Source organism: Dongia sp. (assembly GCF_041918875.1).
Taxonomy (GTDB): Bacteria; Pseudomonadota; Alphaproteobacteria; order Dongiales; family Dongiaceae; genus Dongia.
In genome coordinates this window covers 1-228,083 of sequence record NZ_JAYRUV010000001.1, presented here as the reverse complement: position 1 = coordinate 228,083, position 228,083 = coordinate 1, and the positions used below count along the sequence as shown (strand labels likewise).

203 protein-coding genes and 1 tRNA gene (1 of these 204 running past the window's edge) are annotated in these 228,083 nt (G+C 62.7%); 72 read left to right on the top strand and 132 right to left on the bottom strand.

Features of this window, described 5'->3' with window-relative positions; genetic code table 11:
- The 3 genes from ACE3TY_RS01020 to ACE3TY_RS01010 all read left to right on the top strand — a co-directional run.
- Positions 1 to 1,325: the 3' portion of a VTT domain-containing protein gene (locus ACE3TY_RS01020; protein WP_374650056.1), read on the top strand. 868 nt of this gene lie to the left of the window's left edge; the window shows 1,325 of its 2,193 coding nt (coding positions 869-2,193); its start codon lies off the left edge, out of view; it ends in the stop codon at positions 1,323 to 1,325.
- Between the two features lie 6 nt (positions 1,326 to 1,331).
- Positions 1,332 to 2,072 carry an endonuclease/exonuclease/phosphatase family protein gene (locus tag ACE3TY_RS01015; protein WP_374650055.1) on the top strand — a complete coding sequence of 247 codons (741 nt, stop codon included), beginning with the start codon at positions 1,332 to 1,334 and terminating at the stop codon, positions 2,070 to 2,072.
- Between the two features lie 119 nt (positions 2,073 to 2,191).
- Positions 2,192 to 2,458, top strand: a complete 267-nt coding sequence (locus ACE3TY_RS01010; protein ID WP_374650053.1) for a DUF1488 family protein — start codon at positions 2,192 to 2,194, stop codon at positions 2,456 to 2,458.
- A 148-nt stretch (positions 2,459 to 2,606) separates the two neighbouring features.
- Here ACE3TY_RS01010 and ACE3TY_RS01005 read toward each other — a convergent pair whose 3' ends face one another.
- Positions 2,607 to 2,822, bottom strand: a complete 216-nt coding sequence (locus ACE3TY_RS01005) for a CsbD family protein (protein ID WP_374650051.1) — start codon at positions 2,820 to 2,822, stop codon at positions 2,607 to 2,609.
- Between ACE3TY_RS01005 and ACE3TY_RS01000 the strand changes: the two genes are divergently transcribed.
- The 8 genes from ACE3TY_RS01000 (at position 2,821) to ACE3TY_RS00965 (ending at position 10,524) form a co-directional block, all read left to right on the top strand.
- On the top strand, positions 2,821 to 3,015 hold the full coding sequence (locus ACE3TY_RS01000) for a hypothetical protein (RefSeq protein WP_374650049.1): 195 nt from the start codon (positions 2,821 to 2,823) through the stop codon (positions 3,013 to 3,015). The genes ACE3TY_RS01005 and ACE3TY_RS01000 overlap by 2 nt on opposite strands.
- Positions 3,016 to 3,081: 66 nt before the next feature.
- Positions 3,082 to 4,203 carry an ABC transporter ATP-binding protein gene (locus tag ACE3TY_RS00995; RefSeq protein ID WP_374650047.1) on the top strand — a complete coding sequence of 374 codons (1,122 nt, stop codon included), beginning with the start codon at positions 3,082 to 3,084 and terminating at the stop codon, positions 4,201 to 4,203.
- A gap of 168 nt (positions 4,204 to 4,371) precedes the next feature.
- Positions 4,372 to 5,865 (top strand): glucose-6-phosphate dehydrogenase, encoded by a 1,494-nt coding sequence (zwf, locus tag ACE3TY_RS00990; RefSeq protein WP_374650045.1) that lies wholly within the window; start codon positions 4,372 to 4,374, stop codon positions 5,863 to 5,865.
- Positions 5,865 to 6,563, top strand: a complete 699-nt coding sequence (gene pgl, locus ACE3TY_RS00985; RefSeq protein WP_374650043.1) for a 6-phosphogluconolactonase — start codon at positions 5,865 to 5,867, stop codon at positions 6,561 to 6,563. Before zwf ends, pgl begins: the two co-directional genes overlap by 1 nt.
- 10 nt (positions 6,564 to 6,573) lie before the next feature.
- Entirely contained in the window at positions 6,574 to 8,400 is a 1,827-nt protein-coding gene (gene edd / locus ACE3TY_RS00980) for a phosphogluconate dehydratase (protein WP_374650041.1), read from the top strand.
- Positions 8,397 to 9,362, top strand: coding sequence for a glucokinase (glk, locus tag ACE3TY_RS00975; protein ID WP_374650039.1), 966 nt, complete (start codon positions 8,397 to 8,399; stop codon positions 9,360 to 9,362). The genes edd and glk overlap by 4 nt, the downstream gene beginning before the upstream one ends.
- The gene (gene eda, locus ACE3TY_RS00970; protein WP_374650037.1) at positions 9,359 to 9,988 is read left to right on the top strand and encodes a bifunctional 4-hydroxy-2-oxoglutarate aldolase/2-dehydro-3-deoxy-phosphogluconate aldolase; all 630 of its coding nucleotides are present in this window, start codon (positions 9,359 to 9,361) and stop codon (positions 9,986 to 9,988) included. The genes glk and eda overlap by 4 nt, the downstream gene beginning before the upstream one ends.
- Positions 9,989 to 10,041: 53 nt before the next feature.
- Entirely contained in the window at positions 10,042 to 10,524 is a 483-nt protein-coding gene (locus tag ACE3TY_RS00965) for a PAS domain-containing protein (protein WP_374650035.1), read from the top strand.
- A 4-nt stretch (positions 10,525 to 10,528) separates the two neighbouring features.
- Here the strand turns inward: ACE3TY_RS00965 and ACE3TY_RS00960 are convergent, their stop codons facing one another.
- From ACE3TY_RS00960 to ACE3TY_RS00945, 4 genes are all read right to left on the bottom strand, one after another.
- Positions 10,529 to 11,167 carry an outer membrane lipoprotein carrier protein LolA gene (locus tag ACE3TY_RS00960; protein ID WP_374650034.1) on the bottom strand — a complete coding sequence of 213 codons (639 nt, stop codon included), beginning with the start codon at positions 11,165 to 11,167 and terminating at the stop codon, positions 10,529 to 10,531.
- Between the two features lie 33 nt (positions 11,168 to 11,200).
- Entirely contained in the window at positions 11,201 to 13,705 is a 2,505-nt protein-coding gene (locus ACE3TY_RS00955; protein WP_374650033.1) for a DNA translocase FtsK 4TM domain-containing protein, read from the bottom strand.
- Positions 13,702 to 14,943 (bottom strand): aminotransferase class I/II-fold pyridoxal phosphate-dependent enzyme, encoded by a 1,242-nt coding sequence (locus ACE3TY_RS00950; RefSeq protein WP_374650031.1) that lies wholly within the window; start codon positions 14,941 to 14,943, stop codon positions 13,702 to 13,704. The genes ACE3TY_RS00955 and ACE3TY_RS00950 overlap by 4 nt, the downstream gene beginning before the upstream one ends.
- Before the next feature lie 398 nt (positions 14,944 to 15,341).
- Complete coding sequence (locus ACE3TY_RS00945) at positions 15,342 to 17,351, bottom strand: PAS domain-containing protein (RefSeq protein WP_374650029.1); 2,010 nt, start codon at positions 17,349 to 17,351, stop codon at positions 15,342 to 15,344.
- A gap of 249 nt (positions 17,352 to 17,600) precedes the next feature.
- Here ACE3TY_RS00945 and ACE3TY_RS00940 point away from each other — a divergent pair, with 249 nt between their 5' ends.
- Positions 17,601 to 18,524, top strand: coding sequence for a sugar kinase (locus ACE3TY_RS00940; RefSeq protein WP_374650027.1), 924 nt, complete (start codon positions 17,601 to 17,603; stop codon positions 18,522 to 18,524).
- Between the two features lie 19 nt (positions 18,525 to 18,543).
- On the opposite strand, the gene ACE3TY_RS00935 is transcribed toward ACE3TY_RS00940, so the two are convergent.
- From ACE3TY_RS00935 to ACE3TY_RS00925, 3 genes are all read right to left on the bottom strand, one after another.
- Entirely contained in the window at positions 18,544 to 20,199 is a 1,656-nt protein-coding gene (locus tag ACE3TY_RS00935; RefSeq protein ID WP_374650025.1) for an OFA family MFS transporter, read from the bottom strand.
- A gap of 234 nt (positions 20,200 to 20,433) precedes the next feature.
- Positions 20,434 to 22,482, bottom strand: a complete 2,049-nt coding sequence (locus tag ACE3TY_RS00930; RefSeq protein ID WP_374650023.1) for a cache domain-containing protein — start codon at positions 22,480 to 22,482, stop codon at positions 20,434 to 20,436.
- Positions 22,475 to 23,872, bottom strand: coding sequence for a sigma-54-dependent transcriptional regulator (locus ACE3TY_RS00925; RefSeq protein ID WP_374650021.1), 1,398 nt, complete (start codon positions 23,870 to 23,872; stop codon positions 22,475 to 22,477). The genes ACE3TY_RS00930 and ACE3TY_RS00925 overlap by 8 nt, the downstream gene beginning before the upstream one ends.
- Before the next feature lie 207 nt (positions 23,873 to 24,079).
- Here ACE3TY_RS00925 and ACE3TY_RS00920 point away from each other — a divergent pair, with 207 nt between their 5' ends.
- Complete coding sequence (locus tag ACE3TY_RS00920) at positions 24,080 to 24,928, top strand: lysophospholipid acyltransferase family protein (protein WP_374650019.1); 849 nt, start codon at positions 24,080 to 24,082, stop codon at positions 24,926 to 24,928.
- Between the two features lie 3 nt (positions 24,929 to 24,931).
- On the opposite strand, the gene ACE3TY_RS00915 is transcribed toward ACE3TY_RS00920, so the two are convergent.
- The 7 genes from ACE3TY_RS00915 to recA form a co-directional block, all read right to left on the bottom strand.
- Positions 24,932 to 26,206, bottom strand: coding sequence for an NAD(P)/FAD-dependent oxidoreductase (locus tag ACE3TY_RS00915; protein ID WP_374650018.1), 1,275 nt, complete (start codon positions 26,204 to 26,206; stop codon positions 24,932 to 24,934).
- Complete coding sequence (locus ACE3TY_RS00910; RefSeq protein WP_374650016.1) at positions 26,203 to 27,132, bottom strand: 3-hydroxyacyl-CoA dehydrogenase family protein; 930 nt, start codon at positions 27,130 to 27,132, stop codon at positions 26,203 to 26,205. Before ACE3TY_RS00910 ends, ACE3TY_RS00915 begins: the two co-directional genes overlap by 4 nt.
- 70 nt (positions 27,133 to 27,202) lie before the next feature.
- Positions 27,203 to 29,251 (bottom strand): methyl-accepting chemotaxis protein, encoded by a 2,049-nt coding sequence (locus ACE3TY_RS00905; RefSeq protein ID WP_374650014.1) that lies wholly within the window; start codon positions 29,249 to 29,251, stop codon positions 27,203 to 27,205.
- A gap of 192 nt (positions 29,252 to 29,443) precedes the next feature.
- Entirely contained in the window at positions 29,444 to 30,598 is a 1,155-nt protein-coding gene (locus ACE3TY_RS00900) for a cache domain-containing protein (protein ID WP_374650012.1), read from the bottom strand.
- Between the two features lie 64 nt (positions 30,599 to 30,662).
- A complete protein-coding gene (locus ACE3TY_RS00895) occupies positions 30,663 to 32,021 on the bottom strand; it encodes a hypothetical protein (protein ID WP_374650010.1) in 1,359 nt (452 codons plus the stop codon).
- 34 nt (positions 32,022 to 32,055) lie between these two features.
- On the bottom strand, positions 32,056 to 32,715 hold the full coding sequence (gene mobA, locus ACE3TY_RS00890; RefSeq protein WP_374650008.1) for a molybdenum cofactor guanylyltransferase MobA: 660 nt from the start codon (positions 32,713 to 32,715) through the stop codon (positions 32,056 to 32,058).
- 204 nt (positions 32,716 to 32,919) lie between these two features.
- Positions 32,920 to 34,002 carry a recombinase RecA gene (gene recA, locus ACE3TY_RS00885; RefSeq protein WP_374650007.1) on the bottom strand — a complete coding sequence of 361 codons (1,083 nt, stop codon included), beginning with the start codon at positions 34,000 to 34,002 and terminating at the stop codon, positions 32,920 to 32,922.
- Between the two features lie 385 nt (positions 34,003 to 34,387).
- On the opposite strand from recA, the gene efp reads away from it, so the two are divergent.
- From efp to ACE3TY_RS00860, 5 genes are all read left to right on the top strand, one after another.
- Positions 34,388 to 34,954 carry an elongation factor P gene (efp, locus tag ACE3TY_RS00880; protein ID WP_374650005.1) on the top strand — a complete coding sequence of 189 codons (567 nt, stop codon included), beginning with the start codon at positions 34,388 to 34,390 and terminating at the stop codon, positions 34,952 to 34,954.
- An 8-nt stretch (positions 34,955 to 34,962) separates the two neighbouring features.
- The gene (locus ACE3TY_RS00875) at positions 34,963 to 35,751 is read left to right on the top strand and encodes an inositol monophosphatase family protein (protein WP_374650004.1); all 789 of its coding nucleotides are present in this window, start codon (positions 34,963 to 34,965) and stop codon (positions 35,749 to 35,751) included.
- Positions 35,752 to 35,907: 156 nt separating this feature from the next.
- Positions 35,908 to 37,218 carry an OmpA family protein gene (locus ACE3TY_RS00870; protein ID WP_374650003.1) on the top strand — a complete coding sequence of 437 codons (1,311 nt, stop codon included), beginning with the start codon at positions 35,908 to 35,910 and terminating at the stop codon, positions 37,216 to 37,218.
- 51 nt (positions 37,219 to 37,269) lie between these two features.
- Positions 37,270 to 38,376 (top strand): flagellar motor protein MotA, encoded by a 1,107-nt coding sequence (locus ACE3TY_RS00865; RefSeq protein WP_374650001.1) that lies wholly within the window; start codon positions 37,270 to 37,272, stop codon positions 38,374 to 38,376.
- A gap of 158 nt (positions 38,377 to 38,534) precedes the next feature.
- Complete coding sequence (locus ACE3TY_RS00860) at positions 38,535 to 39,686, top strand: peptidoglycan -binding protein (protein ID WP_374649999.1); 1,152 nt, start codon at positions 38,535 to 38,537, stop codon at positions 39,684 to 39,686.
- A gap of 26 nt (positions 39,687 to 39,712) precedes the next feature.
- Here ACE3TY_RS00860 and ACE3TY_RS00855 read toward each other — a convergent pair whose 3' ends face one another.
- The 4 genes from ACE3TY_RS00855 to ftsE are packed head-to-tail and all read right to left on the bottom strand — an operon-like array spanning position 39,713 to position 42,833.
- On the bottom strand, positions 39,713 to 40,447 hold the full coding sequence (locus ACE3TY_RS00855) for a lysophospholipid acyltransferase family protein (RefSeq protein WP_374649997.1): 735 nt from the start codon (positions 40,445 to 40,447) through the stop codon (positions 39,713 to 39,715).
- Positions 40,420 to 41,190, bottom strand: a complete 771-nt coding sequence (locus ACE3TY_RS00850; RefSeq protein WP_374649995.1) for a YdcF family protein — start codon at positions 41,188 to 41,190, stop codon at positions 40,420 to 40,422. The genes ACE3TY_RS00855 and ACE3TY_RS00850 overlap by 28 nt, the downstream gene beginning before the upstream one ends.
- A 21-nt stretch (positions 41,191 to 41,211) precedes the next feature.
- Positions 41,212 to 42,132, bottom strand: coding sequence for a cell division protein FtsX (locus tag ACE3TY_RS00845; RefSeq protein ID WP_374649993.1), 921 nt, complete (start codon positions 42,130 to 42,132; stop codon positions 41,212 to 41,214).
- Positions 42,132 to 42,833, bottom strand: a complete 702-nt coding sequence (ftsE, locus tag ACE3TY_RS00840; protein ID WP_374649991.1) for a cell division ATP-binding protein FtsE — start codon at positions 42,831 to 42,833, stop codon at positions 42,132 to 42,134. Before ftsE ends, ACE3TY_RS00845 begins: the two co-directional genes overlap by 1 nt.
- 158 nt (positions 42,834 to 42,991) lie before the next feature.
- On the opposite strand from ftsE, the gene ACE3TY_RS00835 reads away from it, so the two are divergent.
- Together ACE3TY_RS00835 and ACE3TY_RS00830 are read left to right on the top strand one after the other, a co-directional pair.
- Positions 42,992 to 43,900 (top strand): DUF3426 domain-containing protein, encoded by a 909-nt coding sequence (locus ACE3TY_RS00835; protein WP_374649989.1) that lies wholly within the window; start codon positions 42,992 to 42,994, stop codon positions 43,898 to 43,900.
- Positions 43,901 to 44,263: 363 nt separating this feature from the next.
- On the top strand, positions 44,264 to 44,641 hold the full coding sequence (locus tag ACE3TY_RS00830; protein WP_374649987.1) for a response regulator: 378 nt from the start codon (positions 44,264 to 44,266) through the stop codon (positions 44,639 to 44,641).
- Positions 44,642 to 44,889: 248 nt separating this feature from the next.
- Here ACE3TY_RS00830 and ACE3TY_RS00825 read toward each other — a convergent pair whose 3' ends face one another.
- The 4 genes from ACE3TY_RS00825 to argH form a co-directional block, all read right to left on the bottom strand.
- Entirely contained in the window at positions 44,890 to 47,436 is a 2,547-nt protein-coding gene (locus tag ACE3TY_RS00825; RefSeq protein WP_374649986.1) for a TIGR02302 family protein, read from the bottom strand.
- 27 nt (positions 47,437 to 47,463) lie between these two features.
- Positions 47,464 to 48,723, bottom strand: a complete 1,260-nt coding sequence (gene lysA, locus ACE3TY_RS00820) for a diaminopimelate decarboxylase (protein WP_374649984.1) — start codon at positions 48,721 to 48,723, stop codon at positions 47,464 to 47,466.
- 72 nt (positions 48,724 to 48,795) lie between these two features.
- The gene (locus ACE3TY_RS00815) at positions 48,796 to 48,972 is read right to left on the bottom strand and encodes a hypothetical protein (protein ID WP_374649982.1); all 177 of its coding nucleotides are present in this window, start codon (positions 48,970 to 48,972) and stop codon (positions 48,796 to 48,798) included.
- Complete coding sequence (argH, locus tag ACE3TY_RS00810; RefSeq protein WP_374649980.1) at positions 48,969 to 50,384, bottom strand: argininosuccinate lyase; 1,416 nt, start codon at positions 50,382 to 50,384, stop codon at positions 48,969 to 48,971. Before argH ends, ACE3TY_RS00815 begins: the two co-directional genes overlap by 4 nt.
- Here argH and ACE3TY_RS00805 point away from each other — a divergent pair.
- Positions 50,383 to 50,946, top strand: coding sequence for a TlpA family protein disulfide reductase (locus ACE3TY_RS00805; protein ID WP_374649978.1), 564 nt, complete (start codon positions 50,383 to 50,385; stop codon positions 50,944 to 50,946). The two genes, argH and ACE3TY_RS00805, sit on opposite strands and share 2 nt — an antisense overlap.
- Positions 50,947 to 50,966: 20 nt before the next feature.
- On the opposite strand, the gene ACE3TY_RS00800 is transcribed toward ACE3TY_RS00805, so the two are convergent.
- The 4 genes from ACE3TY_RS00800 to ACE3TY_RS00785 all read right to left on the bottom strand — a co-directional run bounded on the left by ACE3TY_RS00800 (position 50,967) and on the right by ACE3TY_RS00785 (position 55,110).
- Positions 50,967 to 52,271 (bottom strand): sugar-transfer associated ATP-grasp domain-containing protein, encoded by a 1,305-nt coding sequence (locus tag ACE3TY_RS00800; protein WP_374649976.1) that lies wholly within the window; start codon positions 52,269 to 52,271, stop codon positions 50,967 to 50,969.
- 177 nt (positions 52,272 to 52,448) lie between these two features.
- Positions 52,449 to 53,324, bottom strand: a complete 876-nt coding sequence (locus ACE3TY_RS00795; protein WP_374649974.1) for a 3-hydroxybutyryl-CoA dehydrogenase — start codon at positions 53,322 to 53,324, stop codon at positions 52,449 to 52,451.
- A gap of 87 nt (positions 53,325 to 53,411) precedes the next feature.
- The gene (locus ACE3TY_RS00790) at positions 53,412 to 54,347 is read right to left on the bottom strand and encodes an FAD-binding protein (protein ID WP_374649972.1); all 936 of its coding nucleotides are present in this window, start codon (positions 54,345 to 54,347) and stop codon (positions 53,412 to 53,414) included.
- Between the two features lie 10 nt (positions 54,348 to 54,357).
- Complete coding sequence (locus ACE3TY_RS00785) at positions 54,358 to 55,110, bottom strand: electron transfer flavoprotein subunit beta/FixA family protein (protein WP_374649970.1); 753 nt, start codon at positions 55,108 to 55,110, stop codon at positions 54,358 to 54,360.
- Positions 55,111 to 55,636: 526 nt separating this feature from the next.
- On the opposite strand from ACE3TY_RS00785, the gene ACE3TY_RS00780 reads away from it, so the two are divergent.
- Complete coding sequence (locus ACE3TY_RS00780; RefSeq protein WP_374649969.1) at positions 55,637 to 56,023, top strand: endonuclease domain-containing protein; 387 nt, start codon at positions 55,637 to 55,639, stop codon at positions 56,021 to 56,023.
- 160 nt (positions 56,024 to 56,183) lie between these two features.
- Here the strand turns inward: ACE3TY_RS00780 and ACE3TY_RS00775 are convergent, their stop codons facing one another.
- On the bottom strand, positions 56,184 to 56,744 hold the full coding sequence (locus ACE3TY_RS00775; protein ID WP_374649967.1) for a cob(I)yrinic acid a,c-diamide adenosyltransferase: 561 nt from the start codon (positions 56,742 to 56,744) through the stop codon (positions 56,184 to 56,186).
- A 4-nt stretch (positions 56,745 to 56,748) separates the two neighbouring features.
- Positions 56,749 to 56,943 (bottom strand): twin transmembrane helix small protein, encoded by a 195-nt coding sequence (locus ACE3TY_RS00770; protein ID WP_374649965.1) that lies wholly within the window; start codon positions 56,941 to 56,943, stop codon positions 56,749 to 56,751.
- Positions 56,944 to 57,282: 339 nt separating this feature from the next.
- On the opposite strand from ACE3TY_RS00770, the gene ACE3TY_RS00765 reads away from it, so the two are divergent.
- The gene (locus tag ACE3TY_RS00765) at positions 57,283 to 57,768 is read left to right on the top strand and encodes a GNAT family N-acetyltransferase (RefSeq protein WP_374649963.1); all 486 of its coding nucleotides are present in this window, start codon (positions 57,283 to 57,285) and stop codon (positions 57,766 to 57,768) included.
- A 613-nt stretch (positions 57,769 to 58,381) separates the two neighbouring features.
- Here the strand turns inward: ACE3TY_RS00765 and ACE3TY_RS00760 are convergent.
- From ACE3TY_RS00760 to ACE3TY_RS00715, 10 genes are all read right to left on the bottom strand, one after another.
- Entirely contained in the window at positions 58,382 to 59,758 is a 1,377-nt protein-coding gene (locus tag ACE3TY_RS00760; RefSeq protein WP_374649961.1) for an FAD-binding oxidoreductase, read from the bottom strand.
- A 37-nt stretch (positions 59,759 to 59,795) separates the two neighbouring features.
- A complete protein-coding gene (locus ACE3TY_RS00755; protein WP_374649959.1) occupies positions 59,796 to 60,059 on the bottom strand; it encodes a DUF2061 domain-containing protein in 264 nt (87 codons plus the stop codon).
- 124 nt (positions 60,060 to 60,183) lie between these two features.
- Positions 60,184 to 61,005 (bottom strand): aminotransferase class IV, encoded by an 822-nt coding sequence (locus ACE3TY_RS00750; protein WP_374649957.1) that lies wholly within the window; start codon positions 61,003 to 61,005, stop codon positions 60,184 to 60,186.
- On the bottom strand, positions 61,002 to 62,429 hold the full coding sequence (gene pabB, locus ACE3TY_RS00745) for an aminodeoxychorismate synthase component I (RefSeq protein WP_374649955.1): 1,428 nt from the start codon (positions 62,427 to 62,429) through the stop codon (positions 61,002 to 61,004). The genes ACE3TY_RS00750 and pabB overlap by 4 nt, the downstream gene beginning before the upstream one ends.
- Before the next feature lie 84 nt (positions 62,430 to 62,513).
- Positions 62,514 to 62,882 carry a winged helix-turn-helix domain-containing protein gene (locus ACE3TY_RS00740; RefSeq protein WP_374649954.1) on the bottom strand — a complete coding sequence of 123 codons (369 nt, stop codon included), beginning with the start codon at positions 62,880 to 62,882 and terminating at the stop codon, positions 62,514 to 62,516.
- A gap of 4 nt (positions 62,883 to 62,886) precedes the next feature.
- The gene (locus ACE3TY_RS00735) at positions 62,887 to 64,026 is read right to left on the bottom strand and encodes a C45 family autoproteolytic acyltransferase/hydolase (protein WP_374649952.1); all 1,140 of its coding nucleotides are present in this window, start codon (positions 64,024 to 64,026) and stop codon (positions 62,887 to 62,889) included.
- A gap of 131 nt (positions 64,027 to 64,157) precedes the next feature.
- Positions 64,158 to 64,856: a gamma-glutamylcyclotransferase gene (locus ACE3TY_RS00730; protein WP_374649950.1), complete on the bottom strand. Its 699-nt coding sequence runs from the start codon at positions 64,854 to 64,856 to the stop codon at positions 64,158 to 64,160.
- A 315-nt stretch (positions 64,857 to 65,171) separates the two neighbouring features.
- A complete protein-coding gene (locus ACE3TY_RS00725) occupies positions 65,172 to 66,131 on the bottom strand; it encodes a 3-keto-5-aminohexanoate cleavage protein (RefSeq protein ID WP_374649948.1) in 960 nt (319 codons plus the stop codon).
- A 26-nt stretch (positions 66,132 to 66,157) separates the two neighbouring features.
- Positions 66,158 to 66,871, bottom strand: a complete 714-nt coding sequence (locus ACE3TY_RS00720; RefSeq protein WP_374649946.1) for a GntR family transcriptional regulator — start codon at positions 66,869 to 66,871, stop codon at positions 66,158 to 66,160.
- A 12-nt stretch (positions 66,872 to 66,883) separates the two neighbouring features.
- On the bottom strand, positions 66,884 to 68,209 hold the full coding sequence (locus ACE3TY_RS00715) for an aspartate aminotransferase family protein (RefSeq protein ID WP_374649944.1): 1,326 nt from the start codon (positions 68,207 to 68,209) through the stop codon (positions 66,884 to 66,886).
- Positions 68,210 to 68,383: 174 nt separating this feature from the next.
- Here ACE3TY_RS00715 and ACE3TY_RS00710 point away from each other — a divergent pair, with 174 nt between their 5' ends.
- From ACE3TY_RS00710 to ACE3TY_RS00695, 4 genes are read left to right on the top strand one after another with little or no spacing between them, the layout of a single operon-like run.
- Positions 68,384 to 69,436, top strand: a complete 1,053-nt coding sequence (locus ACE3TY_RS00710) for an ABC transporter substrate-binding protein (RefSeq protein WP_374649942.1) — start codon at positions 68,384 to 68,386, stop codon at positions 69,434 to 69,436.
- Positions 69,437 to 69,439: 3 nt separating this feature from the next.
- The gene (locus ACE3TY_RS00705) at positions 69,440 to 70,690 is read left to right on the top strand and encodes an ABC transporter permease (protein ID WP_374649940.1); all 1,251 of its coding nucleotides are present in this window, start codon (positions 69,440 to 69,442) and stop codon (positions 70,688 to 70,690) included.
- Positions 70,690 to 71,499 (top strand): ABC transporter permease, encoded by an 810-nt coding sequence (locus ACE3TY_RS00700; RefSeq protein WP_374649938.1) that lies wholly within the window; start codon positions 70,690 to 70,692, stop codon positions 71,497 to 71,499. The genes ACE3TY_RS00705 and ACE3TY_RS00700 overlap by 1 nt, the downstream gene beginning before the upstream one ends.
- The gene (locus ACE3TY_RS00695; RefSeq protein WP_374649936.1) at positions 71,496 to 72,518 is read left to right on the top strand and encodes a C45 family autoproteolytic acyltransferase/hydolase; all 1,023 of its coding nucleotides are present in this window, start codon (positions 71,496 to 71,498) and stop codon (positions 72,516 to 72,518) included. The genes ACE3TY_RS00700 and ACE3TY_RS00695 overlap by 4 nt, the downstream gene beginning before the upstream one ends.
- Here ACE3TY_RS00695 and ACE3TY_RS00690 read toward each other — a convergent pair.
- From ACE3TY_RS00690 to hutH, 12 genes are all read right to left on the bottom strand, one after another.
- On the bottom strand, positions 72,505 to 73,335 hold the full coding sequence (locus ACE3TY_RS00690; protein WP_374649934.1) for an energy transducer TonB: 831 nt from the start codon (positions 73,333 to 73,335) through the stop codon (positions 72,505 to 72,507). The genes ACE3TY_RS00695 and ACE3TY_RS00690 overlap by 14 nt on opposite strands.
- A gap of 19 nt (positions 73,336 to 73,354) precedes the next feature.
- Positions 73,355 to 73,798, bottom strand: coding sequence for a TonB system transport protein ExbD (gene exbD / locus ACE3TY_RS00685; protein ID WP_374649933.1), 444 nt, complete (start codon positions 73,796 to 73,798; stop codon positions 73,355 to 73,357).
- 12 nt (positions 73,799 to 73,810) lie between these two features.
- Positions 73,811 to 74,761, bottom strand: coding sequence for a tonB-system energizer ExbB (exbB, locus tag ACE3TY_RS00680; protein WP_374649931.1), 951 nt, complete (start codon positions 74,759 to 74,761; stop codon positions 73,811 to 73,813).
- A gap of 113 nt (positions 74,762 to 74,874) precedes the next feature.
- Complete coding sequence (locus ACE3TY_RS00675) at positions 74,875 to 76,101, bottom strand: PepSY-associated TM helix domain-containing protein (protein ID WP_374649930.1); 1,227 nt, start codon at positions 76,099 to 76,101, stop codon at positions 74,875 to 74,877.
- Between the two features lie 15 nt (positions 76,102 to 76,116).
- Positions 76,117 to 76,797, bottom strand: coding sequence for a Fe2+-dependent dioxygenase (locus tag ACE3TY_RS00670; protein ID WP_374649928.1), 681 nt, complete (start codon positions 76,795 to 76,797; stop codon positions 76,117 to 76,119).
- 79 nt (positions 76,798 to 76,876) lie between these two features.
- On the bottom strand, positions 76,877 to 79,423 hold the full coding sequence (locus tag ACE3TY_RS00665) for a TonB-dependent siderophore receptor (protein WP_374649926.1): 2,547 nt from the start codon (positions 79,421 to 79,423) through the stop codon (positions 76,877 to 76,879).
- Positions 79,424 to 79,577: 154 nt separating this feature from the next.
- A complete protein-coding gene (locus ACE3TY_RS00660) occupies positions 79,578 to 80,531 on the bottom strand; it encodes a DUF4880 domain-containing protein (RefSeq protein WP_374649924.1) in 954 nt (317 codons plus the stop codon).
- A 123-nt stretch (positions 80,532 to 80,654) separates the two neighbouring features.
- Complete coding sequence (locus ACE3TY_RS00655) at positions 80,655 to 81,179, bottom strand: RNA polymerase sigma factor (RefSeq protein WP_374649922.1); 525 nt, start codon at positions 81,177 to 81,179, stop codon at positions 80,655 to 80,657.
- Between the two features lie 102 nt (positions 81,180 to 81,281).
- The gene (locus tag ACE3TY_RS00650; RefSeq protein ID WP_374649920.1) at positions 81,282 to 82,730 is read right to left on the bottom strand and encodes an efflux transporter outer membrane subunit; all 1,449 of its coding nucleotides are present in this window, start codon (positions 82,728 to 82,730) and stop codon (positions 81,282 to 81,284) included.
- An 8-nt stretch (positions 82,731 to 82,738) separates the two neighbouring features.
- Positions 82,739 to 84,733, bottom strand: a complete 1,995-nt coding sequence (locus ACE3TY_RS00645; RefSeq protein ID WP_374649918.1) for a MacB family efflux pump subunit — start codon at positions 84,731 to 84,733, stop codon at positions 82,739 to 82,741.
- Entirely contained in the window at positions 84,730 to 85,950 is a 1,221-nt protein-coding gene (locus ACE3TY_RS00640) for an efflux RND transporter periplasmic adaptor subunit (protein ID WP_374649916.1), read from the bottom strand. The genes ACE3TY_RS00645 and ACE3TY_RS00640 overlap by 4 nt, the downstream gene beginning before the upstream one ends.
- 219 nt (positions 85,951 to 86,169) lie before the next feature.
- Positions 86,170 to 87,681 carry a histidine ammonia-lyase gene (gene hutH / locus ACE3TY_RS00635; protein WP_374649915.1) on the bottom strand — a complete coding sequence of 504 codons (1,512 nt, stop codon included), beginning with the start codon at positions 87,679 to 87,681 and terminating at the stop codon, positions 86,170 to 86,172.
- Between the two features lie 199 nt (positions 87,682 to 87,880).
- On the opposite strand from hutH, the gene ACE3TY_RS00630 reads away from it, so the two are divergent.
- Together ACE3TY_RS00630 and ACE3TY_RS00625 are read left to right on the top strand one after the other, a co-directional pair.
- The gene (locus ACE3TY_RS00630) at positions 87,881 to 88,693 is read left to right on the top strand and encodes a phytanoyl-CoA dioxygenase family protein (RefSeq protein ID WP_374649913.1); all 813 of its coding nucleotides are present in this window, start codon (positions 87,881 to 87,883) and stop codon (positions 88,691 to 88,693) included.
- 105 nt (positions 88,694 to 88,798) lie between these two features.
- On the top strand, positions 88,799 to 89,572 hold the full coding sequence (locus tag ACE3TY_RS00625) for a substrate-binding periplasmic protein (protein WP_374649911.1): 774 nt from the start codon (positions 88,799 to 88,801) through the stop codon (positions 89,570 to 89,572).
- Here the strand turns inward: ACE3TY_RS00625 and ACE3TY_RS00620 are convergent.
- Both ACE3TY_RS00620 and ACE3TY_RS00615 read right to left on the bottom strand, forming a co-directional pair.
- Positions 89,551 to 90,006, bottom strand: coding sequence for a hypothetical protein (locus ACE3TY_RS00620; protein ID WP_374649910.1), 456 nt, complete (start codon positions 90,004 to 90,006; stop codon positions 89,551 to 89,553). The genes ACE3TY_RS00625 and ACE3TY_RS00620 overlap by 22 nt on opposite strands.
- Positions 90,007 to 90,180: 174 nt before the next feature.
- Positions 90,181 to 91,683, bottom strand: a complete 1,503-nt coding sequence (locus ACE3TY_RS00615) for an FGGY-family carbohydrate kinase (protein ID WP_374649908.1) — start codon at positions 91,681 to 91,683, stop codon at positions 90,181 to 90,183.
- A gap of 165 nt (positions 91,684 to 91,848) precedes the next feature.
- Between ACE3TY_RS00615 and ACE3TY_RS00610 the strand changes: the two genes are divergently transcribed.
- From ACE3TY_RS00610 to ACE3TY_RS00590, 5 genes are read left to right on the top strand one after another with little or no spacing between them, the layout of a single operon-like run.
- Positions 91,849 to 92,469, top strand: a complete 621-nt coding sequence (locus ACE3TY_RS00610) for a glucose-6-phosphate isomerase (protein WP_374649907.1) — start codon at positions 91,849 to 91,851, stop codon at positions 92,467 to 92,469.
- Positions 92,466 to 93,413, top strand: coding sequence for a shikimate dehydrogenase (locus tag ACE3TY_RS00605; RefSeq protein WP_374649905.1), 948 nt, complete (start codon positions 92,466 to 92,468; stop codon positions 93,411 to 93,413). The genes ACE3TY_RS00610 and ACE3TY_RS00605 overlap by 4 nt, the downstream gene beginning before the upstream one ends.
- 4 nt (positions 93,414 to 93,417) lie before the next feature.
- The gene (locus ACE3TY_RS00600; protein ID WP_374649903.1) at positions 93,418 to 94,368 is read left to right on the top strand and encodes an NAD(P)-dependent oxidoreductase; all 951 of its coding nucleotides are present in this window, start codon (positions 93,418 to 93,420) and stop codon (positions 94,366 to 94,368) included.
- The gene (locus tag ACE3TY_RS00595; RefSeq protein ID WP_374649901.1) at positions 94,358 to 95,215 is read left to right on the top strand and encodes an MBL fold metallo-hydrolase; all 858 of its coding nucleotides are present in this window, start codon (positions 94,358 to 94,360) and stop codon (positions 95,213 to 95,215) included. The genes ACE3TY_RS00600 and ACE3TY_RS00595 overlap by 11 nt, the downstream gene beginning before the upstream one ends.
- 3 nt (positions 95,216 to 95,218) lie before the next feature.
- A complete protein-coding gene (locus ACE3TY_RS00590; RefSeq protein ID WP_374649900.1) occupies positions 95,219 to 96,076 on the top strand; it encodes an SIS domain-containing protein in 858 nt (285 codons plus the stop codon).
- On the opposite strand, the gene ACE3TY_RS00585 is transcribed toward ACE3TY_RS00590, so the two are convergent.
- Both ACE3TY_RS00585 and ACE3TY_RS00580 read right to left on the bottom strand, forming a co-directional pair.
- Entirely contained in the window at positions 96,073 to 96,726 is a 654-nt protein-coding gene (locus ACE3TY_RS00585) for a cysteine hydrolase family protein (RefSeq protein WP_374649898.1), read from the bottom strand. The genes ACE3TY_RS00590 and ACE3TY_RS00585 overlap by 4 nt on opposite strands.
- 11 nt (positions 96,727 to 96,737) lie before the next feature.
- Positions 96,738 to 97,511 carry an N-formylglutamate amidohydrolase gene (locus ACE3TY_RS00580; protein WP_374649896.1) on the bottom strand — a complete coding sequence of 258 codons (774 nt, stop codon included), beginning with the start codon at positions 97,509 to 97,511 and terminating at the stop codon, positions 96,738 to 96,740.
- A gap of 122 nt (positions 97,512 to 97,633) precedes the next feature.
- On the opposite strand from ACE3TY_RS00580, the gene ACE3TY_RS00575 reads away from it, so the two are divergent.
- Positions 97,634 to 98,953: a glutamine synthetase gene (locus ACE3TY_RS00575; RefSeq protein ID WP_374649894.1), complete on the top strand. Its 1,320-nt coding sequence runs from the start codon at positions 97,634 to 97,636 to the stop codon at positions 98,951 to 98,953.
- A 27-nt stretch (positions 98,954 to 98,980) separates the two neighbouring features.
- Positions 98,981 to 102,025 (top strand): aminotransferase class III-fold pyridoxal phosphate-dependent enzyme, encoded by a 3,045-nt coding sequence (locus ACE3TY_RS00570; protein ID WP_374649892.1) that lies wholly within the window; start codon positions 98,981 to 98,983, stop codon positions 102,023 to 102,025.
- Positions 102,026 to 102,100: 75 nt separating this feature from the next.
- Here the strand turns inward: ACE3TY_RS00570 and ACE3TY_RS00565 are convergent, their stop codons facing one another.
- On the bottom strand, positions 102,101 to 102,859 hold the full coding sequence (locus ACE3TY_RS00565; RefSeq protein WP_374649890.1) for a cupin domain-containing protein: 759 nt from the start codon (positions 102,857 to 102,859) through the stop codon (positions 102,101 to 102,103).
- 130 nt (positions 102,860 to 102,989) lie between these two features.
- On the opposite strand from ACE3TY_RS00565, the gene ACE3TY_RS00560 reads away from it, so the two are divergent.
- Positions 102,990 to 103,454 carry a DUF1348 family protein gene (locus ACE3TY_RS00560; protein ID WP_374649888.1) on the top strand — a complete coding sequence of 155 codons (465 nt, stop codon included), beginning with the start codon at positions 102,990 to 102,992 and terminating at the stop codon, positions 103,452 to 103,454.
- 237 nt (positions 103,455 to 103,691) lie between these two features.
- A complete protein-coding gene (locus tag ACE3TY_RS00555; protein ID WP_374649886.1) occupies positions 103,692 to 105,050 on the top strand; it encodes a sensor histidine kinase in 1,359 nt (452 codons plus the stop codon).
- Between the two features lie 60 nt (positions 105,051 to 105,110).
- Here the strand turns inward: ACE3TY_RS00555 and ACE3TY_RS00550 are convergent, their stop codons facing one another.
- Positions 105,111 to 105,920, bottom strand: coding sequence for a DUF72 domain-containing protein (locus ACE3TY_RS00550; protein ID WP_374649884.1), 810 nt, complete (start codon positions 105,918 to 105,920; stop codon positions 105,111 to 105,113).
- Between the two features lie 166 nt (positions 105,921 to 106,086).
- Here ACE3TY_RS00550 and ACE3TY_RS00545 point away from each other — a divergent pair, with 166 nt between their 5' ends.
- The 12 genes from ACE3TY_RS00545 to ACE3TY_RS00490 all read left to right on the top strand — a co-directional run bounded on the left by ACE3TY_RS00545 (position 106,087) and on the right by ACE3TY_RS00490 (position 119,238).
- Positions 106,087 to 107,244: an MHYT domain-containing protein gene (locus ACE3TY_RS00545; RefSeq protein ID WP_374649883.1), complete on the top strand. Its 1,158-nt coding sequence runs from the start codon at positions 106,087 to 106,089 to the stop codon at positions 107,242 to 107,244.
- Positions 107,245 to 107,406: 162 nt separating this feature from the next.
- Positions 107,407 to 108,279, top strand: a complete 873-nt coding sequence (locus tag ACE3TY_RS00540) for a xanthine dehydrogenase family protein subunit M (protein ID WP_374649881.1) — start codon at positions 107,407 to 107,409, stop codon at positions 108,277 to 108,279.
- Between the two features lie 4 nt (positions 108,280 to 108,283).
- Positions 108,284 to 108,799: a (2Fe-2S)-binding protein gene (locus ACE3TY_RS00535; protein ID WP_374649879.1), complete on the top strand. Its 516-nt coding sequence runs from the start codon at positions 108,284 to 108,286 to the stop codon at positions 108,797 to 108,799.
- The gene (locus tag ACE3TY_RS00530) at positions 108,796 to 111,210 is read left to right on the top strand and encodes an aerobic carbon-monoxide dehydrogenase large subunit (RefSeq protein WP_374649877.1); all 2,415 of its coding nucleotides are present in this window, start codon (positions 108,796 to 108,798) and stop codon (positions 111,208 to 111,210) included. The genes ACE3TY_RS00535 and ACE3TY_RS00530 overlap by 4 nt, the downstream gene beginning before the upstream one ends.
- Positions 111,211 to 111,220: 10 nt before the next feature.
- Positions 111,221 to 112,093 (top strand): AAA family ATPase, encoded by an 873-nt coding sequence (locus ACE3TY_RS00525; protein ID WP_374649875.1) that lies wholly within the window; start codon positions 111,221 to 111,223, stop codon positions 112,091 to 112,093.
- A gap of 1 nt (position 112,094) precedes the next feature.
- Positions 112,095 to 113,279, top strand: coding sequence for a VWA domain-containing protein (locus ACE3TY_RS00520; protein ID WP_374649874.1), 1,185 nt, complete (start codon positions 112,095 to 112,097; stop codon positions 113,277 to 113,279).
- An 11-nt stretch (positions 113,280 to 113,290) separates the two neighbouring features.
- Positions 113,291 to 114,118 carry an XdhC family protein gene (locus tag ACE3TY_RS00515; RefSeq protein WP_374649872.1) on the top strand — a complete coding sequence of 276 codons (828 nt, stop codon included), beginning with the start codon at positions 113,291 to 113,293 and terminating at the stop codon, positions 114,116 to 114,118.
- Positions 114,119 to 114,128: 10 nt separating this feature from the next.
- Positions 114,129 to 114,785, top strand: a complete 657-nt coding sequence (locus ACE3TY_RS00510; RefSeq protein WP_374649870.1) for a CoxG family protein — start codon at positions 114,129 to 114,131, stop codon at positions 114,783 to 114,785.
- A 138-nt stretch (positions 114,786 to 114,923) separates the two neighbouring features.
- Positions 114,924 to 115,979 (top strand): ABC transporter ATP-binding protein, encoded by a 1,056-nt coding sequence (locus ACE3TY_RS00505; RefSeq protein ID WP_374649868.1) that lies wholly within the window; start codon positions 114,924 to 114,926, stop codon positions 115,977 to 115,979.
- A 62-nt stretch (positions 115,980 to 116,041) separates the two neighbouring features.
- A complete protein-coding gene (locus tag ACE3TY_RS00500) occupies positions 116,042 to 117,355 on the top strand; it encodes an ABC transporter substrate-binding protein (protein WP_374649867.1) in 1,314 nt (437 codons plus the stop codon).
- A gap of 60 nt (positions 117,356 to 117,415) precedes the next feature.
- Entirely contained in the window at positions 117,416 to 118,345 is a 930-nt protein-coding gene (locus ACE3TY_RS00495; protein ID WP_374649865.1) for a carbohydrate ABC transporter permease, read from the top strand.
- A complete protein-coding gene (locus ACE3TY_RS00490) occupies positions 118,345 to 119,238 on the top strand; it encodes a carbohydrate ABC transporter permease (RefSeq protein ID WP_374649863.1) in 894 nt (297 codons plus the stop codon). The genes ACE3TY_RS00495 and ACE3TY_RS00490 overlap by 1 nt, the downstream gene beginning before the upstream one ends.
- Before the next feature lie 3 nt (positions 119,239 to 119,241).
- Here ACE3TY_RS00490 and ACE3TY_RS00485 read toward each other — a convergent pair whose 3' ends face one another.
- From ACE3TY_RS00485 to ACE3TY_RS00450, 8 genes are read right to left on the bottom strand one after another with little or no spacing between them, the layout of a single operon-like run.
- Positions 119,242 to 120,450, bottom strand: a complete 1,209-nt coding sequence (locus ACE3TY_RS00485; RefSeq protein WP_374649862.1) for an NnrS family protein — start codon at positions 120,448 to 120,450, stop codon at positions 119,242 to 119,244.
- A gap of 1 nt (position 120,451) precedes the next feature.
- On the bottom strand, positions 120,452 to 121,276 hold the full coding sequence (locus ACE3TY_RS00480; RefSeq protein WP_374649860.1) for a peptidylprolyl isomerase: 825 nt from the start codon (positions 121,274 to 121,276) through the stop codon (positions 120,452 to 120,454).
- Positions 121,276 to 121,971, bottom strand: a complete 696-nt coding sequence (gene narI, locus ACE3TY_RS00475; RefSeq protein ID WP_374649858.1) for a respiratory nitrate reductase subunit gamma — start codon at positions 121,969 to 121,971, stop codon at positions 121,276 to 121,278. Before narI ends, ACE3TY_RS00480 begins: the two co-directional genes overlap by 1 nt.
- Positions 121,964 to 122,671: a nitrate reductase molybdenum cofactor assembly chaperone gene (narJ, locus tag ACE3TY_RS00470; protein WP_374649856.1), complete on the bottom strand. Its 708-nt coding sequence runs from the start codon at positions 122,669 to 122,671 to the stop codon at positions 121,964 to 121,966. The genes narI and narJ overlap by 8 nt, the downstream gene beginning before the upstream one ends.
- Positions 122,672 to 122,685: 14 nt before the next feature.
- On the bottom strand, positions 122,686 to 124,206 hold the full coding sequence (narH, locus tag ACE3TY_RS00465; RefSeq protein WP_374649854.1) for a nitrate reductase subunit beta: 1,521 nt from the start codon (positions 124,204 to 124,206) through the stop codon (positions 122,686 to 122,688).
- Between the two features lie 11 nt (positions 124,207 to 124,217).
- Positions 124,218 to 127,961: a nitrate reductase subunit alpha gene (locus ACE3TY_RS00460; protein WP_374649852.1), complete on the bottom strand. Its 3,744-nt coding sequence runs from the start codon at positions 127,959 to 127,961 to the stop codon at positions 124,218 to 124,220.
- 19 nt (positions 127,962 to 127,980) lie between these two features.
- The gene (locus ACE3TY_RS00455; protein WP_374649850.1) at positions 127,981 to 129,342 is read right to left on the bottom strand and encodes an MFS transporter; all 1,362 of its coding nucleotides are present in this window, start codon (positions 129,340 to 129,342) and stop codon (positions 127,981 to 127,983) included.
- Between the two features lie 22 nt (positions 129,343 to 129,364).
- On the bottom strand, positions 129,365 to 130,687 hold the full coding sequence (locus ACE3TY_RS00450; RefSeq protein ID WP_374649848.1) for a nitrate/nitrite transporter: 1,323 nt from the start codon (positions 130,685 to 130,687) through the stop codon (positions 129,365 to 129,367).
- A 252-nt stretch (positions 130,688 to 130,939) separates the two neighbouring features.
- Between ACE3TY_RS00450 and ACE3TY_RS00445 the strand changes: the two genes are divergently transcribed.
- Entirely contained in the window at positions 130,940 to 131,680 is a 741-nt protein-coding gene (locus ACE3TY_RS00445) for a helix-turn-helix domain-containing protein (RefSeq protein WP_374649846.1), read from the top strand.
- On the opposite strand, the gene ACE3TY_RS00440 is transcribed toward ACE3TY_RS00445, so the two are convergent.
- From ACE3TY_RS00440 to mobB, 3 genes are read right to left on the bottom strand one after another with little or no spacing between them, the layout of a single operon-like run.
- Positions 131,673 to 134,150, bottom strand: a complete 2,478-nt coding sequence (locus ACE3TY_RS00440) for a bacteriohemerythrin (protein WP_374649844.1) — start codon at positions 134,148 to 134,150, stop codon at positions 131,673 to 131,675. The two genes, ACE3TY_RS00445 and ACE3TY_RS00440, sit on opposite strands and share 8 nt — an antisense overlap.
- Positions 134,151 to 134,174: 24 nt before the next feature.
- Positions 134,175 to 134,609, bottom strand: a complete 435-nt coding sequence (locus tag ACE3TY_RS00435; RefSeq protein ID WP_374649842.1) for a bacteriohemerythrin — start codon at positions 134,607 to 134,609, stop codon at positions 134,175 to 134,177.
- Positions 134,610 to 134,634: 25 nt separating this feature from the next.
- Positions 134,635 to 135,216, bottom strand: coding sequence for a molybdopterin-guanine dinucleotide biosynthesis protein B (gene mobB, locus ACE3TY_RS00430; RefSeq protein ID WP_374649840.1), 582 nt, complete (start codon positions 135,214 to 135,216; stop codon positions 134,635 to 134,637).
- Between the two features lie 497 nt (positions 135,217 to 135,713).
- On the opposite strand from mobB, the gene ACE3TY_RS00425 reads away from it, so the two are divergent.
- The 3 genes from ACE3TY_RS00425 to ACE3TY_RS00415 all read left to right on the top strand — a co-directional run bounded on the left by ACE3TY_RS00425 (position 135,714) and on the right by ACE3TY_RS00415 (position 140,156).
- Positions 135,714 to 136,703, top strand: a complete 990-nt coding sequence (locus ACE3TY_RS00425; protein ID WP_374649838.1) for a zinc-dependent alcohol dehydrogenase family protein — start codon at positions 135,714 to 135,716, stop codon at positions 136,701 to 136,703.
- Positions 136,704 to 136,827: 124 nt separating this feature from the next.
- Positions 136,828 to 137,244 (top strand): iron response transcriptional regulator IrrA, encoded by a 417-nt coding sequence (gene irrA / locus ACE3TY_RS00420; protein ID WP_374649836.1) that lies wholly within the window; start codon positions 136,828 to 136,830, stop codon positions 137,242 to 137,244.
- Between the two features lie 665 nt (positions 137,245 to 137,909).
- Positions 137,910 to 140,156, top strand: coding sequence for a hypothetical protein (locus ACE3TY_RS00415; protein WP_374649834.1), 2,247 nt, complete (start codon positions 137,910 to 137,912; stop codon positions 140,154 to 140,156).
- 219 nt (positions 140,157 to 140,375) lie between these two features.
- On the opposite strand, the gene ACE3TY_RS00410 is transcribed toward ACE3TY_RS00415, so the two are convergent.
- The 13 genes from ACE3TY_RS00410 to ACE3TY_RS00350 all read right to left on the bottom strand — a co-directional run bounded on the left by ACE3TY_RS00410 (position 140,376) and on the right by ACE3TY_RS00350 (position 155,973).
- Positions 140,376 to 141,398, bottom strand: coding sequence for an FAD:protein FMN transferase (locus ACE3TY_RS00410; protein WP_374649832.1), 1,023 nt, complete (start codon positions 141,396 to 141,398; stop codon positions 140,376 to 140,378).
- Positions 141,395 to 141,907, bottom strand: coding sequence for a nitrous oxide reductase accessory protein NosL (locus ACE3TY_RS00405; protein ID WP_374649830.1), 513 nt, complete (start codon positions 141,905 to 141,907; stop codon positions 141,395 to 141,397). The genes ACE3TY_RS00410 and ACE3TY_RS00405 overlap by 4 nt, the downstream gene beginning before the upstream one ends.
- Entirely contained in the window at positions 141,904 to 142,728 is an 825-nt protein-coding gene (locus tag ACE3TY_RS00400; protein ID WP_374649829.1) for an ABC transporter permease subunit, read from the bottom strand. The genes ACE3TY_RS00405 and ACE3TY_RS00400 overlap by 4 nt, the downstream gene beginning before the upstream one ends.
- The gene (locus ACE3TY_RS00395; RefSeq protein WP_374649827.1) at positions 142,725 to 143,708 is read right to left on the bottom strand and encodes an ABC transporter ATP-binding protein; all 984 of its coding nucleotides are present in this window, start codon (positions 143,706 to 143,708) and stop codon (positions 142,725 to 142,727) included. Before ACE3TY_RS00395 ends, ACE3TY_RS00400 begins: the two co-directional genes overlap by 4 nt.
- The gene (locus ACE3TY_RS00390) at positions 143,705 to 145,024 is read right to left on the bottom strand and encodes a nitrous oxide reductase family maturation protein NosD (RefSeq protein WP_374649825.1); all 1,320 of its coding nucleotides are present in this window, start codon (positions 145,022 to 145,024) and stop codon (positions 143,705 to 143,707) included. Before ACE3TY_RS00390 ends, ACE3TY_RS00395 begins: the two co-directional genes overlap by 4 nt.
- Positions 145,025 to 145,029: 5 nt before the next feature.
- Complete coding sequence (gene nosZ / locus ACE3TY_RS00385; protein ID WP_374649823.1) at positions 145,030 to 146,967, bottom strand: TAT-dependent nitrous-oxide reductase; 1,938 nt, start codon at positions 146,965 to 146,967, stop codon at positions 145,030 to 145,032.
- 16 nt (positions 146,968 to 146,983) lie between these two features.
- Complete coding sequence (locus tag ACE3TY_RS00380) at positions 146,984 to 149,161, bottom strand: 4Fe-4S binding protein (RefSeq protein ID WP_374649821.1); 2,178 nt, start codon at positions 149,159 to 149,161, stop codon at positions 146,984 to 146,986.
- On the bottom strand, positions 149,158 to 149,562 hold the full coding sequence (locus tag ACE3TY_RS00375; RefSeq protein WP_374649819.1) for a hypothetical protein: 405 nt from the start codon (positions 149,560 to 149,562) through the stop codon (positions 149,158 to 149,160). Before ACE3TY_RS00375 ends, ACE3TY_RS00380 begins: the two co-directional genes overlap by 4 nt.
- A gap of 82 nt (positions 149,563 to 149,644) precedes the next feature.
- Complete coding sequence (locus ACE3TY_RS00370) at positions 149,645 to 150,055, bottom strand: cytochrome c family protein (RefSeq protein WP_374649817.1); 411 nt, start codon at positions 150,053 to 150,055, stop codon at positions 149,645 to 149,647.
- A gap of 410 nt (positions 150,056 to 150,465) precedes the next feature.
- Entirely contained in the window at positions 150,466 to 152,793 is a 2,328-nt protein-coding gene (locus tag ACE3TY_RS00365; RefSeq protein ID WP_374649816.1) for an FTR1 family protein, read from the bottom strand.
- Positions 152,790 to 154,340, bottom strand: coding sequence for a multiheme c-type cytochrome (locus ACE3TY_RS00360; protein ID WP_374649814.1), 1,551 nt, complete (start codon positions 154,338 to 154,340; stop codon positions 152,790 to 152,792). Before ACE3TY_RS00360 ends, ACE3TY_RS00365 begins: the two co-directional genes overlap by 4 nt.
- Positions 154,337 to 154,858 (bottom strand): hypothetical protein, encoded by a 522-nt coding sequence (locus ACE3TY_RS00355; RefSeq protein WP_374649812.1) that lies wholly within the window; start codon positions 154,856 to 154,858, stop codon positions 154,337 to 154,339. The genes ACE3TY_RS00360 and ACE3TY_RS00355 overlap by 4 nt, the downstream gene beginning before the upstream one ends.
- A 59-nt stretch (positions 154,859 to 154,917) precedes the next feature.
- Positions 154,918 to 155,973 (bottom strand): imelysin family protein, encoded by a 1,056-nt coding sequence (locus ACE3TY_RS00350; protein WP_374649810.1) that lies wholly within the window; start codon positions 155,971 to 155,973, stop codon positions 154,918 to 154,920.
- A 508-nt stretch (positions 155,974 to 156,481) separates the two neighbouring features.
- On the opposite strand from ACE3TY_RS00350, the gene ACE3TY_RS00345 reads away from it, so the two are divergent.
- The 5 genes from ACE3TY_RS00345 (at position 156,482) to ACE3TY_RS00325 (ending at position 161,117) form a co-directional block, all read left to right on the top strand.
- Complete coding sequence (locus ACE3TY_RS00345; protein ID WP_374649808.1) at positions 156,482 to 157,672, top strand: anaerobic sulfatase maturase; 1,191 nt, start codon at positions 156,482 to 156,484, stop codon at positions 157,670 to 157,672.
- Positions 157,673 to 157,874: 202 nt separating this feature from the next.
- Entirely contained in the window at positions 157,875 to 158,819 is a 945-nt protein-coding gene (locus ACE3TY_RS00340) for an NAD-dependent epimerase/dehydratase family protein (RefSeq protein ID WP_374649806.1), read from the top strand.
- Entirely contained in the window at positions 158,713 to 159,399 is a 687-nt protein-coding gene (locus tag ACE3TY_RS00335; protein ID WP_374649804.1) for an SIS domain-containing protein, read from the top strand. The genes ACE3TY_RS00340 and ACE3TY_RS00335 overlap by 107 nt, the downstream gene beginning before the upstream one ends.
- An 18-nt stretch (positions 159,400 to 159,417) precedes the next feature.
- On the top strand, positions 159,418 to 160,407 hold the full coding sequence (locus ACE3TY_RS00330) for a GDP-mannose 4,6-dehydratase (protein WP_374649802.1): 990 nt from the start codon (positions 159,418 to 159,420) through the stop codon (positions 160,405 to 160,407).
- A 137-nt stretch (positions 160,408 to 160,544) separates the two neighbouring features.
- Positions 160,545 to 161,117: an HAD-IIIA family hydrolase gene (locus ACE3TY_RS00325; protein WP_374649800.1), complete on the top strand. Its 573-nt coding sequence runs from the start codon at positions 160,545 to 160,547 to the stop codon at positions 161,115 to 161,117.
- Between the two features lie 22 nt (positions 161,118 to 161,139).
- On the opposite strand, the gene ACE3TY_RS00320 is transcribed toward ACE3TY_RS00325, so the two are convergent.
- The 10 genes from ACE3TY_RS00320 to ACE3TY_RS00275 are packed head-to-tail and all read right to left on the bottom strand — an operon-like array spanning position 161,140 to position 170,407.
- Positions 161,140 to 161,988, bottom strand: a complete 849-nt coding sequence (locus ACE3TY_RS00320) for an NAD(P)-dependent oxidoreductase (RefSeq protein WP_374649799.1) — start codon at positions 161,986 to 161,988, stop codon at positions 161,140 to 161,142.
- A 22-nt stretch (positions 161,989 to 162,010) separates the two neighbouring features.
- The gene (locus tag ACE3TY_RS00315) at positions 162,011 to 162,676 is read right to left on the bottom strand and encodes a class I SAM-dependent methyltransferase (protein ID WP_374649797.1); all 666 of its coding nucleotides are present in this window, start codon (positions 162,674 to 162,676) and stop codon (positions 162,011 to 162,013) included.
- 1 nt (position 162,677) lies between these two features.
- A complete protein-coding gene (locus tag ACE3TY_RS00310) occupies positions 162,678 to 163,739 on the bottom strand; it encodes a phosphotransferase (RefSeq protein WP_374649795.1) in 1,062 nt (353 codons plus the stop codon).
- A complete protein-coding gene (locus ACE3TY_RS00305; RefSeq protein ID WP_374649793.1) occupies positions 163,736 to 164,350 on the bottom strand; it encodes a hypothetical protein in 615 nt (204 codons plus the stop codon). Before ACE3TY_RS00305 ends, ACE3TY_RS00310 begins: the two co-directional genes overlap by 4 nt.
- Before the next feature lie 13 nt (positions 164,351 to 164,363).
- Entirely contained in the window at positions 164,364 to 165,407 is a 1,044-nt protein-coding gene (locus tag ACE3TY_RS00300; protein WP_374649791.1) for a zinc-binding dehydrogenase, read from the bottom strand.
- 27 nt (positions 165,408 to 165,434) lie between these two features.
- On the bottom strand, positions 165,435 to 166,367 hold the full coding sequence (locus ACE3TY_RS00295; RefSeq protein ID WP_374649790.1) for a transketolase family protein: 933 nt from the start codon (positions 166,365 to 166,367) through the stop codon (positions 165,435 to 165,437).
- Complete coding sequence (locus ACE3TY_RS00290; protein ID WP_374649788.1) at positions 166,364 to 167,185, bottom strand: transketolase; 822 nt, start codon at positions 167,183 to 167,185, stop codon at positions 166,364 to 166,366. The genes ACE3TY_RS00295 and ACE3TY_RS00290 overlap by 4 nt, the downstream gene beginning before the upstream one ends.
- Positions 167,182 to 167,925, bottom strand: coding sequence for a nucleotidyltransferase family protein (locus ACE3TY_RS00285; protein WP_374649786.1), 744 nt, complete (start codon positions 167,923 to 167,925; stop codon positions 167,182 to 167,184). Before ACE3TY_RS00285 ends, ACE3TY_RS00290 begins: the two co-directional genes overlap by 4 nt.
- The gene (locus ACE3TY_RS00280; RefSeq protein WP_374649784.1) at positions 167,925 to 169,394 is read right to left on the bottom strand and encodes a PfkB family carbohydrate kinase; all 1,470 of its coding nucleotides are present in this window, start codon (positions 169,392 to 169,394) and stop codon (positions 167,925 to 167,927) included. Before ACE3TY_RS00280 ends, ACE3TY_RS00285 begins: the two co-directional genes overlap by 1 nt.
- Complete coding sequence (locus ACE3TY_RS00275) at positions 169,391 to 170,407, bottom strand: class I SAM-dependent methyltransferase (RefSeq protein ID WP_374649782.1); 1,017 nt, start codon at positions 170,405 to 170,407, stop codon at positions 169,391 to 169,393. Before ACE3TY_RS00275 ends, ACE3TY_RS00280 begins: the two co-directional genes overlap by 4 nt.
- On the opposite strand from ACE3TY_RS00275, the gene ACE3TY_RS00270 reads away from it, so the two are divergent.
- Positions 170,391 to 171,479, top strand: coding sequence for a TylF/MycF/NovP-related O-methyltransferase (locus ACE3TY_RS00270; protein ID WP_374649780.1), 1,089 nt, complete (start codon positions 170,391 to 170,393; stop codon positions 171,477 to 171,479). The genes ACE3TY_RS00275 and ACE3TY_RS00270 overlap by 17 nt on opposite strands.
- Positions 171,480 to 171,490: 11 nt before the next feature.
- Positions 171,491 to 172,180, top strand: a complete 690-nt coding sequence (locus ACE3TY_RS00265) for a class I SAM-dependent methyltransferase (protein WP_374649778.1) — start codon at positions 171,491 to 171,493, stop codon at positions 172,178 to 172,180.
- On the opposite strand, the gene ACE3TY_RS00260 is transcribed toward ACE3TY_RS00265, so the two are convergent.
- The 4 genes from ACE3TY_RS00260 to ACE3TY_RS00245 form a co-directional block, all read right to left on the bottom strand.
- Positions 172,177 to 173,334, bottom strand: a complete 1,158-nt coding sequence (locus ACE3TY_RS00260; protein WP_374649776.1) for a TIGR04372 family glycosyltransferase — start codon at positions 173,332 to 173,334, stop codon at positions 172,177 to 172,179. The genes ACE3TY_RS00265 and ACE3TY_RS00260 overlap by 4 nt on opposite strands.
- Before the next feature lie 96 nt (positions 173,335 to 173,430).
- Positions 173,431 to 173,522 (bottom strand) — tRNA-Ser (locus ACE3TY_RS00255).
- A gap of 143 nt (positions 173,523 to 173,665) precedes the next feature.
- Positions 173,666 to 174,373 (bottom strand): glutathione S-transferase N-terminal domain-containing protein, encoded by a 708-nt coding sequence (locus ACE3TY_RS00250; RefSeq protein WP_374649774.1) that lies wholly within the window; start codon positions 174,371 to 174,373, stop codon positions 173,666 to 173,668.
- 10 nt (positions 174,374 to 174,383) lie between these two features.
- Positions 174,384 to 175,013 carry a glutathione S-transferase N-terminal domain-containing protein gene (locus tag ACE3TY_RS00245; RefSeq protein ID WP_374649772.1) on the bottom strand — a complete coding sequence of 210 codons (630 nt, stop codon included), beginning with the start codon at positions 175,011 to 175,013 and terminating at the stop codon, positions 174,384 to 174,386.
- Positions 175,014 to 175,218: 205 nt separating this feature from the next.
- Here ACE3TY_RS00245 and ACE3TY_RS00240 point away from each other — a divergent pair, with 205 nt between their 5' ends.
- Positions 175,219 to 175,614 (top strand): PaaI family thioesterase, encoded by a 396-nt coding sequence (locus ACE3TY_RS00240; RefSeq protein WP_374649770.1) that lies wholly within the window; start codon positions 175,219 to 175,221, stop codon positions 175,612 to 175,614.
- Between the two features lie 22 nt (positions 175,615 to 175,636).
- Here ACE3TY_RS00240 and ACE3TY_RS00235 read toward each other — a convergent pair whose 3' ends face one another.
- Together ACE3TY_RS00235 and ACE3TY_RS00230 are read right to left on the bottom strand one after the other, a co-directional pair.
- A complete protein-coding gene (locus ACE3TY_RS00235) occupies positions 175,637 to 176,065 on the bottom strand; it encodes an Mpo1-like protein (protein ID WP_374649768.1) in 429 nt (142 codons plus the stop codon).
- A gap of 139 nt (positions 176,066 to 176,204) precedes the next feature.
- Entirely contained in the window at positions 176,205 to 176,984 is a 780-nt protein-coding gene (locus ACE3TY_RS00230; RefSeq protein WP_374649766.1) for an enoyl-CoA hydratase/isomerase family protein, read from the bottom strand.
- A gap of 183 nt (positions 176,985 to 177,167) precedes the next feature.
- Here ACE3TY_RS00230 and ACE3TY_RS00225 point away from each other — a divergent pair, with 183 nt between their 5' ends.
- From ACE3TY_RS00225 to ACE3TY_RS00210, 4 genes are all read left to right on the top strand, one after another.
- Positions 177,168 to 178,469: a redoxin domain-containing protein gene (locus ACE3TY_RS00225; RefSeq protein WP_374649764.1), complete on the top strand. Its 1,302-nt coding sequence runs from the start codon at positions 177,168 to 177,170 to the stop codon at positions 178,467 to 178,469.
- A gap of 202 nt (positions 178,470 to 178,671) precedes the next feature.
- Positions 178,672 to 180,738 carry an acyltransferase family protein gene (locus tag ACE3TY_RS00220; protein WP_374649762.1) on the top strand — a complete coding sequence of 689 codons (2,067 nt, stop codon included), beginning with the start codon at positions 178,672 to 178,674 and terminating at the stop codon, positions 180,736 to 180,738.
- 90 nt (positions 180,739 to 180,828) lie between these two features.
- Positions 180,829 to 181,518: an orotate phosphoribosyltransferase gene (locus ACE3TY_RS00215; RefSeq protein ID WP_374649760.1), complete on the top strand. Its 690-nt coding sequence runs from the start codon at positions 180,829 to 180,831 to the stop codon at positions 181,516 to 181,518.
- Positions 181,519 to 181,579: 61 nt separating this feature from the next.
- Complete coding sequence (locus ACE3TY_RS00210) at positions 181,580 to 182,479, top strand: LysR substrate-binding domain-containing protein (protein ID WP_374649758.1); 900 nt, start codon at positions 181,580 to 181,582, stop codon at positions 182,477 to 182,479.
- Here the strand turns inward: ACE3TY_RS00210 and ACE3TY_RS00205 are convergent.
- The 3 genes from ACE3TY_RS00205 to ACE3TY_RS00195 all read right to left on the bottom strand — a co-directional run bounded on the left by ACE3TY_RS00205 (position 182,476) and on the right by ACE3TY_RS00195 (position 184,446).
- The gene (locus tag ACE3TY_RS00205) at positions 182,476 to 182,949 is read right to left on the bottom strand and encodes a PAS domain-containing protein (RefSeq protein ID WP_374649756.1); all 474 of its coding nucleotides are present in this window, start codon (positions 182,947 to 182,949) and stop codon (positions 182,476 to 182,478) included. The genes ACE3TY_RS00210 and ACE3TY_RS00205 overlap by 4 nt on opposite strands.
- The gene (locus ACE3TY_RS00200) at positions 182,946 to 183,413 is read right to left on the bottom strand and encodes a PAS domain-containing protein (RefSeq protein WP_374649754.1); all 468 of its coding nucleotides are present in this window, start codon (positions 183,411 to 183,413) and stop codon (positions 182,946 to 182,948) included. Before ACE3TY_RS00200 ends, ACE3TY_RS00205 begins: the two co-directional genes overlap by 4 nt.
- A 73-nt stretch (positions 183,414 to 183,486) precedes the next feature.
- Positions 183,487 to 184,446: an aldo/keto reductase gene (locus ACE3TY_RS00195; protein WP_374649752.1), complete on the bottom strand. Its 960-nt coding sequence runs from the start codon at positions 184,444 to 184,446 to the stop codon at positions 183,487 to 183,489.
- A gap of 217 nt (positions 184,447 to 184,663) precedes the next feature.
- Between ACE3TY_RS00195 and ACE3TY_RS00190 the strand changes: the two genes are divergently transcribed.
- Positions 184,664 to 186,583, top strand: coding sequence for a hypothetical protein (locus ACE3TY_RS00190; RefSeq protein WP_374649750.1), 1,920 nt, complete (start codon positions 184,664 to 184,666; stop codon positions 186,581 to 186,583).
- Positions 186,584 to 186,596: 13 nt separating this feature from the next.
- Here the strand turns inward: ACE3TY_RS00190 and ACE3TY_RS00185 are convergent, their stop codons facing one another.
- From ACE3TY_RS00185 to ACE3TY_RS00100, 18 genes are all read right to left on the bottom strand, one after another.
- Positions 186,597 to 187,607: an FkbM family methyltransferase gene (locus ACE3TY_RS00185; protein WP_374649748.1), complete on the bottom strand. Its 1,011-nt coding sequence runs from the start codon at positions 187,605 to 187,607 to the stop codon at positions 186,597 to 186,599.
- The gene (locus tag ACE3TY_RS00180; protein ID WP_374649747.1) at positions 187,604 to 188,746 is read right to left on the bottom strand and encodes a hypothetical protein; all 1,143 of its coding nucleotides are present in this window, start codon (positions 188,744 to 188,746) and stop codon (positions 187,604 to 187,606) included. The genes ACE3TY_RS00185 and ACE3TY_RS00180 overlap by 4 nt, the downstream gene beginning before the upstream one ends.
- Before the next feature lie 162 nt (positions 188,747 to 188,908).
- Positions 188,909 to 189,682 carry a phytanoyl-CoA dioxygenase family protein gene (locus ACE3TY_RS00175; RefSeq protein ID WP_374649745.1) on the bottom strand — a complete coding sequence of 258 codons (774 nt, stop codon included), beginning with the start codon at positions 189,680 to 189,682 and terminating at the stop codon, positions 188,909 to 188,911.
- On the bottom strand, positions 189,679 to 190,836 hold the full coding sequence (locus tag ACE3TY_RS00170) for a methyltransferase domain-containing protein (RefSeq protein WP_374649743.1): 1,158 nt from the start codon (positions 190,834 to 190,836) through the stop codon (positions 189,679 to 189,681). The genes ACE3TY_RS00175 and ACE3TY_RS00170 overlap by 4 nt, the downstream gene beginning before the upstream one ends.
- A 260-nt stretch (positions 190,837 to 191,096) precedes the next feature.
- Positions 191,097 to 191,858, bottom strand: coding sequence for an imidazole glycerol phosphate synthase subunit HisF (hisF, locus tag ACE3TY_RS00165; RefSeq protein ID WP_374649741.1), 762 nt, complete (start codon positions 191,856 to 191,858; stop codon positions 191,097 to 191,099).
- 10 nt (positions 191,859 to 191,868) lie between these two features.
- The gene (hisH, locus tag ACE3TY_RS00160; RefSeq protein WP_374649740.1) at positions 191,869 to 192,483 is read right to left on the bottom strand and encodes an imidazole glycerol phosphate synthase subunit HisH; all 615 of its coding nucleotides are present in this window, start codon (positions 192,481 to 192,483) and stop codon (positions 191,869 to 191,871) included.
- A 19-nt stretch (positions 192,484 to 192,502) separates the two neighbouring features.
- Positions 192,503 to 193,651, bottom strand: a complete 1,149-nt coding sequence (locus ACE3TY_RS00155) for an N-acetyl sugar amidotransferase (RefSeq protein WP_374649738.1) — start codon at positions 193,649 to 193,651, stop codon at positions 192,503 to 192,505.
- Positions 193,652 to 193,664: 13 nt separating this feature from the next.
- A complete protein-coding gene (gene pseB, locus ACE3TY_RS00150) occupies positions 193,665 to 194,666 on the bottom strand; it encodes a UDP-N-acetylglucosamine 4,6-dehydratase (inverting) (protein ID WP_374649736.1) in 1,002 nt (333 codons plus the stop codon).
- 222 nt (positions 194,667 to 194,888) lie between these two features.
- Positions 194,889 to 195,773, bottom strand: coding sequence for an SMP-30/gluconolactonase/LRE family protein (locus ACE3TY_RS00145; protein WP_374649735.1), 885 nt, complete (start codon positions 195,771 to 195,773; stop codon positions 194,889 to 194,891).
- 150 nt (positions 195,774 to 195,923) lie between these two features.
- Positions 195,924 to 196,517 (bottom strand): sigma-70 family RNA polymerase sigma factor, encoded by a 594-nt coding sequence (locus tag ACE3TY_RS00140; protein ID WP_374649733.1) that lies wholly within the window; start codon positions 196,515 to 196,517, stop codon positions 195,924 to 195,926.
- A gap of 225 nt (positions 196,518 to 196,742) precedes the next feature.
- Positions 196,743 to 196,997 (bottom strand): hypothetical protein, encoded by a 255-nt coding sequence (locus ACE3TY_RS00135; protein WP_374649732.1) that lies wholly within the window; start codon positions 196,995 to 196,997, stop codon positions 196,743 to 196,745.
- 99 nt (positions 196,998 to 197,096) lie between these two features.
- Positions 197,097 to 197,519 carry a hypothetical protein gene (locus ACE3TY_RS00130; RefSeq protein ID WP_374649730.1) on the bottom strand — a complete coding sequence of 141 codons (423 nt, stop codon included), beginning with the start codon at positions 197,517 to 197,519 and terminating at the stop codon, positions 197,097 to 197,099.
- 28 nt (positions 197,520 to 197,547) lie between these two features.
- Complete coding sequence (locus ACE3TY_RS00125) at positions 197,548 to 197,826, bottom strand: hypothetical protein (protein ID WP_374649728.1); 279 nt, start codon at positions 197,824 to 197,826, stop codon at positions 197,548 to 197,550.
- Positions 197,827 to 197,847: 21 nt separating this feature from the next.
- Complete coding sequence (locus ACE3TY_RS00120) at positions 197,848 to 198,003, bottom strand: DUF1328 domain-containing protein (RefSeq protein ID WP_374649726.1); 156 nt, start codon at positions 198,001 to 198,003, stop codon at positions 197,848 to 197,850.
- A 486-nt stretch (positions 198,004 to 198,489) separates the two neighbouring features.
- A complete protein-coding gene (locus ACE3TY_RS00115; protein ID WP_374649724.1) occupies positions 198,490 to 198,735 on the bottom strand; it encodes a MoaD/ThiS family protein in 246 nt (81 codons plus the stop codon).
- Between the two features lie 10 nt (positions 198,736 to 198,745).
- A complete protein-coding gene (locus ACE3TY_RS00110) occupies positions 198,746 to 201,034 on the bottom strand; it encodes a xanthine dehydrogenase family protein molybdopterin-binding subunit (protein ID WP_374649722.1) in 2,289 nt (762 codons plus the stop codon).
- Between the two features lie 3 nt (positions 201,035 to 201,037).
- Positions 201,038 to 201,529 carry a (2Fe-2S)-binding protein gene (locus ACE3TY_RS00105; protein WP_374649720.1) on the bottom strand — a complete coding sequence of 164 codons (492 nt, stop codon included), beginning with the start codon at positions 201,527 to 201,529 and terminating at the stop codon, positions 201,038 to 201,040.
- A 15-nt stretch (positions 201,530 to 201,544) separates the two neighbouring features.
- Positions 201,545 to 202,405: a xanthine dehydrogenase family protein subunit M gene (locus tag ACE3TY_RS00100; RefSeq protein WP_374649718.1), complete on the bottom strand. Its 861-nt coding sequence runs from the start codon at positions 202,403 to 202,405 to the stop codon at positions 201,545 to 201,547.
- Positions 202,406 to 202,618: 213 nt separating this feature from the next.
- On the opposite strand from ACE3TY_RS00100, the gene ACE3TY_RS00095 reads away from it, so the two are divergent.
- Positions 202,619 to 203,119: a gluconokinase gene (locus tag ACE3TY_RS00095; protein WP_374649716.1), complete on the top strand. Its 501-nt coding sequence runs from the start codon at positions 202,619 to 202,621 to the stop codon at positions 203,117 to 203,119.
- Positions 203,120 to 203,274: 155 nt separating this feature from the next.
- Here the strand turns inward: ACE3TY_RS00095 and ACE3TY_RS00090 are convergent, their stop codons facing one another.
- The 4 genes from ACE3TY_RS00090 to ACE3TY_RS00075 all read right to left on the bottom strand — a co-directional run bounded on the left by ACE3TY_RS00090 (position 203,275) and on the right by ACE3TY_RS00075 (position 207,972).
- Positions 203,275 to 204,237 (bottom strand): ABC transporter permease, encoded by a 963-nt coding sequence (locus tag ACE3TY_RS00090; RefSeq protein WP_374649714.1) that lies wholly within the window; start codon positions 204,235 to 204,237, stop codon positions 203,275 to 203,277.
- A 2-nt stretch (positions 204,238 to 204,239) separates the two neighbouring features.
- Entirely contained in the window at positions 204,240 to 205,220 is a 981-nt protein-coding gene (locus ACE3TY_RS00085; RefSeq protein ID WP_374649712.1) for an ABC transporter permease, read from the bottom strand.
- Positions 205,213 to 206,745 (bottom strand): sugar ABC transporter ATP-binding protein, encoded by a 1,533-nt coding sequence (locus ACE3TY_RS00080; protein ID WP_374649711.1) that lies wholly within the window; start codon positions 206,743 to 206,745, stop codon positions 205,213 to 205,215. Before ACE3TY_RS00080 ends, ACE3TY_RS00085 begins: the two co-directional genes overlap by 8 nt.
- 78 nt (positions 206,746 to 206,823) lie before the next feature.
- Complete coding sequence (locus ACE3TY_RS00075; protein WP_374649709.1) at positions 206,824 to 207,972, bottom strand: sugar ABC transporter substrate-binding protein; 1,149 nt, start codon at positions 207,970 to 207,972, stop codon at positions 206,824 to 206,826.
- A gap of 177 nt (positions 207,973 to 208,149) precedes the next feature.
- Between ACE3TY_RS00075 and ACE3TY_RS00070 the strand changes: the two genes are divergently transcribed.
- Positions 208,150 to 209,220 carry a LacI family DNA-binding transcriptional regulator gene (locus ACE3TY_RS00070; RefSeq protein ID WP_374649707.1) on the top strand — a complete coding sequence of 357 codons (1,071 nt, stop codon included), beginning with the start codon at positions 208,150 to 208,152 and terminating at the stop codon, positions 209,218 to 209,220.
- A 14-nt stretch (positions 209,221 to 209,234) separates the two neighbouring features.
- On the opposite strand, the gene ACE3TY_RS00065 is transcribed toward ACE3TY_RS00070, so the two are convergent.
- From ACE3TY_RS00065 to ACE3TY_RS00050, 4 genes are all read right to left on the bottom strand, one after another.
- Entirely contained in the window at positions 209,235 to 210,269 is a 1,035-nt protein-coding gene (locus tag ACE3TY_RS00065) for a lipid A deacylase LpxR family protein (protein ID WP_374649705.1), read from the bottom strand.
- Between the two features lie 123 nt (positions 210,270 to 210,392).
- Entirely contained in the window at positions 210,393 to 213,578 is a 3,186-nt protein-coding gene (locus ACE3TY_RS00060) for an efflux RND transporter permease subunit (protein WP_374649704.1), read from the bottom strand.
- Between the two features lie 14 nt (positions 213,579 to 213,592).
- Entirely contained in the window at positions 213,593 to 214,852 is a 1,260-nt protein-coding gene (locus ACE3TY_RS00055) for an efflux RND transporter periplasmic adaptor subunit (RefSeq protein ID WP_374649702.1), read from the bottom strand.
- Between the two features lie 265 nt (positions 214,853 to 215,117).
- Complete coding sequence (locus tag ACE3TY_RS00050) at positions 215,118 to 216,137, bottom strand: zinc-dependent alcohol dehydrogenase family protein (RefSeq protein ID WP_374649700.1); 1,020 nt, start codon at positions 216,135 to 216,137, stop codon at positions 215,118 to 215,120.
- A gap of 179 nt (positions 216,138 to 216,316) precedes the next feature.
- On the opposite strand from ACE3TY_RS00050, the gene ACE3TY_RS00045 reads away from it, so the two are divergent.
- The 3 genes from ACE3TY_RS00045 to ACE3TY_RS00035 all read left to right on the top strand — a co-directional run bounded on the left by ACE3TY_RS00045 (position 216,317) and on the right by ACE3TY_RS00035 (position 221,760).
- Positions 216,317 to 217,234, top strand: a complete 918-nt coding sequence (locus ACE3TY_RS00045) for a LysR family transcriptional regulator (protein ID WP_374649699.1) — start codon at positions 216,317 to 216,319, stop codon at positions 217,232 to 217,234.
- A gap of 159 nt (positions 217,235 to 217,393) precedes the next feature.
- Entirely contained in the window at positions 217,394 to 218,581 is a 1,188-nt protein-coding gene (locus tag ACE3TY_RS00040; RefSeq protein WP_374649697.1) for an efflux RND transporter periplasmic adaptor subunit, read from the top strand.
- A gap of 11 nt (positions 218,582 to 218,592) precedes the next feature.
- Positions 218,593 to 221,760, top strand: a complete 3,168-nt coding sequence (locus ACE3TY_RS00035) for an efflux RND transporter permease subunit (RefSeq protein ID WP_374649695.1) — start codon at positions 218,593 to 218,595, stop codon at positions 221,758 to 221,760.
- A 130-nt stretch (positions 221,761 to 221,890) separates the two neighbouring features.
- Here ACE3TY_RS00035 and ACE3TY_RS00030 read toward each other — a convergent pair whose 3' ends face one another.
- From ACE3TY_RS00030 to ACE3TY_RS00005, 6 genes are all read right to left on the bottom strand, one after another.
- Positions 221,891 to 222,664, bottom strand: coding sequence for an SDR family NAD(P)-dependent oxidoreductase (locus tag ACE3TY_RS00030; protein WP_374649693.1), 774 nt, complete (start codon positions 222,662 to 222,664; stop codon positions 221,891 to 221,893).
- Between the two features lie 35 nt (positions 222,665 to 222,699).
- Entirely contained in the window at positions 222,700 to 223,470 is a 771-nt protein-coding gene (locus ACE3TY_RS00025; protein WP_374649691.1) for an L-iditol 2-dehydrogenase, read from the bottom strand.
- Positions 223,467 to 224,471 carry an ABC transporter ATP-binding protein gene (locus ACE3TY_RS00020; protein WP_374649689.1) on the bottom strand — a complete coding sequence of 335 codons (1,005 nt, stop codon included), beginning with the start codon at positions 224,469 to 224,471 and terminating at the stop codon, positions 223,467 to 223,469. Before ACE3TY_RS00020 ends, ACE3TY_RS00025 begins: the two co-directional genes overlap by 4 nt.
- A 24-nt stretch (positions 224,472 to 224,495) precedes the next feature.
- Positions 224,496 to 225,326, bottom strand: a complete 831-nt coding sequence (locus ACE3TY_RS00015; RefSeq protein WP_374649687.1) for a carbohydrate ABC transporter permease — start codon at positions 225,324 to 225,326, stop codon at positions 224,496 to 224,498.
- A gap of 4 nt (positions 225,327 to 225,330) precedes the next feature.
- Positions 225,331 to 226,203, bottom strand: a complete 873-nt coding sequence (locus ACE3TY_RS00010; protein WP_374649685.1) for a carbohydrate ABC transporter permease — start codon at positions 226,201 to 226,203, stop codon at positions 225,331 to 225,333.
- Between the two features lie 175 nt (positions 226,204 to 226,378).
- Positions 226,379 to 227,692 (bottom strand): sugar ABC transporter substrate-binding protein, encoded by a 1,314-nt coding sequence (locus tag ACE3TY_RS00005; protein WP_374649683.1) that lies wholly within the window; start codon positions 227,690 to 227,692, stop codon positions 226,379 to 226,381.
- Positions 227,693 to 228,083 lie beyond the last annotated feature (391 nt).

Here is a 228,083-nt window from a genome sequence, read left to right as displayed (position 1 = left end):
TCGAAAGCCAATACCTCACGCTGACACCGGTGGCCGCCGCGATTGCCGGCCGGTTGCGGCAGAAGCCGGCGCTGGAAGTGGTGATCCTGTGCCCGCGCAGCTATCACGGCATGCTCGAACGGCAGGCCATGCTGCCCGGCCGGAACGACTTTCTGCGCGGGCTTGCTGAGGGCGGCGCGCCGGCCCGTTGGCTGGTCCTCGCCCCCCGGGCCCACGGCGCTCCGGATACCGATATCTCGCTCCATTCCAAAGTGACGATCGTTGACGATACATATATGCGCGTCGGATCGGCCAATCTTTGCCATCGCTCGATGGCGACGGATAGCGAGTGCGATCTGACCTTCGCCGCGGTGGACGCAAAGTCGGCCGGCGCCATCCGCCGCATCCGGCATCGCCTGTTGGCGGAACATTGCGGCTGCAGCGTCGAGACGCTGGAACAGGCCATTCGCCGCCAGGGCTCGCTCATCCCGGCCATCCGGGCCGTCGTCGGCCGAACCGGACGCGCCCGGTTCCTCGGCATCGAGGAAGACGGGGTTGCCATGCCGATCCTCAAATCCATCGCCGATCCCGAACGGCCGATCGCCCTGCAGCGCCTGGTCCGGCCGGTATCGATGTGGATCTCCGACCGTCGCGCCGCCTGGGCATTCATGACGGCGACGGTCACGGGCTTCTGCGTCCTGACAGCGGCCTGGGCCCTCGGCCCGATCGGCGAAACGCAGCCGGCGACAGCCTTGGAACATTGGCTGGTTTCGCCCGACTCTCCTCCCTTGGCGGACCTGGGGGCGGGCCTGGGGGCGGGCCTGGCGGTCGTCGGCATCTTCGTCCTCGCCGGCCTCCTCGCTTTCCCTTTGCTCGTCCTCATCGTCGCCACCGTGGCCGTCTTCGGCCTGTGGCCAGGCCTCGCCTATGCTGGGTTCGGTGCCATGGCAAGCGCCATCGTCAGCTATGCGATCGGCCGCTGGCTCGGGAGCCGCGTCCTGCGCCGCTTCTTCGGCCCCCGATTGAACCGCGTCAGCGAGGCGCTCCTGGCGCGGGGTATCATGGCCGTTACCGTGATCCGGCTGATTCCAGGGGCGCCTTATACTTTAGTCAACCTCGCCGCCGGCGCGCTGCGCATCCACCCCGTCGACTATGTGGTCGGCACGCTGCTGGGGCTGGCACCTGGCTTTTGCGTCATGGCGCTGCTGGGGCAGCAAATTATGGACGTCGTCCGTGACCCAAGCCCGGTGGGGATCGCCATGCTCGTTGCCCTCCTGCTGCTCTCAATCGGTCTTTCGTTCGGCCTGCAACGCATCATCGGTGCCTGGCGTGGCCGCAAGTCGTGATGCGACATGCGCGACGGTTGCATCAGGATCGTCACCTGGAACATCCATGCCGGCATCGGCGCCGACAGGCGCTACAATCTGGCGCGCATCATCGATCTGGTGCGGCGCCACGCGCCCGACATCGTCGCGTTGCAGGAAGTGGATTCCCGTGGCCGCCTGGAAGACTTGCCGCTTTCCGCCCTCACCAGGGCGCTCGGCGAATATTCCGCCGAAGCGCGCACCATCGTGGCCCCCGACGGGCATTACGGGCATGTCCTCATCAGCCATTGGCCGATGCATGACGTGCGCCTGCACGATCTGTCAGTGCCGCGTCACGAAGCGCGCTTTGCCATCGAGGCCGGCCTCGAGACGCCGCTCGGCCGCCTGCAGGTTATCGCCGCGCATCTCGGCCTGCGCGCCGGCGAGTGCCGGCAGCAAGTGCAGCGGCTGCGCGCCATTGTCGAAACGGTGGCGGGGCCGCTGGTCCTTGCCGGCGACTTCAACGATTGGCATGGTTACGTCAGGCGGGCATTTCTGCCGCTCCTGCCCGGCCGCTCCCGCGAGAAGACGTTTCCTGCGCGCTATCCCCTGCTCGATCTCGACGGAATCTATTGCCGACCCGCCGGGGGGCTGATCCGGAGCTGGGTCGACCGCGATGGCCGGCATGCGTCCGACCATCTGCCGGTCATCGCCGATATAGCGCTGCGCGATGTTTCCATCCCCGGCGCCGAGCACATTCACAAAAAAATCACAGAGGTGCTTAAGTGAGGGGAATCAATGGTGAGATGGCCCCCGCTCGCTCCCTTTATACAGACAGGCAATGGCCGACATTGAAGCCTCCGCCGGACCGCGTCATAGTTGTCGCCAACAAGCGATGGGAGGCGAAATTGGCACTGACATTCTTGAATGAAATGCCGATCTACAATCCCGAACGCGAAACGGTCCGGGTAATCGGCATCGCATCCTCCGGTCATGTCGTCTGTCGCGTCGCCAAGACGGCGCTTCTTGCCTATGAACATGTCGAGGATGCCTCGCCGAGCGAGTTGCTTGCGATCTTCGCCAAACACCGCCGCAAGGTCGAACAGGTTGCCCGCGAAAAATATCTTACCGGCGGGCAGCAGGCGGACGGATCGATCATGATCGCCGCCGCCTGATCCCGCTCCTGATCCCTGGGCATCCGTCTGCGGGCCAGCACTGGGGTGCGACCGCTGATCGGCATGAACGCAGCGGGGACAGCCTGTGGCGAAAAAAAGCCCGCGCATGGCTGGCGCGGGCTCATCCGGTCTTTACGGAAACCGGCGATCAGTTGGGCCACAGATTCCGGTTCGCCGCCCGGAAGATGTCGATCTGCTTCTGAGCTTCCTCGCGAGCGATACCGTAACGTTCCTGAATCTTGCCCACGAGCTGGTCCTGATGGCCCTCGAGCGTGGTGATGTCGTCGTCAGTGAGCTTGCCCCACTGCTCCTTCATCTTGCCTTTCAGCTGTTTCCAGTTGCCGGCGATCTGATCCTGATTCATGTTCAGCCTCCTTCATGCATTCCGCCCGACTTTCGCGCGATTTGATGGATTGCCCAGCGGCATCCGCTGGTTGGCGCGGACCGTGGAAAAGTTCGCCATGAAGATAGCTCCATCATTTGATTTAATCGGCGGCTGGCGTGTGAGACTGCAACGGCGAACCGGCAAATATGTTTCTCCGAAAGAGGATGTTTGACTCGAAGTCACAAACGATGTCCCATCGCGCCGGAGTATCGGGAGAAGCATGAGGAAAAGGATCGAGATGGCGAAACTCAGCATCCGCGGCGTCAGAAAATCCTACGGTCAGGTCGATATCCTCAAGGGCATCGATATCGAGCTCAACGATGGCGAATTCCTGGTATTGCTCGGGCCGTCGGGCTGCGGCAAGTCGACCTTGCTCAACATCGTCGCCGGCCTCACCGATCTCAGCGCGGGGGAGGTTCGCATCGACGAGCGGGTCGTCAACGACGTCCATCCCAAAGACCGCGACATCGCCATGGTGTTTCAATCCTATGCGCTCTATCCCAATATGAGCGTCGCCAAGAACATGGAGTTCGGCTTGGAGATGCGCGGCATAGCGCGGCCGGCCCGCGAAGCGGCAGTCGCCAAAGCGGCCAGACTGCTGCAGATCGAACATCTGCTGGGACGCAAGCCAGGCGAACTGTCCGGCGGGCAGCGCCAGCGCGTCGCCATCGGACGCGCCTTGGTGCGCGAGCCCAAGGTCTTCCTCTTCGACGAACCGCTCTCCAACCTCGACGCCAAGCTGCGCATCGAGATGCGGACCGAGATCAAGAAGCTGCACCAACGCCTCGGCACCACCATCGTCTATGTAACGCATGACCAGGTCGAAGCAATGACACTCGCCAGCCGGATCGCGATCATGCGCAACGGACTCGTACAGCAATTGGCGACGCCGGCGGAGATCTATAACCGCCCGGCCAATATGTACGTGGCCGCCTTCGTCGGCGCGCCGGCCATGAATTTCCTGCGCGGCCGGATCGCCCAGCAGGAAGGTCGCCTGGGCGTTACCGCCGAGGTCCGGTCCGGCGGCGGTGGGACGCCGCGCTTCCTGCCGCTCCACGATCCAGCTCCGCAGATTGGCCAGTGGGTGGGGCGTGACATCGTGCTGGGAATCCGACCAGAGGCGATTTCCATTGCCGGCACTGTGGATTCGACATTCCCCGCCACCGAAATCGATGCCGAAATCGACGTGATCGAGCCGACCGGTGCCGACACGCTGGCCTACTTCACCATGGGCGGCACCAGCGCGGTGGCCCGCGTACGGCCCCAGGATGTCGCGGCGGCGGGCGGGACGACGCGCTTTGCCCTCGACCTCAGCCGATCCTGTCTGTTCGATCCGCAGACCGAGGCCCGACTGAACTGATCGCCGGAATTAATCCGAAAGAGCCCTATCGACTGAAATAATTCGACGTGGGATATCGAGCCAGATCAGGCTTCTGGCGCCGATGAACGCTGGCATAGGGCGCTTTGTCGGGGCAAACTGAGGCCGATTCTCGACGAAATTCCCGACTGCTCCCAACAGGGATCCCCCATGCAACGCAGCACCCTTATCACCCAACCGTTCGATATGATCGTTTTCGGCGGCCGCGGCGACCTTGCCCGGCGCAAGCTGATCCCCGCCCTCTATCATCTCGCCCGCGAGCAGCGCCTACCCGATGACGGCCGTATCATTGCCGTCTCGCGCGGCGCCATGGCCCGCGAGGATTTCGTGAAGATGATGCATGACGATTGCATCACTCATGCCGGCGACGGCACCAAGAACGGCCAGTTCGACGAGGAATCCTGGGGCCGCTTTGCCGGCCGGCTCGTCTATCTCGGCCTCGATGCCACGGATGCGGAGAGTTATGACGGGTTGGCCGAACTGCTCAAAGGCCGCGAGGGGGTCGTACGCGCCTTCTATCTGGCGACCGCACCCGACATTTTCGGCCCCATCGCCGCCAATCTCAAGCAGCGCAACCTGGTGACACAGGAATCGCGCCTGGTGCTTGAAAAGCCGCTGGGCAAGGACCTTTCCTCGGCGCATGAGATCAATGCCGCCGTCGCCAGGGCCTTTGCCGAACCGCAAACCTATCGCATCGATCACTATCTCGGCAAAGAGACCGTACAGAACCTGATGGTGCTGCGGTTTGCCAACGCCTTGTTCGAGCCGCTGTGGAACCGTACCCATATCGACCATGTGCAGATCTCTGTCGCCGAGACGGTCGGTGTCGGCGGCCGCTGGCGCTACTACAACGAATCCGGCGCCCTGCGCGACATGGTGCAGAACCATCTGCTGCAGCTCATCTGTCTCACCGCGATGGAGCCGCCCAGCACGCTCGACGCCGACATGATCCGCGACGAGAAGCTTAAAGTCCTGCGCGCATTGCAGCCGATCCACGCAGTCGACGTGGCGCAAGCGACCGTGCGCGGTCAATATCGGGCCGGCACGATCGATGGAAAGGCCGTTCCCGGCTATCTTGAGGAATCCGACGCGGATCCGCGAAGCGACACCGAGACTTTCGTCGCCATCAAGATCGGCATCGACAATTGGCGCTGGGCCGGCGTGCCGTTCTATGTCCGCACCGGCAAGCGGCTGCCGGCGCGTTCCTCGGAAATCGTGGTCCAGTTCAAGACGCCACCGCATTCGCCATATCCGGCATCGGCCGGCACGATCCACCCCAACAAGCTGGTGATGCGCCTGCAGCCCGATGAGGGCATCCGCCTCATCATGCTGAACAAGGGCCGGGGACCGGGCGAACTGAAGCTCCGGCAGACGGCGCTCGACCTCTCCTTCGCCGAGACGTTCGGCGGGCGCTCGCCCGATGCCTATGAGCGCTTGCTGCTGGATGTCATCCGCGGCCGCCCGGCCCTGTTCATGCGCCTCGACGAACTGGAAGCGGCGTGGTGCTGGACGGACGGTATTCTGCAGGGCTGGTCCGACACAGTCCTGCCGCCGAAGCCCTATGCCGCCGGCTCCTGGGGACCCAACGCCGCCATCGCGCTCATCGAGCGCGATGGCCGGACCTGGCACGAGGACGACATTTAGTGCCGTTCCGGGAGACCGAATATGCGGACCGCGCCGCGCTGGCCGCGGCGTTGGTGGAACACATCCTGGCCGATCTCGGGGCTGCGATCGCGGCCACCGGAGAAGCCAGCCTGGTCGTACCCGGCGGCAGCACGCCGGTTGCCGTCTTCGAGCGGCTGGCCGTCACCGAATTTCCCTGGGACGAAGTGACGGTCGTCCCGTGCGACGAACGCTGGGTTCCGACCGATCATCCCGACAGCAACGAAGGACTCATCCGCAGGCACCTGCTGCAGGGAAAGGCGCGCGCCGCCCGGGTATTGAGCCTATACCGCCCGGTTCCGCGTCCGGCGGATGCCCTGCCCGATGTGACGCGTGCCCTCGCCGTTATTCGTCGCCCTTTTTCCAGCGTCTTTCTCGGCATGGGCGAAGACGGGCATTTCGCCTCCCTCTTCCCCGGGCGCGCCGAGACGGGCCCGGCGCTCGACCTCGACAGCGAAGGTCTCCTCATGGTCCTGAGCGAGCCGGCCAAAGGCCATCCGCGCATCGGTCTCACACTTTCAGCGCTGACCGATTGCAGCCATGTCCTGCTCGCGGTCGCGGGCGCGGAAAAACGGATTGTGCTGAAACGGGCAATCGACAATATCAAGCTGGATACCTATCCGATCGCGGCGCTGTTGCGGCAGCCGCGCACGCCGGTCGACATTCTCTCAGGCGCATGAGGCCAAAGCCATGCAACCCAAAATGCATCCCACCGTCGAAACCGTCACCGCACGCATCCGGGCCCGCAGCGAAAAAAGCCGCGGCGGATATCTGGCACGCATCGCCGAGGCGAGGTCCAAGGGCGTCAAGCGCGGTCGTCTTTCCTGCGGCAATCTTGCCCACGGTTTCGCAGCCTGCGGCCCGCGGGACAAGGACGCCCTGGCCGGATCGGCACTGCCAAATCTCGGCATCGTCTCGGCCTATAACGACATGCTGTCGGCGCACCAGCCGCTGAAGGACTATCCGGAACTGATCAAGGAAGCAGTGGCCGGCCATGCGACGGCGCAGTTCGCCGGCGGCGTGCCGGCGATGTGTGATGGCGTCACCCAAGGCCAGACCGGCATGGAATTGTCGCTGTTCAGCCGCGACGTCATCGCCATGGCGACCGCCGTCTCGCTCTCGCACGACATGTTCGACGCCGCCCTGATGCTGGGTGTGTGCGACAAGATCGTGCCGGGGCTTCTCATCGGCGCCTTGAGCTTCGGCCATCTGCCGACCGTTTTCGTCCCGGCGGGGCCGATGCCGTCGGGCCTCCCCAACGCCGAGAAATCGCGCATCCGCCAGCTCTATGCCGAAGGCAAGGTTGGCCGCAAGGAATTGCTGGAAGCCGAGGCTGCCTCCTATCACGCGCCCGGCACCTGCACTTTCTACGGCACGGCCAACAGCAACCAGATGCTGATGGAGTTGATGGGTTTGCACATGCCGGGCGCGGCCTTCGTCAATCCGGGAACGCCGTTGCGCGCGGCTCTCACGGCCGCGGCGGCGAAGCGTGTCGCCGGCGCCACGGCCCTTGGCAACGATTACCGCCCGATCGGCGAAATCGTCGACGAGAAAGCGCTGGTCAACGCGATCGTCGGGCTGGTGGCGACCGGCGGATCGACCAATCACACGATCCACCTCATCGCCGTGGCGGCAGCCGCCGGCGTGAAGCTCGAATGGCAGGATTTCGCCGATATCTCCGCCGTCACGCCACTGCTCTGCCGCATCTACCCCAACGGCCAGGCCGATGTGAATCATTTCCAGGCCGCCGGCGGCTTCGGTTTCCTGGTGCGAGAGCTGCTGGGCGCCGGGCTGCTGCATCGGGACGTAAAGACGCTGGTCGGCGACGATCTCGGCACCTATGCGCAGGAGCCCTATCTCGACGGCGACCGGCTGCGCTGGCGCGACGCGCCGGATCAATCTCTCGACCGCGAGGTCCTGCGTCCGGCCAGCGATCCGTTCGCGCCGGAAGGTGGCATCCGCGTGCTTGGCGGCAATCTCGGCCGATCGATCATCAAGGTCTCGGCAGTGAAGGCAGCGCACCGGGTCATCGAAGCGCCGGCCATGGTGTTCACCAGCCAGCACGACGTGCAGAAAGCCTTCAAGGACGGCAAGCTGCACCGCGATGTCGTTGTGGTGGTGAAGGGCCAGGGACCGCGTGCCAACGGCATGCCGGAACTGCACCAGCTGACGCCTGCCCTGGGCGTGCTGCTCGACCTCGGCTACAAGGTGGCGCTGGTCACCGACGGCCGCATGTCCGGCGCTTCCGGCAAGGTGCCGGCTGCCATCCATTTAAGCCCCGAAGCGGTCGCCGAAGGGCCGATCGCACGCATAAAGGATGGCGACATCATCCGCCTCGACACCGAAGCGAACGAATTGACCGTCAAGGTGGCCGACCTGGCGGCACGCCCGCTCGACATGCCGGATATCGGCGCCTATCGGGCCGGCTGCGGCCGCGAACTGTTCGCCGGCTTCCGCGCCCAGGTCGGCGGCGCCGAACACGGTGCCGCCAGCTTCGGCTGGGAAGGCATCGTATGACGCCGCCCGGCCTCGCCCTCGTCGCCGATATCGGCGGCACCAATGCGCGCTTCGCCCTGCGCCGGCCGGGCGTCGCCGGGGTCGAGCGCATGAAGACCCTGTCCGCCCGCGACTATCCCGATATCGCCACCGCCATCACGGCCTATCTCGACTGGGCCGGGGCCAAGCCGGCCGAAGCCTGCTTCGCCGTCGCCTGCCCGGCACGCGAGGATTATATCGAGTTCACCAATTCGACCTGGCGCTTCTCCCGTTATGAAACCGCCCAGCGTTTCGGCTGGACCCGGCTGGAGACGATCAACGATTTCGAGGCGCTCGCCTTGGGCGTTCCGCATGTAAAGGCGGAAGGACTGCACAATGTTCGGCGCGGCACCGCCAATCCCCTGGGGGCCCGTGCTGTTCTGGGCCCGGGGACCGGCTTCGGGGTCTCTGGCCTGGTCTGCGATCGCCATGGCGGATGGGTGGCTCTGGCCGGCGAGGGCGGCCATGTCGGCTTTGCGCCGCAGGATGAGCTGGAGATCGACCTGCTGCGCTATCTGCAGGCACGTTTCGGGCGCGTCTCCTGCGAGAGGCTGCTCTCGGGCGAGGGCCTGGTCAACATCTACGAATTCCTCACCGTTCAAGCAGGCAAGCCGGCGGAACGGCCGAGTCCGGCCGAGATTACAGCCCGCGGGCTGGAGCATGGCGAACGTATCGCCCGGGACGCGCTGCGCCGCTTCTGCGCCATCCTGGGTTCGGCCGCCGGCGATCTTGCGTTGATCCTGGGTTCGACGGGCGGTGTCTATATCGGCGGCGGGATCGTCCCGCGCCTGCTGCCGATCCTGCTCGACAGCCGCTTCGAGGAGCGGTTTGCCAATAAGGGCCGTCTCTCCTCGCTGCTTGCCAATATGCCGATCTACGTCATTCTCGACAATACGCTGGCGCTGCTGGGCGCTGCCGCAACTCTCAGCCAAGGTGACCAATGACTCCCATCGCCAAGATCATCCGCCAGGCCCGTGCCATTCCCGTCATCGTCATCGATGCGCTGGAAGATGCCTTGCCGCTTGCCCGGGCTCTGCGCGCGGGCGGCCTGTCCAGCATGGAAATCACCCTGCGCACCGCGGCGGGCCTTGAGGCGATCAAGCAACTGCGCGGTACGGTCGAAGGCCTCTCGGTCGGCGTCGGCACGGTTCTCTCCAGCGACGACCTCAAGCGCGCCCATGCCGCGGGCGCCGACTTCGCCGTGAGTCCGGGCTTCTCGGAAGATATCGTGAAGCTGGCCCTCGATCTGGGCCTTCCCTATCTTCCGGGCGCCGCCACACCCGGCGAGGTGATGCGCGGACGCGCGCTCGGCCTCGATGCCTTCAAGTTCTTCCCCGCTTCGACCCTTGGGGGGCCGGAAACGCTCAAGGCCTGGGGCGATGTCTTCCCGGACAATCATTTCTGTCCCACCGGCGGCGTATCTCCCGACAATGCCCGGGACTATCTCGCCTTGGCTCATGTCGCGGCCGTCGGTTCGTCGATGCCGGCCCCCCGGAAAATGGTCCAGGAAAAGAAGTGGGAGGAAATCAAGGCCCTCAGCCATCAGTTTGTCGCGTCGACACACCCCTGAGGATGGATTAGCTTGCCCATATTCGATTTGCGGCTTTGAACACGGTCGAAGGAATGTCGGGAGAAGGCAGCACCTATCAGCGCATCATCGGGCCGGATTTCCTGAAGATCTGCACAGCGCGGATTCGGCGCGCCTATGAATATTGGGACGGCAAGCGCCACGGGCGCAGCATGCCGTCGCGCGCCGATATCGATCCCAGCGAAATCCGCGACCTGCTACCGGGCATCATCCTGATCGATGTCGCCCGCGATCCGCTGCGTCTCACCTACCGGCTGGTCGGAACCGATGAGGTTGAAGCGCGCGGTTACGATCCGACCGGCAAGGACGTCAAGGAACATGTCTTTGCCGTCACCCCGGAATTCGGCTTCGAGACATATTCGCTGGCGGTCGCGCGCGGTGTCGTGGTCTACGATCAGGAACCCTGGGCCTCGCCGAATCCGCGCCTGTGCGAGGTCGGATCGGTCGTGATGCCACTATCCAACGACGGCAGGACCGTCGACATGCTGATGGCCTTTTGCGACTATCGCCGCAACTGACGGCCTATTTCTTCTTGGGCACCCTGAAGAGATCCTGGTCGAGTTCCATGCCGAATTGCGCCTCGAAGAGGCCGACCCGCACCTGCTCGTTCTTCTGATCGACCACGGTCCACTGGCGCAGCTCAAGCGGCCTGTCGCCAAGCTCCAGGATGACCTTGCCTTCCTCCGCATCGTCCGTCTGGCGGATCGTGAGTTCGAAGGCGGCGGGCGAACGCTTGAAGGCGGTGACCGTCACATCGCCCCCCAGTTCGACATCGTCGCGCAGCAGGAACCAGAGCGGCGAGGACGAGGCCGGCACGCGGTTGATCTGGTCGAGTTCCGGGTCGTAATAATGCAGCGACACGCTGTCCGACACGATCAGCATCGGCGAGGGTGGATCATATTCGATGCGGATGAAGCCCGGGCGCTTGAGATAGATGCTGCCGAAAGCGATGCCGCCGCGTTCCGAATATTGCTGGAACTTCGCGCGCATCGTGGTGATGCCGTTGAGATAGTCCTGGATGCGCTTCAGATCGGTTTCGTCCTGTGGCGTCAGATTGGCCGGCACTGCCCGCGCGAAGGCCGGCCGCGCCAGTGCGGCGAGCGCGGCAAGGCCGCCGGCAAGCCCGAGCAGATGGCGCCGGGAAACATTGAACTCAGTCAAGATGCTGGAACCTTTCGTCAAATCCGCGCCGCCTCAATCGTCCATGCCGCGCGCGAGTACTTCGCGCTTGCCGACATGGTTGGCTTGTGAGACGACGCCTTCCTTTTCCATCCGTTCCACGATCCGCGCGGCCCGGTTATAGCCGATCTGCAGGTGGCGCTGGACGAAGCTGACCGATGCTTTCTTCTCGCGGGTGACCACCGCGACGGCCCGGTCGTAAAGTTCGTCGCCCGAGCCACCACCCGGTTCACCGTCCGGATTGTCGAACCCGCCGCCTTCTTCGTCATCCTGGGTGACTTCCTCGACATAAGCCGGCTCGCCCTGCTCCTTGAGGAACCGCACGATCGACTCCACCTCGCGGTCCGAAACGAACGGCCCGTGAACGCGGGTAATGCGGCCGCCATTGGCCATATAGAGCATGTCGCCTTGTCCCAACAGCTGTTCGGCGCCCATTTCACCAAGAATTGTTCGGCTGTCGATCTTGGTCGTGACATGAAAACTGATGCGGGTCGGGAAGTTAGCCTTGATCGTACCGGTGATGACGTCGACCGAGGGACGCTGGGTCGCCATGATGATGTGAATGCCGGCGGCACGCGCCATCTGCGCCAGGCGCTGGATCGCGGCTTCGATTTCCTTGCCCGCCACCAGCATGAGGTCGGCCATTTCATCGACCACGACGACAATGAAGGGCAAGGCCGTGAGGTCGAACGGCTCTTCCTCGTAGATCGGCTGGCCGCTTTCCGGATCGAAACCCGTCTGCACGCGCCGCGTCAGCGTCTCGCCGGCGGCCCGGGCCTGCTCCAGGCGCTGGTTGAAGCCATCGATATTGCGCACGCCCAAGCGCGACATGGCGCGATAGCGGTTTTCCATCTCACGCACGACCCATTTCAGCGCGACGATCGCCTTCTTGGGCTCGGTCACGACCGGCGAGAGAAGGTGCGGGATGCCGTCATAGACCGAGAGTTCCAGCATCTTCGGGTCGATCATGATGAATTTGCACTGCTCGGGCGTCAGCCGATAGAGCAGCGACAGGATCATCGTGTTGATGGCAACCGACTTGCCGGAACCGGTGGTGCCGGCAATCAGCAGATGCGGCATGCGAGCAAGATCGACCACGATCGGCGCGCCGCCGATATCCTTACCGAGCACGAGCGCCAAGCGGCTCTGCGAGCCTTGATAGCTTTCGTCTTCGATGAGTTCGCGGAAGGCCACAACCTCGCGTTCGCGGTTCGGCAATTCGATACCGATGACGCTGCGCCCCGGCACGACGGCGATGCGCACGGAGACGGCACTCATCGAGCGCGCGACATCGTCGGCCAGGCTCACCACGCGGCTGGTCTTGGTGCCAGGTGCGGGTTCGAGTTCGTAGAGTGTCACGACCGGACCGGGCCGCACTTTCACGATCTCGCCCTTCACGCCGAAATCGTCGAGCACGGTTTCCAGAAGGCGTGCATTCTTCTCCAGGCTCTCTTCGTTGATGCGCTGGACGGCGAGATTGGCCGTCGGGAGCGAGAGAATGTCGATCGGCGGCAGTTCGAACGTGCTTTCATCGAGCACCAGTTTTGCCTGGCGCGTATCCTTCGACCTGGTGGCCTTCGCTTTCTCCCTGGCCTTCGCGGCCGGCGCGACCACCAGCTTCTCCGGCCGGTCGCCTCGGCGCTCCTCGACCTCGGCGGCACGGCTGGGTATCTCGATGGCCACACGCCCGCGCTCGGGACCTTCGTTGCCGAAGCGCGGCTCGCGGCGGGGGTGGTCAGGCTGGTCCCGATCCTCGCCGCCGCGCCCGAAACGCGGCAGGCGCAGCTTGAAACCGCCCGTTCCCAGGCCGGAGCGGCCGCGATCGATCGCCTCGCCCATGTTGCGGCCCATGCGCGCCACACGGCGGCCAAAACGCATATAGCCACCAAGGCCAATGCCGAGGCTGAAATAGAGTGCGACCAGGCCCAGCGCCAGAAAACCCATCGCCAGCAGGCGGCCGAGCAAGGCCGGATCGTTTCCCCCGCCGAGCGCCGCCACAAGACCGGCAACGCCGCCGCTGCCATCGGACCCAATGAGGATCATATGGCCGGCCAGACCGCCGAGGCCGGCGATCCAGGGCCATTCACCCGTGCCCGGCAGGGCCGCAAACGCGGTCGCCAGCAGCAGGCTGGTGAGGGGCAGCAGCAGCAGCTTGAGCCAGATGCGGTGAATGCCATGATCGCGCAACAGGGCGACGCCCCAGGCAAGCAGGGCCGCCGGCGGAACCAGTGCCGCTAGTCCCAGTCCCTGCAGCAGGAAGTCGGCGAAGACGGCGCCCGTGGCGCCCATGACGTTGGCGACCGCCGCGTCGGTGGCGCGGTTGAGGCTGGGGTCGGCACCGCTGGCGGTCAGCAGGGCCAGCAGATAGGCAAGACCGCCAAGGACGAGCACGATGCCGACAATCTCCAGCAGCCGCCGCTGCAGGAAGCTAGAAAAGCCGCCGGGCCCGCCAAATCCAAGACCCGAAGGCATCGTCATGCCGCCGCCACGCCCTCCGCCGCCATTGGATGCCATGCTCATCTACCCCTGCCCGCAGCCCTGACTCTTCCGCCCGCCGCAAGCACCGAAGCCAGAACCGATGCCATACGCTCCAGCGCGCCACCCAGCAGCGCCGGTTCGTAAACCAGGGCCACGCGAATGAAAGGCGTGCCCGGATTGCGGCCGCTTGCATCCGTCCGCGCCATATAGCCCCCGGGCAGCACCTTGATCGCCGCCTGCCGCCACAGTTCGACCGCCGCCTTCTCGCCATCGCCCACATCGAGCCACAGAAAGAAACCGCCACCCGGCTTCACATTGCCGAAGAGCGGACCCAGCGCAGCTTGCGCGCTATCGAAACTGGCCTGGTAGCGCGCGCGGTTCTGGGCGACATGAGTCTCGTCCGACCACAAGGCGGTCGAAGCCGCCAGCACCGGCAGCGGTACCGCAACACCGCCGTAATTGATCAGTTGCGCCTGCCTGGAAATATATCGCGCGTCGCCGGCGACAAAGCCCGAGCGCATGCCCGGCGCGCTCGAGCGCTTGGAGAGCGAATGAAACACCAGGAGATTGTCGCAGGAACCGCCGGCCTGCGCAGCCTCGATCGCGCCGGGCGGCGGCTGGTCGGTATAGATCTCGGCATAACATTCGTCGGCCGCGACCAGGAAATCGTGCCGGCGCGCCAATGCGAGCCAGCGTCGCCAGAAATCCGCCGAAGCGACCGAACCCTGCGGATTGGCCGGCGAGCAGAGATAGACCATGGCCGCTTCGCGCAGCAGATCGGCCGGCACCGCGTCCGGGTCGGGCAGGAAGCCAGTTTCAGGCCCCGCAGGCAGGAAGGCCGGCTCTCCCCCCGCCACGACCGCCGCGCCGGCATAGGTGTGGTAGAAGGGGTTGGCCATCAGGACCTTCCCCTTGCCTTTGGGCGCCCCCATGGCAACCGCCGACAGGGCAATATGAAACAATGCCTCGCGCGTGCCGGAGACGGGGGCAATCATCCGCTCGGCATCGAGAAAGGCACTTTCCACGCCGTAGCGCCGCACCAGCCAGGCCTTGGCGGCGGCGCGGAACTCGACCGTTCCCAGGGTCGGCGGATATTTGCTCCACAGCTCTTTTGCGTTGGCAATGGCGTCCAAGGCGAAGCTCGGCGGCTGGAACTGGGGCTCGCCCAGCGATAACAGCAAAGGCGTATTGCCACCCCCCGGCTGTACCCCTTCCAGCAGCTTGTTGAGCCGCGTGAAGGGATGGAACTGGGCAAGCGACTCGACGCGATCCTGATTCATTCTCGGAACCCTGGCCCGAACGGGCAAAAATGCAAGCTACATCAATGAGCGACTCGGGCACGACTCGGAGCGGTACAAACAAGCACAAGCCGGGAACGACACTAATGTCTCAAGAGTCTGCCATCAAGTGATTGTATTCACGCAGATTCAGGTCCACAAGGCGGTTCGGGCCGCACGGTCTCCATAGGTTCCATCTGCGTTCTAAATACGCAAGATACAGAAATAATCTAAAATATAATACGTATTTTAACGCACAATACAGATACCACCCATCGCGTCCCGCATCGCCAACGCCAGCTGGCCGCATCCTCCCGATCATCGTTCCAATGTCGGAGCTGCCGTCGACGACGACTACTTTCTTCATGCTCGACCCGCCAGTTCTACGATTCCAGCCCGTTCTACGATTCCAAAAGGTCGCGGAGCTTCCTGCCAAGGTCGACCTTCCGGAATGGTTTCAGCAAGAGATCGAGGTTTTCGATTTCGTGGAAGCCATTCCCCATGGCGCGCGCCGTATAGCCGGAAGTCAGAAGAATCTTGAGCCGGGGATAGAGCCGCCGCGCCTCTCGGGCAAGTTCCGTGCCTGTCATGCCGCCGGGCATCACGATGTCGCTGAACAGCAATCCGATTTCGGCATGATCGGCAAGCAGGCGAAGCGCCTCCCGCGCATTCGCGGCTTCCAATGTCACGTAGCCGAGATCGGTGAGCTGCTTGACCGAGACCGCGCGCAGATCCGAATTGTCTTCGACCACCAGGACGCATTCGCCGCGCGCCGCTGTGGGCGCCGGAACCGGCACCTCCACTCGAGTGCTGGCAGCGTCGGAACGCGGGAAATATAGCTTCACGGATGTGCCGTGGCCCGGCTCGCTATAAATCTTGATATGTCCGCCGGACTGCTTGACGAAACCGTAGACCATGCTGAGGCCCAGGCCGGTCCCCTTCTCCGCATCCTTTGTCGTAAAGAACGGTTCGAAGCAGCGGTCGATCACTTCGGGACTCATGCCGGTGCCCGTGTCGCTGACCGACAGTTGCACATAGTCGCCTGCTTTGACTTCGGCGTGGCGCGCCGCATAATCCTCGTCGAGATGGGCATTTGCCGTTTCGATGCTGAGGCGGCCGCCTTTCGGCATCGCATCGCGCGCATTGATGGCAAGATTGAGAATCGCTTCGTCGACCTGTGCCGGATCGGCGGTCGCCGGCCACAGATCCTCACCGGGATGCAGTTCCACCTCGATCGTCTCGCCCAATGTCCGGCGCAGCATAGCTGCGATCTGCGGCAGGCCCCGATTGAGGTCTATTGTCGCCGGCTGCAGTGGCTGATTGCGCGAGAAAGCCAGCAACCGCCTCGTCAGTTCGGCACCCTTGAGCGCCGCGCTCAACGCATCGCCAATGAAGTCGCGTAAACCCGTGGCAGCGTCCGTGTGCTCCATCGCCATGTCGAGATTGCCGATAACGACACCAAGCAGATTGTTGAAATCGTGGGCGACGCCACCCGTCAATTGACCGACGGCCTCCATCTTGACCGCTTGGCGCAGCTGCTGCTCCATGGCTTTGTGGTCGGTGATATCCTCCGAGAAACCCAGCAGATATTGCGGCCGGCCTTCATGGTCGTGCACGGGGACCTTGATGGTGCGGATGGTGCGCTTTCCATTGTGCCGCGTCTGGATCGCCTCCTCGATCGGGGGCGACGCAACGCCGGACCGCAGCACCTGCCTGTCGAAGGCTATAAAGTGCTCGGCTTGCTCCCGGGGAAAGAAGTCGAAATCCGTCTTGCCAAGAAAATCCGCGCTGCTGTAGCCGAGCAATTCCTCGCCGGCCTTGTTGAACAAGACGAAACGGCAATCCGGATAGGATTTCACAAAAAGCATGCCCGGCAGATTGTCGACGACCGCGTCAAGAAAGCGCTTCGTGCTGCGCAATTGATCGATGATCTCCTGCTGATGCCGGGCGAACTCCTGTCGCTTCTCCTGCTGTTGCTGAAGATGGATCTGATCCGTCACGTCCTCGACCCGGTGAATAATCCAGGCGACCTCGCCGGCTTCATTGAGAACCGGCGTATTGAGTGGCGCCCAGTATTTCACCTCGAAGCCGCCGTCATCGGCGCGGCGCACGTCGTATTTCTGGACGGCCATCACATCGGGTCGGCGAAACTGAAGCGCGCGCGTCAGCGAAGCGCGCAGATTGGCAACGCCCGTCGCGGCAGGATCGTCAGGATTATCCGGAAAGACGTCGAACAGATGGCGCCCGAGCACGCTATCGCGCTGGATCAGCGTCGCTCTGCAATAGGCGTCGCTCGCGGCGACGATGTGCAGGCTGGGCGTCAGCACCAGATAAAGATCGGGGGCCGCATTGAACAGCGTGCAAAACTGAGATTCGCTGGGGCGAATATCCTGTTCAGCCCTATCCGTCATCGCGACCACCTCAGGCTGTAGACAAGACCGGAGGCAGCAAGGCCTCGCTCTGTCTCGGGCGATGTTCGCACTTGCATACGGTGTACTTAAAAGGGGAGAAAAGACAATATCATATTCATCAATGGTCGGACAATTTTCCTTCCCTCCGGCGCGACGGAAATAGGCGATCTGGACATATGAGACTGGCCTGCTTGTCCGAATCCGCGCCACTGGCTAGGTATGCAGTCTGCCATCGATGAGGATATTGCCATGAGGATCGCCGCGGTCGGCGAATGCATGATCGAATTGTCACCGGACGGTCAGGGCGGCTGGCGCCTCGGCTTTGCCGGAGACACTTTCAATACTTTGTGGACCGTCCGCGGTCTTCTCGGCGACGGCGCAACAGACTATGTCTCGGCGTTCGGCGATGACGATTTCTCGCGCCAACAACTGGCCTTCTTCGCTCGGCACGGAATCGGTACGGCGCAAAGCCCGACGATCGCCGGCGGCCTGCCCGGCCTCTATGCCATCACGCTGAAGGGGGCCGAGCGCAGCTTCACCTATTGGCGCGGCGATTCGGTGGCGCGGCACCTCGCCGACGACACAGACCGCCTCCTCCAAAGCCTTGACGACCGCGAACTTGTCTATTTCTCCGGCATCACGCTCGCCATACTGCCGGCGAAGGCACGCGCGGCGTTGCTGGAAGCGCTGGGAACGGTCCGCGCAGCCGGAACCAGGATAGCGTTCGATCCCAACTACCGGCCGCGCCTCTGGACTTCGCGCGCGGAAGCTGCCGAAGCGATTGCAGCCGGCGCCGGCCTGGCCGATATCGCCTTGCCGACCTTTGACGATGAACGGGAACTGTTCGGCGATGTCGATCCCGCAGCCACCGCGCGGCGACTGGCTGCCTTGGGTGTCGGCGAATGCGTCGTCAAGAACGGCGCCGGGCCCGCCCTGCTGCTGACGAAGACCGAAAGCCTGTCGATCGATGCTTGCGGCGACGCCAGGCCCGTCGATACGTCCGGTGCCGGCGACGCCTTCAACGGCGGCTATCTCAGTGCGCGATTGCGCGGGGCGGCACCCGCCGATTCCGTGAAGTTCGCGCATCGCATCGCCGCGGTGGCGATAGGCGAGCGCGGCGCGCTGATTCCCTTTGAAAAATTGAAGGCCGTCCCTACCGCCATGGAGCGATAAAGGCGGCCTTCAGAGGGGATCAGTTGAACAGCGCGGCCGTCTTCTGCAGCGTGACCCATACGCCCCACAGGATCGGAATGCCGACGACAGCCCAGGCAAGGATCGCCCTGCCGTCCAGGCCGCCTTTGCCGATGCCGAAAGACCCGGTGGCAACAGCCTGCTGCGCCGCATTCTTGGCCTGCAGCGCCGCCACTTCCGCCTCCGACATGAACCACTTCTCAGGAAGCGGCTTCACAAAGGCGTTGGCGATGAGGCCGAGCGCCAGCATGCCCACCAGGATGTACATGGTGAAGTCGTAGACCTGCTCGCGCGGCACACCGGCATTGATCTGAAATTCGCGGATATAGTTCACCACGACAGGGCCGATGATGCCTGCCGTCGCCCAGGCCGTCAGCAGGCGACCGTGGATCGCACCCACGAATTGCGTACCGAAGATGTCGGCGAGATAAGCGGGAATTGTCGCAAAGCCACCACCATACATGGAGAGGATGATGCAGAAGATGGCGACGAACAGCACCTGGCTGCCCATATGCGCCGCCGTCGGCGCCAGCGCATAAAGGACGATGCCGAGGACGAAGAAGGTGAAATAGGTGTTCTTGCGCCCGATGCGGTCCGAGAGCGAGGCCCAGAAGAAACGCCCGCCGATATTGAATAACGACAGCAGACCGGCAAAGCCGGCGGCGATCGCTGCGATGGCGGTCTTCTGCCCATCGTCGAGCTGCGTGAAGGTAAGCTCCGGCTGGCCCAGCAGGCGGCCGCCGAAAATCTCCTGCAACATCGGCGAAGCCATGCCGATGACGCCGATACCGGCCGAGACATTAAGGCACAGCACCGCCCAGATCAGCCAGAATTGCCTGGTCTTGTGCGCGTCGCGGAGATGGACATGGTGCGGCGTGATCATGGTCTTCTTGGTGACCGGCGGGATCCAGCCTTCGGGACGCCAGCCGGCAGGCGGAATGCGATAGCCGAAGGCACCGCCCAGCATGAAAACGATATAGATCGCCGCCATGACCAGGAAGGTCTGCCAGACGCCGACCGATTCAGCCGTCTTGAAATGCGCCATCAGCTTGTCGGCCAAGGGAGCACCGATCATGGCGCCGCCGCCGAATCCCATGATGGCCATGCCGGTAGCCATGCCGCGGCGATCCGGAAACCATTTGATGAGAGTCGAGACAGGCGAAATGTAGCCGATCCCCAGCCCGATGCCGCCGATGACGCCGGCACCGATCCACATCAGCCAAAGCTGATGTGTGATGACGCCCAGAGCGGCGATCGTAATGCCACCGCACCAGCACAGGGCCGAGACGAGGCCAGCCTTGCGCGGACCGACCCGCTCCAGCCAGCCTCCCCAGATGGCGGCCGATGAGCCGAGCAGCACGAAGAACAAGGTATACATCCAGCCCAGGTCCGCCACGCGCCAGTCGCAGGTCGTGGTGAGCAGGGCTGACATCAAGGTGAGGTCGGCGCAGGCTACCGGCTGCGCGACGCCGATGGCACGCGACAGCGGCAGCCAGAAGACGCTGAAGCCATAGGCCATGCCGATGCAAAGATGAATGGCGAGTGCTGCCGGCGGCACCAGCCACCGATTGAATCCCGGCTTGGCAACGATGCGCTCGCGGTCGAGAAGACCTGCTCCCCCGAAGCCGCCAGCAAAGGTTTCGCTTGCTGTGGACATGCTCTTTCTCCCGTGCCGCCGTGTGTCCCGGTCGGCCTTGTTGTTGTTATGGATGGCGATGGACAGCGCCGCCGCCCGGCGCCCCCGACTTCTCCCCTTTGTTGTTTTGGGGATCTATCCGCAAGGGGCGTGCCAGATGGCGACACGACATGATTTCAAGCGCTTATGACGAAATTTGCCGCCTGAATGGACAAACTGTCCAAAGGAGCCGGACAGTTTGTCCGAAGGCCCCGGTCAGGTGGCTTCGGGCAGCCAGATGCTGAAGCTGGTGCCTTGGCCCAGGGCGGAGTCGACGCTGATCTTGCCGCCCTGCCGCGTCACCAGCGTCTGGCTGATGGAGAGGCCGAGCCCCGTGCCACCCTGCCGCTTGGTGGTGAAGAAAGGATCGAAGACCTTGGCCAGCGTCTCCCGCGCCATGCCGATGCCGGTATCGCCCACATCGATCACCAGGCCCTTGCGGCCGTCCCGATCCTCATCCGCATCGCGCAGAGTCAAGGTTCCGCCGTCCGGCATCGCGTGGATCGCGTTGACGATGAGGTTGACCAGCACCTGCTGCAATTCCGTACGGTTCATCAGCACCTTGCGCGTGGCCTTGTGATCGCGATCGACCTTGATCGCCACCTTGTTGAGAAGATGCTGCACCAGCGGCAGGCAGTCGGAGACGACATCGGCCGGCGAATGCCGCTCGACATACCCGGCATATTCCTCGGGCTTGGCGAATTGCAGCAGCTTGGTCACGATCTGGCTGATGCGGTTGATCTGTTCGTCGAGCAGCCGGAATTCCATCTTGGCCAAGTCCGCCGCCGGCCCGATGAGGTTGCGCGCCACTTCCAGATTGCCCTGCATGACGGCGATGGGATTGTTGATCTCGTGCGCCACGCCGGCGGTAATCTCGCCGATCGCCGCCAGCTTCTCGGACATGATCAGCTGCTTGGTTGTCGCTTCGAGCTGCCGGTTGGCCAGTTGCAGTTCCCGGGTCCGTTCGTCGACCCGGCGGTTGAGTTCGTCGTTCCAGTCGCGCAATTCCCGGTCGCGCGCCTGCAGCCGGTCGAGAAGATCGTCGAGGTGCGCCGCGACGCGGCCGATCTCGTCCTTCACCTGCCGTATCCTTGTGCGGGCACCCAGATCGCCGCCCTCGACCCGGGCGATCGTGTCCGTCATGCGTTCCAGCGGCTTGAAGATGCCCCGCGCCCAGCGCAGGAAGATCGGCACGGTCGCGGTGGTGGCGATCAGGAAGGTGGCGATGATGGTGGCGAGCGTAACGTATTTGGCCTGCGTGAAAGGCATCTCCAGGAAACCGACATAGAGCATGCCAACGCGCTTGCCGAAACTGTCGACGATGGGTTCGTAGGCCGAAACATACCAATCGTTGACGACGAAGGCACTATCGAGCCAGGTCGTGCCCCGGTCCAAGACCGCTTCGCGCACAGCGCGCGACACACGCGTTCCCAATGCTCGGCGATCCTCGAACAGCCGCACATTGGTGCTGATGCGTACATCGTCCAGGAACAAGGTGGCCGTGCCCTGGCTGCCTTCCGGCAGGCTTGCCTCGCGATAGACCAGATCGTTGATCGTATCGATGAAGACGAGATTCTGGTTGAGCAGGATGCCGCCCACCAGCGCCGCACCATTCTGTCCGTCGATGGCGATGGGGCTGGCGGCATGCACCACCATGCCCTGCGTCTCGCTGGTGCGATCGGTCGGCACCGCATTGGCCGTCGATACCAGATCGATGCGGGCCCGGATGGCAAGACTTTCATCAAGCACGGCAAGGTCCGCCTGAGTGAAGATATCGATCGCGGTCGCCGCCTGCCCGGCGCGCGCCTTGGCGATCACCGGCCAGTCAGTCCGCATCCCGGCGCTTCGCGCGCCGGCCCGCACGGCGCCATCGCTGTCGATGATGACGAGGAAGTCGAGCCCCATTTCACGCCGGCTGATATCGAGGAATTGCGGCAGGTGCGCCGGGCCGTGCTGCATCGCGTCGCGGAAGCGGATCGAATTGCCCAGTGTCTGGACATGCTCGCCGGTATTTTCCAGTATGCGTGCCAGATATTGATGCGCGATGGTGAGGTCGCCATTGACCTTGGAGATGAGCAGCGCATCGAACTTGGCGTTCCACCGCGCCATGGTGATGCCGAGCAGCAACGGCAGAATGACCAGGGTCGGCAGCAGGGCGATGGCGAGGATTCGGTAGCGGACCGAGCGGATGTGGCGGCCTTGCCCACCCGGATCCTGCCCACCCAGACCTTGACCACCCAGACCTTGACCAGTCGGCTCAGACATTCCACATCGCGCATTTGCGGTCGATGGTCTTGCGCGAAATACCCAGGCGCCGCGCCGCTTCGTTGCGGTTTCCGCCCACTTCCTGCAGCACCGCCATGATGTGGCGCCGCTCCAGTTCCTGCAGGCTTTCCGCCGCCGGCTGCGGATCCGTCCGCTGGGCGCGGAACTCGTCCGGGATTTCGCCCAGAATCAGCGATCGTTCGATGAGATTGCGCAGTTCGCGCACATTGCCCGGCCAATCGTAGCGTGCAAAGGCGGCACGCGTCGCCGCATCGATAGGCACCGGCGGCATGCCCAATTGCTGCGACAGTTTCTTCATGAAGAGGGTGGCGAGTTCCTGCACATCGTCGCCGCGCTCCTTGAGCGGCGGCAGGTGAATCTGCATGACATTGAGACGATAGAAAAGGTCGGCCCGGAAGCGGCCTTTCTCCACCTCGGCGGCCAGATCGTTGTTGGTGGCGAATACGAGCCGGAGATCGACCGGCAGCTCCCGCTCCGAACCCAGAGGGCGCACCCGCCGGTCCTCGATCACCCGCAACAGCTTGCTCTGCAGGTTGAGCGGCAATTCGCCAATCTCGTCCATGAACAGCGTGCCGCCCTGCGCATGCAGGAAAAGTCCCTCGCGCGCTCCGGCGGCGCCGGTAAAGGCGCCCTTGAGATGGCCGAAGAGCTCGCTTTCGATCATTTCCGGCGGGATGGCCGCGCAATTGATCGGCACGAAGGGTTTTTCGGCACGGTCGGACAGCGCATGCAGCGACCGTGCCGCCACTTCCTTGCCGGTGCCGGATTGCCCGGTCAGCAGTACCGTGGTGGGAAGGGGTGCCGCGCGGGCGATCTTGTCGCGCACCCGGCTGATAGCCGTGGAATGGCCGATAAGCTTGTCGCGCAGCAGGATATGATCGGATGTCGTACCCAATTCATAGCGCAGGACGTAATTCTCACGCTGCAACTGGCTGCGGTCGAGACAGCGCGAGACGGCATTGAGAATCTGGTTCGACCGGAACGGCTTCAACACGAAATCGACGGCACCTGCGCGCAAGGCCTGGATGGCGGTGTCGAGATCGGCATAGGCCGTCATCAGGATGGCGCTGGCAAAGAAGCCGATGGCGCGCTGTTCCGCAAGCCAGTCGACACCGTTCTTGCCAGGCATGATGTTGTCGAGGATGACGACATCGAAATGTTGCGAGTCCAGTTTGCGGCTGGCTTCCTGCGTATCCGCCGCCTCCTCGATCCGCTTGCAGCGAGGGCCCAAGGTGCGGACCAGGAAGTTGCGCATGCCCGGCTCGTCATCGACGATGAGGATCGACGCCTGCGCCAGCCAGGGGCCGAATTCCGGTCCGGACTCGCCATGCTGCGCCGATTCGGCCTGCCTCCGCGTGGCTTCTGCCATGCCGCTTATTTCCACCCGTCGCATTTCTTTCTTGTTACACCATCAATAACCGACCGGCCGGAGAACGCAAGATATCAGCTCGATCGCCGGGAATTCTGCGGCGATTGCAGATGCTTAGCGATAGTTGCGGCGTCCGGCCCGCGCCTGTCACGGCAAATTCATCGGATTGCGACGCGCCCGCAACCTGGCGGCGCTAGTGCTGCCCGCATGAGCAGCCTCTCCTTGACCTATGCCAGCGCCTACGACACCCGCCTTGCGCGCCTGTCGATCCGGGCCATCGAAATCCTCAGCGGTCAACTGCGCCTGAAGAAGCTCTACGAGCTTTATCAAGGCGAGATGGCGGGCTCGACCGATTTCTGGGAGGCTGCAATGCGCCTCTTGCAGCTGCAGCTCGATTACGATGCCGGCAAGCTTGCCGAGATACCATCGAACGGGCCTCTGGTCATTGTCGCCAATCACCCTTTCGGCCTGGTCGACGGTTTGCTGATCGGTCACCTGGCCAACCGGGTACGTGCCGATTTCAAGGTACTGACCAATGCGCGCCTCTATCCGCCCGACGCCGACATCCAGCGCTACATTCTGCCGATCGACTTCGATCCAGGTCCGGAAGCCCAGGCGACGACGCTGAAGACACGCGCCGTCGCCCGTGAGCATCTCGCCGCCGGCGGCTGCCTCATCGTCTTTCCGGCAGGCGGCGTCGCGACGACGCCGACGCCTTTCGCGCGCCAGGCGGTCGATCTCGATTGGAAGCCCTTCACCGCGCGCCTCATTCATGCCGCGCGCGCCGATGTGGTGCCGATGTTCTTCCATGGCCAGAACAGCCGGCTGTTCCAGATCGCCAGCCATATCAGCATGACCGCGCGCCTGGCACTGCTGCTGCACGAGGTCGCCAACAAGATCGGCGGCGCCTTCCGCGTCACTATCGGCGAGGTCATTCCTTACATGGATATTTCGCCGATGCGCGACCCGCTGGAACTCAGCCGGCATCTGCGCCAGCGCACCGAATGGCTCGGCAATCCGGCGTCGCGGCCCGGCAGCAGCGGCATCATCGCCTGAACTTCAGGCAGCGTGCCGCTTGCCTTCCTTCAGATCGTAATAGCGCATCATCCAGGGCACGAACCAATTGTTGCCCCGATAGAAGGGTACGGTCTTGAACGGACGGTCGGCGAAGACGGAACTCACCGACCCCGGCCTCAGTATGCGCTGCGCCAGCAAACGTCCAAAATGCGAGCCCATTGGCAAGCCGGCAAAGCAGTAGCCGACGGCGTAATGGATGCCTTGATGCGTGCCCAGATGCGGCAGCAGGTCGAAAGTCGCGGCACAGCGTCCGGTCCAGCTGTGCGACACACCGATATCCTTGAGTTCCGGAAAGACCGCGCGCAATTCGCCGGCAAGACGTTTGCCCATGGTCACCTGATCGCTGCGTTCTCCCGTCTTGCCGCAATAGAGGATACGGCTGCCGTCAGGGGAACGGCGGATGGCGTCGATGTTCATGTAGCTGTCGATATAGGTGCGGTCATTCGGCAGCAACCGGTCGATAAGGCCCGCCGGCAATGCCTCGGTCGCCATCTGCCAGGCATCGAACGGGATGAGCCGGCGCTGCAGCCATGGCAGCAATCCGTCGGTATAGCCGTTGGTGGCGAGGATCGCGTGCCCGGCCAGCAATGGCCCGCGCTCCGTGACGACGCTGAACCCGCTGCTCTCGCGCGACAAGGCACCGACCCGCGTGAACGGATAGAGCGCTACACCCCGCGCGATGGCGGCCTTCACCAGCCCCTGATGGTAGAGGCCGGGATGGATCGAGGCGAGGTCCGGCAGGACGACGCCACCGCGATAACGCGGGCTGCCGATCTCGCGCGGCAGCGCCGCCAGGTCCAGAATCTCGAAAGGCGAGCCCAGGTGCCGGTGGCGCAATTCATATTCGCGCTTCAGGTCCTCGAACTGTCCGGCCGTCTCGGCCACCACCAGGCGACCATGGGCGCAGAAGGCGCAATCGATTGCGTATTCCGCGACCGTATCGGCCACCGCCTGAAAGGCCGCCTGCATTTCCCTGTACGTGGCAACGGCGTGCGGTAGGCCTTTGCTCTTGACCAGATCGCCGAAGGAATATTTCAGCGTGCGCCCGACAAAGCCGGCATTGCGGCTGGACGCGCCGGCACCGATCGCGTCACTGTCAAAGACGGCGACCGATCTTCCAGCCTCGGCCAGTTTCAGTGCCGCGATAAGGCCGGTATAGCCCGAGCCGACGATGGCAACATCGACCCTGGCCGGCAGGTCCGGCGCCGCCAAATCCGGCCGGGGTGCCGCTTCCCACCAATAGGGGTCGGTCTTCATCTCTTCATCCTCGCATCGCGGTCCGCTTTCAGCCAGCGGAAGAGCTCTTTCATGCGCTCCGCGCGCAGGGCGCCGGCATCGCGCCTGGTCCAATCATAGATCCCGGGCATGCCGTCCTTCTTCACCAGGGCCGCGACCTTCTCCGGCGCCTGGGGTGCGATGGAGAGGTCCGGGATGAGTGAGTTGCCGAAGCTCACCATCGTCGCAAGACCGCCGATATCGGCGGATTCGATTGGGCCGGTAATGCCGATGCGCCGGCCGAAGGACGCCTTCACCACGGCGTCTATCGCCTCGGCCGAGGCAATGCCGTCGGCCCACAGTGCCCAGGCTTCGCGCAGCAGCGCAAACTGCAGGCGATTGCCGATGAAGCCTTTCACTTCCTTCTCGATCACCACCGGCTCCTTCCCGGTGCCGCGTACCACGGCCACGGTGCGCGCCAGCACGTCGGGTGCGCAATAGGGCCCGCCGCAGATTTCCACCAAGGGGATGAGCTGGGGCGGGTACCAGAAATGCGTGGCGATGACGCGTTCGCGATGCCGAACGTTCTCGATGAGAGCGCTCGCCGGCTGGCCGCTGGACGAAGCCAGGATCACGTCGGGTCGGCACATGCGGTCGAGTTCCCCGAAGATCCTGAGCTTCAGCGGCAGATCCTCGGTGACCGCCTCGACCACCATCGCTGCCTCCGCGGCGGCAGCAAGCTCAGTCACGGTCGCGATGCGCGCGGCGGCCGCGTCGGCCTCGTTCGCCGTCAACAGGCCGTTCTCGGCAAATTCGGCAAGGCTGGCGCGGATCTTCGCCAGGGCTCCGTCGAGGCTCTGCCGGCTGCGGCCGATCATCGTTACCTCGTGTCCCGCTGCGGCAAAAATCTGCGCCACGCCGTGACCGATGATGCCGTTGCCGATGACGGCCATCCGCTCTCGTCCCATCCCCGCCTCCTACACTTTCACATTTGTGCAGGAGGCTAGGCCAGGTCACATGAGTTGGTCGAGTGGAATTTTAGCTGGCGCGGACTTCGGCGATGAAGCCCTCAACCTCACGGTTCAGGGACTTCGCCTGTTCCGCCATCATTTCGGCGGCGCTGAGCACGCCGGCTGCCGTATCGCGCGCCGACAGCACGGCGCTCTCGACGCCATTGATATTCTGCCGCACCGATTGCGTGCCGCCGGATGCCTGCTGCGCGTTGCTCGATATCTCACGCGTGGCCGCGGATTGCTCTTCGACCGCCGCGGCGATCGAACTCGATATCTCGTCAATGCGTTCGATCGTGCTCGTCACCGTGGCCATCGCCTTGGCGACATCGTCGGTCGAACCCTGGATGGCTTGGATTTCCACCGAAATGCCTTCGGTGGCCTTGGTGGTCTGGCTGGCCAGCGCCTTCACTTCGTTGGCGACGACGGCAAAACCCTTGCCGGCCTCGCCGGCCCGCGCCGCCTCGATCGTGGCGTTGAGGGCCAGCAGATTGGTCTGTTCGGCAATGGCGGTGATGAGCTTCACGACCTCGCCGATCCGTTCGGAGACGACGACCAGATTCTTCATCGTGTCGTTGGCCTTGCCGATCTCGCCCACGGCGGTACGGGCCACTTCGGAAGAGCTGGCCACCTGCCGGCTGATCTCGCTGATCGATGCCGAGAGCTGTTCGGCCGCCGCCGCCACCGCATCGACGCTGCCCGAGGCATTGTCGGTCGCCCCCGATGCCTCGCCGATGCGCTGCGTGGCGCTTTCGGCCACTTGCGACATCGATTGCGCATGGGTCTGCAATTGCTGAGCGGATTTGGTGACGTTATCGACCACGCCCTTGACCGAGCGCTCGAAGCCGTCGGCCAGGGCTGTCATGGCGGCACGCTTTTCTTCCTCGGCGCGTTCCGCGGCACGCTTCTGCTCGTCCTCCAGGCGCAGCTTCTCCTGCTGGCCCTGCTTCAGCACCTCGACCGAACGCGCCAGTTCGCCGATTTCGTCGCCACGCTCGGCTCCCTTCACTTCCGCGTTGAATTCGCCGTGCGCCACCGCACTGGTGACGTGCGCCAAGGCAACAATCGGCTTGGCGATCCGGCTGCCCACCAAGGCGAACATGAGCGCGCCGAGGATGAGAGCCACCACGATGATACCGGCGATCGTGTAGATCAGTTCATTGGCTTCCTTCAGCACGGTCGCGACCGGCACCTGGATGACCAGGGTCCAGACCTCGGCCGGACCACGGAAGCTGATAGGCGCGAAGACGACGAAATGCTCGCCGCTGGCATCGGTCTGCATCACCGGCTCGGTCGATTTGCTGGCAACGAACGCATCATACATCAGCTTCAGATCGCCTTCTTCGGCAACGTCGGCATCCTTGTCCTTGCCGATCGGCTGGCCGATGCGTTTGGGGTCGGGATGCGCCGACCAAACGCCGTCATGGCTGAGAAGCAATACCTGGCCGTCACCCATCGGCTTGATGGCGCTGAGAGTCTCCGTGACCTTGGTAAGCGGCAGATCGATGGTGGCGATGCCAAAACCCTTGCCATCGGCGATCATCGGGACGCTCACGGTCGACATCAGCACATCGACGCCCTCGACCGGATAGATATAGGGTGGCGTCAGCATGGTCCGGCCTGCTTGCAGCGGAATGAGATACCAGCCTTCGATGCTGGCCTCGATGGTCATGATCAACGGATCGATGCCGATCGAGCCATCCGCCTTGTTATAGTAATATGGGACGAAGCGGCCTTCGGCATCCTGCTCTGGCGCCTTGCCCTTGAAGGCTGCGTCGTTATTGTCATAGCCGTTCGTTTCGAAGGCCACCGTGCTGCCAACGATTTCGGGATGCGCCTTGACGACCGGCACCACCAGCCCTTGGATTGCCGTACGCGGCAGACCGCTCGCCTTGCCGCCCTCCATGGCGCGTCCGATCGTTTCGGCCACGTCGATCGCGGGTTGGATAAAGCCCGTGACCTGGCGGCCGGTGCCTGCGGCAATGGCCTTCAGGTTGGCGGCCGCGTCCTTCTTGGCCTGGTCATAGGCCATCCAGCCGGCGACACCGCCGGCGCCGAGGATGCCGACCAACAGCACGGCAATTCCTGATAGCATAACGCGGGCCCGCAGGCCTACCCGACCGGATTGAGAAGCAGTTGCAGTCGACATGATGTCTCCCCAGGCAATGGCAGCCATTACGATGGGGTGAGATGCTTAAATGAACGTTAATATGATGAATCGGCTCGGAGAAGCCGCGACATTTCATCGAACGGACATGCTTGGCGTGGGTCAGCGGCGCTCTATCGTCGATTGCGTGCGGCGCGCTTTGGCGGGAAGCGCCACGGATGGTAAACCTTGCCGGCTCACGCTGGCGCGGCCGCGATAGGTTATCGACAGGATGGCGAGACCCAGCGCGGATATCAATGTGATGCCGAGCGTCATCAGAAGCGCCTGCTTCAGTTCCGGCGTGATGCCGGCAGGCGGCAGGCGGACGATCAGGGTCCAGCTTTCCGGCACGCCATCGAATGCTACCGGAGCCACCAGATAACGCTCGCCCGTCGCCTCGACGGTATGCGCCGATCCGGTCTCGGTATTGCCCGCGGCGGAGCTGGCATAGGCGATGGCGGCTTCGCGATTGTCGAACGGGCCGGCCCTTGCCGTGTCGGTTTCCGAGATTTCCTTGCCGACATAGGTCGTATCCGGATGCGCGATCCAACTGCCTTCACTGCCGAGCAACGCCACCATTCCCGTCTCGCCCGGTTTCGACGCACGCAGGGTCGACTGCAATCTGGCGAGAGAAACATCCAGCGTCGCGAGACCGAAACCCTTGCCGTTCGAGAGCAAGGGGATGCTGATCGTAGCCAGCAACGTATCCGTGCCGTCGATTGGATAGATGTAGGGCGGCAGCAAATGCGGGCGCTTGCTGCGCAGCGGCTCCACATACCAGCTCTCGATGCCGGCTTCGGCGGTCATGATCAAACGATCGGTCAGCACATCGCCGTCCCTGGCGGTATAGTAATAGGCGACGAAGCGGCCCTGTTCGTCGTTTTCCTGTCCCACGCCGGCATATTGTGCGTCCTTGCCGTCGAAACCGTTCGGCTCGAACGCAACCGCGACGCCTATATTCTCCGAACTCATTTGCAAGGTTGGCACGGCGATGCCACGGACAATGTCGCGCTCGCTGCCGGCTTCTTTCGCCAGTTCGACGAGACGCCCAAGATCGATTGCCGCATCGATGCTGGGTTGGACAAAGCCAACCACATCTTGCACTGCCGCATCGATACTCTCTTGCGGGACCGATGCCGGTACCAAAGCGGCCTCGCTCAGCAGCCAATAACTGGAACCGGCGGCGAGCGCGACAATGAGCACGGCCATCATCGTTCGCGGACCGATCGAAATCCCGCCCGGCTCCGGCCGCTGTTGAATTGTACCCTGGGTGCTCATCCAATTTCCCGTAGCGGTTGCTGCAGGCAGTTAATACGACACCCGCCGGCACCGTCAATCCGCCTCAGAGGTCGAGTTGCCGGCTGTCTCCGGAAAATTCGCAGGCGCCGCCCGGCACCCCGGATTCATCCTGGCTGTTGCGCCAGAGGCTGGGCAGGAAGAGCGGCTTGTTCTTCCTGATCGGCGCGGTCGAGACGAGGCGCAGTTGCTTGCCAGCCTTGGCTTGCGAATAGACGATCCCAACTCCGTAGAGCATGGCGCTCTCATCGTCCCAGGCGACGCGCAGCACCGTGACATCGCGCCCCCTTTCGTCCCGGCCCGGCCACACCGTGACCCTGGGCGGAGCCGCTGGCTCGCCGGCGCCGGTATTGACGGCGCCGTCGAGACCGATGCCGATCTGATGATAGGCGCGCTCGGGACCGGCGGCGGCATCGCCTTCGAAGAGTTCGCCTTCCGAGGCCGTCCATATTTCGATATGCGGCGCCTTGATCCAGGAAGCGCCCTTCGCGGCCGCAAGTGCTTCCGCCGCCAACGGGTCGCGAATCTGGACGAGCAGCGACCTGGACGTCTCGGCGATGACGCGCATTTCCGCTGCTTCCGTCGCCGGGGCCGGCTTGCCATGGATGAGGAACCCCTTGCCGCCGTCGCTTGTAAGGGCAAGGCCGCAAGTGCCCAGGGTCGTGCCGTCCGGCAATGGCGAGGGATCGGCGTCGAAAGGCATGGGTACGGCGTAAGCGGCAACGATGTCGGATGCCGGCTGCGGTTCCAACCGGCTGGCAAAATCCGGCACGATTGTCGGGCAGCCGATTTCGGCATCGGTCCAGTCGGTGCGCGGTGCGGGTGCATAGGCGTGCGCTTCGAGCGTCCGCCGGTTTACCACGGTGAGTTCGGCCGTATTCGGGGCGGCATTGTGATAGGAGCAGCTGCTCTCGCCCGTAAGGCGCAGCGGCGACAATTGGAACGTCTTCGACATATCCCAGCGCCAGGCCGATCCACCGGATTGCGTATGCGTCAACCGGTTGCCGGCGATCTCGATATCGTCATAGCCGACCATGGCCGCGCCATAGCCGTCATTGCAGAGCGGCAGCAATTTCAGCGGTCGCGCGCCGTCGGCCAGCAGCCAGATCTCGCGCCCGCCATCGAGCTGCTGGCCTTCCAGCGCGGCGTCGGTCGAGCGGCAGCCTTCCTCCGGAAAATAGTTGGGAATGTCGGCCAGGCCGAAGACCAGATCGGCGATGCGCAGCCTTTCGCCCTTCTCCCCCTTGCCCGCTTCGGTCACGGCGGTGACCTCACAGGTCGGCCGCTCGGCGCAGACGATGGCTTTCTCCTCCGGCGACAGATCGGCGGCGGTGGCGAAGGATGGCAGAACGAAAACGGCAAGGGTGAGAAGGCGGGTCGGACGGCAAGCAGCAAGTCGGCTCACTGTGGGTTTCCTGCATCGGGATGTAGACGAACGATCACCCGCCGGTCGGCATCTTGAGGAGGCTTTCGGCCAAGGCGAGATCTTCGGGTGTGTTGGCATTGAAGAATGGGTCGACCGAACCGCCCGGCAGGTTCACGACGCCTGGGAAATTGACGATATGGGTACGATGGCGGTCACAATAGCTTTCAACCCGCCGCAATCCCTCCAGCCCCAAGGCGCGGCGCAGATCCTTGCGCAGGGCGACCCGCCACAGGCCGATTACCGGATGCGTGCGGCCGTTGCTGGCGGCGATCGCGATCTCGGCACCATCGCGGATGCCGGCTGCAAGCCGCGCCACCAGGTCCGCCGGCAGGAACGGGCAATCGGTGGAGACGCTGAGGATGCAATCGGTCCCCGGCCATGCCCTGACTGCCCAGTCGAGGCCGGCAAGAATGCCGGCCAAGGGTCCGGGCTGGCCGGCGATCTCATCGGCGACGACGGCAAGGCCGAATCTGGCAAATCGCGTCTGGTCGCCATTGGCGTTGATCGCCATTTCGCCCGTCTGTGCTTTCAAGCGCGCAATCACATGGGCCAGCAGCGGCCGGCCGCCCAAGAGACGCAGACATTTGTCGCCCCCGCCCATGCGAGAGGCCTTGCCGCCGGCCAGCAGGATGGCCGGAACGGCGAATCTGGTGGTTTCAGCGGGTTTCTTCATTTCCGGCATGATCCCGAAGCTAACATGCCGCAGATCTTATTCGGAGCCGGATGAATGGTGCCAGCACCTGCAGCCTGCGCCTGGAACTGGAAGTGGCGCCGGTCCTGGAACGACGAAGCGCGCCGGCCCAGGGTGAAACCCGGGACCGGCGCACCTGCCGGAGAGAGAAGCTGGCGGCCGTGATGCGATCAGGCCGCGATGTCGTTATGAATCGTCTTCTTCCTTGTCGCCGCCCGCATCCATCATGGCGCCGGCGACGAGACCTGCATTGGCGCGGATCTTCTGTTCGATCTCCTTCGCCATCGCACCATTCTCGCGCAGGAATGTCTTGGCGTTCTCGCGGCCCTGGCCGATGCGCTGGCCGCCATAGGAGAACCAGGCGCCGGATTTCTCGACCACCCCGGCAGCCACGCCGAGATCGATGAGTTCGCCCATCTTGGAAATACCTTCCCCATACATGATGTCGAATTCGACAACACGGAAGGGCGGGGCCAGCTTGTTCTTGACCACCTTCACCTTGGTCTGGTTGCCGACCACGGTTTCCTTGTCCTTGATGGCGCCGATACGGCGGATGTCGAGGCGGACAGAGGCGTAGAATTTCAGCGCGTTGCCGCCGGTCGTGGTTTCCGGATTGCCGAACATGACGCCGATCTTCATGCGGATCTGGTTGATGAAGATCACCATGGTCTTGGAACGGCTGATCGAGCCGGTGAGCTTCCGGAGTGCCTGGCTCATCAGGCGGGCGTGGAGGCCGACATGGCTGTCGCCCATCTCGCCCTCGAGTTCGGCCCGCGGCACCAGGGCCGCCACCGAATCGACCACCAGGATGTCGATGGCGCCCGAACGCACCAGCGTGTCGGCGATTTCCAGCGCCTGCTCACCGGCATCCGGCTGGGAGATCAGCAGGTCGCCGACATTGACGCCGAGCTTGGTCGCATATGAGGGGTCGAGCGCGTGTTCCGCGTCGATATAGGCGCAGGTGCCGCCGGCCTTCTGCGCCTCGGCGCAGACCTGGAGAGCCAGGGTCGTCTTGCCCGAGCTTTCCGGACCGTAGATTTCGATGATGCGGCCACGCGGCAGGCCGCCGATGCCCAATGCGATGTCGAGGCCCAGCGAACCCGTTGAAACGACTTCGGTTTCTACCGCCTGCTCGCTCGAGCCCAGGCGCATGATCGAGCCCTTGCCGAAGGCCCGCTCGATCTGCGACAGCGCCGCGTCCAAAGCCTTGTTCTTATCCATATTGTCCTTGCCGTCCCTGTCCGAAATACGCACGACGTTCTGCGACATAAGCGTCTCTCCCACCTTAGATCACAGCACCGGAGCAGTGACAATTCGGCGCCGAATGAAAACCAATGTACAGCCTTTGTTCCGCTTGTAAAGGATTTAGATCGAAAAGAGAACAATTGCGGAAATTCCGTTCCTTTCCAGCTAGATATAGTGATGTATCCGAAACCCTACCCACAAGGCGCTGGCTGGTGCCGCCTCGTTGTGCCCTTTTGGCGGCGCATCCGAATCGGCTGACCCGTATTAAGCGCGTGGAATGCATGCATTGCGCGCGACCGGCGCAGCCGGCGGCCAGTGGGCGTGGCCGCGGTTTACTATCCGGCACCCACCTGCTAGAAACCGCCCGCTTTTCCAGCCAACACCTTTGAAGACTGATCAGGTTGACGCCATGAAGATCAACGGCAATGCCATTCGCCCAGGCAACATCATCGAACACCAGGGTCGCCTCTGGCGCGCGGTCAAGACGCAGCATGTGAAGCCAGGCAAAGGCGGCGCCTTCCTGCAGGTCGAATTGAAGGACATCCGCGACGGCACCAAGCTCAACGAGCGTTTCCGCTCGGCCGACATCGTCGATCGCGTCCGCCTGGATGAGCACGAATATCAGTTCCTTTTCGCCTCGGGCGACGACTACACCTTCATGGACAACAACACCTTCGAGCAGCTCACCCTCAACGCCGACCTCATCGGCGAGCCGGTGGTCTATCTGACCGAAGGCATGGTGGTGACGGTGGAAAGCTATGAAGGCTCGCCGATCTCGGTGACCCTGCCCGAAACCGTGGTCTGCCTCATCGTCGAGGCCGACGCCGTGGTGAAAGGCCAGACGGCTTCCTCCTCCTACAAGCCGGCCGTGCTCGAAAACGGCGTGCGCGTCATGGTCCCGCCGCATGTCGGCGCCGGCACCAGGATCGTCGTCCGCACGGCCGATTCCGAATATATGGAACGGGCCAAGGACTGACCGCCCAGATGGCCATCCGCTCAGCCCTCATCAATGTCATGTGCAAGGCGGCCGACAAGGCCGCGAGATCCCTCCGCCGCGATTTCGGCGAGGTCGAACAGCTGCAGGTTTCGCAGAAGGGCCCGGCGGATTTCGTCAGCACGGCCGACCACAAGGCGGAGAAGCTGATCAAGGAAGAGCTGAAGAAAGGCCGTCCCAGTTTCGGCTTCCTGATGGAAGAGAGCGGCGAAGAAGCCGGCAGCGACGCCGATTCGCGCTGGATCGTCGACCCGCTGGACGGCACCACCAATTTCCTGCACGGCATTCCGCATTTCTGCATCTCGATCGCCCTTGAAGTGAGGGGCGAGATCGCGGCTGGCGTCGTGTTCGATCCGATCAAGGACGAGCTCTTTTACGCCGAAAAGGGCGCCGGCGCGTTCCTCAACGACCGCCGCATCCGCGTTTCGGGCCGCAAGAATCTCAACGAAAGCCTGCTCGCGACCGGTATTCCCTTCCGCGGCCACGGCCATATCGAGCGTTTCCAGAAGCAGATGGACAAGGCCATGCGCGAGACCGCCGGCATCCGCCGCTTCGGTGCCGCCGCCCTCGACCTCGCTTACGTTGCCTGCGGCCGCTATGAGGGCTTCTGGGAGGAATTCCTCTCGCCCTGGGACCTCGCGGCGGGGCTGCTGCTGGTCAAGGAAGCCGGCGGCTATGTCAGCGACTTCAAGGGCAAGCCGGTGGTGCTGGCCACGGGCGAGATCCTGGCCAGCAACAACACCCTTCACGCCCCGATTCAGAACCTCATCAGCCACTGAGTCGCGCCGCGTCGATTGCCCGCCGGTGCGGCCGGGCGTGCATTTATCCGCTAAATACTTACCCCGACAGGGCAAAGTGCCGGTTGTAGGGACAAAATCGGATCGGCTATAGTCCTCGCCAAATTGCACCCCTTTTTTCGAGAGTGGCAGGCGGAAATGAGCAAGCAGGCAAAAGCGGCGAACTGCGGCAAAAGTGCGGGTTTCCATCGTCTCCTTCTGGCCGGCGCGGCGGCGATCGGGTGCCTCTATCTGGCACCGGCCGCCCAGGCCCAGCAGGCCTACTATCTGCCGCAGGCCAGTTCCGCTCCGGTGACGGTCAATTACGGCGCGCTCAGCCCCTATGCCGCGCCCGGTTACGGCTCCCCGGGTGTGGCCGCCGGCTTCCAGCCTTATGGCTATGCCCCCGGCACGGGAACAAGCGCGGCGCCGAAATCGGTTTTTACACCCTACGCCCAGCCTGTCGCCGTTCAGCCGGCCTACAATCAGCCGGTCTATGGCTATGCGCCGGCGGCACGCACACCGTTTGTGGCGCCCTATGCCAATCCGGCCTTCGCCCCCGGCGGCCTTGCCGCCAATCGCGCCGGGCTGCCGATCAGCACGCCGACCTCGAACGGAATGCCGCAGAGCTACCTGAACGTGCCTGGCGCCCAGCAGGCCGACGCGGCGCCCACCAAGAAAAAGCGCAAGAAGAAGAAAGCCGCGGCCCCCGCCGAAATGCCGGCGACGACGCCGACCGCCACCGAGGAAGCCGCCGCCGCCCAGGTGGCTGCCGCCGAAGCGGTGCTGGAATCGGCGCCCGCCCAGGTTGCCCCCACTCAGGCGACCCCCACTCCGGCAGCGGAGGCCCCGGCGGAAGCTCCCGCGGCCGAAACGCAGGTCGCCGCAGCACCGGAGCCCGTCCCGGCGCCGACACCGCCGGCCGAACCGGAATCCGTCCCGGCCAGCGTTCCCTCCCCGGCCGAGAATGCGCCGGCCGCCGCCGCCGCCGTGGCGCCGGCTACCGAACAGCCCGCGCCCGAGGCTGCCGCTGAAACTCCGGCCGCGTCGACGGCAAGCGAAGCCACGTCCGCCGCCGAAGCCCCGACCGACCAGGTCGCCAGCGCCGAAGCGCCGGCCGAAACCGCGCCGGACACCAGCGGCAGCGCCGTGCTGCCAGCCGGCGGCACGCGTATCGTGTTCGAGGCGGGCAGCGATGACCTGCCGCAGGGGGCCACCGCCGATCTCGACGCGCTGGCCGAAAAGATGCTGGGCGATCAGAACCTCAAGGTTCAGGTCCTTGCCTATAGCAGCGGCACGCCGGATGCCGAGAGCCAGGCTCGCCGCAAGGCGCTGGCGCGCGGTCTTGAAGTGCGCAAATACCTGATCGGCAAAGGCGTCCGCTCGAACCGCATCGATGTGCGCGCACTCGGGACAAAGTCGGAAGGCAATCCGGCCGACCGCGTCGACATCGTGCCCACCGCCGGCTGAGGGTGCGTGCCCAGACAATCCGCCCGACCGCAATATAAGAAGGGTGCCTAGATGAGCCGCCCGATCTGGCAACTCCTGGCGATGCTGGTGGCGCTGCTGGCGGCCATCGGCATCGCAATCCTGCTTTGGGATCCGATCTCGGTCGCGTTCTCGCACAACCCGATGCTCAATACCGGCATCCTGGTCGTGCTGCTGCTCGGTATCCTGTTCACCATCTGGCAGGTGCTGCGGCTCTACAGCGATATCGCCTGGATCGAGGATTACCGCACCGGTGGCTTTGCCCAGAGCTACGCCCAGCCGCGTCTCCTTGCGCCGATGGCGGCCATGCTGAAGGACAAGACCGGCCGCCTGCACCTCAATGCCAGTTCGCTCCGTTCGCTGCTCGACGGCATCCAGTCGCGCCTCGACGACAGCCGCGAAATCAGCCGCTATGTCACCTCGCTGCTGATCTTCCTGGGGTTACTCGGCACCTTCTGGGGCCTGCTGGGAACGGTGAAGGGTGTCGCGGATGCCATCACCAACCTGCAGGTGTCCGGCGGTCAGGACCCGACCGTCATGTTCGATACGCTGAAGCAGAGCCTCGCCAAGCCGCTGGGCGGCATGGGTATCGCTTTTTCCTCCTCTCTCTTCGGTCTGGCCGGCTCGCTCATCATCGGCTTCATGGAGCTGCAGGCAAGCCAGGCGCAGAACCGCTTCTTCAACGAGCTCGAAGATTGGCTGTCGGGCCAGACGCGCCTGACCTCCGGCGGCACCGGTGCCTTCGCCGATGCCGGCGACCAGCCGATCCCGGCCTATATCCAGGCCCTCCTGGAGCAGAATGCCGAGAGCATCAACGAGTTGCAGCGCGTTCTCCAGCGTGGCGAGGAAGGCCGCGGCGGGACCGCGCAAGGCTTCAAGCAGCTGGCCGATCAGCTGGCCGCGCTCAACGACCAATTGCGGAGCCAGCAGCAGGTGACAGCCCGACTGGCCGAGCTGGCATCCTCCGGCGGCTTCGGCATCGATGCCAACAGCCGCAATCATCTCCGGAATCTCGACGCCCATCTCACGCGTCTATCCGACGAGTTGGCGCAGGGGCGCAATCAGTCGATCCAGGACATCCGCGCCGAAATCAAACTGCTGGCCCGCACCATCGCCGCCGCCGCCAGCAGCGAGCGCTAGGCCATGCGCATTGCGTCCCCGGCGGCCGTGTGCTCCTCCCCCCTTCAGGGGGGAGGTCGGGAGGGGGGCCGCCCCAGCCTCTGCTTCAATCAATTCTCGCCCATGCCCCCACCTAACCTCCCCCTGAAGGGGGAGGGATTGCAGAGCACGGTGCGCTAATGGCCGCCGCCGGACGCCGCCGCCAGCGACCGATGGAGGCCTGGCCTGGCTATGTCGACGTGCTGTCGACCCTGCTCATGGTCATCGTCTTCGTCCTGATGGTCTTCGTCGTGGCGCAGATGTTCCTCAGCCTCGCTTTGTCGGGCCGCGACGACGCGCTGGCCAAGCTCAATGCCCAGATATCCGAGATCGCCAACATGCTGGCGATGGAAAAAAAGACCGCCGAGGACCTCAAGAACCAGCTCTCGCAGATGTCGATCGAGCTGTCGAGCTCCACGGCCGAGCGTGACGAGTTGAAGAACCAGCTCAATGTCGTGATCGGCGAGCGCGACGCCGCCAACCGTCAAGCTACCCTCAATGCCGACCAGGCCAAGAAGCTCGCTGACGCCTATCAGACCATCGATGCGGACCGCGAGCGCATCACCGCCTTGCTCTCCGACATCGCCGCCCTTGAAAGCCTCAAGGACGAAATGCAGCAGAAGATTCTTGGGTCGGACGCCGAGAAGCAGAAGATCACCGACGAGGCGAAATTCCAGGTCGAGTTGCTCAACAAGCAAATGCTGGCGCTGCGCGAGGAACTCTCGCGCATCACGGCGGCGCTCGACGCCTCGGAGCAGAAGGCCAAGGACCAGGAGGTCCAGATCGTCGATCTCGGCAACCGCCTCAATGCGGCGCTGGCTTCCAAGGTCGAGGAGTTGGCACGCTACCGCTCCGAATTCTTCGGGCGCCTCCGGGAAGTGCTGGGCGACCGGCAGGATATCCGCATCGTCGGCGACCGCTTCGTCTTCCAGTCCGAAGTCCTCTTCGACAGCGGCTCGGCCGTGCTGGGCGATGCCGGCAAGTCGCAGCTCGACGATCTCGCCACCACGCTGATCCTGCTTTCGATGGATATCCCCAGCGATCTCGACTGGGTTCTGCGCATCGACGGCCACACCGACAAACGCCCGATCGCCACCGCGCAATTCCCGTCGAATTGGGAACTCTCCACGGCGCGTGCCGTCGCCGTCGCCAAATATCTCATCAGCCGCGGCCTGCCGCCCGACCGCATGGTGACAGCGGGCTATGCCGAGTTCCGCCCGCTCGATCCGGCGGACAATGACGAAGCCTATACGAAGAACCGCCGTATCGAGTTCAAGCTGGATCAGCGCTGAAGCCGGCAGGGCTTGGCGGGAGTGCCCTAACGCTCTTCCGCCAGCCGGTTCGACGCCGTCTCGATGCGGCTTTCCAGTTCGCGCATGAAGGCTTTGCGGTCGAGGCCGGGGGCGATGGGGGGGAGATATTCGATGGTGATCGTGCCGGGCTTCTTCAGCACGGCCTTCCTGCCCCAGAAGAGACCGGAATTGAGCGCCACCGGCACGACCGGCACGCCCAGTTGCGCATAGAGGGCGGCGACGCCGGGCTGGTAGGGCTTCCTGTGGCCGGGGGTCACGCGCGTGCCTTCGGGGAAAATGATCACCGGGCGGCCTTGCGCGAAAACCGCCTTGGCGTCGGCCACCATCTTCTTCAAGGCGCTGGCCTTGCCGCTGCGGTCGATGGCGATCATGCCGGTCCGGGCCAGGAACCAGCCGAAAACCGGAATAAGCAGCAGTTCCTTCTTCAAGACGAAGGCCGGATGGTTGAGCCGCCAGGAGAGGAACAGCGTCTCCCACGCCGATTGATGCTTCACCGCGAAGAGTACCGGCTCATGCGGCAGGTTCTTGCGTCCCACTTCGCGCGCGCTAAGGCCGACGCAGACCTTGAGCAGCCAGAGCGCGCCGCCGATCCACATCTTGGCGGCGGCATGGATGGCGCGTGAGGGGGCCAGGAGCAGCGGCAGGCAGACGATATGCATCGCCGCCGTCCACAGCAGATAGAGGATGTTGAAGACGAGGGCGCGGAAGGCCGTCATGGCTTCGGCAGCCAGTCGGGCCATTCGATATCCGGCCACTTCCAATCGGGCATTTCCCAATCCGGCCAATCGATGTCGGGCCACCAATCGGGCCTGGTCTCGATGCCGCCCAGCCACAACATGCCATCCTGCAGCGCGCCGCGGACCCAGGCGCCGACGAATTTATGATACTCGCCCGCCAGCAGAACGAGGATATGCGGCTTCACGAACCACCAATTGTCCTGCACTTCCCTGGGGAAAACCGGATGCGGAATGATCGCTATGCCGGGCAGCGCGCGATGGAATTCGAGCTGGCTGCGCTTCATATGATAGTTGGCCGTCACCAGTCGGACGGAGTTCACTTTGTTGTCGCGCACCCACATCGCCGTTTCGACGGCGTTGCCGACCGTGTTCCCGGCCTCGTAACCCAGCGTGACACAGCAGGCGAGATTGGCCGGCGATGGAATGACGCTCTTGTCGCTGCTCATGCCGTCGACGACCTGCTGCAGGGTGATCCCTTGTGCGACGCCCGTGATCAGCATGCGCGGGCTGAGACCGGCATCGAGTTGCCGGAACCCTTCCGCCAGCCGGTCGCCGCCACCGGTGAGGACGACGATGGCATCGGTCTTTGTGTCGGTATCCTTCACGCTGCGCGGAATGAAGCCGATAAAGCCCAGGAAGCCGATCAGCCAGACGAACGCCAGCAGCAGCAGCAGGTGGACGAGCTTGCGGCCCAGCCCTTCGCGCTGTGCGTGCGGATCGCGGAAATTGATGCGGTTGACCCCCATGGCGCGCCCTATCTAGCAGGTTCAGATGAACCGCGCCAGCGACCGCAGGACGGTCCAGCGGGCGGTCACCATGGCAATGAGGGCCGTGGCGACGGGCAGCAAGGCAAGGACACCCCATTGCCACGGCAGCAGTCGCAGATCCAGCGCCAAGCCCGTGCCGCCCTCCGCTTCCGCCATTTGCGCCATCGGCCCGGCCACGCGCAGCAGATGGTCGGCGCCAGCCAGCGTCGCCGCCGCCAGCAGCGTGCCGACCAAGCCGCCGACGAGGCCCAGGCGCAGCGATTGCGCCTGGAACTGGCCGGCGATGTAGGCGTCCGGTGCGCCGATGAGATGCACGATCTCGATCACGGAGCGGTGGATGGAGAGCCCAGTCCGGGTCACGAACACGATGGTCAGCGCCGTGGCTCCCAGCACCAGCCCGGTCAGCAGCAGCGCCAGCAGTTTCAGTCCGCGCAGGAAGGCCAGCGCATCGGCGATCCAATCGGCATGGGCATCGACCCGGGCACCCGGCTGCACGGCGGCAAGATCCCGCTGCAATTGCGTCTGGTCGAGTACCGCATCGTCGCGCAACGTGACGGCGATCATCGCCGGCAGGGGAATGTCGAGCTCGCCCGCCTCCGGCCCCAGCCAGGGCTCCAGCAGGCGCGCGATCTCGCGGTCATCGAGCAGAGTGGTGCCGGCCACACCCGGCGTGGCGCTCAGGAGGTCGATTACCTTGTCGAGCACTTCCGATCGTTCGGTAACGCTGACATCGTCGGTAAAGGGCACCTCGACCGTGAGATTGCCGGTAAGCCCGCTCTGCCAATGTGCCGCGAGCCGGTCGACCGCCATCGCGCTGCCCACGGCCAGCGCCGCCAGATAGACCATGAAGCCCAGTATCCAGGGCAGGAACTTGGCGGCGGCGTCCCGGTCGAGCGGCAGATCCGTGCGCAGGCCCAGCATCAGTTCAAGCCCTGGCTGAGGCCGGGAGCAGCGATACCGGCCGGATCGAACACCCGCACCGAGCTCTGCTCCAGGCGCAATTGCCGGTGCGTGAAGCGGCTGACCAGCGCATCGTTGTGGGTCGCCACGACCACGGTGGTGCCGAGCTTGTTCAACTCCTCGAAAAGATACATGAGCCGCAGGCCGATCACGTCGTCGACATTGCCGGTGGGCTCGTCGGCCAGCAGCAGATTGGGCCGCGCGATCACGGCGCGCGCGATGGCGACGCGCTGCTGCTGTCCGCCCGAGAGGGTCGCCGGCAAGGCATTGAGCTGATCGGCAAGGCCCACCCAGCTCAGCAATTCGCTGCAATGGCGGCGGATGTCTGCCTCGCGCACGCCGGCAACGCGCAGCGGCAGCGCTACATTGTCGAGGGCGGAGAGATGCTCGATGAGGCGGAAATCCTGGAACACCACGCCGACCCGCCGGCGAATCGCCGGATAATCAGGCGGCGACAGGGTGGCTACGTCGCGCCCGAACAGATTGACCAGGCCCGAACTGGGGCGCAGGCCCAGATACATCAGCTTCAGCAGCGACGATTTGCCGGCACCCGATCGCCCGACCAGAAAATGGAAGGAGCCCGGCGCCAGGGTGAAGCTGATATCCTTGAGAATCTGCGGCCCGGTGCCGTACTGCACCGAAACCTGGTCGAATAAAACCACGTGCCCAATCCCAGCTGACCAGCGGCCCGATTCCGGCGCATGCCGGACGGGGCGCGAAACATGTTGCGCCGGTCGCAGCGCAAGATCGCCGTTAACATGGCATAGCGCCTTTACCTTCGTAAAGCTGGTGCACGGGTCTCGACTCGAACGCAAGAAGGATGATTTTTCAGGCCCTTGCCGTATCGCGCCCCGGGCTTGCGCGTACCCCCGGGCTTGTCCCCCGCCGCCCCCCGACCTATAAACGTCAAGGGGATGTCGATCGAGCGGACGAATCAGTGATTGTTTCCTGTCCAGCCTGTGCCACAAGGTTTTCTTTGGATGCCGCCTTGCTGGGCGATTCCGGACGCAATGTGCGTTGCGCCAAATGCGGCCATAAATGGAAGCAGCTGCCGCCCAAGCTGGAGAATCCGGAAGGTTCGCCGGCCGAAATAGCGGTGGCGGCCGAGGTTCCGCCGCCGGCGCCGGAACCTGCAGCCGAGCCTGCGCCGCCCGTGCCGGAACCCGCCGCTGAGGCCGCGACCGAAACGCCCGGCATCGAAATTCCCGCGGCCCCGCCTCGCCCGCGTTCGCCGCAGCGCCCGACCGGTCCCATCACGGTGCCGCCAAAATTGCGGCCGATGATGCCCAAGCGCCGCTTCAGTATCCGCCCATCATACCTGCTGATCGCGGGCATGCTCCTGGGTCTTGCCGCCGCGTTCCTCTTCCGTGCCGAGATTTCGCGCGCGATCCCCGCGCTCGACATCGTCTACAGCCTGATGGGCATCTCCACCAGCAGCCCGGCCGAGGATCTCAAAAGCGGCAATCTGGTCGTCAACAAGCGCAACGAGGATGGCCGGACGGTCTATGCCGTGCAGGCGGATATCTTCAACAAATCGGAGTTCCCGGTGGCACTTCCGCCGCTGGCCGCGATCGCTTTCGATGCGAATGGCAAGCAGGTGGGCAATGCCCATATCTTCCGCCTGGAGCAGGAGAGCATCGAACCCGGCGAAACGATCCGATTCCGCACCTTCATAGAATCGATGCCGAAGGGCACCAAGAGCATGCGAATCGAATTCGTGGTCAATTAGCGCTCTCCGGATTTCGGTTGGATTTTATAGATATTTTAGCAAGAATCACACAAGCCTGCTGGCAGAAACGCCGTTATCTTACTGAAAAAACGCCATAATTTTGCCATGCTCCTGGACACAAATTGCATCCCGAGAGTGTCTGGTCTCACCAAAAATTAACGGTTGTCGGTTAGGCTCACTCTCAAGTTGAGCTGTCGCCTGGTGCGTCCGGGAAACAGGAACCGAAACGGATAATGTGCGTTGCGGTCCCGGACCGGGTTCGAACCTGACACCGCCCGGCGATGGCGAATGAAAACTGGTGAACTGATGTCGGTCATGACTGCGCGCGCTGTTTCCTCGAGAACCAGAAGGGCTGAAAACACTGTGTCCGCGATCCTGTTGGCTGAAGACGACGAATCCGTCCGCGCCTTCGTTACCCGTGCCCTCACCCATCGCGGCCATGAAGTGACAGCTGTCGGCGACGGCGAAGCGGCGATTGCCGCTTTGAAGGCCCAGACCTACGATCTGATGCTGACCGACATCGTGATGCCGGGCCTCGACGGCCTCGCGCTGGCCGAAACCGCGGCACGCATCAACCCGCGCATGACCGTCCTCATGATGACCGGCTTCGCCGACGCCCGCGAACGCGCCGATGGCGTGCGCAGCCAGCAGGGCCCGGTTGCAGACATCATCACCAAGCCGTTCAGCCTGCAGCAGATCTGCAACGCGGTCGACGCGGCCCTATCCGGCCAGCGCAACTGAGCATCGGCTTTCGCTCTTTCTCCCGGCGCGCACCTCAATCAGCCCGCCCCGGCCCACCCAATCCACCTGCATGGCGTGAAACTCGTCTTCGCCCGATAGCAGGGGATGTTTGACCGTACCCGGAGCGGTTCATAGCTTGACGGAAACGCTGATTCTCTTTCCGTCATCCCTGGCTCCGCCGACGCATGTCGCCATTCACCGACTGGGCCTGGGGGGATGACGGAGATTCTGAGTAACGTTGAAACGCCCTAGAACTGCTTCAGCAGACGGTCCAGATAGTCGCGTTCCTGCTTGGACCGGTTGGGGTCGTTGCGGCGCTGGCGCAGTTCCTCGAAGATTTCGCGGGCACGCTGCGCGTCTTTGCCGGTGCCGATATCGACATCGGAACTGTCGATGGCATTGCCGCCGGGACCGTCATCGTCGGCCGGACGTCCGAGCGGGTCCATCTTTGAACGCGTGCCACGGCCGGGAACCTGCCCGGCCTGTCGCTGCATCATTTCCTGCGCTGCCTGCATGCCTTGCTGCAACTGATTGAGCGCATTGTTCTGATCGTCGGCGGCGGCACCGAAATCCTGCTGGTTCAGTTTGTCGACGGCGCCGCGCATATACTGTTCGGCCTCGCCCAGCCCCTGCGGCAGATCGCCCAGCATGTTGCCGAAACGCTGCATGAGATTGCCGAGGTCGCGGCGCAACTGCTCCTGGCCCATGGCGCCGGAGCCTGGTCCCTGGCCGTTGCCGCCATCGCCGGGCAGGCCTTCGCCCTGCTGGCCTTGTCCTTGGTCCATTTCCCCTTCGCCCAGTCCTTCTTCACCGGGCTGCTGGCCGCGCTGGGCGTTATAGCTTTCCTCCAGCAGCTTCTGCTGGCGCTGCATCAGGCGCCCCAGTTCGCTGCTCAGCTCCTGCTGGGCGCGGCCTTCCGGATTCAAGGTGGACGGGACGCCCGCTTGCAGATTCTCCATCAGCTTCTGCAACTGGTCGAGCATCTGCTTGGCCGAATCCTTGGCCCCCGAGCGCGCCATGTTGCGCGCATCGTTGAGCATCTGGTTGAGGTCCTGCTGCGACAGTTTGAGCCCGTTTGGCGAAAGCTCGCGCATGGGCTGGCCGCTTTCCATCGCCCGCCGCAATTGCTCCTGCAGATCCTGCATGTAGCGGTTCATCGCTTCCTGCAGCTGGTTCATCAGCCGCTCGATCTCCTCGTCCGAGGCGCCGCGATCGAGCGCTTCCTGCAATTCCTGCTGCAGGCGGCGGAACTCGCTCAAGGCCAGCGACGTGCCGCCATCCTCCAGGTCGACGGCGGTATCCCACATGAGTTGCAGGACCGGCGGCAGATCGGAGGGCGCGAAATCGCTGGCCATCAGGCGGCGCGCGGCGAAATCCATGCCCATGAAAGCGACGATGCGGTCCTCGTAGGTCTCCGGCTGCGCCTTCAGCACCATCAGCTCGCGCGCGACGGAATTGTGGAACTGCCAGTCGCTGGCGACGCGTTTCCGGAGTTCGATGATGGCGCGCGCCACCGGGTGATAGAATTTCCGCTCCGGCAAGGTGAGCGCCAGCGGCGCCGAGGCACCGATCTGCCCCATCGCATCGCGCGCCACCAGGCGCAACTCCACGTCGAGCCCGGCCCAGCTATGCGCGGTGAAATCCTGGAAGCTGCCGCCCTGGGCGGTGTGACGCCCTTCCTTGTCGAGGCTGGCCTGCGCCAAGGGCAGCTTGAATTCGAAATTCGCCGTGCCGCGGCTCACCACCAGGCGCAGGTCGGTGACGCCGTAATCGTCGCTGGCGCTGTAACCCAGGCGCAGCACGCCGCGATCGGTGACGCCGGGCGTGCCGCCGAACACGGCACTGGGCGCCATATCCGGAACCACATCCACCGGCCACTCGACGATGGTGGAAAACCCCGATTTCACACCGATGCTGGTGCCGGCATTGAGCGTGGCTTCGGCGCGCTGGGTGCTGGCATCCAGTGCCTCGAACGGCTGATCGTCGTCATTGGCCATAAGCGTCGCCGGACCGCCCATGCCGCTGGTGGGCAGCCCTTGCGCCTGCATCAGCAGCCGCGAGCCCATCGGCACCTTCAACGCATCGCCGTCGGCACGTGGCTCCGCAAGGCTGAGGCTGATCGGCGGCAGGCCGGTATAATCTGGCGGTGTGATCCAGGCCTCGACCGTGATCTGGTCGCCATCCTCGATGCCCGCGAAATTGGGAATCAGCGCCTGGTCGAGGCGGCGCAGCCAGGCCTCGTTGGCGCCGAAGAAGGCGACGACCGCCAGCAGCAGGGCAAGCTGGCGCAGGGCATAGGGATCGCGCGCGGCAAGACCGCTATCGGGCAGGCCGAGATCCAGCCCGCCGATCGACTCCATCAACCGTTTGCGATGGCGCTGCCACAGGCCGATCGCCGCGGGGTCGATGAGATTGCTGACCTGCTTATCGCCGATATGGGTCAGGGGCCGGTGCGCCAAGCCACTGTCACGCTCCAGCCGCCGCAGGGCCTCCCGCCACGCCGGCAGACGGAAACCGCGTCCGCCATGCCAGAAGGCGTAGAGCAAAGCCATGGCGGCAAGAACCAGCAAGGCGACATGAACCCAGACGCCCACCAGGCGCGGCAGACCGGACCAGGCCAGCGCCAGGGACAGGGCACAGACGGCAAGTGCCGGTGTCAGCGCCGCCCACACCCGCTCGGCCAGCAGGATCGTCCAGGCAAGAACGGCCATGCCCCGCACACGGAACGGCAAGCCACCTTCCAGCACCACCGGCTTTGGGGTCTTGTCTTCTCCGAGAACCGGGCGTCGCGCCATCAATCCTCCTGCATGCGGGCCGTCAGTCTACAACCAGCTCGGGATCCTGTCTTGACCGATGATTGCGTCATAAGTTTGACGCGGCCTAACCACTTCAAACTTATCACCTTTCACCAGCACTTCCGGCAGCAGCGGACGGGTATTGTAGGTCGAGGACATGACCGCGCCATAGGCGCCCGCTTCGCGGAACAGCACCAGGTCTCCAGCCTCAAGCGGCGGCAAGGGCCTTTGTTCCGCGAACTGATCGCCCGTCTCGCAGATCGGCCCCACCACGTCTGCCCGGGTTACCGCGGCATCGTCGGCCGGCTGCCGCACGGGCAGTATCTGGTGATAGGCATCGTAGAGGGTCGGCCGGATGAGGTCGTTCATGGCCGCGTCGACGATGACGAACTTGCGGCTCACCCCTTCCTTCACATTGATGACGCGAGCCACCAGGATGCCGGCATTGCCGACGATGGCACGCCCCGGTTCAGCCTCCAGCTTCAGGCCGAGATTGCCGAAATTTTCCGCCACCGCGTTCGTATAGTCGGAGAAACCGATCGTCTGCTCGTCGCGATAGGTGATGCCGACACCGCCGCCCAGGTCGACCCGCTCCACCTTGTACCCCTTGAGGCGCAGCGCCTTCACCAGGTCCGCCATCTTCTGGAAGGCATGTTTGAACGGCGCGATGTCGATGAGTTGCGAGCCGATATGGCAGGCGAGGCCCTTCACCTCGATACCGGGCAGCGACGCGGCTTCCGCATAGATATCTGGTGCATGGTCGATATCTATGCCGAACTTGTTTTCCGACTTGCCGGTCGAAATCTTGGCATGGGTCTTGGCATCGACATCCGGATTGATACGCAACGCTACCGGCGCGCGTTTGCCAAGCGAAAGCGCTACCTCGTTGAGCGCCCGCAATTCGCCGGCCGATTCCACGTTGAACTGATAGATGCCGGCCTTCAGCGCCTCCGCCATCTCGTCGCGCGTCTTGCCGACGCCGGCAAAGACGATGTCGCCGGCGGCGATCCCTGCTTTCAGCGCACGGTACATCTCACCCACCGAAACCACGTCGGCGCCGGCGCCCAGGGATGCCAGGGTTCCGATGACCGCTTGATTGGAATTGGCCTTGCATGAGTAATAGAGCTTGGCGTTGAGCCCGCCCAACGCCACCTCGAAGTTGCGGAAATTGTCGGTGAGCTTGGCGGTCGAATAGCAATAGAACGGGGTTCCCACCTCGGCCGCGATCCGGCTCAAGGCGACGCCTTCGGCGTGGAACTCGCCGTCCTGATAATGAAAATGGCTCATGATCTTTCTATCACCTTGGCAACGTCATACCCGGGCTCTCGCCCGGAGGAAGCTGCTGGAGAGTTCTGGAGTTCAGCCGCTGAAGATGCCGGTCTGCGGCCGCGGCGTCTGTGGATATTGCGTCGGATACTTGTCCTTGTGGACTTCCTTGGGCAATTGCGGCACCCCATTGCGACCGCAGGCACCAAGGCCCGCCGTCGCGATCAAGGCCATCGCCAGTGCGACCGCCGGAAGTTTCGACATCTTCATAGGAAACGCTCCCTGGCAAGCTTGGCGGCGGCGCGCACATTGTCGGGGGCGGTGCCGCCCTCCGATTTGCGGCCGGCCACCGAATTTTCGACCTTCAACACCGGATAGACTGACTCCGCGATACGCGGCTCGACCTCGCGCATCTCGGCCAGGCTGAGATCGCCGAGGCCCTTGCCCTGGCTCTCGGCGCGCTTCACCAGGGTGCCGGTGACGTGATGTGCGTCGCGGAACGGCAGGCCCAGCTCCTTGACCAGCCAATCGGCCAGATCGGTGGCCGTGAGGAACCCGCGCTCGCAGGCCTCGCGCATGCGCGCGCGGTTGGGCGTCAGATCCCGCACCATGCCGGTCATCGCCGCCAGAGACAGCAAGGCCGTGTCCGTGGCGGCAAAGGTCGGCGCCTTGTCGTCCTGCATGTCCTTGCCGTAGGTCAGCGGCAGGCCCTTGAGAATGATGAGGAGCTGCACGGTGAGGCCGATCACTTCGCCGGCCTTGGCGCGCACCAGCTCGGCCGCATCCGGATTCTTCTTCTGCGGCATGATCGAGGAGCCGGTCGTGAAGGCATCGGACAAGGCGATGAAGCGGAAACCTTCGCTCATCCAGATCACGATCTCTTCCGCCAGGCGCGAGAGATGGACGGAAAGGATCGAGAGTGCGCCAAGATATTCCAGCGCAAAATCGCGGTCGGAGACGGCGTCCAGTGAATTGGCCGACGGGCGGTCGAAGCCCAACGCCCTTGCCGTCATCTGCCGGTCGATGGGAAAGGTCGTTCCGGCCAGCGCCGCGGCACCCAGCGGGCTTTCGTTGAGGCGCCGGCGCGCATCGCCGAGGCGCCCGAGATCGCGCCCGAACATCTCGACATAGGCAAGAAGGTGATGACCGAACGTTACCGGCTGCGCCGGCTGCAGATGCGTATAGCCCGGCATCACGGTCGCGGCCTCTTCCTCGGCACGGTCGATGAGGGCGGCGACAAGGCCGCGCGTTTCCGCCGCCACCTCGTCGCAGGCGCGCCGCACCCACAGCTTGAAATCGAGCGCCACCTGATCGTTGCGCGAGCGCGCGGTATGAAGGCGCCCGGCGGGCTCGCCGATCAGTTCCTTCAGGCGCTGCTCGACATTCATGTGAATGTCCTCCAGCGCCACCTTGAATTCGAACCTGCCGGCCTCGATCTCGGCCTTCACGGCATTGAGACCCTTGGCGATCGCCGCCCCGTCGGTCTCGGTGATGATGCCCTGTTTCACCAGCATGGCGGCATGCGCCAGCGATCCCTGGATATCCTCGGCATAAAGGCGCTTGTCGACGCCGATGGAGGCATTAATCTGCTGCATGATCGCAGCCGGGCCGGCGGCAAAGCGGCCGCCCCACATGGAATTGGCGGCATCCGGTGAAATCGAAGATTGGCTTTTGGCACTCATGATATTGAAAAAGACCGCCTTTTTGGGCTTTCTGTTGGCTCTGTCGCTGGGGCCGGCACCGATCCGGCCGGCCCTTGCCGACGGCACTTCCCCGAAACTGGGCGACTTTAGCCCGTTCGATCCGCCCCTGCCAACGCCCAATGAGGATTTCCAGGACGCTTTGGGCGCGCCTCTGACGCTGCAGAAGTTCAAGGGCCAGGTTGTCGTCCTCAATTTCTGGGCGAGCTGGTGCGGCCCCTGCGTCGCCGAAATGCCGACCCTCGACACTCTGCAGGCCGATCTGGGCGAGGCGGGCCTCGCGGTCGTCGCCATCAGCCTCGACCGGGACGGCGTCAAGAAGGCCGCCCCCTTCTTCCGCAGGACCGGCGTCAAGAACCTCACCCTCTATACCGACCGGATGAGCGATCTCTTCCAGGAACTGAAAGGCTCGGCCCTGCCCACGACCTATATCCTCGATCGCGACGGCAAAGTCGTCTCGGTCTATATCGGCGCCACAAATTGGGCTTCGGACGCGGTGAAGGCGGAGCTCAAGAAATATCTGGATGCCAAGCCAGCCGGCTGAGAAAGCGTTCCGGCCAGGATCTAGCCGGCGTTCTGCGGTTCCAGGCGGCCGGCCGGGCGCAGCGTTTCGCCTTTGGCCAGCGCCGCTTCGGCCTTGCGCACGTGGAACGCATACATCCTGGCGAAGGGCAATTCGCCGGCGGGCGCACGGTAGGTCCGCTGGATCATATCTAGCCCCCATTGATTGTTGGCTTCGATGATGCAAGGCCCGTCGGGCGTAAAGGCGACATCCCAGCCGATGCCGATCCGGTCGGGCAGCGTCGCATGCGCGCGCTCGACGAGCGCTACCGCCTCCGGCCAATGCGGCAATGCCCGGCCGGCGATAATCCCCTGGGTCGTCGGATGCCGCTCGAGCCACGTCCCGGGATCGGACAGGCCGTTATTCGTCGCCGGACCAAGCCGACCGGTCTGGACGTCGATCGCGGCCACCCAGCCGCCGCCGTGGAAGTTGTCGACGACGGCATCCGGCCCGGTGACGATCTTCATGACCGCGCATCCCACCTTGGGCGCGCCGGATTCATCCAGGCAGGTCATGATCCGCGCCGAGATGAGGGCGCCCGTGCTGAGATCCGCGATGGCCGGATGATTGCCCATGCAGCGCTGCACCAGATAGTGGTGGCGTCGCATTTCCGAGCGGACATCGCGGCGCTGGGTGAGGTCCCGGATATGCGCGAGAAGGCCCGCCGCATCGAGCTGCCTGCCATCCCGCCCAATATAGAAACCGTCGGCGAAGCGCCATTTCTCGCAGCCGCGCCCACCCTTGCACTTCACTGGCTTCAGGAACAGATCGCATGGCGGCAGGCCTTCCGCCGCGCCGTCGAAGCGGATGATCGAGCCGTCGCCGTGCACCTTCATGATCGACGCGATGCTGGACAGGCCGTGATCGCGGCAATGCTGGGCGAACAGTCCCTTATTGTTGAGAAATCGGCTGGTTGAACAGGATTTGTCGGTGGCGCGGGCGATGAGATTGTGCAGCCCGCCCTTCAGCTGATGGCGCAGCAGGTAGGCGCCGGCACGCGCGCGCAGCCGGTCGTCGAAGAGTTCGAAGCTGTAATATTCCGATGGCGAAATCGACCACCGAAAGGCCAGAGCCAGCTGCTCGCCGAACTGTCGCGGGATGCTCTTTCCCGACAGCCGCTTCACATCCGGTCCGAGGCGCGTAAGCAGCCTGGCTTCGCGAACAAGGAAATAGAACGGCCACAGCAAGGCGGCGCCCGCAAGCATCGGCAGGCCGTCGCGCGCTTCGTAGCGCCAGAAATGCCTGGCATAGGCGCGATGGAGATAGGCCGGTGTCGCCGTATCGCGCCGCGGCAGCGCCAGGATCAATTTGTTTGGTGAGCAAAACGGAATTCTTGCTCTTGCCATAGTCTCTACCCCCAATCCACGCTCCGGATTCCCTGAAATCCGGGGGCGAAAATAAGGCAGAAATCGGACCCGAACGGAGAGGTGGCAGAAGCGCGCAGCGGCAACCGGTCGCGCCGGATCGGGGCGAGGGCCGGCGGCTCAGCGCGTCGGCACCGGCGTCTCGCCGCTGTAATCGTAGAAGCCGCGGCCGGCCTTCTTTCCGTACCAGCCGGCTTCGACATATTTCACCAGCAGCGGGCACGGGCGATATTTGCTGTCGGCCAGGCCCTCATAGAGCACCTGCATGACCGCAAGGCACACGTCGAGGCCGATGAAGTCCGCCAGTTCCAGCGGGCCCATCGGGTGGTTGGCGCCAAGGCGCATCGCCGTATCGATGGCATCGACATTGCCGACGCCTTCATAGAGCGTATAGACCGCCTCGTTGATCATGGGCAGCAGGATGCGGTTGACGATGAAGGCCGGGAAATCCTCCGAGGTCGCCGTCGTCTTGCCGAGCTTTTCCGCCAGTTCCCGCACCTGGGTGAAGGTGTCGTCATCGGTGGCAAGGCCCCGGATGAGTTCGACCAGCTTCATCAGCGGCACCGGGTTCATGAAATGCATGCCGATGAATTTCTGCGGCCGGTCGGTGGCGGCGGCAAGGCGCGTGATCGAGATCGAGGAGGTGTTGCTGGCAACCAGCGTGTGCGCCTTCAGGTGCGGACACACGGCCCGCATGATTTCCTTCTTGACCTCTTCCTTTTCCGTGGCCGCCTCGATGACGATATCGGCCGGGTTGAGTTCGGCCAGATTCTGCGAGGTCTTGATGCGCGCGATCGCCGCGTCCTCGTCCGCTTGCGTGATGAGGCCCCGCTTGACCTGGCGGTTCATGTTGGCGCGGATCGTCTCCAGCGCCTTGGTGAGCTGCGCCGGGTTGTTGTCGACCAGGATGACGTCGAGCTTGGCCAGCGAACTGACATGGGCGATGCCGTTGCCCATCTGCCCCGCACCGATGATGCCGACTGTTTCGATCGTCACTTTGAAACCTCTTCGTTTAATTGCCCCGGAAAGATGCGGCCCGCTGTTTTATCAGCGGGCCGCCTGTCCGGTTTTCAGTTCAAGGGCCTACTTGCCAAGTTCTTTCGCCAGTTCCGGCACCGCCTGGAACAGGTCGGCGACCAGGCCGTAATCGGCTACCTGGAAGATCGGCGCATCCTCGTCCTTGTTGATGGCGACGATGACCTTGCTGTCCTTCATGCCAGCCAGATGCTGGATGGCGCCCGAGATACCGACGGCGACATAAAGTTCCGGCGCCACAATCTTGCCGGTCTGGCCGACTTGGTAATCGTTGGGGACGAAGCCCGCATCGACGGCGGCGCGCGACGCGCCGACGGCGGCACCCAGCTTGTCGGCCACTTCCTCGAGCATCTTGAAATTGTCGCCCGACTGCATGCCGCGGCCACCCGAGACGACGATGCGCGCCGAGGTAAGCTCGGGACGCTCCGTCTTCTGCACTTCCTGCCCCAGGAACTTGGAAAGGCCAGCGTCACCGCTGGAGGCGACCTTCTCGACCGCGGCCGAACCGCCGGTCTCAGCCGCGGCGTCGAACGCCGTCGCGCGGACCGTGACGACCTTGATCTTGTCGGATGACTGCACGGTCGTCAGCGCGTTGCCGGCATAGGTCGGGCGCGTGAACGTGTCCGGGCTTTCGACGGCGGAAATTTCGGAAATCTGCTGCACGTCGAGGAGTGCTGCGGCGCGCGGCAGGATGTTCTTGCCGTTGACGGTCGCCGCTGACAGCACATGGCTGTAGGCAGGCGCCAGGGCCACGATCAGCTTGGCGACGTTTTCGGCCAGGGCATGGCCATAGACGGCATCGTCGGCCAACAGCACCTTGGCGACGCCGGCCACTTTGGCCGCGGCATCGGCGGCACCTTGCGCACCGGCGCCGGCCACCAGGATGTGAATGTCGCCGCCGATCTTTTGGGCGGCGGTAACGGCATGCAAGGTCGCCGATTTCAGCGACGCGTTGTCATGCTCGGCAAGGACGAGAATGCTCATGGATTGATCCTCAGATGACTTTTGCTTCGTTCTTCAGCTTGTCGACCAGTTCGGCCACGGACTTGACCTTGACGCCGGCCGAGCGCTTGGGCGGCTCGGCGACCTTGAGGGTCTTGAGGCGCGGGGCCGGATCGACGCCAAGCTGCTCCGGGGTCAGCACATCGATGGGCTTCTTCTTCGCCTTCATGATGTTGGGCAGGCTTGCGTAGCGCGGTTCGTTGAGGCGCAGGTCGGTCGTCATGACGAACGGCGTCTTGACCTCGACGGTCTCGAGGCCGCCATCGACTTCACGCGTCACATTGGCGGTCGCATTGTCGTTCAAGACCAGCTTCGAAGCGAAAGTCGCCTGCGGCCAGCCCAGCAAGGCCGAGAGCATCTGGCCGGTCTGGTTGGCATCGTCATCGATCGCCTGCTTGCCGAGAATGACGAGGCCCGGCTGTTCCTTCTCGACCACGGCTTTCAAGAGCTTGGCCACGGCGAGCGGCTGCAGTTCGACATCGGCCTGCACATGCACGCCGCGATCGGCGCCCATGGCGAGTGCCGTGCGAATCGTTTCGGCGCATTGCGCGTTGCCCAGAGAAACGGCGACGATTTCGGTGACCTTGCCGGCTTCCTTGAGGCGCACGGCCTCCTCGGTCGCGATTTCGCAGAAGGGGTTCATGGACATCTTGACGTTCTGGGTTTCGACCCCCGTGCCGTCCGCTTTGACGCGGACCTTCACGTTGGCGTCGATCACCCGCTTAACAGCGACGAGGACTTTCATCTTCAAGGACCCGGATGAGACAGTTGTTGGACTGTGGTTGTAACGGTCGATGCCCGGGGCGCGGCGGCTCTGTTCAAGACCCGCGCCCGGCGCGACACCCCCTGCCCTCGAAAGCCGCGGAAAAGCGACCGCGAGGCAGTAAATTTCGCAAGCGCAAAATAGGGGCATGGCATCTTTGTGTCAACGTGGCGAGGGAACTCGTCCGGAAACGGCAAACTTGCGCTTAATCGCGAAATATCAATGAGTTCCACGATCCATGGATGAGCTGCATTAACCCAATGATGAGCCATCTTGAAGCGACACAGTGCAGCATCGTTGGGCAATCGGTGCGAAAATTTTGGGCACGGATCGCCTCACGCGCGCTGCACCCCAACCTCATCTTTCCTCTGAAGGAAGAAGGCTTTTTCGGCACATTCGCCTCGACCGTCTCGGCTTAATCCCCCTCCCTTCCGAGGAAAGGTGGGGTCGTTGCAACCGGGACCATGTCTGAATAGCATCACACACCCAGCACGAGCATTTACCAGCAATGCCATCGAGACCCGCCGACGAATCCGTCACAACCGCCCGCCGCCTGCGCCGCGACATGACCGGCGCCGAGAAAAGGTTGTGGGCCAAGCTGCGCGACCATCAATTGGAAGACGCGCATTTCCGCCGCCAGTTTCCAGTCGGCCCCTATGTCGCGGACTTCTGTTGCCGGCAAGCGAAGCTGATCGTCGAAGTTGACGGCAGCCAGCATGCCGACACTGCACGCGACGATGCGCGCACAGCGTATCTGCAAACTCTCGGTTACCGCGTCCTGCGCTTCTGGAACAATGACGTACTGACGAACATCGAAGGCGTCGTGGAAACGATCCGCGAAAGTCTTCGGTTACACCCCCACCCTGACCCTCCCCCTGAAGGGAGAGGGGATTGAAGCGAGGTGATAGTGCGGACTCGGCCGGAAAGCCCTCTCCCTCCGACTGAAGGGAGTGAGAAATGGAGCGAGGTGATGGTGTGGACTCGGTCGGAAAGCCCTCTCCCTTCAGGGGGAGGGTTGGGTGGGGGTTGTTGCAATCGGCTCGCTCTCGGCCGAGCTATCTATTCTGCCCCGGCACCCACAGCACATCCCCCCTGCCCTTGTCATTCAGATAGCGCGCCATGACGAAGAGCAGGTCGGACAGGCGGTTGATGTAGCGCAGGGCCGCCGGGTTGATGCTTTCATGCTCCATCAGCGCTGTGATGTCGCGCTCGGCGCGCCGCGCGACGGTGCGGGCGAGATGGAGATGAGCCGCGGCCGGCGTGCCGCCGGAGAGCACGAAGCTCTTCAACGGTTCCAGCTCGGCATTCAGCCGGTCGATTTCCTGCTCCAGCCGCTCGACCTGCGCCTCGATCACGCGGAGCGGCGGATAGTCTTTCGGGTCCTCCGGCTGGCAGAGGTCGGCGCCGAGGTCGAAGAGATCGTTCTGGATCCGGTTCAGCATCGTATCGATGTCGCCGCTGCATTGCAGGCGCGCAACCCCGATTGCCGCATTGGCCTCGTCGACCGTGCCATAGGCCGCGACCCGGAGATCGTGCTTCTTGACGCGCTTGCCCGACCCCAGCGACGTCGAACCCTTGTCGCCGCCCTTGGTGTAGATGCGGGTCAGCTGGACCATGGCTTTAGCCGCGCGTCAGCCAGAAGAGGACGAAGCTCACGATCGCCCCGGCCTGGAACAGGACGCGGTAGCGCATGAACTTGTTGGCGTTGCGCTTGTTGAAATCGCCACCCTTGCCCATGGAAAAGACGCCGACCAGCAGCGTGGCCAGGGTGAGTATCAGGAAGACGATGAGCAGGACGAAGAATATGTTTGCCATGTCCGGATGATAGCGGCGTGGAGGGAGCCGCGCTAGAGTGAAGCGGAAGTCGGGCTCCTGTTTGCCCCAAACACCCGGAAGTTGCCAGAAGAACAAGGAATCGGACCATGCGGCGGTTAGTCCTCAAGGACGGCACAGATATTCCGGTCATCGGCCAGGGCACCTGGCGCATGGGCGAACGCCCGGCCCCGAAAAAGGCGGTGCCGCTGGAGATGATTTGAGGGGGCGCGAAACCGGCAAGTCCGCCTTGCCAGGCCGAATCTTGCCAACCGATCTCATTCCCTATCCTCTCGCGGGAAAGGGTCGGGGTGAGGGGGCGCAACTGAGAATCCACGCCGCATGAAACCGACCTTCACCCTTCGCCCTGCCCATCTCGTCGAATGCGATATCCTCGACGATATCTGCTTTCGCTCGAAGGCGCATTGGGGCTATGACGCGGCCTTCATGGAAAGCGTCCGCAACCAGATCCGCGTGAACGCCGACGCGGTGCGCGCCGGGCGCGTCTGGATCGCCGCCGATGGCGCGGACCGGCCTCGTGGCGTCCTCGAAGTAGACCCGATCGACGGAATCGCCGCCGACCTCACCCTGCTCTTCATCGATCCCGCATACCTGCGCAAGGGTATCGGCCGCGCCCTCTACGAAAAGGCCATCGACCTCGCGCGCCAGCTCGGCGCCAGCGAACTCCTCATCGATTCCGACCCGCAAGCCGCCGCCTTCTACGCCAGCATGGGTGCCACAAGAACCGGCGCCGAGCCGACCGGCTATCGGGGCCGGCTGCTGCCGAGGTTCAGCGTGCGCCTCACATCCACCCGCTCCACTTTCTGAAGCAGAATTCAGACGGAGATCGCCTCCTAAATCGACTCGCCCGACGATATCTGTATAGATGTCGGCAACGGCAATAGCGGCGATGCCGGCATCGACAACGATATCGAAACCGACAGTTACGGCGACCAGCATGAGCCGGCTGAATAACCTGGTGGAAATCCACTACGACGATTGGAATCTATAGGCGAAACTGCGCCACCCCACTCTAGAGCGCTTCACGGTTTGACTTTGAGCAGCGCATAAGAAACCCTTATTCGCAGGAGATTTCTTTGCATGTTTCAGCAAGCCGGACGCTGTCTTGCCGATTCTAAACTTGTCATGGCCCGCGCAGGCGGGCCATCCACGAATTTGCCAGCAAGCGCTCAGAATTCGGCCAGAAACTCGCGGATCCCCCGCCATAGCCGACGAATGCCGGCATTCGCCGACAGCGGGGAATGACAAGTGAGTGCGGCAAAGGCGCATCAACTTAAACCGGACAGCTGTGGGCTTGACCCGGGGATGACATAGTAAGGCGAGCGGTTCTGAGTAAGGTTGAAACGCTCTAGCTCTGAAGGGGAGGGTTGGGTGGGGGCATCGGCGACGATTCCCGCGCGACAAGACTCCGCCACCACACTCAAATCACCTTGCCCGGATTGAGTATCCCCTTGGGATCGAGCGCCGCCTTCAGCCGCCGCATCACGTCGATCTCCTGCGGCGTGCGCGAATAGCCCAGATAGTCCCGCTTCAGCGTGCCGATGCCATGCTCGGCCGAGACCGAACCCTGAAAGTCGCGCACGCACGCATAGACCACATTGTCCACATCATGCATGCCCTCGCCGGGCCGATAGGCGATGCTGGTGGTGATATGCAGATTGCTGTCGCCGATATGACCATAAAAGAAGAACTGCCCATCCGGCCAACGCGCCTGGAGCCGCGCGCGGCAATCCTCGGCAAAGGCGCCGATGCGCCCCACGGCAAGGCTCACGTCGAAATTGACGATCTCCGGCAGGGTATCCAGCGCATAGCCTTCGCGCACGCGCCAGAAGCTCTGCGCCTCCTTCTCGTTCTGGGCGATCACGGCGTCGAGCAGCGCGCCTTCTTCCAACGACGCTTCCAGGAAGGATTGAAACCGCGCCGGATCGGTCTCGGCATCCGACCCCTGATATTCGATCAGCACATAGAAGGGATGACCGGCGACGAGAGGCTGCGACGCCGTCATCTTATGCCCGCTCACGAAGGCATAGAAATCGGGCCACATCGCCTCGAAGGCCGAAGGCCCGCCGAGGTCGGTCTCGGCACGGTGCAGGAGCGCGAGAACGGCATCGAAACTGCCGAGCGCGCAGAAGGCCGTGGCGGTCGAGCGCGGCAGCGGCTTCAGGCGGAACACGACCCGCGTGATGATGCCGAGCGTGCCCTCGCTGCCGATGAATAGCTGCTTCAAATCGAAGCCGGCATTGTTCTTGAGCATTTTGTTGAGATTGCCGAGCACCGTGCCGTCGGCGAGCACCGCTTCCAGCCCCAGCACCTGCGCCCGCGCCATGCCATGGCGGATGACGCGGTTGCCGCCGGCATTGGTGGCAAGGTTGCCGCCGACCTGCGCGCTGCCGCGGCTGCCCAGATCCAGCGGCAGCAGGAAGCCCGCGTCGTCGGCCGCATTCTGCGCGCGCTCCAGCGGCGTGCCCGCCAGCACAGTAAGCGTGGCCGCTTCCCTGTCCAGCTCCTCGATACCGTTGAGAAGGTCGAGCGAGAGGGCGATGTCGCCGGCCCGCGCATTGGCGCCGCCGGCAAGGCCGGTGAGGCCGCCTTGCGGCACCACACTCTGGCCGAAGGCGTTGCAGATCCTCAATGCCGCCGCGACTTCCTGCGTATTGCGCGGCCGCAGCAGCGCCTTCGGCAGATCGCGGCCCGTCATGCTCATGTCGGACCGGTGCCGCGCACCGATATCGCCACCCGTCAGCACCGCGCCGGCACCCAGCTCGGCGCGCAGCGCTGCTATCACATCGTTCATCATGCCGCCCCCGAATGCGAGGGCGGCATGCTAGTCGAACTCAGCCATGCAGCGCCAGCGCGCGCAGGCTGCTGAAGGAATGATGATCCTCGACGCGCGGCGGATCGTGCGAAACGTCTGTATCATTTCCGACGCGCTTCCACACCCGCTCGTGCAGGAAGAAGACCACCGTGTTCACAGCCGGCTCGATGAGCGCCACGCCGAGAGCCACGGGCAGCGAACCGGAAATGAGATATGCGACACCGAAGCCGACGCTGAAATGCAGTACGGCGAATGAGCCAGTCTTCATCAGGTCTCGCAGCATGACACTCTCCTATTTGCAAATAATTCTCAATTGCAAATATGGAAGGATTGGATGCCAGGTGCAACCGACTTATCCCGATGCGACTAATCGACTGAGTCGATCAAAAGGATTCAATTCGACCGGTTCAGTCGATCGAAAGTGCGGTGATTCGATCCGCCAAAACCGGGTCCAGGCGCATCTCGCGGCCGTCGAGGCGCGCGATGGGCACGCATCCGAGCAGGGAGTTGGTGATAAAAAGGCCCCGGAAAAGGTCGATATCGGCCCGTTCCAGGCTGTTTTCGGACAGGTCGATTCCGCCTTTTTCGGCGTTTTTGAGGATTTTTGCCCGGGTAATACCGTCCAGAACTCCATCCGCCAGCGGTGGTGTCACCCATGTATCGCCGATAAGGGCGAACAGATTGCCCCTGGCGAAACCGGCGATGCGGCCCCGGTTGTTGAGCATCAGGGCTTCCTGGGCGCCAGCCCCTTGCGCCTGCTGCTGCGCCAGGACATTATCAAGGTAATTCAACGACTTGATGCGACTCAAGGGCGATCCCTCATTGCGCCGGATGGGGACCGTGGCGGCGTCGAAATGGCTGGGCACCTGCGGGAACGACCCGGCCGTGATCACCAGATTGGGCTTGGGATCGAGCGGCATCAGCAGCCCGCGCGAGCCCACGCCGCGCGACAGGGTCAGCCGCAAGGTCGCGCGTCCTTTCGAAAATCCATTTTCTTCAAGCACTTGTGAGATCGCAGTGGCGACCTCGGTCGCCTCGACCGGCAGCGGCAGCTCCAGCACCGTCGACCCCCGCGCCAACCGCGCGAGGTGCGCCGCCAGGTCGAGTGGATGCCCATCCAGGGCGCAAAGGGTCTCGAAAAGGCCGTCGCCCAAGGTGAAACCCCGGTCCCTGGGATCGATCCGCGCCCGGTCGGCGGGGAGGAGTTGGCCGTTGAGCCAGATCATCATGCCGCCGACCCTCCCCGATCGCTGTTGGCGGAACCGGCCGAGGCCAGCGTTTCGATAAGCGCCTTGGCCTTGGTGAGGCTTTCGTCGAGTTCGAGGGCGGGGTCGCTGTCGGCCACGATGCCGCCGCCCACCTGGAAGGTCAGGTCGTCGCCTTTGATGCAATAGGTGCGGATGACGATATTGCTATCGAGGCCGCCGTCGAAGCCGAGATAGCCGATGGCGCCGCAATAAGGCCCGCGCGCGGTCGGTTCCAGCTCGGCGATGATCTCCATGGCGCGGATCTTCGGGGCCCCCGTGACCGAGCCGCCCGGGAAGGTCGCGCGCAGCAGGTCGACGGCGCTTTTGTCCGGCAGCATCTCGCCCGTCACGACGGAGACGAGGTGATGCACGGTGGCGTAGCTTTCCAGCCCCCAGAGCACTGGCACCTTGACCGAGCCCGGGCGGCAGACGCGGCTGATATCGTTGCGCAGGAGGTCGACGATCATCAGATTCTCGGCGCGATCCTTTTCGGAGGCCAGCAGTTCGGCGGCGAGTGCCGCATCCTCGGCCGAATTGCGGCCGCGCGGACGCGTGCCCTTGATCGGCCGCGTCTCGACATGGCCGTCGCGCAAGGACAGGAAGCGCTCGGGCGAGGAGGACAGGATGGCGATATCGCCGAATTCGAGAAAGGCCGCGAAGGTCGCAGGATTGCGCCGCCGCAGGGCCTGGTAGAGATCGAGCCGGTCGATGCCGGCATGGAGCCTTGCCCGGAACCGCTGGGTAATGTTGGCCTGATAGATGTCGCCCGCCTCGATATAATCGATCGCGCGCCGGACCATGGCCTTGTGATCGGCACCGCCTATGTCCGGCCGCGCGGCGATGGCCCAGGCGGAAGCCGAGGGGGCCGGGGCAACCCGATCGAACAGATCGAGCGCCCAATCGATGCGCGCCCGCGCCCGGGCGGGACGCGCGGCATCCGCCGCGGGATAGCCGCTGGAAATGAGCCAGCCCTGGCCAGCCCCATGATCGATGGCGACGACGAGGTCGTAGGCGCCGAGCAGCAGGTCCGGAATATCCTGATCGTCGCGGCGATGGCGCGGCACGCGTTCCAGATGATGGCGCAGGCCGTAGCCGAAGGAGCCGGCGGCACCGCCCTGGAAAGGCGGCAGCCCCGGCACGCTCGCCAGCGGGTAGCGCGCCAGGAGCCGCGCGAGTGCGGCGAATGGATCGCCCGCAATTTCCGCATCGTCCAGCGTCACCCGCGCTCCGTCCGCCACCAGGCGATGGAAGGGATCGGCCATGATGAAGGAATAGCGGCCGAGAGACTCGTGCGCGAGTGCACTGTCGAAGAAGACCAGCCCGCCGGCCGAGCGCAATGCCGCCGCCCAGCGCAAGCTGTCCAGCGCCGTTCTGGCCAAGGGGTGAATGAGCGGCAACGTCGTCATGGGCGGAACTTATCATGCGCCGCCGCCTCGACAAAACCTAAGAAGCGTCAGGGACTTATGCGTTTTCGACGCGAATCCGTGGCCTTATTTCTGCCGCTGGTTGCGACGGATGAGCGCACGCAGCGCCTGGACATCGGCGGCGATCGCCTGGCGGCAGGCGGATTCCATATTGCGATAGCGGCTGAGCACCTCCGCGCCGGTCGGTGTGAGTACGGCGCCGCCACCCCTGGCGCCGCCGGTCACGGCATCGACGACGGGTGCGCCCAGATGCTGGTTGAGTTCGTCGACCAGCAGCCAGGCGCGGCGATAGCTCATGCCGAGCTTGCGACCCGCGGCGGAAATCGAGCCCGTGTCGCGGATCGCTTCGAGGAGATCGGCCTTGCCGGGACCGATGGCGATATCGGGCTCGATGACGACCCGCAATCTCGGCCCCACGGGTGCTGACTTCGCCATCGCCCTATTCCGCCGCCTGCGCCAGGAAGACCGGCGCCTCGTGCAAACTGTAGCGCGTGAAATCGCGGCAATGCGCCGGCAGCGGCGCCACGTCCATCGTGCCGGCACTTGTGTCCATGACGATCATGGCCACGGTCGCCGAGAGATCGCCGGCGGAATTCGGCAGCACCGGGCGGCAGACGGCGAAGGGGCTCGCGAAATCGTCGAAGAAGGCGGCCTTGAGATCGTCCGGCGAGATCCTGCCCGTCCCCAACAGCTTTCGCACGCGCCAGTCGCGATAGAAACTGTCGCCGAGGAGCCCCACATCCTTGAGCTTCGCCAGCGCAACCGGGCTCACCCAATGATTGGCGTGCACGATGAGGCCATCGGTTGGATAGATCGGGAAGGCCTCGTCCGGCGCGCATTCGAAATCCACGGTGAAGCCTTCGGCCGTGCTCAGCATCATGTTGTTGGAACAAGCCTTGGGTGTCGCCGCCACGGCCCGCACGGCCATGGCGAAATGCCGCTGCTCCAGCACCTTGCGGCGTATGAGCACCAGCGGAATGCCGGATTGGCGATAGTCGCGCTCGGATTCCAGATAATTGGCCGTGATGGCGATGCCGGCCGCGTTCATGCCGCAGCGCGCGAGGCCACCCGCCTCGACGAAGGTCATGAAGTCGGGCCCGTCGTCGCGGGCGACACGCAGCACGATTGCGGTATCGGCGCATTCGGCGCGCCAGTCCCAGTTCTGGCCGTGGATCAGGCGGCCGGTGCTGCTGCGCTCCGGCAGGATGACCGCGCCCGTGCAGCCGTCGACCGCATCGTCCTCCGCCTCGGGCCGGTTCTTCTCGCGCCGCGCCTGGGCCACGATCTCGGTCCGGGCATTGATCATCACGATATCGTCGAGGCCGACCCCGGCGCCATCGGCTATGCCGCGCATCTCCTCAAGATAATGCGCGCCGAAGGCTTCTATTTCCTTGGCGAACTGCCCGATGAGCCGTGCCTTCTCCGGTGGCGTGAGCCCGAGTTCATCGAGCGTGCCGCCATAGAGGCCGATGCTGCGCCTCACCCGCTCCGGCACGGCCCGTCCATACTGCACCCCGCGCGCGTAAGGCTGGCCGCTGACGGCGACGAAGGGAAAGGGCTGGGGATTGGGGGAGGTCATGCGGCGGCTCCGGCTGGTCCGCCGAGAGTCTTAGCCAATGTGAAGTTGGGTGACAATGTAGAGCCGTCACTCGGCGCCCCCCTCCCGGGCTCCCCCATGAAGGTGGAAGGGGGGCCGGATTCGGTCTCGTTCTACCGCGAACGACCTTCGATTTCCCTGGCCACCAATTTCTGCAGGCGCCAGAGGTTGCGGTCGTAGATGCCGTGTTCGGCGAGCTTGGTCACCGTGTTGTAGAGATAGGCGGCACCCGAGCCGATATGGCCGCAGGCGCGCGCCAGCATGTGGGCGGTCTGTTCGAGCGTCGGATGTTCGGGGAGATGAAAGTCCTTCGGGTGCGCCCAGAAGGTGAGCGCCGGCACGATCTCGCCGCCGCTGCGGACATTGAGCCAGCGCAAATAGACGCGATCCTCCGGCCCGTCGATCTCCCGCTGCAGCACGCGCGCGAGTTCCTCGGCCTTGGCCTCGTCCGGCAGGCGGAAGAGAATGCCCTCGCAAGAGCCGCCGCGCTCGAGGGCCAGCATCAGGCCAGGCTGTCCCGGTGTTCCCCGCCAGCGTTCCATCTTCATCGAGAAGCGGCGATGCCAGCCATGCGCCGTGCCACGGCGATGGTCGGCGGCGGTGAAGCCGGGGTTCCAGATGAGCGAGCCATAGGCGAAGATCCAGAGCGGGCCGGCACCGCGTGCCGCCACCATCGCCCTTGCCGTCTCGGCGAACTCGGCCTTGGTATAATAAGTGATTCCCGCGCGCGGGCCTGGATCGGGCACGCATCTTTCGCACCGCGCCACCAGTTCGGCGGTGAGGGCCATCTGCTCGATAGGGGGTTTTGCCATGAAGCTGCCGGTCCGCGGTCAATTGCCGACGGAGACTAGCAAGGGAGGTGGACCGGCGGCAATCGGCGCCGATCTCACCCCTGGTTTGCGATTATTTCACAGGACGCCGGTCTGCTCCTAGAACGTTTCATGGTTTGACGGAAACGCTGTTTCTTTTCCGTCATCCCCGGGCTTGACCCGGGGATCAGCCTGCAACTGAAGAACAGAGCCCAGTCAAACTTGATCCCCGGCCCCGCCTACGCATGTCGGCATTCACCGACTGGGCCCGGGGATGACGGAGCAAGGCGAGCGATTCCGAGCAACGTTGAAATGCTCCTAGAAGGCGACCTGGTCGCCGCCCTTGAGCTTCAGCATCGCCCGTGCCTCGGCAGGTGTCGCGATCTCCAGCGACAGGTTCTCGAGGATGGCGCGGATCTTGGTCACTTGCTCGGCATTGCTTTTGGCGAGTTGGCCCGGGCCCAGATAGATGCTGTCTTCAAGCCCCACGCGCACATTGGCGCCCATCGTGGCGCCCATGGTGGCAAGGCTCATCTGGTGCCGGCCGGCGGCTAGGATCGACCATTGATAGTCCGACCCGAACAGGCGGTCGGCGGTACGGCGCATATGGGCGAGGTCTTCCGGATGCGGACCGATGCCGCCCAGAACGCCGAAGATGGTCTGCACGAAGAGCGGCGGTTCCAGGAGCTTGCGGTCGAGGAAATGCGCCAGCGTGTAGAGATGGCCGATATCGTAGCATTCGCACTCAAACCGCGTGCCGCAGCCATGGCCGAGATCGCGGATGACGCGTTCAATCTGGGCGAACGTGTTGCTGACGACATTGTCACGCGTCTTTTCGACGTAGGGTTTTTCCCAATCATGTTTCCAGTCGGTGATCTTGTCGCCGGCATGGAAGATGGCGAAATTCATCGAGCCCATGTTGAGCGAGCAGAGCTCGGGCTTCGCGCGCAAAGGTGCCGCCAGCCGATCATCCATCGACATGCCGAGCGAGCCGCCGGTGGTGATGTTGATGACGGCGTCGCAATTCTGCTTGATGCGCGGCAGGAACTGCATGAAAACGTCCGGATTGGGCGTCGGCCGCCCGTCCTTCGGGTCGCGCGCATGGAGATGGATGACGGACGCGCCGGCTTCGGCGGCGGCGATCGATTCCTTGGCGATCTCGTCCGGCGTGATCGGCAGATAGGGCGTCATGGTCGGCGTGTGCACCGAGCCGGTGACGGCGCAGGTGATGATGACCTTGCGGCCCTTGCCTTGTTTTTGTTTCTCCGGATTGGCCATGTTCCCCTGATCCTTTCTGGTTCTTCTTACTGTGGCAGTAGCCGCAGGATGATGTCCGCGGCTTCCGAAATATCTTTCCGCAGCGCCTCGCGCGCGGCATTGCCGTCACCCTTGCGCAGGGCGGCGATCATCGCCTCGTGATGATCCATGCCGAGGCCCAGCGTCGCCTCGCCGCGCATCGTATTGAGGCATGGGCCGACTTGCATCCACAGACTTTCGATGATCGGCAGCAGCAGCGGCGAGCGTGCCGCCCTGTAGATGGTGAAGTGAAAATCCAAGTTTAGGTCGAGATAGCCCTCGGCCGATTCCGACCGCGCCAAGCGGTTCATGTCGGCCTGGATTTCCTCCAGCCGTTTCAGTTCGGCCTTGCTGATGGTGAGTGCCGCCCATTCGGTGGCCTTGCCTTCGATCTCGCAGCGCACGCGGCGCAGTTCCATCAGGCGCCCTGGGCTCATCTGCGGCACTTCGACACCGCGATTGGGATTGTTCTGCAGCGCCTGTTCGGTGACCAGGCGCCGCAGCGCCTCGCGGATCGGCATGGCGCTGGTGCCGAAGACTTTCTCCAGCTTGGAAACGACCAGCCGCTCGCCGGGGACGTAATGCGCCGACATGATAGCGTGCTTCAGCCTGGCGTAGATATCCTCATGGGTCGAGCCGTGCGGCACCTCGGCCCGCGCCGTCTTGCCCAACCCCTTAGGTCCCGCCTTGGACTTGACCGCGGGCTTTGCCGTGCGCGCCATGATCAGGCGCCGCTACTGTCGCGTCGGCAGGATCGAGCGGTAATCGGTAAGGAAGTCATCAAAGATACCTGTGAAAGACTCGATGTCGGCGCGGGTGAAAGACAGAGACAAGGCGATCATACCGCGCGGCGTCACATATTGGCCACGCAGCAGCATTTCCATCTGCCACAGATGCAGCAGGCGCGGGTCGCCGGCTTCGGCATCGTGCGGCGAGACGATCTCGCCCTGGACGAAGTGCAGGTTCATCAGCGAGCCCACGCCCGTGACCGTGCCCGCAATGCCGTGCCGCTGCAATCGCTCGTTCATGGCTCCCCGCAACGCGTCGCCCAGAGCGTTCATGTTCCCGAGCGCCGATTCGGTCAAGACCTGGGTGAAGCCGGTGAAGCCCGCCGCCATGCTGAAGATATTGTTGTTGAAGGTGCCGCCATGGCCGAAGGCGTTGGGTGAAGCCGGATCGAAACGGTCGAGAATGTCCGCCCGGCCGCCGAAAGCGCCGAAACTGCAGCCGCCGCCGATATATTTCCCCAGGCTGACCAGGTCCGGCTTCAGCCCGGCCTTGCCGTGATAGGCGTGAAAGGAGAGGCGCGAGGTCATCACCTCGTCGAGGATGAGCAGGATGCCGGCTTCCGCCGTCTCGGCGCGCAGCATGGCGAGGAAGTCGGGCTTGGCTTCGATGCAGCCGCCGCCACCCATCATCGGTTCCAGGATCACGGCCGCCAGATCCTTGGCATGCCGGCGGATGAGATCGCGCGTGCCGGCAAGGTCGTTGTACTGGCTGAAGATGAAGGGATAGGGCGCGTTGAGGGGCGAGCCGCCATGGGCAAAGGTCAGGATGCCGCCATGATAGCCGCCGTCGAAAGCAAGGATCTTGGGCCGTCCGGTAACGGCGCGCGCGGTTGAGAGGGCCATCAGATTGGCCTCGGTCCCGGAATTGCAGAAACGCACCCGCTCGATCGCCGGAAAGCGCGCGACGATGGCCTCGCCAAGTTTCGCCTCGTAAGGATTGGGTCCGCCCAGCACCCAGCCGCTATCCACCACCTTGCGGATGGCGGCGGCGATGAGCGCGTTGCGATGGCCATAGAGGCCCGCCGTGTATTCGCTGACGAAATCGACATAGGTGTGGCCGTCGAGATCGGTGAGGCGGTTGCCCTCGCCGCCGGTCAGCGTCAGCGGAAACGGTTCGTAATAGAGAACCGCGCGGGTATTGCCCCCCGGCAGCGCCTTCTTCGCCCCTTCATGGCGCGCGGAACTGGCCGGATTGGCCTTGATGAAGCGCTGGCGGGAATCGGCGATGGCGGCATCGAGTTCCAGATTGGCGCCGATGGCATGAGCTTGCATGAGTCACCTATTTGATCAAACTTATCTCAGGTTAATGGCCAACATGCCGCCTGTAAAGAAGCGGAACCAGTTACAACCCTCGTTCAACGGCATTGACAGGCCAGCATCATCGCCATAACATTTGATCAAATCAATAAGCAAAAAACCAAGCAGGCAACAGAGGAGGCTTGAGGCATGATTTCGAAAGTGATCTGGACGGCTCTCACCATGGCCGCGGCAACGGCCGGCACCACGAATGGTGCCGCCGCCGAAGACAGTTTCACCGCGGTCGGCTGGGGCGGCAATTGGAACGAATCCTATGACCAGGGCGTGTTCCAGCCCTTCACCAAGGAAAGCGGCATCAAGGTGGTGCTCGACGAATGGGAAGGCGAACTGGCCAAGCTCCGCGCCCAGATCGAAAGCAATTCCATCGTCTACGATCTGGTCAGCACCGAAGCGCCGGGCCTGGAGGTCGGCTGCGCCGAGGGCATGTTCGCCAAGCTGCCGGAAGCGATCTATGCGCAGAAGGACGATTACCTGCCGGGCACCATCCATCCCTGCGGCATCGCCTCCGATACCTGGGCCACGGTGATGGTCTATGACGGCGACAAGATCAAGGACGGGCCGCATAGCTGGGCCGCGTTCTGGGACGTCGAGAAATTCCCCGGCAAGCGCGGTTTGCTCGGCCAGGCACAGTACACGCTGGAAAACGCGATGATGGCAGCGGGCGTCGCACCGGCCGATGTCTATACCGAACTCCGCAAGCCCGACGGCGTCGACAGGGCCTTCGCCATGCTCGACAGGATCAAGCCGCATGTCGTGTGGTGGACCAGTTCGACCAAGGCGCTGCAGAATCTCTCGGCCGGCGAAGTGGTGATGACGGATCTCTATAACGCCCGCGTCACCTCGGAGAATGAGAAGAACAAGACCAATTTCGTCATCGCCTGGGATGCCGGCTTTTTCTACGGCACCGACATGTGGGCGCTGGTGAAGGGGGCACCGCATCAGGCCGAAGCCGAGAAGTTCCTCGCCTTCTTCGCCAAGCCGGAGAACCAGGCCGGTTTCCCCAAGCTCTATGCCTATGGCGTCGGCCACAGACAAGTGTCTGAATATCTGACCCCGGAACAGCTGGACCGGCTGCCCACCTCGGAGAAGAACCTCGCCCATGGCGCGGTCTACGACACCGATTTCTGGGCCGAGAACAAGGAAGCGCTGGAACAGCGTTTCCAGGCCTGGCTTGCGCAGTAAGCATTGAACGTCAATCGAACCCTGGCAGGATTGCACCGGGCGCCACGAAATCGGCGCCCGGTTTTCTGGCATCCGTTCTCCAGCGCCGACGCGCGGCTTTTCGCACTTGTACTGCCGCTGCTGTTTTTCATCGTCGTCACGGTGATCGTGCCGGTCGGGCATTTTCTTTCCCGCGCGATCGACAATTCGACCATTGCCGAGAATTTACCGCGCACGGCAACGAGCCTTGCGGACTGGCAGCCGACCGACGGCGTGCCGGACGAGGCGGCCTTTGCCGCCTTCGCCGAAGACATTCGCGCCGCCGTCGCGGCCGAGACGCTGGGCCAATTGGCACAGAGCCTCAACCAGCAGCTGACCGGCAGCCGCAACCTCATCCTCAAAAGCGGCCTCGCCGCCTCCGATGTAACGCCGGAAAATGCCAAGGCAGAATTGCTGGCAAAGCTGCCGGGGCTTGCCAGGCCGGAACTTTGGGGGCTGTTCAAGGGAGCCCGCTCGAGCTTCACCGATTTCTATCTGCTGCAATCGCTCGACCTCGAGCGCAACAGGCAAGGCGACATCGTCCGGGTGACGCCGGACCGCGCCATCTTCCTGGCGGCGATCTGGCGCACCATCGTCATCAGCATCAATGTGACCCTGATCTGCGCCCTGCTCGCCTTGCCGGTGGCGCATGTGCTGGCCAGTGCGCGCCCGCCTTATGCCGGCATCCTGCTGGCGCTCGTCCTCTTTCCGCTGTGGACCTCGCTGCTGGTGCGGACCGTTTCGTGGATCATCATCCTGCAGGGCGAGGGGCCGGTGAACGCGACGCTCCAGTTCCTGCGCCTCATCGACGATCCGCTGCATCTGGTCTACACGCGCGGCAGCCTTTATATCGCCATGGTGCAGGTGCTCCTCCCGCTGATGATCCTCTCCATCCTCGCCGTGGTGGTGAAGCTGCCCAGGGAACTGGTGCGTGCCGCGACCTCGCTTGGCGCCAATTGGTGGCAGGCCTATTGGCGCGTGCAATTGCCGCTGATAGCACCGGGCATCGTCACCGGCGCCGGCATCGTCTTCGTCTTTGCGTTGGGCTATTACATCACGCCGGCGCTGATCGGGGGGCCGCAGGACCAGATGCTGAGCTCCTATGTGGCGCTCTATACGAACAAGACGCTGAACTGGGGCCTTGCCGCGGCCCTCGCCTTGCAGCTTCTGCTGGTGCTGGTCGTCGCCATGCTGGGCTGGGCTTCGTTCCAGAAGCTGAGCAAGCGAGGCGGCTGATGCATTTCTGGCCCCGCTTCCGCGCGCAACTTGCCGGCTTCCATACCGCTTTGGTGCTGCTCTTCATCCTGGCGCCCATCGCCATCATGGTGCCGATCTCGCTCACCAGCGGGACCCTGCTGACCCTGCCGGTGCCGGGCTGGTCGTGGCGCTGGTATGCGGTCGTGTTCACCGATCCGCGCTGGACGGGCGCCTTTCTCAATTCGCTGATCGTAGGTGCAGCCGCGACGGCGATCGCCACGTTCCTCGGCACGCTGGCGGCGATCGGTCTCACCTGGGGCCGGTTTCCCGGCCAGCGCATCATCCTGGCGCTGATTTCCGTGCCGCTGATTCTGCCTATCATTATCATGGGTGTGGCCTGTTTCAGCTTTTATGCGGCCTTGGGGTTGGTCGGCTCGCGCTTGGCCCTCATCCTCGCCCATGCCGGGCTTGCCGCGCCGGTGGTGGTCACCACCGTCATGGCGAACCTCAAGAGCTTCGATCGCAGCCTGATGCGCGCCGGTGCTTCCTTGGGGGCCGGCCCCCTCCTCGCCTTCCATCGTATCCTAGTGCCGCTGGTGGCACCCGGCATCTGCACCGGCGCCCTCATCGCCTTCCTCATCTCCTTCGACGAGGTGGTGATCGCGAGCTTCCTCACCACGGCCGAGCAGCGCACCTTGCCGCGGCAGATCTTCAGCGGCGTGCGTGAATCGATCAGCCCGGCCATCGCCGCCGCCGCCGTGGTGCTGATCTTCATCTCGGCCTTTGTCCTTGCCCTCACCGCCGAGATGCAGCGCCGGGCGCGCAAACTGCAGATGGCACCGCGATGAGAGAGGATTGCCCGATCATCGATCTCAGCGGCGATGCGAAAGCGCGCGGCCGTGCCCATGGCGAAGCCGCGCGCGGTCTCATCGCGCGGCATATCGACGGCTGGCGCCTGGCGTCGGAGAAGCAGACCGGCCTGCCCTACCGTGAAATCGTGGCGCGGATGTTGGGCGGCACGCATTTCGGGGAAGCGGCGCGGCAATGGGTGCCGCATCTCTGGACCGAGATCGAAGGGATCGCCGAGGGTGCCGGACAGGCATTCGAGGATGTGCTGGTTCTCAACCTCACCGACGAGCAATGGTGGTTCTTTACCGAGAAGAAGGCCGAAGCCTGCACCAGTTTCGCCTATCGCGACGAGGCGGGCGCCGTCTGGTCGGGACAGAATCTCGACATCGCCGGCTGGATGGACGGGCTGCAGGTCGTCCTGCGCTATGGCATCGACGGTGGCAGCGCTATTGCAGCAACGCTCGCCGGCACCATCGGCATGACGGGCATCAATTCGCACGGCATCTCCATCTGCTGCAACACGCTGCTGCAATTGCCGCCCTCGGCCGGCGGCTTGCCGGCGCTGATGGCGATCCGCGGCTTCCTCGACCAGCCCAGCCTCACCGCTGGTGAAACCTTCCTGCGGCGGATCGAGCACGCATCCGGCTTGCATTATCTGATAGCCGGCCCGGAAGGATGGCTGGGCGTCGAATGCGATGCCATCGGCCTGCGCCGCATAGCCGGCGGCCCGGACTGGTACTGCCACACCAATCATCCCAGGCGCGCACCGGAACTGGCCTCGCGCTCCTCGGCGGAACGGCTGGCGGCAATGGAAGGGGCACTCGCGCGCGGGGAAGGCAGCGCGGCCCTCGCCACCCGGCCGATCTGCCGCGACGGCACCGCGCCCGCCGATCCGATCGGCTTCACGGTCTTTTCGGCCATTTGGCGCAACGCGCCCGGCAGCGCGCCACGCATCGCCCCCGGTCCACCGGACCAGGCGCGCTATCGCGACATTCCGCTGCTGGCTATTTCAGATTGAAATTGATGGCGATGGTGCGCTGCAGGCGCTCGCCTTCCACTTCCGGCGGCAAGGGCGGCAAGGGCGAGGCGCGCTGGAAGGTGGCGATCGCTTCTTCATCAAGCGCCTCGAAGCCGGAGCTGCGCGTGATACGCGCCTCGATCACAGTACCGGCGCGGTCGAAGACGAAATTGACGACCGGCGTCCCTTCCTGGTGCTTGCGCCTGGCCGATTTGGGATATCGGCGGTATTTCTCGATATGCTTGCGGAAGGCCAATTCCCATTGGTTGGTGGCATTGCTGACGCGCGCCACATCGTCCGGCGTAGGCCCAGCTGCGACGGGTGCCGCGGCCGCGACCGGCTGCGGCGCCGATTCAACCTTCGTCGTCGAAGGTGCTTCGGCCGCTGTCTTGAATTCCCGTGGGGGAATCTCGGCCGTTTTTTCCTTCGGCTTCTTCTTTTCTGCCGGTTCCTTTTTCTTCTTCTTTTTCTTCACCGGCTTGGGCTTTTCCGGAACCGCCACGGCGACCTTCACTTCGGGCGGGGCCGGCGGGATCGCCTCCAGCTCCGCAAGAGGCGGCAGATCGATCTGCGGTTCGGGTTCGGGCTCCGGCTCGACCATCTTCGGCGGCGGGGGCGGTGCGACCGGGGCTGGTGCCAGTTCGAAAGCGATGACGGTCGCGGGCGGCACGATCATTTCGGTCGGCGGCCGGTCCCAATAGAGGTAGCCGGCGGCACCACCACCCAGATGCAGGCCGATCATGAGCATGCCCGCCATCGCCCAGCGGCCGGCACCTTGGCCGGCGCGGTCGAACGAGGTTTCGAAGACGGGCTGCATGGGAATCTGCCTCGCAACCTCAGGGTGCCGGCGGCGCGCTGTCAGGCGCCTGTTCGAGGCCGACCAGGGCGATCTTCAGATAGCCCGCCTCGCGCAGCATGTTCATGACCGTCATGATCTCGCCATAGGCCACTTCCTCGTCCGCACGCAGGAAAATGCGCGTTTCCTTGTCGCCCCTGGTCAGCGCTTCCAGCGCCGGCGCGAAGGTTTCGCGCGGTACCTTGTCGTTGCCCAGGCTCACGCCCAACTGCTCGTCGATGGTGAGGAAGACCGGCTTGTCCGGACGTGGCGACGGCGTGGCGCTGGCCGCCGGCAGGTCGACCTGGACATCGACGGTCGACAAGGGGGCCGCCACCATGAAGATAATCAGCAGGACGAGGATGACATCGATGAAGGGTGTCACATTGATGTCGTGATTGACGTCAAGATCGTCGTCGTCGCCATGCCTGAGCCGGACCGCCATCGCGCCCGCCCCCTATTCCGCCGCGTCGCGGTATTGGCCGGGCTGGGCCGCGGGCTGCCGGTCGAGATCGCGGCTGATCAATCGCAGGAGCTCAGCGGAGATATCGGCCAGCAGCGCGCGGTAGCCTGATATGGAACGGGCGAACTTGTTGTAGATGACGACGGCCGGAATGGCGGCGACGAGCCCGATGGCGGTGGCCAGCAGGGCTTCGGCGATGCCCGGCGCCACGACGGCAAGGTTCGTGGTCTGCGCCTTCGAGATCCCGATAAAGGCATTCATGATGCCCCAGACGGTCCCGAACAGGCCAACAAAGGGCGCCGTCGAACCGATCGTGGCGAGAATACCGGTGCCGCGCGTGGCGTGGCGCGAGGCAGCCGCTTCGATGCGGTCCAGGCGCGAGGCGGCGCGCTCCTTGATACCCTCGGCGGGCAGCCCGATGGAGAGCGCCACTTCATGGGCGGCGGCGGCGATAAGGTCGCGTGCCGGCCCTGCTTTCTGGGGAGCACCCGCAATCGCATCGACCAGCGACGGTGCCGCGGCAAGGGCCAGGCGCACCTGACGCGCCTGGCGCTTGACTGCCATCAGTTCCAGGCTGGTCACCAGCCAGACGGTCCAGGTGACGACCGAAGCCAGGGCCAGGCCGATCATGACCGCCTTCACGATCCAATCGGCCTGCATGAACATGCCCCAGGGCGAGAGATCATGCGGCAGGATCGCCGGCGCATCGGCCGGCAGGGGCAATCCGTCGGGACCGAGGAGGATTTCCGTGGGCGCCGCGCTCGTATCCGCCGCGTTCGTATTCGTCTGGGCCATGAGGGCGGGACCGGTTGCCGGCTGCCCGGCGCCGGGCACTGCCGTCGGGGCACTCTCCTGCGCGGCGGCCGGTACTGGTTGCAGGACCAGGCACAGAGCCACGAGCCCACCCAGGGATAGAGCGCAATGGAAGAAGCCGGGTCGCCGCATATTATTCACTCTTTTTTCATGGGCTTAGGGGCGCGAACCGCATCGTTCGCACCGCCCCTCCCAAAGGGTTATGATAGGAATGCGAATGAATTGCAATAGCGTTTCGGTCGCCCTCATTCAGCTGCCTGCCGGACCAAGGCCGCCTGGCGCCGCCGGCGCCGCTTCAGCCACCACATGGTGAGGCCGGTGACGGAGAAAAGCAGCGGCAAGAGGCCGGAGAGGAAGACCAGGAACTGCCAGACCGGTCCCCAGCCGAGCCCGTAATGCAGCGGCCGCTGGTAAAAGGCGAACGTGTCGCCGGCGGAAAACGATCGCGGGTCGCGCACATCCAGCACCCGAGCCGACCAGGGATCGACGAAGACGGTCGTGTTGAAGAGCGGTGACTCCTGATCCGGCCGCGCATAGTTCAACCGATAGGGCTGGTCCGCCCGCTGCGGCAGGAACACGCCTTGCAGGGAAAGATCGGCTGCGACGGCGGCATCGCCGAGGCCGACCGCGGTGCCGACATCGATCGGCGCCACGCCTTGCCGCGGCTTTACCGTCACCGCATTGGGCCGCAGGTCCCGTACCGGAGCGACGAGGCCGACGGCTGCGTTGATCGGCTGCGGGTAGACGATATAGAGCCCGGTGAAGCTGACGATGACGAAGACCGCGAGGCTCCAGAAACCGAACGTATTGTGAAGGTCGCGGTTGAGGCGCAAGGTCGTGGCGCCGCGCTTGACGGTGAGCTGCTGGCGCCATTGGCCCGGCCGGGGCCACCACATGATGAGGCCGCTCACGCCTAGGAACAGCATCACGGCACCGAGCCAGCCGACAATGTCGCGGCCCAGGCCCGGGATCATCAGCGACCCGTGCAATTGATGCACGATGCCGAGGAACCCGCCCTGGCGGGCCATGCCCTTCTGCACGTCGAGGATCGCAAGCGAGACGGGATCGATCTTGACCTGCCCGCCGCCCATCGTCGCACCGGGCCCCTGGACCTGGGTTTGTCCCTGGACCTGGGTTTGTCCCTGGGCCTGCCCCGGGACGGGGCCGCCTTGACTGGCGCGCGCAAAGCGGATGATGGCAGGGGCACCGGGCTCGGCCGGCAGCATCACCGCCGTTGGCTTCACGCCGGGGCCCATCGCCGCGGTTGCCGCCGCGATGAGATCGCCGATCGGGGCCGGATCGCCGCTGGCCAGCGCATAGCGCGGCTCGCCGTTGCCGAACCAGGTGGGGAAATCGTCATGATAGACCAGCACCGAGCCGGTGAGGCCGAGGATCACCAGGGGAAGAAAGAGGATGAGAGCGAGCCACAAGTGAATTTCCTGCAGCAGCTGGCGAAAGGTCATGCGGTTCATGACGGCGTGGCTTTCCTAGAGGTCCGCCCAGCGGCGGATGAGGTTGTGGTAGACGCCCGTGAGCGGCACGACCGACCCGTGATTCGGCTGGTCCGCGCTCAGGAGTTGGATGGAACGGTCGAGATCGAACAGAAGCGTGCGCTGGCCGTCATCGCGCACCATGCTTTGGAGCCAGAAGAAGGAGGCATAGCGGAAACCGCGCGTCACCGGCGTCACGGCATGAAGACTGGTCGAGGGGTAGAGCACCATGTCGCCGGCCGCGAGCTTGACATGGTGCGTGCCGTAGGTGTCGTCGATCGCCAGTTCGCCGCCGTCATATTCTTCCGGCGCGCTCAGGAACAGGGTGCAGGACAGATCGGTGCGGATGCGCGTTTCCGGCTCCAGCCCCTGGCGGATGGCGTTGTCGACATGCGCGCCGAAACCGTCGCCGGGACCGTAGCGGTTGAAGAGCGGCGGGAAAACGCGCGAGGGCAAGGCGGCGGAGATGAAGAGCTTGCTGCCCTCGAGCGCGGTCAGGATGGCATCGCCCAGTTCCAGGGCGACGGCACTATCCTCCGGCAATTGCGTGTTGCGCTTCACCTTGGCGGATTCGTAGCCGGCGGTGACGCGCCCGTCGACCCAATCGGCGCCTTCAAGCCGGCGGCGGAAATGAGCCACCGCATCGATACCGAGGATTCCTGGAATTCGTACAAGCATTCGATTCAATCCTTGAAACGGCTGAGCCCCGGCCGCTCACGCGGCCGGGGTTCTTCCGTTCTGTCTATGCCTCCGTTCGTCAGAACTGGAAGCTGGTGGTCAACAAGGCGGTGCGGCCCGGTCCCGGTGTCTGGAAACCGTTGCCGACCTGCTCGATGTAGAACTCGTTGAAGATGTTGTTGACGTTGAGCTGGATATCGATCTCGTCGGTCAGGTGATAGGCCGCCATGGCATCGACCAGGACGTAATCGTCGATCCTGCTTTCCGTTTGCCCGCCGAATCGATAGCGGCGGGAACTCATGTAGGTGACGCCGGCGCCGACATCGACATCCCAGGGCAAGGCATAGGTGGTCCAGAAAGACATCGAATGCCTGGGCACGTTGCGGAAGGTAGCCGTGTCGCTCGCCTCGCTCGGTCCGGCTTCAAGTATCTTGTCCTGCATGTAGATGTAGCCGGCGAAGACGGACCATTCGTCGGTGATGTCGCCGGCGAGACCCACTTCGAAACCCTCGACCCGCTGCTTGCCGAGCAGCACATAGTCGGGATCGGCCGCCGTCCCCAGATTCTGCCGCACGCCGTCGCGGTCGGTGCGGAAGAGCGCCGCGCTCAGCATCAGCTTTTCATCGAACAGGTTCCATTTGGTGCCGATCTCGTAGGAGACCGATTCCTCCGGATCGGCGCCGCTGCCGTCCGAACCCACCGCCACATCGGCCGCGAGCGGGCTGAAGGCGGTGCCGTAGGCGGCGTAGATGCTGCCATATTCGACCGGCTTGTAGTTGATGCCGGCCTTCCAGCTCAACATGTTGTCGCTGCTTTCATAGCGCGTGGTGGCGCCGCTGGAAACGGTATGCGTCTTCTGGAAGGCGTCGAACAATTCGTACCGCAGGCCGCCGCTCAGTTCGACGGTCCTGGCGATATCCATATTCTCGAAAGCGTAGAAAGCGACCGTGTCGCTGTCGTAATCGATGGTGCTGGCCGGCGAGTAGTCGCCTATCAGGTCGCGGTCCGGATCGGGGTCGAAGGCGTCGGTATTGGCCGCAGCGACGCCGGTGAAGGTATGGGTCGTGCGCTGTTCCAGGCTGTAATCGACGCCCACCACCAGATCGTGTTCGATATGCTCGGTCGTGTTGAATTCCGCCGTCGCGGTGGCCTGGTTGCTGACGGTGAAATTGTCGTAGGTGCGCTTGTTATGATTGACATTGACCAGCGGAAAGGCGGCGCCGGCTACGTCCGTGCGCACATGGCCGGCGATGCCGTAGAAATCGTCCCATTGCACGCGGAGGATGTTGTTGAAGGTCAGCCAGTCATCGGCTTCCCATTTGACGCGTCCGGTAATGATGTCGAAATTGGCGTCTTCGGTCGCGACATCGGCGATGTGATAGAAATTGCTGCGATCTATGTCGTCGTCGATATTGTTGCTGGCCTTGGTCGGCAGGCCGTAATCGGGGATGCTGCTCGACTGGAAATGCTCGTAGGAGAGCGTCATTTCAAGCGGCGTGCCGAGACCGGCCGAGATCGAGGGCGCGATACCCCAGCGGTTGCTTTCGGTCACGTCGCGCTCGGCCACTTCGTTATGGTGCCATACGCCGTTGACGCGCATGGCGACCCCTTGGGCATATTCCTCCGGTGCCACCTGGTTGACATCGACCGTAACGCGCCGCGTGTCGTCGGTGCCGACCTGCGCCGAACCGGCATAGAAGCTCTCCAACCCCGGCGTCTTGGTGACCATGTTGATGCCGCCGGTCACCGAACCGCGACCGGCGGTCGAGGAAGACGGCCCCTTGGTCACTTCGATCTGCTCGATATTGTAGATATCGCGGAACGAGCTGCTGGAATTGTCACGCAGGCCGTCGACCGAATTGTCGCTGCGGCTGCCCTCGAAACCGCGAATGCGGAACGTGTTGCCGCGCGTGCCGCCCTCGCCCGACGCGACGGTGACGCCCGGCACGTTCTTGATGGCATCGCGCAGCGAGCTTTGCCCGCGATCCTTCAATACCTTTTCCGGCACGACGACGATGGTCTGCGGCGTGTCGAGCAGCGGCTGCGTGTATTTATTGGAGCCGACGCGCAAGGGCTGGTAGCCCTCGCTCAAGGGCGGCGGCGCCTCCGCCTGGTCCTCGACCGAAAGCGGCGCGAGATCGGTCCCATCGCCACCCGCGGTCGCGCGTTCCAGCGTCACCGCATTGTCGGCCGTCTGGCGATAAGCAAGGCCGGTACCGCTCAGCATGGCAGCGAGCGCCTTATCGGGCGAGAGCGTGCCGCTGACCGGGCCCGACGTGAGATCGGCGATCAGCGTCGCGTCGGCGATGACGGCAATACCGGTCGCCTCGGAAAAGGCGATCAGCGCCTGGTCCAAAGGCTGTGCCGGAATGTTGAAGTCGGCGGTAGCGCCGGCCTGCGCCACTTGAGTGACGAACGTGTCCATGCGCAGATCGTCGCCGGCCGAGATCTGACTCAATCGCTTCTGCCAATCGGTGCCGGCGGCCATCTCATCGGCCCGCGCCGCAGCCCCATTCATGCCGGCGCCGACCAAGGCCGTGCCGCCCACGATGAGCGCGAGATTGAGATTGAATTTGCCAGCACGCCTGCGCGCAGCCCCGCGCGCCGCCGATCCACCCTGTTGCATTATCTGTCCGCCCCATCATGCGCCGGTCCATGCCGGCTGGTCCCAACAAGTGCGAGTTATTCGCATTTGCATCCCGACCATTAGGACGACAGACCTGCGTCCAACCATTACAGGGTTGGACGCAATTTTTTGCAGACGGGCCTTTTTCCACCCCTCAGGTGCGGAAAAGGATCTGCAGCGACCCACCTAAATTGAGCCTTTTCAAGGAGAAGGCGCCCAACAACGATTCGAGCGCGGCGTCGCAGTGCGCCGTGTCGAAGCTGCCCGTCACAAGAAGATCGTCGAGCCGCGGATCGCCGATCATGATGTGTCCGGGCCGGCAGCGGTTGAGATCGTCGATCGCATCGGCCAGCAATGTCCGCTCGAAGATCAGCCGGCCGGCGCGCCAGGGCGCCACGCGTGCGGGCGCTATCGGCCGCGCATCGTCATGCAGTTCCGCGCCGAAAGAGCGCGTCGTCAGCGGGCCAATCTCGACCATGCCGCCGGCGCCGGCATGGATTTCGACGCGGCCCGAAAGAACCGATACCAGGGCGCGGCGGCGTTCGAGCTTCAGGTTGAAGCCGGCCTGTTCCGCGCGCACCTCGCCGAACGGCACCTGCAGGGCGATGAAGCGCCCGGCCGGCCGCATTGCCTGCACATAGACCTGGCCATGGCGCAGCGTTGCGCTGGGATGCGGTTCGCGCGCGCCGATCTCAAGCGCTGAAAAGCTGTCGAGTTCGAGCGCCGCGTCGGATGCCAGATCGACCCGGAGCCGGCCGCCGAGAGGTGCCCGGATTCCGCGCGCCGACATCGCGCTCCAGCCGGCAACCGCCGCCAGCGACGAGAGACCGAGGCCGGCCGCCAGGAATTTGCGGCGGGCAACGGACCGCCCGGCCGGCGGCGGCGCGATCGAAGCCGCATAAGACGCCGCGTCGAGGGCCCGCCAGATTTCGGCCATTTCGGACATGGCCGCAGCGTGCGCCGGCGACCGGGCCAGCCAGGCTGTGCATTCGGCACGTTCCGCCGCACTCAGGGATTCGTCGCGCAGGCGCACGAACCAGAACGCGGCCTGGTCCGTCAAGGAAGCCGTATCGCCAGTTGCGATGCCGTCACGTCCGGCGCGTGCCATGTCAGCCCCGAGTTCAGACTCACCTGTCCTATAGGACGAATGAGACCGCCATTTGATTACCCCTGCCGCCACAAATTTTTGTGTCGGCTTGTTGTCATGCCCAATTGTCAATCGTTCCCGGCATCAATCGTTTTCGGTCCGGTGCCGATCAAGCGTGTGCCGGCAATGCGCCAGCGACCGCGCCATATGCACCATGACGGTGTTCTTGGCGATTCCAAGCCGTTCGGCGATGTCCGCATAGCTGAGTTCCTCCACTTTATGCATGAGGAATATCTGCCGGCCGCGCGGCGGCAGGCTGGCAACAGCCTGCGCCAGGACCTTGAGCTCCTCGCGCGAGAGGACGGTTCGTTCGGCCGAAGGGCGCGGATCTGGAAATCCGGTCAGGACGGATTCGTCCGCCTGGCCCGTCTGCTGCCGGCGGCCCTGGCGCCGGTGATCGATCGCAAGATGCGCCGCGATGCTGAAGAGATAGGCGCGCGCATCCAGCGTGGCGGAACGCCCGCCGTCCGGCGCCCGTTCGCTCCGCATCAGGCGGAAAAAGGCTTCCTGCGCCAGATCGGCCGCCAGTTCCGCGCTGGCCACGCGGCGCTGCAGGAACAGGCGCAAATCCCTGGCGCAACTGCGGAATAGATCGTCGAAATCGATCATCGCCGTCGAAAATGGCCCCCAAGGTGAGGAAAGACGGCCGGACGTTAACGCTAATAAGAATTAGTCGCAATTAATTTTATATCCCGATGCATGGTACATGCATCACTCGGCAGTGCCGGGCTGCTCCCAGCCGCCCCCCAGCGATTTATAGAGTGTGACGATCGCCTGCAATTGCTGGAGCCGGAGCTGGCCGAGCCCGTCCTGGGCATCGAATAGCGTGCGCTGCGCATCGAGCAAGGTGACAAGATCGTCGCTGCCGCTTTTGTAGCGTGTGCGGACGATGCGGAAAGCCTTGTCGGCCGCTTCCACTTGAACCTCCTGCAGCCGCACTTGCCGCTCCAATGCCGCGACCGAGCCCAGCGCATTCTCCACTTCCGAAAAGGCGGTGACGATCACGCTGCGGTAATTGAGGATCAGTTCCTTGCGCTGCGCTTCCGTGAGGTCGGCATCGGCGGCGAGCTTTCCGCCATCGAAGATGGGCTGCATGATGCTGCCGGCCACGCTGTAGGCAGCCCCGGCCGGACCGAATAGGGTGGAGAGCACCGCGGTTTCCAGGCTGAGCGCGCCGGAGAGATTGACGCTGGGCAGCATCGCCGCCCGGGCCGCCACGACATTGGCGTCCGCCGCGGCGAGATCGGCCTCGGCCTTGGCGATATCGGGGCGGCGCTGCAGCAGGGCCGACGGCAGGCCCGTGGCGAGGGGCGGTGCCTGCAGACTGTCCAGCGAGCGTTCCTCGATCGTCATATCCTCCGGATTGCGGCCAAGAAGAATCGCCAGGGCATTGGTGCTTTCGCGTTCCTCCTGTTCCAGCGGCGGCAAGGCGGCTTCCCGCGCCGCCACTTCGCCGGTCTGCTGCGCAAGATCGGCCGGCGAAACGGCGCCGAGCCTGGTCTTCGCCTCCACCACCTGCAACACGTCGCGCGCATTGGCCAGGTTGCTGTCGGCGATGGCGATGCGGTCGCGCACGGACAGGATCTGCAGATAGGTGCTGGCGACCGAAGTCGTCGCCGTCAGCGCCACGGTCTGCTGGTCGAACACGCTGGCGCGCAGGGATTCCAGTGCCGCCGTGCGATCCGACCGGTTTCGCCCCCAGAAGTCGACCTCATAGGAGGCCGACAGCGACAAGCCGAAGGAATTGCGGTCCATGGAGGTCGATCCGCTACCGCCGCCACTGGAACTGCTGGATCCCGTACCGCTCTCCTCGGCCGCGGCATCGGCATCGAGCGGCCCATCGCGCGAGGCATCGAAGCCCAGATTGAGCTGCGGCCACAGGCTGGAACTGGTCGAGCGCATTTGAGCCTCCGCCTGTTCGACGCGGGCCGCGGCCATGCCGATATCCAGATTATTGTTTCTGGCGGCCAGGATGAGTCCGTCGAGTTCGCCGCTGCCAAAGCCGCGCCACCAATCGGCGGCCGGCCAGATATTCGCCTTGGCCGGCATGGGCGCCACCCAGGCGACCGGCGTCTTGATATCTGGCTGCGTCGGATCGGCCAGCAGGTCGCAGCCGGACAGAAGAGCGAGGAGAAAGAGGAGGATCGGTGCGTCGCGCATGGAATATCTCAATCGCTGGCCAAGGCGGTCACGGGATTCATGCGCGCGGCCTTCACCGCCGGGGCCAGCCCGAAGACGAGGCCGACCGCGGCGGCGCAGGCGAATGCCAGGAAAATGGTGGGGACCGAGAAATCAATGCTCATGCCGAAGGCGCCGATGACGAGGGCCGAAACGATGCCGATTGCGACGCCGATGAGGCCGCCAAGCGCCGACACGATCACCGCTTCGACCAGGAATTGCTGCAGGATGTTGCGGGTCCGGGCACCCGTCGCCATGCGAATGCCGATTTCGCGCGTTCGCTCGGTCACCGAGACCAGCATGATGTTCATGACGCCGATGCCGCCCACCACCAGCGAGATGGCAGCGATCGAGCCCAGCAGGATCGTCATGGTGCCGGCGGTCTGCGAGGCCGCTTCGATGATGGCCGCCATGTTGCGGATCTGGAAATCCTCCAGCCGGTGCCGGTCTATGAGCAGCGCCGTGATCTTGGCCTGCACATCCGTCATCAGCGATTCGTCGGTGACCGAGACGGTGACACTGCGCAGATCCCGGTCGCCGAACAGGCGCAGGCTGCCGGTGCTGAGCGGCACGAAGGCATTGTCGTCCATATCCTGGCCGAAGGCGGCGGCACCCTTGGCCGCCATCACGCCGATGACCTCGAACGGCATGTCGCCGATGAGAATCACCTTGCCCACGGGATCGATGCCGATGGGGAACAGGTTCTTCACCACCGTCTGGCCCAGGACGACGACGGCCGCCAGCCCTTCCGTATCCGCATCCGTGAAGAAGGAACCTTGCGCGATGGCCCAGTCGCGGATGATGGGCAGGCCGTCGGTGGTCCCGGTTACCTGGGTCATGTAATCGCTGTTGCCGAAGCGCAGCGTGAAGCTGCCGTTCTTTTCCGGGACGGCGGCGCGCACATTCGGCAGCGTTTCGATCGCCACGGCGTCTTCGGCAACCAGCGAGGTAATGCCGCTGGCCGATGGGCCGCGCTGGTTCGGCATGCCCGGCCGGATAACCAGCTGGTTGCTGCCCATCGCGTTGATGCGGGCCAGCACGTCGCGCGTCGCCCCCTCGCCCACCGCCATCATGGCGACCACGGAACCGACACCGATGACGATGCCAAGCAAGGTGAGGATCGTGCGGAAGAGATTTCGCCGCAAGGCGCGCAGCGCCATCTTTCCCGATTCGAAGGCATCGCCGATGAAGCCGATGTGGCCGGCATCCGGCAAGGCAAACTCATCGGCCAGCGATGGCAGCGAACGCGGGCGATAGCCGCTGTCGGACGAGATCAGCCCGTCGGCGATTTCGATCAGGCGATCGGCATTGGCGGCGACGCTGCGGTCATGGGTGACGAGGATGACGGTATGGCCGGCATCGGCCAGCTGGCGCAGCAGGGCCATCACTTCGGCGCCGCTGCGGCTGTCGAGCGCGCCGGTCGGTTCGTCGGCCAGAATGATGCGCCCGCCGTTCATCAGCGCCCGCGCGATCGAAACGCGCTGCTGCTGGCCGCCGGACAGCTGGCTGGGGCGATGATCCAGCCGCTCCTCGAGCCCCAATCCGCTCAGCAGCATTTCGGCCCGCGCGTGCCGGTCGTGAAGGCTCATGCCGGCGTAAATGCCGGGGATTTCGACATTCTCCAGCGCGGTCGCGGTGGCGATCAGATTGTAGCTCTGGAAGACGAAGCCGAAGGCGTCGCGGCGCAGTTCGGCCAGTTCGTCGCGGTCGAGGTCGGCGGTGTCCCGGCCGGCGAAGATGTACCGGCCGGCGCTGGGCTTGTCGAGGCAGCCCAGGATGTTCATGAGCGTCGATTTGCCGGAGCCGGAGGCACCCATGATGGCCACGAACTCGCCCTGGCGGATCGCCAGCGACACGCCATGCAGCACCTCGACCGCATAGCCGCCGCCGGTGACGAAGGTTTTGCGTACATCGGCAATTTCGATGAGCGGTGCGCGCTGGTTTGCAGCCAGCGCGCCGCTATCGGCCGCGCGGGCAAGATTCATGGAAAACCCCGGAACCCGCCGCGATTGCCGCCCGCCGCCGCTTCGGTGGCGCTGCGCTCGCCGATGACGACCCGGTCGCCCGGCTGCAGGCCCTCGACCACTTCGGCAAGATTGCGGTTCTTGACGCCGATGCGGACATTGCGCGGCGCGAAGCTGCCGTCATTCTCTGCCAGGAGCACCTGATAGGTGCCGGTCGGCAGCGACTTGTCGCTGACGGGACGCAAGGCGGTGGTGGCCACGGTGGTCACATTCCGCGCCCCGGCCACCATGAAGGTGACCTGGGCGCTCATTTGCGTCATCAGCCGCTGGTCCGGATTGGCGACATCGAAGAGTGCATCATAGAGGATGACGCCGTTGACTTCTTCCGGGGTTGGCAAGATCTGGCGCAAGGTCCCGCTCCAGTGCCGGTCCGACTGGCCCAGCGTGGTGAAGCTTGCATGCATGCCGAGCGCCAGGCGCGAAACATCGGCTTCCGAGACCTGCGCTTCGACCGTCATGGTGCTTAGATCGGCGATGCGCATCAGGATCGGCGCCGATTGATTGGCGTTGAGCGTCTGGCCGAGCCTGGCATCGAGACTCACCACCGTGCCCGTCATGGGCGCGTAGATGCGGGTATAGCCGAGATTGGCCTCGTCGCCCTCGAGCTCGGATTGAGTCTGCTTGATCTGCGCCTTCACCGCCGCGATCTGCGCCTTGGCGACACGCAGATTGGCGGCTGCCGTGTCGAGTGCGTCCTGGCTGGTGGCGTCTTCGGCCATCAGGCCGGACTCGCGTTCATACTGCTCCTTGGCCAGCTGCATCTCGGCCTGCTGCTCTTCGAGCTGTGCCTGCAGGTTGAGGAGCTGCGCCTGGTTGGCGGCAACCTGGGATTTGAGGATGCGTGCATCCAGCTCGGCGACGAGCGCTCCTTTTTCGACCTCGTCGCCGACCTTGACCCCAAGCCCGATGATCTGGCCGGAGACCTGGGCGCCGACATCGACATAGTCGCGCGGCTGGATTTCGCCCACCGCCGAGACGGTATCCTCGACATTGCCGACGGAGACATCGGCCAGGAGATATTGGCTGGCCGTCGAGGCCTCGCTGCGCGTGAACTGCCAGATCGTGCCGAGGCAGGCGCCGATCGCCAGCAGCAGCGCGACCACCCAGGGCCAGCGCCGCCGCCGGCGCACGCGCGGCCGAGGAACGGCGCCGAGCGACAGGGCCGGTTCAGCCCGCATCGCGCCACCTTGGGCGGCGGCGCTGCGGAGAGTTGGGGAATCTTGCGCGATAGTCATGGTCTTCCGGCATGAGTGATCCAGTTGGACTTTGCCCAACCCATTGATCGCATGACAGAATTGCTGGAAGACCGCGCCGGGTCCCCGATCTGGCTAGCTGTCGCCCAGTGCGAGCAATGCCAAGACTACACGCATCGCTTGGCAAAACCCTGCGTCTATTTTTTACATGGCGGCGGCGATGGCGCCGGCCCAGCCTGTTTCGCCCATGCGCCGGGCGACCAGGGCGATATCGGGCGAAAGGAAGCGGTCCTTGACGTAAGGCGGGATTTCGGCGCGGAGCAAGGCATGGGCGGCCCCCGTGCCGCGCCCGGCCTTCAGGCCCGGATAGAACTCCAGCGCCTGCGCCGCCAGCAGGAATTCGATGGCAAGGATATGCCGGGTATTGGCGATGACCTGCAGGCATTTCAGCGCCGAAGGCGTACCGAGGCTTAAATGATCCTCCTGCTGGGCGGAGGTAATGTGATTGTCGGTCACCATCGGCTGGGCCAGCAGCCTGTTCTCGGCGGCAAGGGATGCCGCGGCATATTGCGCGATCATCATGCCGGAATTGACGCCGCCTTCCTGCACAAGGAAGGCCGGCAGGGTGCTGACCGCCGGGTTGATCAGCCGGTCGAGGCGCCGTTCGGCGACCGACCCCAGTTCCGCCACGGCCATGGCGAGGAGATCCATCGCCATTCCCAGGCTCTGCCCATGGGGATGCGCGTTGGAGATGACGCGGTAGGCATCCGGTGTGCCGATCACCAGCGGATTGTCGGTGGCGGAACCCAGTTCTGTATCGATCTGACTGCGCACATGGTCGATCTGGTCGCGGGTCGCTCCGTGGATCTGCGGGATCGAGCGGATCGAGAGCGCATCCTGCGTGCGGTAGCCCTGCGCCTGCGCCACGATCTCGCTATCCGCCAACAGGGCGCGCAGGCGCCGGCCCACATGCAGCAGGCCCGAATGGGGTTTGAGGGCGAGGACGGCTTCGTCATAGGCGGCAAGCTGCCCCTTCAGTCCTTCGAAGCTCAAGGCGCCGGTCACATCGGCCCAGTCGGCCAGCTGTTCGGCTTCGGCCAGGGCGAGACAGGCAAGCCCGGTGAGGCAGCGCGTGCCGTTGACGAGGCAGAGCCCATCCTTGGCGCCGAGTTCGACCGGCTTGAGGCCGGCGGTCTCGAGCGCGTCGGCGGCCGGGATCCGCCGGCCATCGACCGAAACATCGCCGATGCCGATGAGGGCGAGGCCGATATGGGCACCGTGCACGATATAGCCGACCGAACCCTGGCTCGGCACGACCGGCGTGATGCGGCGGTTGATGAGCGAGACCAGCTGCGCCACCACGCCCAGGCTGACGCCGGACTTGCCGTGACAGAGATCGTTGACCAGGGACACCATGATGGCGCGCGTCGCCGGCACCGACAGCGGCGCGCCCACGCCGCAGGCATGGCTCATCAGCGTGTTGCGCGAAAGCTCGGTCTGCTGCGCGCCGGAAAGTACAATCTCGCTCAGGGCGCCAAGGCCGGTGCTGATGCCATAGGCACGTTCGCCGCTCTTGATGATGCGCTCGACGATGGCCCGGCCATTGGCAAGCCGCGCCAGCGCGCCGGCACCGAGCCGGAGTTCGGCATCGCCCCGCGCAATCGCCACCAATTGCCGATAGCCGAGCGCTTCCGACCCGCGTTCGATCGCTTCCATCGCCCCGCCCTCCTTGCCACCTCTTGACTGTACCTGTATATACAGGCTGGCATGAGGCGGCAAGCCGGGCGGCGATGAGCTTTCGGAACGTTGCGATGCGCGGGATTAATCGGCCTCCGATGGCCTCTTTCGCGGTCGCCCCGACCTCTGGCAAAGAGGGGCGCCACACATTGCAGTTTTCGCGGGGACGGGGATATTCATGAACATCGCGGACGCCGATATCGCCACCTATGCCGCCGATGGCGCCATCGTGCTGCGCGGCGCCTTCGCCGATTGGGTCGAGCCCTTGCGCGCCGGCGTCGCGCGCAACATGGCCGAGCCCGGCCCCTACGGCGCCGAGAATGTGCGCGAGGGCGATGGCGGCGGGCGCTTCTTCGACGATTACTGCAACTGGCCGCGCATTCCCGAATTCACCGACTTCGTCCGCAATTCGCCGGCGGCCGAGATTGCCGGCCGGCTGATGGCCAGCCGCACCTCGCAGATCTTCCACGACCATGTGCTGGTCAAGGAACCCGGCACGCCCAAGAAGACGCCGTGGCACCAGGACATGCCCTATTACTGTGTCGAGGGCATGCAGACGGGCAGCTACTGGATCCCACTCGATCCGGTCAGTGCCGACAACACGCTGCGCCTGGTCCTGGGTTCGCATCTGTGGCCCAAGCTGCTGCGCCCCAAGCGCTGGGCCGGCGGCGAGGATTTCTACGCCGACCAGGAGCAGTTCATGGACCTGCCCGATGTCGAGGACGGCGCATTCCGCATCCTGGAGCCGGCTCTGGAGCCGGGCGATGCGATCCTTTTCAACTACCGCACGGTGCATGGCGCCAACGGCAATGCCGGCGGCCAGCGCCGGCGCGCCTTCTCCTGCCGGTTCCTGGGCGACGATGCCGTCTTCATCCAGCGCCCGGGCCGCACCTCGCCGCCTTATCCCGGCATCGGCCAGCGGAATGGCGAGCGGCTGCGCGAGGATTGGTTTCCCGTCATCTGGCGACAGGATGGCGCAGAAGCAGCCTGAGCCTTGCCAGCCCTTGCCGGCGCGGGCAAGGTGATCCCGGCCGAACATCGCACCGGCTGAACATCGCAGAGGTCAGGTCGGATGATTTGCCGCGCGCTGCGGACAATGCTGACAACCCTCGTCCTGGGCATCGTCGCCCAGGGCGCAGGTGCCGACCCGCTCACCCTGCGCCTCGGCTATTCCGACAAGGAATCCGCCTTCTTCCTCACCGGCAACGGCCGGGAGATTCCGGAAAAGCCGGGCATCGCCATCGAGATGGTCGAGGCGGCGGGAAAAACCTGCGATGTGGCGCCTGACCTGTCGCGCTATCCCGGGGGCCGCCTGCTGGCGAACGTCGGCGACAACAAGATCGACGGCATCGTCATGCTCTCCTTCAGCCCAGACCGGCTGGCGCTGGGCACCTATCCGATGAAGGGCGACGCGGCAGATCCGGATTTCCAGATCGCCAGCCTCTCTTACGCCTTCTATGTGCGGACCGACAGCGACATCGCCTGGGACGGCAAGTCGCTGCGCGGCATCACCCGGCCGATCGGCGCCAATCTCGGCTGGTCGGTGGTCGACGATCTGAAGAAACTGGGCCTGCCGGTGGAACCCGCCAAGGACACGCAGAACAATTTCAACAAGCTGCTGGGCGGTCGCGTCGATGCCGTGGCCATGCACACGACGATCGGCGACAGCTATCTCGCCGGCAACGGACTGGCCGGCAAGGTGCGGAGACTGGGCCCGCCGATATCGACCAAGCCCTATTACCTGGTCCTCAGCCACACTTGGCATGACGCGCATCCCGAGGCGGCGCAATGCCTGTGGCAGGCCATCGCCCGGCAGCGCGAGACCGAGATGCTGCGCCTGCTCGAACGCTACCGCGACATTCTCAACTGAGGCCTGGAGCGCGCCGGCAGCGTGGCGCGGATTTCGGAGGCTTCGATATCCGCCTCGAAATCGGCCATGCGGATATGCAGGCCGTCGGCCAGCACCGCCGCGACCTCGCCCGCCGACAGCACCAGATCGCCCGTGGGCAGATCGTGGAGGCACAGGCTGCCATTCGCGCCATGGGTGACACGCGCCGGGCAGTCGAAGGTCCTGAAGAGCGAACGGATGCCACGGCACCAATCCTCGCGCCCCACCATATAGTTCCGGCACGCGACCGAGACGGTGCAGGCGGCGGGGCCGCCCCGCAACGCCTCGATCTGGCGGGCGACCTGGCGCGCCGCCTTGGCGCGGCGGTGCCGAAAAGCCGCAAGCTGAACGACGGGAGCGGCGGGTTCGACCGCGACGTCATTGGCGACGGGCGGGTTGGTCTCCTGCAATTTCACGTCAGTGACCCCTCGAGAATCAAGTCCGCGGAAAATGCGAACGACCGCAACTTGGTGCAGGCGAGCTTAAATTTCGAGATAGAAATTGGTCGCAATTTATAAAGAGGGGGTAAAATTTGTGTGAAGGGCGGATCGCGGCTTTCGTGACGCCCGCCACATTCCGGGCCCGCGGTGTCAGTCGGCCAGCCGGTCGAGATCGTCGTAGAGCGCCTGCGCATGCTGGTAGAGGCGGTTGAAGACGGGCTGCATGCGCCGGTAGGTCTCGGCCCATGCCGGATCCGGCAGGACTTCGCCGGCATAATGGACGAAGGCGGCGGCGGCGCCCTCGGTATCTCTAAAGCGGCCCGTCGCGGTGGCGGCGATGGCGGCGCAACCGACCACGCCGCATTCGGCTTCTTCCGGCACGAGTATGGGGATGTTGTAGGCGCTGGCCTTGATCTTCAGCCAGAGCGGGGTTTTGGCCCCGCCGCCCGAGGCGATCACGCGTTCGAGCTTGCGCCCGGCCGCCTGCTCCATGATCTGCAGCTGGCGCGCGACGGCAAGGGCCACCCCCTCCATGACCGCGCGGTGGAGATGCGCCGTGCCATGCTCGGCGGTGATGCCGAAGAACTGGGCCCGCGAATTGCGGTGTTTGCCGAACCGCTCGCCAGTCAGATAGGGCAGGAAAAAGAGGCGGTCGGCCCCCGCTGGGGCGGTTGCGGCCCTTGCCACGATCTCCTCATAGGACAGCGCCTTCTCATGGAAGGCGCGGCGGGCCCAGCGCATGGAATCGCCCCCCGATTCCAGCAGTACGAAACCGCCCCAGCCGCCTTCGACCGTGCCGATATTGGAAATTTCCGGGTCGAGCAGCGGCGCATCCGCGACCACGGTGATGATCGCCGAGGTGCCCGTCACATCCGAGCAGAGTCCAGCCCGGGACACACCCGACCCCAACAGGGCCACCGGGAAATCGCCGCCACCCACCAGCACGGGAATTCCGGCGGGCAGGCCCGTCTCCAGCGCCGCCGCCCTGCCGACCGGACCCAGAATGTCCGTGGGCCTCCGGATGGCGACCAGCTTCCCGATGTCGAGGTCGAGGAGGTCGCACATATGCGGCGACCAGGTGCCATCGGCCGGGTTCATCAGGAAGCTGCAGGCAGCCTCGGTCCGGTCCATGGCGATCTCGCCCGTGAGGCGGAAATTGACGTAATCCTTCGGCATCACCACGGCCTGCGCCGCCTCGTAAGCGGGCCGGTCCTGGTCGCGCAGCCATTGCAGCTTGAAGCCCGGCCAGGCAGGTGTCGGCGGGTTGGCGGATTGGCTGAGATAGTCGGCGGGCTTGTGCGCCGCCTCGAAGGCTTTCACCTGGGCCGCGGTGCGCTTGTCGTTCCACAGCGGCACCGTCGCGCGCGTGAGCTGCCCGTCGCCGTCGAGAAGCACCGTGCCGTGCATCTGCCCGCAGGCGCAGATGGCGGCGATGCGCCGGGCGGCACCTGCCTCGCGCGCCAGCAATTGGCGGATGGAATCGACGACACCCGCCCACCAGTCCAGCGGGCGCTGCTCCGACCAGCCATATTGCGGCACGATCTGGTCATATTCCTTGGCAGCGATGGCCAGGATACGGCCGGAGAAATCGACCAAGGCGGCCCGCGCGCTGCCCGTGCCGATATCGATCGCGAGATAGAGGTCCTGCGGCAAGGGCCAGTCCCTGACAATTCGTTATTTTCAGTAGCATAACTACAGTCACGGAACGGTCAACCGGCAATTTTCCATGTAACTTCGGCAGCGTGATAGGCATTTCCTGGCTTCATCTTGAACAGTTTTCTCTATTTATGTAGTGTTACTACTGAAATGGAGATGCAAATGGCCTTATTCGAACCGACTGCCTGTCAGGTGGATGTCGCCGCCGGGACCATGTCAGGAGCAACCGGAACCTATCGGAAGCGTCTGGCCGATCTGGCCGGGCTCTATGGGGACGAAGGGGCCTTTGCGGCGGCCGTTCAGGCAGGCGGCAACACCATCGTCTATGACGTCGCCGACTTCCGTCCCTCGGCCAGGAGCGGCGATCTCATCTTCGGCATCACGCGCATGTCGGCCGGCTGCATCGGCGAGGAGTACTACATGACGCGCGGGCATATCCACGCCGTGGCCGACCGGCCGGAGATTTACTACGGGCAGGCGGGCCAGGGCCTCATGCTGATGGAATCGCCCGAGGGCGAAATGCGTGTGATCGAAATGCGCGCCCAGACCATCTGCTATGTGCCGCCTTTCTGGATTCACCGCTCGGTCAATACCGGCACGGCCGACTTCGTCATGATTTTCTCCTATCCGGCCGATTCTGGACAGGATTACGGCATCATCGAACGCGCGGGCGGCATGCGCCACCGCGTGATGCAGGGCGGGCCCAAGGGCTGGCAGCTGGTCGGGAACAAGGATTACCGCCCGCGTTCGACCGAGGCGGTAGCGGCGGTGATGCAGCCATGATCTACCGGCCGGCGACGCAGCCGACGCTCTATTTCATCGGCGTCACCACCGCCAAGAGCTCGATCATGCAGGTCTTTCCGGCCTGGGCGCGGCATCTGGGGCTGGTGGATGCCGTTATCAAAGGCATCGACTTCCCGCTCCATGCCGATCCGGCGGCCTATCGCGCGGCGGTTTCCTTCATCAAGGCCGACCCGCTCTCGCTGGGTGCGCTGGTGACGACGCACAAGATCGATCTCTATGCCGCCGCGCAGGATCTGTTCGAGGAGGTCGACCCCTATGCCAGGCTGATGCACGAAACGTCCTGCATTTCCAAGCAGGGTGCAAAACTCGCCTGCCACGCCAAGGATCCGATCTCCTCGGGCCTCACCATCGACAGTTTCCTGCCCGCCGATCATTTCGCTCGCTGGGGGGCGGAGCTTTTTTCCATCGGGGCCGGCGGCTCCACCATCGCGCACACCTGGCATCTGGCGCAGCGGGACCGTGGTGCCAACCGGCCGAGCCGGATCGTCGTGGCCGACCGCGATCAGGCGCGGCTCGATGAAATCCGCCGCATCCATCAAGCCTTCGCCATCGACCTGCCGGTCGATTACGTGCGGGTGGCCGATGCCGCCGGCAACGATGCGATCCTTGGCCGGTTGAAGCCGCATGCGCTGGTCATCAATGCCACGGGCCTGGGCAAAGATCGGCCGGGCTCGCCTTTGACCGATGCCGCGCGTTTTCCCGAACGGGCGATTGCCTGGGATCTCAATTACCGGGGCGATCTGATCTTCCTCGACCAGGCGCGCCGCCAGCAGGAGGAACGGCATCTGCAGATCGAAAACGGCTGGACCTATTTCATCCACGGCTGGACCCAGGTCATCGCCGAGGTTTTCCATATCGGCATTCCGACCGGCGGTCCCGGCTTCGACGCGCTCTCGCACATCGCCGCGGCCGCGAAAGGCTGACACCATGCCCGCCCGTATCCTCGTCACCCCCCGTTCGCTTACATCCGCTCCGCATCCGCAGATCGACCGGCTGCGTGTGGCCGGTTTCGAAGTCGTGACCTCGACGCCGGACACGCTCCCCAGTGAAGCAGAGCTTATCTCGCTGCTGCCGGGTTGCGTCGGCTGGCTGGCCGGGATCGAACCGGTCACCGCCAGGGTGATCGAGGCGGCGCTGGATTTGCGGATCGTCAGCCGCAATGGAACGGGCATCGACAATCTGCCCATGAAAGCCTTGCGCCAGCGCGGCATCGCCGTGGCGACGGCCGGCGGTGCCAATGCGGCCGGTGTTGCCGAGCTGGCGATGGCTCTCATCTTCAGCGCGCTGCGCCATATTCCGGCGGCCGATGCCGGCATCAAGCAGGGCGCCTGGCCAAGGCGGCGCGGGCACGAATTGCGCGCACGCAAGGTGGCCGTAATCGGCTGCGGCGCCATCGGCGGCGATGTCGTGCGCATGCTGCACGCGCTTGGCGCCGACGTGCTGGCCTATGACCCGCTGCGACCGGACCTGCGCATTGCCGGCGACAGGTTCCGCTGGGCGGATTTGCCGGCGGCACTCAGCGACGCCGACATCGTCACTTTCCATTGTCCGCTGCAGAAGAACGGCCGGCCGATCCTCGATGCGGCCGCCACCGTGGCCCTGCGGCCCGGCGCCATCGTCGTCAACACCGCCCGCTCGGCCCTGGTTGACGAGGCGGCCTTGCTGGCCGGTCTTGAAAGCGGCCGGATCGAGTGCTACGCGACCGATGTCTTCGATCAGGAGCCGCCCAGGGATCTGACCCTTGTCCGCCATCCGCGCGTCATCGCCACCAGCCATATCGGCGGCTTCACCGACGAAAGCGTCGAGCGCGCTACGTCAGTGGCCATCGACCATCTGCTGGCAGCCCTCGCACCCGCGGCCAGGGCCCATGCCGGCTGATCTCGAAGCCATTCCCTTCGCGGACGGGTTGGCGGCGCAGCTGGCCAAGCCGCCGGCGGACGGCCTGGCGCTCTATTGGCTCGGCCAGGCCGGTTTCGTGATCGATGCCGGCGGCTATCGGCTGGTGATCGATCCGTATCTGTCCGATTCATTGGCCGAGAAATATCGCGGCCGGCTCTATCCGCATCGGCGCATGATGGCTGCGCCCGTGACGACCGGTGAACTGGTCCATGTCGATCTGGTGCTGAGCACCCATCAGCATACCGACCATATGGACCCCGCCACCCTGCGGCCGCTTCTGGCGGCGCGGCCCCGGGTCGACCTGGTGGCGCCGGTCGCGGCAAGGGAAGAAGCGCTGAAGCGCTCCGGCCTTGAGGCAAAGCGCCTGCGCCTCATCGATGCCGGCGAAAGGATCGAAGCCTTGCCGGGTGTGTGCGTCACCGCCACCCGCGCCGCGCACGAGACATTGGAGCGGGACGCGCAAGGCCATTACCGCTTCCTCGGCTATGTGATCGAAATCGGCGGCGCGCGCATCTGGCATTCCGGCGACACCGTGCCCTTCGACGGCATGGCGACGGAGGTCGCGGCACTCAAGCCCGATATCGCCTTGCTGCCGGTCAATGGCCGCTCCGCCGAATTGCTCGCCAATGGCGTTCCCGGCAACCTCGCTTTGGGCGAGGCCATCGCCATTGCCCGCGATGTCGGCGCCAAAGCGCTGATCGCCCATCATTTCGGCATGTTCTCCTTCAACACGGCCGATCCCGCCGTTATAGACCGCGCCGTTTCCGTGTCGGACCGGCCGCACCTCTTCCGCGCCGATCTCAACACCGTCTATCGCTGGGGATAAATCATGGCGGATGCCGCGCATCAGAACATTCTGGAAGTGGTGCGGGTGACGCGGGAGGCCCTGCGCAAATCCGACCGCAAGGTGGCGGACGCGATCCTTGCCGATCCGCGCCGCTACCTGACCGCCACCGTGGCCGAGACCGCCATGCTGGCCGATGTCAGCCAGCCCACCGTGATCCGCTTCTGTGCCGCCATCGGCTGCGGCGGGTTCCAGGATTTCAAGCTGCGCCTCGCCCAATCCCTGGCCCTGGGCACGCCGGCCACTCATTCCGTGCTGCTGGAGAGCGATGGGCCGCAGGAGGTGTTCGACAAGATCTTCGACTACACCATCACCAGCCTCGACTGGGCGCGCAAGCGCATCGACAAGGCGACATTGGCCCGCGCGGCCGATCTGCTGGCGGACGCCAAGCGGATCGAATTCTTCGGCTTCGGCGCCTCCGGCATCGTGGCACAGGATGCGGCGCAGAAATTTCCCCTCTTCGGCGTGCCGTGCGGCGCCCAGATGGATGCGCATCAGCAGATCATGACGGCGAGCCTCCTGGGCCCGCAGGATGTCGCGGTGGTCATTTCCAATACCGGCAGCACGCGCTCGCTCTTCGAGATCGCCGATATCGCACGGGGGAATGGGGCCACGGTCATCGGCCTGGTCGGCAACACGGCACCGCTGATGGCGCATTGCGATGTCAGCATCCTCATCGAGACGCTGGACAATACCGACGTCTACACACCGACCATCTCGCGCATCGCGGCGCTCACCGTCATCGACGTGCTCTCGACCGCCGTCGCCATGCGCCGCGACCCCGCGCACCGTAGCCGCGTCGCCGCGATGAAGGAATTGCTGCGCGAACTGCGGAGTAGCTAAAGCGTTGCTAATTCCGCCAGCAATTCGTCGGTCGAACGCTGGCGGCAATAGCCCTTGATGGCCGCTTCCGAGAAGGTCTGCCGTTCCGGCGTGTAGGTGGCGCAGGCATCCGGCACCAGGGTCACCATGTAGCCGAGATCGCCCCCGCCCCGGACCGTGTTCTCGACGCATTGGTCGCTCAGGATGCCAAAGACGATCAGATATTCGAAGCCCATATTGCGCAGGATATAGTCGAGGTTGGTGGTGCCCCACGGTCCCGAGGCGGTCTTGCGCACGATGATATCATCCTGGGCCGGCTTCACCTCGTCGATCACCTGCGCCTCCCAACTGCCGCGCGGATTGTTGATGAAGGAGGCCTTGTGATCGATGCCGCGATCGCGCCCGTCCTTGGTCAGGCTTTCGATGACGATGTAGATGTTCTCGATGCCGAGCTTTCGCGAGGCGGCATGCAGGCGCTGCTGGTTGGGAATCGCCAGATTGTCGAGCCGGTCATAAAAGTACCGGTATTTCCCGCTTTCCGGTGTATCGGCATGGCGTTTCACCGCCGCGCAATCGGCATTCTGCATGTCGACGCTGATGAGCGCTGTCCTGCCGGGCACGATGGGGCGTTGGCGGTAGGCGGGGCCGAGGATTTCTGGACGGTCGGTCATCGTTGATCCTTCTATTTCTGGCCAAGCCGCGCGATGGCGGGCCGGAGGCGGTCAAAAAGGGACCGCAGGCGGTCCCCCCAAAGGGCTATTCCGGCAGGGTCCATCAGCGTGTCCTGGCGGATCTCCAGCAGCACATGCGGCAGGCCGCGCTGTTCGCCGTGGACGGGAATCGAATAGTCGCTTTCGTCATCCACCGCGTAAGGCAGGTTGTCGCCGACGACGATGCCAGGCTCGTCGAACGTATCGAGGAGCAGGCCCGCCAGCCGCCGGTCGCGGTGATAGGCGAAATCGACATGCCAGGGCCGCATTTGGCCCGGATAGTCAGCTGTGAAGCTGTGTATGGCAAAGAGGGCCTGCACCGGATGCCGGTCGAGATGCGCGGCTATCGCCCGGTGATAGGGATGGAAGAACGTCTCCTGTCGCTGCCGGCGCTCCGCCGGCGACAGATCGCGGTTGGCTTCGATCTCGACCCCGGCACTGATCGAGGGAATCGATCCATCGCCGGTCAAAGGGCGGTTGCAATCGATCACCAGGCGCGAATAGCCGGTCAGGAACAAGGGCGCCTTGAACGCAGCCGCCAGATTCCGCGCCAGTGCGGCGGCACCGATATCCCAGCCGATATGCGTTTCGAGCAAGGATTGAGGCAGGCCGAGAGTACCGAGCGCTTGCGGGATGCGGCGGCTGGCGTGATCGCAGACGAACAGGAACGGCGCGCCGCCGTCGCCATTGACGATCTCGACGGCAGGCGGTTCGTCCTCGGTCAGCAGGGATTCTTCCATCGGCATGATCGGCCCAGCAATAGCAAGGGGATAGCGATGGCGGCAAGGCCGAACATTCCACCTTGCTGCCGCGCCGCCTTTCCTTGACTATCGGCCGGCCTTTGCGAACCACCCGCGAGATTCCCCCGATGAGCCAGACTGCCGACCTCGCCATCTTCCTGACCAATGACCTGACCGGAATCAGCCGGGGCCGGGCATTTCCGTCAGCGGATCTCAAGGACCGGATGCTTGCGGGCGTGGGCTGGGTTCCGGCCAATCTCGCCCTCACCCCCTTCGGGCTCATCGGTGCCAATCCGTTCGGGCCGCTGGGCGATCTGCGGCTGCAGCCGGATCCGGAAGCGGCGGGCTTTCACCTGAGCGGCGTCGATGGCGCGCCCGACCTCCACGCCTTTCTGTGCGATATCGTCGAGACCGACGGCACGCCCTGGGGCGGCTGCGGGCGGGGTTTTGCCAAGAAGGCGCTGGCGGATCTGGCCCGCGAGTTCGGCCTGACCGTCAAGGCCTCGTTCGAGCACGAATTCTTCCTGCTGGGTGACAATCCGATCGGGGATGCCGCCTTCACCTTGCAGGATTTCCGCAGCGCGCAGGGTTTCCTCGGCACGCTCATCGCCGCCCTTTCCAAGGCCAGCGTCTATCCGGAGATGATCCTGCGCGAATACGGGCCCAAGCAGTTCGAAGTGACCATGAAGCCGGCGCGCGGGCTCATTGCGGCCGACCGCGCGGTGGCCTTGCGCGAGGTGACACGCGACGTCGCGCGCCAGTTCCGGCAGCAGGCCTGCTTCGCGCCGATCATCGATCCCACATCGGTCGGCAGCGGCGTCCATGTTCATTTCAGCCTGGAAACGGTCGAGGGGAAGCCCGTGACGCACGATCCGGCGCAGCCCGGCGGCATCGGTGCGCTGGCCGCAAGCTTCGTCGCCGGCGTGCTGAAGCATATGCCGGCGCTATGTGCCCTCACCGCCCCCAGTGTCATTTCCTACCTGCGCCTGACGCCGCACCGCTGGAGCGCCGGGTTCAACTGCTTCGGCTATCGCAACCGCGAGGCCGGCGTGCGCATCTGCCCGGTCGACGATACGCCCGGCAACGACATTTCCAGGCAGGTGCATCTGGAATTCCGCGCCAGCGACGCGACCGCCAGCCCCTATATGGTGCTGGGCGCCCTCATCCGCGCGGGGCTCGAGGGCCTGCGCGCCAAGATGAAAGCGCCGCCGCTGGTCGAAGGCGATCCGGCTGACCTTACGGCCGATGAACTTGCCAAGCTCGACATCCGCCGCCTGCCGGATTCGCTGCCCACGGCGCTGCGGGAGCTCGAAAACGACAAAGTGGTCGCCGGTTGGCTGCCGGCACCCTTGCGCCAGGGCTACCATGCCCTGAAGACAGCCGAAATGGCGCGCACCGCCGATCTCGACCCGGCTGCGCAATGCGCACTCTATGCCAGATATTACTGATCCATCCCGCCGCATCGAAAGAACGTCATGTCCGTCCTTACCTCCCTGCCGCCGGCCTTTGCCGTGGCGAAAGTCGAAACCATCGTCGACACCCTCTACGGCCTTGCCGGCACGCTGGCACCGCTCGACAGCGAGCGCGACCAGAATTTCCGCCTGACCGAGGGAAATGGGCAAAGCTGGGTCGTGAAGATCGCCAATGTGGCGGAGGATCTGCCGGCGCTGGATTTCCAGGCCGGCCTGCTGCGACATGTGGCCGAGATCGACCCCGCCTTGCCGCTGCCGCATGTGAAGCCCACCTTGAACGGTGAAATTCTGGGCCGCTGCACCGGCGACGACGGCAAGAGCTATTTCGTCCGCGTGGTGAGCTGGCTACCGGGCAAGCCCTTCGCCAAGGGCAATAAATCGCCGGCCCTGCTGGCCGATTTCGGTGACAAGCTGGGCCGGCTGACGCGGGCGCTGCAGGGTTTCGGCCATGCCGCCGCGGCGCGCGCCTTCGATTGGGACGTGGCCCAGGCCGGAAGGTCGCGGGCGCGCCTGGCCTATATCGACGAAGCCTGGCAGCGCGACATACTGGAATATTTCCTGGACCGGTTCGACACAATGGTCGGTCCGCGCCTCAAGCGCTGTCGCGCCCAGGTGATCCATGGCGATGCCAACGATTACAACGTGCTGGTCGATAGCGCAGCGGGCGAAAGCATTGCCGGCATCATCGATTTTGGCGATGCGATCCATTCGCCGCTGATCAACGAACTGGCGGTGGCCGCGGCCTACGCGATCATGGACCGCGGCGCACCGATCGACGATGCGGGTATCATTGCCGCCGCCTTCCACAAGGCCAATCCGCTGCTCCCTGAGGAAATCGACCTGCTGTTCGACCTCATCGCGCTGCGCCTCGTCATCAGCGTCACCATGTCGGCTTCGCGCCGGGACCGCGCCAAGGACAATGCTTACCTGAGCATCAGCGAGGCGCCGGCCTGGAACCTGCTGAAACGCCTGCGCGCCATGGACCCGGTCATCGCCACCGGCCTGCTGCGCCAGGCCTGCGGCTTCGAGGCCGTGCCGGGCGCGCGCGCCGCCATCAGATGGATCGAAGACAATCGCCTTAGCCTCGCTGCCGTGCTGGACCGGGCGCCGGCCCGGGAGCGCAAGGGCTTGGTGCCATTCGGCGACAAGACGCACCCGATTGCCATCACCTCGGCCGCGCGCAAGCCTGACGAGGCAGAGAAACTGTGGCACGAAATCGCCGCCAAGGGCGGGATCGATCTCGGTATCGGCCCCTGGGGCGAGGACCGGCCGGTCTATACGGCCGAGGCCTTCGCCTCGACCCTGGCCAGCGGCCAGCGCCGCTCGGCTCATCTGGGGCTCGACCTCTTCCTCGATGCCGGCGCCAATGTGCGGACACCTTTGCCGGGACGTGTCGTCGACATCTATGTCTCGGACCTGCCGCTCGATTACGGCCACGCCATCCTACTGGAACACAAGCCGGCGCCGGAGATCGCCTTTTTCAGCCTGTGGGGGCATCTCAGCGCCGAGACGGCAAGGACGCGCAAGCTTGGCGAGGAATTGCGGGCCGGCGACATTGTCGGGCAGATGGGGCCGAATACCGAGAATGGCGGTTGGCAGCCGCATTTGCACCTGCAGCTTATCGCCTATCGTCCGGCACGCGCCGCCGACGTGATCGGCGCCGGCGAGCCCGCTTATCGCGCGGTCTGGGCCGAGCTGTTTCCGGACCCCGCCACCTTTGCCGGGGTGCCGCCGGAGACCTTCGCGCAAAGCGGCAGGCCGTCCGACGATCTGCTGAAAGTGCGCAAGGACAAGCTCATCCGCAATCTTTCCATCTCCTACCAGACGCCGATGAAGATCGTGCGCGGGGATGGCGTGCATCTCATCGACGATCGCGGCCGGTCCTATCTCGATTGCTACAACAATGTGGCGCATCTGGGTCATGCCAATCCGGAGATCGTGGAGGTGCTGGCGCGCCAGGCCGCGATTCTCAACACCAACACCCGCTATCTCCACGACAATATCATCGCCTATGCCGAGAAGCTGACGGCGACCCTGCCGAAGAGCCTCGCTGTCGCCGCCTTCGTGTGCAGCGGCAGCGAGGCCAACGATCTGGCGCTGCGCATGGCGCGCAATCACACGCAGGCGCAGGGCGTGGTGGCGCTCGATTGGGCCTATCACGGTCACGCCACCTCGCTCATCGAGGTGAGTCCCTACAAATACAAGCGCAAGGGTGGCAAGGGCCGGCCGGCGACGACGGGCGAGGCCGCGCTGCCGGACGCCTACCGGGCGCCGGCGGATTGGCCGCGCGCGGAGATCGGACGGCGCTATGCGGCCTCGGTTACCGCCGCCGTCGAGCAGATCGCGGCCGGCGGCCACAAGGCCGCCGCCTTCATCGCGGAATCGCTGCCCAGTTCCGCCGGCCAGATCGTGCTGCCGGAGGGCTATCTGCCGGCGGCCTATGCGGCGGCACGCGCCGCCGGCGCCGTGGTCATCGCCGACGAAGTGCAGATCGGCTTCGGCCGGGTGGGCGACCATATGTGGGCGTTCGAAGGCGAAGGTGCCGTGCCCGACATCATCACCCTGGGCAAGCCGATCGGGAACGGCCACCCGATGGCGGCCCTGGTCACCACGCGCGAAATCGCCGACAGCTTCTATAACGGCATGGAATATTTCAACACGTTCGGCGGCAATCCGGTGTCCTGCGCCGTCGGCCTCAAGGTGCTGGAAATCCTGCAACGCGACCGCCTGCGCGAGAATGCGCTCTCGCTCGGCAGCGATCTCCTCTCCCGCATGGGCAGGCTGATGGAAAAGCATGAGCGGATCGGCGATGTGCGCGGGCGCGGGCTGATGCTGGGCATCGAGCTGGTGGAGGATCGCAAGAGCAAGGTGCCCGCCACCGCCTATGCCGGGCGCATCGTCGAGAAATGCCGGCAGCTGGGCGTGCTGCTCGGCACCGACGGGCCGCACGACAATGTCATCAAGATGCGGCCCGCCATGGTCTTCACCGCCCGCGATGCCGATTTCCTCCTGCAGGTGCTGGAGACGGCCTTCGCGGAGGTGGCATGAGGTCCAGGCAGGAGGGCCTCGATCCAGGGTCCCCCTCTCCCCCGCGAGGGAGAAGGGCATGTTGTCATCAACCGATTACCCTTTCGGGATCATGATGCAGTAGTATTTCTTGACGTACTCCGTGCTCAGCCATTCGACATTGGCGCCCATGGGCACGAAGAAGGTCTCGCCGGCATGGTAGGTTTCGCTCCAGCCGTCCGGGTCGGAGAGTGTCACTGACCCTTCCAGGAGGTGCATCAGCTCGTGGCGCGGAAAGGGGATCGCCTTGCGCCGGTAGGGGGTCGAGTCCCAGACACCGACAGTCCATTGCTTGCTGGCATCCTCGAACCAGTTGCGGCCGCTCTGCCGGGGACTGGAACCGATGAGGAGTTCAGCGGCGGGCGATGGCGTCGGCTCGCGCGGCGCCAGGGTGTCGATCTTCAGCACCCGCTGTGCGCTGGCCCGGGCCGGATCGGCACCGGACGCATCGTCGAAGATGACGTAATATTTCTTCAAATAGCCGTCCTGCCGCCATTGGCAGACCGTGCCCTTGGGGATGATGAAGCTTTCGCCAGCCGCGACATGGGTGACGCCGCCATCCTGCCCCATCATCGTCACCCCACCTTCCAGCACGATCATGAATTCGTTGACCGGATAGGGGCCCATCTTGCCGGTAAAGGCGGTGCAATCCCACACGCCGGTGCTGAGGCCGATCCGTGGGTCGTTGAAATATTCGAGGCCGCGCTGCACGGGGCTGCCAGAGTCGATCTCATCGGCCGGAATGGCCGGCCAGGTGGAGAGACCTTCATGCTGCTGGCCGTTAAGTGCGAATCTGATCGCGCGGTTCTTCGTCATCTACTGCCCCCCCGGTTCGACTGGCCGCGCATTTGACGCGGGAATGCCGCGTCGATCAACCCCCGCGCAGGAGTCGCCAAGGCGGATCTTCGCCCCTATCATGCGATGCAAGACAGAAAGGAGAGCCGCGATGGATCGTCCACCCCTTCCCCCCTTCACGGAAGATACCGCCGCGCAAAAGGCGCGCCTGGCGGAAGATGCCTGGAACAGCCGCGACCCCGCGCGCGTGGCCCTTGCCTATACGATAGATAGCCGCTGGCGTAATCGCGCCGAATTCATCGACGGGCGCGCGGCGATCGAGGCCTTTCTGACGCGTAAATGGCAGCGCGAGCTGGATTACCGGCTGATCAAGGAATTGTGGGCTTTCCGCGACAACCGCATTGCGGTGCGTTTCGCCTATGAATGGCACGACGATAGCGGGCAATGGTATCGCTCCTATGGCAATGAGAATTGGGAGTTCGACGAACACGGCCTGATGCGCCGGCGCCTTGCCAGCATCAACGATTCGCCGATCCGGGAAACCGAGCGGAAGTATCATTGGCCGCTTGGCCGCCGCCCGGACGATCACCCATCCTTAAGCGAACTCGGCCTCTGATCGATCATGCTTGAAGGACTTCATTCTTAGAATATCTCGGGCCGCGCGCCCGAATTAAGGCAAATTATCCGCATTTTTCCCTTTCAGTTCAATGGACTGGAACACGCTTTGACGCGACTCGGGAGTACGGTTAATATTCCGTTAAGGGGATTGGGCGGTGCTATCACGATGGGGGACGTGCCGTCGGATGCCGCTGCTCATTTTGGGCGCTGATATTCGGGGCATGGCAACGCAGCGATGAGCACTGCGCGCAGGTACTGGCTGGTCGTCATCGTCGTCGGCACGTTCCTGCTGGCGCTGGGCCTCAGCGTGCAGATTCTGCTGGCAAGTGCCTTCGACGCCCACCGCAGCATGAAGAATGTCGCCTGGGCGGCAGCGCAGCTCGAAATCGAGTATCTGCAGTTCAAGCATGCTTTCAGCGGCTATGCGGGCGCCACGCAATCCGTGCCCGCGACTTTCCTGGCGACGCGCCTTTCCGTTTTCCAGAACCGCATCCGGGTCCTCAAGCAGGAAACCGACCCGACCGAGCTTGCCGAAGACAAGAGCTACGCCAAGCTGGTCGCCGATCTCGATGCGGTGACGGCACTCGATTCTCCGCTCAAGCTGGCAATGGCGACCAAGGACAAGGACGCGCTGAAGGCGGCACTCAATAAACTGGCGCAGCTGGATTCACCGATCCGCTCCTGGGTCCAGGATGTGATGCTGCACAGCAATCCCGACCGGCAGAAGGACGAATTGGCCGCCGCGCAGATGAAAGCCGCGGGCATCATGTCGGTCGCCATCCTGTCCGGAATAGCCCTCATTCTCCTCCTGCTGCGCAACATCAAGCGGGTCGAGAGTTCGCGCGAGCGCGAGCGCGAAGCGCGCATCCGCGTCGATCAGGCCGGCCGCGTCAAGGACACGTTCCTGGCCGTCGTCACGCATGAACTGCGCACTCCGCTCAATGCCGTCATCGGCTTTTCGGAGTTGATGAAGGCCCGGGCCGACAAGAACCATGACCAGGAGCTGATCGCCTGGACCGACGAAGTCCTCAATGCCGGCAGAAATCTGCTGACGCTGGTCAACCAGACCATCGACATGTCGAAAATCTCCGCTGGGAAGCAGGCGCTGTCGCCGGCCGAGTTCGACCTGAGGCTGCTGGTGGCCGACAGCGTCACCACCATCAAGCGGCAGTTGAACCAGGATCCCGCCGAAAGCCAGCGCCATGAGGTGACGACGAGCCTGCCGCCGCAGGATGTGATGATCCGCGCCGACGAGGCCTGGCTGCGCCAGGCACTGCTCAACACGATCCTGCACGGCCGCAAGAAATCGCGCCCGGACAAGCCGATCGAGATCACGGTCAGCCACGGCAACGGCCGCGCGCGCATCGATATCGGCAACCGGGACCATGTCGGCAAGGAGATTACCGTCAGCACGGCGGCGCTCGAGCCGTTCCTGCAGGGCGAACTGGGCCTGAGCCGCGGCACGCATGGGCTGGGGCTCGAAATGCCCATCGCCAAGGCGATCATCGAAGCGCATGACGGATCGCTCCATTACGAAGCGTCCACGAATTCATTCCGGGTATCGATCGACCTGCCGCTCAACCTCGCCGCCTGAAGCAGGGAAGCATCGAGGCGGGCCGGGGTGAGGGGCGTTTCCGTCAAACCGTGAAATGCTTCAGATATTCACCCGCTCGATCAAGGCCATGGCGGCCGCCGGGTTCGCCACCTTGTGGCCGCTGATGACGTAGAGGAAGACGTCGCCAGGCCCCTTGCGCCCGGGTTTCCTGCTGACGGTTTCCAGACCCTCCGGCATTTCGCCCTTGGCCAGAACCTGCGCGCGCTTGGCCCAGAGGTCGAGCGACTTTTTCGGATAGCCGAGCTTCTCCCCCTCCTCCGTTCCCATGATACGCAGATAGGCGAAGGGAGCGGTGAGATCGGCGATCTGCGGATATTCGCCATCGGCCGCCGTGATGATGGCGACATTGTAGGCGCGTGCCAGATCGATGAAGTCGGGCGTCTTGAAACTGTCGTGGCGCACTTCGACCGCATGGCGCAGCTTGCGTCCATCGACGCTGTCGGGAAGCAGTTTCAGGAAAGCTTCGAAATCGACCGGGTCGAACTTCTTCGTGCCCATGAACTGCCAGTTGATGGGACCGAGCTTCTGCTTCAGTTCGGTGATGCCGCTGGTGAGAAACTTCTCGACCGACGGAGCAGCTTCGGCCAGCACGCGGCGGTTGGTGGCAAAGCGCGGCCCTTTGAGCGCGAAGACAAAATCCTCGGGCGTTTCCTCATGCCATTTGGCGAAACTCTCCGGTTTCTGCGAGCCGTAATAGGTGCCGTTGATCTCGATCGAACTGAGCTGCCGGCTGGCATGTTCGAGTTCGCGCTTCTGTGCCAGGCCGTCCGGATAGAAGGTTCCGCGCCAGGGTTCGAAGGTCCAGCCGCCGACACCGATGCGGATGTGGGGATTATCCTTCCTGGGCATGCGCTATCCTTCCTCTTCGACGGTGAAAAGTATCGCCTTTATAAGATGTTATCATCCTAATTGTTTCAAGCCCAAGGCATGGGCTAGATTTACGGCTACCGGATCGAGATGCCGCGGATGGCGCATCCCAAGCGATGGGACCGGTTTCAAGGCGGAGGCAGCACCGGTGGTTCCCGCTCACGAGCCATGGCTCGTCGCATTGTCTTTGTTGGTGGCCTTTCAGGGAAGCTATGTCGGGTTGCACCTGGCACGGCAGATCGGTGTCGCGCGCGCCACGTCGCAGCGCGCCCTCATCACCGGCTCGGCGCTGACGCTGGCGCTCGGCATCTGGACCATGCATTTCGTCGGCATGCTGGCCGTGCAGTTGCCAGTGGCGATCGATTTCCTGGTCCTGCCGACCCTTATATCCTTCCTGGTCTGCGTGCTGGTCGTGGGTTTTGCGGTCTTTGCCGTCGGAACAGGCACGCCCAGCCGGCCGCGCGCCGTCCTCGCCTCGCTCTTCATGGGCGGCGGCATCGTCACCATGCATTATCTCGGCATGTATGCGCTCCATGCCAGTGCGCATATGAGCCACGATCCATGGCTGGTGGCCGCCTCGATCGCAATCGGCGTCGGTGCCTCAGGCAAGGCGCTGTGGTTCGGCTTCGGGCCGGGCGCCAAGAGATCGGTGCTGGTGTCGGCGGCCCTGATGGCGCTGGCCATCTCGGCCATGCATTACACGGCCATGGCGGGGCTGACACTGCGTCTCCACGAAGCGGCAACGGCACCGGACATGCCGGCGCTGTCGCCCGGCCTGCTTGCAATTGTCGTGTCGGTCGTGGCCTTCGTCGTCTCCGGCCTGTTCCTGCTGACCCTGGTGCCCGGCAGGACAGAGGCGGAGATCGCACCGATACTCGCACCCGCCGCGCCGGTGTGGGATATGCCGGTGCGGGATCTTCCGATGCGGGATATTCCGGGGGCATCCGCTCCCGCGCCGCAGCATCGCTCCTTGCCGGTAGAGAAGGATGGCAGGCGCCTGCAGCTCGACATCGCGCGCCTCGTCGCGGTGCAGGCGCAGGCCCATTACACCAGCCTGTTCGACGGCGAGGCGAGTTGGTTCTGCCCGCTGCCCATTTCGGAAGTCGAGGCGCAGCTGGACCCGACCATCTTCGCCCGCGTTCATCGCAGCCATATCGTCAATCTCGATCGGATTGCTGCGGTCAAGAAGGCCGCCGATTCGGACGTGGTGGCGATGGCGGCCAAGACGCCCTATCAGGCGCCCGTCAGCCGGTCGCGGCGGAGCTGGCTGAAGCAACGCCTCGGCGCGCGCGCTACCGCTGCTTAAGACAGATTTTCTGACGCAATTCGTTCAGCCAGGCCGTCATTCGTGCACGGAACGGACCATCCGTGCACCTCGCGTTGAGATTGCCGCACCCCCGTTTCTATCGTTGGAACAATAAGAAAAGTTGCTACCCAACCGGCAGCCAGTTCCACGGAGGAGACGATCGTGATCCCGGGACCCTTTATCTATCACCGGCCAGGAAGCCTCGCCGAGGCATTGGCCGTCTTGCGGACCCATGGCGAGGAGGCACGGCCTCTTGCCGGCGGTCACAGCCTTATCCCCATGATGAAATTGCGCATGGCGGCGCCGGAGCATCTCGTCGATCTCGGTGCCATCAAGGAATTGCGCGGCATCGGCGAAGCCGGGGCCGAGATCGTGATCGGCGCTACCGCCACCCAGGCGGAACTCATCAAATCCGACCGGCTGGCGGCCAAGCTGCCGATCATCCGCGAAACCGCGCTGCAGATCGCCGATCCGCAGATCCGCGCCAAGGGCACGCTCGGTGGCAATGTCGCCAATGGCGACCCGGGCAACGACATGCCGGCGGTCATGCAAGCCCTGAACGCCCAATATATGCTGCAGGGTGCCGGCGGCGAACGCGCTGTTCCGGCCCGCGATTTCTACCAGGGCTCTTATTTTACTGCGCTGCAGCAGGACGAAATCCTGGTTGCCGTGCGGATACCCGTTCCGGCCGCCGGTCATGGCCATGCCTATGAGAAGCTGAAGCGGAAGGTCGGCGACTATGCCACGGCAGCCACGGCCGTGATCCTGACGGTGAGCGGCGGCAAGGTCGCGAGCGCCGCGATCGCCCTCACCAATGTCGCCCCCACGCCGCTGTTGGCGGAAGAGGCCGCCAGGCTGATCGTCGGCACTGCCTGCGATGCCGCAACACTCAAGCACGCCGCCGAGGCTGCCAAGGCGATCGCCGACCCGGCCACGGATGGTCGTGGCACCGCTGCGTATCGCCGCGAGATGGCCGGCGTGATGACCGCCCGCGCTGTTGCCAAAGCCTTCGCCCGCGCCAAGACCGGAGCCTGAAGCCATGACAGAGAAAACCATCGATCAGGTGCCGGTCAGCGTCACCGTCAACGGCAGGAAGGTGCAGCGTTTCGTCGACCCGCGCACGCTGCTGATCCACTTCCTGCGCGAGGAAATGAGCCTCACTGGCGCCCATATCGGCTGCGAAACCAGCCATTGCGGAGCCTGCACGGTCGAAATGGACGGGCAATCCGTGAAATCCTGCACCGTCTTCGCCGTCCAGGCGCATGACACGCTGGTGAACACGGTCGAAGGCCTTGCCAATGCCGACGGCACACTGCATGCGCTGCAGGATGGCTTTCGGCAGATGCACGGGCTGCAATGCGGCTTCTGCACCCCGGGCATGCTGATGCGCGCCAAAGTGCTGCTTTCCGAGAACCCCGATCCCAGCGAAGACGAGATCCGCTTCGGCATCGCCGGCAACCTCTGCCGTTGCACCGGTTATCAGAACATCGTCAAAGCCATCCAGTACGCCGCCGACAAGCTCAACGGCCGTACCCAGAAGGAGGCCGCCGAATGAACGACATGACCCCGACCAAAGAACAGCGCGAAGCCCGCCTCGAAGGCATCGGCTGCAAGAGGAAGCGCGTCGAAGATATCCGCTTCACCCAGGGCAAGGGCAACTATGTCGACGACATCAAATTGCCCGGCATGCTGCATGGCGATTTCGTGCGGTCGCAGTACGCCCATGCCAGGGTCAAGAAGATCGATGCCAGCCGCGCCAAGGCGCTGCCCGGCGTCATCGCCGTCATCACGGCCGAAGAGTTGAAGCCGCTGGGCCTGCATTGGATGCCGACACTTGCCGGCGACGTGCAGGCGGTGCTGGCGGACGGCAAGGTCTGCTTCCAGAACCAGGAGATCGCCTTCGTCATCGCCACGGACCGTTATATCACGGACGATGCGATCCAGCTCGTCGACGTCGAGTATGAGGAATTGCCGGTCATCGTCGATCCATTCCAGTCGATGGCGCCGAATGCCCCCGTGCTGCGGCCGGATCTCGAGGGCAAGATGACGGGAGCTCATGGTGCCCGCAAGCATCACAATCACATCTTCGAATGGACCATCGGCGACAAGGAAGCGACCGACATCGCCTTCCGACAAGCCGAGGTATCGATCAAGGAACTCATCTCCTATCACCGCACGCACCCCTCGCCGCTGGAAACCTGCCAATGCCTGGCAAGCTTCGACAAGATAAAGGGTGAGTTGACTGTCTACGGCACTTTCCAGGCGCCGCACGTCATCCGCACGGTGGCTTCGCTGCTGTCGAAGATCCCGGAACACAAGATCCATGTGATCGCGCCGGATATCGGCGGTGGCTTTGGCAACAAGGTCGGCGCCTATGCCGGCTATATCTGCTCGATCGTCGCCTCGATCGTGACGGGGCAGCCGGTCAAATGGGTCGAGGACCGGATGGAGAATCTGTCCACCACCTCGTTTGCCCGCGATTACCATATGACGACCGAAATCGCCGCCACCAAGGACGGCAAGGTCACCGGCCTGCGCGTCCATGTGCTGGCCGATCACGGCGCCTTCGACGCCTGCGCCGATCCATCGAAATGGCCGGCGGGCTTCTTCAACATCGTCACCGGTTCCTATGACTTCCCCGTCGCCCATGTCGCGGTCGATGGCGTCTATACCAACAAGGCACCGGGCGGAGTCGCCTATCGCTGCTCGTTCCGCGTCACGGAAGCCGCCTATTGCATCGAGCGCGGCATGGATATTCTTGCCCAGAAGCTGGGCATGGATCCGGCCGATCTCAGGATGAAGAATTTCGTGCGGCGCGAACAGTTCCCCTACCAATCGGCCCTGGGCTGGGAATATGACAGCGGCGATTATCACCTCGCCATGCAGAAGGCGATGGATGCGATCGGCTACAAGCAACTCCGCGCCGAGCAGAAGGCCAAGCAGGAGGCCTTCAAGCGCGGCGAGACGCGGGAGATCATGGGAATCGGCGTCAGCTTCTTCACCGAAATCGTCGGCGCCGGCCCCTCCAAGAATTGCGACATTCTCGGTGTCGCCATGTTCGATTCCGCCGAGATTCGTATTCACCCGACCGGCTCGATCATCGCCCGCATGGGATCGAAGAGTCAGGGCCAGGGCCACGAGACGACCTGGGCGCAGATCATCGCTACCGAACTTGGCATTCCGGCCGGCGATATCATGATCGAGGAAGGCAATACCGACACGGCGCCCTATGGCCTTGGCACCTACGGCTCGCGTTCGACGCCGGTCGCGGGTGCCGCCATCGCCATGGCGGCGCGCAAGATCAAGAACAAGGCGCAGATGATCGCCGCACACCTGCTCGAGGTCTCCGAATACGACCTCGAATGGGATATCGACGGCTTCCGCGTGAAGGGAAATCCGGAACGGGCCAAGACGATGAAGGAAATCGCCTGGGCGGCCTACAACGCGCCGCCGCCGGGCCTGGAGCCGGGATTGGAGGCGGTCAACTACTACGATCCGCCCAACATGACCTATCCATTCGGCGCCTATTTCTGCGTCATGGATATCGACGTCGATACCGGTGTCGCCAAGACCCGCCGCTTCTACGCGCTGGACGATTGCGGCACCCGCATCAATCCCATGATCATCGAGGGTCAGGTGCATGGCGGCCTTACCGAGGCGTTCGCCATCGCCATGGGCCAGGAGATCAAATACGATTCGATGGGCAATGTGATGGGGGCGTCCTTCATGGACTTCTTCATTCCGACCGCCGTCGAGACGCCGAAATGGGAAACCGATTTCACCGTCACCCCGTCGCCACATCACCCGATCGGTGCCAAGGGTGTGGGCGAAAGCCCCAATGTGGGCGGTGTGCCGGCCTTCTCCAATGCCGTCAACGACGCGTTCCAGTTCCTTGGCAGCAAGCATATCCAGATGCCGCATGACGCATGGCGCATCTGGGAGACGGCGCGGAAGCTTGGCGCCTGACCTTTCGGACATGGAACGAAAGCAGCAAATTGCGGACCGCCTGGCCGCCATCGGCTACATTGCCGATGGTGGGCTGGCGACAGCACTTGTCCTCATGGACATGCTGAAGCGGCCGCTGCTGGTGGAAGGCCCAGCCGGTGTCGGCAAGACGGAGATCGCCAAGGCACTGGCGGCACTGCATGGGACGGAGCTCATTCGCCTGCAATGCTATGAGGGGCTCGACCGCAGCGACGCGCTCTACGAATGGAACTATCAGCGCCAGCTGCTGGCGATCAAGGCGCGCGAGGGCCAGGATGCGGCGGCGACCGAGGCTCATGTTTTCTCGGAAAGCTATCTGATGGAGCGGCCGCTGCTGGCGGCGATCCGCCGGCCGACGGCGCCCGTGCTGCTCATCGACGAGATTGACCGCGCGGACGAGGAATTCGAGGCTTTCCTGCTTGAAGTCCTGTCGGATTTCCAGGTCTCGGTGCCGGAGCTTGGCACCATCAAGGCGACCAGCATCCCGCGCGTCGTGCTGACATCCAACGACACGCGCGAGCTGTCGGATGCGTTGCGGCGGCGCTGCCTCTATCATGCCCTCGATTTCCCGGACGTGGACCGCGAAGCGCGCATCCTGCTCGTGCGCCTGCCTGGCATCGATACCGGGCTTGCCTTGCAGATCGCGCGGCTGATGCAGGAAATCCGGCGCCAGGAGCTGAGCAAGATTCCCGGCATCGCCGAGATGCTGGATTGGGCCGCGGCCCTGGTCGGCCTCGGTGTCAGTCGCATCGAAGAAGACCGGCTGGCCGTCCACGAGACACTGAGCTGCGTTCTGAAGACCCGGGAGGATCGCGCCCACGTTTCCCCGGAGGTGACGGAACGGCTGATCGGCAAGGTGGCCTGAGATGGCGCTGCAATCCGCAGGCGATATCGGACCGGCCGTCCGCCGACGCCATGCCGGCTTCATGCGGACCTTGCGGGACAATGGCTTCAAGATCGGCCTGGCGGAGAGCAGCGACGCCTTGCGGCTTCTCAGTGCGGAGGGAATCGCCCGCGCCGCGGATGCCAAGCCCGCCCTCAAGGCGCTGCTGTGCGGGCGCCGGTCGGATTGGGAGGGATTCGATACCCTGTTCGACGCCTATTGGTCCGGGCGGCATGTCAAATCGCGCGTGGCACTCAACAATCAGGCCGCACTGGCCAATCAGCGCACCGTGAAGACCCTGGCCGGCCAAGCGGCTTTATTGGGCGGAACCGAGCTGCCGACGGATGTGGAGCGGGGACCGGAGAGCAAGGACGAGGCGGCGCCGCATGGAAAGCGCGAGGGCGCCAGCCGGCAGGAAACATTGGCGCGGACGGATTTCCGCAAGATCGCCGACCCCGAAGCGCTGGCCGCGGCACATCTGCTGGCCGAGCGGCTGGCCAGGCGTATGCGGGCGCATCTGACGCGGCGCGCGCGGGCGGCAAGGCGCGGGCGGCGCCTCGACCTGCGGCGGACAATTCACGCCAGCCTCGGAACCGGCGGCGCGCCGCTGCGTCTCGTGCATCGCAGACCATTGCATAAGCCGCTGCGCCTCGTGCTGCTGGTCGATGCGTCCGGCTCGATGAGTCTCTACACGGCCGTGTTCCTGCGCTTCGTCCATGGCGTACTCGATCATTTCCGTGAGGCGGAAGCATTTCTGTTTCACACGCGCCTCATCCACGTATCCGATGCCTTGCGCGAAAAGGATTCGGCCCGAGCCTTGGACAGGCTGGGATTGATGGCCGAGGGTGTGGGGGGCGGCACGCGGGTCGGCGAGAGCCTGGCGACGTTCAATCGCTGGCACGCCGCCCGCGTCGTCCACTCCAGAACCTGCGTCATGGTCTTTTCCGACGGCTACGACACCAGCCCGCCGGAAATGCTCGGTGGCGAGATGGCGCAGCTGCACCGGCGCTGCCGGCGTATCGTGTGGCTCAATCCGCTCATTGGCTGGGATGGCTATGAACCGAGCGCGCGCGGCATGGCGGCGGCCCTCCCTTATATCGATCTCTTCGCGCCGGCGCATACGCTGGAGAGCCTCGCCGCACTCGAACCCTATCTGCTGCGCTTGTGAGGGAGGCAAAGATGCCGGCACATTCCGAAATCGTCGACCTTGTCGCCAATCTCAAGGCCAAGGGTGAGGCCTTCGTGCTCGCCACCGTGGTGCGCACAGTATCCGTGACGGCTGCCAAGGCGGGCGCCAAGGCGGTCATCCGTGCCGACGGCGCCATCTCGGACGGGTGGATCGGCGGCGGCTGCGCGCGCGCCGCCGTGCTGAAGGCCGCGAAGGAGGCGCTCGCCGATGGGCACCCGCGCCTCGTTTCGATCCAGCCCAAGGATCTGCTGGCCGAACAGGGTTTGCGGCCGGGCGACGAACGTGACGGTATTCGCTTTGCGCGCAACGGCTGCCCCAGCCAGGGAACGATGGACGTGTTTGTGGAACCGATGCTGCCGCGGCCTCATCTCATCATCATGGGTGCCAGCCCCGTTGCCGTCGCCCTGGCTGAACTTGGCCTGCGTTTCGGCTACCATCTGGTCGTTTGTGCGAGGCCCGAAGACCAGCATCTTTTTGCCGAAGCCGACCAGCGCGTCGAAAATTTCGATCTGCTACCCAGCAACGCGACACAGCGGACGATCATCGTTTCGACCCAAGGCCGCGACGATGAGATTGCATTGCGGGCGGCAGTACTCAGCGATGTTACGCATGTGGCTTTCGTTGGCAGCCGGCGCAAACTTGCCGCGCTGTCGCAATCGCTCGTGGCCGACAGGATTCCCTCGGAACGCGTGGGCCGGGTAAAGGGGCCGGCCGGGCTCGATATCGGTGCCATCACCGCGGACGAGATCGCGCTATCCATTCTGGCAGAAATGATTTCTCTACGCCGCAAAGACGAGCGCAACTCCATCAGCAATTGAGGATCGGAACATGCAAATGAGCGATAGCCGGCGCATTCCCGCTCCGCTGGAGAAGGTTTGGGCGGCTCTCAACGATGTGGCGGTTCTGCAAGCTTGCATTCCGGGATGCGAAAGCCTGGAGATGAGCTTGCCCACAGAGATGATTGCCAAGGTGACGCTGAAAGTGGGGCCGGTGAAAGCATCCTTCGGCGGCAAGGTGATCCTCTCGGAAATCGATGCACCGAACAGCTATCGCATTGCCGGCGAAGGATCGGGCGGCGTCGCGGGTTTCGCCAGGGGTGGCGCCCTGGTGCGGCTGGAGGCCGAGGGTCCGGATATGACGATCCTGCATTACACGGCCGACGCCCAGATTGGCGGCAAGCTTGCGCAGCTGGGCAGTCGCTTGATCGATTCCACCGCGCAGAAGCTGGCCGGCGATTTCTTCGACAAGTTCGTGGCAGCGCTCGCACCCCAAGCGCCAACAAAGCCGGACACTGCTCCCGAAGCGGATGACGCACGGGCCGAAAAGAAGGGTTGGTTGAAGAATCTGTTCAGCCAGTCGAACACACGTGCAGCCGGAGTCGTCATCCTCGCAGTATTTGGGCTCTTCGCCGCTCACATCTGCTGCCTCGACCCCGCGCATGCTGAAATGGCCATCCCCTTGTGCAGCGCACAACCTTCGGCCTGAAATACGGCGCCGCCGCGTCAGCAGGATTCAGATTCCGAAGACGGGGCTTTTTTCCCTTGCAGGTGAGGATCGCTGTCGGTAGCGTCCATGTAAGCGCTTGCATCCTATAATCTTACAAAAGCGCAACAGGGAGGTGGAATGGCGGCCGTCGACATCCGCGACGTGCGCAAGGCGTTTGGCGTTGCGCAGATTCTCCATGGGGTATCCATCGATATCGCGGATGGCGAGTTCGTCATCCTGGTAGGCCCGTCGGGCTGCGGCAAGTCGACCTTGCTGCGCATGATCGCGGGCCTGGAAAGCGTCACATCGGGCGAAATTTCGATCGCCGGGCGCGTGGTGAACGACGTTCCACCCAAGGAACGCGATATCGCCATGGTGTTCCAGAACTATGCCCTTTATCCGCACATGACCGTTGCCGACAATATGGGCTTCTCCCTGAAGCTCAAGAAGACGCCGGCGGCCGATATAGCGGCGCGCGTTCAGCAGGCGGCCGGCATTCTGGGCCTTGCGCCCTATCTCGGCCGGTTCCCGCGTCAGCTTTCCGGCGGCCAGCGGCAGCGTGTCGCCATGGGCCGCGCCATCGTGCGCGACCCTCAAGTCTTTCTGTTCGACGAGCCGCTTTCCAACCTCGACGCCAAGCTGCGCGTTGCCATGCGGGCCGAGGTGAAGGAACTGCATCAGCGCCTGAAGACCACAACGGTCTATGTCACGCACGACCAGATCGAAGCCATGACCATGGCCGACAAGATCGTCGTCATGCATGACGGCAAGGTCGAGCAGGTCGGCCAGCCGCTGGAGCTATACGACCGCCCGCAGAACCAGTTCGTCGCGGGCTTCATCGGCTCGCCGGCAATGAATTTTATACCGGGGCGCATCGATGGTGGGTCGTTGGCGGGTGCCGGTGGTTTACGGCTGTCCCTCGACGGCGATGTCGCCCGCCTGCAGGGGCGCAACGTGACTCTTGGTGTCCGGCCGGAACATCTGACACTGGGGGACGGCGGCCTCACCGCCGAAGTGGTGGTGGTCGAACCGACCGGCTCGGAAGTCCAGGTCAACGCCCGCCTGCCCGGTGGCGAGGAAATCGTCGCCGTATTCCGCGAGCGCCACATGTTCAAGCCCGGCGAAAAGATCGGGCTCAAACCGCAACCGGGATTGACGCATCTCTTCGATGCGCAAACCGGCCAGCGGCTCTGATCGAACTGGGGGAAGCCAACCACGAAACGTGGAAAGAAACTAAACCAGACGGAGGAACGAAAATGAGCTTTACCAGACGCGACCTCTTGAAAACGACTGCCGGCCTCGGTGCCGCCAGCATGGCGCCGACCTTGCTGGGCGGTCGCCATGCCTTTGCTCAGGATCTCAGCTATAAGCCCGAAGAAGGCGCGTCGCTGCGCCTGCTGCGCTGGTCGCCCTTCGTGAAGGGTGATGAAGAAGCCTGGCTCGCCAACACCAAGAAATTCACCGAAGCGACCGGCGTCGAAGTCCGCGTCGACAAGGAAAGCTGGGAAGACATTCGCCCGAAAGCGGCCGTGGCGGCCAATGTCGGCTCCGGCCCTGACCTGATGATGGTCTGGTTCGACGATCCGCATCAATATCCGGACAAGCTTCTCGACGTGACCGAGCTTGCCGACTATCTGGGCAACAAATATGGCGGCTGGCACGAGGGACCGAAGGATTATGCTTCGCGGGGCGGACAGTTCATCGGCATTCCAACCGCTACCATCGGAAACGCCATCGTCTATCGCGAAAGCTGGGTCAAGGCCGCTGGCTGGTCGGAATTCCCCACCAAGACGGACGATTTCCTGGAATTGTGCAAGGCGATGCAGAAGAGCGGCCATCCGGTCGGCTTCACCCATGGCCATGGCGTGGGCGATGGCAACAATTACGCCCATTGGCTGCTGTGGAGCCATGGCGGGCAGATGGTCGACAAGGACGGCAACTGCACGATCAACAGCCCGGAAACGATGAAGGCGATCGAATACGCGCAGGCGCTCTACAAGACCTTCATCCCCGGCACCGAAGGCTGGCTCGACGTCAATAACAACCGCGCTTTCCTCGCCGGCGAATTGTCAGTCATCGCCAACGGCATCTCGGCCTACTACACGCCCAAGAACGATCCGGCCCAGGCGGAAATCGCCGCCGATATCCGCACCTGCCCGCTGCCGATCGGCCCGGTAGGCAAGTCGATTGAACTCTATCAGGTGACCAGCACGGTCATCTTCAAATACACCAAGTATCCGAATGCCGCGCGCGAGTATGTCCGCTTCATGTTCGAGCAGGCGCAGATGGACAATTGGATCCAGGGTTCGTCCGGCTATTGCTGCCAGACGTTGAAGGCCTATGACGCGAACCCGGTCTGGACCTCGGACCGCAACTATGCGCCTTACGCCAAGGCATCCGCCACCTTGCGGCCCAATGGCTATGCCGGCCCGCTCGGCTATGCCTCGGCCGCGGTCATGGCCGACTACGTGCTGGTCGACATGTTCGCCGAATCCGTGACCGGCGCGGCGACGCCGCAGGAGGCGATCGAAAAAGCCGAGAAGCGCATCAACCGTTACTACCGCGTCTGACGCGTCGCAATAGGCCGGCGGCACATGCGCCGCCGGCCTCATTTTTTCCCCGGATGACAGATGGCAGCGACCACCACGGCATCAAGATCCCTCCTCGCCCGGCTTGAACAGAGCCGGCTCGGCCTCGGCCTGATTTTCATGCTGCCGGCGGCTGTGCTGCTGCTGCTGTTCCTCACCTATCCGCTGGGCCTTGGCATCTGGCTGGGCTTCACCGACGAGAAGATCGGCCGGCCCGGCATCTTCATCGGGCTGGAGAATTACGCATATCTGCTCGACGACAGCGTCTTCTGGCTGTCCGTTTTCAACACCCTGCTCTATACGAGCGTTGCCTCGGCGCTGAAATTCGCACTGGGCCTGTGGCTGGCATTGCTGCTCAACGAACGCCTGCCCTGCAAGGCTTTCTTCCGCGCCATCGTTCTGTTGCCATGGGTCGTGCCGACCGTGCTATCCGCCATCGCCTTCTGGTGGATTTATGACGCGCAGTTCTCGATCCTTTCCTGGGTATTGATCGAACTCGGCATCATGGATCACCCGATCAATTTCCTGGGCGACCCGACCAATGCGCGTGCCTCGGTCATCGCGGCCAATGTCTGGCGCGGGATTCCCTTCGTCGCCATCACGCTGCTCGCGGGCCTGCAGACAATTCCGCCATCGCTCTACGAAGCGGCTACTTTGGACGGCGCCGGTTCCTGGCAGCGCTTCCGCTTTGTCACCTTTCCATTGCTCACCCCGATCATCGCCATCGTCATGACCTTCTCGGTCCTCTTCACCTTCACCGACTTTCAGCTGATCTATGTGCTGACGCGCGGCGGGCCGGTGAATGCCACGCATCTGATGGCGACCTTGAGCTTCCAGCGCGGTATTTCCGGCGGCAATCTCGGAGAGGGGGCAGCCATCGCGGTCGCCATGATCCCCTTCCTGCTGGCGGCCATTCTCTTCAGCTATTTCGGCCTGCAGCGCCGGCGCTGGCAGCAAGGCGGAGGCGAGTGATGCCCGGTAGCAAGGCCTTTGCGCAGATGGGCGGCGACGATGGCGGCATGAACTACCTCACGCGCCTGCCGCGACGTATCGTTACCATCTACCTTCCCTTAGCAGTCTTTGTCTTCGTGCTGCTTTTCCCATTCTATTGGATGGCGATCACGGCGGTGAAACCCAACCAGGAACTGACAGACTATAAGAATTTCAGCCCCTTCTGGGTGGTCGAACCGACGCTCGACCATATCAAGTACCTGCTGTTCGAAACCTCCTATCCGGGTTGGCTGTGGAACACGATCCTCGTCTCGGTGGTCGCAACCCTGCTGTCGCTGGTGGCGTCGGTGTTCGCAGCCTATGCCATCGAACGCCTGCGCTTCCGGGGCGCGCGGCAGGTAGGCCTCGCCATATTCATGGCCTATCTGGTGCCGCCTTCCATCCTGTTCATTCCGTTGGCGGTAATGGTATTCAACCTGGGCCTCTACGACACCCGGTTTGCGCTTATCCTCACCTATCCCACTTTCCTCATACCCTTCTGCACCTGGCTGCTGATGGGCTATTTCCGCTCGATCCCATATGAATTGGAGGAGTGCGCGCTCATCGACGGCGCCACGCGCTGGCAGATACTGACGCGCATCGTGCTGCCGCTGGCGGTGCCGGGCTTGATTTCCGCCGGCATCTTCGCCTTCACGCTGTCCTGGAACGAATTCATCTATGCCCTCACCTTCATCCAATCGTCGGAGATGAAGACGGTGCCGGTCGGCGTGCTGACCGAACTGGTCCGCTCCGATGTCTATGAATGGGGCTCGCTGATGGCAGGCGCTCTCATCGGCTCATTGCCGGTGGTCATCCTCTATTCCTTCTTCGTCGAGCACTACGTCTCGTCGATGACCGGCGCGGTCAAGGAATAGGCTTCAGCCCGGCCTGCCGTCCGGGCGCGGTAGCAACAGGATAGGCAGATACTGCACGCCAAAGATCAGGAAGGCGCCGGACCAGAGCAGCGCGGCACTTTCGATGAGGGGCGGCTGAAAATCGCCGGTCAGCGGCGCTATCACCCGCAGGAGAACGGCCACGGTCAGCAATACATAAGCGCCTGTCGTCTTGCGACTGGCGACCAATTGCCGTCCCGTATGACCCAAAGCCGCGCGGCTCATGACTGCAAGGATCATCGTGCTGAAGGAACCGGCAGTCAGGGCGTGAAGACCCATCGCCGTTGGAAACAGATCGAATATGGCCGTCAAGCCGTTGAGGAAGAGGCCGATGACCAGCCAACCGTAACCAAGGTGAAGAATCCACACCAAAGGCACAGGCCATGTCCGCCAACCCTGCCAGCGCCAGAAGCGTATCAGGTTGCAGGCGGCAGCCAGAAGAGCCACGCAACCGGCGACCACGTCCGGTACCTGGAACAGAACAGCGAGCAGGTTGAGGAGCAGTGACAGAATGGCGGCGATATCGACATAGCGGTTCCCGACGATGACAAACGGGAAGCCCGCCATCTTCATGCCGCCTTGCGTGAAGGCAGGCACGATCCGCCCCCCGATGATGCCGATGAGCAGCGCAAAGACCGCGACGGCCACCTGAAGCGCCCAGCTTCCCGAGAGGGTGGCAAAACCCCAGCCATCGAAATGCACCGCGCTGTTGACGATGGCCAGCAGCAGCAGGATGCCGACCAGGATCCCGTTGCGGCGACCGTTACGAATAATGATACCCGGTCCCAGGATCAGAGCGAGCAACGGCAGGAAAGACAGGTCCACGGCTGCAAACAAACCCGGCCAGGGTAGAAATGCGGCAATGCGCCCCGCGGCCCAGACTCCCACCAGCAGCATCAGCTTCGGCCCACGGATCGCCGCCGTACCCGTCCAATTCGGCACCGCCGTCAGCATGAAGCCGGCTAGCGCCGCCACAGCAAAACCGAAGATCAGTTCATGGCCGTGCCACAGATTTGCGGCCATCGCCGGCTGCCAGCCGATGTCGCCACGCCAGAGACCGACCCAGATCGGGACTGCCACTGCTGCATAGAACGCCGCCAGCAGGAAGAACGGGCGGAAACCGTATTCGAACAAGGCGAACTTGCGCGCGGCCGGCATTTCGGCCTCAAGGTTTACGAAGCTGGACCTTGCCATCTCACTGCACCAGGGGAGAATGCGCCGCTTCCATGTCGAACCCTTCGATCCGCGCCTGCCCGGCCAGAAGCAGGAGATATTGCCGGAGTGCGGTATGGCGCGACTTCAGCCGGAGATATTCGGCAATCCGATCGCGCAACTCCTCGAAATCCGCGGCTTCGCCGGGGAGCTTGCGGTCGAGCTTGATGATATGAACGCCGTACCGGGTCTCAATCGGTGCCAGGCAAAGCTCTCCCGGCTTGAGACTGAAGAGATAGGTCTCGAACTCCGGAATTGTCTCGCCGCGCGAAACCAGACCGAGATGTCCGCCCTGATCCCGCGACGGGCAATCTGAATGAGCAAGGGCAAGTTCATCAAAAAGATGCGGCTCGGACTGGAGCTTGGCGATGATATCGCGTGCCATCAGCCGACCGGCTTCGCGCGCCTCGGCATCATCCGGCGGCGAGGCCAGCAGGATGTGGCTGGCATCGTATCGGTCCGGCCGATCGAATTGCTGTCGGTTGTTGTCGAAATAGCGCCGGCAGGTGGATTCATCCGGCTCGGGCGTAACGACTTCCCGTTCGATCAACATCGCAATGCGCGGATCATCCACTGACTCGTCATCCGATCCGGTATCGGCGCCAAATCCTTGCCGTTCGGCTTCGCTGACGAGCAGATGCCGGATGATCAGGGCCTGGATCGCCAGATGCCGCGCCTCCGCCAACGAGGAAGCCGGATGATGCTGCATTTCCCGGCCGATTTCCGTCTCCGGAATCTCCACACCGTCGATGCGGACGGTCCCGAGATTCGGACCCGCCATATTCTGGATCGCTGCCTGCATGCTCATCAGGACACCTTCTTGGCGGAACGCCGCCGGACGACTTGGTAAGGCCGGAATACATAGAAGACCGGAGCGCTCCAAATATGAACCAGTCGGCTGAAGGGGAACAGCAGAAACAGCGTAAATCCGAGGATGAGATGGGCCTGATAGACCCAGGACAGGCCGGCAATCGCCGCCGCATCGATGCCCCGCAACGTGATCAGGCGCTGGCAGTATTCCGCCAGAACCAGCATCACGCCACCATCCGAATGCTGGGCCGAGTAATAGATCGAAATCATGCCCAACACCAATTGCGCCCAGAGCAGTAGAACGATGGCGATATCCATGTTCGACGAGGTGGCACGGATACGCGGGTCGGTCAGCCGGCGATGGATGAGCATCGTCAGGCCGACGAAGCAGAACGTGCCGAAGATGCCGCCGGCCACCATTGCCAGCAGCTGCTTCTGCTCGACAGTAACGAAAAGCGTGTAGATTTCATGCGGCGTCAACAAGCCAACCACGTGACCCGCCATGAGCAGCAGGATGCCGACATGGAACAGGTTCGATCCCCAGCGCAGCTGCTTTGCCCGCAGCATTTGGCTGGAGCCGGAGCGCCAGGAATATTGCTCACGGTCGAAGCGGACCAGACTGCCGACAAGAAAGATGCTGAGGCTCACATAAGGGAAGATGCCGAAGGCAAGGTGATAAAGAAATTCAGTCATGTAGCACCTCTGTTCGGCTGGGTGTTGCACTTTGCGCGGTCATGCGGGCGACCATCGCGCTGGCCCGGCCGCAATTATTACCGTTCGTCGGATCGTTCTCGGGACCGAAGACCACCGCCTGTTCTTCCCAGGCACGGTCAATGGCTTCGAGTGTATCGTCGCGCGCTTCCGTCTCTTCTGGCGCAACTGCCAGCGGTTTCACGCCCGCAAGCTCCAGAAGCGCGGCAAGCGGTGCTGCATAGCCGCTCTCGCGGCGGTCAAGCTGGCGGTGGATACCCTGCAGGATCGGGGCGACGTCAACCAGGCCGGCATGCGCTTCCCTGGCCGGGAGGACCGAAAGATACTCCAGATAGAGCGGGAGGTAGTCCGGCAACTCGCTCTCGTCCTGGAATAGACCCGCCTCCATGTATATTTCACGCAGGTTGACCATGGCCATCCCGCGATCGCGAGATTCTCCATGAACGTGTTCAAAGAGATGCAGCGATGCTTGGCGCGACTTGTCGAACAGGCCGACATAAGCCTCCTGAAGATCGATGAGATCGCCGGTCCCGAGCGACGCCGTGAACCGAAACAGGGTGTTTTCGGTCGATACGCTCAGCATGCCTTCGCTGGCAACCACCTGCTGCAGTTCTGGCAGCGCCGCCATGAGATCGGCTTGCGGATAGGTCAGCAGCCAGCCGATCGCCTTGTAGGTCAGCATGGGCTTATTTAGCATCATACCGTCTCCCGTGGCGTCTTGGCCTTGGGTTTCTGCCCGAACAGGCTGGTGGTGGAACTGCCGTCGGAACAGCCGTTGCCGAAGGTAAAGCCACAACCACCTTTGAGGTCGAAGGTATTCTCGGCATATTCCCGGTGCGTGCTCGGAATCACGAAACGGTCTTCATAGTTGGCGATGGCGAGATAGCGGTACATGTCGTCAACCTCCGCCCTGGTCAGGCCAACCCGGTCGATGACGGCTTTATTTTCGACACCATCGACATGGCGCCCGCGCATGAAGGCACGCATCGCCATCATCCGTTGCAGCGCCTTCTCAACCGGTTGCTCGTCTCCCGCCGTCAACAGGTTGGCGAGATACTTCATCGGGATCCGCAGTTTGGAGAGATCCGGCAGGTCGCCGTCCCAGCCGATCTTGCCGGCTTCCGCGGCACCCTGGATGGGCGACAGTGGCGGCACATACCAGACCATCGGCAGGGTACGATATTCCGGATGCAGCGGGAAAGCGATCTTCCAGTCGATCGCCATCTTGTAGGTCGGCGAATTGCGGGCCGCCTCAAGCCATGCTTCCGGAACGCCGTCCTTGCGCGCCTGTTCGATCACCATCGGATCGTTCGGGTTGAGGAAGATATCAAGCTGCGACTGGTAGAGATCTGTCTCCTCCGGGACGCTAGCGGCACTTTCGATCCGGTCGGCATCGTAAAGCAGGACGCCAAGATAGCGGATGCGACCGACGCAGGTTTCCGAGCAGACCGTCGGTTCACCCACTTCAATGCGGGGGTAGCAGAAGGTGCACTTCTCCGCCTTGCCGCTCTGCCAGTTGTAGTAAATCTTCTTGTAGGGACAGGCAGAGACGCACATGCGCCAGCCGCGGCATTTGTCCTGATCGACCAGGACGATTCCGTCCTCCTCGCGCTTGTAGATCGAACCTGACGGACAAGCCGCAACACAGGCAGGGTTGAGGCAATGCTCGCACAGGCGCGGCAGATAGAACATGAACGTGTTCTCGAACTGCCCGTAAATCTCCTTCTGCACATTGTCGAAGTTCTTATCGAGGCTGCGCTTGCGGAACTCCGTGCCGAGGATTTCCTCCCAGTTCGGGCCCCATTCGATCTTCTCCATCCGCTCGCCGCTGATCAGCGAGCGCGGCCGGGCGACGGGTGCCGCCTGCATCTCCGGCGCCATCTGCAGATGTTCGTAATCGAAGGTGAACGGCTCGTAATAATCGTCGATCTCGGGCAGATGCGGATTGGCGAAAATCTTGGCGAGCAGGCGCCACTTGCCGCCGATGCGTGGCTCGATCTTGCCATTGGCCTTGCGACGCCAGCCACCTTGCCATTTGTCCTGATTCTCCCACTGCTTTGGATAGCCGATACCGGGCTTGGTCTCGACATTGTTGAACCAGGCGTATTCGACACCTTCGCGACTGGTCCAGACATTCTTGCAGGTGACGGAGCAGGTGTGACACCCGATGCACTTATCGAGGTTCAGCACCATGGCGATTTGAGCGCGGATCTTCATGGTTCTGCTCCCTATTCCGCGGCCTTGGCCGGCTGGTCAAGCCAGTCGACCTTGTCCATTTTGCGGACGATGACGAATTCGTCGCGATTGGTTCCGATGGTGCCGTAGTAGTTGAAGCCCCAGCTCTGCTGGGCATAACCACCGATCATATGCGTGGGCTTCGGGCAGGTACGGGTCACCGAATTGTGGATGCCACCGCGAACTCCGGTGATCTCGCTGCCCGGCACGTTCACTATCTTCTCCTGAGCGTGGTACATCAGAACCATGCCTTCCGGAACACGCTGGCTGACCACGGCGCGGGCCACCAGGGCGCCGTTCACATTGAATGCCTCGATCCAATCATTGTCCTCAATGCCGACCTTGGCGGCATCCACCTCGCTGATCCAGACGATCGGGCCGCCACGCGACAAGGTCAACATGATCAGATTGTCGGTATAGGTCGAATGGATGCCCCATTTCTGGTGCGGCGTGATGAAGTTGAGCGCGATCTCCTTGTTGCCGTTGGAACGCTTGTTCAGCATCGGGTTGATGGTCTGCGTATCCACCGGCGGCTTGTAGAGGCAGAAGCCCTCGCCGAAGGCCAGCATCCAGGCGTGATCCTGATAGAGCTGCTGGCGCCCCGTCAGGGTCCGCCAGGGGATCAGCTCATGCACATTTGTATAGCCGGCATTGTAGGTGACGTGCTCGGACTCTATCCCGCTCCAGGTGGGGGACGAGATGATCTTGCGCGGCTGCGCCTGCAGGTCGCGGAAGCGCAGCTTGTCATCCTGGCGCGGCAAAGCGAGATGCGTGTGGTCGAGGCCGGTGATCTTGCTCAAAGCGTCCCACGCCTTGACCGAAACCTCGCCGTTGGTCTCCGGAGCCAGTGCCAGGATGACCTCGGTCGCATCGATATCGCTGTTGATCCGCGGCAGCCCCTTGGCAACGCCCTCCTCGGTCACTTCGCCGTTGAGCTGCTTCAGGAACTGTACCTCGTGTTCGGTATTCCAGGCGATTCCCTTGCCGCCATTTCCAACCTTGCTCATCAGCGGCCCGAGTGCCGTGAATTTCTGGTAAGTGGCGGGGTAGTCGCGCTCGACGACCGCCATGGCGGGCATGGTCTTGCCCGGCACCGGCTCACATTCGCCCTTGCCCCAATCCCTGGGTGCAAAAGGCTGAGCGAGTTCGGCCGGCGTATCGTGCATGATCGGCGTCGTCACCAGGTCGCGCTCGACACCCAGATGTCCTCGGGTCAGCTCCGAGAACTTCTTCGCGATTCCCTTGAATATCTGCCAATCACTGCGCGACTGCCAGGCCGGGTCGACCGCAGCCGACAGCGGGTGGATGAAGGGATGCATGTCCGAAGTGTTGAGGTCATGCTTTTCGTACCAGGTCGCCGTCGGCAGCACGATGTCGGAATAGATGCAGGTCGTGGACATGCGGAAGTCGAGCGTTACCAGCAGATCGAGCTTGCCCTTTGCCGGATTGTCGGTCCACGGCACCTCCTGCGGTTTCTGCAATCCCATTTCACCGAGGTCCTTGCCTTGCACGCCGTGATCTGTGCCAAGCAGATGCTTCAGGAAATATTCATGACCCTTCCCGCTGGACCCAAGCAGATTCGAGCGCCAGACGAACATGTTGCGTGGGAAGGTGCGGGGATCGTCCGGGTTGGTGCAGGCGAGGCCAAGATTGCCGGCCTTCAGCTGCTCCACCGCATAAGGTATCGGCTCCTTGCCGGCCGCGGCCGCATCGCGCGTCACCTGCAGCGGATTGGTCATCAGCTGCGGCGCCGAGGGGAGCCAACCCATGCGTTCGGCGCGAACATTATAGTCGATGATGCTGCCGGCAAGCGTGCTTTTGGCAAGGTCGGGGTCCACCAAAGGCGACAGGATCGTGTCGACCTTCAGCTTCTCATAACGCCATTGATCGGTATGAGCATAGAAGAAGGACGTAGCATTCATCTGCCTTGGCGGGCGATGCCAGTCGAGGGCGAAGGCGAGAGGCGTCCAGCCGGTCTGTGGCCGCAGCTTCTCCTGCCCGACATAATGCGACCAGCCGCCGCCCGGCTGACCGACGCAACCGCACATCACCAGCAGGTTGATGATGCTGCGATAGATCATGTCGCAATGGTACCAGTGATTGACACCGGCACCGAGGATAACCATCGAGCGGCCCTTGGTCTTGTGGGCGTTCTCGGCGAACTCGCGCGCGGTGGCGATGACATGGGCGCGCGGCACGCCGGTGATGCGCTCCTGCCAGGCCGGGCTATAGGGCTGGTCGTCATCGAAGCTCGCGGCGACGTTACCGCCGCCGAGGCCACGATCGATACCGTAATTGGCCAGGAACAGATCATAGACCGTTGCGACCGTAACGTCGCCGTCAGCCGTCTTGATCTTCTTCACCGGGACGTGGCGCATGAGCACGTCGGCATGGCTGGTGTTCTGGAAATGCTCGTGGGCGGCGCCGCCAAAGTATGGAAAGGCAACCGCCTCGACAGAGTCGCGCTGATCGATGAGGCTGAGGCGCGGATGAATGGCGGCACCGCTGGCCCCGTCTTTCTCCTCCAGATTCCACTTGCCCTTGTCACCCCAACGGAAGCCGATGGAACCATTGGGTGCCACGATGCGGCCGCTGGCCTCGTCGATGAGCAGCGTCTTCCATTCAGGATTGTTGGCCTCGCCGAGCTTGTCGGCGAAATCCGACGCACGCAGGAACCGGTCGGGCACGAGACGCCCGTCCCGCTGCACCAGCCGCACCAGCATCGGCATGTCGGTGAACTTGCGGCAATACTCGGCGAAATAGTCGCTTTTGCCTGCCACATGCCATTCCTTGAGAATGACATGGCCCATTGCCATGGCGAGCGCCGCGTCGGTGCCCTGCTTCGGGTGCAGCCACAGATCGGCGAATTTGGATGCTTCGCTGAAGTCGGGCGTCACGACGACAGCTTTGGTCCCCTTATAACGGGCTTCAGTAAAGAAGTGCGCATCCGGCGTACGTGTCTGGGGTACGTTTGAACCCCACAGCATGATGAAGCCTGAATTGTACCAGTCGGCCGATTCCGGAACGTCGGTCTGCTCGCCCCAAGTCTGAGGGCTGGAAGGCGGCAGATCGCAGTACCAATCGTAGAAGCTCAGCGCGACGCCGCCGATGAGGCTGAGATAGCGCGTGCCAGCGGCATAGGAGACCATCGACATGGCCGGGATCGGGGAGAAGCCGACGATACGGTCCGGCCCCCAAATTTTGGTGGTATGGACGTTGGCGGCGGCGATGATCTCATTGGCTTCGTCCCAGGTCACCCGGATGAAACCGCCGCGACCGCGGCCGGTCTTGTAGGATTGCGAAGCCGCCGGATCGTTGACGATCGACGCCCAGGCCGCCACCGGGTCCTTATGCTTCTCCTTGGCTGCCCGCCATAAGCGGATGAGACGGCCACGCACCATCGGATATTTCAGCCGGTTGGCGCTGTAGAGATACCAGGAATATGAGGCGCCGCGCGCGCAGCCCCGCGGTTCATGATTGGGCAGATCCGGCCGGGTACGCGGATAGTCGGTCTGCTGCGTTTCCCAGGTGACGATGCCGCCCTTGACATAGACCTTCCAACTGCAGGAGCCCGTGCAGTTGACGCCATGAGTCGAGCGCACGATGCGGTCATGCGCCCAGCGCTGACGATAGGCATCTTCCCACTGCCGATCCTCGGTCGTCACCAAGCCATGGCCATTGGAGAAATCTTCCTGGCGCTGTTTGAAGAACATCAATCTATCAAGAAAATGGCTCATGGCTATTTCTCCAGTATTCTCAGCACTTCGCTTCGGCATTGGGCCGCGCGTAGTACCACCAGTTGATCGCAAAGTTCGCAAGATAGAAGACGGCGGCGGTGCAGAAGAAGGCAGTGACCCCGCCGGTCCAGGCAATGGACTGGCCGATCATGATACTGACCGCAAACGGACCGTAGGCGGCGATGGCGCCGGTGAAACCGATGACCCCACCCGCCTGGCGCGGCGGGAAGATCATAGGCATCTGCTTGAAGGTCGAGGCATTGCCGATGCCGGCAAAGAAGAAGATCGCCAGCATGAAGCCCACAAAATAGGGGAACTCCGCAAGGCTTTCCGGTGTCACGTAGAAGGCGACACCGATGGTGCTGGCAATAAGGCCGACGGCCGCAACGTTGGTGACGCGGGCGCCGCCGAACTTGTCGGCCAGCGGCCCGGCCAGCGTACGCATCACCGATCCGACGAGCGGGCCGTAGAACGCATAGGCCAGCGGATCCGGCGCACCTTCAAACCCGCCGTAGAGCTGTTTGATCAACAGCGGGAAAGTCGCCGAGAACCCGGCAAAGGAACCGAATGTCATCAAATAGAGGCTCGTCATCAACCAGGTATGCTTGTTCTTGTTGATGTCGAACTGCTCCTTGAAGCTGGCGCGCACTGGCACCGAGCGCAGGATGAACCAGGCTACCACCGCCAGGACGAAGATGAACGGCACATAGATGAGCGCCGCGTTCTGCAGCCATATGTCCTTCGTCACTTCGCCTTTGGTGAACACCTGCGGCGCACCGGCCGCTGCGCCGAAAAAGGCGAAACCGATGATCCACGGTGTCACGAACTGCACGATACTGACGCCGAGATTGCCGATACCGGCCTGTATCGCCAGCGCCGTCCCCTGCAGCCGCTTGGGGAAGAAAAGGCTGGTTGCTGGCATGAAGCTTGAGAAGTTGCCGCCGCCAAGGCCAGCGAGAAAGGCCAATGTCATCAACACCCAATAGGGCGTCGTCGGATCCTGCACGACGATCACCCAGCCGACAGCCGGTATGAGCAGGCTGAGACTGGAGAATGTGACCACATGGCGTGCGCCATAGATCGGCGTCAGCAGATTGTGGATCAAGCGGAAGCTGCCTCCAGCCAGGCCGGGCATAGCGGTCAGCCAGAAGAGTTCATCGGTGGTAAGCTGGAAGCCGATGGCCGGCAGACGCACAACCAGGGCGCTCACCAGGAACCAGATTGAGAAGGCAAAAGTGAGATTGGCAGTCGTCACCCAAAGCGAACGCCACGCGCGCTGCTTTCCTTCTTGCTCCCAGAAGGTTGTATCTTCCGGCGTCCAGTGCGACAGCCAGGTGCGGCTATCCAAGGCTGGCTTGGGTTCGGTGGCGGGGGCAGACATTGGTTGCTCCATCGAAATGAATTCAGTGTTGCCGATGCGTCTCGGCCAGTTCCGGCAGGTATTGCGGGCCGCGCAGCGACGGTATTTGGCGGCGCTCCATCCGGCGGATGGCGAAATGCATCCAGACGAGCGCAATCGCGACCAGCAGGAAGAGCAACATGAAGCAGCTCGTCCATACGCCAGTGACATCGTTCATGAACCCGAAGGCGAAGGGCAGAATGAAACCGCCGAGCCCGCCGATCATACCGACCACGCCGCCGACCGACCCGACATTGTTGGGGAAGTAGACTGGGATGTGCTTGTAGACCGCAGCCTTGCCGAGCGACATGAAGAAGCCAAGCACGAAGGTCAGGATAGTGAACGGGACGAGGCCGATTTCAAAACTGAAGGTAATATCGCCTTTGATTCCATGAACGACATATTCCGTCGCCGGATAGCTGAGGAAGAAGGTGCAGATGACGCTGACGGCGAAGGTCCAGTACATGATGCGGCGAGCGCCGAATTTGTCCGAGAGCACGCCGCCGAGGACGCGAAACAACGAACCCGGAATCGAGTAGGCAGCACCCAGCATACCGGCGACACGGATGTCGAGATCGTAAACGCCGACATAGTAGCGTGGCAGCCACAGGGCGAGCGCAACGAAGGCGCCGAAGACGAAGAAATAGTAAAGGGAAAAGCGCCATACCTGCAGCGACACCAGGGGTTGCAGCTGCTCTGAGAAGCTCTGCCCACGCGCCTTGCCAGCGCGGCGAGCCTTGAGGGTCGGCTCATCCTCGGCCAGGAAGTAGAAGGCAATCGCCGTCACGAGGAGGCCGATGGCCCATATCTGGGCAACCATCGTCCATCCGAACGCCACCATGACAAAGGGGGCCAGGAATTTTGTGACCGCCGCGCCGACATTGCCCATGCCGAAGATACCGAGCATGGTCCCTTTCCGGGCGGCAGGTGCAAAATCAGCCACATAAGCGATACCGACCGCGAAGGAGCCGCCGGCAATGCCGACGCCAAGAGCAGCCAGCAGAAATGCCGGATAGGTCGTGGCATAGGACAGCAACCAAGTCGCGGCGGCAGCGGCCACCATGACGACCGTCAGAACACGCCTGCCGCCGAACTGCTCAGCCCAGATACCCAGTACCAGGCGGATCAGCGAGCCAACGAGAATCGGCAAGCCGACGAGAAACCCGAATTCGGTATCGTTGAGGCCCAGATCCTGTTTGATGCGCACGCCGATAATCGAGAAAATTGTCCAGACGGCGAAGCAGATGGTGAAGCTGAATGTGCTAAGGCCGACGGCACGAATGAGGCCATCATTCGCCGTTTGAACTGGATTCGACTGGCTTGCCACGAGCTTGCTCCTTGAAGTGTCAACTAACCATCGGCCAGGCCCCCGCTCCGGCCCTTGATATGAATCAAGAGCGCACTCGGCGATTCATATTTTTATTGTTTGTTTTCAATAATCTGACCGTGATCAATGATTGACTTGATTATTGTCAATCAGAGTTTGGATAATCATTCAGGTGGATGGTGAGGATTGCATTGCGGGTGTGGCCTGCGGCACTTTCCATCGCTGTATTGAACACAAGGGAATCGAAGGCGGATGGAACAGGCGCACCTAACGGCCGTACTCGGCTTTCCTCTCTTCGCCGCGCTGTCGGACGAGGCCCGCGGGCGCCTCCAGGCCGAGGGTTTCGTGCAATCACAGCCCGTTGACGCCATTCTGTTCGAACAAGGCCAGGGCGCGCAGTTCCTGCACGTAATCCTTAGCGGCAGCGTCGCCCTGGTGGGTTCGGCTGCGGCCACGGAGGCATCTGTCGATGTTCCGGCGGACGCGCAAAGCCGCGTTGTCGTGGACCGTGAAGCGATCATCGAGATCTTCGGTGCCGGCGATGTGGTGACAATTGCCGCGGTGCTTCTCAATCTCCCCTACATGATGTCGGCGCGAACCATCGCGCCATCGCGCATTGCCTATCTTCCGGCACCGCTCATTCGCAGCTTCCTCGACAACGAGGCATCTTTCGCCAAAGCCGTGGCGATGAAGCTCGCAAAGCACTGGCGCCTGCTATCGCGCCAGCTGAAGGATCAGAAACTGCGGTCCGGCACCCAGCGGCTCGGTGGCTACCTTCTGTCCTTATCCGACGGCCGCATGAACGGCGCGGCGACGATCGATCTCCCGGTCGATCGCAGGACACTGGCCAGCTGGCTCGGGATGTCAGCGGAAAACCTGTCAAGATCCCTGGCGCAGCTCAAATCCATCGGCGTCCATGTCAGCGGCCGCCACACCCAGATCGACGACATAGCGCGCGTACGCTCATTCTGCCTCGAAGACGACCTCAGATAGTGGATTGTCTGCGTAGAAATGCCGCCAGGCGCGTATCTTCAGTTGAGATATGCGTCATCCACCAGCTGCTCAGCAGATTGAGGAGATCGATGCCGGCCTCGTGATGGCCGCCGGAAAAGCGCTCTTGCAGTCGCGTCAGGCGCTTGACGAAACTGTCATGATGCCGCCGATGTTCGGCGAGTTCCGGATAATGGCGCTGCTCCATAAGCGCTTCCTCATGCGTGAAATGATTGCGCGTATATTCCATCATCTTCCTGAATGCCGCGTCGACCTCGCTGCCGGCAGCGGCCGAGACGATAGAGGTGTGCAATTCGTTGATCGTCGCCACGATCCTCCGATGCTCGGTATCGATGACCTGCTGGCCGATCGTCAATTCGTCATTCCACTCGATCAGGTCGCCAGACGCACCACCATCTGCCGTACGTACCTTGTCGAGGAAACTGGTGACACTGTGCTTCAGAACCTTGGTCTGCTGCGAGAGATCCTGCGAGGACACCGATATTTCGGCGGCAAGGCCGGCCGACCGCTCGGCCGATGACAGAACACGGTGAATGCTGGTCGTCACCATCGCGCTGCCCGACGATGCCTGCTCGACATTGCGTGCTATCTCGGCCGTAGCAGCCCCTTGCTGCTCGACCGCGGCCGAGATAGAGGCGGAGACTTCATTGATCTGCTTGACCACATCCGTGATCCGGCCGATCGCGGCGGCCGTGTCACTCGTAGACGATTGTACTTCGCCGATTTGACGGCCGATTTCCTCGGTCGCCCGCGCCGTCTGATTGGCCAGGGACTTAACCTCGCTGGCCACCACGGCAAAGCCGCGCCCAGCCTCGCCGGCGCGGGCAGCCTCGATCGTCGCATTGAGCGCCAGGAGATTGGTCTGTTCGGCGATATCGGCGATAAGATGGACTACTTCGCTGATGTTCCCGACAGTGGTAACCAGGGATTTCACCTTGTCGCCCGTTCCATCGGAGATATTCGCCGCCAGCTGGGTCACGTGCGCGGCATGTGCGACCTGCCTGGAGATTTCCTGGATCGAGGCCGCCAATTCCTCCGTCGCGCTGGCAACGGATTGGATGTTCGTTGTCGATTGTTCGGCCGCGGCGGCGACCGATGCGGACTCGTTCTTGGTATCCGCCGCACCCTTGTCGACGCCGCTGGCCGTTTCACCCATGACGTGTTCGGCATGTACAAGCCCGTCAAGGATGCTCCGCATCGTCAACTCGAATTGACCGATGTAGGAATTCACCTTGGTCTGCTTGTTATCGCGTTCGCGCTGCGCGTCCCGCTGCTCGCGCGCGAGCGCGTCGGCGCGAACCAGCCCGTCGCGGAATACAGCCACCGACTTGGCCATGGCCCCGATTTCGTCTCCGCGCCCGGCCCCGTCGATCGGCACGGAATGATCACCTTGCGCCAGCTTCGTCATGACACCAGTCATGCCGGCAATTGGCCGCGTTATGCTGCGGACGATGGCGAGACCAAGAACGAGCGTCAGCATAAACAGAATCGTCGACGCTCCGGCAAAGAACAGCATGGTGTTCCTGGCTTCCTTGCCCAGCGCCGCCGTCTGTGCCGTAAGGTCGGCTGCGATTTTCCGCTCCACCTCCTCATAGGCATCGATTTTGCGCGTGACGGCGGCGAACCACCGGCCCGCATCCACGCCCTCGGTCGACCCGGTCTCGACGCTTGAAAATGCCACCTGACGCAGCTTTGCCACTTCGTCAAAAGATACGGTCTTTTCGAGACTGTCGACTGCAGCCCGCTGCGTCTCCGACGCAAATATGCGAAAGCGATCGAAATAGGCCGATTGTTCGGAGATTAGCCCGACGAAGCTCCGATAGATGAGTGGATCGAACTTCCCGGCCCCGAAACCGGCACCGCCCATGGCGCGCTCCACCCCAACGCGCTCCTTGGCCTGCAGAAAGCTGGCATAGGCTGTAATCGCACGGGTGACTTCGGCATTGTGACTGAGCCGTGCCATATGCTCGACGATCGGAAGGAGACTGCGAATGGCCGGCGTATAGAAAGCCGCCATCGCGTCAACCGAGGCAGACAGATCCTGCACGGATTTTCGCGCCACCGCCAACTTTGCCAACCGCTCGTTTGAATCGGCGATAAGCCGATGTATCGCCGGATCGAAGATCGCCGGATCCTGACCATCGATCGCAGCTTGCAGGTTCGCCAGTTCGGTATCCGTCGCCCGATATTGCGATTTCAGTTCATCGCTATAGCGGCCGCCGTTGCTGCCGATATATATCGCCGAAGTTCCGCGTTCGCGCTGCAACTCGTGCACCAGGGCACTGACCATGGGCGCCAATTTGGACAGGGCGCCGAGATCCTTCATTTCGGACCATTGGCGCAGCTTGGATTCGGCAGCAACCGCCGACATGATAAGCAAGCCGACGATAGGAATGGCAAGGCCAATAAGGACGCGGGTACCGATACTTAGATTGTTGAATGAACGCATCATTGCTGAGCTCCGTCACACCGAGCTTCAATAGCCGGCTATATTCATCAGATGCGACTTATAGTCGAGGTCGTGCCGGACGATGAGGTCGATGATCCTTATCTCCAATGATGCAACCAGCTCGCGATGCTCGGGCGCATCGCCATCCGCCCTGGCCACCATGTCGCCGAACTCCTGCAGCATTACCTCGATCCGGTGATGCTGCGCCACATGTTCGGCATAGCGCGGAAATCCAACCTGCTCGAGTATCTGTTCCTCGTAGCGGAAATGTCGCAAACAGATTTCGGTGAAGTGGGCTAGGCCGGCTTTTACCTCATCCCAATCGCCGCCAGATCTCACCAGCTCTTTCAATTTCTTGCTGCCATCGATGAGCGCCATATGCTGAGCATCGATCTCGGCATTTCCGGTCTCGAAAGCAGCAGACCAAGTGAAGTTCGACGTGCTCGGATAGGCCATCTTCATCACCATTGTCCTTGCGCGAGCTGGATCAGGCGACAATCCGTTCTGGACCGTTGCGCCTCGCGGATTGTTCCCTATGAACCTGGCCGTCGTAAGGCCGGCTGGACGCCGGATTTTCCCCCGTATCGAGCGCCGCCGCAGCGATAAACGCCGCAAGTTCCTCAACTGCATCCGGTGCGAACTGAGGTAAGGAAGTGGCGAGCGTCGTGTCGGTAACAAGCGCGACGATCGATGGGTCGTCAGGATAGTTCGGGCGACGATCCTGACCGTCCAGAACGATTTCGCATTTGGGATAGGGCGAGAGATGAAAACCTTCGACAATGACAAGATCGACGGGGGACATCCGCTCAAGGAGAGCATCCACTTCGGGCTCATCCGGACTGCGATATTCGGTCATGATGGCCGACCGGAATGCGTTGGCGATCATGACTTCGCGGGCGCCGGCTTCTCGCAGTGCATGGCTTGCTTTGCCAGGTCGATCGAGATCGACATCGTCGCCGACTCGCTTCAGCGTCGAAACCCTCATTCCTTTGTCATTGAGTTCGGCCACGATCCTTGGCACGAGGCGGTTCTTGCCGCGACAGTTGCCGACAATTCCAAATGCGCGCATCGCATGTCCTTCACGGCGGGGGCGTTTGCTTGAAGAATGCAGTATTGCGAGAACAGGCAGCGCAGCAGTTGACCCAGATCAACCTTACGTAGATATACAGACACATCACTCTACAATTGGCATTTATTCGGTAGTCGTATGAATTCGATCACAGAACTACATGATATCGATCAATATATGCCCAGTATGGTCGAGCCGGATTTTTTTCGTCGCGTCTGACAATGGTAACGAAATGCCGAGACGGATCGGCTAAGCACAACGCATCACCGAAATATCCGCTTTCTTGGGACTGCCCTCGGGTAAGTTCACTGCAACATTTCTTCGATCAATGTCTGCGGCGGATCGACACTGCAGATCGCAGGGGCTTCGCCTCATTTCGAGTCGACTTGATTCAGCTCAACGACGGCAACCACGGTCGGCAAGAAGCTTTCGCGATGAGGCCAGAGAGGTATGGCATCGTGACAGGTCCAACGATATCTGATCCGGGTGCGGTGGGCATGGCGATGGTGCTGGAGGCACCGGGCTACGCATTGCAGAGGCAGAGACGCACATGGCCCATGCCTGGAACGGGCGAAGTATTGCTGAGGGTACGCGCTTGCGGCGTTTGCCGTACGGATCTTCATATCGTCGACGGCGAGTTGACGTCCCCGCACTTGCCTTGCATTCCCGGCCATGAGGTAATCGGGACCGTTCTTGCACGCGGGGACGGGGTCACCGCGCTGGCTCCAGGCGACAGAATAGGCGTGCCGTGGCTGGGCTTCACCTGCGGTATCTGCACGCAATGCCGTGCCGGTCGCGAAAATCTCTGCGAACACGCGACCTTTACCGGCTATCAGCGAGACGGCGGTTATGCCGACTTCATGATAGCAGATGCACGCTTTTGCCTTCCCATCCCGCCATCCTACACCGACGAGGAAGCAGCACCGCTTCTCTGCGCCGGGCTCATCGGCTACCGTGCCTTGCGCAAGGCGGGCGACGGCCGACGGCTTGGGCTCTATGGGTTTGGCGCGGCGGCGCATATCCTTATTCAGGTTGCTCGATATGAGGGACGCCAGGTTTATGCTTTCGTCAAGCCAGGCGATCCTGCAGCCATGTCCTTTGCCAGAGACCTAGGTGCCATCTGGGCGGGCCCATCTGGAACACAGCCGCCCGAGGCCCTTGATGCCGCCATCATCTTCGCACCGGTCGGCTCTCTGGTGCCTGCCGCGTTGCAGGCCGTTCGGCCCGGTGGCCGCGTTGTTTGCGCCGGCATCCATATGAGCGACATACCGAGCTTTCCTTATCGGCTCCTATGGATGGAGCGGGAGATCGTGTCGGTCGCCAATCTCACGCGCCAGGACGGCATCGATTTCCTGTCGCTGGCACCGAAAATACCTGTTCGTACGCAGGTGAGCGCTTATTCCCTGACGGACGCCAACGATGCCCTCGCCGCTCTCAGGCTCGGGCAAATTCATGGCGCCGCCGTGCTCGTACCGGATCAGCAGTGAAGACTGTTGTGAATTTGGCATGTAGAATGCGATAATTTCTACGAACGATACTTACTATTCATCTATCGCCTGCTTACGACTTGCATCGTGCTTTCTTCAACATGCCGAAAGAGCCTGTCTCAGAATGACCAGTTCCCGCAACTTCACCAACATGATTGACAGACTTCGCTCCGCGGGCCTTCGTCCGACAGCTCCGCGCTTGACAATTGCAAAGTTCCTGTTTGAAGAAGGCGATCGTCATGTGACAGCGGAGGAACTGCAATTCCTTTCCGCATCCCGTCGTCACTCGATAGCCCTCGCGACGATTTACAATACACTTAAGCAGTTCAAGGACGCGGGCCTTCTCCGCGAGGTTATGGTTGGGCCCGGACGGTCATATTTCGACACAAATGTTACGCCGCACCATCATTTCTTTCTGGAAAACGAAGGACGGCTGATCGACATACCGGAAAGCGCCGCCACCGTTCACGTCTCTGAGGTTCCACCCGGCACTGCCTTGGATAGAATCGACGTCGTCGTTCGCATCCGGACGATAAAATAGCGCCTCGCCCACGACGCTGTGGGACTAAATCGAAAACTTGCAATCTACTGCTGCCCAGCGTGCGCGGCACAATTTGCCGGCATTTTTTGCCGGCCAATAGGCAGTTATTGCCGTTGGGTACGGCTTTTTTCTTTATTTTCAGGCCTTCCGCGGTATGCGACGCCTTGTCGCAATTACGCTTTTCTACTGTCCCTGGCTGGACTCGTTTCATCTTTATTGGAATGTCTGGTCAATATCCGTTTTGATCGATGCGTTCACCACCAGTTAATCTTGATGTTCCGGCATTCTCTCATTTCTTCTCTCTAAGCTTGTTCTAATTCCGAGAGCGACTCCATTTCCATCTTCCTGTCTCGTCGAATTTTTGAGTCTGGCTTGACTTGATTATTTATCTTGATGGCCTTCTGTGTTGCCGGGACTATTTTGATCTCTGCCCGTCTGGGCACGGCAATCATCATTACTCTACTTATTTTTCTTCTTAGATCGATTCTCTTCGCAACCTAAATAGCGACAAGCTCTCGCGATCAACTCATCGAGGGCATCGTTTCATCAAACTTCGGCTGAGACGTGGCACGCTGGCTTAAGCGCTGCTTATCGCTCCTTCGGCAACGATCATTGGCATAAAGGCCGATGAGACGTTGGACACATGACCCGAAGGAGACAATGTCATGACCAACATTCAGCTTCCGTCCAGCATTCGCTCGAATCTGCTTCTGTTGCAGCAAACAACGAAAGATCTCGCGACCACCCAATTGCGACTCGCGACAGGTAATAAGATCAATTCGGCGCTCGACGGTCCGGCGGGATACTTTGCTGCGAAAGGATTGTCGCAGCGCTCTGGCGATCTCACGGCTCTCAAGGACGGCATCGGCCAGGCAATCAGCACCATCACCGCCGCCGACAAAGGCATCTCGCAGATCGAAGCACTGGTGGAACAGGCGCGCGGCCTGACGACACAGGCGATGAGCAATCTCGGCAGCGATGCCAATGCCGTCAAGCTCAGGAAGTCGTTGTCTGATTCCTACAATACCTTGTTACGTCAGATTGACCGACTCGCGCAGGACAGCGGATATCAGGGCAAGAATCTCCTTGTCGGTTCAGGCCTGCGTCTGGATGCCACCGCCACATCGAAAACGGCGACGAATGCCTTGCAGGGCATCTCCGGAGCGAGAGCGACGAACGTCACCGGCGCCGACAATTACAAAGTGGAAGTTGTTGGCGACGGCGCCATCAGCGGAAACAGTCGCGACCTCGCCGACACGGAACTGCGTTCTGGCCTCAGCAATATCAACATTTCGGGGTTCCTGGACAGCAACGCTGGCAACTTTGATGCCGTTCAGATCAAAGTCAGCGGCGGTGAGGGCAAGGATAAGACCTTCACTATCTCCGAAGGCAATGAGACGCACTCTTTCACCTTGACACAGGATCAATGGAAGGATGCGAAGGCAGTCGCCACGCCGCTCCGTATTGCAACGAGCTTCAAGAGCGGCACCAACGTCTCCTTCGAAGTCGATTTCGACAAGATCGAAGATGTGCCGGATACGGCTGGCGTCAGCGTTTCGACGATCGAGAAGAATACCAATCTTCGCGTCGTCGTGACCAATGGCAGCGGCGAGACCGTTGTCCGCGACGGCATGAACGAGCTTGGGCTCGCCAAGCTGTCGAACGGAGAAAATGCATTCGCCTTCGATTCCGGCACGGCTCGTCTTGTCATCGACGAGCGTCAGATTCTGAAAGCGGCCTCGTTCGCGGATACTGCGGGCTCTGCGTTCGGAGCGGGCGCGCAGGCCATTGCAACGGTGACGGGTCAGACCATCGCGGCTGACGAAACTTACACCCTGCAAGCCAGCGCAGTCGAAGCCAATTTCAACTACACAACCGGCCGCTTCACGACTTACACCGTCAGCGCGACCGGAAGCAGCGGCAATGCCATCACGGTTGCCGGCGGTGCCACCTATGCGGTGACGAGCGCCAACGCCGGCACAGCCGTCGCTGTCGCCAACGCCACCAACACCAACAGCAACAGCGTCACCTTCGACTATTCCGCCCTCAATACCATTACCACGGCGGCGGCCGCGACCGCGGCTGAAGTCGCTGCGACAGCAACGGCCACCGGTGGCCTGACTGCTGCCAACTTCGTGACCGATACGATTACCGGCTTTGCTGCGAACGGCGTGACCCAAGTAACCATCGAGATCGACGCGACCGACAACACCAACGCAACGCTTAAGCTGTCGGATGGCGTGGGCGGCAGTGCGGTGCTGAATAATATCGATCTGAGTGCCGCCGCTGCAAACCTTCGCTTTGACATATCCGGCGGAGCGAATGACGGCGCCGTCCTGCAGATGGACGTAAGTGCCTTGGTCACGAACGGAACCAAAGGGACTCTCACTTTCAAGGTCCGTGGTGAGTTCACCGGGCAGACCACCCCGGCGCAGTTCACCGTTCGTAACGGCCAGGTCGGCGGCACAGCCACGCTCGCGACAAAGCAGGTCGTCGATGGCAGCAGCGCCAACGACCTCACGGTCCAGTTCAATGAGACGAATTCCAGCCAGGTGCAGGTTGTCAGCCAGAATGTCCAGACCGACGGTCAGGGGCTGCGACTGGATTTCGCTCAGAATTCCTGGAACGACCGATCCGATATCGACAATGCCGTGGCACAGCTCGACAGCGCCAAGCTGACGCTGCGAGCAGCCGCCACGACACTGAGCACCAACCTCAATATCATTCAAAGCCGCGAGACCTACACCGTGGAGTTCAGCAATGTTCTGACCGAGGGTGCCAACAAGCTCATTCAGGCCGACCAGAATGAAGAAGGCGCCAACATCCTCACGCTGCAGACGCGGCAGCAGCTAGGGACGATCTCCCTGTCCCTCGCCAATCAGGCACAGCAGGCAATTCTGCGCCTATTCTAAGCGTATAACCTGGGGCGGCGAATCTGGAGAAGGCAACGGCCTATCCGATTCGCTGCTCCAGTCCGCACCCGCAGCTATCATGTCACGATTTCTTGGCGGACACGCCCGCTAGTCCGACCTATCGGTAACGCAATCACACACAAGATATTTTCGTCGACCATGTCCTAGCAGGAATGGCAACCGGGTCGCGTTCGAGAACGTTGAAATGCCGCAAAAGACTCAGCCGAGCTGTACGATCTCTCCGCCGCCACCTTGGATGATATAAGCCTGCGCGGAGAATCGCTTGAGCAACGGCGGGAAATCACGAGAAAGGTCGGGCAGAAGCGCCCCCAACGTCGACAGACCGTCGGCGACGACGGCCGAGGAAGCCGCCACCGTCACGCTGCGCTGCGGATCGGCACAGAGCAAGCGTGTCGGATCTATGATGTGATTGAACTTCCCCGCCAAGTCGAAACGCATACCGGACCCTGCCGATGTCGCCACAGCACCATCGACGATTTCCAATGTTGCGACGATCCTCTGCCGGTCGATCGGTGACGGAACGGCGATCCGCCATGGCGATCCGTCCGCTTGCGGGCCAGGCACAAAGACTTCACCCATATTGACTAACGCCTGTCTAAAGCCATGGTCCTTCAACACCGCGCCGACCCTGTCACTGATATAGCCCTGCGCGATTCCATTGAGAGTCACCTGCATGCCCCGCCGGGCCAGCACAATGCGATCTGGCGCCAGGGCAATACGCCGCCAATCCACCAGGGCACGCGCATCGGCGAGATCCTCCGGGCTCGGCCCTTCCGCTGCCCCTCTCTCATCCGCAAAGTGCGCCGCCAGCAGGGCCCAGAGAGGCTGGACCGTCGGGTCGAATCTGCCATCGCTGAGTTCGCCCAACAGCCGCGCAAGGGATAGGAGTTCGAGCAGCTCGGCCGGGGGAGTATCGAGGATGCCATCCCTGTTGAGGCGGACCAATGCCGAGTGAGGCTCATAGAGGCTGAATATCGCCTCCAGCCGCTTGGTCTCTGCAAGGCATGCAGCGACAGCCTCGGCTGCCATGCCCCGATCCTCCGCATAAAGCGTGAGATCCGCCTGTGCACCGAGGATGATCCCCTGCCAGCGATAGGGCCCTGAAGCGGCTTCCGCCCTCTTATCGCCAAAAGCCAGAATCGCCCCGCCGGCCACGATTGAAAGAAAGCGTCGCCGCGATGTCTTGCCAACCTGCCGAATAACCATGTTGAACTCCGTCAACTGTCTCCACCCGCGATTTCTGCCGTCAATGCGGCCTTGGCCGTCTCGAAATCGACTACCTCGCCACCGAATTGCTGGCTGAATGTCAATGCCGCCGCCTTGTCGGCGAAGGGCACCGCCTCCTTCTCGCCCATCGCACTGGTCCGGCGGCTTCCTACGACATAGAAGGCGCCTTCGATATCGATCCATGCGCCGGGTGCCGGCTTCTCCCAACTTCCTTGCGCCATGTCGTTCACATAGACCGCCAGAAGATCGTGCGGTTGGGCAAGCTCCGTGGCCAGGAACATGAACGCCTCGCTGATCGAGGCGAACCAGACTGGATCAGCCTGACCGCGCAGGAAAAGCTGCGCTTTCGGCCCTTCATGTTCCGGCAGAGACATATGACAGAAATAGGCCACGGAACTCGAATCCGGCTCGCGCGGCGGCGGCAGGGATGCGGCTTCGTCCGGACCGCAGGCGGACATAGAGAGAAGAACAGCGCAGGCGCCGGCAGTCAGCCATTTCTTCATGATTCACTCCTGCAGAAGCGCCAACCGGCAAGCAATAGCGGAATCCCGATCCAGGCCGTCAAGGCCGCCAGAAGGGTTGTGGGTCCGAATTGGGCCTGAGCGCTGAGGCCTGCCATTCCGGAGAAACTGCGAATATTCTCGAATACAGTGAGGTTGACGAGACGGTAGATGTCGGCAGGGTTGGCGAGCAGCAGATAAGGGAAAATGGATTCGTCGATCCAGCCCTTGCTGCCGATCAGGATGCCCATCAGGAAAAGGTCGTAGATCACCACCATCACAAACCATATCCCGATGGCAATCCCCGCCGCCGTGCTGCGCTCCCGTACCGACGCGCTGACCCAGTAGGCGAGAGACAGAAATGAGCAGCCGAGCATGATCGATGTCACGATCAGGCCGCCAAAAGCACGCCAAGATGCGGCATCTGTATCGCCGCCAAGGGCAACAGCCGCACCCGCGAGCCCATAGCCAACAAAAGTCGCAATGCTTAAGATACCGGTATGGCCGATAAATTTCCCCAGCAGAATCTGGGTCTTGGTAATCGGGTAGGTCAAGAGCAGCAGCATGCAGCCTCGTTCGACCTCTCCCACGATTGCGTCATAGGATATAAGCAGAGCGATCAGTGGCATCAGAAATATTGTCAAGCTCGACAGGCTCACCACAACAACGGCCAGCGGCTTGACGCCGAGTTGCCCGGTCGGGGCACTGCCGAGGAATGACAGAGCGAAAGCTAGACCTGCCAACAGGAGTGTCGCGCCTAGCACCCAGCGATTGCGCAATCCATCGCTGATTTCTTTCTGCGCAAGAATAAGAGCGGCACTCATGCGTCACCTTCGCTCAGATCCTGAGGTTGAGGACTGAAATATCGGTAGATCTCGTCGAGTCCGGGATGCCGGATATCGATATCGGCAACAGCCGGACCTAATCCGACCAGCCGGGACAGCATCTTCATTTTGTCGCCAACCGGGCACCAGAGGTCGATCCCTCTGCCGTCGCAGCTGATTTCAGTCCTGACGTCCGGCATTTGAAGCGCGTCAAGGAGAGGTTCCGGCCCTTCCCGGCAGGTAATGGCAAATCTAACCGGAAGGTTGGCCTGCATCCGCAGGCGCTCGAGCGGACCGAACGCCGCCATGCGACCGCCATTCATGATCGCCACTAGATCGGTCTTCGCTTCGAGTTCCGTAAGGATATGCGACGAAATGATAACGGTGGCGCCGCGGCCTGAAAGCTCGTCGACGATCGCAAAAAACTCTCCGCGCGAGCGTGGATCGAGACCGGTCGTCGGCTCATCCAGCAACAGCAGTCTCGGATCGCCCAGCAGCGCCTGTGCCAGTCCCAGACGCTGTCGCATACCCTTCGAATACGTCTTGACCCGGCGTCCGGCCGCAAAGGCAAGCCCCACGCGCTCGATGAGCCGGCCGCATTCCGATAGCGGCACACCTTTCAGCCGCGCATAGAAACTGAGCGTCTGCGTACCCGTCAGTTCATCGTGAAAGGCGACATTCTCAGGCAGGAAGCCGATATGCCGTCGTTGTCCCAACCCGGCATCGGCCGGTGCCCCGCCCAAGACCTGTAACTTGCCACTGCTCGGACGGGTCAATCCGAGGATCAGCTTCATCAGCGTCGTCTTGCCTGCCCCGTTATGTCCAATCAGGGCAACACTCTTCCCGGCCGGAATGGATAGTTCGATCCCGTCCACCGCCCGATGCGCGGCATATTGCTTCACCAACGCACGGGCGAGAACCGCATACCCGCCTTCGGCCTCGGGCTGAGATATCTCCGCAATATCCGTCATGACGTTCATGATGACGATTCCGCCTTCCCCTCTTCCCAGATGATCTCCGCCGGGATCTCCGGCATCGGTCGCGGTGTTCTCGGCGGGCTCATCAGCGGATATGAATCGACCACACCACCCGGATAGAGTGCGGGAAACTGACTCTGGCCGACGCGCAGAATCTCCATTGCTGGGCTTGAAAGCAGCAATTTCGACAGCGGGTAGCGCCACACCACCCAGTCGACAATGTTATTGGGGCGATAGGCTGTATCCCCTATGCCATCGCCATCGAGGTCGAAGGCTGGATTATCGCTCCAGTAATTTCCGTGACCGTCGGCCGACCATTCATATGATTTTGTACCGGCGTAGCGCATCTGCACGCGATTTCCAACGAATGCATTGCCGGCAATCACATTCGCGTCGGATCCCGTTACATGCACTCCGACACCGCATCCTTCGAAACGATTGTTCCGCAATTCATTTTGCACAGCGAGATAGACGAACAGGCATTTGTCGGCAGAGGAGTAAACCAGGTTGTCGAGAATCTCTCCCTTGCGCGCCGAATTCAGCATCAAGCCATAGTCACGATCGCGTGCGCTGACATTGCCTACTACCTTGAGAGAATCGGAATACATCAATGCATAGCCGACATGATTTCCAATCGACAGATTGTCGCTGACGGAACCGCGCTTGGAATACATGAAATGCACAGCAAAGCGTAGCTTTTCGAAGATATTGCCGGCTATGACATTGTCGCTGCCCAATTGCACGAATATGCCGTCGCGCCCGCCCGCAACGTCGTTTCGTTCGACGCGCGATCCGACATTGTTCCACATGTGGATGCCGTTGCCGCGGTTATTGAGCCACAAGTCATTCCGATTCCGGATGACATTGTGCTGCACCAGTGCATTCTTTGGGCCATGCAGGCTGATCCCGAACAGATTGCCCTCGACTATATTCCTTTCAATCAGCGGGTTGTCGGCTCCTTGCGCCACGTAGATTCCGGCATCGATTTCCGTGCTATTTGTGCCGGACCCGGTGATGTGCAGCATGCGAACGGTGACATCGGGCGCCTCGATACGAATGACGCTGCCTGTCGCATTGCCAACCACCCACGCCTGCTCAGGGCCGATACCTTCGAGTGTCAGCGTTTTTTCGATAACAACAGGCCCTTCGTGCCTGCCTGGCAGAAGATGCAACGTATCGCCCGGCGCCGCGGCGGCAATGGCTGCAGCCAGGCTGCCGCGGCCGGGGATTACATCTATCGTTGCGGCATGGGTGACAGCCGGCAAACTCCCGCAGCCGAGTATGGCAAGAACGAGATACTTTGCCGACCGCCACCGCATGGACGTTATGCTTCGACCAGCATCTGCCCCGACATCTCCATATGGAGCGCATGGCAGAACCACTGGCAATAGTAGTAGAATACACCTGGTTTATCGGCGATGAAGGTAACGGATGAGGTTGCCTGCGGGCCGATCTCCATAGCGACGCCATAGTCCACCAAAGTGAAGCCGTGCGTGAGATCGACGACGTCGTCGATATTGGTTTGGATGACCGTCACCTCGTCACCGACCTTCGCCTTGAAGCTGGTGACGCCGAAGGCGGGAGCGGCGGATGTCATGTAGACACGGACTTTGTTGCCGTCGCGGACGACTTTATTGTCCTCCTCCAGCTTCACCCCGTCCTTGGCAGCCAGCTGCCGAGCGTCTTCCCACATCGGGTCATCACGCTTCCAGATCTCCACCGGATTGATCATGTTGGCACGCATGATAGTGCCGTCATGCGGTTCGGCGAAATTAGGTCCGTCATGGACCAGCTTCATCTCATCGCCCGAAATATCGATCAATTGGTCGTTTTCAGGCTTAAGCGGTCCCACATTGATGAAGCGGTCTTTCGAGAACTTGCACAATGCAACCAACCACCTGCCGTCGGCGTCCTTGGTCTCGCTCATCGATGCGTTGACATGACCAACCTGATAATTCACGTCAAGCTTCTGCCTGATCGGATTGACCTTCTCGCCTTTAAATTGGCGTAGCGCATCGTCGATGTTCCATTTGACGATCTGCGAGTCAAGGAACAGGGATGTGTACGCGTTGCCGCGGCCGTCGAACGATGTGTGCAGTGGCCCAAGCCCCAATTCGACATTGGCAACAATAGCCGAAGTCGGCTCCGCCTTGCCGGCAAAGATATCGTCAAGCTTGTCCCATTCGATCACCGTCGTGGTGGGCGACAGTTTGCCGTTGATCACGAGATACTTGCCATCCGGCGCGGCATTACAGCCGTGGGGCGAATTGGCGATCGGAATATAGAGCGTGAACGGCGACTTCGCATCCTTCGTGCCGTCGACGACCGGTACGCCGTTTATCGTCTCCGCCTTGCCGGCAGCGACAGCTTCCTCAATGGCCTTGATGTTGAAGATGACGACATGATCCGTTTCGGACGAAGTCATATCTTCGACGGTAAGGCCCTCCTCCGAATTGTAGCAGGTCGACGCGGCGTACTTTCCCTTGTAGTCGGCATCGTTATTGTCGAGATTGCCGCTGACCATGACCTGCCAGGCGACCTTCATGGTGTCGCCGTCAACTGCGGTGAAGACCGAACGCCATTTCTTGTGATCTTCCAGATCGCGCCCGTCGTTGATCAAGGGAACCCGGTTCTCGCCGTTGCAGAATACATAGCCAGTCTTCGGATAGCGCTGCACACGGAGCCCGTGGATAGAATGGGCGTTCGGAATTTCGATGATCTTATCGGTCTTCATGACATCGAGCCGGATTCGCGCCAGGCGAGTATTGGCCTTGTCATTCAGAAAGACATACCGACCGTCATACGACCCATCCGTCACGGACGGACGCGGATGGTGGCAATCGCCATTATCGAAGGTCTTTAGACCGCGCTTGGCAAGCCTCTCACGGGTTTCCGGCATCAATCCTTCGGTGAGGATCTTAAGGCTTTCATTCGTCTGGCCCCAGCCGGTCGCGCTGCACCGGTTGAATACCGGAATGCGCAGCAATTCGCGCATCGACGGCAAGCCAAGGACCCGCAGCTCGCCGGTCTGGCCACTGCTCCAGAAGCCGACATATTCGTCGAGCTTGCCCGGCGGCACGCTGGCCGCATCGCCTTCCGCTGCGATAGCCGCCTTTGGGGCCATCATGACAGCCGCACCGCCACCGACAACGGCGCCGCCGGCGCCTGCAACAGCCAGCGTTGACATGGCGACGCCACCGCCCAGGATTTCGCGACGGCTGATTCCAGTCGCGGTCGGAGTATCCTCTCGCTTGTTGGTCATGATTGCTTCCTTTTCGTTACACAGTCGTTGTTAAATTCGATGCGCTCTTTGCCAAGTCGGGAGCTATCGCCGGCTTGAGCGTCGGTTTCTTGCCGCGACCGGTCTTCTTCAGCAGCAGCGGCGGGCAGGTCGTGTCATCCCAGTAGATGACTTGGCATTGCATGCAGTAGATGCATTCATTCGGGTTGATCTGGCCCAAAGGATGGATGGCCTGCACGGTGCACCGCTTGGCGCAGAGTTGGCATTCCAGGCCGCACTGCTTGCGACGCTTTAGCCATTCGAAGAGACGCATGCGCCCAGGGATGGCAAGAGCAGCGCCCAGCGGACAGAGATAGCGGCAGAAGAAGCGTTCGATGAAGAGTCCGGCAGCCAGGAGACAGAGTGCCCATAGAACGAACGGCCATTCGCGCACGAAACGCAGTAGCACGGCGGTCTTAAACGGCTCGACTTCGGCGAACTGCTCAGCCAGAGCGATTTCGTTGAGGCTGAGGCCGAACAGCCCCAGGAAGATTACATATTTGATCGGCCATAACCGCTCATGCCAGTGAAACGGGACCGTGACCTGGCGAATTCCGATCCGCCGCGCAAGACGGTTGAGAAGTTCCTGGAGCGATCCGAAGGGGCAGAGCCAACCACAGAAGGGACCGCGACCCCAGAAGAGCAACGAGACCGCCGTGGCGCACCAGAGGATGAAAATGAGAGGTTCCAGCAGGAACTGCTCCCAGCGAAACTCTCCGCCGAAGAGCGCGCCCGTGAAGGTCAGTACGTTGACGACAGAGAGCTGTGCCTGTACCCATCCGCCGATCCAGATGACGCTGAACAGCAGATATCCAACACGCAACGCCGTGAACAACTTAGCTTTTCTTACCAGCACGTCCTGGAAGAAGAAGATCAAGGTCAGCAGGACCAATGACAGCGATAGAATGATGATGTCAACGATGCGGGCATGCCAAATCTGCTTCCACAGCTGATTCTTCTGCGGGACCGGATCGCTCGCTTCGGTTTGAACCGGCGCTGTTGTTGCGGCGGATACCGCTGGTGCGGTCGTGACGAAACGGTCGGGTAAGCGATAGGTAATCGGAAAGCTGGTGAAGGCCTTTTCGGTCGGTCCGGTGGGGCGTTGGGCTAGAAGTTTGATTTGCCATTCGGCGGTAGGATCGAACTCGACATTCTGCGGAATGCGGTAGAGCGCGATCTCGTCGAGTGCCGGCATACCTTCGGGCAAGCGGCCAATCTGGCGATAGTCGTGGTCCTTGAACAGAATGGAGGTTTGATTTTGTACCAGCTGGAAGCGATCGAAAATTCCGCCGCGGACGAAGCCTGAGCCACGGAAGGAATAATCTCCGCGAGCGGCCAGCAGGATGGCCTGCTGGCCTGGTTTGAGCCAGGAGCGCAGGCGCTTGAATTCATGCGGACCGAGAATATTGCGGCCGATCGTCTCGACCGAGACAAGTGCCACATAGAGATCGATGAATTCATCGGTCGGTATGCCGGCCTTGGCAAACGGTTCTGGACTGCCGATGCCGATCTTCTTGAACGCATCATCGACGTCGCTGTTGAGAAGATGCAGGCGACGGATCGATCCGTCGCCCAGCAAGGTTTCCCAATTGCTTTCTTGGAAACGGGTTTCAGCCAGGACGCTCCGCTGCGTGCTTGCAGCGGCTGCGGCGTCAAATCCGGCCAGACCGCGTGACTTGGCAACCTGCATTGCGGCACGGCTGATACCATCATGGATAACGATGGCGGTGACCGTGGCGCCGCTGATGGCGTCTACCGCTTGATCCTTGCGCTTGACGGCCTCGACAATGTTGCGCCCGACATAAGCGGAGACGAAGTTTGTCAGTTTTTCGGGCGGAATGCCGACCAGCAGTATAGGTTCGTGATGTTCGGTGACCCTGGCGCCGACAATCAGGCCCGCATTGTCCATTCCGACCAGGATACGGATGGGTTTGCCCGAATAGCCAATATCGCTGGCTTCGAAGACATAACCGAGGGTCTGTTCCCCCTTATAGGCGGCCATGGCCGGGGGGGTGCCCTCAAGTGGACCGAAACGATCCGCCTGCGGGAAGACCTCTTCTGGTTTTACGTCCTCGAGATAGGCGCCAAAGCCTCGTGCCGCGAGTTGTGGCGCCCATGCGGCCGAAGCGATGAAAATAAGAACAAGAAAGATGGAACGGCAGAGAAACTTAATCATGCGGCGCCTCCCTGAATGAGAAGCGCCTTGATATCGACGCCGCTCGGCGGCGCCTGCGCTTGCGCGGTGGTGTGATGGCGCAAGACCCGCGGCAGGACCAGGGACTTTCTGTCACCCACTTTCAACGACGCCAACTCCATCCGCCCCTTCACGTCGAGCGCCTTCGGCAACATGTCTGTTGGTGTACAGCCCCCTAATGCACAGGTCGCGGTACATGCCGGGCAATCGCGCTGCTCAGCAGGCCGTTGCTTCGTCCCGGATGCACCTTCTCCAGCGTCCACCATCCCACCAAGGCACATCTCGCCAGAGAAAACGGATGGGAGGGCATCCGCCTGTGCCTGCCCCATATCCGCCAGCGTAACCAGAATGCCATTGAGCAACAGAACAGCTGCCAGCAGCATTCCTGCATTCGACCGCTTGGCGCGGAGGCGACTGAGAAACGAAGCGCGGGCGGCCATGATGGAAGTCTCGCCGTCGATCAGTTCACTGACACGCCGCTATGGTCTTCAGACCTTCGATAGCGGCTTTCCGCTTTGTCTCGTCCTTCAACTGAAACATCATGGCGTTCTTGAGAGGTTGGCCGTTGATGCCAGCCAGGAATGTCTTCGGATCGGCGAGATAATTGAAGAGATTGTCGTCAGTCCAGGTGAGACCTTTGCCTTGAGCGGCTTTAATCGCCTCCGAATACCCCTTGAAATCCCCGGCATGCATCGCTGGCTGACCGACGACGCCGTGAAGGCTCGGGCCGGTAGCGCGCGAGGGCTTCCCAGGTTCAAGAGAATGGCAGGTCTTGCATTGATTGAGAGATGGCGGAACCTTGCAGTCTGCCCTGCTTTCGACAGCCGGGAACAACAGAGCGAGAGCTACACCAAGTCCAAGAATTGAGCGCTGCATCTCCACATCCTTCGCTGAGCGGTCAAAAGAATCATCTCGTATCATTCTTATCAGCGGAACATGAAAGCCTGTTGATCTAGATCAAGCATCTGAGAGTTGCCGCTCGGCCTGAAACCCAGCTGCTTCAACTGAACTGGATGGCAAACTGGGGACAAAACGTCGCAGGACGCCGAGGCAGACGGCCTGCGTCATCGCACCGTCATGCCGCGCAACGGAAAATGATCCGCCGCGAATAGGGCCGGTTTCTTGACACCGGATTGTGACGGCCAATTCTTTCCCTTCAAATGAATCGCGATCGAAAGCTGACGCCTAAGTAACGCGCCCAAGATCACCGCCCAAGAATACGGAGACGTTGGGTGAGCAGGACCGGCAGGCCGACCGGGCCCCGTCGCCTGAGAGCCCCACCACTCTCAGTTGGTTCCAGTGGTAGAGCTGGCTCGCCGCAGCGTCAGGCCCACGGTGGATAGCAGCAGGATTGCGAGGATGCCTTGTACCGACAGTGTTTCAGCCACCGGATAGAGGCCCAAATAGAGTTGCAGCCACGGCATATCCGGGAACCAGGTAACCGGTGTGGCTGGAACCAGTGCGGCGGTTTGAAGACCGCGGATGCCACTGCCGGTGAGCACAAGGCAAAGGACACCCAGCATAGCGCCGGTAACGCGGAAAAAGGCCGCTACCGGCAACCGGGCTTCCAACCCGAGCACGGCGTAAGCTGCGAGCGCCGAAATCGCCGCACCTGTGCCGAGCCCGGCAAGAACCGGCAGGTCAGGAGCGTCAATCAGCAGTGCCTCATAAAAGAGGACCGTCTCGAAACCCTCCCGGAAAACAACCAGGAAGGCCAGCGCGAATAGAGTGAACCAGCCGAGATACATACCTTTCACACGCGGGCGGGAACCAGCGAGGGCGGCTTTGCGCCGAATTTCGGCCACCCAGCCGCTTACATAGGCTTTCTGGAATATCCAATGGGTAACATAAAAGAGAACAGCCGCTGCTGTCAGGGCAGTGAGACCTTCGAGCAGTTCACGCTGCAAGGTGGACATGGCGAACAACTGTCCCACGGCAAGCCAAAGTGCGAACGATCCAGCCAATGCTGCAGCCACGCCACTCACCACCGGCCATCGCCAGCCCCGCAATCCGCCGGTGGGAATACCGGTCGCCTTGAGTGCGCCGATCATGCAGGCGAGTACGAGCAACGCTTCCAGTCCTTCACGGAGCATGATCGCCATGGATTGCAGGAACGCGTTAGTCGCCGAGAGGCGCGCGTTCAGAATTGCGGCGGCTTCCGCTGTGTCCATCTTCATCCGCACGACAGCCGCCTTCAGTGCATCCTCCGGACCTTTGTCCGCTATCAGTCGGCCCAGCCCGGTTTCGGTGGCGCTGCCTTCCCAGAATCCTGCTTCCATCTTGAGTGCAAGTGCCGGTGAGCGGGGCATCAGCCGTTGCTCAATATCCGGGTCGAAAAGAGCATAGGCCTCCAGGCGTTTCAGGTCCGCTTCCGGCCAGTCCCCCGCCTGGGCCACGAGCAGAACCTCGTCGAGAATATCCGGCAGCAGAGACAACGCAGTCTTGTAGCCACCCTGCGCCAGGTCCGTCCCATAGGCAGAGGCGATCAGCGATTGGGCCTCTTCCGTAAGAGCCTTTACCAGGGTCTCGTCACCCTTGGCCTCGATAAGCCGCCTCGTCTGCGAAAGAATGCTCGCCAGTCGATCCAGGGATTCGGGTGCCCGGGCGGCCAGGTCGTAACCGAGATCGCCGAAAAGCATCTCTGCCCGATCGCGGAACAGCCCGGCCTCGAGATATTCTATCGGAATGGTGACTTCGCCATCTCGCACTCCCTTTTCGTATTCCAGATAGACAAGCTTCAGGAACCGCGACAGAAGTCGGACGCGTCGATCGAGTTCTTCGGCGGGAAGACTGGCAGGTGCATAAGTGGCGAGTCGCGTTTCGAGATCCGCTAGAAGTGTCTCGAGTTTGTTGTCGGGCAACCGCCCCGCTCCACCCAGCTGCATGAATGCAGCTGCGATGGTCCGTGAAGAACCGTCGTCGAGCCTTGCTGCAATACTGTCCGCCAGCAGATGATGCAATCCACGTGCGCGAGCCAGGGCACCGGAAAGCTGCGCCTTATAGCCCTTCGAGAGATAAGTGCGAGCCTCGGAGACGGCCATGCGCATCTCGCCTGCATAGATCCCAAGAAGCTCCAGTTCGATCGTCTTGCGGGCCTGACCTGCCGACATACGTCCGGCAAGTGTTTCGCGCATGGCGATGCCGGCGGCAGTGGTGCGGGAAGTCCGGGCAAATTCGCGGATGTTGAGCCAATCAGCGGCTTCGCTGAGGGTTCCGTTGTCGAGGTGCATCACTACATTGTGGAACGCGCCATCAAGAAGACCTGTCCAGATTGCGGCCCCGGCGGCCGCCGCTCCGGCCGGATTCCAGGCAAGAACCGCCCGATCCAGCGCAGCGATCGCTTCTGAGACCTTCTGTGCTTGCTCTATTGAGATTTTTCCATATGCCGCTTCCAATCGGGGGCGCCATAGGGAATGGACACGGACCAGCCGCTCCGCCACATCCCGGCGCAAGTCAGGATCAGGCGTACGATAGAGACGCCGAAGAATGTCAGCGGCCTCGGTGCGCAGCGCCTCCGCGTCCTGCCAAGGCACGTCCGCCGTCGCCGGTGACGCGGCCAAGGCTGCCGTCATCGCAAGCGCCATGATGACAGAACGCAGGACACGAATGATCATCGCAGACTCTCTTCATGGAGGGGCAGGTCGAACTCCGCCTTAACCAGCTCGAAGGGCGGTATGATCAGCTCAGCCTTCAAAGTGTTGTAGGCAAACTCCTGGGTGGCGACCCTGTACCAGAGATGAGCCTCCACCTTGAACGGCCCGACGGTATCTGGCCGAAGGGCAGCCTCGTAGGTGACGACGTCTTCGGCTTTGGGTGGAACCCCAGTTCGCACGTGGGAGATGGCGGCGGTTATGAAGGTCAAGTGATCGGGGATTCGATTCCCCTCTGCATCGTGGAAATCCTCGCGCCATATTACGGCGCCGGGATCCGTTTCGCCGCGCTCGGCGTCGAACTTGCCTGAGTGATAGATGACGGCACCCGAGCGGTCGCGCAGGATCACCTCCAGCCACATGTATTTCTGATCGATCACGCCGGTCGGCAGATTATGTCCGGCACCAAGGTTCTGCACTGCAATGCTGAAGCGCAGCCTATTTTGCGCAACGTCACTGTGCCGCAGTTCGAGGCCGGCCGCGGCCTGCAGGAGCGCGCGCGTGGCATCCCCCTGCTTCTGGATTAATTCTGCATCCTTCGCCGCCGAAACGCCGGGCAGAAGCCCGCCGCGCAGGAAAGTCAGGTTCGATCCGAGCCGGGTGTCGAACATCAGGTAGTTGGCACCGACGAAATTATGGGCGTAACGTTCGGGGTTCTTAAGATTCCCGGCGCGTATCTGACGGACATAAGCTGCCGGATCCGGCGCCATATGGCAGTCCTGGCAGGAGATATCGTTGCGCGCATACCAGCTGTCGCGCCATTCGGTGAAAGTGGTTTGAACATGCTGCGCGCCCGCAACCTTGGACATGGAGGAATCATAGGTTTCGGTGTGGCACGCGCCGCAGAATTCGGCATCTGCGATCAGCGCATTCGTTTGCGCTGCACCGAAGGCGCGGGCGTGGTCGCGCGGCGCGGCCAGTATCATCGGATTGGACAACCGGTCCACGCCGGTATTCACGGCCAGCGTCAGCGCGCCATTGCCTTTCAACGGATCGGCATGCGTCGCGGTGTGACACATCACGCAGGTGATGCCTTCCGTTTCGGCGTCGGAAGCCATGACTGACTTGAACCGGTTGGTACGTCCCGCGAGAACTTCGCCTGGTGCGTGGCATCCCTCGCAGAAACGCGCCTTCTCGACACCGTCCTTGTGCAGGTCTTCGTTAGCTTCGACCGCCTTTTCATATATCGTGTCACGTCCGGCAATGGCATGAAGGGAGGGCGCCCATTCATCGAATTCCTGCTGGTGACAGGTGGCGCAGGAGGCAGCGGACTGGATCTTTGACGGATCGATCAGCCGCCCATTCTCCGTCTGAAGCCGAGAAGGCCAGAACGGTCTTTCCAGTCCTTCCGCATCGGGACCGAAAGGCAAACGATAGAATGGAACATCGGTAAGAATGACGCCCGGCTCCGGCGATGGCGGGCGCAGGATATTTGCCACGACAACGACCAGAACACTGACCAGCAGACCGAGCACAAGACGCACGGCATTCGTCTTCAGTTGTCGTTTCATATCGCGCGACCTCCCGCTGCCTCGCGCCAATGCCGCAAGGCAAGGTGGACCAGAAGGCCGGCTGTCGCTGCGTATCCGCTCCAAAGATGGAGGAAGGCCAGAAGGTGCGTGGTTTCAAAGCGCCAGAACCATATTCCACCGCCGAGATAGATTACCGTGGGCAATGTCATCAGCAATCCGGTTACCATTGCAGCGGCATATTCCGCGAGCAGAAGCCAGCTAAGCCACGTGAAGGCCGATCGCTGGCTCCTGGCAAGGCCTTGATGAATATGTTTGATCACCCAGGACAGGAACATCGCGGTGAAACCGAAACCAAGCACTAGATGTAGGAGGAGGACGGCTTCTCCGGAGTTCCAGTTGCGCCCCGCGAAATACTCCAGATACACCCCTGTGCCGAGAAGAAGCGCAAACATTGTCGATAGCAGGAATGTGCGTCGAGTGGCGTAGCGGGCAGGCACCTTTCCCGCCGCTTCCGGCTTGCAATCAGTCGGCATGAAAGAGATGTTGTGTGTCGTCATGGCGCTCCGGCCTTCCGGGCGGCAAATTCGTGCCGCCCGGTTCGCAGGAATGTGCGATCTCACCCGCGGATATTCACATTCTTCTGTGCCGCCGCCTGAAGAACCATGGCGACGATACGGTCGGCGATGTCTTGCGCCTCATTGCCGAGCGCGTCGGCTTCTTCGACACCGAAACGCGCACCCGCTTTCTCGCGGGCGTAGGTATCTTCCACCAAGGCCAGCAGCTCCTCGAACGCTGCCTTGATCCGGCGATCAAGGTCTGCATCGCTTTCGGCAACAACCGGGGAAATGGCGCTGAAATACATCTTCTTGCAGCCACCCATGATCCCTTGCACGTCCACGAGCCGGCTTTGGGCGACGAAAGCGCCAATCTCGCCGGTTATGAACTGGGACTCCTTCCATTCTCCGAAATAGTCGCCAATGGTCGGCGTCATGGTCACGACCGAGGTGAACGCATCGTCCCGGTTCGGCTTCCAGGAGGCCATATCGGTCTCGAGCGCTTTCGACCAGTGCGTGAGTGCTTGTACCGCGCCAAGAGCCAGATTGGCATCAAACAGCATTTCGCCGCGTGTTATCTTTCCATCGCCGTTCAAATCTGCCGGCAGTTTGACGTGGCTCGCATCCATGCCCCAGAACAGAGGCTCTGTAATGCCGTGAAACAGATTGCCTGGTCGCTCAAGCAACGTGCCATCCGGCAGGCTGATGTCGTACTGGGCGACGTCCTCTGATTCTGTTCCCGGATTTCCGGCATCCAGGATGAGATCGTATTTCGCCGTCTCCGGGATTCCCGCGACAATACCCTCGATGGTCTCATATTGATTGGAAGCCTCCAGCCACAAGGACCGAATCGCCTCGACCTGCTTGGCAAGCTTGGGACCATCGGCCGCCCAGGCAGCCGCATAATCGCCCTTATGCGCGGCGATCACGGCGGCATAGTCAGCGACGGCGGCCTCCAGAAGCGCCGCCTGCGCGACCAGACGGGCATTGTGGTCCAGAGTGAATTGCTTGACGGTTGTCAATCCGCGAACTTCCGCGTCGTCGGCGGCACCCGCTTCGCCGGACACGACAAAACTGGACATCAGTACCGTAGCAATGAATGTGCATTTCTTCAGCATTTCAGGCCCTTTCAATTTGAGGGAAGGTCGGCGGCGGAAATCGCAACGATGCGCGTATGGGCACTCTCGATGTCGGTCTGCTTTCAGCAATCCAACATCTGCAAGTCACTATCATTCGCGCTCACTCTCGAACTTGACCCAGATCAATTGGCAGACGAAATGGCGCCAAACACGCGTCCTATTCAAAGTCAGACAATCGATAGTGAAGCCGCGCGTAGGATCAATCGAAGAGATATTTCTATAGAATTGATCTTATCCTAATTCTAATCAGTGATCGCATCCGACACGGCGGACCCGGGACAAGCGCTACGCATCTGCGGCCTTCCGGCGCAGCTTCTCGTCGCGCAGCGAATGGAAAAGATTGAACGGGCCTTCTAGATGGATGACGCTTGCAAAGCTTGAGTGCCATTGCCTAGACTTGAAGAAAGATGGGCCGGTATTTCAGTCAAGCAATGCAATTCCAGCTCCCAATTGCTCTGAAAGAGCCAAGCTTCAAGATTATAGTTCAATGCCGACCGATAATCGAAATCATGCCAAGTCACTTCATGTGACGGCAAAGCCGGTCGGGTCGCTCTGCTCGCTGAACTGCACCTACTGCTACTACGCCTATGCCGACAAACCGCCAGCCATTGGCAGCGCCAAGAGCGCTATCATGAGCGACGCGACGCTTGAAGAACTGATCCGCGGCCTGGTGGAAACCTCCGACACATCCGAGATCCATATCTGCTGGCATGGAGGCGAGCCGCTTCTGGCTGGCATGGATTTCTATGAGCGCGCCGTCGCGCTGCAGGCACAATACTGCCCGCCAGGGCGCCGCTTCGTAAATGCATTCCAAACAAGCGGAGTTGGCCTCGACGCCGAATGGGCTCGATTCCTGGCGGACAATGCCTTTCTGGTCGGCCTGTCCATCGACGGTCCGAAATTCCTTCATGACCGTTGCCGGCACGACCGTATGGGTCGGTCGCGTTTCGCCGCAAGCCTCAGCGCGCTTCATCAGTTGCAGCGTTTTGGCGTCCCAGTTAACAGCTTGACGACCGTAGGCACCCACAATTTCGAACATGGAGCGAGAATCTATCGCTTCCTCAAGCAGCTTGGCTTCAAATTCATGCAGTTTATTCCCGTGGTCGAGCGATTGAACGCAAAGAAACGGCCGGCACCGCCTCCCGGACCGGCCGCAAAGGATGAAGCAATGCATCCAGTGGCGGATTGGTCAGTCCCGGCAACCGGCTTCGGGCGGTTCCTCAACGATGTCTTCGATATTTGGCTGCGCCACGATACAGGCCGCGTCTCGGTGCAGAATTTCGATCTGCTGCTTCGAGCCTTGCTCGGGGCGCCATCCGGTCTCTGCGTTTCTGCGCGCCGTTGCGGCGATTGTCTTGCCTTGGAGGCCGATGGCAGCCTCTATGCCTGCGACCACTACGTGTTTCCGGAATACTATCTGGGAAAGCTTGGCCAAGAAACCTTGGGGCAACTGGCCAACCGGCCCTCGCAGCATGCCTTTGGCGAGTGGAAGCAGGAGAGCCTGCCTGATGATTGCCTATCCTGCAGCTTCCGCCAAGCATGTCACGGTGGCTGTCCGAAGCATCGTTTCATTCCGGCGGACCGCGGTCATAGCCGCAACTACCTGTGTCCATCCTATAAGAATTTCTTCGCGCATGCGGCACCGCGCATGGCTGAGCGGATGACCGCACCCGAATGACCGCCAAGGCGGCGGCCCCTGCCGGTTTCTGCCGTGGCCCTGCCATGAGTCCGGGGATTATCGCTCGGAACGTTAACATGCCTCTGTGACACGGTTCCCCGATACAAGGGGCGTCATGTCGCATGCATGCCCGGAAAGCCATCTGATATTAGGAGATGATTGCAAGTTTTGAGGTCGCGTAACCACGGTGCGCGGGGGTGTCATGAGAGTCTTTGTAACCGGCGCATGCGGCTATAAAGGCACCGTTCTGGTGCCGAAGCTTCTCGCTCGTGGCTGGCACGTAACCGCATTCGACGCGATGTGGTTTGGCAACTACCTGCCGGATCACCCCAATCTGAATGTCGTCGCAGGCGACGTTAGAAACTGGGACGGGATCGACCTTGCCGGTCAGGATGCGATCATCCATCTGGCGAGCATTGCCAACGATCCGTGCGGCGATCTCGATCCGAAACTTACCTGGGAGGTGAGCGCGCTGGCGACCATGAAGCTCGCCGACAAGGCTGTCCGGCAAGGCGTGGGACAGTTCATCTATGCCTCGTCGGGTAGCGTCTACGGGATCAAAGAAGAGACCCAGGTCACCGAGGATTTGAGTCTCACGCCCATCACCGAATACAACAAGACCAAAATGTGCGCCGAACGCATTCTCCTTTCCTACAAGGATCAGCTCGGCGTTCAGATCGTCCGGCCCGCGACCGTGTGCGGATATTCGCCACGGATGCGCTTCGATGTCTCGGTGAACATGCTGACCATACAGGCGCTGCAAAACGGACGCATCACTGTCTTCGGCGGCGATCAAACGCGCCCCAACATCCATATCGACGATATCACCGATCTCTATGTCTTTCTGTTGGACAATCCGCTGGTGAGAGGTGTGTTCAATGCCGGTTTCGAGAACATGACGATCCGTGAAATCGCGGAACGTGTAGCCACCCGGGTTCCAGCCGAAATCGTTGTCACCCCTTCCAACGATCCGAGGTCTTATAGGCTTAACTCCGACCGGTTGCTGGCAACCGGTTTCAGGCCGAAGAAGACCGTCGAGAATGCGATCGAGGAGATTGCGGCACTGCATGCAGCAGGCAAGGTCTGCGACGAGGACCGCTTCCACAATCTGCGTTGGATGCAACAAACGGTCCTCGCTCATGGCTAGTCTGGCGAGTGAATCTGCTACCGAGATGGCCGGCAGATATGCAGGTCGGCTGGGTACGTTATTGGCCGCGACGGATTGGAGCATGATCGCTCCGCTCGCCGAGGAACTGCTCGATTGCTGGCAGACCGGCCGTCAGGTTTTCTGGATAGGCAATGGCGGCAGTGCTGGCAATGCCACGCATCTATCGAACGACTTTCTCTATCCGATTTCCAAGCAGCGCGGCTCCGGCATCCGCTCCCATGCTCTGACGACGAACGCACCAATCATCACCTGTCTTGCCAATGACGAAGGGTATGACGAGACCTTTGCCATGCAGCTTGCCGTTCTCGCCAATCCGCGCGATGTACTGATCGCATTTTCGGGCAGCGGCAACTCTCCCAACATCCTCCGCGCCTTGGAGGAAGCCAGGAATATCGGCATGAAGAGCTTTGCAGTGCTTGGTTTTTCGGGCGGCAAGGCCAAGGAGCTGACCGATCATCCCATTCATTTCCTGATCGAGGACATGCAGATCGCCGAGGATATGCAACTGATCGTCGGGCATATGGTGATGCAGTATCTTCACGCCAACCGGAATCGTTGAAAGAGGAGAACTGGGCGCGTGGCCTCCTATCTCGTGATCGGGTCGAACTCGTTCTCCGGTGCCGGCTTTGTCGACTATCTTCTCAGTCAGGGCATCGATACGGTCGGCGTCAGCCGATCGGAAGAGGTCGCGATGCCTTTTCGGATCTATGCCTGGGACAGGCGTGATGCCGCTTTCAACTTTCATCGCATCGATCTCAATCACGACCTCGACGCCCTGATGGCGCTGATCGACCGCGAGCGGCCGAGCCGTATCGTCAACTTCGCCGCGCAAAGCATGGTCGGCGAAAGCTGGCAGCATCCGGATCATTGGATGATGACCAATGTGGTCTCCGCCGTACGGTTGCACGAGCGCCTGCGTCATCTCGATTTTCTCGAGAAATATGTCCATGTCACGACGCCCGAAGTTTACGGCAGCACAGAGGGATGGGTGCGGGAGGATTGCCATTTCCAGCCGAGCACGCCCTATGCCGTGTCGCGCGCCGCCGGCGACATGAGCCTGCGCAGCTTTCATGAGGCCTACGCCTTCCCAGTCCTCTTCACCCGCGCCGCGAATGTCTATGGTCCAGGTCAGCAGCTTTATCGTATTTTGCCCCGCACCATTCTCTACGCACTGACCGGCAAGCGCCTGCAATTGCATGGCGGCGGGTATTCGACGCGCTCCTTCATCCATGTCCGCGATGTGGCTGCAGCGACCTACCTCGTTGCCGAGCACGGTAGATTGGGTGACACCTATCATATCTCGACCACGAAGAGCGTTACCATCCGCGACCTGGTCGCGGGAATTCTGCGCAAGCTGGGCCTCGATATCGACGCCTGTGTCGAGGAAGTAGGCGAAAGGCTGGGCAAGGACAACGCCTATATGCTGGATACCGGAAAGATTCGTGCCGAACTGGGTTGGTCGGATGAGATCAGCCTTGAGAGCGGCATCCGCCAGACGATCGACTGGGTGCGGGAGAATCTGACCGCCCTGCAGCAATTGCCGCAATCCTATGTCCACAAGCCTTGAGCGACCTCTGACACTTTCTGCCACCTGCCAAATCCGGTCGCGGTGAGCGCATGCCCGCCGGTAACGAGTCGCGATTCCTGTTGCCGAGCGGGGACTACTTCCGGCTTCTGGAGAAGCCGACTCCGGGGGTCCCCTGCTTGTTCCTCGACCGGGACGGTGTGATCATCGAGGATCGCTCCTTTGTATCGAGGCCGGATGAGGTGCGGCTTTGCGCGAACGTCGAGGATATGTTCGATCTTGCCGTGCGGCGGGGAACCGCGATCGTCCTCGTCACCAATCAATCGGGGATTGGGCGCGGCTACTATGGATGGGAAGCATTCGAGGCTGTCCAGGCCCGCATGTTGGCCCTGCTCGGCGAACGGTTGCGATCAGCGGCGCCCCTGATTCACGCGACGGTCGCTTGCCCTCATCACCCGGCCGAGGGCATGGATGGATTTCGCATCGATCCGATGGGCTTCAGGAAGCCGCTGCCGGGCATGATCGACTTTGCTCTGGACCGGCTGGCACTCGATAGGCGGCGCTCCATCATGATCGGGGATAGGGACATCGATGTTGCCGCCGGGATGAAAGCGCGGCTGCACCGCTCTATTCAGCTGCTGGACGGTTTCGATCATCTGCGTGTCGTAGACAGTGCTAGCGAAACCCAGCTTCGTCGCCCGATGTCGGAGCCGGTCTCAGCCTTCCTCTCCCGGCATGTATTTGCCGATTGAAAGCGGCCGGTCCCGCCCTCAATCAGGGAATGAGGTCAAAGACAGTCGACAGGGTTTCATCCAATCCCGCCGGCATGAATTTGAAGCGATCTGCAAAGTCCGTCATATCGAGGGTCGTGTGGCGCGGCGCAACCGCCAGCGTCATGCCGGCTTGCGTAGAGGTCGTACCCAAAACAAGATTGCGGGACAGGCGGAGATGATCTGTCAAACGCAGCGCGATATCGACATAGCTCACATCGCCTTCCCCGCTGCAATGGACGACGCCGGCGACGCCATTTTCGGCAATCCCAACCAGGCAGGCGACGGCATCCGCCAGCCGCAATGGACAGCAATGGAGATCGTGGAAAGGGCGGATGCGTTGACGATTGAGAAGTGCCACCTTCCATTCGCCCAAGAGTGGCAGCAAGGTCTCGGCGATCTTGGTCACGCGCAGGATCGTCGCTCCTGGCGCGAGGTCCAGCAGTGTCTGTTCAAGCGCAACCTTCTGCCGCCCATATATACAGCTTGGCGCATAGGCGGCTGTTACTGGCGCTTGCGCAATAGTGCCGTCAAGAACCAAGTTGGTCGACACCATGACCGCGCGCGCCCCGATCGACGCGCAGTGCCGGGCAATTGTGGCAGGAGCGGAGACATTGACGATCGCCGTGCCGTCCGGATCCGCCTCGCAAGCAGCGATCGATGTGACACCGGCCAACAGAAACACGATATCGACATCCGCGGGCAACGCTCGAAGATCGAGAGGGCGGCTGAGGTCGAGATACCGGTCGCCCGGCTGGCCTTGTCTCCGATCCGTGCCGGTGACGCGCCAGTTTCGCTCTGCAAGAACCGGCCTCAGCGCCGCGCCGATCTGGCTGCGGGCACCGACGATCAAAGCGTGGCGATGTGGATTTCTGTCACTCAAAGAAGATGAAACCCCAATCGCCCCGGTAGCCGCATTGGCTGAATAGCCATTGCCACTCTTCCGGCGTATGGAAAGCACGACAGGTCAGCTGCCAATACATCAGGTTCACCTTTTCGCGCTCATTGCGATAGGCCTCGACGGTGATATGGCTCTTCCCAGTTCGGCACACGCGGTCGATTTCCTTCACCGCGCCGAAGAGATCGGGCAGATAGAGATTGTGCAATGTGTTGATCGACACCACAAAATCGAAGGAATCGTCGGGAAAAGGCAGCTTGCTGGCATTGCCGACCTGCAGCCGCGTCCGCACCTCCGGCTTTGCTTCCCGTATGGCATAGTCAGATATGTCGATGCCCGTGACCTCTACGCCCGGCATGGCTTCGGTGAAGTCGTGTAACAGGAATCCCTTGCCGGCGCCGACATCGAGAATACGGTCTCCAGGCTTGATGCCGTAACGTGCCACCATCGCATCGGCCACTTTGCGCCAACGGCCGTCATAGCGATAGCCGCCATAACCGGTCAGACGATCCCCGTCCCAGTAATCAGGTCCGTACTGGATGGCCTTCTCGGCGACGATGGCCTTGTCGATCTCGTTGACGCGCGCCAGATAGTCGCGCTTCGTCGATTTATGCACCAGACTGATGAAGTCGACTTCGGCCATTTCATGCTCTCGGGGCTAGATCTAATGTGGCTTGGACTTTGGCGAACTGTCTGACGGCCCGTGCCAATGCGTGCTCGTGCCAATCGTCGGCGATATTCCCTGCGAATTGGCGCCGCGTCAGACCCGCCCGAAGATAGGGACCAAGACAGATGCAGCACCACTTTATGGCATAGACCGGCAGAAGGGCAGCGATCCGCCACCTCAGCAGCTCCGGCCTTGGTGCGATCGACGTCAAGGCGGTCTCAATGGACGGCAGATGATCCAGGGCAACCGGAACTTCGATCTGATTGAAGAAGTCGCCACATAGCTTGGCGGGATCGTCCCACCCGGCATACTCGAAATCGAGGAAGCAGATTTCGCCCGATGGACGGCGCAGCGCATTGTGAAAGCCGAAATCGGAAGGCGAGACCAGGCGTTCCGGCTTGCTCAGCACCTCCCCCAAAGGTATATCCGCCCGGGCCGCCAATGATCGCGTTCGGCTTTCGGCGAGCTTCCAGGTTGGCATCAGATGGCGGTGAAGCCAGTCCAGCATCGGCTGGGTTTCCGGCGTTGCCGGCACGAGCGAGAGCTGCCGCAGCCGCCGTTCGAGGAGATCGAGATGCTGCGCAATCGTGAAGCACGCTTCGGACCCAGCTGGGAGGAAGGCCGCATCTGCCGATTCCCGAGCCTGGTTGAGATCGCGGATGAATTTGCAGGCTGCCTCCACATCGCGCCCGCCGACCTCGCCCACGCCAAATGGCATGCCGGCAACGAACTGGTAGAGGGCCATTCCACGATCGCCGTCTTGCAGCAGCGGCTCTGGCACGGCACGGATGTTGTGGACCCATGCGTAGCGGCTGAACGCCCATTCGTGACCGAGGCGGTCGCGCGGATCGTCCGGATGCTGGAAATACATCTTGAGGACGACGGGCTCGCCAGCAGCCGGCGCGATCTTCAGCACGCGGTTATTCTTGCCGCCGGTGAGCGCATGAACCCTATAGGGTGGATAGAGGCAGGCGCGCGCCAGCAGGGCGGTGGCGGCCGGCGTCAGGACGGTCGGATTCTCGATAGCCTGATCGATCATGGCGCAGGGACCGACAGGCTATCCAGGAATTCCGGCCAGGAACTCACCTGCCGATAGGCGGTGACCGCCCGGTGATTGCCCGCAGGGTCGAACAGGAATCGCTCGACGCCCGCCGGAAATGCCGCATGACCGAGAACCTCCGGCAGATCGTCCAGGTAATGCGTGCAAGCCTGTTCGCCTATCCGGTGGAGCTTGGCCGTCAATTCCGCCTCGAAGAATACATCTTCGGGATTCAGGCCGCCGCGCGTCACGTCGAACAGACCGCGCTCCTCAAGAAAGGTGCGGGCGGCGGCATGGAGATCGTACGCGGGTCCCAGATAGGGATGCCGGGTTCTATGGCTGATTATTTTGATCGGGATGCCGGCGGCAAGACACTGGCGGATGACATCCAGGACACCGGGGTAGATGCCGGCCAAGTCCATGCGCCTGCCATAGACATAGCCCTGCAATCGGGTCCAGTCATCCTCCCGGCCGGCGGCGCGCAGATAGTCGCGCACAGCGGTCTTGCCGCTCGGTGTCGTTTCCGGGATCAAATCCTGTTCGCGGGCAGCGCGATGGAAGACATGATCGTAGCATGCAATGGTATTGTCGAAATCGAGGCCAACGATCATCGCCCGGACACCCCTATCTGAGGCTCATGTCGATGAGCGGCCTGCCGACCCGGCCGGCTTCAAGGTCGTCGATGGCGGCGTTGATCTCTGCCAAGGCATAGGGCCTTGAGAGCAGCGGCGCGACATCGAGCCGTCCAGATCGCATCAGATCCGCGAGAATCGGGAAATCCCGGGCCGGCTCGCAATCGCCACCCCATGTGCCCAAGAGGCTCTTGCCCTGGTTGAGTTGAGCGGGCGAGACCGCCAGCATCGCACCCGCCGGCGCGTTGCCGGCGATCACCGCCCGCCCGCCTTGGGCACGCACGCAGTCGAGGGCGGTCCGCATCACATCGACATTGCCCGTGGCTTCCACCGCGATATCGGCACCCCGGCCGGCTGTCGCCACGCGGATCTCGGCGACACAATCCTGATGCACCGGATCGATGACCTGGCTGGCGCCGCAACGCTGAGCCAGCGCCCGCTTCTCGGCCGAAATATCGACCGCGATGACTGGGCTGCAACCCAGAACGGCCGCCGTCATGATGGCCGAGAGTCCGATCCCGCCCGCGCCGAACACGACCACTGAATCGCCTGCCTTCGCCCGGCCGGTATTCGCGACACAACCGAATCCGGTCGGCAGAGCACAGCCCAGCATGATCGCCTGCTGAGCTGCGATATCGGCCGGAACCTTCGAAACCCTGTTTTCGGAGACGACCGCCAGTCGTTGAAAGGTCGTGACACCGCCCGCATTGACCTCAACTCCGGCGTGACGGTACTTCGCGCCACCGGCCTCCAAGCCGGGACCACGCAGCCAGCTCAGTACGACTTGGTCGTCAGGCGCCACGCGGCTCACATCGGCGCCAATCTCGAGAACCCGGCCGACACCCTCATGTCCCAGACAATGGGGCACCCATTTATCTTCACCCTTAAGACCTCTGATTTCGAGGATCTGAGTGCGGCAGGCACCGCTATACTGCATCTCGATCAAGACCTGTCCGGGCTTCAATGCCGGAACCTCGATCTCCCAGATCTCGAGCGGTTGGCCCGTCTTGACAAGAATTGCCGCTTCAGTCCGCATTTAGATATCCTTGCATTTCCGATTGACTCAGGCGCGCAACCCGAGCCGACCGATGATCTTTTCGGCGATCGAGGTGGCGTCGAGGCCCAGAGTCGTCCGCGCGAAACTCTGCGAACCCGATAGGGTGTAGAACGCATCGGGAGCAGCAATCCGCAGCAGCGGCGGGAGACCTGCTTCGCCTCGATCGACCATCCACTCCGCAACGGCGCTGCCGAAGCCGCCGACGGCGCTATGTTCCTCGACCGTCACGACCAGGCGCTGCTCCTCGAATGCCCGACGAAGCCTCGCGGTGTCGAGTGGCTTCACCGAGACGACGGAGGTAACGGAAGCCGCGATCCCAACCGCGGCCAGCTTGTCGGCTGCATCGAGCGCGACCGGCAGAAGGTTCCCCACGGCCAGGATGGCGATTTCGCCATCAGGGCGGATATCGATGCTGCGGCCAAGCATGACCGTCGGAATCGCGGCGTGGATCACCGGCTCACCCTTCTTGCCCAAGCGGATGTAGCTGGGGCCGTCATGCTGCATGGCCGTGCGCAGGCAGGCGCGAACCTCCATCGCATCGCCGGGGCATAGAACCGCCATGTTCGGCAGCGCTCGCAGAAAGGCGATATCTTCCAGCGCGTGATGCGTTGGCCCCAAGGCCGCATAGGACAATCCGCCGCCGACGCCGACGATGATCATCGGCACGTTGTGATAGCAGACGTCGATACGGATCTGTTCCAGCACACGCGTGGTGATGAAGGGCGTGATCGTATAGGCCACTGGCCGCCAACCGGAGAGAGCCATGCCGGCACCCAGGCCGATCATGTTGGCTTCCGCGACGCCGCAGTTGAAGAAGCGGTCGGGAGCCGCCTCCTTCAGCCGGTCGAACAGCCGATTGCCAATATCGCCCGAAAGCAGGACAGCCCTCGCATCCTCGCGGCAGATCTTCGTCATCTCATCGGCGAAGGCGTTTCTCATGCGAGGCCCAGTTCTTTCTTCGCGGCCGTGACCTCATCGGCCGTGGGAACGCGGTAGTGCCAGTTATTGTCGTCCTCCATGAACGACACGCCTTTACCCTTCACCGTGTCGGCAATGATCGCCAGAGGACGCTTGCGGCCGGTGCCGTGATGCGACAGGCATTCGTGCAAGGCACGATGATCATGGCCGTCGAGACGCACGGTATCCCAGCCGAAGGAAGCCCATTTTTCCGGCAGCGGGTCCAGCTGCAGGACTTCCTGGCTGCGCCCCGTCGCCTGCCATTTGTTGAAATCGATGATGGCGCAGAGATTGCCCAGTTTCTGCCCGGCAGCGAACATGGCCGCCTCCCAGACCGATCCCTCGTTGCATTCGCCATCGCTCATCAGCGCGAACACCCGGCTCGGCTGGTTGCCGAGGCGTGCCGCCAGCGACATGCCGACCGCCAGAGGCAAGCCATGGCCGAGCGATCCGGTCGCCGCTTCGACGCCAGGCAGGCATTGCAGCCCCGGATGTTCCGCCAGGCGACCGCCATTGGTGTTGAAGGTCCGCAAATCCTCGGCCGAGCAGAAGCCGCGCTTCGTCAGCGCGGCATAGAGGGTAAGAGCGGCATGCCCCTTGGAGAGGATGAACCGGTCTCGTTCCGGCGCCAGTGGGCGGGCGGGATCGATCTTGAGGATGGTCCAGTAGAGGACCGTCACGATATCGACGCAAGATAAGGCCGAGGCGAGATGCGCCGGCTTTGCCTGATGGGTCATCTCGATGATGAGACCGCGAAGCTCTCTGGCCATCCGGTCCAAATGCGCAAGATCCACAATCATTGAATCTCACTGTTCCGATCTGGGCTTGCGTCGCGGCAGCGCAATGGCTGGTATTCCCGCTCAGCCCGGGTCAAGCCCTCGACGGTCCCGATGTCGCGATGGTAGCCCGTGATTTCGTAGGACTGGATCCGCCCGACATAACCGGGAATGATCTCGGTCGAGAGGTCGATTGTCGGTTTGCCTACACGCGCAAGTCGCCTGAACACTTCCGGTTCAAAGATATAGACGGCACCGTTGGCAAGGTTCCCCGGCGGGTCGGCCATCTTTTCATGGAATTCCACAACCCTGCCTTCCGAGTCCAGTTGCACGATGCCGCAATTCGACGGCTGGTCGGTTCGGAAGAGCGCCATCGTCATGTCGGTATCGGGCTTTCGGCCGCGATGCGCTTGGCGAAAGGCGTCGAGATCGATTGCCGACAGATTGTCCGCGTGGATCACCAGGAACGATTCTTCGCCGAAGAAGGCGCGGTTGGCGAGAACCGTCCCGCCGGTCCCCAGCAGGCGATCCTCATGGACCAGCGTGATACGATTCGCCCAGGGTGAGCGGCGGACATGAGCGCGCACCAGATCCGACAGATAGCCGGTATTGATCAGGATTTCCTCGACACCCGCGCCGGCCAGATTGACAAGCCAATAGTCGAGCAGCGGCTGGCCGCGGATCGGCACCAGGCATTTGGGTATCGCCTCGGTGATCGGCCGCAACCTCGTGCCGAGCCCCGCGGCAAGCAGCAAGGCGCGCATCAGCCCAGCACCTCCGTGATCGATTGCGGGCTGAGCGGCGAATTGCCGATGACGGAGACCTGGCAGGCAGCCGCGACCGAACCCAGATAGGCACTGAGCCAGATATCGGCACCGGCGCAAAGGCCGAGCGCAACGGCGCTAAGAAGCGAATCGCCCGCTCCGGCTACATCCTGCGGCCGCACGTTCATGGCCTTGATCCGGTCGGTACGCAACAGGCCATAGCGGGGTGCGTGGATCAGCAGGCCGTCATCACCAAGCGTGATGATCACGTTATTGGCCTCGGCGGCGACCCGCAGCCGTTCTCCCAGCTCGACCAAGCCGCATTCTGCGTCCTTCAGGGCGAGGCGCGCTTCGCGCTCCGTCGGGGTGATGATGTCCATGCCCCTGAACCTCGATATATCCGCCAGTTGCGACGATGCCTGGCTGTCGGCTGCCAGCCGCACGTCATGCTCCTTGGCCAGCAGCGTAATGCGCGCGGCCAGCTCGGTCGGGATGCAGCCATAATTGAAGTCGGAGAAGATGATGAGGTCGATCGACGAAATCAGTTCCTCGACGCGTTCAAAGATCGCATCCTGGATTTGATGCTCGATTGCATGCTGACGCAGTTCGCTCACCCGCAGCATGGTCTTGTTGTGAACGCGATATCGCTGCTTTAGCGTCACCGGCCGGCTGCGATCGTGGAAGAAATGGGCATTGACGCCATTGTTCCCGAGCGATTCCAGCGCGAAGTCGCGAAGCGGGCCGTCGGAGCCGACCGTGATATACTCGACCCCGGCACCGAGGCTCGCGCAATGCGCCGACACGATCCCGCTGCCACCCACGAACCGGCGCCGGCCGATCGGCGAGACGACGATCGTTGCGTCTTCCTGCGACATGCCCAGCGGTTCACAGTCGACATACTCATCGACGATGAGATCGCCGATGACGAGAGTGCGCAGCTGCCGGAATTCCGCCAGCAGGGCCAGGACATCCGCTGCCGTGTATTTGTGGCGCTCCAGAAATCCATGATCGAGACGGAACGGACTGAGGATATTCGTCTCGTACTGGCGTTCGATTGCGCTGAGATCGGTGAAGCGCATTTCGCCGGAATTGAACAGCAGACGCCCGCCATAGCTCTCGACCGCCGCTTGCTCCGGATTGTCGCGGCATTGATGCTCTTTTCCTTTTGCGACAACGGTAGGTTTCAACGCCTTGATCGCCGTCGCTGCGTCGCTTTCCATGATGAATGCAAAATCCACCATGCCGATCGATTGGACGGCGGCAAGGCGCATGTCGGCTTCGACGCTGATCGCCGGTGGCCCGTCGGGCGCCAGGCCGACCACAAGATAGGTGCCGTTCGACTTTGCGAATTGCAGGAACCGGACATGTCCAGGATGGAGGATGTTGAAATTGCCCGAGACGAAGGCAACCGTATCCCCGTCCCTGAGCGAGGCCTGCAATTGCGTCTGGATTTCCGCCAGGGATGTCATCGCATTTCCTGTCGGGGCGTTATGCAGCAAAAGCCGAACCCAGCCATCCTTGCGGCAATCTTTCCCGCCATGGCGGGTGCAAGGCAGAAATAGACGATACTCCGCACCGGCACGTCCGACGGCGCGAGAATGCGCCTGCCGAAATGCGGCCGGCCTTGCCGTGCCGGATCCTCGTCGACGAAAAAGGCGACTCGGTCCGCCCCGATCGAGCCGGCAAGCCAGGTCGCGGCAATCGATGTCCCGAAGAGTCCGATGCGGCGTGTTTGCGACAGGAGCAGAGCTTCTTCTTGAACATCGCGCAGCCAGGCAATGTGCTTTCCGATATCGAACGCTTCGGGTGTGGCCGGCAATTCTGTCGCAACCTCGGTGGGAACGGCAAGGACCGACAGTTCCTTGCCGATCCAGTCGGTTTCAATCGACACCACACGGAAGCCGGCTTGACCGAGAAGAAGGCTGAGTGTCGCCGGCGTGAAGTGCGAAACGTGATCGGCAATCAGAATGTCGAAGGGGTTTTCGGCAATATTGGGTGCCTGGATGAAGAGTACGCCGTCAGGCGCCAGGCAGTTCCGCAAAGCGGCAAGCGCCGCGCGCGGGTCCGGCAAATGTTCAAGGGCATGGACTGCCGAGATAAAATCGTAGCACCCGGCAAGGGTTAAAATATCCTCGGCGATCAGATGGCCGAAGCCCGGAATTCGATTGAGGCTCGCCTCATGCCGGTCGTCGAGATCCAGTCCATCCAGTCGCCATGCCGGCGTTTTGTCGGCGATCGCGGCGAGGAACACGCCGTTGCCGCAGCCGACATCGAGCGCGTTCCCCGGCCTGTCGAATATGCCCTTGGCGTTCAGGCGCTCGACGAGAACTTCCGACCGGCGCCTCGCCCGGCCATCGCGGCCGTCGAGAACCAGCTGCTCGGCGCCGCCGCCCTGGTAATAAACATCGTAATCGGCGTAGATCGCCGCCATGTCGGCAAGGAGCGGTTCCGTCAGGGGCTTTTGAATGGTGCCGCATGCCATGCATCGGCCGACCTGGCCGCCCGGCGCTACCGGCTTGCAATCGGAACTCACTCTGCCCAATGCGGCAAATCCCGGGAATAGCTCCACGGCACCGATACCGCAGCAATTGCACCGCGTCATTGCAATGGCCGGGCAGGAATACCTAGGGAATATCCCGGGCTATATGTCAGCAGCAAAAGACGATCGACCGACATCGATGAAAACCAGTTTCTTGGACGCGAGCGAAAACTGTCGCGCACAACTGCGCTCCACGGAAGGAGACGCAATGTCGCAACTATCCCGCCTGGGAACTGGTGTAGTGTCCCCGCATGATCGGAAAGAGCCGCGCGAAGGTCGAATGATGACATTGTTCCCTGGTTGGAAGCGTTCCAAAAAAGCCGCGCGGAAGGCGCATAGGCTGGAGGCCGTCTTCAACAGCCTGCCTGACGAGTATGCGCGCCAGCGGCTCGATATCGGTGCGACATTGCAGCGCGCCGTCCAATATGCCGTCGGAGCCGATGTTGAGGGAGACATCGTCGAATTCGGAACCGCGACCGGTTTTACCGCGTCCGTCTTCGCGCGGACCTTGCAGGAAGTGCGTCGCGGCGACGGTCGCCGGCTGTGGCTGTTCGACAGTTTCTCGGGATTGCCGGAAGCCAGCGCCGAAGCGGACGCCCAGAGTCCGCATGTGAGTTCCGGCCTGTGGTCGATGGGCGCCTGCCGGGGTCTCACGGCGGCCGAGTTGCGGAAACAGGTTTCGCGCTTTCTCGACAATGAGAGGATCGTTGTCAGCGAAGGGTGGTTCGCCGACACTGTTCCTAGGATTCCAGAGGCTGCCAAATTCGCGATCGTGCATGTGGATGGCGACCTCTATCAGTCCGCGATGGACTGCCTCACCCCATTGCTTCGGCGCCGGCAGATATCTGCGGGAGCTCTGGTCATTTTCGACGATTGGAATTGCAACCAGGCGAGCGATCGCTTCGGCGAACGGCGCGCTTGGAAAGAGCTGAGCGGGCAATTCAACCTCGACTGCGAGGAGTTCGGCCACTGGTCGTGGGCCGGTAAAAGCTTCATCGTCCACACCTATTCCTGAACGGATACGCCATGCCAGAGCAGACTCCAGAGCAGACCAAGGAAGCCCAGTACGACGTGTGTTTCAGTGTTCGAGACGCGGTCGGATTCCAGCGCCTGGGACTTATGACCAACCAAGTCTGGTATGACGATCCCAGGCGCATGGTCTTTACGCTGTCGCGCTACAAATTCGTATCCAAGATGCTGTCCGGGTACAGGAAAGTCGCGGAGCTCGGTTGCGGCGACGGGTTCGGCAGCCGTATCGTGAGGCAGGAGGTGTCCGCACTCGATCTGTATGATTTCGACCCGATCTTCGTGGCCGACGTGAACGCCAATCAAGTGGACCGCTGGAACTGCCGCGCGCGGACGGCGGATATCCTGGCAGCACCCTTGCCTGGAACCTATGACGGAATCTACAGCCTCGACGTGATCGAGCATATCGCGCCGAAGCAGGAGCACCTTTACGTCGAGAACCTCCAGGCCTCGCTGAACGAATTCGGTGTCCTCATCGTTGGATCGCCTTCATTGGAAAGCCAGACCTATGCCTCGCCGCCCAGCAAGGCGGGCCATATCAATTGCAAGACGGGGAAGGATCTCAAGGCGCTGATGGCGCGCTACTTTCACAACGTCTTCCTGTTTTCGATGAATGACGAGGTCGTGCATACCGGCTTTGCGCCGATGGCCCACTATCTCATTGCAGTCTGCACCGGAAAGCGGAGCTAGACGTCGAGGAAAGCCAGATTCTCGCGCGTTTGCGGCGGCCAGACCACATGGTTGGGACGCACCGGGACGGATGGCATCGGCGCCGGCGGCCGCCACGCCGATATTTCCGATGTGGCGTCGTAGAGATGGGCTGCGACCGCCGACAGCTCGGCGCTGGAATTCTTGCGGATGCCGAAGGTCTCTCCCGCCTCCTGCCGCTGCCGCAACTTGAAGCGGCAGAGAAGGCCCGAATCGAGCAGATCCCGGTTGCGCAGGCGCCGCCCGTCAGCCGTTGTGACCTCGTGCGTGAGAACGACCTGATGCATCGGCCCCCAGCCGCCTAAGGCGTCGACCGCATCCACCAAGCCGGTGGGCACATGAAACCCCCAACCCATCGCCACGCCACCCGACGGACCGGCGACGACGAATCGCGCATGCGACACCGCCGCCGCCTGAAGCATGAAGCTGCCCGGAATACGGCTGAGGTCGAGAAGACCCTCGCGCGGCGTAAAAGGGCCCATCTCGGGATGACCGAGGCGGACCACTTGCCCACCCAACTTGTCGATGATGAAATGGGCGAGCCGTTCATATTCGCGCGGATCGCTGTCTCGGTCCTCACCCCGTTTGCGCCAGGCGTAGCTGCTTTCCCGGTAATGAATGGCGGCCACCCATCGATTTGGGTCGAGACCGAGGCGGATCAGCTTTTCTTCAAGCGATGGCGCCAGGGCCGGGGGAATTCGAAGCGGAACCGAGCCGGGCAGGCCATGAACATTCCTGGCATCCGCCATCCAATCCGTTACGACTATGTCGTAGAAAGCATGGCGCCGCCCCTTGCGCACATCGAGGCTTGCGGTTCCGGTCGGCTTGGGCAGGCGCAAGAGCTTCTCCACCCAGCTCCGCTTCCGCTTCACCAATGGCAGCGCGCGATCGATATTGGGAGCAAGCGCGATGATATCGCGCAGATAGGGGCGCGTGTCCCTGAAGCGGACATCGAGGATTGCGTGATCGAACTGGTTCTTCAGCGTCGCCAGGAAGGCGATCTTGCCGATGAAGTCGCCCAGCGTCAGTTCGATGATCGGCGCATATATGAGGAATGGCCGCTCCGCGGTGTATCCGATGCGGCGGAAGAGCTCAGAAGGTCCAATCCTGCTCTTGTCAAACAGGTGCGTTTCCATGATTCCCCCACCCCGGCCACGCTGCGGCACGCGGTCGTGCCTCATTGCTTGCGACTCTATAAATTACTGAATTACAAAGATAAAATATAAAAGAAATGGCGGAGGGGATGGGATTCGAACCCACGATAGGGTTTAACCCCTATAACGGTTTAGCAAACCGTCGCCTTCAGCCACTCGGCCACCCCTCCGCGCTCGGCAAACAATCGAGTGGCGCGGTCTCACGACGTATGCGGGGCCTTTACTAAAGGGGCGTCGAGGGATTGTCAAACCGTCCGCTGGCCATCCGCTGGCGAGGTACGGTTGATCGGAAACTACGCTCCGGATCAATAAGTTAAGAACGGCGATCGAGCTGCTTGCTGCCGAAGAGGATGTCCCGTTCTTCTTGGGTGAAAGGCTTGGTCCGGCTGCGATCGGCAAGAACCCGCAGCCCCCTGGCGACGGCCGGACGTTCGGCGATGGCGTCGAACCAGCGCTTCAGATTGGGATGCGCGTTCATATCCTGTCCCTGGCGGTCCCAATAGCGCAGCCAGGGCCAGGTGGCGATGTCGGCGATACTGTAATCCGGCCCGGCGAGATAGAGGCTCTCGCCAAGGCGTGCATCGAGCACCTTGTAGAGCCGCGTCGTCTCGCTGGTATAGCGTCCGATCGCATACGGATACTGCTCCGGCGCGTAATGCAGAAAATGATGGGTCTGGCCCAGCATGGGACCGACCCCCGCCATCTGGAACATCAGCCATTGCAGGACCAGCGCCCGCTCCCGCGCATCGGCTCCCATCAGCTTGCCGGTCTTCTCGGCGAGATAGAGCAGCATTGCGCCCGATTCCATGAGGGTGATCGGCTTGCCGTCCGGCCCATCGGGGTCGACCATGGCCGGGATTTTGTTGTTGGGGCTGATCTTCAGGAATGCCGGCTGGAACTGGTCGCCGGCGCCGATATCCACGGCGTGGACATTGTAGGGCAGCCCCAGTTCCTCAAGCGCTATGTGTATCTTATGTCCGTTGGGGGTCGGCCAGGTGTAAAGTTCGATCGCTGCATTCATGCCCGCCTCCTCACGCCGCCTTCGCCAGTACATTGAGGCCGCGCTGTACGGCGGGCCGCTCGGCGATGGTGGCGATCCAGCGCGCCACATGCGGGAAGTCGGCCATGTTCTGTCCGTATTTTTCGCTGCCCTTGACCCAGGGCCAGGCGGCGATATCGGCAATGGAATAATCCCGGTCGCCGAGATAGGCGCTGTCCTCTAGGCGCAGCTCCATCACCCGCAGCAGGCGCGTGACTTCGTTCGTATAGCGGTCCACCGCATAGGGAATGCGCTCGGGCGCCACGGACCGGAAGTGCCAGGCCTGGCCGTACATCGGCCCGATGCTGGCCATCTGGAACATCAGCCATTGCAGCACGTCGTAGCGGCGGCGTCTGTCGGCGGGCAGGAACCTGCCGGTCTTCTCGGCAAGATAGATGAGGATCGCGCCGGACTCGAACAGCGTCAGGGGCTGTCCGCCCGGGCCGTCGCTATCGACGATGGCCGGAATCTTGCTGTTCGGATTGATCGCGATGTACTCGGCGCGGAATTGCTCGCCCTTGCCGATATCGACCTTGTGGAGGCGGTAGGGCAGCCCCGTCTCCTCCAGCATGATATGGATCTTGTGCCCATTGGGCGTGGCCCATGAATAAAGGTCGATCATCTATCCCAATCCATCCCCGCCAATCCGTTCCCGCACGCTGCCCGCTCACCCGAAATCATCTCGTCCGACCGCACTGTCGCGGGAAAAACCCGCCGGTGCAAGGACGCTTTACCGGCGGCTGCCGAACGGGCAGTGTGGCCGGCGAACCGGCCGCCGCTCACCTCGAGCGGACGGCTTTATGGCAACGATGTGTGACGGATCGGTGATGGAAAGACCCTATAGCGGCTATGCCGAATTGATCGGCTATGAATTGATCGAAAAAGCCAAGGATTTCGCCCGCCTCCAATTGCTGCTTGAGCCGCGGCATCTCAACCGGATGGAAGTCCCGCATGGCGGTGTCATAGCCACGCTGCTCGATTCCGCGACCGGATTCGCCGTGGCCTATGCTGGCGGGCCCGACCGGGTCATCCGTGCCGTGACGGTCTCGATGAATATCCAGTTCATGGGCCAGGGCAAGGCTGGCGAAACGATCGTGGCCGAGGGGCGCCGGATCGGCGGCGGGAAGACCGTCGCCTTCGCGACGGCCGAAATACGCAACGAAGCCGGGCTCATCCTGGCCCGCGGCGACGCAGTCTACCGCTTTCTGGAAAAATGGAGCTGAGCCGGTCCGGCGCCCGGACGGGCTATTCGGCCGGCTGGCGGTGCGGACGGGGTGCCGGAGCGCCAAGCCCCAGCCGGGTATATTCGGCCACGATTCCACCAGTCAGCGCCAGCCAGCACATCCGCAGATCGGCCAGCGCGCCGTAGAAGGCGTTGACGCGGATGAGCGGCTGATTGTGCTCGACCCACCAATGCGAGGTTACCGCCATCACCACGGCGAAGGCGATGCCTGCCGCACAGAACCATGGCTGCTGGTGGTAGATCGCCATGAGCGTTGCCAGGATGCCGACCACGGTGGCCGAATAATGCATGCCGCGCGTCAGCGGATTGCGATGAACGTCGAGATAGAGGCGCCAGAATTCCGCGAATGTCATCTTTACGCCATCGCGGAAGGTCTTCTCCGTGGTGACGCCGCGAACCTGTTCGCCCCGCCCCGCCCATTTTGTGGCCATGAGCCTCTCCCGTCCTTGGAGGGGACCATTGGCCGCCCTCTCACCGCATCCCTGAATTCAATCTTAACGCCCTTTTCTGACAGCTGTCTAACATTCCTGTCGAATTTACGTTCCAGATCACCCGACCGTGAAGCACCGCTCAGGCGCCCCGGAATTGAGGCCGCCGCTTTTCCAGGAATGCGGCAATTCCTTCGATATAGTCGGCACTATCGACGGCGGCATAGCTTTCGGCGATCTCCTCGGCGCCGAGCGGGCGCCTCTCCAGGCAGCGCTGGGTGAACTTCTTGTGATTGCGGTGGCTGACCGGCGATCCGGCCGAAAGGCGGGAGCACAGCTCCGCCACGCTCGCATCCAGCAGGTCCGCCGGCACGCAGCGCGTCACCAGCCCTTGGCGCCAGGCCCAGGCGGCGTCGAAGATATCGCCGGTCAGCAACATCTCCAGCATGGCCGGCCGGCCGATCAGATCGACCAGCGCCGCCAGTTCCGGATAGGGCATCGTGATGCCGACGCGCTGGATGGGAATGCCGAATTTGGCATCCTCGGCGGCGATCCTCAGATCGCACATGGCGGCCAGTTCGAGCCCGCCGCCCAGGCAGTTTCCCTCGATGCGCGCCACTGTGGGCAGAGACAGGTCGCGCAAGGTCCACAATGCGTCCAGCATCATTTCGCCATAATCGCGGGCACCCCGCGGCGTCGCGCGCAGGGCGGCGAATTCGGCCATGTCGGCACCGGCCGCGAAATGGCCGCCAAGGCCGGTCAGCACGACACAGCGCAGATCTGCCTGCCCGCGCAGCGCCTTGAGCTGGGCCGCCAGCCCGCGCCAGATTTCCGCGTTGAGCGCGTTGCGTTTCTCCGGCCGGTTCAGCGACAGGATCGCGATCGCTTCCCGGCGCTCCAGGCGAATGGTATCGGTCGTCATCGATTCATGTCCCCATTGGCGGTCGATTGCTGCGGCGCAGCCTAGTCGACCGCGGTGACTGCGTCAGCCCCTTATGGTTAACTTTCACACGAGGCGGCTTGCCGAAGCAGGGCGATTCCAGCATGGTGGCGCCGGCCGGGATGAAATCTCGGCGGCAAGAAGGCAGCGAAGCAGTTTCACATCATGAGCACCGGCAAGCCCACTCTGACCCTCGGCCAGCCCAGCGCCGCGCGAATCGTCGATTCCCGATTGCTCGTCGGCGATCCGGCACCCTGGTTCGCCTGCGCCAGCAACGTCAATCCGGCTTTCGATTTTTCGACCGCGGCCGGGCGCTATGTCGTGCTGAGTTTCTTCGGCTCGACCACGCACCCCGTTGGCAAGGCGTTGATCGAGAGCTTCATCGCCGCCAAGGATGTCTTTACCGATCCCGATTTCTACTGCTTCGGCATATCCATCGATCCCGCCGACCGCGACAATGCCGAACTCACCATGAAGCGGCCCGGCATCGACATTTTCTGGGATGCCGAGCGCAAGGTGGCGCAGCGTTACAACCTCCTCCAGGCTGAAACGCCGGCCACTGCCCTGCAGCCGGTTACCTTTCTGCTCGACCCCAATCTGCGCGTCCTCGGCATTTTCGCCACGAATGATGGCCGCCTCCAGGCTGATTCCGTCCTGCAGGTGCTAAAGCGCCTGCCCAAGCTGGGCGCCCCGCGGCCCAGCCAGATGCAGGCCCCCGTCCTGGTGGTGCCCAACCTGTTCGAACGCGATCTCTGCCAGCGTTTGATCGAAGGCTATCGGAACGGCAATCCGGCGGAGTCCGGATTCATGGTCGAGCGCGACGGCAAGACCGTGCAACAGCACGACCATCGCCATAAGCGGCGTAGCGATTGGAGCATCAACGACCGCGGCCTGATCGAAGCCGCGCAGGAACGCATCCGCCGCCGCCTCATCCCTGAAATCAGGAAGGCTTTCGCTTTCGAGGTCACCCGCATGGAGCGTCACATCGTCGCCTGCTACGACCAGAGCGGCGGCTATTTCCGCCCCCATCGCGACAACACCACCAAGGGCACCGCGCATCGGCGTTTCGCCGTCACCGTCAACCTCAATGCCGAGGAATATGTCGGCGGCGATCTGATGTTTCCGGAATTCGGCCGCGCCACCTACCGGGCGCCGACCGGCGGGGCAATCGTCTTCTCCTGCTCGCTCCTGCATGAAGCGCTGCCGATCGTGCGCGGCCAGCGCTTCGCCTATCTGCCCTTCCTCTACGACGAAGCGGCGGCGCAGGTCCGCCAGGCCAACAATCCGCATCTGGGCGAAGGCGTGCAGGTCTACCAGATGCAGGCGCCGCGTCCGGCCCTGGCACCGCAGGACAAGCCCAAGGGAAAGAACCGGCGGCGTCCGGGAGAACGGCACGGCAAGAAGCCGGCCAGCCATAAACCGGGCAAGCCCGGCCAGGACCGTCAGCCCGGCAATCGCGGCCGCTGAAAACCTTGGCTGATCCCATAGTCGGACAATCGGCCCGGCTGTAGCAGATTTGTCCCAGGACAAATCCGCGGCGGCCGCCTTACCGTCGCACCCATCTGTTCCGATGGTTTTATGCATTCGCGCGGATTTGGGCACGCGACCAGATTCAGGCATTTGTCGGCCCGCGTGCCCTTCCGATATTGCCGGAGACAAGAAGCACCTGATGCAACGCACGGTTTCGAGCCCCGATCGCCAGTTCCGACCGGAGATCCAGGGAGTGCGCACGATCGGCGCCTTCCTCGTCGCCATTTTCCATATCTGGATGGGGCGCGTTTCCGGCGGCGTCGATGTCTTCTTCGTCGTTTCCGGCTTCCTCATCACCGGCTCGCTCTATCGCCAGATGGAAAAATCGAATGGCATCGACCTGCTGCGTTTCTGGAGTGGGCTGGCCAAAAGACTGGTGCCCGTCGCCGCCCTGGTCCTTCTTGCCATCGTCTGCGCGGTCCTCCTGTGGCTGCCGCAGACGCGCTGGAAGGCGACGACGACCGAACTCATCGCCAGCGCCCTCTATCTCGAAAACTGGCAATTGATGCGCATGTCGGTCGATTACCTGGCCAGGGACGAGGCCCCCTCCCCGCTGCAGCATTTCTGGGCGCTGGCGGTGCAGGGCCAGTTCTACATCGCCTGGCCCTTTCTGCTGCTGCTGACAAGGCCGGCGGCAAGGCTCTTTTCCATGTCGCTGCGGCGTGTAGCCCTCATCCTCCTCGGCGGCGTCTTCCTGCTGTCGCTCGGCTATTCCGTCTACGCCACGGCCGACAATCAGCCGGCCGCCTATTTCAACACCTTCACCCGGTTCTGGGAGTTCGCCATCGGCGGCCTCCTTGCCGTTGGCATGCCCATGATCGCCCTTCCCTCGCCTTGGCGGGTGATGGCCGGATGGCTCGGCATCGCCGCCGTGATCAGCTGCGGATTCGTCCTGCAGGTGTCGACTATTTTCCCGGGATATGCCGCGCTGTGGCCGACCCTGGGCGCGGGCCTGGTCCTCATCGCCGGCAACAGCGGCAGTCAGATGGGCGTCGAACGGGTGCTGGGGACCAGGCCCCTGGTCGCTCTCGGCAATATCTCTTACGCCCTCTATCTGTGGCACTGGCCGGTCCTGGTGTTCTATCTGCTGATCGCGGAAAGGACCGAGGCGGGCCTTGGCGGCGGGTGCCTGGTTCTCGGCAGCGCGCTTATCCTCGCTTTTCTCACGACGAAATTCGTCGAACAGCCGATCCGCGCGGCCAAGACGGCCGCCAGGTCCGGGGACTACCGGCCCTGGCGCGCTTTTGCCATTGGCGCGGCCACCATCGCGCCCGCCATGATCGTGGCGGCCGGCCTGCGCCTCTATATCCACGAGGTCGAGCCGGAGCAGAAGCGCGTCATCGCCCTTGGCGATCCCCTATATCCGGGGGCTGCGACCTTGTTGAGCGCAGCGCCCGTTGTCCTGACGCCGGGAACGCCGATCCATCCGGGTCCGTTCGCGGTCAAGAACGACCTGCCCGCCGCCTATGCCGACAATTGCCAGCAGAATCTGCTGGAGGATGAGGTGCTGACCTGCACCTATGGCGCCGCCCGTCCGCGCAAGACGATCGCCATCGTCGGTGGATCGCATTCCTTGCAGTGGCTACCAGCACTCGAACTCCTGGCCGAGGAGCAAGGGTGGCGCCTGGTCACCTATACCAAGAGTTCCTGCCTGCTATCCAACGCACCGCAATCGCCTTCCTGCGATTCCTGGAACGCGAAAATGCGTGCCCAGCTCGCCAGGGACAGGCCAGATGCGATTTTCACCACCGCCACCCATGTCGCCCGCGACGAGGAAGGCGATGCTGCCGGCGAGGGGCCGCTCATCGAAGATATCCCGCCGGGCTTTGTCGATGCCTGGGCGGACATGGGGCGCCAGGGCGTCAGCATCGTCGCCATCCGCGATACGCCCTGGATGCTGTTCCAGGTGCCCGATTGCGTCGCTGCCCATCCGGACGACCCGGAAGCCTGCGACCGCCCCCGCGCCGCCCTGCTGGCCGGAACAAGCCCGCTGGAGACGCTGCCCGCCAAGCCGGACAATGTCGCCTTCATCGACCTCAACCGCTTCTTCTGCGACGAGCGCACCTGTTTTGCCGTCATGGGCAACATGCTGGTCTATCGCGACCTCCATCACATCACGACGGGCTATATACGCAGCCTGGCGCCGATGCTGCGCGATGCTCTCTTCGCCGTGCGGCCCGATCTGAAGCTGAACCGGGGGACCTGATGTCGGCAGCCCCTTGCGGATCGGTCCCGCTCTGCTAAAACCAGCCCCGACACGCTGGCCAAGGGGGCAAGCGGCAGTGGGCGGGGGGCAATGGCACAAACATCTGGTTCTTCAAGCCTTTCCGGGCCGATCGTGGCGCGAGTCCTGCTGGAGATCGCCGCCGTGCATTTCCGCCCGGACGAGCCCTTCACCCTGACCTCGGGTCGCAAGAGCCCGGTCTATATCGATTGCCGCAAGATCATCGCCTTCCCCCGCGCGCGGGCCAAGGTGATCGAACTGGCGGCCGACCTGGTCGGGCGCGAGATTGGCTTTGAAAGCCTCGACGTGGTGGCCGGCGGCGAGACCGCGGGGATTCCCTACGCGGCCTGGCTCGCCGACAAACTGGGCCTGCCCATGGCCTATATCCGCAAGAAGCCCAAAGGCTTCGGCCGCGGCGCCCAGATCGAGGGCGACATGCAGCCGGGTGCCCGCACCCTCCTGGTCGAGGATCTCGCCACCGATGGCGGCTCCAAGGTGAATTTCATCAACGCCATCCGCCAGGCCGAGTGCAAGGTCGCCGATGCGCTGGTCGTGTTCCATTACGGCATCTTTCCGCAATCGCTGAAGACCCTGGGCGATCTGGGCGTCCGGCTGCACGGTCTTGCCACCTGGTGGGACGTGCTGGAGGCCGCGCACGATACCGGGCGCCTTGATGCCAGCGAAACGGCCAAGATCCGCGCCTTCCTCGACGATCCCGAAGGCTGGTCCAATGCCCGCGGCGGCACGGTCAAGGAAGAATAGGCTTCGTTGATTAATCGATCCGATTTGTTATTCTACGTCGAATAATCGACAGGATCGATCAATGCGCGCTCTCCCGACCCTGCGCCAGCTGCGCTATCTGGTGGCGCTGGCCGAGCATAAGCATTTCGGCCGCGCCGCCGAGGCCTGCTTTGCCACGCAATCGACCCTCTCCGCCGGGCTGCAGGAGCTGGAAAACCTGCTCGACGTGAAGCTGGTGGAACGGTCCAAGCGCCGGGTCATGCTGACCCCGCTGGGCGAGGCCATCGTCGCCCGCGCCCGCATCGTGCTGCGCGAGGCGGAAGACATCGCCGATCTCGCCCATGCCTCGAAGGATCCGCTTTCGGGTGCCTTGCGCCTGGGCGTCATTCCGACGATCGGCCCCTATCTGCTGCCGCGCGTCCTGCCGCCGCTGCGCCAGACCTATCCCAATCTGCGCCTTTACCTGCGCGAGGATCTGACGGCGCGTCTGCTGGAGGCGCTGGGCGACGGCGATATAGATGTGGCACTCATCGCGCTCCCGTTCCAGACCGACGAACTCGAAATGCGCGAACTCGGCCACGATCCCTTCCAACTGGCTTGCCGGGCGGACGATCCGCTGGCGAAGGCGCAGAGCCTCGAGCTCGACAAGATCCCCGAAGACCGCCTGCTGTTGCTGGATGAAGGGCATTGCCTGCGCGAGCATGCCCTGGCCGCCTGTCGGCTTGAACCCAGCCGCCACCGCGACGATTTCCGCGCCACCAGCCTGCCCACCTTGGTGCAGATGGTGGCCAACAAGCTGGGCGTGACCTTGCTCCCGAAGATGGCGGTCGATGCGGGCCTCCTGGGTGGCACCGGCCTTGTGACACGGCCTCTTGCCGCCAGCGCGCCGGCGCGCGGCATAGCCCTGGTCTGGCGCCCGACGACACCGCGGTCGGTCGAGTTCAACCTGCTGGCCGACATGCTCGCCCGTTTCGCCGCCTAGGGGGTCGAGACCGCGTAGAGATCGCGGTTGATCGAAAAGACCAGGACCTTGTTGACGGTTTCGCCGTCGTCGGAGAGCGGCACGAAGAGATTCTCTTCATTGACGTAGCGGTCGACCACCTGGAAATCGTCGACCTCGTAAAACGGTGCGCGGGTCCGGCACACCGTCTCATACTTCTCCAGCACGGATTCGACCGAGCGGCCGAAGAACGCTTCGACAATCGATTGACCGGTCGGATCGCGACCGCGCAGGGCGACCTCCATCGTACCGACCAACCGGTAGACGAAGCGCCTTTCATCCTCGACGACATCGACGAGCGTCACATAGGGAAGATAGAGTCGGATTTCGGCCGGATCGATATCGCTCCGCGACGGCATCGGCCGCCCGGCGCATTTGGCACGCCAATAATCCAGCATCAAACGGATATCGGGATGGCAGGTCGACATCCATTCCAATCGCGTCTCCGTCAAGCTTGCCGGTCTCCTGATTGGAAGAGATCCCGGCTGATCGAGAATACCATGATCATGTTGACCGTCTCGCCATCGTTCGACAGAGGCAGGAACAGATCCTCCTCGCCGATAAATCGATCCACGGCCTGGAACGGGTCGGCCACATAACGAGGTGCCTGCGTCTTGGAGACGGCATCGTAATATCTGATCGCCTCCTCCGCCGAGCTGGCGAAGAAGGCTTCGGCGACCGCCTTACCTGTCGGATCGTAACCGCGCAATTCGACTTCCCTGGTGCCGACCAGCCGATAGACATACCGCCGCGTGTCGTCGACCACGTCCACCAGGGTAATCTGCGGCAGGAAGCGGCGCAGGTCGCCGGGATCGATGTCGGCCCGCGACGGCATCCGGCGACCGGCGCATTTGCGCTGCCAATAGTCGAAAACCAGGCGAATATCCGGGTGACAGGTCTCGCGCCAATCCGCCATCGGGGATCCTAAGGGAAAGGGGAAATCCACAATGTTGGCATCCTGCGCCGGGGTCAATGCGTCTTTAGCGAAATCAGGCAGCCGCGATCGGCGCGCTGGCATCGTCGAGTCTGGCAACGGCATCGGGACTGAGCTCCAGGGAAGCGGCCGCAACCAGTTCGACCAATTGCGCCGGCGACGTGGCGCTGGCTATCGGCGCCGTCACAACCGGTTTTGCCAGCAGCCAGGCGATCGCCACCCGCGCCGGGTTGGCCCGGTACTGCGCCGCCACTTCGTCGAGCGCTGCAAGGATGCGCTGGCCGCGCGCGTCCAGGTATTTTTCGACATCGCCGCCGCGCGCGCTTTTGCCGAGGTCGGCCTTGCTGCGGTACTTGCCGGTGAGGAAACCGCCGGCCAGGGAGAAATAGGTCATGACGCCGATCCGGTGTTCGGTGCAGATAGCCGCCAGCTCGGCCTCGAAGCCCGCGCGTTCGCACAGATTATACTCCGGCTGCAGGCTTTCATAACGCGGCAGCCCGTCGCGCCGGTGTGCCGTCAGCGCCGCGGTGAGACGGGCCGGGCTGAAATTGGAGGCGCCGACGGCGCGCACCTTGCCGGCCTTGATGAGGTCGGCATAAGCCGAAAGCGTTTCTTCGACCGGCGTCGCGGGATCGTCCCAATGTGACTGATAGAGATCGATATAGTCCGTCTGAAGTCGCTGCAGCGAGCGCTCGACGGCGCGCGCGATATAGGCTTTCGAAAGTCCCTTCTCGCCGCCGCCCATATCCGAGCCCACCTTGGTCGCGATCACGACCTTGCCGCGATTGTCGCGGCTCTTCAGCCAGCTACCGATGATGGTCTCGGATTCTCCGCCTTTATTGCCCTCATGCCATTTGGAATAGACGTCGGCGGTATCGATGAAATTGAACCCCGCATCGACGAACCCGTCGAGCAGCCGGTGCGAGGCGGCGGTATCGACCGTCCAACCGAACACATTGCCGCCAAAGCAGAGGCGCGAGACCTTCAGCCCCGACCGCCCCAATTCCACCGCCATGCCGATCCCCCCATTTCCGACTATCCGAAACGGGCCATTTTTGCCCGCCGACACACGACCGTGCCGCAACATCGGGGTCAAGGGATATTTGCCGCATGGGCGCGACAAGAAGCCATGTTGATTTTATGGTTTTCACTCCCGTCGCTACTGGCGCCAGGGAGCACCATCCACTACTATTGCACCGCGCCTCGCATAACCCGCCATAAATAGGGCCAACATGCTGTCATTGCTTGAAAACCTGTTCCCCAAATCGAAGAAGAAGGGGGCCAAGGCCAAGACCGCTCCCGGTGGGCTGAAGGACGGTCAGGGGACCAGGCTGGACAGCGATTGGGCGACGGTGCGGGGCCGCATCGGCGAACTCGGCGCCCGGCATGTCCTGCTGCATGGCGATGCCGCGGCGTTCGCCAGCGCCAAGGTCGAATTGCCGGGGGTAGCGCTGCTGTGGGTCAGCCACGCGCTTGCCGACGTCAAGGCCGGCGCCGGCTATGCCGAGGATCAGGATTGGCGCGCCGCCGACGCCGCCATCTGCGCCGGCACCGATTTGCCGGCGCGCTATCGGCAGGCGCTGCGGCTGATGGCGGCCAGCGATGTCGCCAAGCCGGTCCTCTGGGTCGGCAGCGGTTTCGAATATTGCGGCGGCACCTTGAGCGCCCCGCGGGAAGCCGACGAGGTCGAAGGGCTGCTGTTCAACCACTTCCAGGAATTCTTCGGCGTCAAGGATGCCCTGCAGTTCCGCATCGAGGTCTATCACGGCCCGGAAGTGAAGCGGTATTACCGCATCCTCGAGCCGAACCAGTCGCATGTCATCCGCCTCAGCGACCATTTCAAGGAGCGGCGCTATCCGGTGAGCCTTGCCGCCTTCGTCGAGCATCCGGTACTGACGCGCGACCGCCACTACCGCCTGCGCCTGTGCGCGGATGTGTTCTGGAAGGATTCCCTGACGACGCTGCACAGCGTGCATGAGTTCAACCGCAGCCCGGACCGCAAGGTCGAGTTCCGCGCGCCGGCTTGGCTGGTGCGCGAGGGGGCCATGGCCCTGACCATCCCCAATTTCGATCGCAAGGCCCCTGCCGGGCAGGAGATCGAGGCGATTGCCGGTGCGACCAGCAGCAAATCGCCCCGCAACACCGATTTCTTCATCGATCAATCGACCTTGCGCCGCGGCAATGTGGGCGAGGACCAGGTTTTCGGCTGGCGCTATCGCGGCTTCGGGGGCTCGAACTGGTTCGTGCTGGAAAACGGCAATGCGCTGGCTGCCGGGCATCAGGCGAACATCGCCGGCAATCATCACGCCAGCTGCCCGATCCTCGATCGCGACGACCTTGCGGCCGACGCCGAGGAAATGGCGCGCTATCGGAACGTCGACGATGCCGGCTTCCTGCTGCAGCCGCACGCAGTCCCGATCCTGCCCGCCGACAGCGACTTGGTTTTCGGCTACGAATCCGATACGGCCAATCCACGGCAGCCGCATCTCAGGATCGATTTCTTCGATGCCGAAGGGGCTAATTTGGGGCATTTCCGATTTACCAAGGAGAAGCCCGGCCCGCTCTTCACCGACGACATGCTGCGCCTGTGGAACGATCCGGCGGCACCGCGCGCGCGCCTGGCACTGGTCAGCTTCGACTGGCTGGCCGGCGGCCTGCGCTACAAAGGGTTCAAGCCGATGGCGAACCTGCTGGTGCGCAACCGCCGCACCCTGGACCAGGACGTCACCGAATTCCAATCCTGCTGGCGCAATCTGGGCACCGCCGTTCCGGGTTTCCCGCATTGGCTGACCGACCAGTTGGCCATCGTCGGCCGTTCGAATCTCTTCGGCCGGGTCCGTTGCGACCGCGACCTGCGCACGGGCATCGTCCTGGCCAACGGCTCCGGCCGGCTGAATTATCGCGGGACGGCGCGGACGGATATCATCGTCATCAACAATGACGGCGCCCGCATCCAGGCCCGCGTCAGCATCCCGGCATTTACCTGGCGCATGGTCTGGTGCGACGAGCTGTTTCCCGCTCTCGCGGGGCATCTGGGCGAAAGTGGAAACGGGACATTGCTGGTGCAGTCAGGCGACGCCGATCTCAACGCGCAGATCGTCACGACCAGCCAGGCCGGCGCCGTCGCCCTGCAGCATCTCTGGGGTTATTGATCGAGCGGGCCGATCAGAAGTCCCAGGAACGATCGAGCCAGTAATCGATCTTGCGGCCGTGCCCGATGCCGGTCTTGCGGCTGATCCTGCGGGCGAGCTTGCCCAGCCAATCGGCACGCTGCAGCAAGCCCGGCCTGGGTGCCGCCGATTTCACCAGGTCGATCAAATCGGTTTCATCGCGAGCCGATATGAGCCCAGCCCCCCGGCTCGCCTCGGCGAGCCACAGCGCCTCGTCGAGAAAACGGTAGAGCAACAGAATGATGAAGAGCTTCAGGACAGCGGCAACGTCGCCGCTCGCCAGCACGGATTCGGGCGCACGCAGATAAAGGGCATCGCCGGCAATCAGGCGGCTGGAAATATCACGCCGATTCTTGACCAGGTTCAGGTGCCGCCGCAGCAAAGCGTGCGATTTCTCCCCCTCGAAACGATAGGAGCGCACCGGCAGGATGTCGAACAAGGTGAAGCCCTGCGCCTGCAAGTAGCTGTCCAGATCGGCGAAGAGTGGCTGCCCGCGGTAGATTTCGGCAAACTCCACTTCGGTCTGAATGGCCAGCAGATTGCGCATATGCTCCGGTCGTGCTGCCTTCAGAACATCCAGTTCGGCCCCCTGGATATCCAGCTTGATAAGGTTCGGTAGCGGTCGCTCATATTTGTCGATGAAGTCCGACAGCGAGATCAGAGGTACATCGATTGTCCGCGCCAATGTCCCATAGCTTGGTGGCGAAAATCTCGACATGAGTTCGTCGTTTGGGGGGAAAAGAGATGAGCCCGACGGTTTAGCCAGGACGTAGAGCTTGCCGGTGCCGGTATGACCGCCAAGCGCCAGCGAAAACCAGGATTCATTCTTAGCGGCAATCCTGGCCTGTGCTTGGCAGGCGGCGACATCGGGCTCGAACAAGTCAATCGTCATGAGATCGGCAAACGGGCGCCAGTGGTCCTGCATTCCGCCCCGGGCACCGACATCAATTGAATGGATGGGATCGTCGACTAGCGCTTTAAGTAGGGTGCTATCCCTTGCGCTCATGCTTTTGCCCGCCCGATATGCGATTTCACGAAAGTGGAAATCAAATCAGCGCTCGATTTGTCTTCGGGAAGATAGACCTGCCTGGAGAAAAGCTCGTGCCGCCGCCTCCGCCTTTCCGGAGAACATACCACGGGAGCCGCTGACATTTCTTTGATCAGCCGTTCCATTTCCTCCAGCGAAGACGCAAACGTCACACACTCTCTGACTAGTTCGTCGGCTGGGTCGAAAAGCACCATGTCAGAGCGAAGCATGCATTGGCCCCAATTCGGTATGACGATATGTGCGTCCGTCAATAACGCCTCGGTAATCGCCATTGAGTTGTAGCCAACGACGACACGCGAACTCTGGAGCAAGACCGGCAAGTCGATGTCCCAGGAAACCTGCACGCCGGCCCTCTCCAGTTCGGGAAAACTGCGATTGATACCTTCGTGCTCGTTACCCTTCTTGCACTTGACAATCCAGATCAAACCTTCCTTCTCGGCGAAAGCCAGGCGCTGGAACAGATTTGCGACTTCCGCGAACACGTTCGGCGCCAGATATATAGGTGCCGCAAAGGAGATCAGGGTGACGTATCTTTGAGCCGGCGGGGAAGCCGGCATCTCCCTCCAGCGGTCATAGCGTGGTGCACCTGTCACACTAATCTGTGCAGGCTTGACGGCCCCAGATTGCAGGAAGGCGCATTTCGTCGAATCGCTGAATACCGCGAGGCCGACTCCTTCGTACTGGAACTCAGCAACAATGAAATGATTTATCAGCCACGAGACGGTAAACGTGGTGACATAGTTCTCCCGGCAAAGCACAAGAAACGGAATATTGAGTTGCCGGCAAGCCACTTTGACCGACTCCTCCTGCCAGTAATCGACATTTGCCGATACGACGGCGGAAATTCCATGCAAGCGCTGGCACTCCTGCAGGAATGCCCGAGCAAAGGTGAGCAACCGGTCGCGATTCTCCGGGCGCATCTCGTACTTCAAATGTCTGTAAAAGAGCGTCTGCTGCCTGTATTCGGGATCGACCCATGGTTCCTGGATTTTTTTGAGCTTTGTCGTACTGATGTTCAGCCAGTTTATGTCAGTGCTCTCGCGCAGCACGTCGAGGTCTTTGCTGAACAGCGCCCTGTCCAGGCATAGGACCGACATCTGTCCATCCTTGGATCTGGTACTTTCGACGGCGCGGGCAAGCTTCCGCCCGGCAGACGCCGGGCGGCTGAGTCTATTGAAGCAGCTTGCCATGAAGCCGCGCAATGAGTCTTTGCCACAAGACATGGGGCTAAATCTCAGGATGAGGTTCTATAGCTCGCTTCAACTCTCCCCCGCTCGATCGACAACGTCAGCTTCATTAATGCTGAGCGCTTTGTAGAGTGGACGAACCTTGTTCATGCTCTTGTAGTTCGCAATGCGAATGATGCCGCAAACCCTCGGCAACGCAGCCGAGTTCGGTTCAGTACGATGCACGGCATTGGCATCGAAAACACAGGCGTCGCCCACATCGATCTCGATCGGCAGTTCAGCGTCCGCTTCGACCTCGGTGACATCGGGTTCAATCTGACGGATTCTTCCATAACTGAAATAGGAACGCGCCTCGCGCTTTCCGTCGGCGTGCGATCCCGGAATCACGACCATCGTGCCATCGCCCTTACGCGTATGCCGCAGGAGCGGGAACCAGACGGACAACACGTCCTCACACCACGGATAGAATACGCTCTCCTGATGCCATTTGTAGTCGAAGCGTGTATCGCCGGGCAGCTGGATATGGATTGCCAGCGGCATGAAATGCATGTGCCGCTGCTCGATCCCAGACAAGTCGCTCAGCAGATTGGCAAATCCTGGTTCGCTCATAAGCTGGTAGGCGGCCAGACTGGACCCGACGCAGAGCGAAGCTTGATAAACCAAACTGTGATCCTGCTTTTCCCTGTGCAGGATCAGATCGTCGAGCGACATGCCGGGAAAGCTCTCTTTGTTGGCAAGCGCATCATAGAGAACATCACAAACCGCAGACACCGCTTTCTTGCTGAAGGCCCCTTTGGAGATATAGAGACCAGCCTTACGATACTCACTGTTCGCCATTGAATTCATTTGTCCGAACCCTCTTTGAGGAGCTTGGAAAGACTCACGATCTTACTGTCTGGAACGTTCTTTGATTTCAGGAACTGGATCACTTCAGCCTCGTAGCCGACGACGGTCACCAGGAGTTTATCAAAGGCATTTTGATCGACTGCTTCTGCCGGCTGCACTTTGATGCCGAGGAGGACGGTGCCGATCTTGTTCGGATCGGCATCGTAGATAGCGGCGATGGTCGAGGGATCATCACAATTCGCCAGGAGGCTTACGGTGTGCGTCCCTGCACCATAGAGAGCTAGTCGTTTCGTGTTGCCGAGCAGTGCCCGGAAGTCATTGTAAGTCTCGGTCTGGTCGCGCAGGAACTTCTGCCAGATATCGAAAGCATTCGATGTCGGCTCGCTTGTATTCTTCAGGCAGACTCTGATCACTCGGTTCGGCGAGGTCGCGTAGCCGGCGGTTTGGGCGAAGCTGACGCTCTCGATGGTCAGGCCGGCTTTCTTGGACAGCACATGCATGGAGGTCAGCGAAAAATAGTTTACATGCTCGAACTGGAAGATGTCGCTCCAGGCCGACCGCACATAAGTATAGTCCGGAACTTCGACAAAAATGACACCGTCCGGCTTGAGGCGCTGCTTCAGGACATTCGCCACATATTCCGTCGGACTGGCGATATGCTCGAGCACATGGCGAATGACGATAAGATCGAACTTTGGCTGCTGCCCCATGCCGGCAATCGGCTTGAAGCCATAGGAGTTCAGGATCTTGATCGAGTCAGGGTTGAGTTCGTCGTAATAGCAATCGGCGTTGGTCGCCGACTGCATGATGGCCAGAAAAGAACCATTATCGGGACCAACTTCCAGAACGCTCGGCCCCACCTTTTCGGAGATTGCCGCGCTGGCAATACGGACCTGTTCGGAAACGTGCCGGGCCTCTGTTGCAGTAATCTCCTTACGTCTGAATTGATAATTGTTTTCGTAGTACGCTGTGGTGGCTTCGCCATCCAGGGGATTCAGGCATTGTGCAAAATCACAGTGCCTGCAATAGCCGTAGCGGCTGATCTCGACCGCATCGAACGGACGCAGGTAAGTGCGATATTCGCCAGAAAGCACAGCGAGTTCGGTACCGCACAGGAAGCAGTTATTGGAGAGGGTATGCCGTACAGCTTTCATCTTCGTTCCTTACTCACCAGCCCGAAAAGGCTTCCGTCAAACTCGGCCCTTGGCGGCATCTGCGAGACTGTAAATCACTCTAAACTATCGACAATCGGCCCACGACACGCCATTTTCGTAGCTTTGCCCAGGCCCCGCCAGCGTTCCAGACAGTCATTCAGCCATCAACACACTTCTGGATTGAGTCTCTCGCAAGAATCAAGCGCCAGATCCGGGTGGCAACGGCTTTTGCCCATCCCTTCTCGATTTGGCATGCGAAGCTAAACGCGCACATTGAACCCTCGGGATTTGAGATAGACCTTGCCCGCCTTGGGCGTCTGCTCGGTAAAATGGAAAATACTGGCCGCAGCGACGGCATCGGCCTTACCGTCGCGCAACACTTCTTCCATATGACGGTAACTGCCACAACCGCCCGAAGCGATCACAGGAATCTTGACTGCATCTACCACCGCGCGAGTCAGGGCGACGTCATACCCGTTGAAGGTCCCATCCCGGTCGACTGAGGTAAGCAGGATTTCACCGGCTCCCAACGCTTCGGCCTCCCTGGCCCATTCCACCGGGTCGCGTCCGGTCGGCTTCTTGCCACACTCGCTCATCACTTCCCAGCGACCGTCGGCGAGCGCGAGAGCGTCGATCGAGACGACAATGCACTGCGCTCCGTAACGCAAGGCGCCTTCCTGAATGAGGCGCGGGCGCGCCAGGGCGCCAGAGTTGACGGCGACCTTATCCGCGCCGACGGCAAGCAGCTGGCCGATATGGTCGGGATTGCGGACACCACCACCGACCGTCATCGGCATGAAGCACTCGTCGGCCAGCTCATCCACCTGCGCAAAATCCGGCGCCCGGCCATCCGGTGTCGCCCGGATATCAAGGAAAATCAGCTCGTCGACCTCGCGCATATTGTAGACCTTGATGGCCTGCAACGCACTGCCCGTGCGGCGCCAGGAGTCAAAGCCGACGCCCTTTACGAGCCCGACGTCGCGGAACAATAGGGTTGGCATGACGCGAATCTTGACGGTCACATCACCCTCGTCAAATCGCCAGGAAATTGCGAAGAAGCTGAAAGCCGGCCTTCTGGCTCTTCTCTGGATGGAACTGGACGCCCATCAGATGATCGCGCTGCACTGCGGCAGTAAAAGAGCCGTAAGAAGGACAGGTCGCCAGGACATTCTCCGGCGCGCAGTCGAAGCAATAGGAATGGACAAAATAAAAATCGGTGCCGTCCGGCAGGTTTTGCCAAAGCGGAGATTGCGGCTTGGCAAATGTTTCATTCCAACCCATATGTGGGATTCGCTCGCCGCTCTGGGTTGATTTCAGGGCGACAATTTCACCTGGGATCAGATCCAGCCCTTCTGTTACGCCAAATTCATGGCTGCGGGTTGCCATCAACTGCATGCCGAGACAGATGCCGAGGAAGGGAAGCTGGCGCTTCGCCAGCAGATTGCGCAGTCCGGCCACCAGACCCTTCTCATTCATGGCCTGCATCGCCGCCGCGAACGACCCGACGCCGGGCAGGATGATGCGGTCGGCAGCCTCGACTTGCCTTGGATCGTCAGTCACGTTGGGTTTGCCGCCGCACTCCTCGATCGCGCGTCGAATGGAGTCCAGATTGCAAACACCCGAATTGACTATGACGACGCTGGTCATGCGCAGGCGACGCCCCCGTTCAGGAATTGTCGGTATGAAGCTTCTGCAGATTGCCGAAGCGATCTTTGATGAGCTTGCCGTGGTTGTCGCACTTGAACAATTTCTTGTTCGTCCACCGATCGCATATCTCGATGAACTCCTCGACCGGCATATCGAGCGGCGCCAGAATGTCCTCGATTCTTTTGCCGAGATAGGTCCACGGAAACTTCCCGTCATGGCGCTTCACCAGTTCCAGGCCATCGCGGCGCGTCAGCCGGCCGCGGCGGATATGGTTGCAGGCGATGTCCGTGGCGCGGCCGAAACCGTATTTCAGGAACTTGAAATAGTCGTGCAGGCCCATTTGATGATTGTCGAGGTTCTCGTAATTGGCGAGCGCCCCCTCGACCATCGTGGGGAAGGTTTCGAAGCCGTAGCCCTGGGCAAAGAGCGCGTTGCGATAGCCGTCCCAGGGAAAGTAATAGCCGAGGAAAATACCGGTCACGCCGACCCGCGCCAGTTCTTCATCGGAAGGATAGGTGTACTGGATCATGTCGCGGCGGCTGACACCGATCTGACCGATGATGTCGGATACGCGCAGGCCCAGCAGGCCGCCGAACTCTTCCAGCCAGCGCCGGTCGAGCACATTCTTCTGCGTCGAGGCCGCCGGGCCGCCATATTCGTGCTGCGGATTCTCGCCCCAGACAATCAGGCGGATGTTGTGCTGGACCGCGACGCGCACCGGAATGGTGAAGATGGTGACATGTTCCGGCCAGGAGATGTCGCCGACCGTCTCCAGCGTGAAGCGGTTGATGCGCCGGCGTACCACCGGATTGGTCGTCACTTCGATATAATCGACGCCCAGCTTCTTGATATTCTCGATATTGCGGCGACCGATATCGGAGAGATCATCCGTTGTCGCCGTCACGCAGAGCGGATTCATGCCGACTTCAAGCAGGCGCAGCAATTGGTAGGTGCTGTCCTTGCCGCCGGAGACCGGAACCAGGCAGTCGTAATTGTCGCCGTTCTTGCTGCGATAAGTGTCAACCACGCGCAGAAACTCGTCCTTGCGCTGGTCCCAATCCACTTCAGCCCGGTACTGATAGTTCAGGCACGCATTGCAGACGCCATGCTCGTCGAAGGAGAGATCTGGCTTGGTCTCCGGATAGAGGCAGAGTTTGCAGTAGCGCATGCCATGGCCTCCGTCAGATCATCTTCTTGAGCGACACGGCATCGAGCCATTGCTTGTTGATGTCGCTGGCGAAGCGGAAGCCGTCGGCGACCTTGGCGGCGCCGTCCTCGGCGAAGGAGCGGCGGCCCCAATAACTGAACACCGGCTCGATGACATAGCGGTCTTCAAGTTCGATGGTCGAGCGGCTGTCGTCCTCGGTGATCATGACCTCGTGCAGCTTCTCGCCGGGGCGGATGCCGATGATCGTGTGCGGCAGGCCGGGGGCCAGGCTGTTGGCAAGCTCCGTCACCTTCATCGAGGGGATCTTCGGCACGAAGATCTCGCCGCCGCGCATGATCTGCATCGAAGAGAGCACGAAGGCGACACCCTGTTCCAGCGTGATCCAGAAGCGCGTCATGCGCTCGTCGGTGATGGGAATGGCCTTGGCGCCCTTCCTCACCAGTTCCTGGATGACCGGCACGATGGAGCCGCGCGAGCCGATCACATTGCCATAGCGCACCACCGAGAAGATCGGGTCGTGCCCGCCCGAGAGCGCGTTGGCGGCGATGAAGATCTTGTCGGAGGCGAGCTTCGAGGCGCCGTAGAGATTGACCGGGTTGGCGGCCTTGTCGGTCGAGAGCGCCACCACCCGCTTCACCTTGTTCTTGATCGCCGCCTGCACCACGTTCTCGGCGCCGATGACGTTGGTGTGGATGCATTCGAACGGATTGTATTCGGCCGCCGGCACCTGCTTCAAAGCCGCCGCGTGGATGATGTAGTCGACATCCCGCGTCGCCATCTCCAGCCGTTGTCCGTCGCGCACGTCGCCGATGAAATAGCGCAGCGCCGGATACTTGTCCTGGGAAAGATCCTGCTGCATCTCCCATTGCTTCAGCTCGTCGCGCGAAAACACGATCAGGCGCTTGGGCTTCCAATCCTTCAGCACCCGGCGGATGAACGCCTTGCCGAACGAACCCGTCCCGCCCGTCACCAGGATCGATTTCCCGTTCAGATCGGGAAGCGCCGTCTCAAACATGTCTTTGGCCCCAACTTACAAGCCGGCTCTAGCCGTGCTTTTATTTATTATGATAAATCAATAGGTTATAAGGCGCACCGGAAACCGCCAGCGCCTGCAAACCATTGCCGGATGGCAGCAGGGGTTAACAGCCTCCACGTCACTCTGTCAACCAGCCGTTGCGCCGGCCATTCATCCTATCAAATGGCGAAAGCCGCCATATCTTAGGAACCGGAAGCTATTTCAGGCTTGACCGAAGACCGGTTCCGGCAATCCCCGATGCCCGGTCTTGACCGCGAAGAGGCTGCCGGCCAGGGGTGCCCGGGCCAGTGCCGCCGCGTCGAGGCCGACCGTCGCCGTGGTGATGTAGAGCGTATCCAGCGCCTCGCCGGCGAAGGCGCAGGAGGTCACCAGCGGGACCGGCAGCCGAATCTCGCGGTCTATCTCGCCGCTGGGGAGAAACCGGGTCACCCGCCAGCCTTCCCAATGGCAGATCCAGATGCCGCCCTCGGCATCGACCGTCATGCCGTCCGGCATGCCCTGCTCTTCCGTGAACTCGGTGAAGATGCGCTGTCCGGCCAACGCGCCGGTCCTGGGGTCGAGATCGTAGGCATAGACCTTGCGCACCATCGTGTCCGAGAAATAGAAGATGCGGCCGTCGGGACTGAAACCGGGGCCGTTGCCGCAGGCAAAGCCCCGATCGTGAATTTCGCTCTTGCCATCGGCGCTGAGGCTATAGATACCGCCGATCGGCTCGACTTCCTTGTTGTCAGACGTGCAGAGCCAGAGCCGGCCCTGCCGGTCCACCTTGCCGTCATTGAACATGGTGAGTTCGGGCCGGTCGTTGGGATTGACCCAGGGCGTCAGCTTGCGCGCCGCCATGTCGACCTTGAAGGTGCCTTCGCGCCCGGTAAGGACGAACCCTTCCCTGGCCCGCACCAGGGTACCCATGGGAACGTCGAGTTCGAGCTGCCAGATGTCGGCGGCCTTGCTCGCCGGATCGTAGATATGGATCGCCGGCCCCTTGAGATCGAGCCAGTAGACCTTCTTCTCGACCGGGTGCCAGAGCACGGATTCTCCCAGTATGGCGGGCGTCTTGACGACGCAGATCGGTTCGGCGGCGGGCATCGCGAATCCTTTTCGACGCAGCGGAATGACCAGCCGATTGTGGCGATCCGCCACGCAATAGCAATGGCAATGCTGAAAAAGGCGGCGGCATTCTCATGCCGCCGCCTGGGGGTCTTGATCCAGATCCGATCATCCGGGCCCGATCGCCGCCTAGCCGGCCGCGCGGAGCTCCGGTTCGGCCACGGTCGTGCGGCGGGGCAGCGGTGCGCCGCGCTTGAGCGTGCGTGCCGCGCCGTCGTCGGGTACAGGCATCGCCACTTCCCCGTTGAGCATGCGCTCCAGCTCGCGCCGGGCACGGGCGAGGCGCGAGCGGATCGTGCCGATCGGGCAAGCGCAGATGCGGGCCGCCTCCTCGTAGGAGAGATCCTGGCCGACGACGAGGAGCAGAACCTCGCGCTGATCGGCATTAAGGCCGTCCATGGCGCGGAACAGTTCCTTCAGCACCAGGACATGTTCCTGCCCCGGCGCCACGCTGGCAAGGTTCGGCAGCAGATCGTCATCGACCTCGACCAGGCGGTTGCGCTGTCCGGCGCGCAGATTGTTGATATGGATATTGCGCATGATGGTGAACAGCCAGGCCTTCAGGTTGGTGCCCATGGCGTAGAGGTCCTGCTTGCGCAAGGCGCGCAGGACCGTATCGTTCACCAGATCGTCTGCCGATTGGCGATTGCGAGTCAGCATGACCGCAAAAGCCTTCATGGCCGGCAGCAATGCGACAAGTTGGTTTTGGAAAGTATCGGCCATCGGTTGTCCTTTCGGTCGATTCAGTCTTCGGTCCAGACATCGAGAACGGCGTGCACGCACGACGCGGACACCACGACGCGGACACGGGGGGCACCCGGCGATCCTTGTTGGCGGCGGGTGCCTGAGGCGAAAGATGGGCGGAACCGGGTGACAAGCCGAGCGACAAGACGGAGGAGAAGCTGTGACCTCCGACTTTCCGAATAGGAATAAAAAGACGGACTGGGACTATTCGGTGACTTTGTCTTCCGCGTTGGGGAAAGCCTGTCGAATGAGTTCGAGAAGCCTTGGATCGGGTGGGGATTCCGCGGCGGCAAAAAGGATTTTCATCTGGAGTTCCAGCCAGCGGTCGAAGGCCGGAGAAGTTGTCATATGGGACGTTGTCATATGCGCCGAATGGGGTCTGATCCGGCTGGCTGGCACATCATTGGCAGGCGCCTTGGTGCCGTTCTTTCCCCCTTGCCCGTTTCGCCCCTCAGTCATTTCAGTCTCAATCCGCCGGGTCCTTGCCAGCGCTAACGGCGCGGTTCTGCCCAAGTTCCCGGCCGCTCCAAAAAGTCCTTGAATTCGGAATGGTTACCCTCAGCGGGCCCATTGGCGCAAGATTTGGTGAACGAGGGCGTGGTCGAGGTCCGGCCGGCTTTCCAGGATGAAACCCAGGGCGCTGGCCCCCAGCATCGAGCCCAGCGGATCGGCCTTGACCGCGTCGCCGGCAAGATCGCCGGCCAGCGCGATGAGGGCCGGCATGTCCGCCGGTGCTGCGACCTTGGCCGGAATCGGGCGCCGGCGCGCGCCAAGTGCAACGCGCATGAGAAGAAGGCCGGCAACGAGCATGAGCAAGGCGATGATGGCCAGCGCCGCCGCCGCCGGAATCCAGGCAAGCAGCCACTGATAGAGGGAAGCGGCACCAACGCCGATCGCCCCCAGGCAGAGGCATCCCGCCATGCCCAGGAACAGCAGCCGCCGCAGGATTCGGTCGGTCAGGCGATCGATCGCTGCCATCATGAAGCGGCTCTTTCAGCTGGCCTCGGGTCTAGCGCTGGGTGAGTTTGCCGAGGAGCACGCCGACGCCAAAGGCGATCAGCAGGCTGGTGAGCGGACGCGCCGTGATCTGGTCTTCCAGCATGACCACGCCTTCCTGAACCTTGGCCTTGCCGGTGCCGACCGCATCGTTGAGCTGCGCCGAGCCTTTTCTGGCAAGCAGCCTGGCGATGGTGGCGACATCTTCCCTGAGCGTGCCGAGATCGTTTTTCAGCGCATCGAATTCCTTATCGAGGCCGCGATCGGCCATGGCGGCATTTCCTTCCCTCATGACATCGAACTCCCTATTGCATCAGGCATAATTGGCCGCCAGCGACACCAGGAACAGCAGGATGAAGATCAGGAACAGGATCTTGGCGATGCCGGTGGCCGCCTGCGAGATGCCGCCAAAGCCGAACACGCCGGCAATGATGGCGACCACGAAAAAGATCACGGCCCAATAGAGCATGCTGCTTTTTCCTTCTGCCGCTGGATGTCGCAAGGGATAAGGATCGGCCGCCGGATCGGTTCCCCCGGATGCGCCCGTTGACGTTTCGGGTGACGTTTCGGGTGACGTTTCGGAAAAGATCGGGGCCGCGGGTCGCACGGCCGACGTCACGCAACAGGGAGGAGCATGACGCCGGGTGCGACCCGCGGGGTCGCGGTAGCCACGTGACCGGAAGGACGATCGCCGGGGTCGAGAGCGCCAGCCATCGGATCTCATGGCGGGCGAACAGTGACCGTTTGGGGGAAGGGTCACTGCGGCGATCGTGGGGTCGCTCCGGTCGCAGGGCGGCCACGGATGGACAAACGCGGGCGATCGAGAATGGTTCCCCACCGCTTTCAGCGCCCGCAATCGCGGGGAGGCCCCGACAAGAAAAGCGCGCGCCGAAGGTTCCGGCGCGCGCCTGTTCGTCCCGACTATGTCGTTGATTGCCGGTGCTTATCCGACAGCTTATCCACCCGTCATGCGCGGCAGGAGGAAGACCTCGCTGTCGGGTTTCAGGGGTTCCAGCCAGCCTTCGCGATAGATGAGCCCGTCGATGGAGACGGAGACACCTCGCTTGATCTGGCTTTGCAGGCCCGGATAGGTCTCCCCCAGCCGGGCCAGCAATTCACCGACATTCTTGGCCTCGATCTCGACAATGGTCTTGCCGCCGGTATGCGGCTTCAACGATCCCCAGACGACGACCTTGGCCATGGCTCCTGCCTCAGGCGGCCTTCTTGCCCTTCGCCGCCTTGGCTTCCTCGATACCCTTGAGGACGCGCGGCGGCGACATCGGCAGCTGCGTGAAGCGGACGCCGGTCGCTGCCGCCACGGCATTGGCGATGGCGGCGAGCGGCGGCACGATCGAGGTTTCACCCACGCCGCGGACACCGTAGGGGTGCCCCGGATTCGGGATCTCGAGGATCTGCGTGTCGATCATGGGCAGGTCGGAGCAGACCGGAATGCGATAATCGAGGAAGCCCGCATTCTGCAGGCGGCCATCCTTGCCGTAGATATATTCCTCGTTGAGCGCCCAGCCGATGCCCTGCACGGCGCCGCCCTGGAACTGCCCTTCGACATAGGACGGGTGCACCGCCTTGCCGGCATCCTGGATGACCGTGTAGCGCACGATCTTCGTGGCGCCCGTTTCCGGATCGACCTCGACATCGCAGATATGCGTGGCGAAGCTGACGCCGGCGCCGTCGGCCGAATATTCGTGATGGCCGGCGATCGGACCGCCCGTCCCCGGCGAGGCCGCGGCGATTTCCTTCAAGGAGAGCGGCGCGAAGTTGCCGGCATTGGCGCCGGCGGGCTTGGCGTAACCCTTCTCCCAGGTGACCGCGTCCTCGGGGATGCCCCAGGTCGCGGCGGCACGGGCGCAGAGCTTCTTGATGGCATCGCGTGCCGCCAGGATGCAGGCCATGCCGGTGGCGAACGTCGTGCGGCTGCCGTCCGTCACGTCGTTATGACCCAGCGAGCTGGTGTCGGCGATGATCGCCCGCACATGCTCGTAACCGATGCCCAGTTCCTCCGCGACCATCATGCACATCGAGGCGCGCGAGCCGCCGATATCGGGCGAGCCCACCGACACCGTGATGGTGCCGTCGATGGGAATGTTGAGGCTGACGCAGGACTGGCCGCCGAAATTGAACCAGAAGCCCGCCGCCATGCCGCGACCCTGGTTGGGGCCGAGCGGCGCCTTGAAATGCGGATGGTTCTTGGCGGCATCCAATGTCGGCCCCAGGCCGATCGGACCATAGACTGGACCGTAGGAGGATTTGGTGCCCTCGCGCGCCGCATTCTTGATGCGGAAGTCGATGGGCGCCATCCCGAGCTTATGGGCCAGTTCCTCGATGACGCTCTCGACGGCGAAATTCGCCATGGGGGCACCCGGGGCACGGTAGGAGATCGTCTTCGGCCGGTTGCAGACAACGTCGTAGCCGATGGCGCGGACGTTATCGAGGTGGAACTGGGCGAAGGCGCTCATCGCGCCGAATTCGGCCGGCGAGCAGCCCGCGAACGGACCGCCCGTGTAGCGGAAGGTGCCGTCGGCCGCCGTTATGAGGCCGTCCTTGGTGACGCCGATCTTGATGTCCATGGAAGTGGCCGAGGTGGGGCCGGTCGCCTTGAACACTTCGTCGCGGGTCATCACCACCTTGACCGGGCGGTTGGCCTTGCGGGACAAAGCCAGCGCCACCGGTTCGATGAAGACCGTGGTCTTGCCACCGAAGCCGCCACCGATTTCCGACTGCGTGACGCGCAGGCGCGATATATCGATGCCGAGGATGCGGGCGCAAACGTCGCGCACCATGTAATGGCCCTGGGTGCAGCACCAGAGTTCAGCACTGCCGTCGGGCGACATGCTGGCCAGGGCCGCATGCGGCTCGATATAGCCCTGGTGCGTGGCTTCTGTCTTGAAGCTGCGTTCGACGATGAGGTCGGCCTTGGCGAAGCCCGCTTCCACATCGCCATGGCCGAATTCGAAGCGGCGGGCGATGTTGGAGGTCTTCTTCGGCTTCGGGTCGACGCCGTCGGTGAACATCTTGGCATGCAGGGCCGGCGCCTTGGGCGACATCGCCTCGTCGACATCAGTCACATGCGGCAGCACTTCGTAATCGACCTTGATGAGCTTCAGCGCTTGACGCGCGATCGAAGCCGTGGTCGCGGCGACGGCCGCCACGGCATGACCTTCATAAAAGGCCTTCTCGCGTGCCATGACGTTGCACATCGTATCGTAAAGACCGCCATCGCCGTCTGTGTGATCGGGGAAATCGTCCCGCGTGATCACGGCTTTGACGCCGGCCAGCTTCTCGGCCTTGGAGATGTCGATGCTCTTGATCCTGGCATGCGCATGGGGCGAGCGCAGGATGCGGCCAACGAGCTGGCCCGGTGCCGAGGCATCGGCGCCGAACTTGGCGCGGCCCGTTACCTTGTCGATACCGTCGGGGCGCAAGGGGCGCGAACCGACGACGTTGAATTTGCGCTTTGAATCGGGAGCGTTATCGAGCGGCATGTGTCAGGCCCTCTTAACCTTGGTGTTGCGCATGTCTTTGGCGGCGTCCTGCACGGCGCGGACGATCTTGTCGTAACCGGTGCAGCGGCACAGATTGCCGGCCAAGCCAAAGCGGATCTCGCTTTCGGTGGGATCCGGGTTCTTGTCGAGCAGCGACTTCGCCGCCACGAGGAAGCCCGGCGTGCAGATGCCGCATTGGAGTGCGGCATGTTCGATGAACTTCTTCTGCAGCGGGTGCAGTTCATCGCCGTCGGCCAGGCCTTCGATGGTGCCGATATCGTGCCCTTCGACTTCAGCGCCGAGCACCAGGCACGAACAGGTCAGGCGGCCATCGACGGTAACGGAGCAGGCGCCGCAATCGCCCGTGCTGCAACCTTCCTTGGCGCCGGTGAGGCCAAGGCGGTTGCGCAGCACGTCGAGCAGCGTTTCGTCGGGCTCGCACATGAACTCGACCGGATCGCCATTGATCTTGGTGTTGACTTTAATGCCGGACATTCGTTCCCCCAGTCCTTATTTGCCGCCAGCGCGCTTGCGCGCGATGAGGGCGGCGCGGCGCGCCAGCACGCCAGCGACCTTGATGCGGAATTCGCGCGTGCCGCGCTTGTCGTCGATCGGGCTGCAGGCGGCCTGGCAGGCGGCGGCCATGGCATCGAGCGCCGCCTTGTCCATCTTGGTGCCGATGAGGGCCTTGGCGGCCGCCGGCACGAGGCGCACGGTCGGCGCGACGGCACCCAGCGCCACGCGCGCCTTGGTGACGACGCCCTTGCCGTCGAGCGTCACATTGACGCCGCAGCCGACCACGGCGATGTCCATTTCCGTGCGCGGGATGAAGCGCAAATAGGCATCGCCCGATTTCGGCTTCTTCGCCGGCAGCACGATGCTTTCGATGATCTCGCCCTTCTTGAGCGAGGTCTTGCCGGGACCGACGGGAATTTCCTCGACGGCCACCGTGCGCTTGCCCTTGGGGCCGACGATCACGGCCTTGGCGCCGGCGGCGACCAGGGCGGGCACGCTGTCGGCGGCCGGCGAGGCGTTGCACAGATTGCCGACCATGGTGCAGCGGCCCTGGACCTGCTTCGAGCCGATGAGGTTGGCGGCTTCCACCACCCCCGGCCAGGCTTTCCTCAGCGCGGCATGTTCGCCGAGTTCGGCGCCCGAGACGGCCGCGCCGATCTTGAATCCGCTGGCCGATTTCTGGATCGCCTTGGCGCCCGTGACGCCCTTGATGTCGACGACCAGATCGGGCTCGATGAACCCGGTGCGGAGACGGACCAGCAGGTCGGTGCCGCCGGCGAGGATAAAGGCCTGGCCTTTTTCCTTGGCGAGCATCTGCGCCGCCGCCTTGAGGGTTGTGGGACGCTCGTATCTCATTCCTGGCTTCCTTTGGCTTGGAGGGCACACCCGATCTACTCCGGCAGGCCACCTTTGCACAATACCCCTGCTGGAGAAGGGTCCGGCCGGAATGCCCCCTCAGGGCAGCCGGACATGCTGCGGAAACGCGCTGTTTCCGGGCAGAAGTTGCTGGTATGCAGCTAACGCTTTGGATAATCTTGAAAATGCAAAAATGATCGATATCGAGGGCGTGTGTCGGGCGGGATGATCGTCTTGGTGATGGGGGTGAGCGGCACTGGCAAAAGCACCATCGGCCGGGCGCTGGCCAGCACGCTCGAAGCGGATTTCCTCGAAGCGGATGCGTTTCATTCCGCCGCCAACGTCGCCAAGATGACAAGCGGCGTGCCGCTGGACGATTCGGACCGCTGGCCCTGGCTGGACGCGATCGGCCGGGCCCTCGACCAGGCGGTCATGGAAGGAAAACGGGTGGTTCTGGCCTGCTCCGCCTTGAAACAGGCCTATCGCGACCGGCTGCTGAAAGATGGCGGGCGCACCGGCTTCACCGTCTTCCTGAAAGGCGAGCCCGACCTCATCGCCGCCCGCATGTCCGGCCGCAGCGGCCATTACATGCCGCCCACCCTGCTCCCCAGCCAATTGGCGACATTGGAACCGCCGACGGACGCCATCGTCATCGACATCGCTGAGGGACCGGAGGAGATTCTGCGGGAGATTTTGGCAAGTCTGCCGAGGTAGGGCGGCTGAGAGAGCCCCCTCTCCCTAACCCTCTCCCACGTAGGGGAGAGGGGACTTTAGCCAGCCTGAACGCAATCGCCGCAGCGAACCGGGTCGGACTCCCTCCCCCCAACGTGGGGGAGGGTTGGGGAGAGGGGGCCTTAGCTAGGGCCTTTTCACCCAGCCTTCTTCTGCCGCCCATAGACCAGCAGCATGCCGATGATGACGCCGCCATAGATCAGCTGCCTTCCGGCTTCGTCGATCTGCATGACCGAGAGAATCGATTGCAGCAACGTGATGAGGATGACGCCGGCGATGGTGCCGATATAGGAACCGCGCCCGCCCAGGATATTGGTGCCGCCCAGCACCACCGCCGCCACCGCCGGCAGCAGATAGGGATCGCCCATGCTCTGATAGGCCTTGGTCGAATAGCCGGCGAGCAGCACGCCGGCGAAGGCCGACAATCCGCCCGAGGCCATGAAGGCCAGCATCATCACCCGCTGCGTGGGCAGGCCGGAAAGATAGGCGGCGCGTTCCCGGTTGCCGATCGCATAGACCGCGCGGCCATAGGTCGTGCGGCCCAGAATGAAGATGGCCCCCGCCGCCACCGCGACCCAGACGAAGAGCGCGTTGGGGATACCCAGGATGCTGCGTCCTGTGGCCAGGAAGTGCATCGTCTCGGTCGAATGGTCCTGCGGTGCGAAGCCCCCGGTGCGCAGCACCATCAACCCCTGCGCCACCGCATTCATGCCCAGAGTGAAGATCATCGAGGGGACGCGCAAATAGGCGACGCCGAAACCGCTGATGAGCCCCATCGCCATGCCGCAGAGAATACCGAACGGGATGGCGAGCGCCTCGCCCAGCGGTCCCCAGCCGGCGGCGGCGGTCGACATCATGCCGCCCACCGTCACCACCCAGGGCACCGAAAGGTCGATCTGGCCCAGCAGGATGACCAGCATCATCCCCGTGGCGATGAGCCCCAGGAACGATGCCACCTGCAATTGCTGCAGCAGATATTCCGGCGACAGGAAGCTCGACGAATAGAGGCTGCCCACCAGCAGCAGCAGGACGATGCAACCAAAGGCGGCCAGAACCGGCTTGTCGAGGCGGGCGATGAAGGGGGGCAAGGCACGGGTCATGATCAGCCGAAGAGATCTAGGCGGTTCTTGATGCGCAGCAGCCGCAGCGACCCCAGGGTCACGGCCAGGAGCAGGATGACGCCCTGGAACAAGGGCTGCCACAGCGGATCGAGATCGAACACGAACAGCAGATCGCCGATGGTCCTGAGCACGAAGGCGCCGAAGATGGCGCCGATCGCACTCCCCGATCCGCCGAACAGCGAGACGCCGCCGATCACCACCGCGGCAATCGCGTTCAAGGTATAGGATCCGCCGATGGTGGCCGACGCTTCGCCGGAATAAGTGATGAAGGTTAGCATCAAGCCGCCGCAGGAAGCGAGCAGCCCGGCCACCACATAGGCGGCAAGGCGCGCGCGGTCGATGCTGACGCCCGACATATAGGCCGCCGGCTCCGACGAGCCGATGGCATAGATGGCGCGGCCGATTTCCGAGCGCCGCAGCGGGACCCAGATCACCAGCACGATGCCCAGCAGCACGACGAGCGACGTGGGAATCCCGCCCGGCAATTGTTCGGTCAGCGCATCGGCCAGATCCGAATTGACATCGCCCCCCGGAACTGGCCGCAGCCACAAGGCGATGCCATAGAAGATGGCGCCGGTGGCCAAAGTGGTGACGATCGGCTGCAGGCGGCCATAGATGACGATGAGTCCGTTGAGCGCGCCGCACAGCATGCCGGCCAGCAGCACCGCGACGATGCCAAGGCCGGTTTCCAAGGCGGAACCGACGACCAGCTGCGAGGCCAGGCAATTGGCCAGCACGAAGATCATGCCGACGGAAAGGTCGATGCCGGCGGTGAGCACCACCAGGGTCTGCGCCATGGCGATCAGCGCCAGCAGCACGCCCTTATTGGCGGCCGTCGTCACCACCATGCCGCTGAAGCCGGCGCTGTGATTGCCGGTATAGATGCCGAACATGATGACGAAGACCGAAACGGCCAGCAGCGTGCCCTTGTTCTCGGCCAGCCAATAGCGGAAATCACCCAACCTGCCGCTCCTCCTCATGCGTGATACTGAAGGCGCTGCTGACCAGCGCATGCTCGGTAATCTCGGGCCCCGCCAGCTCGCGCACGATGGCGCCATCATACATCACCAGCACCCGGTCGCAGCAGCCGATCAGCTCGTCATAATCGGTCGAATAGAACAGGATCGTGGCCCCGTCATCGGCGAGCTTGCGCAGCAATTGATAGATCTCCTGCTTGGTGCCGACATCGATGCCGCGCGTCGGATCGTTGAGCAGGATGATGCGGGGCGCCACCATCAGCCATTTGGCGATCACGACCTTCTGCTGGTTGCCGCCCGACAGCGCCCCCACCGGGATATCCAGGTTGGCCGCCTTGATGGCCAGCAGCTTCACCATCGTCTCGACCGCGTTCCGCTCGCGCGTGCGGTCGATGATCCCCATCCGCGCCAGCGAATCCAGCGCCGGCAGGGTCAGATTGTCCTTGACCGACATGGGCAGCATCAGCCCCTCGGTCTTGCGGTCCTCGGGGATGAGGGCCATCGATGTCTGCGACGCCTTGGCGGAACGCGGTCCGCGCAGGCGACGGACCGTCCCTTGCACGGCCACATCGCCGCCAACACCGCGCAGCACGCCGAAGAGCGCCAGCAGCAATTCGCGCTGCCCCTGCCCGTCAAGGCCGCCCAGCCCCACGATCTCGCCCGGCTTTACCGCGAATGAAATGCCGTTCAAGCGCTGGTTCCAGCCGAGATTTGTGACCTCCAGCGCCGGCGCACCGGTCTTGGGGGCGGCTGGTTTCGGCGGAAAGACATGGCTGTATTCGCGCCCGATCATCATTTCGACGACTTCATTGCGCGACTTGGTGCCTTGCGCATAGCTCGCCACATGCCGCCCGTTGCGGAAGACCGAGCAATCGTCGGCGAGCTCGTCGATCTCCTGCATGCGGTGCGAGATATAAAGGAGCGCCAGGCCTTCGCCGCGCAGCCGCTTCAGGACGGTGAATACCTTGGCGACGTCGCCCGCCGTGAGGGCCGAAGTCGCTTCATCCAGGATAAGGATGCGGGGCTTGCGCCCCAGCGCCTTGGCGATTTCCACCATCTGCCGGCGCGAGAGCGGCAAATCCTTCACCAGCGCCAGCGGGTGAATGTCCTCGGCCCCGGCCCGCGCCAATGCTGCCTCGGCAAAGCGGCGCTGCGCCTTCCGGTCGATGAGGCCGAAACGCTTGGGCGGCCCTGCGATGGCGATATTGTCGGCGACCGAGAGGTCGGGGATCAGCGACAATTCCTGGAAGATGCAGACGATGCCGGCCGCATTGGCGGCTTTGGGTGTCGGAAACCGCACCTCCTGTCCATCGAGGCGCATGATGCCGTGATCGGCCTGCACCACGCCGGACATGATCTTGATGAGCGTCGATTTCCCCGCCCCGTTCTCGCCCAGCACGGCATGAATGCGGCCGATTTCGACCCGCAATTGCGCATCCTCGAGCGCCCGCACACCGCCATAGCTCTTGGCGATGTTCCGCATCTCGAAGAGCGGGATCTGCTGATCCATCGACGCGCGTCCCCTTGAACCATGCCGCCGTCCGATATCGTTCCGTACCGGACGGCGGCATGCATTGCCGTCAGAAGCCTATTGGTCCGTTTCCGACTGGCCCATGATTTCCTGCGCCGTGAAATTGATGCCGCAGGTCGGGAAGGCGTTGCCGACGAAGAAATTGTCGGACTGGTCCTTGTAGAAATTCTCGCCGTCCTTGAAGTCCGGGTCGTTGACCTTGGCCAAGGGCAGGCGGATCGATTGCGGCACCACCTGGCCCTCGAGTGCCGCGATCGCCGTCTTGATCGCCACCGCCACCTGGGCCGGGCCGGTGCCGCCGGAGGCGCATTTCAGCCCCTCGCCGGAATGCTCGCCGCACAATTTGCGGAAGCCATTCTCGGTTTCGCCACCCACCGGCACGAACGGGTGCCCCGCATCCATCAGGGCCCGCACGGTGCCGGTCGAACCGCCCTGCACGGTGACGCCGACGAAGCTCTTGTGCACGGCCACGGCATCGGCCGTCACCTTCTGCGCGGTGCCGTCATCCCATTTGCCGACGACTTCGACGGTCTCCCAGTTCTTGCCGGAGGCCTTCAGCACTTCCTGGATGCCATCATGGCGGTCGCGGTCGACCGAGGTGCCTTCGACACCGCGGACTTCCAGCACCTTGCCGCCGCCGGGGATATTATCGACCAGCCATTGCGCCCAATATTCGCCCAAGCCCTTCTGGTCGACATTGACGTTGATGGCTTCGTCGGTATCGAGCGTGTTGTCGAAGGCCACCAGCACGATGCCGGCCTTCCTGGCGCGCTTGATGACGGGCGTGAAGGCAGCCGGGTTCTGCGCGTTGACGACGATGGCGTCGTACCCGGAGGCGATGAAGTTATCGACCGCCGCCAGCTGTGCCGCCAGGTCCTCGCCGGTCGAGACGACCTTGAACTCCTTGAGCTTGGCCTTGACGTCCGGTTGTTCGGCATAGGCCTTGGCGGTCTTGATCATCTGGATGCGCCAGGTATTGCCGATGAAGCCGTTGGCCAGGGCGATCCGGTAGGGTCCTTCCTTCTTCGGGAACTGGAAATATTTCGTGTCCGCCGTCCAGGGGGCGAAGCATTCCGGTTCGGCCCCGGGGCCGGCCACCACTTCCTGCGCGAGGGTGGCGGTAGCGAGAGATGTCGAGAGTGCAGTCGCGGCCAGCAGCTTCAGCAAAGGCCGAAGGCCGGACCGCCGAGATTTCGGCGCGAGCATTTTATCCTCCCAATGGTCATTCGTAATTGAATTCCCAATCCCGGCGGGTGGTGGCGATCGCGTCGCCCGATTTTCCTGGTCCCGGCCGGCAATCCATGGATAATGTGAAATGACAGCGCTGTCAATTGGCGCGATTGCCTGCTAAACAGGGAAAGAAGTAGCTTGCCGGCACAGAGGATGGCGAGTCGGCTCCAGGCCGGTTCCGAACCATCCCGTCGCAGGGAGGTCAAAATTCGCAGGAAGCGCAGCACGCTGGCCGATGTCGCGAGCCTTGCTTGTGTCAGTGCCGTCACCGTTTCACGGGCGCTGCGGCGCCCCGACATGGTCTCGGCCAAGCTTCGCGAGCGCATCCAGGCGGCGGTACGGGAACTCGCTTATGTACCGGACGTGGCGGCCAGCCGCCTTGCCTCCAACCGCACGCACACGATCGGCGTCATCGTCTCCTCGCTCACCAACGGCGTCTTTGCCGACTACATCAACGCGCTCCACGACAATCTGCTGCCGGCCGGCTACCAGGTCCTCATCCTCTCGACCCGTTATTCCGAGGCCGAGGAGGAGAAGGCCATCGCCACCCTGCTCGGCCAGCATCCGGAAGCGATCATCATCGTCGGCGTCGACCAGTCGGAACATGCGCGGCACCTGCTGGAAAGTTCCGGCGTGCCGGTCGTGCAGACATTCCAGCTCACCGACACGCCGATCGACATCAATCTCGGTCTCGACCAGCGGGACGCCGCCTACCAGGCGACGAAGACGCTGATCGATCTAGGCCACAGGAAAATCGGCGTCATCGCCTCGCGCCTCGACGCCCGCGCCCGGGCGCGTCTCGAAGGTTATGCCCGCGCCATGCGCGAAGCCGGACTCTTCGACGAGAAATGGTACGCGACCACGCCGCAACAGACCTGCGTCAAGGCCGGCGGCCAGTTGCTGGCTCAGCTCATCGACAAGGGCTGCCAGCCGGAAGCCGTCTTCTGCTGCGACGACCTCCTGGCGCTCGGCGTGCTTTTCGAATGCCAGCGCCGCGACATCGAAGTACCCGACGACATGTCGATCATCGGCTTCAACAATCTGGAATTTGCCGAAAGCGCCCAGCCACCGCTCGCCACCGTGGCGACACCGCGCTACGAGATGGGACAGATGGCCGCCGAGATCGTCCGCAAGATCATTGAATCCGGCGAACGTCCGCCCGACAGCCGCATCGATGTCGGCTACAAGCTGGAACTCCGCGGCAGCGTGAAGCGCCCAGCGTAAGCACTCCCCTCGCTCTAAAATCCGACCGTCAGGTTGACGTTGGCGAACTTCGCGGCGCCGTCCTGGCCTTCGAATTCCTCCGAGCGGTAGGTGAACCCGGCATCGAGCTTCACCGCATTCGACCAGAACAGGGCAACGCCGCCGGTGAGATCGCCGACGAAATGCTCCTTGTCGACTTCGCGGCTGCTGCGCCAGCTGTTGCCGTCCAGAAAGATGTTCCGCGCCACCGCCCGGCCTTGCGCGCCGGCATAGATATAGAAACCGAACGGGTCATCGAGATAGTCGCTGTTGAAATAGCTGGTGCCCGACAGCGACGGGCGGATGCGGCTTGGGCCGTAATCGGCCTCCAGATTGCGCCCGAAGCGCAGCATGGCGCCAAGTTCGCCATAGGTCATGACATTGCCGAGCGTAACACCCGCCTCCGGTATCGCATCGACCGCGAAGCCGGAAACCAGAGGCTGGATGAAGCGGTACTTGCGTTCGTAGGTCAGCATCAGGCCCGGCTCGTTATGGATCTGCCGGTCCCAGCCATTGGCGGTATCGACGCCGATGAACTGGTGCCAGTCGTTCTGGGTCGGGCGTCCCTGCGCCGCGGGGCCCACGATGCCGACCAGCAGTTCCAGATTGTCCAGCCGGCGCCTGTCGGTGTCCTTGACGAAGCCGATACCGCCATAGGCCCAACCGGCATAGGGACGGTCGTCGGCGTCCGGATCCTCGGCGCCGGTATCGTCCGGCGTGAAGATGCTCTGCCCGAATATCACCTGATAGCGGCGCGATGTTTCGGCGCCCGATCCGAACAGGCCGATCGACGACAGCCCCTCGAACGGTCCCGCCCAGAAGCTGTCGCTCGCGACATCGGGCCCCAGATAGGCGAACTCGAAACCTTGCGTGTAATAGCGGTCGGTCGGAAAGACGATGGAATCGTTTTCCTCCGTGAGCGTCACGCGCCCGGCATCGTCCGCCAACGCCTCTCCGCCACGGGGCAGAACCAGGAGGAGCGCCAGCGGACAGACCAGCGGACAGAGTCGTGCGGACAAGGATTGAAACATGATTTTCCCAGATGGACGCAGTGGGCGGGGAAGTAATGTCGAAAGCATTTCCCGGCAAGCTCAACCCCCGCTATGCCGGTAAGTTCCGACAGGAACGCATCGCCGCGCAAAGGACAAGTCACATCAATGTGTTGCGACCTCGCCATGCGGCGATTCGGCGAGCGGCGGCGCTTCGAAGCCCTGGCTCTTCTTCGCGAACTTCCGCACCACCACATAGAAGGCCGGCGTGAAAATGAGGCCGAAGACGGTGACGCCGATCATGCCGTAGAAGACGGCGGTGCCCAGCGATTGCCGCATCTCGGCACCGGCGCCCTTGGCCAGCACCAGCGGCAGCACACCGAGGATGAAGGCGAAGGAGGTCATCAGGATCGGCCGCAACCTGGTCTGCGCGGCGTCGGTGGCGGCCGTGAAACGGTCCGATCCCTCTTCCTCCGCCTGCTTGGCGAACTCGACGATCAGGATGGCGTTCTTGGCGGCAAGGCCGATGAGCACGACGAAGCCGACCTGCGCCAGGATGTTGACCTCGATATGCCGGAACAGCAGCCCGCTTACCGCCGCCAGCAGACACATCGGCACGATCAGCACGACGGAGAGCGGCAGCGACCAGCTTTCATATTGCGCCGCCAGCACGAGGAAGACGAAAACGACCGCCGCCCCGAAAACCAGCAGCCCGGTATCGCCCGCAAGCTTCTGCTGATAGGCAAGCTCGGTCCATTCGAAACCGAAACCGTCGGGTAGGTTCTCGGCGGCGAGCTTCTCCATCGTGTCCAGGCCATAGCCCGCGGAGTAGCCGGGCTGGGTATTGCCTTGGATTTCCACCGCCGGATAAAGGTTGTAGCGCGGCACGCGGTAGGGGCCGGTCACGTCGTTGAAGGATGCCACGGATCCCAAGGGCACCATGTCGCCGGCGGCATTGCGCGTCTTCAGATTGGCGATGTCGTGCAGCTCCTGCCGGAAGGATCCGTCGGCCTGCGCTGTGACGCGGTACGTGCGCCCCAGATAATTGAACTCGTTGACGAAGCTGGAGCCGAGATAGACTTCCAGCGTCTTGAATACCTGGTCCGCCGAGACCCCCAGCATCTCGGCCTTCGCCCGGTCGATATCGGCATAGACCTTCGGCGTCTTGGTGTTGAAGAGCGAGAACACGCCCGTCAGGCCCGGGGTCTGGCTGGCGGCGCCGATGACGCTGTGCATCGCATTCTCCAGCGCTGGCAGCCCGCGCCCGCGCCGATCCTGCAGCATCATCTTGAAGCCGCCGGAATTGCCGATCCCGCGCACCGGCGGCGGCGCGATGACGATGACGAAAGCCCCCTGCACCGCGCTCAGATTCTCCTGCAGCCGCTGCGCCATCGCATCGGCGCTGAGGCCCAGGGCGGCGCGTTCCGGGAACGGCTTCATTGGCACGAAGATGGCGCCGGAATTGGGCGCGTTGGTGAAAGTGGCGCCGTCCAAGCCGGCAAACTGCACGGCATGTGCCACACCCTCGGTGCCCAGGATGATCCTGGCCGCCTGCTGTACCACCGCATCGGTCCGCTCCAGCGACGAACCGGGCGGCAATTGCAGCACGGTGATGAGATAGCCTTGATCCTGCTGCGGGATGAAGCCGGTGGGCGCACGGTTGAACTGCCAGCCGGTGAGGGCGATGAGTCCGGCATAGACCACCAGCATCAGGATCGAAAGCCGCACCAGCCGCCGCGTCAGGCCGCCATAGCCGCCTGAAAGGCGATCGAAGACCGTGTTGAAGCCGTTGAAGAACCCGCGCACCCCGCGCGTCAGAATATTGCCGCGCGGCGGGCGATGGTCATGTGCCTTGAAGAGCACGGCGCACAGCGCCGGGCTGAGAGTCAGCGAGACGAAGCAGGAAATCACGGTGGCCGCCGTGATGGTGACGGCGAACTGGCGAAAGAACTGGCCGGAAATGCCGGTGATGAATGCCGCCGGCACGAAGACCGCGGTCAGCACCAGCGCGATGGCGATGAGCGCGCCGCCCACCTCGTCCATGGTGCGCTTGGTCGCGTCGCGCGGTTGCAGGCCCAGACGCAGGTTGCGCTCGACATTCTCCACCACGACGATGGCGTCGTCGACCACGATGCCGACCGCGAGCACCAATCCGAACAGCGACAGATTGTTGAGCGAGTAGCCCATGGCCGCCAGCACGGAGAAGGTGCCGACCAGCGAGACCGGAATGGCGAGGATGGGAATGAGCGACGCGCGCCAGCTCTGCAGGAACAGGATCACCACGAACACCACCAGAATGACGGCCTCGTAGATAGTCTTGATCACCTCATGGACCGATTCGGCGATGAATTCGGTGGGGTTGTAGACGATGCTGTGGATGAGGCCGACCGGAAAGCTCCTGGAGAGTTCTTCCATCGTCTTCAGGACGGTCTCCGCCGTCGCCAGCGCGTTCGATCCAGGGCGCTGGTAGATCAGCAATGCCACCGCCTGGCGGTCGTCGAGATAGGAGTTGGTGCTGTAATCCTGGGCGCCGATCTCGACGCGTCCGATATCGCGGACCCGGGTGATGGCGCCATTGGATTCGGCCTTCACCACGATATTGCCGAACTGGCGTGGATCGGAGAGCCGGCCCAGTGTTTCGATGCTGAGCTGGAAGGCGCCGGGTATCGGCACCGGCGGCTGGTTCAAGGCACCCGCCGCCACCTGCACGTTCTGCGCCTGCAGGGCCGCCACCACCTCGCTGGCGGTGAGGTTGCGCGCCGCGATCTTTTCCGGGTCGAGCCAGATGCGCATCGAATAGTCGCGCGCGCCGAAGATGCGCACATCGCCGACACCGTCCAGGCGCGCCAGCACGTCCTTGATCTGCAGCGTGGCGTAGTTCGACATATAGAGCTGGTCGCGCGACTGATCCGGCGAGGTGAGATGGATCACCATCATCAGATCCGGCGAGTTCTTGCGCACCGTGACGCCGATACGCCGCACTTCCTCCGGCAGGCGCGGTTCCGCCGCCGAAACGCGGTTCTGTACCAGCACCTGGGCGATGTCGAGATCGGTGCCGAGCTTGAAGGTCGCGGTCACCACCAGATTGCCGTCGCCGGTCGCTTGGCTCGTGAGATAGATCATGCCCTCGACGCCGTTCACTTCCTGCTCCAGCGGCGTCGCCACCGTGTTGCTGACCACTTCGGCCGAGGCGCCGGGATAGCTCGCGCGGATTTCGATGGTCGGCGGCGCGATCTCCGGATACTGCGCGACCGGCAGGGTGAAATAGGCGGCGGCACCCACCAGGGTCACGAACACCGAGAGCACCGTCGCGAAGATCGGGCGGTCGATGAAGAAATGCGAGAAGCGCATGGGTTCCGCGCTCCCTAATTTTCTGCTTTGGCTTCGATCTTGCCAGGAGCAGGCGCCACCTTGGCGCCGGCTCGCGCCCGCAACAGGCCGTCGATGATGATCTGCTCATCGCCGGAAAGACCTTCGCGGATGACGCGCAAGCCCTCGATCAGAGGCCCCGGCCGCACCACGCGCGGCTCCACCGTGCCGTCTTCCCTTACCGTCATGACGATCTTCTGCGACTGGTCGGAAAGGATGGCGCTGTCGGGAATCAGCACCGCGTCGTAAGAGTCTGAGCCCGGGATGCGGACGCGGCCGAACTGGCCCGGCGTGATTAGGTGGCTCGGGTTTGGAAAGACGGTGCGGGCGCGGATCGTGCCCGTGGCGCGGTCGACCTGATTGTTGACGAAATCCATCCTGCCCTCGAGCGACCATTCCTCCTCGTCCGTGAGATGGCCGAAAACCTCGAGCTGTTCGTCACGGGTCGAGGTCAGCTTGCCGGATGCCGCCGCGCGCTGATAGGCCAGGAAATCGGCCTCGCTCACGTCGAAACTGAAATGGATGGGATCGAGCGAGACGATCGAAGCCAGCGCCATCGCGCCGCCGCCATCGCCGCCGGTGATCAGATTGCCGATACTCACCTGGTGGTTGCCGATGCGGCCGGACATGGGCGACAGCACGCGGGTGAAACTGAGGTTGAGCTTGGCCGACGCGATCGCGGCCCTGGCGACTTCGGCATCGGCGGCGGCGGAGAGCATCTCCTGCGTCCGTTCGTCGAACGTGCTCTGCGAGACGAAATCGCTCTTCTTCAATTTGTCGGCGCGGGCCAATTGCTGCTTGGCGAGGTTTACCCGCGCTTCGGCCGAATTGAGCGCCGCTTGCGCCGAGGTGAGCGTGATCTCGAAGGGGCGCGGGTCGATGACGAAGAGCAGGTCGCCTTCCTTGACCATCTGCCCGTCGGTGAAATGAATCGATTCCAGATAGCCGCTGACGCGCGCGCGAATCTCGACCGAATCCACCGCCTCGAACTGACCGGTGAATTCGTCCCATTCGACGATCCGCTTGACCAGGGGCTTGGCCGTTGTGACCGGGGGCGGGGCCGCGGGGGCCGCCGCGGCACTTTGCACCGCCGCCCCCTCATAATGCCGGAAGTACCAGTATCCCCCGGCGAATACCATGGCGCCGATGATGAGGATGCTGATGAGCCAGCGCGGATTGCGCGGCTTGTGGGGCGGCAGCGGTGGAAGCTGTTCCGGTGTCACGACCGGGCTTGGCGCATTCGCTGGATCAGTCATCCCGCCCCCCCATACCGCCATGTATGGGGAACATCATCTCAGCCAAACGGCGAAGCCGTCAATGCAATGCAGTCGAATGGGCAATGCAGTCGAATGGGCAATGCAGCCGAATGGGCAATGCAGCCGAAAGGCAATATGAATGAAATCATCATCTCCTTAACGGCGGCGCGGGGCTCCGGCAAGGAACAGGGCGGAAACGGCGCGAGGAATGGAGGATCGGGCCAGAATTCTGGAGAAATGTGCGTGGCCACCGGCGCTGGCGAGACTATATCTCCAAGACCACGCGGCCAAGATGGGGAAAGGCCTCGATGTGCCGATGGGCTTCGACGAAATCGGCAAAGGCGAATTTGCGGTCGATGATCGGCCGCAACAGGCCTTGTGCCGTCATCTGGTTGATCTCCTTGAGGGCGGTCGTGACCGCCGGCCAGTTCGGCTTGATACCGAGCTCGGCATGGCCGGTGAAATCGAGCAGCGAGAAACGATGGAACTGCAGATGCTTGCGAAACGCCGCCCAGGCGGGGAAGGCCGCTTCGTTGCCGCCGTCGAGACCGTAAAGGATGAGCTTGCCGCAGGGTGCCGCGACATCGCCCAGCAGCGCCATCTGGTTGCCGCCGCAGCCATCGACCACGACCTCGACGCCCTTGGTATGGGTGTAGCTGCCGACCGCGAGGCTGAGATCCTGCTCCTCGGTCAGCACCACCTTGTCGGCACCCAGCTTCAGCAGCAGGTCATGGGGTTCGGCATTGCGCGTCGCGGCGACGACATGGGCGCCCAGCGCCTTGGCCATCTGCACCATGGCACCGCCGATGCACCGGCCGGCCTCCGTCACCAGCACCGTTTGGCCCGATCGCAGGCCGGCGAGATTGGCCAGCGCGAAATAGGCACTGAGCAAGGGCGTGTAATGCACCGCCGCTTCCGCGGCCGTGAAATTGTTGCTGGCGGGATAGGTCGTCACCGCCTCGCGCGGCATCAGCACATGGTCGCCATAGGCCGGATAGCGGTTGGGCGTGTGCGCCTTGAAGGTTGCCACCCGGGCGCCTATCTCGAGATCCTCGACCTCGTCGCCGACCGCCTCCACCACGCCCGCCACTTCGGAACCGATGCCGGCCGGCAGCTTGGCCTGCTCGGCCGCCAGATTCTGACGCCACAGGACGTCTTCCCAACTGACCCCGATCGCCTCCGACCGAATGAGGACTTCCCCCGCCGCCGGTCTGGGTGTCGGCACCTCTTCCAGTTGCAGGACATCTGCTCCCCCGAAACGGTGGAAGCGGATCATTCGGGACATGCTCAACCTCGGTGACGGGCGCTTGGGGCGCCCCAACTATGACGCAGTTCATATCTAATGATGAGAGAGAGCCACAACTATTCACCCTGGTCGATAGTGCTCATGCCCGATTCTGATAAGAATATTGGCATAAGCGCCCACGTTGGTCATTATTTCGCACTGCAAACTCTGGCCGATTCATGAACCGGAACGATCTCAGGCGCGTCGATTTCAACCTGCTGGTGGTCTTTGAGACCTTGATGCATGAGCGCAGCGTCACCAAGACCGCGGAAAAGCTGTTCCTGGGGCAACCGGCGATCAGCGCCGCTTTGGTGCGCCTGCGCACGCTCTTCAATGACGAACTCTTCGTCCGCACCGGCCGGTCCATGGAGCCGACCGCGCGCGCCGTCGAGATTTTCGCCATGCTGAGCCCGGCCCTCGATTCGATCTCGACCGCGCTCAGCGCCTCGCAGGAATTCGACCCGGCCACCGCCGCCAATGTCTTTCGCATCGGCCTCTCGGACGATGTCGAATTCAGCCTGCTGCCGCTGCTCCTGCGCCGGATCCGGGCCGAGGCGCCGGGTGTCGTGCTGGTGGTGCGGCGGGTCAATTACCTGCTGGCGCCGGGCATGCTCTCTTCGGGCGAAATCTCGGTCGCCGTGAGCTTCCTCGACGAATTGCCGGCCAATGCCAAGAAGAAGACCGTGCGCCGCATCCGCGCCAAGATGCTGCGCGCCGACACCACGCCCGGCAAGCTTACCTTGGATGAATATTGCGCGCGGCCCCATGCCATCGTCTCCTTCGCCGGTGACCTCAATGGCTATGTGGACAATGAACTCTCGAAGATCGGCCGCTCGCGCAGGGTCGTTCTCGCCGTGCCGCAGTTCAACGGATTGGGCAGCCTGCTCGCCGGCACCGATATCCTTACGACCGTTCCGGATTATACCGCCGACTATCTCGCCTCCAGCGGCGGCCTGCGCATCGAGGAACATCCGCTGAGCCTGCCGCTGGGTTCCCTCTCCATGGCCTGGCGCGGGGCGCAGGATAACGATCCGGCGGAGAAATGGCTGCGCTCGCGCATCAGCATGTTCGTGGGCGATGAGGAATCGTCAAGCTAAGGCGCGGTTTTCTTATCCCATCCCAGGATCACATCCCAGGATTACATCCCAGGATTACATCACTGGCGTCGATAATCATCTTCACGCCGTTCTATTCGCAGATGCGGCAAGTCCCCAGCACATTGCCACGATATCGGACTCAATTCGTCGGAGCGGGGCATGAATTTCCCATCGAAGCTTGTGTACATTGCAGCCGGCGGCGTCGCCTTGCTGATGCTGAATGCCTGCGACAAGCCGCAGGCATCGGTGCAGGAACGCCCGCTCGCCAAGGTCAGCGTCGCTGAAATCATCCAGCATCCCGTGAACGAATGGGACGAAGTGACCGGGCGCCTCGAAGCGCCGCAATCGGTCGTCATCCGCGCCCGCGTCTCCGGCTATATCGACAGAATCGCCTTCGAAGAGGGCGCCATGGTGAAGAAGGGCGACCTTCTGGTGCAGATCGACCCGCGCCCCTTCGCCGCCGAGGTGAAACGCCTTGAGGCGCAAGTGGTGCGTGCCCGCGCCAGCTCCGAGCGCGCGCAGAACGAAGCCAAGCGCGGCGAAGCCTTGCGCGCCGGCAAGATCATCGGCGGCGAGGAAGCCGATGCCCGCAACAGCACGGCAGCCGAAGCCAAGGCCGCAGTCGCCGCCACCCAGGCCCAGCTCGACATCGCCCGGCTCAATCTCAGCTTCACCGAAGTGCGCTCCCCCATCGACGGCCGCGTCAGCCGGGCCGAACTCACCGAAGGCAACCTTGTCCAGGCCGATGAGAGCCGCCTCACCAGCGTCGTCTCGACCGACAAGGTCTATGCCTATTTCGACATCGATGAGAGCGTGTATCTGAAATACGAAACGCTCACCCGCCAGGGCGATATCGGCCAGGCTGCGCCGGTGTTCCTGGGACTGAGCAACGAGGCCGGGCATCCGCACCAGGGCCGCATGGATTTCATCGACAACCAGGTCAACCCGAAGACCGGCACCATGCGCGGCCGCGCCGTGTTCGACAATAAGGACGGCACCTATACGCCGGGCCTCTATGTGCGCCTGAAGCTGGTCGGCAGCGCCAACTACATGGCGAGCCTCATCGACGATGCCGCCATCGGCACCGATCTCGGCAAGAAGTTCGTGCTGGTGCTGGATAAGGACAACAAGGTCGCCTATCGCAGCATCGAATTGGGACCCAAGCTCGAAGGCCTGCGCATCGTCCGCAGCGGCCTGAAGGCGGGTGAGAAGATCGTCGTCAACGGCTTGCAGCGCGTGCGCCCCGGCATGCCGGTCGATGCGCAAACCGTACCCATGGCCGAAGAGGGCACGCTCGCCAATTTCGGCACAGCCGCCGGTCCCAACCAGGCCGCGGCCGCCAACTGAAAGCCGGCGCCATGAACTTCTCGCAATTCTTCATCCAGCGGCCGATCTTCGCCGCGGTGCTGTCGCTGGTCATCCTCATCGGCGGCCTTATCTCGCTCTTTCAATTGCCGATCAGCGAATATCCGGAAGTGGTGCCGCCGACCGTCGTGGTGCGCGCCAATTTCCCCGGCGCCAACCCCAAGGTGATCGGCGAAACCGTGGCCGCCCCCCTGGAGCAGGCGATCAACGGCGTCGAGAACATGCTCTACATGTCCTCGCAATCGACCGCCGATGGCAAGATGACTCTCACGGTGACGCTGGCTCTGGGCACCGATCTCGACGTAGCCCAGGTACAGGTGCAGAACCGCGTCACCCGCACCATGCCCAAGCTGCCGGAGGAAGTGCAGCGCCTCGGCATCACCGTCGACAAGGCATCGCCCGACCTCACCATGGTCGTGCATCTGAGCTCGCCGGATAACCGCTATGACATGCTCTATCTTTCCAACTACGCGCTCCTCAACGTGAAGGACGAGCTGGCGCGGCTCGACGGTGTCGGCGACGTGCAGCTTTTCGGTCTCGGCGATTATTCCCTGCGCGTCTGGCTCGATCCCAACAAGGTGGCCACACGCGGCCTCACCGCGACCGATGTCGTTCGCGCCATCCGCGAGCAGAACCGCCAGGTGGCGGCCGGCGCCCTGGGCGCCCCGCCCTCCCCCGGCGAGAATGCGTTCCAGCTCTCGATCAACACGCAAGGCCGCCTCGTCACCGAGGAGGAGTTCGAGAAGATCATCATCCATGTCGGCGACAATGGCGAAATCACGCGCCTCAAGGACATCGCGCGGGTCGAGCTCGGCTCCAGCCAATATGCGCTCCGCTCCCTCCTCAACAACCAGCCGGCCGTCGCCATTCCGATCTTCCAGCGCCCGGGCTCCAACGCCATCGCCATTTCCGACCTCGTGCGCGAGAAGATGGCCGAGCTGAAGACCAAATTCCCCGAAGGCGTCGATTATTCGATCGTCTACGATCCCACCGTCTTCGTGCGCGGCTCGATCGAAGCCGTGGTCCACACGCTCCTCGAAGCCATCGCCCTCGTCGTGCTGGTGGTCGTGCTGTTCCTGCAGACCTGGCGCGCCTCGATCATTCCGCTGGTGGCCGTGCCAGTCTCATTGATCGGCACCTTCGCGGTGATGCATTTCTTCGGCTTCTCCTTGAATGCGCTGTCGCTCTTCGGCCTGGTGCTGGCGATCGGCATCGTGGTCGACGACGCCATCGTCGTGGTGGAGAATGTCGAACGCAATATCGAGCTGGGCTTGAAACCGGTCGACGCCACCAAGCGCGCCATGCGCGAGGTGACGGGACCGATCGTCGCCACCGCCCTGGTGCTGTGCGCGGTCTTCGTGCCGACGGCCTTCATCTCAGGCTTGACCGGCCAGTTCTACCGCCAGTTCGCGCTCACCATCGCCATCTCGACGGTGATCTCGGCCTTCAACTCGCTGACACTCTCCCCTGCCCTGGCCGCCTATCTTCTGAAGGGCCACGGCGAGAAGAAGGACGGCTTCTCGCGCCTGCTCGACTTCATCTTCGGGCGCTGGCTGTTCAAGCCCTTCAATCGCTTCTTCGAAATGGCAAGCCACGGCTATGTCGGCACCGTGCGGCGCGTGCTCAGAGGTTCGGCGGTGGCGCTTTTCGTCTATGTGGGTCTCGTCGCCTTGGGCTGGACCGGCTTTGCCAACACGCCGACCGGTTTCGTGCCGCAGCAGGACAAGCAATATCTGGTGGCCTTCGCACAGCTCCCGGATGCAGCGACCCTCGACCGCTCCGAGGCGGTGATGAAGAAGATGTCCGACATCGCCCTCAAATATCCGGGCGTGCTCGATACGATCGCCTTCCCCGGCCTCTCGATCAACGGCTTCACCAACAGCCCCAACAGCGGCATCGTCTTCGTCTCGCTGAAGCCGTTCGAGGAACGGCGCGATCCCAGCCAGTCGGCCGGCGCCATCGCGGGCGCTCTCAACGCGCAGTTCGCCGGCATCCAGGACGCCTTCATCGCCATCTTCCCGCCGCCCCCGGTGCAGGGTCTCGGCACCATCGGCGGCTTCCGCCTGCAGATCGAGGACCGCGCGCAATTGGGCTATGAGGAGCTCTATAAGGAAACGCAGAACATCCTCGCCAAGGCGCAACAGGTGCCGGAACTGGCCGGCGTCTTCTCCAGCTACCAGATCAACGTGCCGCAGGTCGATGCCGACATCGACCGCGAGAAGGCGAAGACACATGGTGTGGCGATCAGCGACATCTTCGACACGCTGCAGGCTTATCTCGGCTCGCTCTATGTCAACGACTTCAACCGCTTCGGCCGTACCTTCCAGGTCAACGTCCAGGCCGACCAGCAATACCGCCTGGAATCCGGCCAGATCGGCCAATTGAAGGTGCGCAACGACCAGGGCGAAATGGTGCCGCTCTCGACCTTCGTGAGGGTCGCGGACAGCGCCGGTCCCGACCGCGTCATGCACTATAACGGCTTTGCCACCGCCGAGATCAACGGCGCGCCGGCCCCCGGCTATTCATCCGGCCAGGCCCAGGCGGCCATCGAGAAACTGCTGGCCCAGGAACTGCCCAACGGCATGACCTATGAGTGGACGGAACTGACCTATCAGCAGATCCTCGCCGGCAATACCGCGCTCTTCGTCTTCCCGCTCTGCGTCCTTCTCGCCTTCCTGGTGCTGGCGGCGCAGTATGAAAGCTGGGGCCTGCCGCTGGCGGTCATCCTGATCGTGCCGATGACGCTGCTCTCCGCCATCACCGGCGTCATTCTTTCGGGCGGCGACAACAACATCTTCACCCAGATCGGCCTCATCGTGCTGGTGGGCTTGGCGTGCAAGAACGCCATTCTCATCGTCGAGTTCGCCAAGGACAAGCAGCAGGAAGGCATGGACCGGCTGGCCGCCGTGTTGGAGGCCTGCCGCCTGCGCCTGCGGCCCATCCTGATGACGTCGATCGCCTTCATCATGGGTGTCGTCCCGCTGGTGCTCTCGACCGGCGCCGGCGCCGAAATGCGCCACGCCATGGGTGTGGCCGTCTTCTCCGGCATGCTCGGCGTCACCTTCTTCGGCCTGCTGCTGACGCCGGTTTTCTACACACTGATCAAACGCATCAGCGAAGGCCGTCGGCCGGCGGTGGGTGCACAGCAGTTGGCGGAGTAAGGCTGTCGCCTAAATAAACTCGTCATCCCCGGGCGAAGACCCGGGGATCCACTGATGCCATTGAGAGAGTGGATGCCCGGGTCAAGCCCGGGCATGACGATTTATGAAATGGCGCGGATGTGGCGCAACCTCACCAGCAAGTATACCCGCCGTCGACCAGCACGACGCTGCCGGTCATGAGGCTCGCCGCATCGCCGGCGAGGAAGAGGACGACCGAGGCGATCTCATCCACTTCGCCGAGGCGGGCCATCGGCGTGCCGCCAATCCAGGCATCGTACATGGCCGGCTTCGATTTCACGAAGGCATTCAAGGGCGTGTTGATATAGGTCGGCGCCACCGCGTTGACGCGGACGCCGCGCGTGCCCCATTCGGCCGCCAGCGACTTGGTGAGGTGATGCACGCCGGCCTTCGAGGCGTTGTAGAAGGCCTGCTCCTGCGGCTTGTTGACGATGAAGCCGGACATCGAGCCGATATTGACGATGGTGCCGGATCTGGCCTTCAGCATGTGGTTGCCGAAAGCGCGGCAGCACCAGAAGGTGCCGTTGAGATTGACGTCGATGACATTGAGCCAATGTTCGTCGGTGACGGTCTCGGCCGGCGTCTCGGAGCGCGCGATGCCGGCATTGTTGACGAGAATGTCGATCTTGCCGAACCTCCTCACCACTTCGTCGGCGACCTTGTTGACTTGGGCCGTCCTGGTCACATCCATCTCGACAATTTCGACGGCGTAACCCTTGGCCTTCATTTCCGCCTGGCCTTCGGCCGCCACCTTGAGGTCATTGTCGGCGATGACGACCTTGGCGCCGGCTTCCGCCAGCGCTTCGACGCAGGCGAGGCCGATGGCGCGGCCGCCGCCGGTCACCAGCGCCACGCGATTGTCGAGCTTGAACTTGTTGAGATACATCTTGATTCTCTCTGCTTCCTAAAAAGAGCTGCGCGTCAGCTCATCCAATTGCCGCCATCGACATTCAATGTCTGGGCGACGATGTAATCCGCATCGGCCGAGGCCAGGAACAAAGCGGCGCCGGTGTGATCTTCCGGCGTTCCCATGCGGCCGAACGGCACGGCTTCCCCGACCAGCCGTTTCTTTTCTCCCAGGGGTCTCTTTTCATATTTGGCGAACAAGGCATCGACTTCCGCCCACATCGGCGTGTCGACGACGCCGGGCGCGATGCCGTTCACATTGATCCCGTACTTGATGAGATCGAGCCCGGCCGATTGGGTGAGGCTGATGACGGCGGCCTTGGTCGCGCAGTAGACCGAGACCAAGGCCTCGCCGCGCCGCCCGGCCTGGCTCGCCATGTTGACGATCTTGCCGCCCTTCCCTTGCGCGATCATCGTCCGCGCCACCGACTGCAGGGTGAAGAACAGGCCCTTCACATTGACGTCGAACAGGAGGTCCCAGCTCTTCTCGGTCACCTCGACGATGGGGGCGAGGTCGAACACGGCGGCATTGTTGACCAGGATGTCGATGCCGCCCGCCTTGGCAGCGACCGACTTCACCATGGCATCGATGGAATCCGGTTTGGTGACGTCGAGCGACACGAAGAAGGCCTTGCCGTCCAGCTTCCGAGCCAGCGCCTCGCCGTCATCCTTGGCGAGATCGGCAATGGCGACGGTCGCACCTTCCGCCACATAGCGTTCGACGATGGCAGCACCTATGCCGCGCGCACCGCCCGTGACGATGGCGACCTTGCCGGCGAGCTTCATGCGCGGATCGCCTTGCCGTCCCGGTCGAACCGGTGGAGGTGAGCGGGGTCCGGGGCCAGGCCGACAGTATCGCCGACCGCGACGCGCATCTCGCCCGGGCAGCGCGCCGTCAGCGTGCCGATGTCGGCCACATCGACATAGAGGAATGTGTCGCTGCCAAGATGCTCGGCCACCGCCACCCGACCGGTCCAACCCTGCCCGTCGCGATTGACGTTGAGATGCTCCGGGCGGATGCCGATGGTCGCCGCATTCCGCGCCGTGGCGAGCTTGCCGGTGATGAGGTTCATCCTGGGCGAGCCGATGAAGCCGGCGACGAAGAGATTATCGGGGCGCTCATAGAGTTCCAGCGGCGAACCGGCCTGTTCGATCCTGCCGGCGCTCAACACCACGATCTGGTCGGCCATGGTCATGGCTTCGACCTGGTCATGGGTCACATAGATCGCCGTCGTCGCCAATTGCCGCTGCAGCCGCGTCACTTCCAGGCGCATCTGCACGCGCAAGGCGGCGTCGAGATTCGAGAGCGGCTCGTCGAACAGGAACGCCTTGGGCTCGCGCACGATGGCGCGGCCGATGGCGACACGCTGGCGCTGGCCGCCGGAAAGTTCGCGCGGCTTCCTGTCCAGATAGTCGGTGAGATTGAGGATGGCGGCCGCATCCTCGACCTTCTTGTCGATCTCCGACCTGGGCAGGCCCGCCATCTTGAGGCCGAAGGCGATGTTGCCGCGCACACTCATATGCGGATAGAGCGCATAGGATTGAAACACCATGGAGAGGCCGCGCCTGGCCGGCGGCACGCCGACGACATTGATGCCGTCGATGAGGATCCTGCCGCCGGAAACGTCCTCCAGCCCCGCGATCATGCGCAGAAGCGTGGTCTTGCCGCAGCCCGAGGGGCCGACGAAGACGACGAAGGACCCGTCCTTGATCTCCAGATCCGCGCCCTGGATGATGTCATGCGCGCCGAATGATTTCCTGACACCGTCGAGGGTGATGCTGCCCATGTCATTTCCCCTTGCAATGCGTCGTCATTTGACCGCTCCGAATGTGAGGCCGCGCACCAATTGCTTCTGGCTGAACCAGCCGAGGACGAGGATCGGTGCGATGGCGAGTGTCGACGCGGCCGAGAGTTTCGCCCAGAACAACCCTTCCGGACTGGAATAGGAGGCGATGAAGGTGGTGAGCGGCGCCGCTTCCGAGGTGGTGAGGTTCAAGGTCCAGAAGGCCTCGTTCCAGGCCAGGATGAAATTGAGCAGCAAGGTCGAGGCAAGGCCCGGGATCGCCATCGGTGTCAGCACATAGACGAGTTCCTTCAAGGTGGTCGCCCCATCCATGCGCGCCGCTTCCAATATGTCCTTGGGGATTTCCTTGAAATAGGTGAACAGCATCCAGATCACGATCGGCAGATTGCCGAGACAGAGGATGAAGATGAGGCCGCTCCTGGAATCCAGCAGGCCGAAATCGCGGAAGATGAGATAGATGGGCACCAGGACGCCGACCGACGGCATCATCTTGGTGGAGAGCATCCACAGCAGGATGTCCTTGGTGCGGTGGCTGGGTGCGAAGGCCATCGACCAGGCGGCCGGAATGGCGATAGCCAAGGCGATGAGCGTCGAGCCGCCGGCGATGACGATCGAGTTCATCGCGTGATGGAGATAGTCGCTGCGCTCCTGCACGGTGACGTAGTTCTCAATCGTCCAGTCGAAGAAGAGGAAGCTCGGCGGAATGGCGAAGGCTTCAAGCTCGGTCTTGAAGCTCGCCAGCGCCATCCAGAGGATCGGAAAGAAGATCAGGAAGCCGACGAGCCACGCGGCCGCCGTGTTGACGATCTTGCGCTGCGTCGTGACCCGCTGTGCCATCGGCTCAGGCCTCCAGATTGCGGCCGACGATGCGGACCAGGAAGAAGGCGACGATATTGGCGATGATGACGGCGATGAGGCCGCCGGCCGAGGCGCCGCCGACATCGTATTGGATGAGCGCCTTGGAATAGATGAGGAAGGCGAGATTGGTGGTCTGCAGGCCAGGTCCCCCGCCGGTGGTGACGAAGATCTCGGCGAACACCGTGAGCAGGAAGATGGTCTCGATGAGGATGACCACCGTGACCGGGCGCGCCAGATGCGGCAGCGTGATGTAGATGAAGATCGATAAGGGCCCGGCGCCGTCCATCACCGCCGCTTCCTTCTGTTCCTCGTCGAGCGATTGCAAAGCGGTGAGCAGGATGAGGGCCGCGAAGGGCAGCCATTGCCAGGCGACGATGAGGATGATCGAAAAGAGCGGCATGTCGGTGAACCAGTCGATGGGCTGGAGACCGAAGAGGCCCGCGATCCAGGCGAAGAGGCCGGAGACCGGGTGCATCAGCAGGTTCTTCCAGACCAGCGCGCTCACCGTCGGCATGACGAAGAAGGGTGCTATCACCATCAGGCGCACGATGCCTTGCCCGAACATCTCCTGATCGAGCAGGAGTGCGATGAGTACGCCAAGCACGATGGTGATGGCGAGGACCGCGCCCACCAGAATGAGCGTGTTCTTGACCGAGGCGAGGAAGGCCGGGTCGGTCAGGAAGTAATAGTAGTTCTCGAACCAGACAAAACTCTCCATGCCCGGGTTCAAGAGATTGTAGTTGAGGGTCGAGAAGTAGATCGTCATCGCCAGCGGGACGATCATCCAGAACAACAGCAATCCCACGGCCGGCGAGAGCAGCAGGCGGCCGACATTCTTGGTTTGCTGTGTGGCCATGACGACCTCCCCGACTCTCTTACTCCGTCATGGTCGGCGAAGGCCGACCATCCACGACTTTGCCCGCGACGGATGAGGTGTTGGATAGAAACTCGTGGATCCCCCGCCTTCGCAGGGGATGACAATGGAAGTATTGCGGTGACGACCGAACTGGGCCGTCACCGCCACACGCAACTTACTTAATATACCCAGCCCGGGTCATTTCGCGTTCGACCGCGGATTGGGCCGCGGCGAGGGCGTCCTCGACGCTCATGTTGCCGGAGAGGGCCGCCGAGAATTGCTGGCCCACGGTGGTGCCCAGACCCTGGAATTCCGGGATGGCGGCGTATTGCACGCCGACATAGGGCACCGGCTTCACCGTCGGATGGTCGGGATCGGCCGAGTTGATGGAGTCGATCGTCGGCTTGGCGAAAGGTGCGGCCTTCAGGTATTCTGGATTGTTGTAAAGCGAGGTGCGGGTCCCCGGCGGCACGTTGGCCCAGCCTTCCTTGGCGGCAACCAGTTCGGTGTACTGCTTGCTGGTGGCCCAGGCGACGAACTTCTCCGCCGCTTCGACCTTCTGCGAGCCGGCGGGGATGGCGAGGCTCCAGGCCCAGAGCCAGTTGGCGTTCTTGCCGAGGCCCTTATTGGGGGCGAGCGCGAAGCCGACCTTGTCCGCGACCTTCGATTCCTTCGGGTTGGTGACGAAGGAAGCCGCGACCGTGGCGTCGATCCACATGCCGCATTTGCCGGCGTTGAACAAAGCGAGGTTCTCGTTGAAGCCGTTGGAGCTGGCGCCCGGAGGGCCGGCTTCCTTCATGAGGTTCACATAGGTGGTGAGCGTGTTCTTCCATTCCGCGCTGTCGAATTGCGGATGCCACTGCTCGTCGAACCAGCGCGCGCCGAAGGAGTTCGACATGGCGGTGAGGAAGGCCATGTTCTCGCCCCAGCCGGCCTTGCCCCGGAGGCAGATGCCATAGGTCTCGGACGCTTTGTCGGTCATCTTCCTGGCCGCATCGACGATGAAGTCCCAGCTGGGCGCATCCGGCATCTTGAGGCCGGCCTTCTCCATGAGGTCGGTCCGGTACATGACCATGGAACTCTCGCCATAGAAGGGTGCCGCGTAGAGCTTGCCGTTGCTGGAGAGGGCGGCGCGGATCTTGGGCAGTAGATCGTCGACATCGTAATCGGACCCGAGATTGTCGAGCGGCACCAGCCATTCCTTGCCGGCCCAGATCGGCACTTCATAGGTGCCGATGGTGAGCACGTCGAACTGCCCGCCCTTGGTGGCGATGTCGGTCGTCACCTTCTGGCGCAGCACGTTTTCCTCGAGCGTCACCCATTTCACGGCGATGTCGGGATTGGCCTTGGTGAAATCGTCGGTGAGGCCCTGCATGCGGATCATGTCGCCATTGTTGACGGTGGCGATGGTCAGGGTCGTTTCGGCAAAAGCGGTGCTGGTGGCAAAGATCGAGGCGGCCCCCAAGAAGCCGGCAAAAAGCTTGTTCATTTTTTCCTCCCAGAGCCTATCGTGAGCATATGCTCCGATATTGAGCATATGCTCACATTCGGGCACGGCAGTGTCAATGCGGATTCGACGCTGCAGTGCAGCGGTGGCTCGGCGAATAGTTGCGCGGCACGTCACTGGGCGGCACGTCATTGGGCAGCCCCCTACCCGTCACTTACCCCCTCTCCCCGACCCTCCCCCACGTTGGGGGGAGGGAGCTCACCGAGTTCGCTGCAGCGTTTGCGTGCAAGCTGGCTGGAATTCCCTCCCCCAACGTGGGGGAGGGTTAGGGAGAGGGGGCTGCGACTGAAAATTCTCACCAACTCGATCTCTTCGCTCCCCATCTGGAATCGCTCGGGCAGTCGTGCCGGCCGTTCGTTTCGGCCGTGACGGG

Excerpts from the sequence above, each read along its gene's own strand:
- ACE3TY_RS01015 (WP_374650055.1), top strand. The coding sequence starts at position 1,332 with ATGCGCGACGGTTGCATCAGGATCGTCACCTGGAACATCCATGCCGGC.
- ACE3TY_RS01000 (WP_374650049.1), top strand. The coding sequence starts at position 2,821 with ATGTTCAGCCTCCTTCATGCATTCCGCCCGACTTTCGCGCGATTTGAT.
- ACE3TY_RS01005 (WP_374650051.1), bottom strand. The coding sequence starts at position 2,822 with ATGAATCAGGATCAGATCGCCGGCAACTGGAAACAGCTGAAAGGCAAG.
- ACE3TY_RS00995 (WP_374650047.1), top strand. The coding sequence starts at position 3,082 with ATGGCGAAACTCAGCATCCGCGGCGTCAGAAAATCCTACGGTCAGGTC.
- zwf (WP_374650045.1), top strand. The coding sequence starts at position 4,372 with ATGCAACGCAGCACCCTTATCACCCAACCGTTCGATATGATCGTTTTC.
- edd (WP_374650041.1), top strand. The coding sequence starts at position 6,574 with ATGCAACCCAAAATGCATCCCACCGTCGAAACCGTCACCGCACGCATC.
- glk (WP_374650039.1), top strand. The coding sequence starts at position 8,397 with ATGACGCCGCCCGGCCTCGCCCTCGTCGCCGATATCGGCGGCACCAAT.
- eda (WP_374650037.1), top strand. The coding sequence starts at position 9,359 with ATGACTCCCATCGCCAAGATCATCCGCCAGGCCCGTGCCATTCCCGTC.
- ACE3TY_RS00965 (WP_374650035.1), top strand. The coding sequence starts at position 10,042 with ATGTCGGGAGAAGGCAGCACCTATCAGCGCATCATCGGGCCGGATTTC.
- ACE3TY_RS00955 (WP_374650033.1), bottom strand. The coding sequence starts at position 13,705 with ATGAGCATGGCATCCAATGGCGGCGGAGGGCGTGGCGGCGGCATGACG.
- ACE3TY_RS00950 (WP_374650031.1), bottom strand. The coding sequence starts at position 14,943 with ATGAATCAGGATCGCGTCGAGTCGCTTGCCCAGTTCCATCCCTTCACG.
- ACE3TY_RS00945 (WP_374650029.1), bottom strand. The coding sequence starts at position 17,351 with ATGACGGATAGGGCTGAACAGGATATTCGCCCCAGCGAATCTCAGTTT.
- ACE3TY_RS00940 (WP_374650027.1), top strand. The coding sequence starts at position 17,601 with ATGAGGATCGCCGCGGTCGGCGAATGCATGATCGAATTGTCACCGGAC.
- ACE3TY_RS00935 (WP_374650025.1), bottom strand. The coding sequence starts at position 20,199 with ATGTCCACAGCAAGCGAAACCTTTGCTGGCGGCTTCGGGGGAGCAGGT.
- ACE3TY_RS00930 (WP_374650023.1), bottom strand. The coding sequence starts at position 22,482 with ATGTCTGAGCCGACTGGTCAAGGTCTGGGTGGTCAAGGTCTGGGTGGG.
- ACE3TY_RS00925 (WP_374650021.1), bottom strand. The coding sequence starts at position 23,872 with ATGGCAGAAGCCACGCGGAGGCAGGCCGAATCGGCGCAGCATGGCGAG.
- ACE3TY_RS00920 (WP_374650019.1), top strand. The coding sequence starts at position 24,080 with ATGAGCAGCCTCTCCTTGACCTATGCCAGCGCCTACGACACCCGCCTT.
- ACE3TY_RS00915 (WP_374650018.1), bottom strand. The coding sequence starts at position 26,206 with ATGAAGACCGACCCCTATTGGTGGGAAGCGGCACCCCGGCCGGATTTG.
- ACE3TY_RS00910 (WP_374650016.1), bottom strand. The coding sequence starts at position 27,132 with ATGGGACGAGAGCGGATGGCCGTCATCGGCAACGGCATCATCGGTCAC.
- ACE3TY_RS00900 (WP_374650012.1), bottom strand. The coding sequence starts at position 30,598 with ATGAGCACCCAGGGTACAATTCAACAGCGGCCGGAGCCGGGCGGGATT.
- mobA (WP_374650008.1), bottom strand. The coding sequence starts at position 32,715 with ATGAAGAAACCCGCTGAAACCACCAGATTCGCCGTTCCGGCCATCCTG.
- recA (WP_374650007.1), bottom strand. The coding sequence starts at position 34,002 with ATGTCGCAGAACGTCGTGCGTATTTCGGACAGGGACGGCAAGGACAAT.
- efp (WP_374650005.1), top strand. The coding sequence starts at position 34,388 with ATGAAGATCAACGGCAATGCCATTCGCCCAGGCAACATCATCGAACAC.
- ACE3TY_RS00875 (WP_374650004.1), top strand. The coding sequence starts at position 34,963 with ATGGCCATCCGCTCAGCCCTCATCAATGTCATGTGCAAGGCGGCCGAC.
- ACE3TY_RS00870 (WP_374650003.1), top strand. The coding sequence starts at position 35,908 with ATGAGCAAGCAGGCAAAAGCGGCGAACTGCGGCAAAAGTGCGGGTTTC.
- ACE3TY_RS00865 (WP_374650001.1), top strand. The coding sequence starts at position 37,270 with ATGAGCCGCCCGATCTGGCAACTCCTGGCGATGCTGGTGGCGCTGCTG.
- ACE3TY_RS00860 (WP_374649999.1), top strand. The coding sequence starts at position 38,535 with ATGGCCGCCGCCGGACGCCGCCGCCAGCGACCGATGGAGGCCTGGCCT.
- ACE3TY_RS00855 (WP_374649997.1), bottom strand. The coding sequence starts at position 40,447 with ATGGCCCGACTGGCTGCCGAAGCCATGACGGCCTTCCGCGCCCTCGTC.
- ACE3TY_RS00850 (WP_374649995.1), bottom strand. The coding sequence starts at position 41,190 with ATGGGGGTCAACCGCATCAATTTCCGCGATCCGCACGCACAGCGCGAA.
- ACE3TY_RS00845 (WP_374649993.1), bottom strand. The coding sequence starts at position 42,132 with ATGCTGGGCCTGCGCACGGATCTGCCGCTCGACCGGGACGCCGCCGCC.
- ACE3TY_RS00835 (WP_374649989.1), top strand. The coding sequence starts at position 42,992 with ATGATTTTTCAGGCCCTTGCCGTATCGCGCCCCGGGCTTGCGCGTACC.
- ACE3TY_RS00825 (WP_374649986.1), bottom strand. The coding sequence starts at position 47,436 with ATGGCGCGACGCCCGGTTCTCGGAGAAGACAAGACCCCAAAGCCGGTG.
- lysA (WP_374649984.1), bottom strand. The coding sequence starts at position 48,723 with ATGAGCCATTTTCATTATCAGGACGGCGAGTTCCACGCCGAAGGCGTC.
- ACE3TY_RS00815 (WP_374649982.1), bottom strand. The coding sequence starts at position 48,972 with ATGAAGATGTCGAAACTTCCGGCGGTCGCACTGGCGATGGCCTTGATC.
- ACE3TY_RS00805 (WP_374649978.1), top strand. The coding sequence starts at position 50,383 with ATGATATTGAAAAAGACCGCCTTTTTGGGCTTTCTGTTGGCTCTGTCG.
- argH (WP_374649980.1), bottom strand. The coding sequence starts at position 50,384 with ATGAGTGCCAAAAGCCAATCTTCGATTTCACCGGATGCCGCCAATTCC.
- ACE3TY_RS00790 (WP_374649972.1), bottom strand. The coding sequence starts at position 54,347 with ATGAGCATTCTCGTCCTTGCCGAGCATGACAACGCGTCGCTGAAATCG.
- ACE3TY_RS00785 (WP_374649970.1), bottom strand. The coding sequence starts at position 55,110 with ATGAAAGTCCTCGTCGCTGTTAAGCGGGTGATCGACGCCAACGTGAAG.
- ACE3TY_RS00780 (WP_374649969.1), top strand. The coding sequence starts at position 55,637 with ATGCCATCGAGACCCGCCGACGAATCCGTCACAACCGCCCGCCGCCTG.
- ACE3TY_RS00775 (WP_374649967.1), bottom strand. The coding sequence starts at position 56,744 with ATGGTCCAGCTGACCCGCATCTACACCAAGGGCGGCGACAAGGGTTCG.
- ACE3TY_RS00770 (WP_374649965.1), bottom strand. The coding sequence starts at position 56,943 with ATGGCAAACATATTCTTCGTCCTGCTCATCGTCTTCCTGATACTCACC.
- ACE3TY_RS00765 (WP_374649963.1), top strand. The coding sequence starts at position 57,283 with ATGAAACCGACCTTCACCCTTCGCCCTGCCCATCTCGTCGAATGCGAT.
- ACE3TY_RS00760 (WP_374649961.1), bottom strand. The coding sequence starts at position 59,758 with ATGATGAACGATGTGATAGCAGCGCTGCGCGCCGAGCTGGGTGCCGGC.
- ACE3TY_RS00755 (WP_374649959.1), bottom strand. The coding sequence starts at position 60,059 with ATGCTGCGAGACCTGATGAAGACTGGCTCATTCGCCGTACTGCATTTC.
- ACE3TY_RS00750 (WP_374649957.1), bottom strand. The coding sequence starts at position 61,005 with ATGATGATCTGGCTCAACGGCCAACTCCTCCCCGCCGACCGGGCGCGG.
- pabB (WP_374649955.1), bottom strand. The coding sequence starts at position 62,429 with ATGACGACGTTGCCGCTCATTCACCCCTTGGCCAGAACGGCGCTGGAC.
- ACE3TY_RS00740 (WP_374649954.1), bottom strand. The coding sequence starts at position 62,882 with ATGGCGAAGTCAGCACCCGTGGGGCCGAGATTGCGGGTCGTCATCGAG.
- ACE3TY_RS00735 (WP_374649952.1), bottom strand. The coding sequence starts at position 64,026 with ATGACCTCCCCCAATCCCCAGCCCTTTCCCTTCGTCGCCGTCAGCGGC.
- ACE3TY_RS00730 (WP_374649950.1), bottom strand. The coding sequence starts at position 64,856 with ATGGCAAAACCCCCTATCGAGCAGATGGCCCTCACCGCCGAACTGGTG.
- ACE3TY_RS00725 (WP_374649948.1), bottom strand. The coding sequence starts at position 66,131 with ATGGCCAATCCGGAGAAACAAAAACAAGGCAAGGGCCGCAAGGTCATC.
- ACE3TY_RS00720 (WP_374649946.1), bottom strand. The coding sequence starts at position 66,871 with ATGGCGCGCACGGCAAAGCCCGCGGTCAAGTCCAAGGCGGGACCTAAG.
- ACE3TY_RS00715 (WP_374649944.1), bottom strand. The coding sequence starts at position 68,209 with ATGCAAGCTCATGCCATCGGCGCCAATCTGGAACTCGATGCCGCCATC.
- ACE3TY_RS00710 (WP_374649942.1), top strand. The coding sequence starts at position 68,384 with ATGATTTCGAAAGTGATCTGGACGGCTCTCACCATGGCCGCGGCAACG.
- ACE3TY_RS00700 (WP_374649938.1), top strand. The coding sequence starts at position 70,690 with ATGCATTTCTGGCCCCGCTTCCGCGCGCAACTTGCCGGCTTCCATACC.
- ACE3TY_RS00695 (WP_374649936.1), top strand. The coding sequence starts at position 71,496 with ATGAGAGAGGATTGCCCGATCATCGATCTCAGCGGCGATGCGAAAGCG.
- ACE3TY_RS00690 (WP_374649934.1), bottom strand. The coding sequence starts at position 73,335 with ATGCAGCCCGTCTTCGAAACCTCGTTCGACCGCGCCGGCCAAGGTGCC.
- exbD (WP_374649933.1), bottom strand. The coding sequence starts at position 73,798 with ATGGCGGTCCGGCTCAGGCATGGCGACGACGACGATCTTGACGTCAAT.
- exbB (WP_374649931.1), bottom strand. The coding sequence starts at position 74,761 with ATGCGGCGACCCGGCTTCTTCCATTGCGCTCTATCCCTGGGTGGGCTC.
- ACE3TY_RS00675 (WP_374649930.1), bottom strand. The coding sequence starts at position 76,101 with ATGAACCGCATGACCTTTCGCCAGCTGCTGCAGGAAATTCACTTGTGG.
- ACE3TY_RS00670 (WP_374649928.1), bottom strand. The coding sequence starts at position 76,797 with ATGCTTGTACGAATTCCAGGAATCCTCGGTATCGATGCGGTGGCTCAT.
- ACE3TY_RS00665 (WP_374649926.1), bottom strand. The coding sequence starts at position 79,423 with ATGCAACAGGGTGGATCGGCGGCGCGCGGGGCTGCGCGCAGGCGTGCT.
- ACE3TY_RS00660 (WP_374649924.1), bottom strand. The coding sequence starts at position 80,531 with ATGGCACGCGCCGGACGTGACGGCATCGCAACTGGCGATACGGCTTCC.
- ACE3TY_RS00655 (WP_374649922.1), bottom strand. The coding sequence starts at position 81,179 with ATGATCGATTTCGACGATCTATTCCGCAGTTGCGCCAGGGATTTGCGC.
- ACE3TY_RS00650 (WP_374649920.1), bottom strand. The coding sequence starts at position 82,730 with ATGCGCGACGCACCGATCCTCCTCTTTCTCCTCGCTCTTCTGTCCGGC.
- ACE3TY_RS00645 (WP_374649918.1), bottom strand. The coding sequence starts at position 84,733 with ATGAATCTTGCCCGCGCGGCCGATAGCGGCGCGCTGGCTGCAAACCAG.
- ACE3TY_RS00640 (WP_374649916.1), bottom strand. The coding sequence starts at position 85,950 with ATGCGGGCTGAACCGGCCCTGTCGCTCGGCGCCGTTCCTCGGCCGCGC.
- hutH (WP_374649915.1), bottom strand. The coding sequence starts at position 87,681 with ATGGAAGCGATCGAACGCGGGTCGGAAGCGCTCGGCTATCGGCAATTG.
- ACE3TY_RS00630 (WP_374649913.1), top strand. The coding sequence starts at position 87,881 with ATGAACATCGCGGACGCCGATATCGCCACCTATGCCGCCGATGGCGCC.
- ACE3TY_RS00625 (WP_374649911.1), top strand. The coding sequence starts at position 88,799 with ATGCTGACAACCCTCGTCCTGGGCATCGTCGCCCAGGGCGCAGGTGCC.
- ACE3TY_RS00610 (WP_374649907.1), top strand. The coding sequence starts at position 91,849 with ATGGCCTTATTCGAACCGACTGCCTGTCAGGTGGATGTCGCCGCCGGG.
- ACE3TY_RS00605 (WP_374649905.1), top strand. The coding sequence starts at position 92,466 with ATGATCTACCGGCCGGCGACGCAGCCGACGCTCTATTTCATCGGCGTC.
- ACE3TY_RS00600 (WP_374649903.1), top strand. The coding sequence starts at position 93,418 with ATGCCCGCCCGTATCCTCGTCACCCCCCGTTCGCTTACATCCGCTCCG.
- ACE3TY_RS00595 (WP_374649901.1), top strand. The coding sequence starts at position 94,358 with ATGCCGGCTGATCTCGAAGCCATTCCCTTCGCGGACGGGTTGGCGGCG.
- ACE3TY_RS00590 (WP_374649900.1), top strand. The coding sequence starts at position 95,219 with ATGGCGGATGCCGCGCATCAGAACATTCTGGAAGTGGTGCGGGTGACG.
- ACE3TY_RS00585 (WP_374649898.1), bottom strand. The coding sequence starts at position 96,726 with ATGACCGACCGTCCAGAAATCCTCGGCCCCGCCTACCGCCAACGCCCC.
- ACE3TY_RS00580 (WP_374649896.1), bottom strand. The coding sequence starts at position 97,511 with ATGCCGATGGAAGAATCCCTGCTGACCGAGGACGAACCGCCTGCCGTC.
- ACE3TY_RS00575 (WP_374649894.1), top strand. The coding sequence starts at position 97,634 with ATGAGCCAGACTGCCGACCTCGCCATCTTCCTGACCAATGACCTGACC.
- ACE3TY_RS00570 (WP_374649892.1), top strand. The coding sequence starts at position 98,981 with ATGTCCGTCCTTACCTCCCTGCCGCCGGCCTTTGCCGTGGCGAAAGTC.
- ACE3TY_RS00565 (WP_374649890.1), bottom strand. The coding sequence starts at position 102,859 with ATGACGAAGAACCGCGCGATCAGATTCGCACTTAACGGCCAGCAGCAT.
- ACE3TY_RS00560 (WP_374649888.1), top strand. The coding sequence starts at position 102,990 with ATGGATCGTCCACCCCTTCCCCCCTTCACGGAAGATACCGCCGCGCAA.
- ACE3TY_RS00555 (WP_374649886.1), top strand. The coding sequence starts at position 103,692 with ATGAGCACTGCGCGCAGGTACTGGCTGGTCGTCATCGTCGTCGGCACG.
- ACE3TY_RS00550 (WP_374649884.1), bottom strand. The coding sequence starts at position 105,920 with ATGCCCAGGAAGGATAATCCCCACATCCGCATCGGTGTCGGCGGCTGG.
- ACE3TY_RS00535 (WP_374649879.1), top strand. The coding sequence starts at position 108,284 with ATGACAGAGAAAACCATCGATCAGGTGCCGGTCAGCGTCACCGTCAAC.
- ACE3TY_RS00530 (WP_374649877.1), top strand. The coding sequence starts at position 108,796 with ATGAACGACATGACCCCGACCAAAGAACAGCGCGAAGCCCGCCTCGAA.
- ACE3TY_RS00525 (WP_374649875.1), top strand. The coding sequence starts at position 111,221 with ATGGAACGAAAGCAGCAAATTGCGGACCGCCTGGCCGCCATCGGCTAC.
- ACE3TY_RS00520 (WP_374649874.1), top strand. The coding sequence starts at position 112,095 with ATGGCGCTGCAATCCGCAGGCGATATCGGACCGGCCGTCCGCCGACGC.
- ACE3TY_RS00515 (WP_374649872.1), top strand. The coding sequence starts at position 113,291 with ATGCCGGCACATTCCGAAATCGTCGACCTTGTCGCCAATCTCAAGGCC.
- ACE3TY_RS00510 (WP_374649870.1), top strand. The coding sequence starts at position 114,129 with ATGCAAATGAGCGATAGCCGGCGCATTCCCGCTCCGCTGGAGAAGGTT.
- ACE3TY_RS00505 (WP_374649868.1), top strand. The coding sequence starts at position 114,924 with ATGGCGGCCGTCGACATCCGCGACGTGCGCAAGGCGTTTGGCGTTGCG.
- ACE3TY_RS00500 (WP_374649867.1), top strand. The coding sequence starts at position 116,042 with ATGAGCTTTACCAGACGCGACCTCTTGAAAACGACTGCCGGCCTCGGT.
- ACE3TY_RS00495 (WP_374649865.1), top strand. The coding sequence starts at position 117,416 with ATGGCAGCGACCACCACGGCATCAAGATCCCTCCTCGCCCGGCTTGAA.
- ACE3TY_RS00490 (WP_374649863.1), top strand. The coding sequence starts at position 118,345 with ATGCCCGGTAGCAAGGCCTTTGCGCAGATGGGCGGCGACGATGGCGGC.
- ACE3TY_RS00485 (WP_374649862.1), bottom strand. The coding sequence starts at position 120,450 with ATGGCAAGGTCCAGCTTCGTAAACCTTGAGGCCGAAATGCCGGCCGCG.
- ACE3TY_RS00480 (WP_374649860.1), bottom strand. The coding sequence starts at position 121,276 with ATGAGCATGCAGGCAGCGATCCAGAATATGGCGGGTCCGAATCTCGGG.
- narI (WP_374649858.1), bottom strand. The coding sequence starts at position 121,971 with ATGACTGAATTTCTTTATCACCTTGCCTTCGGCATCTTCCCTTATGTG.
- narJ (WP_374649856.1), bottom strand. The coding sequence starts at position 122,671 with ATGCTGACCTACAAGGCGATCGGCTGGCTGCTGACCTATCCGCAAGCC.
- narH (WP_374649854.1), bottom strand. The coding sequence starts at position 124,206 with ATGAAGATCCGCGCTCAAATCGCCATGGTGCTGAACCTCGATAAGTGC.
- ACE3TY_RS00460 (WP_374649852.1), bottom strand. The coding sequence starts at position 127,961 with ATGAGCCATTTTCTTGATAGATTGATGTTCTTCAAACAGCGCCAGGAA.
- ACE3TY_RS00455 (WP_374649850.1), bottom strand. The coding sequence starts at position 129,342 with ATGTCTGCCCCCGCCACCGAACCCAAGCCAGCCTTGGATAGCCGCACC.
- ACE3TY_RS00445 (WP_374649846.1), top strand. The coding sequence starts at position 130,940 with ATGGAACAGGCGCACCTAACGGCCGTACTCGGCTTTCCTCTCTTCGCC.
- ACE3TY_RS00440 (WP_374649844.1), bottom strand. The coding sequence starts at position 134,150 with ATGATGCGTTCATTCAACAATCTAAGTATCGGTACCCGCGTCCTTATT.
- ACE3TY_RS00435 (WP_374649842.1), bottom strand. The coding sequence starts at position 134,609 with ATGAAGATGGCCTATCCGAGCACGTCGAACTTCACTTGGTCTGCTGCT.
- mobB (WP_374649840.1), bottom strand. The coding sequence starts at position 135,216 with ATGCGCGCATTTGGAATTGTCGGCAACTGTCGCGGCAAGAACCGCCTC.
- ACE3TY_RS00425 (WP_374649838.1), top strand. The coding sequence starts at position 135,714 with ATGGCGATGGTGCTGGAGGCACCGGGCTACGCATTGCAGAGGCAGAGA.
- irrA (WP_374649836.1), top strand. The coding sequence starts at position 136,828 with ATGACCAGTTCCCGCAACTTCACCAACATGATTGACAGACTTCGCTCC.
- ACE3TY_RS00415 (WP_374649834.1), top strand. The coding sequence starts at position 137,910 with ATGACCAACATTCAGCTTCCGTCCAGCATTCGCTCGAATCTGCTTCTG.
- ACE3TY_RS00405 (WP_374649830.1), bottom strand. The coding sequence starts at position 141,907 with ATGAAGAAATGGCTGACTGCCGGCGCCTGCGCTGTTCTTCTCTCTATG.
- ACE3TY_RS00400 (WP_374649829.1), bottom strand. The coding sequence starts at position 142,728 with ATGAGTGCCGCTCTTATTCTTGCGCAGAAAGAAATCAGCGATGGATTG.
- ACE3TY_RS00395 (WP_374649827.1), bottom strand. The coding sequence starts at position 143,708 with ATGAACGTCATGACGGATATTGCGGAGATATCTCAGCCCGAGGCCGAA.
- ACE3TY_RS00390 (WP_374649825.1), bottom strand. The coding sequence starts at position 145,024 with ATGCGGTGGCGGTCGGCAAAGTATCTCGTTCTTGCCATACTCGGCTGC.
- nosZ (WP_374649823.1), bottom strand. The coding sequence starts at position 146,967 with ATGACCAACAAGCGAGAGGATACTCCGACCGCGACTGGAATCAGCCGT.
- ACE3TY_RS00380 (WP_374649821.1), bottom strand. The coding sequence starts at position 149,161 with ATGATTAAGTTTCTCTGCCGTTCCATCTTTCTTGTTCTTATTTTCATC.
- ACE3TY_RS00375 (WP_374649819.1), bottom strand. The coding sequence starts at position 149,562 with ATGCTGCTGGCAGCTGTTCTGTTGCTCAATGGCATTCTGGTTACGCTG.
- ACE3TY_RS00370 (WP_374649817.1), bottom strand. The coding sequence starts at position 150,055 with ATGCAGCGCTCAATTCTTGGACTTGGTGTAGCTCTCGCTCTGTTGTTC.
- ACE3TY_RS00365 (WP_374649816.1), bottom strand. The coding sequence starts at position 152,793 with ATGATCATTCGTGTCCTGCGTTCTGTCATCATGGCGCTTGCGATGACG.
- ACE3TY_RS00360 (WP_374649814.1), bottom strand. The coding sequence starts at position 154,340 with ATGAAACGACAACTGAAGACGAATGCCGTGCGTCTTGTGCTCGGTCTG.
- ACE3TY_RS00355 (WP_374649812.1), bottom strand. The coding sequence starts at position 154,858 with ATGACGACACACAACATCTCTTTCATGCCGACTGATTGCAAGCCGGAA.
- ACE3TY_RS00350 (WP_374649810.1), bottom strand. The coding sequence starts at position 155,973 with ATGCTGAAGAAATGCACATTCATTGCTACGGTACTGATGTCCAGTTTT.
- ACE3TY_RS00345 (WP_374649808.1), top strand. The coding sequence starts at position 156,482 with ATGCCGACCGATAATCGAAATCATGCCAAGTCACTTCATGTGACGGCA.
- ACE3TY_RS00340 (WP_374649806.1), top strand. The coding sequence starts at position 157,875 with ATGAGAGTCTTTGTAACCGGCGCATGCGGCTATAAAGGCACCGTTCTG.
- ACE3TY_RS00335 (WP_374649804.1), top strand. The coding sequence starts at position 158,713 with ATGCGATCGAGGAGATTGCGGCACTGCATGCAGCAGGCAAGGTCTGCG.
- ACE3TY_RS00315 (WP_374649797.1), bottom strand. The coding sequence starts at position 162,676 with ATGGCCGAAGTCGACTTCATCAGTCTGGTGCATAAATCGACGAAGCGC.
- ACE3TY_RS00310 (WP_374649795.1), bottom strand. The coding sequence starts at position 163,739 with ATGATCGATCAGGCTATCGAGAATCCGACCGTCCTGACGCCGGCCGCC.
- ACE3TY_RS00305 (WP_374649793.1), bottom strand. The coding sequence starts at position 164,350 with ATGATCGTTGGCCTCGATTTCGACAATACCATTGCATGCTACGATCAT.
- ACE3TY_RS00300 (WP_374649791.1), bottom strand. The coding sequence starts at position 165,407 with ATGCGGACTGAAGCGGCAATTCTTGTCAAGACGGGCCAACCGCTCGAG.
- ACE3TY_RS00295 (WP_374649790.1), bottom strand. The coding sequence starts at position 166,367 with ATGAGAAACGCCTTCGCCGATGAGATGACGAAGATCTGCCGCGAGGAT.
- ACE3TY_RS00290 (WP_374649788.1), bottom strand. The coding sequence starts at position 167,185 with ATGATTGTGGATCTTGCGCATTTGGACCGGATGGCCAGAGAGCTTCGC.
- ACE3TY_RS00285 (WP_374649786.1), bottom strand. The coding sequence starts at position 167,925 with ATGCGCGCCTTGCTGCTTGCCGCGGGGCTCGGCACGAGGTTGCGGCCG.
- ACE3TY_RS00280 (WP_374649784.1), bottom strand. The coding sequence starts at position 169,394 with ATGACATCCCTGGCGGAAATCCAGACGCAATTGCAGGCCTCGCTCAGG.
- ACE3TY_RS00270 (WP_374649780.1), top strand. The coding sequence starts at position 170,391 with ATGGTGCCGCATGCCATGCATCGGCCGACCTGGCCGCCCGGCGCTACC.
- ACE3TY_RS00275 (WP_374649782.1), bottom strand. The coding sequence starts at position 170,407 with ATGGCATGCGGCACCATTCAAAAGCCCCTGACGGAACCGCTCCTTGCC.
- ACE3TY_RS00265 (WP_374649778.1), top strand. The coding sequence starts at position 171,491 with ATGCCAGAGCAGACTCCAGAGCAGACCAAGGAAGCCCAGTACGACGTG.
- ACE3TY_RS00260 (WP_374649776.1), bottom strand. The coding sequence starts at position 173,334 with ATGGAAACGCACCTGTTTGACAAGAGCAGGATTGGACCTTCTGAGCTC.
- ACE3TY_RS00250 (WP_374649774.1), bottom strand. The coding sequence starts at position 174,373 with ATGAATGCAGCGATCGAACTTTACACCTGGCCGACCCCCAACGGACAT.
- ACE3TY_RS00245 (WP_374649772.1), bottom strand. The coding sequence starts at position 175,013 with ATGATCGACCTTTATTCATGGGCCACGCCCAATGGGCACAAGATCCAT.
- ACE3TY_RS00240 (WP_374649770.1), top strand. The coding sequence starts at position 175,219 with ATGGAAAGACCCTATAGCGGCTATGCCGAATTGATCGGCTATGAATTG.
- ACE3TY_RS00235 (WP_374649768.1), bottom strand. The coding sequence starts at position 176,065 with ATGGCCACAAAATGGGCGGGGCGGGGCGAACAGGTTCGCGGCGTCACC.
- ACE3TY_RS00230 (WP_374649766.1), bottom strand. The coding sequence starts at position 176,984 with ATGACGACCGATACCATTCGCCTGGAGCGCCGGGAAGCGATCGCGATC.
- ACE3TY_RS00225 (WP_374649764.1), top strand. The coding sequence starts at position 177,168 with ATGAGCACCGGCAAGCCCACTCTGACCCTCGGCCAGCCCAGCGCCGCG.
- ACE3TY_RS00220 (WP_374649762.1), top strand. The coding sequence starts at position 178,672 with ATGCAACGCACGGTTTCGAGCCCCGATCGCCAGTTCCGACCGGAGATC.
- ACE3TY_RS00215 (WP_374649760.1), top strand. The coding sequence starts at position 180,829 with ATGGCACAAACATCTGGTTCTTCAAGCCTTTCCGGGCCGATCGTGGCG.
- ACE3TY_RS00210 (WP_374649758.1), top strand. The coding sequence starts at position 181,580 with ATGCGCGCTCTCCCGACCCTGCGCCAGCTGCGCTATCTGGTGGCGCTG.
- ACE3TY_RS00200 (WP_374649754.1), bottom strand. The coding sequence starts at position 183,413 with ATGGCGGATTGGCGCGAGACCTGTCACCCGGATATTCGCCTGGTTTTC.
- ACE3TY_RS00195 (WP_374649752.1), bottom strand. The coding sequence starts at position 184,446 with ATGGCGGTGGAATTGGGGCGGTCGGGGCTGAAGGTCTCGCGCCTCTGC.
- ACE3TY_RS00190 (WP_374649750.1), top strand. The coding sequence starts at position 184,664 with ATGCTGTCATTGCTTGAAAACCTGTTCCCCAAATCGAAGAAGAAGGGG.
- ACE3TY_RS00185 (WP_374649748.1), bottom strand. The coding sequence starts at position 187,607 with ATGAGCGCAAGGGATAGCACCCTACTTAAAGCGCTAGTCGACGATCCC.
- ACE3TY_RS00180 (WP_374649747.1), bottom strand. The coding sequence starts at position 188,746 with ATGTCGGTCCTATGCCTGGACAGGGCGCTGTTCAGCAAAGACCTCGAC.
- ACE3TY_RS00175 (WP_374649745.1), bottom strand. The coding sequence starts at position 189,682 with ATGAATTCAATGGCGAACAGTGAGTATCGTAAGGCTGGTCTCTATATC.
- ACE3TY_RS00170 (WP_374649743.1), bottom strand. The coding sequence starts at position 190,836 with ATGAAAGCTGTACGGCATACCCTCTCCAATAACTGCTTCCTGTGCGGT.
- hisH (WP_374649740.1), bottom strand. The coding sequence starts at position 192,483 with ATGACCAGCGTCGTCATAGTCAATTCGGGTGTTTGCAATCTGGACTCC.
- ACE3TY_RS00155 (WP_374649738.1), bottom strand. The coding sequence starts at position 193,651 with ATGCGCTACTGCAAACTCTGCCTCTATCCGGAGACCAAGCCAGATCTC.
- pseB (WP_374649736.1), bottom strand. The coding sequence starts at position 194,666 with ATGTTTGAGACGGCGCTTCCCGATCTGAACGGGAAATCGATCCTGGTG.
- ACE3TY_RS00145 (WP_374649735.1), bottom strand. The coding sequence starts at position 195,773 with ATGCCCGCCGCCGAACCGATCTGCGTCGTCAAGACGCCCGCCATACTG.
- ACE3TY_RS00140 (WP_374649733.1), bottom strand. The coding sequence starts at position 196,517 with ATGGCCGATACTTTCCAAAACCAACTTGTCGCATTGCTGCCGGCCATG.
- ACE3TY_RS00135 (WP_374649732.1), bottom strand. The coding sequence starts at position 196,997 with ATGACTGAGGGGCGAAACGGGCAAGGGGGAAAGAACGGCACCAAGGCG.
- ACE3TY_RS00130 (WP_374649730.1), bottom strand. The coding sequence starts at position 197,519 with ATGATGGCAGCGATCGATCGCCTGACCGACCGAATCCTGCGGCGGCTG.
- ACE3TY_RS00125 (WP_374649728.1), bottom strand. The coding sequence starts at position 197,826 with ATGAGGGAAGGAAATGCCGCCATGGCCGATCGCGGCCTCGATAAGGAA.
- ACE3TY_RS00120 (WP_374649726.1), bottom strand. The coding sequence starts at position 198,003 with ATGCTCTATTGGGCCGTGATCTTTTTCGTGGTCGCCATCATTGCCGGC.
- ACE3TY_RS00115 (WP_374649724.1), bottom strand. The coding sequence starts at position 198,735 with ATGGCCAAGGTCGTCGTCTGGGGATCGTTGAAGCCGCATACCGGCGGC.
- ACE3TY_RS00110 (WP_374649722.1), bottom strand. The coding sequence starts at position 201,034 with ATGCCGCTCGATAACGCTCCCGATTCAAAGCGCAAATTCAACGTCGTC.
- ACE3TY_RS00105 (WP_374649720.1), bottom strand. The coding sequence starts at position 201,529 with ATGTCCGGCATTAAAGTCAACACCAAGATCAATGGCGATCCGGTCGAG.
- ACE3TY_RS00100 (WP_374649718.1), bottom strand. The coding sequence starts at position 202,405 with ATGAGATACGAGCGTCCCACAACCCTCAAGGCGGCGGCGCAGATGCTC.
- ACE3TY_RS00090 (WP_374649714.1), bottom strand. The coding sequence starts at position 204,237 with ATGACCCGTGCCTTGCCCCCCTTCATCGCCCGCCTCGACAAGCCGGTT.
- ACE3TY_RS00080 (WP_374649711.1), bottom strand. The coding sequence starts at position 206,745 with ATGGATCAGCAGATCCCGCTCTTCGAGATGCGGAACATCGCCAAGAGC.
- ACE3TY_RS00075 (WP_374649709.1), bottom strand. The coding sequence starts at position 207,972 with ATGCTCGCGCCGAAATCTCGGCGGTCCGGCCTTCGGCCTTTGCTGAAG.
- ACE3TY_RS00070 (WP_374649707.1), top strand. The coding sequence starts at position 208,150 with ATGGCGAGTCGGCTCCAGGCCGGTTCCGAACCATCCCGTCGCAGGGAG.
- ACE3TY_RS00065 (WP_374649705.1), bottom strand. The coding sequence starts at position 210,269 with ATGTTTCAATCCTTGTCCGCACGACTCTGTCCGCTGGTCTGTCCGCTG.
- ACE3TY_RS00060 (WP_374649704.1), bottom strand. The coding sequence starts at position 213,578 with ATGCGCTTCTCGCATTTCTTCATCGACCGCCCGATCTTCGCGACGGTG.
- ACE3TY_RS00055 (WP_374649702.1), bottom strand. The coding sequence starts at position 214,852 with ATGACTGATCCAGCGAATGCGCCAAGCCCGGTCGTGACACCGGAACAG.
- ACE3TY_RS00050 (WP_374649700.1), bottom strand. The coding sequence starts at position 216,137 with ATGTCCCGAATGATCCGCTTCCACCGTTTCGGGGGAGCAGATGTCCTG.
- ACE3TY_RS00045 (WP_374649699.1), top strand. The coding sequence starts at position 216,317 with ATGAACCGGAACGATCTCAGGCGCGTCGATTTCAACCTGCTGGTGGTC.
- ACE3TY_RS00040 (WP_374649697.1), top strand. The coding sequence starts at position 217,394 with ATGAATTTCCCATCGAAGCTTGTGTACATTGCAGCCGGCGGCGTCGCC.
- ACE3TY_RS00035 (WP_374649695.1), top strand. The coding sequence starts at position 218,593 with ATGAACTTCTCGCAATTCTTCATCCAGCGGCCGATCTTCGCCGCGGTG.
- ACE3TY_RS00030 (WP_374649693.1), bottom strand. The coding sequence starts at position 222,664 with ATGTATCTCAACAAGTTCAAGCTCGACAATCGCGTGGCGCTGGTGACC.
- ACE3TY_RS00025 (WP_374649691.1), bottom strand. The coding sequence starts at position 223,470 with ATGAAGCTCGCCGGCAAGGTCGCCATCGTCACGGGCGGTGCGCGCGGC.
- ACE3TY_RS00020 (WP_374649689.1), bottom strand. The coding sequence starts at position 224,471 with ATGGGCAGCATCACCCTCGACGGTGTCAGGAAATCATTCGGCGCGCAT.
- ACE3TY_RS00015 (WP_374649687.1), bottom strand. The coding sequence starts at position 225,326 with ATGGCACAGCGGGTCACGACGCAGCGCAAGATCGTCAACACGGCGGCC.
- ACE3TY_RS00010 (WP_374649685.1), bottom strand. The coding sequence starts at position 226,203 with ATGGCCACACAGCAAACCAAGAATGTCGGCCGCCTGCTGCTCTCGCCG.
- ACE3TY_RS00005 (WP_374649683.1), bottom strand. The coding sequence starts at position 227,692 with ATGAACAAGCTTTTTGCCGGCTTCTTGGGGGCCGCCTCGATCTTTGCC.